Consider the following 218,423-nt stretch of genomic DNA (forward strand, 5'->3'; position numbering starts at 1 on the left):
CTCTTTCTCCAGACGCCGGAGGCCAATCTGGTGGCCGGAATGTCCTGGCTGCAAAACACCCTGACGCGCCGCTACAACGTGCGGCACCGCAAATGGGGCCGGTTGTTTGGAGACCGCTACAAGGCCGTGGTCGTGGAGGGTGAGGATCGCTACCATTACCAGACCCTGATGGACTACATCCACCTGAACCCAGTGAGGGCAAAGATCATCCAGCCCGGGCGAAGCAGAGTGTGCTGGACTACCCATGGTCCAGCATCGCGGGCGGCTATGCGCTGCCGCCCAGGAAGCGTGCGAAGTGGCTGGCTGCCGACAGCGGCCTGAAGGCTTTTGAACTCCCTGACACCACGGCCGGCCGGCGCAGGATGATCGAGCGGCTGGACCGCCGTGCGCTGAGTGAGGAACTCAAGCAGTGTGGCGTGCCGCCGCAGAACGCCGGGGCGGATGCGCGTGGCAGCCATCTCCGGCGCGGCTGGTTCTGGGGCACCCAGGCGTTTGGCGAGGCGATGCGAAAGCTGGCCGGGAACAGCATCAAAAAACGTCAGCCCAGATCACGCAATTATCAGGGAGAGCCCCATGTGGCGGCCCACGGCATGCAGCAGGCTGAGGCATGGCTGGAGCAGGGGCTTGGGGCGGCAGGATTGACAAGGTCCGGTCTTGCAGAGCTGAAAGGCTCGGACATCCGAAAGCTGCTGCTGGCGGACCTTCTGTGGCGGCGAACCACCGCCTCGCAAGCCTGGCTGGCGGAGCGCCTGGCGATGAAATCCGCGGCCAATGTCTGCCAGCAACTGCGGCGGCTGAACCGGAACAAGGCACTCACACAGGCTACTCCGGCCTTCCAAGCGTTTTTCAAAAATTGCACCTCAAGCTAGAATCTACATTTTGTCAATTATTTGCACCCTGGCCCCATTTTCCCCATTTTCCCCGCTGGCCAAGACTTACCAACGACAAAGCGAGGCACTAGCCATGAATATTCCATCTCTTTTTCGAGTACTGGGCGCTTGTCTTCTGATGAGTGTCGGTACATCCGCCCAAGACGCGCTCAACATCGTTTCCAGGCATGTGCATTATTCTCTCGAAGCTTCCTCGCCGGAAGCTGCGACATTAATTCGAGAGGCCGCACTAATTCTCGGAAGTGATAGCGGATTGAAGGCTCGCATCGAATCCGATTCGGGCCGCGCATCAGTACATGACGCATTGATTTGGGCTGCGGCTCGACATTCTGCCTTTAATCAGCAGGAGTTCCTCCTCACTTTTCCGGGTCTTTTCAAGTATGCGCACATACTGTTCGTTTCGCCTGATCTTTATAAGACACCTCGGGTGATTTACCAGCTAAGCGGTGCGGCAACGCCAGAACCGCGAATGTTGTTTGGCGATGGAGTGACGCCGACGATTGCTAAGATTGAGAGGGTCGAAAAGTGGGACGACGATGAAGGCGTATCGGATTGGATTGGAGAATACTCGTTTGAGGAAACGGACAAGGGCCCGTATCTTGTAAGCACCTCGGTCGGCAGAGAAACCACCGGAGCAACTAGCATCCGGCATGTCCTTGGCTGGGTTCGAATCGAAGCAACGCGACTGGTGCCCGAACGTTTCGAGGCTTTCGACGTGCCACTCGGCCAGAAGCGACATTCGGCTCACTTGAAGATAACAGCATTGCCCAAGCTCAGGCCCGCAATACCACCACCAGTTATCGTACCAACACGTCAAGCCGTACCGCCGAGCGATGCCACGCGATCAGTATTGGAAAATGGTCAGTCTCGTGGCGGTGCCCCGCCTCAATCAACAGAAAGGCCTTCTCCGGAGCCGAAGACTCCCGAAGCAAAGCCTGCGATAACAAGAGAGCAGTCTGCATCAACGCCGTGGTCATTGATCGTTGTCTTGGGCGTGGCGGCTTTTGGCCTGCTGTGATTGTTGAAAATGAACCCACGCGCCAACCAATAGCGCGGGAGGTGCTATTTGGAAAATTTGAAATTAAGACAGGTTCCTTCTTTGTTGGGCTTCGCAGCTCGGGTTTTGAACCTTCTATCTGGAAGCAACTTCATGAGTTCCCGCAGCCAGCCATCTCACACCTGCGGCGACCCTTTCTCTTTATGGTGACTGGCCTGGCTAGCTGGTGCGAGGGGAAGTCAGGGAGGGAGGGGGGGTGATTGTGGTCTTGCGCTTCTTTTGGGCAGCCGTAGCAGTGTGGCCGGTTTGATCACATCCACAGGAGGTTTTTCCATGAGCACCCGGATTCTTTTTTTCATGCGCCATGCCGAGGAGGTGCCGCTTGAACGTAGTCAACGAGCTGGACGAGAGATGGCGTGTTATCAACACGGAGCCGGGGGGCTGTTTGCGGCCTTCATGGGCATGGTGATGGGCTGGTGTGCGGGGGGAGGGCTCATGGGGCAGCAGGTGGCGGAACCGGCGCGAGGGGCGTGTGAGGTGGCGGGCGCGGCGGGGGCGGCTGCTGCTGCTGAGAAGGGTTGGCGGGTGCTGAAGATCGATGGGCGGGACTATGTGGATGCGGGCGGGGTGCGTGATTTTTACAGGTTTGAGAGCCTGAGCCTGCAGGACGGGGAGGTGTGGCTGAGGTCTCCGAAGATGATTGTGAAGGCGAAGGTGGGAGCGCGGGAAATGAGGATCAACAACGTGCTGTTTATGCTGAGCGAGAAGGTGGAGGGGGCTGAGGGTGGTGCGTGGTTTTCGCGGCTGGACTTGTGCAAGCTGATCGACCCGGTGCTGCGGCCGAGTTATATCATGGGGGCGGAGGGCTTTGACACGGTGGTGATCGATCCAAGCGGCGGGGGGCATGCGACGGGGGCGAAGGGGGTGTATGGATTTGAGAAGGACTACACGCTGAAGCTGGGGGAGGCGCTGAAGGCGGCGCTGGTGAAGCGGGGCCTGAAGGTGGTGATGACGCGCGGCAGCGATGTGTTTCTTTCCGTGGAGGGACGGGTGGCGCTGGCGAACGAGATTCCGGGGAGCATCTACATCGGCCTGCAATTTCGTGCGGGAGAAGCGGAGGAGTGCGGGGTGGAGACGGAGGCGCTGAGCCCGCAGGGGACGATCTCGAAGGAGGCGTTTACTGGGAATGCGCGGGATGCGGAGAACATTGCGCTGGCGACGGCGGTGCATGCGAGTGTGATCTCGCGATTCAAGCTTGTGGACCGGGGGGTGGTGAGGTCCACGCGGGAGGAGCTGGCCGGGCTGAAGGCGCCGGGGGTGGTTTTTGCGGGGGGCTTTGTGACGAACGCGAAGGAGTGTGAGAGGATCGCCTCCGAGGCTGGCCGCCAGGAGATGGCGGGGGCGCTGGGGGATGCGATTTTGAATTATCGGAGGGCGGTGGGGGCTGGGGCGCGGAGTGGGAAAGGCGGAGGTGCGCCGGCTCCTGGGGCTGCGGCTCCTGCGGCTGCTACTACTACTACTACTTCTTCTCCGGCTGTGCCAGGCACGCCGGGCACGCCTGCGAAGGCGCTGCCGCGGGTGGCGGAGGCGAGTGTGCCGAGGAGCGGGGTGGTTGTGCGGTATCCGTGGAAAGTGGACATCCGCACGACGGTGTTTTGGATTGGTGAGCCTGGCGGTGGTGGTGGTGCGGGACGGCATTCGAGCAGTTCGTGGGATGCTTTGTGGGAGGAGCATTACGGGGGCGTGGATGATCCGAAGAGCCGGAATGATCAATTCTGCCCGGCGGGCTTTGTGCCGAAGCTGAACCCGTTTTATGTGGCGCTGCCGTACAACGATGTGCTGAACGAGACGGCGCACAAACCGGAGGCGGCGAAGGTCATTCCGTGGTTTGGGAAGAGCGAGGCGAGGCCGGGGAGGACGGTGCTGAAGGACCGGTGGATCGCGGTGCGGTCTGGCAACCGTGTGTGCTATGCGCAGTGGGGGGACTGCGGGCCGGGAGGCACGGATGATCACGAGTATGTGTTTGGCAGCGCGGGGCCGCGTGGGGCGGGCGATGGCGGGGCGGGAGCGGGGGTGGGGCTGGAGATTTCGCCGGGGGTGCGTGATTACCTGGGGCTGAGTGAGAGCGGGGGAAAGTGTGACTGGCGGTTTGTGGACCGGACGGAGGTGCCGGATGGTCCGTGGCGGAAGCTGGGAGCGAACAATGAGTTTGCCCAAGGGGGCGCGGGTGAGGCTGACGCGGCGGCGGTGTCGAGGCTGGAGGAGCTGAGGCGGAAGAGGGAGGCGTATTTTAAGACGAAGGACGGGGCGGAGGGTGGGGAGGGAGCGGGGAAGGGGAAGAGCATGTCTGCGGATGGGGGGAAGGAGGAGGCGGCGGGGAAGGAGAAGGAAAAGGCGTCAGCTTTGGAGGAGGTGTATCCGACGGCTGAGGCGGTGGCGGGGAGGCCGGGGTTTGTGTATAGTCCGCATGCGAGGGATCAGGGGATGATCGATGTGCGGGATATGAAGCGGGGGCAGAAGGTAAAGTGTCCGTTTACGCAGAAGGTGTTTTTGGTGCCTTGAGGGGGGGGTGGGGTGGCGCGGGACGTTCGAGAGCGGCGCTGAAGACGCTGCAGTGCGGGGACGCTGGTGCGGGGGCGGAGGGGCAGGGCGGTGCGGCCGGAGGTGGGTGAGGCCGGGAGTGCAATGCGATGAGGCGGGGGCGAGTGGGAGCGGGGGGGACGCTCGAGAGCGGCGCTGAAGTCGCCGCAGTCCGGGGACGCTGGCGCGTTCTTGGGGGCGGTGGGGGGGGCGGGAAGGGAGGAGGAGTAGGAGGAAGAGGAGGAGGAAGAGTGTTGGGAGGTGCGGGGCGGGGATGAGGCTTGTTTTTTCCTATGCGGGCTGGAGGGGGAGGCGCATGGTGAAGGTGGTCTCGATGCCGGGGGAGCTGGTGAGCTCGATGGTGCCGCCGTGGGCTTCGACGGCGCGTTTGACGATGGAGAGGCCGAGGCCGGTGCCTTTGACCTGGGTGGAGGAGTGGTGCTTGTTGCCGCGGTAGAAGCGCTTGAAGACGAAGGGGAGATCGTGGGCTGGGATGCCGATGCCGTTGTCGCTGACTTTGAGGATGCACTCGTTTTCGAGCCATTCGCCGGTGACGCGGATGACGAGGCCGGGCTTGGTGTTTTCCTTGATGGAGTTTTCGATGAGATTGGTGAAGACCTGGTCCCAGTAGAAGCGGTCTCCGGTGAGCTGGCCGCCGTCTTTGGGGAAGCTGAACTCGATGCGGGTGTCGCGGCCTTCGAGCATGGGGGCGAGGTGGTCTGCGGCGTCTTTGGCGCAGGCTTTGACGTTGAAGGGCTCTTTGTTGAGGGAGCTGCTGGCGTCCTCCAGGCGGGAGATGGCGAGCATGTCTTCGATGATGCGGGCGATGCGCTTGCCGTGTTTTTCCATGACATCGAGGCTGCGCTTCATGGCGGCGGGCACCTTGCTGGTGGTGGCGTCGTCCTGGAGCATTTCGATGTAGCCGTTGATGAGGGTGAGGGGGGTGCGGAGCTCGTGGGAGGCATTCGCCACGAAGTCGCGGCGGATCTGCTCGGTCATGGCGGACTCGGTGACGTCCTGGATCATGAGCCAGGCGCCGCCACCGACGTCTGCGGCGAGGGGGGCGGCCTCGATGATGAAGTAGCGGCCGCCGAGATTGGCGCCGGCGCCGACGTCGGAGGGGAGCATCTGGATGCGGCGGGTGGTGTGGCGCTTTTCGGTGATGGACTCCTGGACGAGGTCGGAGATCTGGTGGTCGCGGACTTCGGCGATGAGGGGCCGGCCGGCGTGGATGTCCTTGCGATGGAGGAGTTTTTTGAGGGGGGCGTTGGCGTAGCGGATGCGGAGGTTTTCATCCACGAGGACGAGGCCCTGGCTGATTTCGTCCAGAAGGGTTTCAAAGACGCGGCGCTGCTCTGCCTGCTGCTCTGCGTGCTGGCGGGCGAGGACGACGGAGGGGGCGTAGGTGGGGAGGAGGTCGGCATCGCGGGCCCGGAGGCCGAGGGAGCGGGCGACGGTCTCCCAGCGTTTCGTCCAGTGCTTTTCCCGCCGCGCCCAGGCAAGGAGGGATGCGGCGAGCATCAGGGCGAGGAAGAGGGAGAGGGTCATGCGGGCTGGGAGTCGGCGAGTTCCGTCTGGAACTGGAAGCCGGTGCCGCGAATGGTGACGATATGTTCGCCGGCTGCACCGAGTTTTTCGCGCAGGCGCTTGATGTGGGTGTCGAGAGTGCGGGTGGCGACGTCGCTGTTGTAGCCCCAGACGTCGCGCAGGAGATCTGCGCGGCTGTGGACGGCGGAGTCGTTTTCCATGAGGGTGGTGAGGAGCTTGAACTCGATGGTGGTGAGGTCGAGGGGGGAGCCGTCGAGGAAGAGCTTCATGTTCTTGCGGTCGAGGGTGAAGCGGCCGCGCTGGATTTCGGAGACGTGGGTGACTTTTTTGACGCGGCGAAGGACGGCGCTGATGCGGAGGTAGAGCTCGCGGGGGCTGAAGGGCTTGGTGAGGTAGTCGTCCGCGCCGAGCTCGAGGCCGGCGATTTTGTCTGTGACCTGGCCTTTGGCGGTGAGGATGATGACGGGGATGGGGGCGGTGCGGGTGTCCGCGCGGAGGCGCTTGAAGATCTGGATGCCATCGAGGCCGGGAAGCATGAGGTCGAGGACGATGAGCTCGGGCTGCTGGGCGATGACGGCGGGCATGACCTGGAGGCCGTTGCTGATGCAGACGGCCTCGTGCCCCTCGCGGGCGAGGTGGAGGGAGATGAGTTCAGCGATGTCCGATTCGTCCTCGACGATAAGTATCTTGCTCATGGAAGTGGCAGTGTGGCGTGGCGCCGCCGCGGGCAAAGCCATGATGGCGACGAAGCTGTCACATGGCAACTGTCTTGGGGAGTTCACAGAGATGAAGCGTGACGAATACGTCACGGTGAGAAATTTGGAGTGGAATCGTGGATGCGCTTGGTGGAGCACTGGTTAAATATCCGCCCTCATGAGGATTCTCATTGTCACTGACACGTACCCGCCGGACATCAACGGCGTGGCGCGGACGCTGCATACGCTGGGGACAGGGCTGGTGAGGAGGGGGCATGTGGTGGAGGTGGTGACGACGGTGGAGTCTCAGGAAGGGCTGCAGAGGCATGTGATGCACTCGATGCCGCTGCCGGGGTATCCGGGGCTGCGGTTTGGCTTTGCCTCCACGCGGCAGATGCTGGAGCTGTTTGCGGCCTTCCGGCCGGAGGTGCTGTATGTGGCGACGGAGACGCTGATGGGGATTTCGGCGATCCGTGCGGCGGGGAAGCGGGAGATACCGGTGGTGTCGGGCTTTCACACGAACTTTCAAAACTACCTGGAGGACTACCACCTGCCGGGGCTGGAGACGGTGGCGCAGGGAGTGCTGCGGACGATTCACAACCAGACGGCGCGGACGCTGACGCCCTCCGCGGACACGGCGGCGATGCTGGAGCGCTGGGGCATTCAGAATGTGGGCGTGCTGGGGCGCGGGGTGGACACGGAGCTGTTTGACCCCATCCGGCGGAGCACCGCGCTGCGGCGGGAATGGGGGGCGGACGAAAGCACGCCGGTGGCGATCTATGTGGGGCGGGTGGCGGCGGAGAAGAACCTGGAGCTGGTGGTGCGGGCCTTTGATGTCTTTAAAGAGGTGCAGCCGAAGGCGCGCATGGTGATCGTGGGCAGCGGGCCGCGGCTGGAGTCGCTGAAGGAGGAGCGGCCGGAGTTTCACTACGCGGGGGCGCGGACGGGGGAGGACCTGGCGGCGCACTATGCCTCAGGGGATGTGTTTTTGTTTCCGAGCATCACGGAGACCTTTGGCAATGTGGTGCTGGAGGCGATGGCGGCGGGGCTGGGGGTGGTGGCGTATGACTATGCGGCGCCGCGGCTGCTGATCCGCTCCGGGGAGAACGGCTGGCTGGCGCCCTTTGATGATGCGGGGGCGTTTCTGGCGCAGACGCGGGTGGCGGCGGGGGCATGGCAGAGTGATGCGGTGCGCTTTGCGGCGCGGCAGTCGGCCTTTGACCTGGGGTGGGAGCGTGTGATTGAGCAATTTGAGCATGAACTGGCCTCCGTGATGCACGAGAAGGGGGGGCTGAAGTGATGAGCGAGGCGGCCCCCATTCTGAATCCGGCGACGGGAAAATCGAAACTGAGGTTCAAGACCCTCTTCATCTCGGACGTGCACCTGGGGATGCCGGACAGCAAGGCGGCGCAGGCCTCCCACTTTCTGCGCAACTGCCTGTGTGAGAAGCTGGTGCTGAACGGAGACATCATTGATGCCTGGCACCTGCGGCGGCTGGGCGGATGGAACAAGGGGCACACGAACTTCATCCGCACGGTGCTGCGGAAGATGGAGAAGGAGAACACGGAGATCGTGTACCTGCGGGGGAACCACGATGATGTGCTGGACCGCTTCATCCCGATCCAGTTTGAGCACTTCCTGATCACGGACGAGCACATCCACCACAACCGGGCAGGGAACTACCTGGTGGTGCACGGGGACGGGTTTGACGCGGTGAGCACGAACCATGCGTGGCTGGCGCAACTGGGCGGGCTGGGGTACAATTTTCTGCTGCGCATCAACCGCCTGTACAATGCGTACCGGAGGCTGCGGGGGAAGGAGCCGTTTTCCTTCAGCGCGTGGGTGAAGCAGAAGGTGAAGTCCGCGGTGGGGGCGGTGGGGAAGTACGAGGAGCAACTGCAGCACCTGGCGCAGCAGCGGGGGTGCGTGGGGATCATCTGCGGGCACATCCACAAGGCGGACAACAAGATGGTGGGGAGCACGCATTACCTGAATTCGGGAGACTGGGTGGAGTCCATGACGGCGATCGCGGAGAATCTGGACGGAACCTTTGAGATCATCAGCTACCCGGAATTCTGCGAGCGTACGAACCGGGACCCGAAAGGCGCGGTGAGCGAGGCGGAAGACGAGGCGCCGGCACCTCCCCCGGAATCTTCCGTAATTCCAATGTAGCCAAACCGTTACATTGGGTCACTTTAAACCATGCAAGATCATATTCTCTCCAGCTTCAACCATTCCCTAGACAAGCTGCGCGCCGATGTTCTGGCGATGGCGAGCATGGCGCGCAAGAACCTGGCCAGCGCGATGCGCGGGCTGCTGGAGCGTGACACGGACCTGTGCAATGCGGCGATCGCGGCGGACCAGGATGTGAACGAGCTGGAGAAGAACGTGGACAAGATGGGGATGCAGATCCTGGTGAAATTTCAGCCGACGGCGCATGACCTGCGGCAGGTGATGGGGACGATCCGGGTGGCGAACAATCTGGAGCGGATCGCGGACCAGGCCTCGAGCATCGCGAAGCGTGCGCGGATCATCAACAACCTGCCGGAGTACCCGGAGATCAAGCTGATCCAGCCGGTGTATTCTTTGTGCGATCGCAATCTGGACCTGAGCCTGCAGGCGTTTCTGAACGCGGACCCGGATGCGGCCGCGGCGGCGCGGCTGCTGGACAAGGAGCTGGATGCGGCGGAGAAGTCGCTGGACCGCGAGATCATTGCCGTGATGGAGTCCCACCACGCGGAGCTGGAGGGGTACATCCACCTGATCTTTGTGGCGCGGTTTCTGGAGCGCGTGGGCGACCATGCGAAGAACATCTGCGAGGACACGATCTTCATTGAGCGGGCGGAGGACATCCGCTTTAGCAAGGACAAGAGGGCTGAGGTGGCGGCCGCGGCGGTTTCGGGATTGTGAGGGGAAATGACGAAACCAGAATGAGGAATGACGAATGAAGTCCGAATGACCAAGATCGTGAACAGCGGGAGGTGAAGTGAGGGATTCCGCAGCATCTTCGATTCTTCGTCTGGCACGCCGGTATGAGGCGGTGTTGTTTGACATGGACGGGACGTTGCTGGATTCGCGGGCGGTGGTGGAGCGGGTGTGGCGGGAGTGGGCGGCGGCGCATGGGCGTGATTTTGCGCCGATTCTGGCGGAGTCTCATGGGAGGCGGACGATTGACACGGTGCGTGAGTTTGCGATTCCGGGGGCGGATGTGGAGGAGGAGTCGCGGAAGGTGGAGGCGATGGAAGTGGCGGATGTCGAGGGCATCGTGGCGATAGCGGGGGCGGTGGAGCTGATCTCGCGGCTGGGGAATGGGAGGTGGGCGGTGGTGACTTCTGCCGGGCGCGAGCTGGCGGTGCGGCGGCTGAGCGCGGCGGGGCTGCCGATTCCTGAGGTGATGATCACCGCGGAGTCGGTGACGGAGGGCAAGCCTGAGCCGGAGGGCTACCTGAAGGCGGCGCGGCTGCTGGGTGTGAGGCCGGAGGAGTGCCTGGTGTTTGAGGATGCGCCCGCGGGGATCGAGGCGGGAAGGCGGGCGGGGTGCGATGTGGTGGCGATCACGGCGGCGAGGCCGCATGAGTTTGAAGCGGGGTGTCCGGAGGTGGTGGACTATACGAGGGCGGAGTTTGAGGTGGGGTAGGGAGGGGGAAGGTGTCTAATTGAAGGCAGGACATAAATGATGTATAAAACGCATCATGATACGCACTCAGATTCTGTTTCCCGATCCGCTGTATCAGCGACTGAAAGAGATCGCCGAGCATCAGGACTGGTCGCTCTCAGAGGTGATGAGGAAGGCGGCTGAGCATTTTATCACGCGTTTTCCGGAAGACCCGAAACCGCGGGAGGTGTGGCGTTTTCCCATATTGGATTGCGGGGGCGCTTTTCTCACGGATCCGGCGCAGCTCAGTCCTGAAGTGGATGCTGTGCACGAACGCAATGCCGTATGATCATCGCTGCTGACACCCATCTCTTTCTTTACGCAGCAAATCCTGCCGCGCCGCAGCATGAGAGTGCTCAACGCTTTTTTGCTGAGCAGGCGTCTGGCAAGGAACGTTTTCTTCTTTGCGGCCTTGTCCTCGTGGGACTCTACATGCTGCTTCGCAATCCTGCCGTTTTCAAAAGGCCCAGGACTGCCCGGGAAGCCACGGCCTTTTGCGATGCGCTTCGAGCGAATCCCGCGTGGGAGTTCGGCGACTATGAACCCGAGGTGTCGAAGGCGCTATGGGACTGGGCTGGCAGGACGACGACGGGTTTTCGTCATATCATCGATGCCCGGCTGGCCCTGACGCTCCGCCATCATGGAGTGACACATTTCGCCACGGCGAACGCGAAAGACTTCATGGCTTTTGGGTTTGAGAAAGTGTGGAATCCTGTGGCATGAAGTGAGGCGAAGCGGGAGGGATGGGCGCGATGTGATTGCAATCAGTGTGGCGAAGCCGCATCAGTTTGAGGCGGGGTGTCCGGAGGTGGTGGACTATACGAGGGTGGAGTTTGAGGGGGGGAGGGGCCGTGATTTGATGCGTGACTTGGGTGGTGTCTTGTGATTGAAGTTTTCGCATGCGAGTGCTTTTTGGGGATTTCGATCAATGCAGGGCTGCTGCTGGAGTGGCTGAGCAGCGCTTTCCGGGGGGGGCACCGGTGAGAGAGGGCAGCACATCCATGCGGCGAGTCTGGGCTAGAGCGAATGGCCGCGTGGCGGAGACTCCTCGTGCTATATCCTGGTAGAGAGCGTCCGGGGGTGGCAATACGCGGTGACTGGGTCTCTCAGCGTGCTGTGGGCGTTTGGGCGTGGGGATGTCCTCGAAGTCGGGCGGTTTGGCGGAGAAGATGGTGGGATTTTGAGTGGGCTTTCGACGCCAAACACGACCAACCTACGGCCCGAGCGGGGCGCTCTGCGCCCGCCTCATTCTACTTGGGCAAGTTCCAATTTATGGATGGCCAAGGCTGGTTTTTCCAGAGTGTTTGACCACGGATTAAACGGATTGACACGGATGCCTGAGGCTGATGTTTAAAATTTTCCGACGCCTTTCATAAACGCTCTGAAAAGTTACCAAAGTAGAAACAAGAACGGGCTTTGTGCTGTGCCTGGAATTCAGATCCTTGTGGCATCAGGGCGCGGTGGTGTTTGCGTCACCGCTACGCGGTTCCAGGGGATTTGGGCGGCGGTGTGATTCCGCGGGCTGGCGCCGACGGCTACGGTTTGTGGCAGCCCCACGGGCTTCGGGGGGGCGAAATGGGATCGTCAAAAAAAGAAGCAGGGCGGAGGGATGGCTCCCTCCGCCCTGCTTGAGATTTGAACGTTAAACGTTGAGCTGCGTTACGGGATATTCCCCGGAGTGGAGACGCCTTCCTCCAGCTTGAGGGCCCACTTGATGCCGGCGAGAATCATTTCCTGGTAGGTCTCGGCGATCTCGGGGCTGTTCTTGCGGTCCTTGGTGTCGGCTTTCCAGGTGGGGTCCCAAACGTCTTCGCGGTGGCCGAGGGAGTTGTAATAGACACGGCCGGCGCCGTATTCCTTGCACCAGGAGACGGGGTAGTAGCGGCCTTTCTGGGCTTCGACATCCTTCAGGTCGGCATCCTTCTTGGGGTCTTCGATGTTCTTTTCTTTGCGCTGTGCAGCCTCGGCTCTGAACTGCTCGAGGTTGGGGTGCTGGTTCAGGCCGAGGAGGCCGTGGACTTTGGCTTTGTCGAAGGACTTGATGATGTAGATCTCGTCGAAGACTTTCCAGCCGAGGGGGACGGTCTTGGTGATGGGGTGGGCGGGGTCGTGGACGATGGGCTGGATTTCCACCTGGGACTTGTGGGTTTCAAATTCGCCCCCGAGCATGTCGATGTAACCACGGAAGGGGTGGTAGGTGTCTGAGCCGGAGTGCATGGCGATGAAGGCCTTGCCGCCTTCGATAAGCTTGATGAAGCCTTCGCGGTCGGGGAGGAGGAGGTCGCCGGTGGTATTGGCGAAGACGAAGCCGTCGTAGTGTTTGATTTTGTCGAGCGCCATTTTGTCGGCCATGTAGGCGGCGATTTTGTCGGACCACTCTTTGTTGGCGGCGTTGAATTCGGCGAGGGCCTTGCTGTAGGTCTCCTGCTTGGTCTTGAACATTTCTTCGGTTTCCTTCTCGCCACGCACGGGGGCCTTGCCGGGGTTCTTGGGCTGGCCTTCGGGCTGGTGGACGTAATCGACGGTGAAGGCGCCGGATTTCTGGCCGAGCTCTGCGAGGACTTTCTCAGCGGTCTCGATGGAGGAGTGGCGGAAGCCGGTGGTGACGGTGACGACGAGCAGCTTCTTCGGCTCCGCATAGGCGGAGGAGAGGGAGAGCGCGGCGGCGAAGAGGAGCGTGAGGCGTTTGATCATGGGTGGAGGCAAACGTGGCGAGGGAAAGGAAGTTTGCAGGTGGGAATAATGACGAAACCAGAATGAGGAATGACGAAGGGGCGGCTTGGAGGCGGAATGGCGCATACATCCCAACCATAGGTCATATAGGACGTATGCGACCTATTTCCAGCGCTGCGGGCGCGTGTGAAGTTTTCGAGCGAGGAGCAACGTGAGCGTGCTGGTCTCAGAAGAAGATGCTCAGGGTGACGGAGCCGAAGAGCTGGCCTTCGGGCTGGCCTTTGAACTCGCGGGTGCGGTAGATGAAGGCGTAGCTGAGCTTGGAATTGCGCCAGTTCATGGCGAAGCCGAGGGAGAGGTCTGCGACGAAGATGTTTTTGTCCACGGAGTGGCTGCTGCGGAAGGTGTTGCCGTCGAGGAAGATGTTGCGTGCGACGGCGCGGCCTTCGGCGCGGGCGAAGAGATGCATGCCGAAGCGGTGCATCCACTGGCGCGCGCCTGCGCCTTCCACGGGGGTGGGGGTGGTGGCGGAGTCGCTGATGCCGCTGGTGCCGAAGTCGTCGGGGAGATTGTAGCCGAGGCGGTACTCGCCGCCGATGTCCGCGAGGGTGTACACGTTGCCGAGGGTGGCGCCGGCGTAGGGGAGGAAGTCGCAGGCGATGCCGCTGCCTTCCGGATTGCTGCGGAAGCGCCATTTGCGCTCGTAGGAGGCATTGACGCCGATTTCATTGCGGAGCTGATTATTCCAGCCCTGGGGGGAGCGCTGGCCGAGGGCGTGGTGGACGGCCTGCTGAGTCTCTTCGCCCATGGCCCAGGGGCCGACGACGCCGATATTCAGGACGAAGGTGTTTTTGACGCGGGGAGTCTTCCAGACGAGGCCGATGCCACCGTAGAGCCAGCCGGCGTAGGGGCGCTCATTGGGGACGAGGGCGGAGGACTGGGTGTTGACGGGGGTGTAAAGGCTCTGGCCGATGAAGACGGCCACATTGCGCGTGTAGCCGGAGGCGCCCATGAAGGGAGCGTCATCGAAATAACCCGCGAAGCCGCCGGCGGCGGGGTCATCACTGAATTTGTTTAGATTGGGGGAGGTCCAGCTAATGCGCGCGCCATTGGTGTAGTCGCGGTCCGTATCTGCGAAGGCGTCATTTTCAAAGTAGAAGGTCAGGGCACCGAAGTGGGCAGGGCTGACACCCTGGTACATCGCGTCTGGACTCGCGGCCTGGGGCGGCACCTGGGCAGGAAACACATCCTGCGCCATCTGGGCGAGGACGAGGTGTGGAAGGGCGAAAAAAGCGACGAGAGCAAGCGCGGTTTTCATGGGATGCAGGAGAGTGGGTGGAAGCCTAGTATGAACGGAGAGCGCCCGTCCATCGAAAACTGAAGGCTTCGTGGATGTATGAAAGATCAGAAATTTTCGGTCAAGGGTGTCGCGGCGAGGGCGATGTTTTATTTTAATCTGGCGAGGAAAAAGAGAGGTGTGGCACGTTTGAGGTGAATGAAAACGATCTCCTGCCTCCTGCTGGTGCCAGTGCTGCTGTGTGAAATGACGGTCTCCGCACAAACCGTGCCCGCGCCAACAGCGCCTGCAAACACGGCCCTGCCAACTGCGACGGTGGATGCGGGGAAGCACCCCAACCTGCAGGCGGCGCTGGATGCGGTGCCGGAGGGCGGGGGGGTGGTGATGATCCCGCCGGGGAACTACGTGATCAAGGAACCGCTGCTGGTGCATACGGCGGAGACGCGGATCGTGGGGGGAGGCGCGGCGACGCACATCATCAATCAGAATGAGGAGGGCGAACCGGCGCTGGTGCTGCGGCCGGCGAAGCTGGACACGGACAAGAAGGCGCGGCTGTGGCGGGTGCAGGTGGCGGACCTGCGGGTGAGCGGGAATGAAAAGAGCGGCGATGGCATTTTTGCCGAGGGGATTCAGGAGGTGTATTTCGAGGGGGTGTCGATCGACCACCACGGGGGGAATGGCATCCACATGGTGAACTGCACGGAAGACCCGCGCGTGGCGGACTGCATCATCACGTACAACAAGCGCAGCGGGGTCGAGATTCTGGGCGGGCACGACATCGTGGTGAACGGGAACCACTTTGAGGAGAACCAGGACGCGCTGCGGTGCTATGACGCCTTCAACTTGTGCATGAACGGGAACAATATAGACGACCATCTGGGGGACGGGGTGGTGATCGAGAACACGTATGGCTCGGTGCTGAGCGGAAACATGATCGAGGAGTGCAATGGAACGGCGGTGATCCTGGACCGGGACTGCTACGGGATCACGCTGAGTGCGAACGTGATCGCGCATCATCTGAAGGGAGGCATGGACCTGCGGGATGCCTGCGGCTGCACGGTGAGCGGAAACACGTTTGTGCTGGTGCATGAGTTTTCCGTGCGGGTGGCGGATGACTCCGAGCGGAACACGATCAGTGGAAACACATTCACCAACAGCTACATCGGCGGGGGAAAGAACAAGAGGCCGGAGGAGGGGGCGCAGCTGATGATGATCGACGCGGGGACGGGGGTGCTGGTGGAAGAGGGAGTGAACGGACTGGCGCTCAACGGGAACACGTTTTCCGGGCTGAGCACTGCGGCGGTGTGGAGCACGGGGGTGGTGAAAAATGTGCTGGTGACATCGAATCTTTGTGTGGATTGTGGCCGTAAACTTGCTAAGAAGAGTCCCTGGCTTGTTTTTGCACCCAGATCCACGGTGGTGATCAAAGACAATCTGGACGAAAGCTCATTTCCATCCTCCCCCCCATGATTTCCCATGCTTGATGTGCAGCGCAACCGAGGCGCAAAGCATCGTGAAGAGATCGACTTCACGCGCAAGCTCATGTGGGGGCACATGATCTTCGGGGCGGTGGTGATCACGCTGTTTTTGTTTCATGAGCTGTTCCGGTGGTTTGCCGGGGCGCTGGTGTGGTATGCGGCCAGCCTGGTGGCAATGTACGGCTTCATGGGCCAGCGGTGGTACTGCCGGTGGCTGCTGGCGCTGGTGTTTCTGGCGGCGACGGGGGCGGGGCTGTTTTTTATCAACCGGGTGTACCCGGGAATCTCCGCTTCGCGCACGGTGCTGCTGCCGACGGCTTTCCTCCCGCTGTGGGTGGGGCTGGCGAACGTGACGTACGTGCTCGGGGCACTGGTGATGATGTTTAATGCGCGCGTTCGCCGTGCGGGGAACACGGGGTTTATGCTGTGGTGAGGGCGTGGTTCGTTGTGGGCTGAGGCGGGGAATTCAATCCAGGGGACGAACTCGCAACTGGCGCAGGGCGTAAAAAGGTGACGTGGACTGCACGATGCGTCTGGCGCCGTGTTTGCGGCGGGGGCCGAAGTGATCGCGCTGGGTGGTGAAGATGTCTTCGACGAAGTTTTTGCTGCCGAGAACGAAGCCGGGGCTGAAGCTGGAGCTGCAGGCGGACACGACGGCGGCGCTGGGAAACCTGATGAAGGTGTGGGACGCGCTGCGCGAGGCGGGGTATAACATCAATGATGTGCCGGCGCGGATCCGGCGGAAGGCACCGTAGGAGGGCGGAGTTTACGGTGGTTGACGGTGGCTGAAGGGCTGCGCCGTTGACGGTGGTTGGCCGGAGGGGAGGGGGAGTTTGCGGTGGTTTGCGATTGTTGGCGGCTGTTTGCAGTGGTTGGCCGGAGGGGAGGGGGAGAAAGGGCGCGATGGGAGTTTTGTGCCTGTTTTGGCGGGGGGAGGGAAGTGGTGGCCCCTCACCCGGCCTCTCCCCGAAGGGAATGGTGGGGGGATGCGTGTGCCCCCGACGGGGAGAGGGGAACGCTTTGGCGACGGCAGGCAGCAGCAGAGCTGTGCGTGCGCAGGGGGATGCGAGGTGTGAGCCGTGAATCACGAACGCAGCACTGAGAACAGGGAACTGAGAACAGGGAACTGAGAACAGGGAACTGAGAACAGGGAACTGAGATCAGCGGCTCTTGGTTTTCACGGGGGTGTATTTGACGAAGGGTTCGAATTTGAAGTGGGTGGGCATGATGATGCCGCGCTTGTGGAGGATGGCGGTGCGGCTTTCGTCCACTTCGAAGCCGGGGTGGCCGATCCAGGCCCACTCCCAGCCTTCTTTGGCGATGAAGAGGCCGCCGCGCTCGTGGCCGTGGCGGATGATGCCGGTGGTTTTCAGGCGCTCCGGGGCGACGTAGTAGATGCCTTTGGAGGACTGGGCTTCGGGCTGATAGACGCCGGCGGGGAGGGTGAATTTGCCGTTTGAATGGGTGCACTCAACGGCCTGGGCGATGCGGATGGCCGGGGTGCCGGGGGGACAGCGTTCCAGGTCTTTGGTGGAGCAGGAGATGAGGAGGGTGGAGGCGAGAAGTGTGGTGAGGAGGTGCTTCATGCTGGATGCTGGATGCTGGATGCTGGATGCTGGATGCGCTGGGGGTGCCGGGTACTAAGCACGGGAAGGGGGACGAGTGGTAGCGGAATGTGGCGACGAATTTTTCCCAGCCGAGTCTGGAGCAGCGTGTCGCAGGATGGGCCGTGGCGTGGCGTGGCGGACTCGCGTGTCTGGCTGTTAGCGTGCTGTTTGCGCTGGGGTGCGCGGAGGTCCTCGAAGTCGGGCGGTTTGGCGGAGAGTGGCGGTGGAGATTGAGAAGGTGCCCGGCGCCAAACACGGCCGACCTACGGCCGGAGGGCTGCGCTGTCCGCCTGTGTGAGAACGGGTCCGTGCTGTATCTGGAATGCAGACCTGTTTTCAGGTGTTCGTGGTATCAGTCTTCAATGCGGAAGTGAGAGGCGGGATCGCCAGCGGGCAGATTGGGGGGACGGTAGCCGCCGCCGGCACAATGTTTCTCAGCGAGCGCGGATCGCCAGCGGGCAGATTGGGGGGGACGGTAGCCGCCGCTCTACAAACGCCAGGTGGTGGACCCCGGATCGCCAGCGGGAAGATTGGGGGGGGACGGTAGTCGGGCTTTGCCTGCATGCGGGTCAGAACGCTGCGGTGCAGGAAGACTTCGGCTCATAGGTAGCAGTCGGTGTAGAGGCTCTGCTGGCGGACGGTCTGCACGGTCTTCCTGGTTTTTCCGATCTTCATGCGGACGTCGAATTTCTCCGGGGACTGCCGCCAGCGCATTTTCGGCGCGTTGGCTCCGCGGAAGGGGGCTTTGTCTGACTGGAAGACGGTGGCGCACTTGTGCTCCAGCCTTGTGCGGATGGCGGGAAGGGGCATGTGGGTCCAGCGTTTCACATCATGCGCCACGCGGGTGTCCACGGGGATGACGGCCATGAGGCGGGTGCTGGTCATGAGCTCAAGGCCTTTCTCCCGCATGGTGGCGTTGTCGCTGCCGTGGTGGCCTACTTTGTAAAAGACGGTGCGTTTGAGGAGATCGGCAGAGGTGACGGTGCGGCGGTCTCCGGCCGGGTCTTTGACTCTCCATTTGAGGGATTCCCAGGAGCGCCAGTTGCCAGCCTGGGCGTCTCCGACGAAGAGGAGGACTTCATGGGTGTCCTCAAGCTCAAAGGCGAGGACGAGGCTGGTGTTGTTGGTGGCGTTGTCTAGCTGGAGGGCGAGGCGCTCTCCCATGCCGAGCCAGGCGTCATCGATGCTGCGCCACTGGTTGTGGGGCTTGAGGTAGCTGCCGAGGCCGTGCCGCAGAGGCGGGAGGTGGGGGCTTCTGTGGAGCAGCCATGAAGGCAGATGGCTCAACGACCGGCGCACGGCTGCCGGGAAAGGCTGCGCGGACTCCGCCGCCGCCTTGCTCGCGGGATCCACGGCGGCGAGGAAGGCATCCGTGAGGCCGATGGCGTTTGCATCAAAGGCGTAGCCTTCACCGGGTGCGGGCTTGGTTTTTTTCAGGGCGGATTCATCCACCGGCGGGCCGAGGACATAGACGCGCACGCCTTTGGCGCCTGGAATGGAGAGAGGGGCGCCGCCGGTTTCGAGGATGGTGGGGAAGGTTTTCTTTTTGAGGAAATTCAGCGCGCCGCCGGTGCCGCCGCCGCTGTCTTCATCCTCGCCGCTGAGGCCATCGTCCGCGGCCCTGGCGCCGAAGAAGCCGAGGAGGCCCGCCATGCGCGCGGCCTGCTTGTGGAGGCCGCGGCTGGTGGCGAGTTTTTTGGCGGCCTGCGCGGCCTTCTTCTTTTTCTCGCGCTCGATGCGGAGACGGGCGGCGAGCGGGTTTTTGTCGTCCTCGGTCCAGGCGAGCCAGAGGGCGCCGAAGTCGATGTCTTTGAAGATGGCGCGGGCCTGGGAGGAATCAAAGCCGGAGAGGTGGTCCCAGTGTTCGTGGGTGATGACGAGGACATCCACCTTGCCGCCGGTGGTGTCCTTGATGTCCTGGGCGACACGCGTCATGACGGCGCCGGGCTCGACGGTGCCGAGGATGACGCCGCAGTCGATCATGACATGGGAGAACTGGCCGCCGCCGCGGGGGAAGCTGAGCAGGAAGCAGTCGCCCAGGCCGTGCTGATACATGCGGATGCGTACGCGGTAAGTGTCCTCCGCAGGCGGGCGCGTGACCTTGGTCTGGGGTGCTGCGCTGGATTTGGCAGGCGCCTTGGTCTTGGATTTGGATTTGGCGGGGGCCTTGGGAGCGGCTGTTTTCTTGGCCATAGGAGTGAGGGGGTCAGCAGTCTGTGTGAAGCATGGCGAAAGGTTCTTCGCCGGCGTCCATGCCATAGGTGGCGGAAAGAGAGGCCATGGCGGGATCGTGCGCCCATTTTTGCGCGCGCGGGATGCGCCCTTCCTTGTGGTCCTGCTTGTAAAGGGGCTTGCGAATGACGTAGCGGATGGAGTGGCCGGGAGTCTCGGGGGCGAGATCCACGATGAAGGTGCAGCCGCCCCAGATTTCCTGCGGCTCTGGCTGAAGATCGGAAGCCGCCCCGGCCGCGGGGGGAGGCAGAGGTTTGTGCTGGAGGATGGTGAAGATGACGTGGTTCAGCATGGTGCCGTCCGGCCGCTGGCGCTGCACGGGCCACATGGCGTGAACCTGGAAGCGCACGTTGTTGTCTCCGGATTTTCTGGTGATGCTGAAGTCGAGGCCGGTGAGATCCTGCAGGACGGGGTCATTGAACTCGTAAAAGAATTTGGAGTGGAGGTAGTCATGCAAGGCACGGCGTTGTTCGCGTGTCTTGGTCCAGCGTGCTTCGCGGTCTTTATCGATGCCGAGTTTGGCATAGAACTCTTCGAGCTTCTCGCCGAGGCGGGCCATTTTTGCGTAGCCATTGAGATCGTCTGCGCGGTCCCAGGTGAGGCTCTCCTCGGAGAGGGCGCGGAGCTTGCGCGGGTAGATGCCGTGCTGGCGGAAGGCATCGATGAAGGCGAGGCGGTAGCCGCAGGTGTCCGCGGGGACGACATCGCGGTCTGCGGTGATGAGGGCGCGGAGGTAGTCGCCAAAGTCAATGTCCACGGGCGGGCAGTAGTCCAGGGCGCGGATGCACATGGTGAGGACGTGGCGGGCGGAGGTGACGGCCTCGTCTGCAAAACGGTTCACGAGGTCGGGGTGGAGCTCGCCCTCGCCAAGGATGCCGGTGCCGCCGCTGGCGATGCGGCGGAGGTCCGCGATGCGTGATTCGTAGATGGTGACGAAGGCATCAAAGACGGCGGCGACGAGGATGGAGCCGCGGTCGTGGGGCTCCATTTCAGTGAGGTAGCGGGAGGGGTCCGGGGTGTTGCGCTGCCATTTGCCGGTGGTCTTGTCCACCTGGCCGAGGGCATTGCGGAGGGAGCCGTGATTTCCGGTGGCGCGGCCGAACTCCTGCGCGAGCTCGCCGAGGAGGCTGTCCAGGCGCATGTCTCCGCGGGTTTTGGCGATCTGATTGCGCACGACTTCCACGAAGGTGAAGTGCTGGAAGAGGGCGACGATGTCTGCGAAGGCTTCATGGAAGGCGAGGCCGTCCGGCTGGGTGACCTTCATGAAGTGGGGGTGGATGCCGTCGAGAATGGCGTGGGTGGTCTCGTGTGCGACGATGTCGTGGGAGAGGCAGCCGAAGACGATGCCGCCGGGATAGACGGCGGGGTCTCCCACCTCCAAGGCGGGAAAGTAGCCGAAGAGGAGGGCTTTCTTGGCGGGGGAGTAATAAGCATTGGCCTCGCGGAGGGCGTGGGGATAGATGGCGAGGCGCTGAACAAAGGTTTTCTTCCATTCGGGGCCGGACATGTCCGTGTATCTTTTGCCCATGTCCGCGGGCGTGCGGTCTGACCAGAGGACGGGGCGGCCGATGGCGAACTCGAAGTTTTTGATGGTGGTCATGACGACGGCATAGACCATCTGCTGGTGGAACTGGGGGCTGGCGGCGGAGGCGGGAAGGCCATCCTGAGCGAGGAGATGGGGATCTGTTAAATCCACGGGCTCGTAGAAGCAGCCGCTGGCGGGGTCCACATCGATGACTTCGACATATTCGCCGACGGGGCCGGGGGCGAGATTTTCCCAGGGGACGGTGAAGACGCGCTCATTGATGGAGGCGGTGTCCAGCTTGGCGGAGAGGCTGGGATCAAAGGAATAAGCGCGCAGCCTGCGGCAAGGAGGCGTGGGCACGGGGTTGTGTTTGCGAATGTTCTTCATAGGCGTGCGAGCGAGCGAGCGAGCGTGCGTGCGTGCGTGCGTGCGTGGCCGTGGGCTTTTATGAGCGGGGACTGTGAGCCTGCCGTACTTCCAGCAGGGACAGACTGGGTGCGGCGTGGTGCGGGCGGCGTGTGGAAAGACGCGAAGATGACGGGTGGCTCTCAGGGATCTCGAAGCCGAGATGCTGCAGGTGCGCTGGAGCAGTGATCGTCATGGAAAGGTGAAAGCATTTTTACCAAGTGCGATGCTGAGGACAATGGTTTTAATGAAATACTTTCGGTGAAAATCTATGAATGATTATACTTAGCGGCATGTTTGAATAGGTGTAAATCGTATGTGCGCGTGGTTGCGGGGAGGGAGTTGTGCTGGGATGGGGCTCGCTATCCAGGGCTGATCGGTGGTGGCGACAGGCCTGTGATTCGATGATCTTATGCGGGGACCATTGAGGCGGTGCATGGTTGAGTTGTGCCAGGAGGCGTGCCGCAGGGCGGTGCTGGCGACAGGCCGCCCGTGTGTTTGCGAACAGGTCTCTGCCGAGATTGGAACACGGACGCTGTTTTCAAGCGTTCGTGGTCATAGGGGGGATGACATAGACCTGGGTGGAGGGCATTGAGGGGGGGCGAACCAGACCATGGCGTGGTATTTTAAAATAGTGATGAAAGAAAGGGCTTGTGATTTGAAATCCGGGCCCAAGGCTGCGGTGGATGCCATGAACGATGCTGATTTTCACCTGGTGGCGCATTCGCCGCTGATTCATTTTGAGACGTGCACGAAGGTGCTGAATGCGAAGACGAAAAAGCTGGAGGTGCCGCGGGCGAATGTGCTGCAGCGGCGGATGGCGGCGGCGGTGGAGGTGCTGACGGCGCTGGGGGTGCCGGCGGTGCGGGTGATCGTGACGAAGATCCGCCAGTGCGGGGGGACGACCTTCAGCGTGGAGGTGATTTATCATCTGTGCCAGCGGCAGAACACGGATGCGCTGATCCTGGCGAACATCAGCGCGAACAGCCAGGGCATCCTGGAGCGGATGCGGACTTTCAGCGAGAATGACCGCTTTCCCTGGCACAATGAGCTGGTGCCGCGGGAGCGAAGGATGAAGTGGGCGAACGGGAGCACGGCGACGATCACGAGCGCGGAGTCGATGAACCCGGGGATCTCGAAGCCGCGGCAGGCGGTGCTGTTTAGCGAGAGCGCGAAGTATCCGCGCGGCGGGGTGAAGGATGACAAGAAGATCATGGCTTCGATTTTGCCGTCGCTGAATGACGCGGGGCTGGCGATAGCGGAGAGCACGCCGGACGGGGCGAGCGGGTGGCACTATGAGACGTGGCAGGGGGCGCTGGGGCTGGATGATTTTGTGAAGGCGTGGCGGGCGGGGGACACGGCGCCGGGAAACGGGTGGGTGAAGGTGTTTGCGGCGTGGTTTGAGTTTCCGGAGAATGCGAAGCCGGTGACGGAGATGATGCGCGCGAAGATCGAGGCGACGCTGACGCCGCGGGAGGCGAACGGGCGGCGGCGCTACGGGTGGACGCATGAGCAGATGGCGTGGCGGCGGGCGATCATGGACTCTGAGTGCTCGGGCTCGGAGGACAGGTTTGATGAGTTTTACCCGGAGGATGAGGTGAGCTGCTTTCTCTCGTCTGGCAGGCCGCGCTTTAATGTGGCGGCGCTGCGGCGGCTGGAGACGGGGGCGCGGCTGCATGAGCCGGAGGCGGGCTCTCTGGTGAGGGTGGGCGATGAGGTGGAGTTTCAACTGGATGGCAGCGGCTACGGGAGCTTTCAGGTGTGGGAGCGGCCGCAGCCGGGGTGCAGCTACATCGTGTGGTGTGACCCGATGACGGGGGAGGACCAGGCGGAGAGCGGGGACCCGGACCGGCATTCGATCGGCGTGCTGCGCACGGAGTACCAGGAGGCGGGCGGCGCGTGCTACAAGGATGCGGTGGTGGCGCGGGTGCGGCCGCCGTTTACGGGGACGACGGTGCTGACGGCGGAGTACATCGCGCTGCTAAGCGAGTACTATGGCGGGGCGCTGGTGGTGCTGGAGGTGAACATGGGCCTGCATGTGCTGGAGCGGCTGAAGGATGCGGGGGTGCCGCTGTACCGGCGCCAGGTGGTGGACCCGTATGACCGTGAGAAGCAGAGCTTCATGCTGGGGTGGAAGCTGAAGGACCGCGACCAGCGGCGGGATGTGATCGACAGTCTGGCGCTGGCGTTTCACAATGAGACGCTGGATGTCTTCTGCCCGCACATCCTGGCAGAGTGCCGGAACTTCATGTGGAGCAAGAACGGGCGCGAGGAGGCGCGCAGCGGCTGCCATGATGATGATGTGATGGGCCTGGCGATGGCGCACCGCTGCAAGGGCAGCGCGACGCTGTACAAGCCGGCGGTGCGGAGGAGACGGAGGCCGATGGATTACCGCAGGGTGGGGTGAGGGAAGGGGGAGTTTGCGGTTGTTGGCGGTGGTTTGCGGTGGCTGGCAGGGAGGCTTGGGTGAGTGGTAGGCCTTTGTCCTATGGCGTGGCGTTCGATTGTTTGATTATTTGCGCGAGTGTGGCGTCAAAGAAGGTGCTGCTGATGACTGCTGTGAGGTGAGGGTGGTGAGCGGCGAGTTCCTTTTGCTTTCGCTTTTTCCTTTTGTCTGTTCTGCCATGAATGCTGTGATGCCCCTTTTGCTGGGTTCTTTGAGCGCCGGGATGCCGGCTGAGGTGGCGCCTGTGGCTGCTGCTGCTGATAATGATGATGCCACTGCTGTGGCTGCTGCTGAGCCGGTGGTGATGGAGCATTTTCTGCCGGAGGATGAACTGAAGGCGCTGCTGAGGGAGTTTGCGGCGCACGCGGAGAAACTGGACCGGCGGCTGACGGAGGCGGAGGAGGCGCGGAACTTTGAGCGTTTCTACGAGGTGATGGTGAAGGCGCTCATGAATGTGGGCACCTTCAGCGAGGGCGGCGCGGATGACGAGGCGGACTTTGCCTCATGGCGGGGGGCGGAACCCGCGCGCATCCTGCGGGTGAAGGCGCGCGTGGAGATCTCGCTGAAGGTGGCGCGCGCGGTGCTGGCGGCCTGCGGGGCACTGGGGTCGGAGCACGCGGTGGTGTTTGACGGGCCGACGGGACGCTGCGTGGTGTTTAGCAACGGGGACTGGTGCCGGGAGGACTAGCGGGGGGAAGGGGAAGTTTGCGCTGGTTTGCGGTTGTTGGCAGTGGTTTGCGAGGGCTGGCCAGAGGGGAGGTGGATGCTGGCGGCGAAGACTGCAAACTGAGAACTGCAAACTGAGAACTGAAAATTGTCCGGAGTGGGCTGGCGTGGCTCGTTTGCGCGCTAGGCGGTGGTGGTGGGAGGCGTGGAAGGAGGGGCCGGGGGCTGCTTGGTGGGGGCGGGGGCGGGTGTGCCGGGCGGGTAGTCCCAGGTGCGGGTGAGGCTGGGGAAGTGGGAGATTTCGCAGCGAATGTGCACGGACTGGATGACATCGCCTTTGGGGGTCTTTTTGAAACAGACGAGGATGGTCCAGTGGCCGGTGCGGTGCTTGAAATTCCAGGTCTCGGTGGTGAGGTCCGCGGCGGGCTTGATGGAGTCGATGTAGGCGCCGCTGTCTGAGAGGAGCTTGTTGGCGTCTGCGACGGAGATGGCCTGGGGCTCGTGCAGGCGGGACCAGGAGGAGGGCGGGCTGGGATAGAGCGCGGCCTTGAAGGTGGCGATCATGAGGCCGATGAGGATGACGATGAGGACGGCGAGGATTTTGGGGTCGGTGCGGGGCAGGGAGTCGGGATCGGCTTTTTTCATGGGAAGATGGGGATGGGGAGTATTGAGGCGGGAAGGGGTTTGTCGAGGGGGAATGGTGGACTGGAATGAGGAATGAGGAATGAGGAATGAGAGGGGGCGGTGCCGGTGGAAGGAGGCGGGCTGAATGGATGCTGTAAAATACCAGAAAAGAATATAATATTGCTTGCGGTCTGAAATCCGGGCCCAAGCGGTATGGCATGGCCAATTCATCCATGCATCCTGACGACGAAGAGTTCCAAAAATCGAAGGGGCTGAAGCAGCCCTATGCGGGAGGATCGATACAGACGCCCAACGGCTCGGTCATCGGGCAGAGTCCGATGAACCCGAGTGCCGGGCGCCCCAACACGCCGACGCAGACGCTTAACTACGCGACGAGGCCGGGAACGGGGAGTGCGAACTCCAATGCGGCGAACAAGCCGGTCTCGTCGGCGTTTGGTGAAGACAGTCTGGCGAACCGTGCGACGCGGCCGGTGGGGAGGTCCATGCGTGACCATCCGGAGCGGCGCATCGAGATGGCGGAGCGGGAGGCGGTGATGAACAATGACACCCAGGGTGCGGCGGAAATGGCGAAGATGCGGCTGGACCTGAAGCAGCAGCAGCAGCAGATGATGATCAATCCGGGCGCCGGAGGCCCGCAGATGGCGGGGGCGGCTAACGCTTCGCTGATCGGGCGGAGTCCGATGAACTGGAGCGCTGGAGCGGCGGCGCGCCCGATGGGGAGGTCTCTGCGTGACCATCCGGAGAGGCGCTTCGAGATGGCGGAGCGCGAGGCCGTGATGAACAATGACATGCGTGGAGCAGCGGAGATGGCGAAGATGCGGCTGCAAGGACGCGCGAAAGGCGGGCCGGTGAAGGCGGGCAGGCCCTATGTGGTGGGCGAGAAGGGACCCGAGATCATCGTACCTCATCAAAGCGGGACGGTGGTGCCGAATCATGCGTTGAAGCTTGTGTCTGAAGATCGGCGCGGCGGTCGTGCCAGGGGCAAAACGGGAAGGCAGATGAAGGGGCTTTCCTTGAAACCGCGTCCGATGCCGCCTGAGTTTGCACGGTGGTGGCGACAGGCTGGAGGCAGGGGCAAATCGAAAGGCTAGAGCCCGGCCATTCCCCTCCCATTTCGCCTTCTATGGAGCCTCGCTTCATAAGCTGACAGGTCATCGCAATCACCCTCACCTCTCCCAGCGCTCCGGCAATGAATTTTCGCCATGTTTTACACACCTCCATCTCGATTTGAACCCATCACCTCGTATCCGCGGAAGAAGAAGCCGCTGCCGGATGAGGCTATGCAGCCACCGCCGCCCGAGCCGGAGGGGCACGCACAGGAGCAGGTGCAAGAGAAGGCGCCGGGATACCTGCGGGGACAGCGGCAGGACCGGGCTCGGGCACAGGCGCGTGATGCTGCCATTGCAGGACTGGTGCGCCGGATCGAGAGCGCACCGGAGTGGCGGCGCGGGCAGGCGGAGGGGGCGGACGATTCCGACTGGCGCACGACGCGGATGCGGCCGCAAGACCGGGCGGAGCGCCGCATGGCCATGGCCGTGAAGCCCCACGCAGACGCGCCGCCGCCGGGGCGGCGGAATGGAGAAGCCGATGCGGAGGCCCGGACGGAGGACGAGAAGCCATTCTCGTTTTTGGAAAATGGCGTGCGACCACGAGATACCATCCACGGCCGTGAGATGGTAGCGCGGATGCAGCGCTCGCTTGAGGCTGCCAATATGGATGGCCCGCGTGCTCTGGCGGGCGCTGCCAGGACGCCGGAACCCAAAGAGGGGCAGGGGCAAGGGCGGGCGAAGCCGGAGGGAGAGGGTGTGCCGGGGCAGGCGCAGACTGACGTGCAGGGGGCAAAGCTGCAAGATCAGTCTCCGGGGCAGGGGAAGGGGTTGCAGCCGTCACCGTCCCCACCGCAGACGCGGCCACAGGCACAGACGAAGACCGAGGCACAGACGTCAGCGCCCCAGCCGAAGGCTCCTTTGCAAACACAGCCCTCCACGCAGCCGCAGGAGCCGGGGCGGGGCAGGCCACAGGGGACAACATCCCAAACGCAGCCGTCGTCTCAAATGACAACGGCCTCGCAGGCATCAAAGCCGCAGGGACAGGGAAAACCGCAATCCTATGACGCCAACGCCGCCCAGCGACCCGGAATCCACTCCCAAGAAAAGGCGGCGCAGGATGCAGGGGGGCAAATGCTCACGAAGACCAAGACGGACGAGCTAGACATGATTGCAAACGCCGTGCACAGCGGCCTGAAAAAGTACGGCGGACGGTTCGATGGGCACCTGCCTCCCGAGTTGGCGGAGGCAATGCACCTGCGCGATGCCAACACTCTCTTCCTGCAAGGGGAGTATCCCGGAGTGCCGGTGGAAGACCTGCGGCGGAACTATGATGCATACCGCGACCACTACGTCAGCCGGCATTATGACCTGCCCGGCGGTGTCGATGACAAGACGTTTTATCATCTGAACGAGCAGAAACAGCAGCGGAGGAGGCGAGTTGATGACGCAGCAAGTGCAGGTGTTTCCTCTGCCATGGCCGGTGGCATGAAGCTGCAGGCCGTCTCCGAATGGTTGAAGAGTCATCCAAACGCCGGAAAAGATGAACAGGCGGCATGGGGCAAGACTTACGACCACGTCCAGTCCATTCTCAATCCATATCGGAGCGCGGTGCACAGGGCGCTGGATGGCGGCGAGCATGAGCAGGATGTCCTTCTGGACACCCTGGCTGATCTTCCCGAGCTGCACCGAGAGCTGCTCATGCGCTACGCGGCAACAGTCGCCAACCAGCGCGGAAAAAATCACATGCTGGGGGTTGCAGACACAGTCGGAGCATCCGCACAGCGAACGCTGACGGACATGTTCACGTCTGTCGCACGCGTTCCAGGAAGTTTGAAAACGCAGGTGGAAAATGGGCAGACCTCATTCAACGGCCCCATCACATCCATGGATCAGGCACTCGAGGCCTTGTCAGCAGACCTGCAAGATCCCCGCCACAATTACTACAAGCGTGTACAACAGGCGGAGGCCCTTCCTTTGCGACCTCTGAGTGGTGAAGAAAAGGCCATCATGCTGCAAGCCCTTCAACGGGAAAAAAAGCGCAACGGCCTCGCTCTCACCATGCGTTCGATCCTCAATGAAGCTGAGCCGCTCAATGACAGCATCCTCGGCAAGATGGCCGCCGGCCTGGGGTCTTCATTGCCGCTGGTCCTGGCCGCCACGCCCCAGGGAATGCTCGCTGCAGGCGCCGGGTACGCGAACGCGGACTTCCACGAGATCATGGCTGAACACCCGGACATGGATGAAGATGCCGCAGCCAGGGTGGTCCTTTTGTCTGGCGCGGTGAAGGCAGGTCTGGACAAGCTGTCACTCTTCGGCCTCGGCAAGCTCGCGCCGAATGTAGCCAAGGTGCTCAAGGGGCAGGCCACGAGCCAGATGGTGAAAAAAATAGCGCTTCAAGCAGGCGCCAGCTATGGCTTTGAGAATATCCAGGAGGGACTGCAAGATCTCACCAGACCAGCAGTGCAAAGTTTGGCGGCTTCTCTCGGCCAGGATATTCCCGGAGTGAACTGGGACCGCGAAATGAAGCAATTTTGGGCATCGCGCCTGGATGTGGCACTGGGAGTCCTGCCGCTGACGCTCCTGGGGATTGGCCATAACACCCTGCAAAGCCGGCAGTCCGTTCTGGAGATTTTGAATGATGATAAAGTGCTCAAGATGGCCGGCGTCATCGAAAATGACCGGGTCGGCATCCTCAAGGCAGCGCAGTCTGGCGATGCCGCCAAATCACAGGCATTGCTGCAAGAGGCATGGAATCGTCGTGATCCAGCCGTGGCGGCGGCAGCTATCAAGGGAGCAGACGGGGCACAAGGCGTTCCCACACAAAGCCTGAACGAACACGGAGCGGCTGGTGCCGCCCAGCCTGGGCCTGCGCCTAGCAACCAGCCTGCCACGGCACCGCAGCAAGCTCAGCCCCCCGGCCACGTGGCCCCCTCCGGCCAGCCCAATGGAAAGCAGAGCTTCAGCACCGTCGATGCCGAGGGGCGCGAGATCCCACCCTCAGACACCCCGGAGCCCACCACCATCGCCCCCGCAGTGGTCCCGCGCCCGCCCGCCACTGGCGAACCAGATTCAGGAACACAAATACCACAAGATACCACTACCAGAGGACCCGCTCCCGGCAAAGAGGCGCAAACCACCGCCCCGGACAGCCAGACACCGCCAGAGCCCGGATCGGGCCCGTCTGCACATGCCGGAATACCAGAAACTACCACGAAAGTCCCCGCCGATGCACCGCCCGGGATGGAGCCATCCAAAGAGGCGGCATCCGCAGGCCAGGTCATGACCCTGGAAAACGCCCACGAGGTGCTTGGCGACATCGAGCGGCTCAAGGCCAAGGAGAAAAACGGCGGACTCACCAGGGACGAGCAGATCGACCTGCACCATGCCGAAAACCTCCTGGCCCGCGCCCAGGTCACCAATCTGGAGGCCAAGCAGCAAGCCCTGGGCAAACTGCCCACACCCCGTGACCTTCATTCCACCGAGCTCGAGGCGCTGGCAAAGGCCAAAGCCATGCTGGCAAGACCCTGGCCCGGTGCAGCACCCGCCAGCACCACCACCCAGTCCAGCAGCGGCAGCCTTCCGCCTGGAGACACCGCCACCACCAGCGGCGTCACGCCGCCCGCAGGCACCGCCACCAGCGGCCACACCGGCACTGGAGACACCCCGGGCACGACAGCCACCGGCACCACCACCTCCACGGCCAGCTCCGGCGGCACCCTCACCCCTTCCACCGGCAGCGGCACACACACCACCAACGGCGTCACAGCCCCTGAGATCGGCCACGGCAATCTGATACCAGAGGATACCACACACCCCGAGCACATCGACCTCGCGCGCAGGCGGGCGGAAAACCTCGAAGTAATCGCCGACAAGCGCCCGCTCAACAGGCATGAGCAGGAAGTCTATGATAACGCCCGCCGCGTCCGCGACCGCAACGCTCCCGCTCAGCCCGGCGCGCAACAGCCCGCTGCCGCAGGCAGCCGCAACACCGGCAACCCGGACGACCTCGCCATGGCCGGCGACGGAGACGCGCTCGTCCCCGTCACTCCAGACGGTGAAGACGCCACGCTCGATGCGGAGGCTGACACTCCGCCTCCCGCAACCTCAACCCAGCCCGCGAATGCCATCGGCACGACGATTGACGGATCGAGCACGGCAAATCCAGATGCTCCCCGTGCCTCGGCCACTGACGGCTTAGATAAAGCAGGCACACCTGCTTCGCCGCAACAACAACAGCCTGTTCCTCCTCACGGAGTGAACCCACCGAATGCTGTGTCAAACGGCAACGGCCTGCCGCCTTCGGGACCACCCGCCACCACGCAGCCAGCAAGCTCATCATCTTTGTCTCAGAGCGCCCCCTTGTCCTCAGCACCTCATAGCTTTGATTCACCTCCTGATCACTCAGACCCACGTATCAAGGAAACTTTCAAAAACTGGCCTCATGGCTGGGACGAACAAGGCCTCCCACATCCACCACGCACACTGCCAGATGACCACGACCTGTTGAGCGAGCCAACCGCCGATAAAAAAACAGTGCGTCTGCCCATGGACCATCCGCTGGTAGCAGCAGGGCTGCTGCCCTCCGACCTGGCCATACCCCGCAAAGCCCTGCATGACGCCATCGTAAATCATCTGATTCGGCAGGCAACGCCACTCCCCACGGGTACCACTCCAACCATCTACGCTCTGGGCGGCGGCGGTGGTGCAGGCAAGTCTTCCCTGTTCCAAAAGCTGATGAATGAAGGCTTGGCTGATGCCAGACATGTTGTGAAAGTTGATGCAGACGAAATCAAAAAATACATTCCGGAATATGAACAAATACGCGCACAAGGTGATGGGCGTGCAGCCAGCATTGTTCAGTTGGAGTCCGCACGCATCGCCGACCGCCTGCTTAACAAACTGATGGATCCCAATTCACCAAAATATCACATCGCTTACGACAGCACCATGGCCAATGCTGACGGCAATCTGCGCAGAATAGCTGGCTGGAAAGCTGCCGGAAGGCGTGTACATCTTATTGGTGTGACCATCAACCCCAAGGAAGCAGCCGTGCGTGCGGCGATACGTTCACTCAAAGAAGGGCGCTGGGTACCTCCAGATGCACTTGCTAAGGCACATCAAGGATTCAACGAATCACTTCAGCAATATTTACCAAATGTAGATGCCGCTGATATTTTCGACAATTCGTCATCAGATTTTAGGCGGATCGCCAGAAAAACCGAACCATCGTCTAGCCTTCTCCTTGAAGATCCAAATTTCTGGAACATACTTAAACAAAACAGCCATGCTCAATAAACCACTTCCAAGTATCATTAAGTTAGATCTCGGAGAAATGCGCGCAGCTGAAGATGCGGTCGACTCACTCCCGTATGGCAGCGCGAATCCGCGCGCCAAAGAAGTTGAAGCACAGGCCATTGCTGAATACCGCAAAGCCAAGGCTGAAAAGGAGCGACTTGTGGCAAATCAAAGGAGCCAAGGTTAAGCAGGGGGAAATGGGGAAAGAAGATGCCAGGCATGAATGGCACTCGGTTAAGGCGGGTTTTCGTAGATTTTGACAGGGTTTGGCAGCCCTGTCATTCGGCTCATTTTTTTGGGACTGGATCATTCGGCTTTCGTACAACCCAGTGATGGGTTGCGGGTTGAACGTGCATGGTGCCGCAGCGCGCGCAGACGGAGGCGGAGCAGGAGAAGAGCCTGAAGAACTCCGACACCGTCCAGGCGCTGAACCGCATGACCGGCGGGGACTGGAGCGAGGACATGAAAGGAGCGCCCGGAGCCGTGGCGGGGTATTTGGTGCCAGGCATCAGCAGGTTCGGGAAGCTCGGAAGAAAGATCGGCGGGCTGGGCAGAGGCAGCCGTGCGGGCCGGGTGCTGCGCAGGGCGGCTGGCGTGGCGGCAAACATCGGCCAGACGGTGGTGCAGAACAAAATTGAAAATCCCGACGCCGGCTATGAGGACCACAAGCAGGCGGTGATCGCAGACTACGTGGCCGCCCTGGGCATGAGGCCGCTGCAGCACGCGGCAGGCTGGGCGGGCCAGAAGGCCAGGGACCACCTGCCGGGCCGCACCCGCGCAGACGGCGGGCCCCCCGGCAGTGCGCATGGCAAACCGCCGCCCTCTGAAGGCCAGAGCTTCGAGGAGCGCGCCGCCCTGGAAGGTGCGGGCATGCCGTTCACACCGAAGGATGCTGCACAGCCGCAGCAGCAGGGAGGCGCGGCCGGGGAGCCGGGGAAGGCTGAGGCAGAGCAAGGAATACCATTAGATACCACGCGGGATGCGGCCACGCCATCCAGCCTGCGGCCATCTGTTTCTCCATCAGTCAGGCCCTCCACTCCGCCTCTTTCCATGGAGCATTCGCAGGCGCTGATCCACAACGTGATGAACCGCAAGGTCGTGGAGCGCAGCCATCCGCAGACTCAGGCGGACCTGGCGCAGGCGCAGCAGGTGGTGCGGGAGCATGTGCAGAAGCTGGAAGGTCAGAAGGAGCCGCTCACCGATGCACAGAAACAGGAGCTCGCCGAGGGCAGGGCCGCGCTGGCGCGGCTGGAGCCGCAGGGAGGAGGGGCGCGGCCGCAGGATCAGGCGGGGGCTCCGCGCTTGCAGGGTGACGGAGCCACGCCGACGCGGCGACTGGTGACGCCCTGTCGGCGCGGCCCGGCGCGCTCGCCACCACCGTTGCTGAGGTTTCCGATCATCTTAGAAAGCAGGTCCCCGGGCTCCTGCATGACAAGACGCACATCTTCCACAGCACAGAAGACCTTCTAAACTCTGACTACGCGAAGCAGCATCCCTTCTCCCAAGAAGAGCTCGACAAGCTTCACACAGCCGAAGGCTTTCATGATCCGAAGACCGGTCATAGCGTGATTATCGCGGGCAATGTGGAGCTGCGCCCCGGCGAAACTCCGCACGATGCGATGATCCGCGTCATCGGGCACGAACGCGTGGGCCACGATGGCCTGCAAACGCTGCTGGGCGACAAAAACAGCAAGGCGCAGAAACATTGGGAGGGTCTGACGCAGCGCATCAAGCCGGAGGAGCTCGATGCCATCGGCAAAGAGGAAGGCTACCGGCACCTTGCGGGCGACCGCAATGCGCTGGCCCACGAGTGGTTTGCACGCCAAGCGGAGAAGTCTCCCGAAATGCTGAAAGAGCCCGGCCTGGTGCGCGACATGTGGGAGGCCTTCAAGGGACAGCTCCGGAAGCTCAGCAACAACTGGAAGAACACGGACGAGAGCCATCTGGACACCCATCTGCACGAGCTCCTGCGCCTTTCGCGCAAGGCGGCGTTGAAGGGGCCTTCCACCACCAATGCGACGACAGGGGCGTTTCATCCGGAGGGCGGGTTGCATACGCGCCAGTTCAGCCTGGCATCCTATGCCGCGCTGCGGAAGCGCGAAGACAAACCCAACTCGTGGCAGGAAGTGAAGCCGGGCCATCGCTGGATGTCAGCCAAGCAGTATCTGCCGCGCACGGGCGACAAAGTGCCTGGGTTTGCCATTCTCAAGCGTGGCACGTTTCCCGAACAGGTCGATGCCCTGGCTAACTGGTTGAAAATGGCTGATCCGGTAACTGACCCCTGGGGCATGAGGGTCAACTTCAACCACCCGCAAAGGGAGGGTACTCAGCCAACCGAGATCAGAAACCGAGCTGCACACCTTTTGGGTGAAAACCTCGATAAAAAGGTTGAGAACCGAACTAAGAACCCGGACAAAATCGCCTGGTTTGGTGCAGTGCGAAAGACGATCCAAGATGCGCAGGCGAGGGTGGTTGGTAAAGAAGGACAGGTGATGTATTTCCGCAGTTACAAAGGGGGTATCCACATGGTGGTGGTGGTGGACGGCCAGGTGAAGGATCAAGCCCACATCATCACCCAGTACGCACCCACTTCTTTTGATGGCAAGAACAAGCTCTACGAGGATGCTCGCATCGAGTTTGCCCGAGCTGCCACCAGCCTGGATCCACCACGATGATGCGTTCACTCGCCAGGACCTCAATAATAAACAAAACGCCCCTGAATCCGGGGGGATTCAGGGGCGTATGCATCGAACAAGTTCGATGGATTCCGGCCATGCCCCTTGAAGGGGGGCTGGTCTGCCAGCCTACCGAGGCAGCCTCAGGATCAAACGGTACAGACACCTCTCCCGGGAGCGCATAAGGATAATAAGTCCCATCTTCCAAAAGTCAACCTCCACCCTGAGGAAATGAAGCCGTCCAAAAACGCTTTCTGGGTCCGCGCGAGGGCCAGCCCATTTCTCCTCTTAACCAAGATCGCCTTCACCGATTGCTCGACAATGAAACGTCACTCAGGCAATCTTTGAAAGATCATTTGGAGCCAGAAGCCATCGAAGGCCTCTTCGCCCGTGCCAAGGCCTTGCTGGCTCGGGGAAGGTATGGCAATTTTACGTTAGATGAGATCAACGCCCACCTGCCATCAGAGAAGCATCGCGTTGATCCTGTTCCCTTCTACGACCTAGGCCAATAATCATCTCTTGATATGAAAGTAGAAATTCGAGTTTACGACAACGATCCCCAAGGAACACTTTGTTGCACATGGACTTTGGACCGCAACGGCCATGCCGTATGCGATGATCCCAAGACGCAGGAAAGGGTGGAATACAGCGGCATCTGCGCGAAAGGACGCCTCTACTTTCCGAAGGATGGAGAGGAGTTTCTGCGCAACTATCAGTGGGAATACGCCAGCAGCAGCTTCGTGCGCGCTGTCATTGTGGAGTGAAGGCAGGCGCGTCTGGAGCAGAGATGGGGGGTTATCGACTGACAGGGAAATGGGGTCGGGTGCAAAGAATTGACAGTAATATCCTGGATGTTTTCGGCAGCGAAGGTTGTTCAGGGAACATTCAGTCGTTGGAATCGGGAAGCTGAGTTGCCTAGAGGATTGCAGCGGGAAATTTGTCAATTATTTGCACCCTGACCCCATTCCCGCTGGGGTCCGGACTTGCCGCCTCGGCGTTTCTGACGGCGGCGGGCGGGCGCTCCGGGTTTGAGGCGGCGCTGGGCGGCACCCGCGCCGCAGCTCGGGAGGCTGCGCAGGGATACTGGAAAAACCTGCTGAGCAACGTTGCCGGAGGAGCGTCGGGGACGCACCAGCAGGTCAATGACAGCCTTCAGGAGGCGCAGATCCAGTTATCCTCGGACGGGAATGCCCAGGACGGAGCGCAGGGGACGCCTGATTCAGGCTCACAAATACCAGGAAATACCAGTAGTGAGATGCGGGAAAATGGGAAGGCATCCGCTTCCGCGCCAGATGTTGTGCAGGACAAGCAGCAAGCTCCGGAAGTGCCCACGCCCAAGGCCGCCGCTGACCTGGAGGAGGCCGGCAGAGTGATCGATGACATCAAGCGTCTCCAGACGAAGGCGGGGGAAGGGCCGCTAAGCGCGGAGGAGCAGCGCGAGCTCCACCACGCGGAGGCCACGCTGGCCCTCACCCAGGTGGCACATCTGGAGAAGGAGCAGCAGGAGCTGCGCAAGCTCAGCCCTCCGCGCGAGCTGGACAAGTTCAAGACCAAGGCCCTGGCGGAGGCCAAAGCCGTGCTGCAGAGGCCGTGGCCGGGGACCGACACTACAAATCCCAACGGAGGCCAGTTGAAGGACCCGGCGCAACAGCACGGCTTGGGCGGGGGAGCGGTTCATGATCCGACCATGGAGGAGTGGAAGGACAATCCTAACGGTGAGAAACGAACTATATCTGAAGCGACTGAAATCTTCCGGACCAACTTCGAGGAGTTTTTGCGACTTCATGGGAAACAACTTGGTGTTAATCTGGAGCCGGCTCTGGTCGATCAAATCAAATTTGTGCCTGACGAGGCCATTCCTCCCGAAAATGGCAAGAAAAAATGGGCGGCTTACAGACCAAATTCCATTGCCACGGGACTGAATGGAGAACATAAGTGGAAGGATTTTCTTGGCGACGGAAAAATCAAAGTTTCAGTAGATCCCGAATTGCTGAAAAGCGACCAGGGAATTGTAGGCATTTTCGCTCATGAAATGTTGGAGCTTCAGGGTATTAATGAAGCGATGCGCGAAAACGTTAATGGTTCCTTGCCCAAGGAGGGACTCCAGCAACTCATCAACGATTTGCACACGAAAGCGATCAGGCTGCAAAACCACCTCGTTAAGTTTATGAGAGACAAAGCAGCAAACAAATAACCTCCCAAATACATGGACTCCAGATCACAACCAGCACAAAACAACAAAAGCGCATGGTCGGCCGCTACGCCGGAGCAGCTTTTGGAGAATTATATGAGGGAAGGAGGGAGGCATTCATTGATCATGGAGCTGATGGATTGCGTGGCTGCTACCAAAGACATCCCGCGCGTTCTGCGCTGCCTACCGGAAAACTTGCTGAGCGACTTCATCAAAATGCTCCAGCCTGTGGCTGCCTTGGAAAGAGAGGAAGATCTCATCAAGATCGGATATCAATATCCCTGGGGGGTCAAGGAGGCGCGTGAGGTTCTGCAATGGCTGGCCGAGCATCCGCATCCGCATCTGGCCCCACCTGATGGGAAGCCGGAGCCTGATCCCAACTGGGAGCCTCCGGAAACGGACTATGACCGGGAGTTTGGCAGAAAGGTCGAGCGGAGAAGAGCTTTCTTCGCCAAGATGCTGGATTGCGTGGCGCTCACCCGCGATTTTGCAGGGGTGCTACGTCTGCTGCCCGAAGATGTGTTGAGCAGTTTTGTCGATCACATTGAATGGGTGGCGGCTAAAGAAGGCGAGGGGGATTTGATCAAAGTCGGGAAAAATGTGAGAATGCGGGCGCACGAGGCGCGGCAGATGAAGCAGTGGCTGGCGCGGCAGCCGCATCCCCAGCTCGCCCCGGATTCCAGGGTGTCAGAGTTTGGTCCTTTTTGGGATCCTCTTGGTTCGGACCATGAGCGGGCTTTGCAGAAAATGCTTGAGCAGAGAGGGGGGGAGAGCAAGAAGAAAACAAGTGCGAGCTGATCTTGGATGCTTTGGCATCGACTATTGCCAGTAATGGAGGCAGAGCAATGGGGGAAGGGAGCAAATCATTGATAATCGATCTTGGATGTTTTGGGCAGCGAAAGTGAACTTTTCTCGTGCCTATGCCCAGTGGGTAATCGAGAGTGTACACCATCCTGAAGCCAAGGCGGCGAAGGAAGAACTGCAAAACATCCTGAATTCGGCTCAGAGTTTCGAGCAATTCAGCGGTCCCGCTTGGCAAGAGATCAAAACACTATTTAATATAGCTATGTTACCCAGGAAAAAGCCATGAGCACGCCCCCATTGACAATTGATCAAATGCGTGAGCTGATGATAAAAATGAAAGTCATCAAACAAGCTTACCGCTCTGGACAGAAATCTGCCGAAGACTGCATTGATGAATTGATGGCTCCGCCTTACAATTGTTCGTGCAGACTGAGCGCCATGCGTCTTTTGGATCCTGGACCACCGCAGACTGACAGGCCCCCTGGGTGGAGTTCTGAATCTTCTGGCGACTGATCTTGAAATAGACTAGCAATCCGACAGAGTGCAGGGGACGTTGATGGCGCCGCCGCTCCCCAAGGGAGCTTTACTGCGGCGACTGAGGACGCCGCGGGACGCACCATTCTAAACCCGCGCGCACCACCGCGGAGAATTCCCTCGGCATCACTGATCCCGAAAACGTCCGCGCCACCCGCGGTGCGGACGGCAGCATCATCCTCTCACGCCCGGGCGCAGACGGCACGCACCAGCCCTTTGCCACGCTCGATCCCAAGACCAACCGCATCACCCTCGCCCCCGGCGCGGATGGAAAGTTCACGCAGGCCGCCGCCGATCTCGCTGCCAGCGGCTCCGCCACCAGCACCCCCATCTACCTCCCCGGCGGCCAGCCGCCCTACACCGAGGCGCAGGTGAGCGACCTCATCCAGAAAGGCATCGCCGCCACCACCTCCACCACCGACCGCAAAGCCGCCGAAGCCGCCCTCACCCAGGCCGGCCTCTCCCCTGAAGGCATCGCGCAGATGGTGAATGAGGGCCGGCTCTCCGTGCAGGACGGCCAGCTCCTCAATGGCAGGCTCAACAGCGGCCGCGCGCCGAGCACCATTCCGCCTGCCGGCACGCAGGGCTTTGGGGCATGGATCACGGATGAAAGCAATCCCCGCAGCGCATGGTGGCGCCACGGCACCGATGAGCAAAAAGCCGTGGCCGTGCATGAGAACTTCGACGACCTCGCCGCAGGCAGGGCAGGCGATGGAAACACCCCGCCCGACGCCATCGAAAACATGCGACGCCAGGCCCTTGGCGACATCCGCCCGGAGTGGGGGAAGCCCGGGGCCGCCACCCCCGGCCAAGATCGCCAGAACGGCGCCGCGCGCTTTGAAAGCATCCCCCTCAAAGACGGCGGCCACACCCTGCTGCCCGGCGGCAAATGGACCGTGGAGGATCTGGAAAAGCTGCATGAAAACCCCACCTTCGCCAAAGCCACGCAGGCCCAGCGCGACGCCGTGATGAATGACATCATCGGCCAGAGCTTTGCCGACTACAGCCAGCGTCCCGGCTTTGACCAGGCCGCCTACCAGCGCTTCAACCAGATCGCCCAGCAGGCGCGCGACAGGTCCGCCGCGCTCAAGACCTGGGCGGACACCGGCTCGGAAGCGAAAGACTTTGCCGGAAACGTCGTGGGTGGCGTTGCACGCCCCATCATCGCCACTGCCACGGATCTTTCCGCAAAGGATCCGGATGGCGAATGGCGCGCGCCCCTGGGCAATGTGGCCGAGCAGGCGGGCTACTGGTTTGACAAAGCGGGTGATACGGGCGCAGGCTTCCTGCCTTGGAACCTCCCTGCCCGCTGGCAGCTTGGCAACGATCTGGAGGCCCTGCATCAGGACCTGCTCAACGGCAGCTTTCCGCTCAACGACCGCGCCAGGCTCGACGAATGGCTGGCCGCGCGCAGCAAAGCGCTCACGCAATCTCAGAAGGCCTGGTATGAGGCCGTGCAGGGCAGGCCGGACACCAGCACGGACAAGGGGCTGGCGCAGCACATCTACACCCACGCCAACAGCCTGCTCAATCCGGTCAATGCCGAGCTGGTGAGCAGGTTCATCCAGACACGCGACCCCGCTGTGTGGGACGAATTGCACCATAATCTCACGCGCACGCCGCAGCGTGCCGAGACCGAGCAGGCCCAGAAAAAGAGCCTGGAGGACAGCAAGATCGTCAACTTCATGACGCAAAACTACGGCGGGGGCGACTACGCGGAGCCCATGAAAGCTGCGGGCAATCCCCTGGACATCGCGTCCAATGTCGTCCCCATGGTCCGGGGGCTGCGCGCCGGAAAAGCCGCCACTGAGGCCGCTGTGCTGGCGGGGAAGAGCGCCCTCAAAGGCAGCGCTGCCGCCATGGCCAAAAGCATCCTCATCAATCTCGGCACCGGCGGCTTGCAGACTCTGGTGGAAAACCCCGACGCCACCTTTGCCGAGCTCGCGCAGGCGGGTAAGGAAAACATCGCCACCGCGCTCGGACTGCACGCGGCGGGGCATGTGGCCGGCAAAGCGAAGGCTCTTGTCACCGATCTCAACGACGCTTACAAGGCCCGGCAGGTCATCGACAAACTCGGAGCGCCCAACCGCCAGAACACCTTCAGGGAAGCAGTGCAGCTCCATGAAGCAGAAAACACCCTGGCCGCCGCCCAGAAGGCCAATCTAGAAAAAAAGAAAAGCGCTGGCGGAACCCTCACCTCAGAGGAAAGCAGCACCCTCGACAAAGCCAATGCCACGCTGGCGCGCCATGCTCCGCGCAATCGAGGCCCATTGCCTGCGATCCCCGATGCGCGCCGGACCATCCAGGATCTTTCGAAAAAAGAAGCCAGCGGCCCGCTCAATGCCGATGATGCCCACAGCCTGGCGGACGCACGGCGGGCCATCGCCCAGCAGCGTGTCAATGATCTGCTAGCCAACAAACCCCTCAGCCTAGCGCAGCAAAGAGAGCTGGATCGGTTCCGCGAAATCCTCGCTGCCTCTCCTTACGGTACTGAACTGCCAAAGGGGCCGCCACCGGGTTATGATCCTCGTCCCCGCGCTCCTATTCCTGGCAAGCCTCCGCGTCAGCACCACGAATGGTACCCAATCGAAGGTGACAAGCCCGTGCATCCCTCAGACGACAAGTTCACGCCTGATGCGCTGGCCATTCCTGACAGTGAGATTAAAGACACCATGGACCGCTTAAAAGCCAACGGTCATGCACATGACCGCCATGGTCCTGAGGTGACAGAAGGCCAGCTCAGCGACAGAGCCATGCACAAAGTGGATCCCATCACCCAAACCAAGGAAGATGGTGAAAAAAGTGGGAAAAATCACCGCGCCGCAATACGCTCCACTCAATTTACGAGCGAGCGATCCATGACACAGGCCGTCAAAGCCATTGAGAATAGCAATGAATATAGAGACAACCTGGCGAAGGCTGTGGCAGAGGGAGACAGCTCATTTGTCGTCGAAAACGTATCTCTGGAATCTGCCTTGGGACCAGACTATCTAGACCATGTTCGAGGGCGCACGCGTGATGATTCGCCTAGAAATCATGTTGGACATCGACCCACCATTTTAAAAGCCGGGAAAATTTTTGCTCACTATAAAAAAGACCCTGCTACAGGACAATTTTATCTCAACACAATGTACCCAACTCATTCGCCACTCTATGAAAGAGACTGAACATTCCACCAACATCTTACGCGAGAAGCTCAGAGCAAACTTGCTCGGAGAAGTTTACGACCTTGAGGGTTTAGCTGACTGGTGTCAAAGGGCGTATCCTAAAATAGCGAGTTGCTGCGAATTTAGAAAGGAGCTTCTGGATGCAATCAACTATCCAGGCCTAGTCTCACCCAAAGCCTACGAAAACTGGACTGACGACGACAGCTACCCCACACAAGAACTGCTTCAGGCCCATTTCAGAGAGATTTGGAACGCATGCTTTCCTGATGAGGCTATGGATTGATCCACGGCCTCGTTCTGGTTTCCTGTCTTTGACCAGGTTACATGGTGCCAGCAAACAGTCCAGCAAAGACTGCCAGCGTTTGACCAGTGTTTTGAAATCATGCGGCGAGTGGTGCACGATGCGTCCTTTGTCGAGTCCGTTGCCTGCGGCGTCAACGGCATGCCAGACGCTGTATTTTTTGGTGGTAGTCGATGCCGATGAAGGTGGCGTCTTCGGTGATGATGGCGGGTGGGGTGTGTGATTGAGTGCTCATGGTGCACACACTCTATCAAATCGCCTTCTCCTAGGGAGACGTGCCGGAAAGAGAGGCGTTCTCCTTCGTATTCATGTCGCCTGACCCCATTTTCCCCGAACAATGTGCTGCGCTCCCTGCTGGTGGGTTTTGGCGACATGGCCACCATGACCATGGGACTGGCGGGCATGGTGGGCATCCCTGCCGCCTCTGAGAAAGCTGCCGACTGGGCCCAGCGAGGGAGCGACTTCCTGGCGCCCATTTCCGCGGAGGGGGGGCAACTCTGGAAGGACATCGGCCATCTTCGGCCATGTGGCGCGCATGGCGGGGACCATGGTGGCCACGCTGCTCATCACGCGGGGGCTGGGGGGAGGCGTGGGGACGATGTCCACGCTCTCCGGCGCCCAGACGGCGGGCAGCCAGTATGCGGAGACTTATGGGCGGCTGCGTGAGCAGGGCAAGACGCACTTCCAGGCATGGTTGTCCACAGCTCCTTTTGCGCTGGGGTCCGGACTTGCCTCGGCGTTCCTGACGGCGGCGGGTGGGCGCTCCGGGTTTGAGGCGGCGCTGGGCGGCACCCGCGCCGCAGCTCGGGAGGCTGCGCAGGGATACTGGAAAAACCTGCTGAGCAACGTGCCGAAGCACGCGCTGGCAGACCTTCCCCAGGAGCTGCCGGATGAGCTCTTCAGCCAGATCAGCTCGGCGCTGGCCACCGGCGACGACGTGGGGAAGGTGGTGGGCGATTTCTTCAAAAACTCACCCGAGCTCATGGGAGCGATCATGCTGATGGGCGGTGCCGGAGGAGCGTCGGGGACGCACCAGCAGGTCAATGACAGCCTTCAGGAGGCGCAGATCCAGTTATCCTCGGACGGGAATGCCCAGGACGGAGCGCAGGGGACGCCTGATTCAGGCTCACAAATACCAGGAAATACCACAAGTGAATCGCAAGACTCCGGCCAATCACGGGCAGCTTTCGGCCGGCCCTCCACGCCACCGCTGAGCGTGGAGAAGTCGCAGGCCCTCATTCACAACGTGATGAACAAGCCGGCGGAGCAGCGCGCGCACCCGACCACGCAGGCGGACCTGGCGCAGGCGCAGTGGGTGGTGCGGGAGCATGTGCGGAGGCTGGAAAGCCAGCGCGAGCCGTTGAGCGCGGCGCAGGAGAAGCAGCTGGCGGAGGCGAGGGGAGCGCTGGCACGGGGGCAGCCGCCAGAAGCCAAGACTACGTCCACCCACTCCAGCGGCGGCAGCCTGCCGCCGGGGACGTCTGCCACCATGAATGGAGGCGCGCCGCCGGCAGGCATTCACACGGATGCACCGCCAGCATGGTCCAGCAGTGAAGAAGACCCTTCCCCGACCAGCGCCACCTGGTCCACTGGCGGCGAGGATCCGACACGTTCCTCCTCCTCCGCCACTGCCACCACCAACAGCTTTGATCCTCCTGACCTCGCAACGGCCGGCAAGGCTCTGGATGCGGTCAAGGCGCTACAAAACAAGGGAGGTAAGATCACCCTTGATGAAGCGCATCAACTGGACCAGGCGGAAAAGGCCGTCGCCAGCGCCATCAAGGCTAATTTGGAAAAGAAGAAGGGGGTCACTGGAGCTCTCAGCGAGCACGAAACGAACGCTCTCAACGCAGCGAATGCCACGCTGGCGCGGCCTGCGCCGCGTGACCGCGGCCCCCTGCCGGCGATCCCCGATGCGCGCAGGACCATTCAGGATCTTTCCAAGAAAGAAGCCAGCGGCCCGCTCAATGCCGATGATGCCCACAATCTGGCACACGCACGGCGCGCTATCGCCCAGCAGCGTGTCAATGATCTGGCTGCTTTGGGCACCGCCATCACCCCGCAGCAACTAGTTCTACATTGTTAGGTTTTCAAAGGCGTCAGCCGCCGTTTTTTTCGAGCCTTCGCGTGGGACTTGGATGATTGTGCCCGGTTTGAGTGGCGTTGCGCCATCTGACGCAGTACTTCCTTCTCGCTGCGCTCTCGTTGTGGCAGGTAGATGTCGAGCAGTTCGGTGACATCGCGCACACTGAGCAGCGGCACGTTTTGGGCGAGCCGCTGCTTCTCCTTCACTGTGAAGAGCTGTGCCAAGCTTACCATTGCCATGTGATGATGCCAGCCGGCCCAGCCGCGCACTTCATACTGCGCCATGCCCAGTTCACTTTTGGCCTCCTTGAACGCCTGTTCGATCCAGAACCGCTGCGCCTGCTTCAGCGCAAGCTTCTCCCATGAAGTGTCCGCTGGCAGATTGCTCAGGCTGTATTTGAAGCTGCCGTCGGCCTCTTTTCTGACCACCAGCAGTCTTGCCCGGGCCTTCTCTGTTTTCCCATCCCAAAGCCAGACACTTCGGACCATGATCGGCGCTCGCAGCTCGCCCTGTGTGCTCTCACGCAGCCTGACCTCCCGGCTCTCCTTGTCAAAGCATTGCGCCACCAGCGCACCGAGCTTCTTTTGCTCGGCCTGCGCATTGCCTGCCTGCACGCTGCGCCTTGGCCTGCCTGCTTTGGGCGTGCTGCGCGGCTGCACGATTCCCGGCCGTGGATCGCTGGTCCACACTTTGGTGACATGGGCCACATCCATGAGGAACCTCTCCCCCAGATCCTCCAGCTGGGCGCAAAACACCTGGTTGTTGCCATACACCTCGTCGCCCCCCACCCAGGCGTGCCTGCTGCCGCGCTCCCGGGCCGCTTCCACCATCTGCAGCGCCAGTTCCGTCTTGGTGTGATGCTTTTGTTTGTCATCGGGCACCTTGGCTTTCTTGCAGCGCTGCTCATCCTGAGCCCAGGATTCTGGCAAAAGCAGGCGCATGTCCACCAACGCCGCCAGGCTGCCGCGCCCCAGGCACGCGAACACGCCCACCTGGCAGTTTTCGGTCTTGCCCAGCCGCCCGCAGTATTGACGCTGCACGCCGACGGAGAGATCTCCCTTTTTGACAAAGCTGCTTTCATCGAGCACCAACGCGCTCTCATCATCGCCGCCGAGCTCCCGGTCGGCCTCCTGGCCTATTTGGCGCATGAGGGCTTCGTGGCTCCAGGGCGAGTCGCTGATGAACTGCTGCATGCCCTGGTAATCGCTGCCGCCGACGTGCGCGCCGATGCACTCGATGTTTTTGCGACGCTGCCTGCCCAGCAGACCGCCAAGGTAATGACGGGCATGACCAATGACGTCCTTGCCCCGGACAATGAAGTGATGCTCGAACATCGAGCAGTAGTTGACGAAGTTTTTCGCCGTGTCACGCAGGCACGGGAGGACATTTTTTTTGACGCTGTTGTGGGTGGTTGGTTCTCACGCCAGCGCTGCTTTTGTATCCGCTCATGTCGGCCTCAAGGCAATCTCATTGTCTAACAATGTAGAACTAGGACAACTCAATCAATTCAAAAAAATCCTCAACGCCTCCCCCTACGGCACCGAACTGCCCAAGGGGCCGCCTCCGGGGTATGACCCGCAACCACGCGGCCCCATTCCTGGCAACCCGAACCCACAACATCACGAATGGTATCCGCACGAAGGCGAGAAACCCGGACATCCCTCAGACGACAAGTTCACGCCTGATGCGCTGGCGATTTCCGATGATGAGATCAAAGCTACAAAAGAGCGCCTAAAAACCAAAGGACATGCTCATGACCGTCACGGACAGGAGGTCACTGAAGGACAGCTTGATGATCGTGTGAAACATCAAGTGGATCCCATGACTCAAACCACGGAAAGTGGAGACCCCCGAGGGAAGGATCATCGCAGCGCAGAACATGCCACTCAATTTACGAGTGATCGAGCCATGACTCATGCTCTGAAAGAAATCGAACGACATCCTGACTTTACGCGAGCGGAAACCATAGCTTTAAACCACCTTCCCCACCCCAGTCCTACTTTTGCAGTTAAGCTTCCATTGAAAGATGTGCTTGGCGACAAATACGCCGCACATGTGCGGGGACGTTCGCTTGTGGATCTCGACAATCCTTCTGCCGGGACCAAAGCTACCGAGTTGACGGATGGAAATGTCAAGGCAGTCTACAAGTACGACAGAGTTACCAGAAAATACTATCTTCTCACAATGTATCCTGATCCAAAATGATGAAATCGTCTTCTGAATCACCAACAGTATTGGAAACTCTGCTCTCAGCCAATCTTGACGTGGAAGCTTATGACTTGGAAGCGTTTGCAGATTGGTGCAAGGCATGTCTGCCCAGTTCAAGCCTTGTCCAGGATTTCAAATCGCAGTTGCAACATGCCATCGACAATCCCGGACTTGTGACGCCCAAACTCTATAGAGCATGGACCTCAGATGCCAGCTTTAAGACACAGGAACAGTTACAAGCCCATCTCAACAACATCTGGAACATGTGCTTCTCTGATCAGCGCATGCGTTAAAGGACAATTTTCACATAGACAATACCCCGCTGAAGGACATGCGCCGCACAACTGCGGTCTTAAAACAATGCGGCCGAAAACAATGATTCCTCAGCCAAACTCATAGTCAGCGCTGGAAACAATATTGTCAGGCAGCCTCAATGCTGACTCCTATGATTTAGACGAGCTAGCCGATTGGTGTTTAAAGGCATGCCCAGGAACACCACTTGGTCGAGCTTTCAAAGAGCAGCTTCACGCAGCGATGATGGAACCAGGGTTGCTCACTCCGAAAACGTATCAATATTGGACTTCAGACTGTAGTTTTCGCACCCAAGAAAAGCTGCAAAATCATTTAAAAGAGGTGTGGAACACCTGTTTCCCTGACGAAGCAATAGAATGACGATAAGAAAAGGAGATGTCAGTTTAAAATGGCATCATTTTTTCCTTTGAACGCCCCCTGCCTGCGATCCCCGATGCGCGCAGGACCATTCAGGATCTGTCCGGCAAAGCTGCCGCAGGAGGCGCCCTCAGCGCCGACGAGGCCCACCAGCTTGCCCATGCTCAGCGCGCCATCGCCCAGGAGCGTGTGAACGAGCTTGCTGCAGCCGAGGCCAGCGGCACCCTGACCGCGCCGCAAAGAAGGCAGCTCGATAGGTTCCGCGAGATCCTGAATGCCTCCCCCTACGGTACCGAACTGCCCAAGGGGCCGCCTCCGGGGTATGATCCGCATGCCACCACTGCCGCGCACCGAGAGTGGTATCCTCCCGAAGGCAAAAAGCCCGTTCACCCCGCCGATGACAAGTTTACGCCCGAGGCACTGGCGATTCCCGATCACGAGATCAAGGCCACCAAACAGCGTCTGAAAGAAGAGGGGCACGCACATGATCGCCATGGACCCGAGGTGACTGATGGGCAGCTTGCAGATCGATCAATGCATGGCATTGATCCCATCACTCAGACAAGAGAAGACGGCATTAAGAGTGGGCAAGACCATTCATACTCTGGAAATGCGACTCAGTTCACTAGTGACCGAGCCATGGTGCAATCGTTGAAGGCCGTGGAAGGAAGCCATGAATTTCATTTGAAGTTGCAGCTGGCAGAGGCTCACAACGCCAGTCATCCCGGAAAACCGAGGCCTCAAATTGTTATCAAAGGTGTTTCGCTTGAGAAGGCGCTAGGACCTCAATATCACGAACATGTCAGAGGCGTGAGTCGAAAAGGTACGGCGGCGGCGCCCACCGGCACCGAACCAATAGATTTTACGAATGGAAAAGTTATGGCAGTCTATCGCTATAATCGATCCACCGGTAAATATCAGCTATATACAATGTACCCTGACCCCCAATGAGCGCCCCCTATCAGATAGAACCCGTATTGGAAGAAATCATTTCTTCCCATCTTAATATTGAAGCTTATGCATTCGACGAACTAGCAGAATGGTGCCGTGACTCCTGGGAAACATCTCAGCTGCTGCAGAAGTTCAAAAAACAACTTCAATCGGCCATCTGTAAGTCTGGAAGTATCACACCTAAAATTTACCGCTCTTGGACCGGTGACGACAATCTTGAAACCCAGGAAGCGGTGGATTCTCGTCTGAAAGACCTCTGGAACGCATGCTTTCCTGGCGAGCGTATGCGGTGAGAACTGGCCAGAACTCTTTTGGCCAGTGATGGCACATTACGCCTGCTGGCAGGCGCTTTCTGAGAACGCGGTCCAAACTCCGGATCGGAGCGATGGGAAGCGTGCAAATCGTTGACATGACAAGTGATCCAGAAGGCTTTCAGCATGCGCCTGGGAGGCTGCGCAGGGATACTGGAAAAACCTGCTGAGCAACGTGCCGAAGCACGCGCTGGCAGACCTGCCGCAGGAGCTGCCGGACGAGCTCTTCAGCCAGATCAGCTCGGCGCTGGCCACCGGCGACGACGTCGGGCAGGTGGTGGGCGACTTCTTCAAAAACTCGCCTGAGCTCATGGGGGCGATCATGCTGATGGGCGGGACGGGGGGAGCGATGGGGACGCATCAGCAGGTCAATGACAGCATTCAGGAGGCGCGGCTGGAGTTGTCTGCAGACGGCACCTCCAAGGATGGAGCACGAAGAACGCCTGATTCAGGCTCACAAATACCAGAAAATACCAGTAGTGAGCCGCGGAAAAATGGGGAGGCATCCGCTTCCGCGCCAGATGTTGTGCAGGACAAGCAGCTAGCTCCGGAAGTGCCCACGCCCAAGGCCGCCGCTGACCTGGACGAGGCCGGCAGAGTGATCGATGACATCAAGCGGTAAATGGGGTCAGGGTGCAAAAACTTGACAAGTTTTGCATGGCTCTTTCAGTCCTCAATGTTTCACACAGATTATCCCACAGCTACCAGCGCACAACTGTCGCTGCCGCCATCGGCCGGTCAATCCGCAGACTTTTCTGTCCTGACATCTGCCCCCTGAGCGCGTTTCTCAGCAGATTCATTCAGGCTGTCACGCACGAACGATTACGCCGCTCTCGTGCGTTCATTTTTTGTCAATTATTTGCACCCTGACCCCATTTACACGCCCTCCAGTACACCGGCAGCGACGGCCTCCTGCACAACGTCATCGGCGGCCTCTCCCGCGCCGCACCCGGACTCGCCGCCACAGCCGCCACCAGCGGCGGCCTCAGCGCCGCCGGCAAAGTCGTCGGACTCCTGGGAAACGGCTCCAAAGTCACACAGGCCGCCAACCTTCTGAACCAGGCCGCAAACTCCACCAAAGTCGCACGCGGCATCAATGCCGCCACCGCCTTCGTCCAGAGCGCAGGCAGCACCTACGCCGACCTCTACCAGCATCACATCGACCAGGGAATGGATCCCAAAAAGGCCCATAAAGCCGCTGCGGGCGCCGCCATCGCCTCCGGCGTTGTCAGCGCCGCGCTCGGCAATGTCTTCCCTGGCGGAGCCCAGGCCCTGACCAACCCCGCGGCCCGCGAAGCCGCCCGCAAGGCCTTTGGTGCCGCGCTCAAATCTGCCCTCAAAGGCGGCGCGGAAGAAATCGGCCAGGAGACCATCGACGGCGGGTTCAACCACATCGCCTCGGAGATGAACAAAGGCAAAACCTTCAACGAAGCCGCCACCAGCTACGCCGAGCAGTTCCCCCAGAGCGCCCTCACCTCCGCCCTCCTCGGCGGCGGCACCGAGGCCGCCTCTACCCTCAGGAAAGGCGGCACCCCACCACCACAGCAGCCCACCCCGGCGAATCCACCAGCACCCTCGTCGCAGCCGACTCCGCCCACCTCTTCACAGCAGCCAATACCACATCATACCACTCAAGACGCCCCCGCTCCCGGCTCCAGCCAGCCATCATCCACTCCCCCCACCTCTGGTTCCGATCAACAACCGCAGACCAGCCCCGACGACGGCAAACCATCGCCAGCTCCCGCAGCCTCCGGTTCCGATCAACAACCGCAAACAACCGCCAACGACCGCAAACCACCGCAAACTTCCCCTCCCGCTCCCCCACTCCCCCCGCCCACCACCGCGCCCAAGAGCCCCGAGCAGTCGCAGCGGCTCATCAACAACGTCATGGACCGCCCGTCCGAGCAGCGCGGGCACCCCCAGGTGCAGTCAGACGTCGCCCAGGCCCAGGACGTCTTGAAGGACCACGTGCAGAAGCTCGAAAACCAAACAGAGCCCCTAAGCGAAGCCCAGAAAAAAGAACTCACCGATGCCAAGGCCACCCTCTCACGACTGCCCGCAGAGAAGCCTGCCAACAAACCCGACTCCAGCCCCAAAACACCGCCCCCAGACGCTGCACGGCCTGAGGCGTCAAATCGCCCACCGGCAGATGCGCCAGACAACGCCACCCGCCCATACGGCGCAGCCGATCCCGACGCCCGACCCGCCACGGCTGATCCCAGCCGCACACCCCACACAGACACGGATGCTGAAGCTCCGCGCAGCCGTGATGACTCCAACGGATGGACGCCGCAGGCAGACACTCAGCCAAGCGATGCGCGCCCCGGCAGGACACTTCCTGCGGATGCAGAGCCCCCGCTCAGATACGACTCGTCAGACTCTCCCCCATCCGGCAGAAACAGACCCGACGGACGGCCGGTGGCTCCTTCGTATCCCGCCCCGGCACGCGACAGCAGTACCGCAAGAAACGCCGGAGACACCACACCCTACCATCCGGCCACACCAGCGGACTCACCGCCCGCCACCAACTCGCGGACGGAAGACAGGCCGACCAACCGCAACGCCCCAGATCAAGTCCGGAACACCTCGGCAAAGCCGAGTGCCCGCCCCGCAGACAACTCAGGCCCGCGCGCGACCAACACCCCTGGAACCCCACCGGCAGCTCCGGCAAACGGCAGCCAGCCCTCGCCATCAACATCCACCCGTCCTACCGTCCCCCCCTCCACCCCACCGCTGAGCGTTGCCCAGTCGCAGCACCTCATCAATAATGTCGCAAACATGTCCCCCGAGGCCCGCCAGCACCCCCAGGTGCAGGCCGATCTGGCTCAGGCGCGGGATGTCGTGGCAGAGACGCACACGAAGGCAGGCGAAAGCGACTTCACTTCGGGTTCTGTCGTTACAAACGGATTGCCGGCTGGCATTACCAGCAGTAGTGCATACGGAGCAACTGGCATCAGTTCCAGAAGTTCCTCTGCACACCATAATTCATCGAGAACTAAATCGAGTGCGACCAGCCATGTTGTAGGAGCAGGGGCTTATCCCACCGTGCGTTGGAATCCTAATCGTGAAGGCACCCCTGTTAGAACACCCGAGCAAGCCGAGGCAATCGCCAAAGAGCATGGCGTCCATATTCCCGACTGGGTCAAATTTAGACCCGTACCTTCAGAGTTTTATGGCGAGGACAAGTGGGCGCAATATTGTTATTTTGGCCCCTCCACAAAATATGTCTCTCTCAAACTTTTGCTTGATCCTGACGGTACCTTATCAGTTGGGTTTGATGAGCGTCTTTTGCATAGCGACGAAGGAATCGTAGGTGTCTTCGCTCATGAAATGCATGAAGTGAATGCGCTTTATGAAATATTGCGACACGGTGACTCCATCTCTTTTGCCACTCTTGAGAGATTGATTCAACCTCCTCATGGCAGGCTCCATCAAGAAGCATGGGACATTTCTGATGCAAAGATTAAACAGATGCGAAAAGATGGATATGACGCACGCACACGCAAATTTTAACCCTCTCAGTCCACCACCATGAGAACCCTACCCCTGACATGCAAAGATCCAGCCGCATGGTTGAATGATTACAAAATTAATGGCATGCCCAAGCTGGAGTTTTTCACCTGCTTGACCGGATGCGCTGTTATCGCCGATCCGTCTGATATTGCAAAATCAGTGCCAGATGAACTTAAGGATGAGTACCGTGAACACGTTCGCGGCATTTCAGCTTTCAAAAATGATGACGACCTGATTTTCATCAACGGCCCACGAATTTTCGGGCTGCGGGAAGTGCGCCTTATGCATGAATGGTATTTACTTCATCCGAAAAATTGATGGTTTGGTTATCTCTTCAGCGTATGAAGTAGGGCATGCCTACATATCCCATGACCATGATGGCACGGTCAGCCTGTAGAGGAATGCGCTTGGATGATAAGTAGAGTCTGTCGGGTAGAAAGCAGAGCTTCAGCAACGTCGATGCCGAGGGGCGCGAGATCCCTCCCTCAGACACCCCGGAGCCCACCACCATCGCCCCCGCAGTGGTCCCGCGCCCGCCCGCCACTGGCGAACCAGATTCAGGAACACAAATACCACAAGATACCACTACCAGAGGACCCGCTCCCGGCAAAGAGGCGCAAACCACCGCCCCGGACAGCCAGACACCGCCAGAGCCCGGATCGGGCCCGTCTGCACATGCCGGAATACCAGAAACTACCACGAAAGTCCCCGCCGATGCACCGCCCGGGATGGAGCCATCCAAAGAGGCGGCATCCGCAGGCCAGGTCATGACCCTGGAAAACGCCCACGAGGTGCTTGGCGACATCGAGCGGCTCAAGGCCAAGGAGAAAAACGGCGGACTCACCAGGGACGAGCAGATCGACCTGCACCATGCCGAAAACCTCCTGGCCCGCGCCCAGGTCACCAATCTGGAGGCCAAGCAGAACGACCTGGGCAAACTGGACACGCCCCGTGATCTTCATTCCACCGAACTCGACGCGCTGGCAAAGGCCAAAGCCGTGCTGGCAAGACCCTGGCCCGGTACAGCACCCGCCAGCACCAGCACCCAGTCCAGCCGCGGCAGCCTCCCGCCTGGAGACACCGCCACCACCAGCGGCGTCACGCCGCCCGCAGGCATCGCCACCAGCGGCCATACCGGCACGGGAGACACCCCGGGTACGACAGCCACCGGCACCACCACCTCCACGGCCAGCTCCGGCGGCACCCTCACCCCTGCCACCGGCAGCGGAAGCGGCACCCACACCACCAGCGGCGTCACAGCCCCAGAGATCGGCCACGGCAAGCTGATACCAGAGGATACCACACACTCCGAGCACATCGACCTCGCGCGCAGGCGGGCGGAAAACCTCGAAGTAATCGCCGACAAGCGCCCGCTCAACAGGCATGAGCAGGAAGTCTATGATAACGCCCGCCGCGTCCGCGATCGCAACGCCCCCGCCCAGCCGGGCGACCGCAGCAGTCCCTCTCCGTCCGCAGGCAGCCGCAACACCGGCGACCCAGACCACCTCGCCATGTCCGGCGACGAAGACGCCCTCGTCCCCGTCACTCCAGATGAAGACGCCACGCTCAATGCGGAGGCTGACACTCCGCCTGCCGACGTCCACGCTCAAGGGCCTGATGCCCGGGGGGGCACGATCGACGCCCCACCCACAGCGCAAGCCACCCTGCCGTCATCCAGCACGCGAGCCACTGCCCAGGCGAAACCAAGTGCTACTCCCCACACAGCGCCTCCCGGCTCCCCGCCACCTCGAGGAAATCCACCGCCGGCCACCAGGAACCAACAGGGGGCGCAATCACCGGGCAACGAACCCAACAACACAGGTGCCGGCAACCTTCCTCAGAAGAAAAACAAGAAAAAAAGCGGTCCCGAGAAGCCAAAGCTGCCCGATAAAACAGCTTACAGCGCGGTTTTTGAAATCTACCTCGATCCAAAGGATTACGGAACCAGTGATGATATACATTTCAATCGCGCGAATGAAGCTCTGCACAAAGCAATTCTGGCAGACCCTGAGTTTGCCGCCATGATGGAAAAATTAATTCCGGGAGTAACAGAAATGGTGTCTTCAAAAGGTGGACGTGAAAATCCTGATGGGTATACTTGGCATCATGAGTCCACACCTGGACTCATGCGATTAGTCCCTAGAGATCAACACACATCTGGCTCAACTTTCTGGAATGCTCTGCATCCTGACCCCAAACGTCGAGGAGGCTATGCTCTCTGGGCCATTCCAGCTGGTGCAGTGGAGAGAAAAAAGAAGAAAAAGAAAAAATAGCCATGCGAGACCTCACTGAACTCAATATCAACCGAGGCGGAAAACCTGTGAACCGCCCGCCGCCTTCAGACGCAGCCATTGCCGCCTTTGAAGCCGAAATCGGCATGCCTCTTCCCGAGGAACTCAAAAATCTTCTCCGTTTTTCCAACGGAGGGCACCCGGAACTCGACTCCGTGGACGGTGGAGAAGCCGGCTGGGCCGTGAACCATTTTTATCATTTGACCGAGGAGGACAGGGGCATCGCGAGCCTATGGTATGCCCTCGAAGAATGGCGCCCCATTGTGGGCGCAGATTACATTCCATTCGCCGAAACCGGCGGCGGAGATCCGTTCATGCTGGATGTCTCCGAAACGCCCCCAAGCGTGAACATCTGCCTGCATAACGAGAATATGGACATCTACGAAGTCTCACCCAGCTTTGAAGCCTTCATCGACAGCCTCGCAATCAACCCAAATTATCGATGAACAATCCGCGCTATCACGGCAAACCCACCCTGCGTCTTCTGGAGTGCTATGTGCTCAAGGCCATCGGTGCCCTTTCACCGGCAGACGCGGAAAACCTCAGCGCCATGCAGCCCAAGCTGGCGCAGATCTACTCTGCCTCCGGCACCTGGGATCAGATCATCGCCAGTTCCATGCACCTGCCGGAAAACATGCCCGTCCTCATCCAGAACATGTGGCAGAAGCACCAGAAAACGGCTGCGGAGAAAAACATCCCCCTGACGCCGCAGCATTTCGCCGAAATGTTCGTGGACCATAATCTAGCTCCGCAGGATGCATAGCCAGGGGGTAAGATGAGGGAAATGGGGGGCAGGGTGGAATGGCGCTTGCTTAGCATCTTATGCAGCGCGAAAAATGGGGTCAGGAAAGAAGATGCCTGGCATGAATGGCACTCGGTTAAGCGACGAGACGGTAGCGGTCTCGGTGGAGGATTTCACGGAATTTATGCCTCGGCTTGGTGAGCAGCTGGAACGTTTTGGGTCGTCGTTTAACGGCCCTGGGCTCGCGTCTCTGAGGCCGCAGCGGGTTCTGCACGCTGGCGATGGCCTCCAGCAGTTCCGCTTGCCAGCAAGTCAGCTTGCGGGGCTGGTCATGGCAGGCCGCCGCTTGTGGCAGCCACTGGCGCAGCAGGTCCACCGCGCCTTTGAAACTGATGCGGCCAAGCTCCTGCTGGTGACTGCGGGCGCTCTGTAAAATCAGGGCGCGGATGGCATTGTAGGCGATGGCGTGCATGAGCAGCTCCTTCTCGATCATCGCGGGGTTTTTGGTGCGCAGCACCTCCATGTGCATGGTCGTCTTCACGTCGCGGTAAAACAGCTCGATGCTCCAGCGCCGGTGGTAGAGCTCTGCAAGGCGGGACGCCGGATAGGGCGGGACGCCGGATAGGGCGGGACGCCGGATAGGGCGGGACGCCGGATAGGGCGGGACGCCGGATAGGGGAAAAATGGGGTCAGGGTGCAAATAATTGACAGGCGCTTCCGGATGTTTTCGCCCTCGACTGTTGTCCGGAGTTCTTTCAGTCGTCGGACTTAGGGGGAAGCTGAGGGGTGCGGGGACTGCTCGCAGGCCCAGGTGGTTTTGTCAAAAATTTGCACACTGACCCCAATTCCGCTGGCACGCCCCACTCCGGGGGATGCCGACGCGCGGAGCTGGCCATCCGCCCGGCAGTCGTGGAAAGACGACGGCCACCCTGACGCCATGCCCGCGCCGCCCAGGGCGGTGGGCCAGGCCCTCGATCCCCGCGGCCCCTTCACGAAAGACCAGCCCGCCGCGACCGAGAGCTGGAGAGAGGATTTCCCCGCAACCGCCTCAGGATCGCATTTTGGGAAACCAGGAAATACCACGAATGCATCTGACGGCTTCGGATGGGAACCGCCAACTCCCCAACTTCCTCCTCCCCGAACACCGCCGCTGAGCGTGCAGAGGTCCCGGGAGCTGCTCCACAACGTCTCGAAGATGCCCGTCCAGGCTCAGCAACACCCGCAGGTGCAGGCGGATGTGGCGCAGGCGCGGCGGGTGGTGGAGGGGGACACGGCGCGTAGCACCCGGTTTGAGGCACCCCCGCCCTCTGCCTCCTCCCATGGGGCACAGTCCTCAGGCTCTGGGAAGACATCTCCATCGACTAAAGCCTTGGCGCAGCCAGCTCTCCCGGCCATCACAGGCAGGATTGGCGACATAGAAACGCGGCTTCAGGGTATGGCTGCGGAATGGAACAGGCTTCGGCAAGATTATGAAACGACGCAATCGAATAAAGAGGAGGCATCGATCAACGGCACTAACGCCGAATATTTGAAGGCCCGGAAAGCATTTATCAAGGCGGAGAACGCCCTCAATCAAATGATCGAGAACGCCCGCCGGGAGGTGGAGATTCCCCAGCATGAGCAGGGACAGGTCACTTTTGGTTCTGTTGACAGCAGGCTTCGGACAGCGGTGGAGGCCGGGGCGCGCCTAGCCACCCGCTACATTCACGCTGCCCTGCTGCCCAAAGTGGATGTGGCCTATCGCCCCTACCTCAGGCCTGCTTACCGAGACGGCGTCATTCGCATGGACGCTTCTGCCCCTGAGTCCAAAATCATGCATGAGATCACTCATGGCACGGAGGTGCAAAACCCTGCCGTCTTGGCCGCAGCGCTGTCCTTCCTGCGGTACCGCGCAGGAACTGAACAGCCAAAGCTCCTGAGTAAACTCACAGGAGATCAAAAACACCGCGCAGATGAATATGCGTATGAAGATCAGTTTGGGGCCTGCGGTGGTGATCACTACATGGGCAAGGACTGCGGGGGCAAAGGCACGGAGCTCCTGACCCGAGGCATCGAAAGACTGCATGCAAATCCTGTCGAATTCATGCAAAATGACCCAGAATATTTCCGCTTTATCCTTCAAACCCTCCAACAGCCATGAGCCTACCCCATACTGGAATCTACATCGCCGAATGTAACGGCTACCAAGTCTGCTTTGACGGCAATAAGTGGTGGAGCGACGACTGTCCACGTTTCAATGAACGGCTGGCAGATGACTTTGCCCGGCACTCTGCGCGCGAAACCCAAATGCACCGCACAGTAGCGGACATAGCGCGGCGGGTTTTGAATTCGTGGTACAAGGACTACAAGGAGATCTATTTTCAGTCAGACACATGGGGACCTGAAGATGAGCTGCCGGAAGGAGCCATCGACTGACAGGGGTGGGATTTTATCACTCACGGGTTTTGCGGCATGCTTTGGACCAGGGCAAGCTGGATGCAGAGCGTGCGCGAACAGGGGTTCTCGCGGACTGAAATAGAAGCAGGAGAGATGGCAGGGAGGAGCGGATCTTTCGAATATTTTTTCACGCGGCGCTTGACTCTGAAATTCCGGGCCCAAGGCTGTTTCCATGATGCCTGACCACAGCATGAGACCTGCGGGACGCCCGCAGGGTGCGGTGGCGGGTGTGTGATGCAGGCGGCTGAGGCCGCGTCTTCCTGACCGAGGCAATACAATTTTTTATAATACCACAAACAACCATAACATAGCACCATGACTGACGATGCCCAACCACCACCACCCGCAGCCGCCCCTTCTGCCGCCGTTTCCGAGGCTGCGGCTGTTTTTGAAAACCTTTCGGAGGCGGATGCCAGCGCGGTGCTGGAGAGCCTTCACAGCGAGAGCGGAGGCGGCGATGCAGATGCGGGCAGGGATGCGGAGATGGGGTATGCCGATGAGGCGGGGGTGGAGGTGCTGCCGGGCATGGATTCGCTGGTGGAGGTGCTGGGTGATGCAGATCTGACGGGGATGACGGACGCGCAGATGGCGGATTTTGAAAGCGGGGACGCGGAGCGGGTGGCGGCGGCACTGATGGCGATGCATTCGCAGCACGCAGAGGCGGGGGAGTTTGAGGGTGAGCCGGGGACAGACGCTGGCGCGGACGAGGGCGCGGCTTTCATGGGCGGGCCGGCGCGGGTGTCCATCAAGGCGCTGAAGCCGGAGGACCGGGCGCGCACGGTGCAGGCGCTGGACATGATCCGCGCGGGATGCACGCCGGCGGAGGCGTTTGCGGAGGTGTTTGGCATCACGGGCGGCGCGGCGGAGGATGAGGGGATGTATGTCGAGGAGGGAGAGGATGACTACTACGGGGAGCCTGAGGCGCCGGAGCTGGAGATGATGAGCGCGAGCGCCGCGCCGCAGGTGGCGGAGCTGGAGCAGCAACTGACGGCGCTGCAGCAGCAGTACCGGACGGCGAAGCATACGTATGACCCGGCGGCGACGGACCTTCTGGAGCAGATGACGGATGTGAAGCTGGACCTGCGCGAGGCGCGGCGGGAGGCGGAGGCGGTGAACCGCGAGTGGCTGGGCGCGCAGGAGGAAAGCCTGGCGCGAACGACGGAAATGTACGGCGAGCTGATGGCGGATGAGGAGTCCGGATTTGTGCCGTGCTGCGAAGATGAGATTTTGCTTGCAGAAGCAAAACACGACCCAATTCTGAACTATCCTGACTGGCCTGAGAAGATCGGACGGCGGGTGATTGACAAGTTTTTCAACGGGCACGCGGCGCAGAGCCCGGGCCATGCGAGAGGCTGGTCGCAGATACCACCCGCGCCGCGACATGCGGTGCGGCTGCCCGGCTCACCTGTCGGCCCCGGTTTTTCCGCCGGCGCGCTGTCTCCCCAGACGGCGATGGCGGAGATCGAGAAGCTGACGCCGGAGCAGCAGGACGCCTTCATCCAGAGCCTGGACAAGCTGACGGCCGTGAAAGTACGGCACCGGAGGCCTGGCGCGGATCATGGATATTAGGACCTGGGGGAAGATACCACACGTTCAGAGTTCGAAACCAAGCGAAGAAACACAAAACAAGCAAGCAACACACAACCATCTCAATTTGAGAAACTGACATGAGCAACTATCACGCAGAATCCATTGTCTCCACACTCGCGGCCGCCGTGGCGGCTGATCCGTCCGTCGTCGCCAAGGTCTATTCACAGCAGCTGCGCAAAGGGGCGCGCTCGGTGGATGACTTTTCGATGTTTGAAGGGGCGGAGGGCTCGGGAAAGCCCTTCATTGTACGCAAGGACATCGCCTCCGCGCATGCGGGGGACGAGGTGAAATTCACGGTCATGAGCCAGCCGCGCGGCCCGGGTGCGCGGGGCGAGCAGCCGCTGCGCGGGAATGAGTCCAGCGTGGACTTCAAGACCTTCGGCTGCGTGGTGGACTTCTGGCGCGACGCCTTCAAGTTTACCAAGAAGCAGCTCAAATTCATGGCGGGAGGCGGCGGGGTGAAATCCGCCGTGCTGCTGGCGCTGCGGGAGAAGCTGGGCCGCCGCCGAATGAACGACATGAAGATGGCGCTGAAGCTGCAGGGCGTGGGGAACACGATCTACCCGAACGGCCGGAAGACGCTGGCCAGCCTGAATGCGCTGGACACGCTGACGCCGAGCGGCATCACGAATGCGATCCCGCAATGGCGCCGGCTGGGCGGGCGCAGCATCGTGGTGACGAGCAAGCATGGCTCTCCGGTTTACAAGCCGATGGTGTACATCCCGGACGCGGCGATCGCGGGGATCAAGAACTCATCGAGCTACGAGCAGGCGGCGATGCACGGCGGCGCGCGCAGCAACGAGGAAAACCCGCTCTTCTCCGGCAAGCTGCTGGACTGGAACGGCGTGGGCCTCTTTGAGCATGCGTCTGTGGATCCGGAGAACGACCAGTGCGCCGATCCTCTGGCACCGCGCGCGATTCTCTCGACGGGCTTTGGCGTGGACTCCTCCAGCGGGGCCTGCGTTTTGAAGAGCCATGCGACGGACACGAAGACGCCCTACATGGCGTGGATGGGCGGGTATAAGTACGAGTGGTATGAGGGCCAGTCCACCAGCAGCGCGACGACGGCGCCGGGCGGTGTGGCGTGGACCACCTTCTACTCGAGCATCACCAGCGCCACGTATTATGCGTGGATCATCAATCCGGATGGCAGCGTGGGCTTTGTGAGCTGGACGGGGAGCAACAACGACGGCAACCAGATCACGCTGACGCACATCCTGAACCCGGACAACACGAACGATGGCTCCGGCCTGGGCGTGGACACGCTGGGGAACTTCGTGGCGACGGGGGACACCTGGGGCCTGAACACGGCGGGCAATGCCTACACGCGCGCGGCTGGCGGCGCGGGCAGCGGCTCGAACTGCTCCGCGGACTTCACCTGGACGGCGGAGTTTGACGCAGGCGCCTACATCATTCCCTGCAACGCGAACGGCGCGGTGGACATGTGCAGCCTGATCCTGGGGCAGGAGACGGCGGTGCGCGCCTACGTGGGGGATGACCTGCTGGTGGGTGACAAGGACGACTACTCCTTTGTGGATGGCGGCGGCTATGAGACCGTCTTCGGCCAGGCGCCCTGCATCCGGACGGACGGCAAGACGAGCGGCTACTCCCTGCTGCGCCATGCGGGCCAGCACCCGGGCCTGGAGGTGCCGACTCTGAGCGCCTAGTCCGCGCCACCACAGCGGCCCGCACGGTGTTTTCTTTGCAGCGGCACTGTGCGGGCCTGCACCCCACCAATCTTTCTCCTTCTCTTACTCCTACTCCTCCTCCCTTATTCTGGTAGTTTGTGCCATGAGCGACCGATCCGAGGGAGGAAGAGTAGGAGTAGGAGGAAGAGGAGGAGCCGGAGTCTGAGACGTGAACGAGTCCTGAGGTAGTAAGGGAGGTTTGAGTGAAGGCGGAGCGGGTGGATCGAGGACGAGTTCGAGTAGGAGGACGAGGACGATGAGGAACGATGCGCTGCGAAGACACTTTTTACTTTTTACTTTTGACTGAACGACTTTTGACTTTTGCCATTTTTTTTTATGAAGACCCACACCACAAACTCATGTCCCTCTCTTGTCACTGTTTCCACCCTGCCGGCCCGCGTTGACTCGGCGATGCTGGCGAAGTTTCGCCGGGCGGATGAGCCACTGGTGGTGGTGAAGCTGGTGGGGGTGGGGAACACCGCGCCGTATGATTTTCATGACAGGGGGACGCGGTCGTACCTCTTCCGCTATGAGGCGCAGATGGAGGGACACATTCTGCGCGTGCCGCTGCACCTGTGGCAGGCGGGGAAGGGCAGGCTGGCGCATGAGCTGATGGAGCAGCGCCGCCTGCCGCACGCGATGGTGGTGCTGCTGGAGTCGCCTGCCGCCGCTGCACCGCGGAGCAATGATGCCGAAAAGAGGGGCGCAACGGACACGCGAGCTGACACCCGTATCGTGGTTGGGCCGGGTGCTGAGCCGACCGTTGCGCCCGCCTCGGGCGGCGCCTGCGGCGCGTTGACGATGGCTGAAGGCGCCTGCGGCGCGTTGACGGTGGCTGAAGGTGCCTGCGGCACGTTGACGATGGTTGACGGTGGTTTGCCGGAGGTTTTCCAAACCACTGCAAACCATGGCAAACGGCTGCCAACTACCGCAAACGGCGCTGAAAGCGCCCCGCTGCATGAGGCGGCGTATGCGCTGGTGGACTCGCCGCGGAGGCTGAGGGCGCTGGCTGCGCTGCTGGGAGAGCCGGAGGGGGCGCTGCGGGCGGCCATTGTGCATGCGGGATCGCGGATTGAGCTGGTGAATGGGGGATGGGTGAGGCGCAGGGAGGAGGCAGGGGCGGCGTGAATCTTTCTCTTCCTCCTACTCCTACTCTTCCTCCCTTGGAGCGGAGGATTGTGGCATGAACTACCAGAGCGGGGGAGGAGGAGTAGGAGTAAGAGGAGGAGGAAGAGTGGCGGCAGAACCCCGCGCTGGGGAAAAGCGGAGCGGGAGGATCGAGGACGAGTAGGAGAACGAGGACGAGGACGAGCAGCGGAACGAGGACGAACTGAGGCTGAAGAGAGCGAATTTGAAGTTTTTGAGAGATATACCAGAAAATACCAACACGAAAACACACCATGAAACCACCTGGAATTCACCCTTTGAACAACTACCTTCTGCTGGATGTGACGCCGCAGGAGCAGACCACTGCCGCGGGCATCGTGCTGCCCACGGGGGTGCAGGGAGCGGGCACGCGCATGGAGGCGGTGGTGGTGGCGCGCGGGCCGGAATGCCGGCGCGCGGAGCTGGGCTGCGGCACGCAGGTGTACGTGGGCCGCTACGCCAGCGGCGAGCTGACACGCGGCGGGCGCCTCTACCGCCTGGCGCTTGAGACGGACATCATCGCCACGCTGGACTCCATGACGCTGAGCCTGGCCGAACCCCGCACGACACCCCTCACCACCCTCTGATTATGACTGTACGTGAAACGATCGCCACGATGCTGAGCTACCTGCGGGTGGAGCAGCGCGCCATTCCTTACGCGGGCGGCGCTGACTATGATGATCCGCTGCCGGACGCGCTGGCGGCGTGCAATGCGGCGCTGCAGCAGATGGCGGTGCTGGGCCCGCTGTGCGCGGCGAAGCAGCAGCGCAGCGCGTACTTCCGCGCGCCCTCCACCGTGGCGGTGAGCGGGCTGACGCGCGGCGGGAAGACGGCCACAGGGAGCTTTCCCGCCTGGGCGGCGGGCTGCTGGGTGGACCTGCCGGGAGATCCTGCAATGAACCGCATTCTTTCCATCTCAGGAAGCACGGCTACGCTGCAGTTTCCGCATCTGTCTGACAGCAGCAGCGGCACGGCCACGGTGAATGTGGACACGGCGGAGCTGGATGCGGACGTCATCACCGTGCTGGAGCCGGTGCGCTTCCGCGGCAGCCGGCGCAGGCTGGTGGCGGTGGGCAGCCGTGATGAACTGGCGCAGGACTGCGGCGGCGAGGCGCGCTACTTTGTGGAGTCGGCGGTGGCCAATGGCGCGGTGAAGCTGCGCCTCATGATCTCCGGGTATGTGAGCACGGACACGGTGCTGGAGTTTCAGGCGCGCACGGCGCTGGGAGAGCTGACGCGCGTGGACGTTTACAACGACGACGAGGACCACACGGACCCCGGCGTGGCGCTGCCGGTGCCGGCCAATTTTGTGGAGTCCATCTTTCTGCCGCTGGCGCTGGACGCCTTCTTTGCGAAGCCCTCCGTCACGAACTACGACATCTCGAGCCTGCGCAATCAGGACGCCCCCGCGCTGATCAAGCAGCAGGCGCAGGCGGCGCTGCTGCTGCTGCAAAACATGCGGCCGCAGGGGCGGAAGCCCGTGGGCGTGTGGCCGGCGTGGTCGAGCGGGAGGTATTGAGGGGGAGTTTGGTGAGCCTGGCGACGATCAGCCGCGAGCATGCCATTGCAGACCGGCTTTCCATGGGCTTTTCAGGCTTGTGCCGCAGGCGGCGGATGTGAGATGATCGTGTGAAATTCATCCGCCATGAACCTCGCAAAACCGACAGATTTGCAGACACGCCGGGGGCGCTTCTTTTTTTGGGTGGGACTGGTGATTCTGCCTGTGTTCTGGGTGTGGTGGATGAGGCCGCCATACTTCAGCCATGTGGAGCGGCGCGCAGGCTGGTGCTGGACCTGGATCTACCTGAAGCTGCTGCTCTATTTTCACGAGCCCGTGGGCTCAGGGGTGCAGGCGGCGCTGCAAGGCTGGCAGGTGGTGTTTTTCTGGATCACCCTGGTGCTGTGGCTCTGGCTGGCGTTGCGCCTCTTCCGGCTGGACCAGATTTTCTTCGGCTACATTGTGCTGGGGGAGGTCGTGACGCCGGTGATCCACCTCTACCTGCCTGCCTTCAAATGGCTGGCGGCGCTGCTGGCCTCTCCAGCAGCACTCATCCTCATGCCTGTGCTGCCAGCGGTGCTGCACCTGCTGGTAGTTCCTGTACGAGAGTGGCGGCAGGGACGGCGCATGATGACTGAGGCGGCCTGAGGTCTGCGTGCGCGCTTTACGCTGCCGCATGACGCATGTTCTGGCAAAGATGACGCACGCTCGGGTGCCGCCTCGCTGTTTCGCAACTGGATGGCTCACTTCTCCACCGGCAGCGCGTCGTACGGCACTCGGCCAGGAAGACCCCGGCCATGTTGAGCTTGGAGCAGTCATAACGGCGGAGGGTTTGCTGGATGGCGGCGGCTAGGAGGAGCGGCTTTGCGGCATGCCGCGCACGGAGCCGCAGGGGCAGGTCAGCGCTGGGAGCGCCGATGTTTCATCGGCTCTGGGCGGGCGTGACCGGGGTGCCATGAGATGGTTTGAGAATGGCTGGCTGGCTGGCTGGCCTGTGCCTCCTGGGGCAGCACTGGCGGCCGCAGTTGTGCGCACCGGGTTCTCGTCGTATCGGTTTTCCCATGGCACGCTTCTCAATCATGACCCAGGAGGTTTTCGAAAAGCTCTTCAGCGAGAGAAATTTCAATCCGCCGCCGCCGGAGGCTGAGTTTGGGGAGGAGTTTGATGAGGCCCTTGAAATGCTGCGCAGGGTTTTGCTGGCGCATGCGCAGCCGGAGGAGTTCTACTTGTACGAGGCGCACAACCAGGCGCGATTTCTCGATGTGGCCTTCGAGTCAGATGGTTATCTGGAAAAGCCGCTGGTGGAGGATGTGCAGCGGTGGCTGGGCACCATGAAGCAGGACTGGATGGTGAGCCTTTGGTGCGGATGTTTTCTTTTGATCACGCGGAATGAGATTCTTGGTTTTGATCCCACGCATGAGGTGCCTGGTTTTTCGAAGCTGGTGGAGCAGATCAATGGGGCGTGATGAGGCGGCATGCCTGCTGGGAGCGCCGATGTTTCATCGGCTCTGGGCGGGCGGCCCGGAAGCTTCGGCTTTGAATGCGGGGAAAAGGGTGGCGTGCATCTCGGGGGGGCGGCGCCGGAGCCGGTTAAAAACCGGCGCTCCCAGCGGGGGCTGCGTGTTGCGAGTGTGCTGGTTGGTTGGCGTGGCTGTACTCCAGTTGCGGCGCAACTGGTCTACTTTTCCGGCAGCGCGTAGTACGCGCATTCCGCGAGGAAGAATTCGGCCATGTTGAGTTTGGAGTAGTCGTAGTGGCGGAGGGTTTGCTGGATGGCGGCGCGGGTGGTGGTGTCGTCGTGGTTCAGGGCGATGAGGGTGGCGGCGGCGAGGGGATTTCGCATGTGGCGGGCTTCGTAGTCCTTGCGTTCGCCGCGCTTGGTTTTGTCGGAGATTTTGGCGAGCCGGGCGGCGTCTTCCTGGGTGGGCTGGGGGAACCAGGTGGAGTACACGGCGCGCCAGTTCGCGTTTCCAAAAACTTTGGTGTCGTTGTTGTCGAAGTGAGTGCGGCCTTCCAGGGCGGGGAGGGCGTTTGTGGCGTTGGCGGCGAGGCCCTGGCGGTAAAAGATGACGCTGGCGGGGGCGCGGCCCTGGGGATCGGTCTCCATGGCGATGAGCTGCGCGAGGGAGGCCTGGCAGCCGACGTAGATCCAGAGCTGGGATTGATCGATATTGGCGATGGCGGGGCGGTCGAAGGGATAGCCGAGGGCGCAGATTTCCATGCGGGTTTTGCCGGCGGGGTCGGGGCGTTCGTCGAGGGCTTTGTGGTAGCGGTCTGCCCAGACGGGATCGCCGGTGATGTCGTGCAGGGCGCGGAGGAGGTAGAGGTAGCGGACGGCATCGCGGAAGAGGTGGCCGGTGAAGCCGCCGCGGAACTGGCCTTTGAAAGCGCCCTCGCAGGGGATGCGCCAGTGAGTGGCTTCGAGCGCGGTGGCGACTTCGGTGACCTTGGCGATGATCTGCTGGCGCTCCGCTTCGGTGGGGATGCTGCTTTTCAAATAGGCGTGCAGGCCGAGGAACCAGGGGTGAGTTTGATCGTCTGAGCTGAGCGGGTAGTGGCAGGTGCCATCGCTGCCGATGCCGCGGGCGATGAAGCCGGGGACAGCGGAGACGGAGGCGCATTTGATGAGGCCCTGCGCGAGACGGCGGCACTGCGCGGCATCTTCCGCGGAGCCGCTGCGGCGGGCGCGCCCGCACATGGCGGGGAGGTAGAGGCCGGTGAACATGGGGCCGTTTTCAATGGGGCTCCACCAGCCGATGGCGTTGGGCTTGCCGAGCTTGCAGTCCTCGGGTGTGGGGAGCTCGCCCACGTAGTCGCGGATGATGCCGTGGGGATCGACGAAGCGGCGCCAGAGCTCGGTGTGGGCCTGGTCGATGGCTTCGGTGAGGGTGCGTGTGGGAGTGAAAGCGGAAGGTGAAGGCGAGGGTGGGGGCTCTGCGGCGGGCAGGGAGGTGTGAAGGGCGGGCAGCAGGCTGGTGATGAGGATGATGAGAAAGCGGCGGGGATGGTGCATGAGGTGCTGCGGGAAAGGGGGGGGCGTGCGGGTGTGGGCGGATGGAAGGATGCCATAGCTCGGGATCCGGCGGGCTCAAGAAACGGCTTTTGGCGGAGAGGAGGAGGGCTCGGGATCTGGAGTGCGGCCGCGGAGCTGCTGCTTTCGAGTGTTTTATGGCGGGCGTGGGCTGAGTGAAGTGGCGGTGGTTGATCGGGATGTGGGGTTCGGGTAGTTTGTGGTATCCGCGAGATTTTGCGGCCTGCGAAAGCGGTAGCTGCGTTCGTTCCTCACTCCGCGACCGCATTGATTCGCTGCGCTCACCCCTTCGGGGCAGCCTGCTGCTGTCTATTTGCCTTCGGCGGTCTCCGACCCGCTGCGCTACGGTTCCAAGACGCTTCGCGGGCGGTGGCTACTTGGCGGGGGGCTCGGCGGCTTTGAGGGCGGCGAGTTTTTTGCGGTAGAGTAGGGCGCTCTCCGGGCTAAGGGCGCAGAGGGTGTGGGGGCCGACATCGCTGCCGATGAGATAGACGGAGATGAAGGAATTTGGAAGCAGCACCGAGGAGGTGGGCAGGATGCGGAGGGTGCTGCCATGGGCGAAGTCCTTGCCGGGGACGATCTGCTCCACGAGCTCGGGCTTGCCCTGCGGGGTGAGCTTCACGCGCTCGTATTTGCCGTTTTTGCCTCTCAGCTTCACCGGCAGCTTGTCGGCGGGGGAGACGTCGATGAGCAGGGCGTCTTCGGTGGCGGTGACGCGGTCCACATGGCAGCGCAGCATGCCGGCGCGGATGTTTTTCAGCTCTGCGATGTCTGCCTCCTCCTGCGCGGCCTGGGCGGCGGCGCGGGCTTTTTTGTCGGCGTCTGCGATGATGGTTTTGACGCGCTCCTCGTGCTTTTCCGCCATGGCGGCGGAGGCTTTGAGGGGATCGTAGCCAAAGAGTTTCTGCAGGTCGGCGGGCAGATCTGCGAGGGGGACGGAGGTGGCGCCGGTGGCATGAGTGAAGCGCAGCTCCAGTGCATCGTAGCGCGAGATTTTGACGTTGTGGTAGGTGACTCCCTTTGTGGTGGTGAGTGTTTCAAAGGTGAGCGGCGGGCCGGCATGAAGAGGAAAAACGAGGATCGCCCACAGGAAGCAGAAGAGGAGGGATAAAGGGTGGTGGGACATGAGCGAATAGTGAAACCGAAGTGATGGTTAAAAGAGGGAGAAAGGTGAAAAAAGTGAGAATGAAGAACCATCGTGGAACAAATAAGATTTGAATTCCTAAGTTCCGGATGTCCAACCGGACACTCTGTCAAAGCAAGCCGGTTCATGACACGAAGTCTCAATCAGGAACATCGGGAGCTTTGTCGGACTGAAAGATGTCGAGGCGTTCTGAGCCGCTGAAGATGAGAATAAGGTGGCCGCCTTTGCCAAGGCTGATCTTTTCAGTCTTATAAACCGGGACCGTCTTGCCCGGGGTAACGCTGACCTCCAGTTCAAAGCGCCCGGCGGGTGGCTGCAGTTGCAAGGATGCGGCATGCTGGCTTTTGTCGTCGGTCTGCACATGGCCGTCAAACATGCGCACATCATTAAAACGGATGCTGACGCGCTGGCCGCGGAACTGATGCCCCAAATGGACATGTACGGGCGCAAGAGGAGGTGGAGTCGATTTAAGGAAGTAACCTGATGCGAATGTGAAGGCGAGCATGAGAAGTCCCATGGTAACGGCCACGGGGTCGTGAGTGTTTTGCGAGGAGGGGGCCATTGACGGGATTTAATAGTCGGTGTTCAAAGTTCCTGGGGCTCTATTTTGTGCAACACACCATTCTCCACTGGAATTACAAAGGACAAGTTGAGTTCCTTGCCTCCATCATTCAAGCCACAACCACAAAGCAAGGACACGAGTGCCAAGACAATGAGGCCAAAGCAGCCCGACTGTAGCGGCCTGCGTAGAGGCCGGGGACGCAGCCAGATGGAACAGGGGCTGCATGGAAAACGCGAGGTCTCAGGTGGTCATTCCCAGACTCGTGCGAAATTCACCTCTCTCTTGCCTGGACGCCGCGATCGTGTGAAGATGGGGGCCGTTGCATGAAGAAGGAGTTCATCACTTTGCTGGGATTTGCCGGGGTGGCCGCCGCGGCTGGGCTGGTGTGGTGTGCGGCGGTGCATGGCTACTGCAAGGAGACGGACTACACCTGCGTGCGCTGCCGGGCGGAGCGGCATGAGACCCAGCTTTTTGGCGGGCCGGTGGTGAACGTGGTGAGCGGGGCGGGTGCGCCGTGGTTTGCCGCGCATGTGCCGGAGCATGCGCATGAGTGGAGGTGGAGCGGGCGCACGGAGACTCATGGACTGCTGTGGGTGAGCTGCGGCTGCGGCGGACGGAACGCGCGGCATGCCATCTGGATGGTGGAGCCGGAGGAGCAGGCGCGGTTTCTGGAGCAGGCCACGCCAGAGGAGGCGGAGACTTTTTACGCGGGGCTGGAGTCTCCGGACCTGGCCGTGCAGTTGCGCAGCGTGCGGATGGTGTCTGACAACGAAAAGGAGATCAGGAGGCGGCGGCTGGCGGGCCGGGGTGACTAGGCGGTGTCTTGCCATTCAAAGGTTCTCATGCGGCCAGTGCAAGAACGCCATGGTGGCGAGCATGAAGCAGAGGCCGCCCCACTCTGCCTTTCGGAGGGAATAAGGACGGCGCACCTTTTTGCATCGCCCTCGGCGCCATAGACCCTCATCTACGGACCCGACGCAGCGGTTCCCTACCAGCCCTTCGGCATTCACGGCCCCCATGGCACCCGCGAGGAAGGCAGGTACGCGCTGCTGTGCCGTGTCCCAAGAATCCTCGTCCCAGCATGCGCTGCAGTCCCGCCATTCTCCCCCTTTCCATATGCCCCCTCATGCCCGGTGGCACATTTCTCCGGAGAGCATGGTCTTTGCGAAGACACCGCTCAGGATGCCAGATACGGCTATTTGATGGTATTCAGGTGCTCCGCCCGGGAGGGCGTGGTGCTTTTTTATGGCTCTTCATTCATCCTGGCACCCTGGCAGGCGCATGGCGTTCAGGTCTGGCTGGAGGCGGGCTCAAGCAGAGGGTGCTGTGCGCACATTCACAGGCCATCGAGGGCAGTGGCGCGCTGGTGGGCTGGCTGGCTTTCGCACACCCATCCCGCGATCACGCATCGCATGCGCCGCCATCAGGCCGCGCCGAGCTCACACGGCATCCATTTTCTGGATGTCGGCCTTTTCGTGGAGTTTGTTGACCTTGTAGTCGATGCGATCCTTGGTTTTCTCGTCCTTGAGGACCTTGATGACTTCGTCCTTCACTTTTTTAAAGGCGGGCGGGGCGGGGGAGAGGCGGTCGTCCACGCGGAGGATGATGAAGGAGGTGCCCTGCTCGATGAGGGGGCTGATCTGGCCTTTGGGCGTGGTGTCAACGGCTTTGCGCACGCCGGCGGTGAAGTCTGAGAGGGCCATCCAGTCCCAGGCGCCGCCGCTGTCCGCGTGGCTGTCCTGGCTGCTGGTGCGTGCGGCGGCGGCGAAGTCCCCGCCGGCGGCGATCTCTTTGTGAAGAGTCTCCGCGCGGGTGCGCGCATCGGGCTGGGAGGTGGGGATGGTGAGGGTGCTGATCTTCACCTGCTGCGGCGGGGCCCAGCGCTGCTTGTTTTTGTCAAAGTAGTCGTGCGCCTCCTCATCGGTGACCTCGATCTCTCCGGCAATGCGGGAGCGCATCACGTTCATGATGATCATGTGCTCGCGCAGGCGGCGAAACTCCGCGTAGGTCAGGCCGCCTTTTTCGAGCTCCTTGTCAAAGGCCTCGCGGCTGCCCTTGAAGCTGTTCTTGATGATGTCGTCGATGTCCTGGTCCACAAAGCCTGGTTTGATCTCGCCGCCGATGCGCCTGAATTCGTTCAGGAGGAGGTGCTTGTCGATGAGGTTGCCGAGGGCTTCGCGCCGCAGCTCGGCGAGCTCCTGCTCCATGCGCTCGGGGTCGGGGTCTGAGGTGTAGCGGTAGCGGATGACCTGCTCCTGGGCATCGATGGTTTCCTTCAATTCATCCGCGTAGATGAGTGCGCCATCCACCATGGCCACGGGGCGGCGTTTCTGGCCTCTGCGCAGCGGCACCTCTCCGAGCTGCGCCAGGCCGCCCGGTGTGGCGTAGGCGAGCTGGTTTGCCAGGCGCTGGGAGGCATCGGTGTCATTGGCATCGGGGCCCAGTGTTTTGATCCGCCCTGCCAGGGCGCGGCGTGCGTAGGCCAGCGCCTCGGCGGGCTTCTTCTGCTTCTTCAGGTTCAGCGCCAGGGTGTGGCAGGTCTTCAGCGTGGCCTTGTCCTCGGGGCCGAGCTTGCGCTCCTGGATGGCGAGCACGGCCTCGTACTGCTGCGCGGCTTCAGCATCTTTGTCCTGGGCTTCGAGGTCCGCGGCCAGCTCCTGGCGGATGTGCAGGGTGAAGCTGTCCTCGGGGCCGTGAAGGCGGGTGGCGATCTCCAGCCAGCGGCGCCACTGCGCCTCTGCCTCCTCATATTTTTCTCCGGCGCGCAGGGCGCGGGCCATGGCAAAGACGCAGGCCTGGGTTTCGGAGTTTTCTTCGCCGAAGACTTTCACCATCGCGGGAAGCAGCTCGCGCAGCGCGCGCTCAGCGGCCTCTGTCTCGTGCAGGGCGCTGTCCGCGCCGGTCATGGCCAGGCGGGTGCGCAGCGTTTCTTTGGCCTCGGGCCCGAGGGTGCGCAGGCAGAGCTCCAGGATGTCGCGGTGCTCCTGCGTGGCCTGCGCGGTTTTTCCTTTGGCGAAGAGCGCCCGCGCCAGCAGGCGGCGGGTTTTCAGCGTGACCTCATCCGCGGGGCCCAGCGCCTGCTGCTGCACGGGAATGATGGCGCGGCAGAGCTCCAGCACCTCGGCGTTTTTATCCTGCTCCAGCAGCGCGGTGGCGAGCATGGACTGGCAGAGCAGGTGATAGCGCGAATTTTCACCGGTGACTCTGGCCAGCAGCGGCAGCAGCGCGCGGAGCTGCGCCTCGGCCTCCGGCTCGCGGGAGTGGTCGATGAGAAGCTGCGCCACCAGCAGGCGCGCGCGCAGGGTGTCCGCGGCCTCCGCGCCCAGCTCCTGGGTGCGTGCCTGCAGCAGGGCCTGCGCGGCCTTTTCCGCATCATCGATTTTTCCGACTTCGCGCAGGGCCGTCACAGCATCCTCTGCCTTCCGCGCAGCCTCCTTCGCCGTTGCCTTCCCGGCATCCTCCGCCGCAGGCAGCACGCCGGGGCCGCAGGAGAAGGAGAGCAGGAGCAAGGCGAACGTGCAGGAGGAAGGCAACTTCATGAATGGATGGGCGCGGTTTAGGTGCGGGAATTAAATGAAGGGCTGAGGGGCAAGGCAAGCCGCAATTGCTAGGCGCGGGGCTTATTTGTGAGGGCGAAGCAAGCAAAGCTGGTGAACAAACACAACGATGCGGCATTTGCCGAAAAGAACCTGGCTGAAGTGGGAACCACTTCAGCACCGTCTTTAAGAAAGCAGTGATCGCTACTCGGAAGCCTCTGCCGAATCAAGAGCACTCATGCCACGAGTGGTAAACTCGAATAGGACAGGCTGGCCCTTTGTCCCACTGCCACTTGAATGCACGTTGATGGGTGGACACCTGCAGTCTCTCGGTCCCCGCAACCGTCTTGCCGCCCGCAACTTTTTTTAAAGCTTGGGCGAAGGTGGGGATGCCCAATGCCTTTCTGCGGTTTTTCTCCTCCAACGCCGGTACAAGGTGAGTGGCAATCGCCCGCTGGTGTCGGGTAAAGCCGATCATGAGAGCATCTTGCATGGCCCACGCATAGTCCCCTTTGACGAAACGGATGAGGCCGTCATCGCAGTAGCGCTTGTCCACCGCATGCTTTTTATCCACCGGCTTGCACTCCACAAAGATGGCATAGTCGGAATGCAGGACTCTTGCCCCTTCGGGAGCCCGCAGTTTAAACAAAATATCCGGCTCCTTTTTTAACTGGGTGCCGTCGTGATTCGTGGTTCCCGCATGATGCACGATGGATTCCACCACCGTGTCGTCAAAGCCTGGGATGGCATCGTCACGGCCACGCTGCCGACGATGCCGCAGATCGTTCTCCAAGATGCGGGTTAGAGGAATGGTAACTGCATCTTCGCTTTCATGCGCCAGACTGCCCTGCTGCCGCCGCAGTTCGGCAAAGGCCACCTGCAGCACCTGGTGCATCAGCAGCATGACCTGCACGGGAATGCGAGGATGCGGGAGGTCAAACTCAGACGCGTTGGGCAGTCCTGAGCTCATGCCGCCCGCAAAGCCACGCGGGCCACGAGCAAACATGCCCGTAGTGGTGCTGGCGGGTTGGGGATGAGAACTCATGCATCAATGGCGGACAACGCGCTTTCTGCGGAATGGCAGCGGCGCGGGACGGTGGCTGGAATGCGGTGGCTCAAAGGCCGCCAGATGCTCCATCGTGATGGTGTGGGCGCACAGGCGCGCGCGTGTGCGCGTCCACCAGCGGCGGGCGTTCAGGATGCCGATGAGCAGGCAGTGATGGCGCGGCACGCGCACAATGATGCGGCTTAAACCACGCTCATTGGCCAGCTGCATGGCCTCTTGCAGCACCCTGGCCGGAAAATTCGCTGGTGGCTGTCCGGTCCACACAGCGACGAAGCGCCAGGTGGTGTTCCAAGTCTGCTGCCGCAGGCCCGGTGGCTCTCCCACCTGTACCGTTTCATCCATGACCGCGAAAAAGGGCTGGAGGCGTTGCTGAAGTTCATCACAGAAGACATCGCGCACGAGCAGGCCATCCTCGCCCGGCTGAGGCTCGATGGGCAGGAAGGCATCTTTTCCTGCGAGGCGGTAGGCGGCGCTGGCAAACAGTGTGTCTTCGATGACCTGGGCATCGTCCACTCCCAGACCGTAAAGGCGGAAGATGAAGGCATTCAGCTCCGCCCAGAAAGCCAGCGCCTTCTCGCGTTGCTTGTCCGCCTTCACTGAAGCAGGCGCCGGGGCGGGAGCGGTCTTGAAAAGGTCGGGCAGATCCTCCTCCTGTTTCTTTCCACGCCTGGCTTTCTTTTCAGGTTCAGGAGCTGGCATGTGCCCTTCACCTTCTTGCAGACGGGCCGAGAGCTTCAGGAGTATTTTTTTGTCTGCTGCCGGAAGCTTGGCAACATCGGGGAACGGCAGGGCGTCAAAATCTGCTTTCAAAAACATCATGAAGTCGCTGCCGAGCGAAGAGCTGCTCATCACAATAAAGTAACGAGCCAAGGTTGAATGAGCGAGAACATGAATCATGGCCGCCACATGCTCAGGCGCAGGTGAGTCCTTGCATGCGTAGCCATAATAACTCTGACTGAATGCAACGGGTCGGTCCGTCAGCCAAGATTTTGGGGTGTAAATATTATCACCTGGAGCTTTGGGAACGATGACCAGGGGAGGCTGATACTGTTCAGGCTCTTTTGGTCTATAAGCTGAAGAGCGCTTATGATTGCTCTCAAATGTATTGAGTGCTTCCCATTCCACGGCAAAACCGTTTTCAGATGGGTCGCTAAAATCCAGCAGTGAACCAAGGAATGGGGCGGGCTTTTGACGCAAGCCCGGCGAGATATTGTATCCTTGTCCCGTCCTTATTCCTTCCGGGTCAAATTGCTCCCAATACTGCAACAAGGTCTGCGGAAACGCCTTGGTGATGCGATCCATGACATCCACGTCCAGCGTGTTGCCAAGACTGAGTGTCTTCAGCAGCCACGGGCGCTGTCGCGTCTCGGCCTGAGTGATCGCGCGCACGGCAGCGTAGTCGATGCGAAAGCGGCTGCATGAATTGATGGCGTATTCAGAAAGTGGACTTGCATAAAAGAAGCCTTCCTCAGGTCGGCTCTTTTCATTACGAGCAAAGAACAAACAAAAGGGTACATGCATCCCATCCCAAACTTTCGTCCAGCGCAAATCGGCTCCATTCACAATGCCCGTGATGGCCATGGCCTCCTGCACGGCATGCCATGAAATGTCCTTTTTCCCCTGGGTATGCAGGAACAGTCTGCCATGCAGCGCAAAGGCGATGATGCCTTCCGGCCTGGCCCATTGAGTGGCGCGCCAAAGAAAGGGGATGTCTGGGGCTTTGTCCGGGTTTTCGTACTCTTTGATCAGATGAGTCAGTTCCCGTGCTTCCAAGGTTTCACGGCCAATCTGGGTGAAGGCCGCATTCGCTCTGGCTGTGGCCGATTTCTTCACACTGCCGGCATCGCCTGTCTTGTTCCTGCGCTCTTCGGGCGCTTCATCGCGCAGGCGCGTCCAGGGTGGGTTACCGATGACGAGATCAAACGCTCCTTTGAAATCCTCCTGTGCAGCTTTCACAGGCAGTTCTCCGAGGCTGCCCAGCATGGCCTGGAAAGTGGCTGTGTCGGGATCATTCGCATACACTTCAGCGGCGGCTTCTTCGCCAAAATGATGCAGCACGCTCTTCCGGAGATTGCGTGGAAACTTCAGCGCCTTGGGCGGGTGCGGGCTGGCATTCAGCTCAATGGCCGTGATGTAAAGCGCCAGCGCGGCCAGGCGCAGGGCAGACTCGCTCACGTCAAAGCCACGGATCTGATCATACAGAATGCTCTGAATCTCGCGGGTGTCTGGCCGCGCACCGTTGATCTGATAGCGCTCGCGGAAGAGCCGCCTGAACGCAAGAACCAGAAACACCCCCGCGCCCGAGGCAGGGTCGAGCACTCGTGCGAGGCTCTTGTTTCCGGGCAGGGAGGCAAAGGCCTCCTCCACCATGAAATTGGCAATGAAACGCGGCGTGTAGTGAACGCTGGTGTCACGCGAGAGCTTGCTGTCCACCTGGTGGGAAAAGTCTTCATACACCTCGCTCAACACGCCCACGGGAATGTGGGCGAAATCCAGCCGGTGCCAGTCAAAGGCGAGCTGCTTGCCCTCCACCTGCTCCCAGCCTTTGAGAATGGCCTCCAGGTGCTTGAAGACAGCCTTCTCCGTGGCCTTTCCCGCGATGCGGTAAAAACGGCGGTAGGCCTCCAGCCGTTCATCGTCCTTGAGCTTGTCCGCGATCAGCGGCAGGAAGTCTCCATTGAATGTCTCGTCCAGCCAGAGGGAAGTTTGCGCAGCGCGCTCCGAATTAGAAAAGACATCTCGCAGCGTCAGCCCATCCTCAAGCGCGGCAGGGCAAATGGTCGAAAGCTCCGCAGGTCTGACGATGTTGCGGTCGATCAAGAAACGGAAAAACAGCGCGCGCCCTGCCATGGAGAGCACGTGCAGGGGCTCCACCTGCGCATTCCCAACGAAAGCCGTCGTAGTACGTGTGAGCAGCTTCTTGATCTCCTGATACACGTGATCGCAGGCCTGAGGCTTTGACGGTGCTTCAAAAGTGCCCTGGACCAGACTCTGGAAAAACAACGGCGCATCCGGATCTTTCTCGTTCAGCGTTTTGGCCGCTGGCAGCTCATCGCCAAAACCCACGGGGTAGAGCGTGAGCGTGCCCGCATTAACGATGCCCAGCCAGGCGGAATCACTTCGGTTGGCCAGTGTGCGACGCATCTCCTTGATGGCAGCCTCATTCGGCTTGCGACTGCTGCGGGAGGCATCCACCACATAAAGCAGTGCCGCGCTGCGGTGCGCCGCCACGGCATGCAGTCCGGAACCATGGTCGCTGTCCTTCTTGGGCAGGAGATCGAGATAGTCTATCTGCTCCGGCAACTGAAACTTCCGATCCAGCGGAATGAGCTTGGGGCAGCCCCAAGGAGCCATGATTTCATCCAGGCTTTGCGATGCAGCCCCTGTGACGTGCCGTGCGCGCAGCTTCGTCTTCGCACTGGGTTTGGGCAGAGTCTTGAGGCTCATCGGCGGCCTCCTTTCATCACGCGCACGAGGCCCACCATCTTTCCGACGATGCGAATATCATCTGCCTCGCCGGGCTGGATGAGGCGGTCCGTCAATGCGGTGTTTGCCGGTCGCAAGAGCAGTCCGTCAGGGCGTTTGAACACACGTTTGAGCGTAGCGTCGCCGTTTTCGCAGACAGCCGCGATCTCGCCATCGGGAACGATGGCCTGGCTGTTTAAGATCGCGTAGTCGCCGGGCAAAATCCCGGCGTCTTTCATGCTGTCTCCCTTCACGCGCAATGCAAAAACCATGTCTCCGGGAAAAAGTCCAGCCTCAACTGGCAGCCTCTCGTCCAGAGTCGCCAGCGCCTCCTCCATAGGCCCGGCAGGGATTGTGCCCAGCAAGGGCAGACCTGATGGCTCTCCGGCAACTGATGGCGGAGCAGGTACGATCCTGGAAGCTGAAGTCCGCTTGGGCGGCGGCGTCAGGCGGATGGAACGAGCTTTCCGCTTTCCGCGTGTCAGACGCCCCTTTTTGGCCAGCAAGGCCAGGTGGCAGCGAACGGTGTTGGTGCTGGCGCATTTAAGGTGGATCCGGATCTCCTCCAGCGTCGGAGGACAGCCACGCTTGCGCTGGTAGGAGGCGATGAACTCCTCGATACGGCGCTGCTTTTTAGTGGGCTTTTTTCGTATCATTTTTACTGGACAAAATACTGCACTAAAAAGCAGTATTTTCAAGCATGAAATTCGTGAACTGGAAGTGTTTGGTTTCACCGCCTTTGCCGACGCGAATGTCGGACCTTTTCTCTTTCCAACACGAGAGGTCATCGGCAGTGCGGGCCGTCGGCGTCCCCATGTCAAGGGGGGCGTATCCTCACACCGTCAGGTCGTTCGCGGTCTGGTTCCAATTTTACCACTCCCGGTTCCCATACCTCGCCTTGCATGCGGCTCCTGCGTGGGTGCTGCGTTAGTGCTGAGCGCAGGCCCTCACAGGCGGGTCTCGCCATCGCGGGCGCGTTGTTTCTTCCCGGGGTCTGTTTCCTCCGGCGCGGGGGCGAGGCGCTGGATGTCGGCGGCGGCGCGGAGGCGGACGAGGGTTTTTTCGATGTGCTCGTTGGCGAGGTCGTTTTTGAGGCGGGCGGCCACCTGGTCCTTCACTTTTTCAAAGGGCGGCGGCGGGGGCGTGCGGCGGTCCTCCACGCCGATGAGGATGAAGAGGCCGGGCTCCTCGATGATGGGGCTGATGGAGGCCTTGCCCATCGTTGCCACGGCGGCGCGGATCTTGGGGCTGAGGCTGGTCACGGGCGTCCAGCCCCAGGCGCCGCCGTCTTCGGCGTGGCTGTCCTTGCTCTCCGCGCGGGCCACGGCGGGAAAGCTGGCGCCTTTGCTGATTTTTTCGCGCAGGGACTCGACGTGGGCGCGGGTGGCGGTGTCGGTCTGGTGCAGGGTTTCGGGCACGGTGAGGGAGTAGAGCTTCACCTCCACGGGGCTGTCCCAGAGGCTGCGGTTTTTCTCATAGAAATCGCGCACCTGCTCATCGGTGACCTTGATGGTGCCGGCGAGGTGGGCGCGCATGGCGGTGCTGTTGATCAGGCGCAGGCGTGCCTTGCGCAGCTTTTCCAGCGTGAGGCCGTCGCGCGCGAGCATGGCCTCGAAGGCGGCGAGGTCTCCCTGCGCGGAGTTTTTGACCATGGCCTCGAAGTCCTGCTCGATGAGGAGTGGATTCACGGTGATGCCCACGCGTGGGAGCTCGCTGGCGAGGAGCTGCTGGTCGATGAGGATGCCGAGGGCGGAGCGTTTGAGCCTGGCGGTCTCCTGCTCCAGCTTCTGAGCTTCGCCGGGGTGCTTCTGCTGAAACTCCTCGACGCCGGTCTGGATCATCTTGCGCACGTCCGAGGCCAGGATGGGCACGCCATCCACGGTGGCCACGGGGCGGTCCTGGGGCAAAGCCGCCGCCGGCGGGGGCGTGGGCGCGCCCGGGGTGAGAGAATCTACCAGCTGCTGGTTCAACCGGGTATCCAGGTGGCCGCTGCCGAAGACTTTCTGGCAGCCTTCCAGGGCGCGGCGCGCGTAGGGCAGGGCCTCCTGCGGGCGGTTCTGCGCGCGCAGGCAGGCGGCCAGGATGCTGCAGGTGCCCAGCGTGTCCGGGTGCAGCGCGCCGAGCACGCGCTGCTGCACGGCCAGCACGGAGAGCAGGCGCTGCGCGGCCTCGGCGCCCCAGCCCTGGGCCTCCACATTTTCCGCCAGCTCCACCTGGGCCTTCAGGGTGTCCGGGTGCTCGGCGCCGAGGAGGCGCGTCTGCTCGGGCAGGAGCTTCAGCCAGGCGTGCCCTGCGTCGCTGTATTTTTTGTCGATGCGGAGCTTCAGCGCCTTGGCCGTCTGGGTGTCGATGGAGTGGCGTTCTTTGAGGGTGATGCTGCCGCGGCTGAGGTCGCGCGCCTGGCGGTCCTCCGCCTCCGCCTCGGTGCGTTTTCCCAGGGCGTACAAGACGCCGGAGAAGCGCCAGCGCGCCTGCAGGGTGAGGGCGTCCGCCAGGCCGAGCACGCGCTGCGCGGTGGCGATGAGGCTGCGATACTCCGCCTCCGTCTCCGCGTTTTTTCCCGTGGCGGCGGTGGCGGAGAGGAGCGCTGACTGGCAGGCCAGCGTCTCGCGCTGCTCCGCGCCAAAAACACGCGTGACCACGGGCAGCAGCGCCTGCAGGCGTGCCTCCGCATCGGCCGCGCGGTCCTGCCCGAGGATGACCTGCGCGAGCTGGAGGCGCGCGCGCAGCGTTTCCTTGTCCTCCGGGCCGTGCGCCTGGGTGCGTGCCTCCACCAGCGCCTGCGCGGCTTTTTCAGCATCGGCCGCCGTGTTTTCCTGGCGCAGCGGTGGAAGGCCGCCGCCTGGGTCTTTGTCTTTGCTTTTGCCTTGGCTTTTATCTTGGCTCTCGCCTTCGCCGGCCTTGCTGGCAAGGTCCTGCTTCTTCTGTGCTGCGGGGGAATGTGGAGCTGCCAGCAGCACCAGCAGAAGGAGGGGAAGGCAGGAGAGCAGCGGCTTCATGACGGGCAGGCGGGCATGCATGGGGTAGGCGCGGGGAATAAACGAAATACTGGGACGCGTGGCAAGCGTGGAATCTGCACCTGATCCCGGCGTCCGGAGAATGTCCAGGATTGACGCCCGCATGGGCGCGCGGTGTTTGAACAAACGAAAGGGTCTGTCAGAAAAACGAATGAGTGCGTTTTGCGCTGAATCGGTCTGGCTCGGGCATCGTTGTCTTGCAAGAGGATGCCTGCCGGGCGAAAGTACCCGCCTGTGAAGATCTCGGCTCACCCAGACCGCGCAAAATTGGAACAACGGCTGAAAGCCATCGGCCAGACCTGTGATGTGAGCTGCGGAGAGATGCTGTATCGCTTCGTGAATCCCGCCTACTCGAAGGCCGCTGACATCGTGAACGGCGCCGGCGCCCTGCACGCCTCGGGAAGGTGGAACACCCGGGGAGCCGCGAGACTTAGCTACACCGCCCTCACTCCGGAGACCGCGCTGGCCGAGGCGCAGGCTCATGTGCGTTATTTCGCACTGCCGCCCAGCAAGGCGCTTCCCCGCACACTGGTGGCCCTCAAGTTCAAGGCCGGCCGCGTGCTTGATCTGCGGGACGGAAAGGTGCGGCGGCTGCTGCGACTCTCCGAGGACACGATCCGCCATCTGGACTGGCGGGCGGAGAATCAGTCTGGCCGGGAATCCATCACCCAGGCGTGGGGAAAAGCCTTTGCCGGCGCCGGTTTCGAAGCGGTCATCGTTCCAAGCGCCGCAGACTCCTCAGGTGCAAACGTGCTCGTCTTTCCCGAAAATCTGCTGCCCGGCAGCCAGTTTAAGGTGGACCAGGAAGTCATGCACCCCTGAAAGTAATCCTGCAATTTTGCAGGATTGTTATTGCGCAGCCCGGGGGGTGGAGGCATGGTGTGTTTCATGGGAACTTCAGCGGCTCCAAAATCCGTGACCTGGCAGCAGGCCAGGGAGAGCGGCACCGCGTTGTTTGTGTGGCGCAGAAACATTGGTTTGAACCGGGAGGTTTTTGCGCGGCTTTCCAATTTTTCGGAGCGGACCCTGGCCACCTATGAAAAGCAAAAGAAGCTGCCGGCTCCGGTGCAGGCGCAGGTCACCGAAGCTGTGCGCCTGGTGAAGGCTTTGCTGGAATTGATCCCGGCGGAGGATCTGCCGGCATGGCTGCAGAGGCGCAATCGGGGGTTCAAGGGCCGCAGCCCGTGGGAGCTGATCGAGAACGGAGAAAGAGATGTGATCTGGGAGATGATCCATCAAACCCGCCACGGTGCTTTTGCCTGATTTGCGGCGAGAGCTGGTGCGGTGTTTCTGACGCTGGTCTGCGTGCCGAGGCTCCGCCGGACACACGGCAGAAACGACGTATGTCAGATGAGACGTATGTCTGTTTATCCGCCTTTCTGTCTGTCTGCGTGCAGTTCACGGTGCCGCGTGGCCCGGTGCCGCTGGGGGGGCAGGAGCGCGGGCCCTCCGAGCCCGCAGCGCTCCGCCGGGCAGTCGAAGCTCCGCTCTTGCCTGCATGTTTTTGGAGAAGCGGCGCTGGTGGGGGCGTGTGCTTGCGGCGCGTGGCTGTGCAAACAGCCGCACGCGCGGACGACCTGCTGCGGGCTCGGAGGCCCCGCGCTCCTGGGGCGCTTTCTTTTTTTGCGAGGAAGCCGTCCGCGAAGCTTGTCTTTGGAAGCAGAGATCCATGATCACCGTTCTTAACCGAGTGTCATTCACGAAACAGCCTTGATGATCCCGCGGTTGAAGCCATTCTTGGTGAGCGCTTTTCTTTTTCCTCTTCTTCTTCCGAACTCGAACTGCCATGAATACTCCCCGTCTTCTTGCCGCCCTTCTCCTGGCATGCCTGCTCCTGCCCGCGGCGCGTGGGGAGGAGGCCTACACTCCGAAGGCGGGCTCCAGTGAGCGCAAGGCGATCTGCGATGGACTGCGCGCCTTTCTCATTCAGGAGTATGCGGAGAAGAAGCTGCCGAAGCCCATCGTGCTGAAGATCGAGTACCTCAAGGTCTCGGGCGAGTACTGCTTCATCGAATGCGTCCCTGTGTTTGAAGATGGGAGCGACGCGGTGCCGGAGTATCTCCCGGACATCGGCTACACTCACTGCCTGAAACGCTTCAATGGCTGGCACGTCATCCTCGACCTCAGCCGCACGGATGTTCCGGGCGCGGAGGAGATCGCCAAGATCAAGAAATCGTTTCCCGGCGACTTCCCCATGGACCTTCTGACGGAGGACTGGAGGCAGATTCTCGCGGGCAAATACCAGTAGGAGCGGAAGGTGCCGCGGCGGGTTCAGGAGCAACTGCGCGGCTGCTTTTCATCCGGGCGAATTCGCAGCGGAGACATTTGCCATAGATCCGCGCAGTGCCTTCACTTCATTTGCGCTGAGCGTGTTGATTCCGTGCGGGGGCGCATTCACTCAGCGCTCCTGCTCGGGCGGAGTTTTCTTTACTGAAATTCCGCCTGGGCCGCGGCGTTTGAAAATGCATTCTGCATTCTCCGCAACCCGTCCGGCTCCATGCACTCCTCCACAGCCTCGCAGCGTTTCTGGCATGCCGTGTCTGCCAGCCGGGAAGTTGCTGCTGCTGCGGGGGCGCGTGGGGCCGCGTTTGTCTTGGTAGCGGTCGGGCTTCTGGCCTTCGCCGCGCACGCGCAGGTGGCGGTGGGGCAGGTGCCTGCACCTGCGCCGGGGCCTTCGCCTTCGCCTGCGCCTACGCCGGCAGCGGCTGTGGCACCGCCTCGTGATCCAGCGACGGCCCAGGGAGAAGATAGAAACCAGGTGCCAGCCAAGGCTGCTGACAAAGCTGCTGCGCCTGCGCCTGCGCCTGTAGCAGCTCAAGCCAAAGCACAAGCATCAGCACAGGGACAGGGACAGAGACAGAAGAACGCACAAGCTCCCGCGTCGCCCGCCGCGACCACGCCGAATGCCGGGCTGCTGGCGCAGCTCCGCGCTGCGGCGGAAAAGGGCGATGCCGCGGCGCAGCGGCAGCTCGGCCTGCGGCTGAGAGAGGGAGATGGTGGTGGTGCTGACGGGAAAACACTTTCGCCTGAGCGTGCGGCGGAGGCGGTGGGGTGGCTGCGCAAAGCGGCGGAGCAGGGCGATGCGGTGGCGCAGACGGAGCTGGGCCTGGCCTGCGCCACTGGCACGGGCACCGAGTGGGACAGCGTGGCCGCCGCCAGGTGGTACCGCAAAGCGGCCGAGCAGGGCCTGGCGCGCGCGCAGCTTCTCCTGGGCCAGTGCTACCTCACCGGCAAGGGCATTGGCAAAGGGGAGGACGCCGCCCTGGCCGCGCAGTGGATCGCCAAGGCCGCCGCCCAGCGCCATGCCGAGGCGGAGTACTCCATGAGCATCCTCACCGCCAAAGGCCACGGCCTGCCCAGGGATGCCGCAGCCTCCGCCCAGTGGCTGCGCCAGGCTGCCGAGCACGGCTTTGCAGAGGCCCAGTTCACGCTGGGCACGCGCCTCGCTGCTGGAGAGGGCCTGCCGCGCGATGCCGCCGTGGGGGCCGAGTGGTTGCGCAAAGCCGCCGTGCAGGGCCATGCGGCAGCGCAGTTCTCCCTGGGCCGCGCCTGCGCCACGGGCACCGGCCTGCCGCGTGATGACGCCGCCGCCGCCCAGTGGTACCGCAAAGCGGCCGCGCAGGGGCACGTCCGCGCGCAGTTTGCCTTCAGCAGCGCCTGCTTCACCGGCGCCGGCCTGCCGCAGCAGGACACGCGGGAGGGCGTGAAGTGGTTCCGCCAGGCCACGGATCTCTCAGGCACCACCGATGCCGCGATCAAGCGTTCCGCTCCAGAGAAGATGGCCAAGATACTCGACGTTTACGTCGCCGCTGAGAACGCCGACCAGGAGGCGCGCCAGGCGCTGAAAGACTTCCACACCGCCGCGGAGCGGGGAGATGCCTATGCCCAGGCCGAGCTGGGCCGCGCGTACTTCCAGGGCGAAAACGTCGGCCGCAATGAGGCCGAGGGCATCCGCTGGTTTCGCAGGGCCGCGGAGCAGGGCGATGTCTCCTCCCAATACGCGCTGGGAAACATCTACGCCCAGGGCCTGGGCACGGGCCGGGATGCCATGGAGGCGCACCGCTGGTTTCTCAAGGCCGCGGAGGGCGGCCGCGCCGAGGCCCAGTACTCTGCGGGCTCTGATTTTTATTTCGGCATCAGCGTGGATGGAGACTTTGCCAAGGGCGTGCCGAGGGATCTGGCGCAGTCCACCGCGTGGTATCGCAAAGCGGCGGAGCAGGGCCATGTGGACGGCCAGGTATGCATCGGCGCGGCCTTGTATGAGGGCAGGGGCATCCCACCAGACCCCGCGCGGGCCATTCCCTGGTTTCGCAAAGCCGCGGCGCAGGGAAACCATGATGCCGAGGCATGGCTGGGCCTGGCATGCGCGGAAGGCAAAGGCATCCGGAAGGACCGGGCGCTGGCCGTGCAGTGGTACGGCAAGGCGGCCGCCCACGGAAACTCCATGGCGCAGTTTCACCTGGGAGAGGCCTGCTTTGACGGCGATGGCGTGGCCGCGGACCGCCTGCTGGCGCTGGAGTGGCTGCGCAAAGCCGCCGACCAAAACCACGCCGCCGCACTGTCCCGGCTGGGAGACTGCTACCGCCTGGGCAAAGGCGTGGCCAGGGACCCCGCGCGTGCCGCAGAGTACTACCGCCGGGCCGCGGAGGGCGGCTACGCCTGGGCGCAGGCCTGCTTTGCCAGTGCGTGCTTTGAGGGAGAGGGCCTGCCCAAAGACACCCGGCGCGGCGTGGAGTGGGCGCGCAAAGCCGCGGACCAGGGCAGCAACTACGCGCTGCTCATGCTGGGAGACAGCTGCATGACCGGCACCGGCCAGGAGAAGGACGAGGCCGCCGCCGCGCGGTGGTGGCGCAAAGCCGCCGAGAAGGGCCATGCGCGCTCCCAGATGCGCATGGGCTACGCCTGCTACCGGGGCATAGGCGTGGCGCAGAACACGAAGGAGGCCATCTTATGGTATCACAAAGGCGCCGCGCAGGGCGGAGCCAGCGAGCAGTACTACCTGGGCCAGGCGTACTGCACCGGCAGAAACCTCATCAAGAACCCCGAGGAAGGCGTGAAGTGGCTGCGCAAAGCGGCGGACCACGGCCACCAGGCGGCGCAGCATCAGCTCGGCCACGCCTGCATGTCAGGCAGCGGCCTGCCCCAGTCGCCGCAGCAGGCCGTGTACTGGTGGCGCAAGGCCGCCACCCAGGGCTACGCCCCCGCGCAGTATGACCTGGGCCGCGCCTGCCAGGAAGGCGCCGGCACACCGCTGGACGCCGTGGCCGCCCTGAAGTGGTTCCAGCTCGCCGCCGCCCAGGACCATGAAGACGCCATGGGCTGGTCCAAAATCCTGCAAAGAGAACTCAGCCCCGAGCAGAGCGCCGAGGCGCGGCGGCAGGTGGCGGATTTTCAGAAGAAGCACGCGGGAAAGTGAGCAGGGGGCGGAGAGGGCGTTTGTGCGGTGTGTAAGTTCCGCACGCATGCATGAGCGAGGGTCGGCATAGGAGCGGGCTGCAGACCAGGCATGGCATGAGGCAGCATTTCATGCTATGATATTCCACGTCATCCATCCGGATGAGCAGACGCGGGCGGGCCGAAACCGCGGGAGTGGAGATGCGGCCTCAGCCCATAAAGCAGCGGCGCTCGGGGCGGTGCGGCGTGTTTGCAGCATTGCATTTTTCTCGCTCATGCTCCAGGCTGCGGCGAAAATTCCACCTAAAAACAGACGATAAGCAGCCATCCCATGAACACCCTCACAAAACTCACGCTCCTCTCCGCCGCGGCATCCGGCCTCGTCCTCAGCCTGGCCACGGCGCAGCAGCCCACGGTCGCCAAGACCAATCTCCTCACCAATCCCTCCTTTGAGGATGGGATGAACGGCTGGTCCTTCGCCGCGCATGAGAAGCGCGGCACCGTCTCCGTGGACACCGTGGAAAAGCACGACGGCAAAAACAGCATCCGCATCGACAACCCCGCCGGGGACGACAGCTTTCTGCAGCAGACCGTCACCGTGAAGCCGAAGACGCGCTACCGCCTCACCGGCTACCTGAAGACCAAGGACGTCGTGGTCAAAGGCGCTGGCGCCAGCTTCTCCCTGGCCGGCGGCTTCGAGCGCTCGGACGCCTTTGATGGCAAGCAAAACTGGAAGAAGGTGTCCTTTGAGTTCGACAGCGGCGCGGTGGACAGCATCAAGATCGGCCCCCGCCTCGGCCACTACTCCAACATGGCCATGGGCACCGCCTGGTACGATGACCTCCAGCTCATCGAGATCGGCCCCTCCCGCAAACGCTGAGCGCCGGCCGTGGACAGGGAACGATACGAGAAGAGCTCACGAATCAGCTTCGTCAGGTCGTTCGGAAAAAAAACGGCCTTGAGCCAGCGCCCTTCCAAACGTGGGCACGAATGATGTCCGGTGCTTCCATTGAAGAAAGAGAGAAAGTTTGCATCCAGTCCGCGGCGTGATTGGCTGCGAGCGCTATGACGATGAGGATGCCTCTGAGATGGATGACGCCGTCACCGGCCACTGCCCGCTGTATGAGCACCTGGGCGTGAAGCGGCGGCAGGAGGAGGAGGAGGAGGAGTGATTCGTGCTCAGGCTCGTGGAAAGCGTCGCCTGGACTGTTTTGCGCCGGCTCAAAATCCGGATGCTACGATGTGGTATTTCATCGCCGTTCCTGAAAACAGCGGCAGAGGCGGGCGCGGGATTCACGGCGTGCCGAGGTTCAGGATCTCCGCTTTCTGGCGCAGCTCGGCGAGGCGGGCGGTGATGCGCTGCTGGCGCTGCTCGGCCTGCAGGAGGCGGGTCACTTCGTCCTTCACTTTTTCAAACGGCGGGGGCGGGGGGGCGCGCTGGTCGTCCACACGGAGAAGAACCGCCAAGAATGACGCGCGGTCAGATGCGCAACACGCGCAAAGAAACGCGGGGGCGGAGCTGCAAAGCGCGTGCGGCGTCCTTCATGATCCTCCGCCTTTGCTCGCGCCCCATCACGCACGAAGTTCGGCCCTCTGCCACATCAGGGGCATGCACCCGCCCCTCCACGGGCACCTGCTGCCATCCACAGCCCCCTCGCCCCATCAGACAAAATCATAAATCATAAATCGTAAATCATAAATAGAAAACCCTCCCTTCACCTACGTCAATCGACTCGACAATCCGCCTCCGCCCACCACCTTCCGCCATGCCGCCGCCCAAGATGACACCCCAAGAACAGCAGGCCTATGATGAGGCTCTGAAGCAAATCAATGAGTGCCGCAAGCTCGGGAAAAGAGGCATGGAGCTGAATTTGAGCGGCCTGAGCCTGACTGCGCTGCCGCCCGAAATCGGCCAGCTCACCGCTCTCACCGAGCTTGATCTTAGCGGCACCCAGCTCAGCGCGCTGCCGCACGAGATCGGCGAGCTCACCGCTCTCACCACGCTTGATCTCAGCCACACCCAGTTCAGCGCGCTGCCGCACGAGATCGGCCAGCTCACCGCTCTCACCACGCTTTATCTCATCCACACCAAGCTCAGCGCGCTGCCACCCGAGATCGGCCAACTCACCGCTCTCACCGGGCTTTATCTTCAAGGCACCCAGCTCAGCGCGCTGCCGCCCGAGATCGGCCTGCTCACCGTTCTCACCACGCTTTCTCTTTACAACACCCAGCTCAGCGCGCTGCCGCCCGAGATCGGCCAGCTCACCGCTCTCACCACGCTTTATCTTTACAACACCCAGCTCAGCGCGCTGCCGCCCGAGATCGGCCAGCTCACCGCTCTCACCACGCTTGATCTTCACAACACCCAGCTCATCGCGCTGCCGCCCGAGATCGGCCAGCTCACCGCTCTCACCGAGCTTTTTCTATACAACACCCAGCTCAGCGAGCTGCCGCCCGAGATCGGCCAGCTCACCGCTCTCACCACGCTTGATCTCAGCGGCACCCAGCTCAGTGCGCTTCCCGAAGAGTTGCGGCAGCTCAAGAACCTGGAGGCGCTGTATTTGCATGACAATCCGCGTCTGAAACTGCCCCCCGAAGTGCTGGGACCAACACAGTTCGAAGTCGGAACCCAAGATAAAACACCCGCCAATCCGCAGACCATCCTGGACTACTACTTTGGCCGCCAGGCGAAGGACAGCAGGCCGCTGAACGAGGTGAAGCTGATCCTGGTGGGGCGGGGCGGCGCGGGCAAGACGAGCACAGTGCGCGCCCTCAAGGGGCTGCCCTTCAATACCCAAGAGGAGAGCACGCCGGGGATCGCCCTGAGCGACTGGGACATGGGCGAATGCCAGGGCGGGCCGGTGACGGCGCATGTGTGGGACTTTGCCGGGCAGGTGATCACGCATGCGCTGCACCAGTTCTTTTTCAGCGTGCGCAGCGTCTATGTGCTGGTGCTCAGCGGCCGGGAGAACCATGAGCGGGAGGACGCGGAATACTGGCTGCGCCTGATCCGCGCCTTTGGCACGGACGGTGATGGCCAGGGGCCGCCTGTGATCGTGGTGCTAAATCAGTGGGATGTGCCCGGCTGCCGCCCCAAGGTGGACCGTGGGGCGCTGCAGGAGCGCTACCCCTTCATCGCCGGATTTGTGGAGATGGACTGCCAGACGAGGACGGGCGTGGACAAACTCAAAACGGCCCTGTGCAGCGAGGTGGACCAACTCAAGTGGATCCGCGAGCCCTTCAAGCCCGAGTGGGTGGCCGTGCGCCAGGCGCTGGCTGACGGCGGGAAGCAGCGGGCGCACCTGAGCTTCACGGAGTACCGCGCGCTCTGCGCCCGCCATGGCGTGACGGATGAAAGGGAGCAGGAGTCGCTCTCGGACATCCTGCACAATCTGGGTGCGGCGCTGAACTACCGCAACGACCCCCGCCTGCGCGAGGCCACAGTGCTGCAGCCGCTCTGGCTGACCCAAAACGTGTATGGCCTGGTACGCCGTGCTGAAGAGCAGTACGGCGTGCTCAAACAGGCGGATGTGGATGCAGTGCTGGCCCAGGAGAAAGACGAGAAGATGCGGCAGTACCTGCTGCAGATCATGGAGCGCTTTGAGATCGCCTACGTGCCGCGCAGCGCCGGCGGCGGCGTGTGGCTGGTACCGCAGGCGCTGCCCATCGAACAACCGAAGGGGGTGGAAAGCTTTGGCAGGGAGACGGATGCCACTCACCTGCGCTACACCTATGAGGCCCTGCCGGAGGGGCTGGTGGCGCGCGCGATCGTGCGCCTGCATGAGTTCATCGAAGAGGTGGACGGCAAGCCGCAGCAATGGGCCAGCGGAGCAGTGCTGACCCGCGAGGGCGCCCGCGCACTGCTGCGGGCGGAGACCGCGACACAGGTGATGATCACCGTGACCGGACCGGCGAAGGCCCGGCAGCAACTGGCCGGACTCTGCCAGGCCGAGATGCGGGACATCAATGCCGAGATCAAAAGGCTGGACCCGGTGGAAGAAACGAGAGTGAAGGGAGACTGGATCTCTACCGCCATCCTGGACGCCGATGAGCGCAACCGCCGTCAGACTGGCATTCGTGTGCCAGCAGAGGGCACGGTGATGATCGACCCACGCGGGCCGAATGACGAGTTCAGCACGCCGCAAGCGCGGCAGGATGACCTCTGGAAACCGACGATCTTCATCTCCTACTCCAAGAGCAACGTGGCCCAGCGCAAGCGCCTGGAGTCCGAGCTCAAAATCCTGCGCAACGAAGGCCTGCTGGAAAGCCACTGGCACGACCGCATGATCGATCCCGGAGACGAATGGGACAAAAAGATCCAGCGCGAGCTGCGCGAGGCCGATGTGATCCTCATCCTGATCAGCGCCGCCTCTCTTTCGACGGACTACATCACCGAGCACGAAATCCCCAAGGCGATGAAACTGCACAAAGCCGGAGAAACCATCGTGGTGCCCATCGTCCTTGAGTCCTGCCGCTGGGACAAGACCGCACTGGGGGCGCTGAATGCGCTGCCTGACAAAGCCAAGGCGCTGAACAATTGGAAGCCATCGTCAGAAGGGTGGCATTCCGTTTCCAACGGACTGGCGAGGGTGCTGGAAAAGCTGATGAAGGAGTCTCCCGAGCGCGTGGCGCAGCCTCCCCCCGTGAGCGGTGAAAGGTGAATGCGAGGCAGCGTTAAAAACGAGTCCCTGGTTGAGTGAAACAGCGTCTTGGAGTGCGGGGGATTTGTTCTCTGTTCTCTGTTCTCGGTTCTCGGTTCGCTGTTCTCGGTTCGGAGTTTCAGGCTGGCGGTGCCTCAGGTTTTTGCGGCCTTCTCTTTCAGCTCATCCACCAAACCCTGCGCGGTGCGGGTGAGGGCGTCTTCTTTTCCCAGCGTTTTGAGGCCGCCGTCCAGGGCGCGCTGCGCGTAGGTCAGCGCCTCGGCGGTTTTTCCCTGGGCGCTCAGGCTGGATGCCAGGCCGCAGCAGACGCGCAGCGTGTGGGGATCTGCGGCACCGTGCACACGCTCCTCCAGGGCCAGCACCTGGCGGCACTCCTGCTCGGCCTCGGCGGGTTTTCCCAGCTCGGTCAGGGATTCGGCCAGGAGCTCGCGGCAGGTCAGCGTGCTGCTGTCCTCCGGCCCCAGCACCTTGGTTTGCGCGGTGATCTGCCGGCGCAGCAGCGCCACGGCCTCCTCGTGCTTGTCCTGCTTGCGCAGCACGTCGATGAGGCAGGCCTGGTAGAACAGGGTATCGTCCCCCTCCGCGCCGTAAAGCTTCAGGCCCAGGGCCAGCACCTCGCGGTATTCCTTCTCCGCCTCCGCCGTCTTGTCCTGTTTGTCCAGGGCATGGGCCAGACGCCAGCGTGTCTCCAGGGTCTCCTCGTTCTCGGCGCCAAAGACGCGGGTGCAGAGGGGCTGCAGCGCGCGGTACTCCTGCTCGGCCGCCGCGGGATCGCTCTCTGCCAGCTCAAAGGCCAGCAGCTTGCGCACCTTCAGAGTCTGCTCGGCCTCGGGGCCGTGCACCCGCGTGGCCCTGGGGACCAGACTGCGGGCGCGGCGCAGCGCCTCCGCATGAGTCTCCGGAGTGTCCAGCATGGCGACGAGCCGGACTTCGATGTCGAGGGTCTTCGCATGGTCCGGGCCGAGCACCCGCTCATACCCCGCCAGCACGGTGCGGTATTCCTGCTCCGACTCCGCCAGTTTCTGCACGCACATCAGGGCGACCGCCAGCAGGGTGCGTGCCTCCAGCGTCTCCGGGTGCTCCGCGCCCAACTTCTGGGAACGCGCGGCCACCAGGGCCTGCGCGGCCTTTTCTGCCTCATCGTACTGGCCCGCGGCGATCAGCGACCTGACGGCATCGTAGGCCTTCGCGCCGGTGTCAGCCGCCGCCGCTGCTGCTGCTGCTGCTGCTGCCGCAGGTTCCACAGCCTTTGCGGGTGCCTTGCCCTCCTCAGCCCTCCCGGCATCCACGCTGAGGATCAAAGACAGCAGGGCGAAGGTGAGAGAGCGGGCGGCGGGCGGCTTCATCGTGGGCGCGGGTTAGGTCTTGCGATTAAAGAGAGACGCCGCGCCGAGACAAGCATCAATGCGTAGGCGCGTGGCTTATGGCGGGGCGATGCGAGGCGGCGCGGCGCTGCCTCGCTCATCCCTTGATGAAAAGGATTTTTCCGGTCGGATCAATGCCCGATTTTCTCAGGGAATCCTGAAACGCTTTGTTTCTGCGCTGCACGTACTCGTCTGAAGCTCCCCGCAATACGATTTGACCTGTTTTGCCAAATTTGCCCCGCCAGCCCAGGTCAAGGTTGAGTCCGGTTCTCCCCTCTGGGTTCTTGTCATCAAACTCAGGTTTGATATACAGGCCGGTGGGATCTTTCTCGTCCGACCCCGGATTGAGAAACAGGCCCTTGGACTCTTTGGGGTCATCCTCAGAAGCGCGCATGTGGCTGCGGAAGGAGTGGGACTCGAGGCGTCCGCCCCAGGGGGAGCGCGGGGTGAACAGGAGAGGCCGGCGTTTTGAATGTGGGTTCATGGAAAAAGCCTTGGGCCGGGTTTGTGGAGGTCAAGAGATAAAATAATAGAATGTGGTATTCAGTTGGGACTTGTGGCACATGATCTATCCAGATGCGGCGAGGTCTTTGCGGCGCGGGGAGGCGTTCTCTGTTCTCTGTTCTCGGTTCTCGGTTCTCGGTTCAGAGTTTCAGGCTGGCGGCGGCGTCACGTTTTTGGCGCGGTCTTCTTGAGCTCATCCACCCTCTTCTGCGCGGCCCGGGTGTCCGGGCTGTTTCTAACAGCTTGTGGCAGCCGACCTGCCGTGCCAGGCCAGGCCTGGCACGGCGCTTTGAAGCTGAAACCCAGAGCCCGAGGCTTTCCGCTCCGCCGCCTTGACCCTCAAGCCTTCGTCTTTTCTTTTGCCTGGAGCTTGGTCAGCCGGTCCAGTTGTTCTTTGGAGGCCTGGGTGTTGATGTCGTCCGGGCCCAGGGCCTTTAGCTGGCCCGTGTAGGCTCGCCGGGCATAGGTCAGGGCCTCCTTGATCTTGTTCTGTGCCTCCAGGCAGGGCAGCATGTCGTAGCAGGTTTCCAGGGTGTCCGGGTCTTCCGGTCCCAGTGTTTTCTCGCGCAGGGCCAGCACGGCACGGTACTCCTTTTCGGCTGCGTCCTCCTGCTGCAGCGCGTGCAGTGAGGAGGCCAGCGTGCTGCGCGTGTCCAGGGTGGCGCTGTCTTCCGGGCCGAGCACGCGTGTTTGCAGGGGGATCAAATCGCGGCAGAGCCTGGCCGCCTCCGCGTCTTTGTGCTGCATGCACAGGGTGTGGATGAGGCTGGACTGGCAGTCCAGCGTTTCGGGGGCTTCGGCGCCGGCCTTGTGCTCCAGGGCGGCCAGCAGGGTGCGGTACTCCTGCTCGGCCTCCGCATGCTTGTCCTGCGCGGCCAGGCTCAGGGCCAGGTGGTCGCGCATGTCCAGAGTCAGGCTGTCTTCCGCGCCCAGGCCGCGCACGATGATGGGCAGCAAAGGGCGGAGCTGCTTTTCCGCCGCTGCGAAATTTCGCTGGCGGAACAAAGCCATGATGACGCACTCCTGGCAGTCGATGGTTTGCCTGCTTCCCTCGCCCAGCGTCCGCTGCTGCACGGCCAGGAGCTGGCGGAACTCCTTCTCGGCCTCCTCCCCACGTTCCAGCATGAGGAGGCTCATGGCGAGCTTGTGCTGGGTGCGCTGAGTCTCCACGGCCTCGGGGCCCAGCACACGTGCCTGGGCGGCCAGCAGCGGGCGGCACTCCTTTTCGCATTCCTCATTCTTGTCCTGGGCATCCAGCGAATCGACCAGGCGTCTGCGTGTCAGCAGGGTCTCCGCATCTTCGGCGCCGAGCACGCGGGCCTCCACGGAGATCAAGTGGCGCAACTGCTTCTCCATCTCGGCACGGTTGGTTTCGGTGGTGCTGGCGGCGATCTGGGCGGACTGGCAGTGCAGCGTCTCGCGGCCTTCCGCGCCGCAGGTCCTGGTCAGCAGCGGCAGCAGCGCGCGCAGCCGCGTTTCCGCTTCAGCACCCTTGCCCAGATCGAGCATGCTTTCCGCCAGCAGCAGGCGCGCGCGCAGCGTCTCCTTGTCCTCCGCGCCGAGGGTCTTGGTGCGCGCCTCCACCAGGGCCTGCGCGGCCTTTTCCGCCTCGGTGAATTTGCCTGCGGTGTGCAGCGCCAGGGCGGCGTCATAGCCTGCGCTTTCCTCCGCGGCATGAACCACCCCGACGCCCTGAGAGGCAAGGAGCAGGAACGCAGCGAGGACGGAGGCGGGGAAATGCTTCATATGAAAAAAGCGGCCACAGCCGCCGGCCAGGAGCCTGCATTAGAATAAGGCCCCGGCGGAAGAGCAAGCTATATTATGCGCGTCACTTTCCGCGGTACAATTCCGGATGTTCCTTTCTGAATTTTTGGATGGTGGCTTCAGCCTTGCTGTCGTAACGCCGCTGATTGGCGGCCTGCTGCGCTTCAATGGCCTTCTGGCCTGCGCTCTTCCGGGCCGCGGCCTCCTGCTCGCGCCGCACGCGCTCCTTGTTGGTGCGGTTCTCATTGACGTGCAGCCGTGTGTTCAGCCAGTCATTGCGTTCGCCCTGGGATTGGAGGTCAGGGAATGAAATAATAGAATGTGGTATTCAGTGGTTGGAGCTTGTGGCACACGATCTATCCGGGCGCGGCGAGGTCATTGCGTCGCGGGGGCTTAGTTCTCTGTTCTCTGTTCTCTGTTCTCGGTTCTCTGTGCTCTGTGCTCTGTGCTCTGTGCTCTGTTCTAGGTTCTAGGTTCTCGGTTCAGAGTTTCAGGCTGGCGACGGGCTCACGTTTTCGACGCGGCCTTGGTGAGTTCATTCACCAGCTTCTGCGCGTCCTGGGTGTCGGGGTGGTCTTTGCCGAGGGTTTTCGTGCGGCCCTCCAGGGCGCGGTGGGCGTGGGTCAGGGCCTCTGGGTACTGGTGCTGAATGGCAAGGCGCAGCGCCAGGTCGAAGCGGCAGCGCAGAGTTTCTCTGTCTTCAGGGCCGAGCACCCGTTCATCGATGGCCAGCACGGTGCGGAGCTCCTGCTCCGCCTTCTGCACGGGCAGCTCTCCGGCCCAGTTGGCGCGGCTCATGAGCGTGTCCGGGTGTTCCGGCCCGAGCACGCGCATGCGGATGGCGGCCACACTGCGCAGCTCTTTCTCCGCTTCGGTCTGTTTCTTCTGCTTGCTGAGCGCCGCTGCCAGGGAGTTGCGGCCGTTCAGGGTGTCAGGATGTTCCGGGCCATGCAGCCGCGTGCAGGCGGCGACGTCGGCGCGCAGCAGGGTTTCCGCCTCAGCATAGTTTTCCTGGAGCATCAGCACCAGCGCCAGATTATGCCTGGCCTGCAGGGTGCCGGTCGCCTCAGCACTGCTCACCCGGCCGGAGATGCTCAGGAGCTGGCGAAACTCCTTTTCGGCTTCCTCCAGTTTGCTTGCGTTCATCAGTACGAGCCCGAACATCGTGCGGGCGCTGAGCGTCTCCTCATCCTCCGGGCCGAGCACCCGTTCATCGGTGCGGATCAGGCGGCGGTACTGCCCTTCTGCTTCAGCAGGTCTGCCCAGGGCTGACTTTGCAAAAAGGGCGTGTCTTTGGAAGTGCAGGGTGTCACGATTTTCCACACCAAGAACACGCTGCATGGTCAGGAGCAGTGCCGAGCTCCTGGCCTCCGCCGCGGCATCCGTGTGCCGGGCCAGCTCCATCGCCATGAGCAGCGCAGCGGCCTTCAAAGTCTCGGGGGCCTCCGCTCCCAGGGCCTGCGTACGTGCCGCGACCAGCGACCGCAGGGCCTGCTCCGCCTCGGAGTGCCTGCCTGCATCGCGGAGCGCCAAGGCGGCATCGCAGGCCTTCTGGCTGATGCCCGGAGGGGTTTCTGCTGCCGTCTTTGTTTTATCCTTGCCCTCCGCCGCGGCGGCCATGTCTGGGCTGAAGGTGGCAAGCAGCAGAAGGGCGGACAGGAGAAGCTTCATGGCAGAAGGGCTGGTTTTACCAGGGTGAACGCCGGGTGGCCGGGGTGCAAGGTGAATGTGGAATGTGGAATGTGGAATGTGGAATGTATGCTGACGTCTCCGGATGGCGAAACTGCACTCGTCAGGAAACAACTGGCATTGCCGCAGCAAAGGCATGCCCGGTAACATCAGAGTGATGAGACTGCCATGAACCCATCCCTAAGGTTGCGGGCCCGCCATTGTTTCAGCCTGGCGGCTAAAAGTGGTACTCACCTTTTAACGCAAGTCCTCGTTCTTTGAACATTTTTTCCCAATCGAGCTCGATTTTGCCATTTTTAAAATGCAGCGCAGGAGGTTTTATTGTGTCCGATGAAGGGGGAGGGCTGATGTTGGCAGGTCCGCTCGAATTTGGAATTGGCTGATATTCCTGCGTGGCGAGCTGGATGGCTTTCGAGGATGGTGCCTGTGGAGCCGGCTGCTGCGGCGCCGGCTGCTGCGGCGCCTGGTAGTTCTTCAGATTGGCATGAGGCACCCTCCACACATCACCACCAGCGTCCGGCGGCTGAACCGGCTGCCCGTTGGCTCCGGTCAGTTGATTGTCAGCCATCTGCCCGGCGAGGCCCTGCATTTCCTTGGAAGTGGGGTGGCGTTTCTTATCCTCAGACGCGCGCATGTGGCTGCGGAAGGAGTGGGACTCGAGGCGTCCGCCCCAGGGGGAGCGCGGGGTGAACAAGAGGGGCCGGCGTTTGGAATGTGGGGTCGTGGAAAAAGCCTTGGGCCGGGTTTGGGGAGGTCAAGAGATAAAATAATAGAATATGGTATTCAGTGGGTTGGAGCTTGTGGCACACGATCTATCCGGGCGCGGCGAGGTCTTTGCGTCGCGGGGGATCTGTTCTCTGTTCTCTGTTCTCTGTTCAGAGTTCCACGCTGGCGGCGCCTCAGGCCTTCGTGGCCTGCTTCGTGAGCTGATCCACCATCTTCTGCGAGTCCTGGGTGTCGGGGTGGTCTTTGCCCAGCAGCTTGGTCTGGCCCTCCAGGGCGCGGCGGGCGTGGGTCAGGGCCTCCGGGTACTGCTTCTGCATGCGCAGGCTGCGGGCCAGGTTATAGCAGATGAGCAGGGTGGTGGCGTTGCCGGCGCCGAGCGCGCTTTCGGCATCGGCCAGCAACTGGCGGAGCTCTTTTGTGGCGGCGGCCTCCTGCCCCTGGTTCAGGATCGCCAGCGCCAGCACATTGCGGGTCCTCAGAGTGTCGCGGTCCGCCGCGCCGAGCAGCCGGGTTTGCTCGGGGAGCAGGCTGCGGCAGGCCTTCTCCGCGGCTGCGTCCTGCTTCAGAGCCTCCTGCACAGCGGCCTGCAAATAGCGGATCTGCAAGGTCCTGCGGTGCTCCTTGCCAAAGGCGTGGGTCATCCGCGGCAGCAGCTCCTGGAGCTGCCGCGCCGCCTCGTCATTTCTGCCCAGGTTGGAAAGGCTCGCTGCGTGCATCATACCAGATTCCAGCATCGTCTGGTCTTCGGCATCCGGCACCTTGGCGGCGGCGGCCAGCAGCGCGCGGCTTTCCTGCTCGCACTCCCGCCACTTCTCCAGCTTGTTCAGGGCCACCGTCAGATTGAAGCGCGCCTCCAGGGTGGTCTCATGCTCCGGCCCGAGCACCCGTGCCAGCGTGGGAATGAGCTGGCGCAGCGGCGCGACCGAGGCCCCGGGGTCTCCCTGCTCGCCGAGGAGCGCGCAGAGGGCCGCCTGGCAGCGCAGTGTCAGATGCGCGGAGTCTCCCAGGGAGCGCGCGCACCGCGCCGCCACCTGGCGCAGCTCCTGCGTGCCTTCCTGCAGCCTGTCCGTTTTAGACAGGAGCACACCCCAGAAAAAGCGGGTGTTCAAGGTCTCCTCAGCATCGGCCCCGTACACCCGTGTCTGGGCCGCCATCAGGCGGTGCAGCAGCGGCTCGGCCTCTTTGAATTTGCCCTGGGTGCACAAGACGCGGATGAAGCGGAAATGGCTCGCGAGGGTTTCGCGGTCTTCGGGCCCCAGCGCCTTCTCCTCCAGGGGGATCAACACGCGGAACTCCTGCTCGGCAGCCGCCGGCTGGCCCGCAGCCACCATGCTCCTGGCCAGCAGGCTGCGCAGCAGCAGGGTGCCGGAGTCTGCCGCGCCGAGCACCCGTGCGGCGGCTGGGAGCCACTGGCGGCCCTGGGCGATGACCTCCGCCGTTTTCCCCAGCGAGTGCTTCACATCCACCAGCACCACCCGCGTGCGCAGCGTCAGCTCGGCCTCTGCTCCCTGCTCCTGGGTGAGCGCCGCCACCAGCGCCTGCGCGGCCGTTTCCGCCTCGGTGTATTTTTGCGCGTCCAGTTGTGTCTTGACGGCCTCGTAGGCTTTCGCACCGGTGTCGTCCGCCGCATCCTCAGCCGCACGAGACGCGCCGGAGCCGAGGGTGTAAAGGAGGAGCAGGGCAAGGGCAAAGGGCAGCTTCATGGCAGGCACCGGTTGAGCGCCTGGATTAAAGGAAGGAAGCGTGAGGATGGCAAGTGCAAAGCGGGCCGCAGGCCTGTGGTACAAGCGTCAGCGCCGATGCTCCGGTGCCTGCACGGTGGGCTTCAAGGTTTTAGGCGCCCGCCATTTGTTCCTGCCTGGGATTGAGCGGGGTGAAGATGAGGTGGCGGCGTTTTGGATGCATGATTTTGCTGACATGACACCCCTGCCGCAGAGCACAGGCACCCTATTCACGGATGTCGAAACAGCTGGTCAGAGTGCGACGCCATTCATTGGGGTAAAGCGATCCTCCCAGGGAGAGCGTCAGCGGATAGATCCTGCCATTGAGGGATGTTGTGCCAAACATGTCATCCCAGGTTTCTTCCATGCCATGCCTCCTCATCACCTTGTCAAACCTCAGCGGGTGGCCTGCCGGCACCTCCGCGACAAGTGTCTGGCCGCCATAGACCCTGTCCGCACTCAGCGAGTAAAACCGACGCATCTTGTCAGACACGCTTCGGTCAGGCTCAAAGAGGTAAAGCTTTTTCCGGGTGTGTATCTCACGCCCCGTCACCTGCGCAAATCGTGGCTGTTGGGTGATGTCGGTGTCGATGGCGCATAAAATCAAGCCGCAGCTGACCATTCCGAGGCAGGCCAAGAGAGCAAGGCATGGGAGCCGCATCAGTCGTATCATCCCACATTACTGGGTGGGATTCAGCGAGTTGAAAAGCTTGGATTGAAAGATTTTGCTCAACTTGCCAGCATGCCCGTTTCGTTTTGAATGCGGACTCTTGTCGGGATCTGAATTGAACAGCAGCGGGCTTGCCAGCAATGAACCGGCAATCCTCAGCGGATTAAGCGTGTTCATCCCGATGATATTGTGCACTGCGTCCAGCGGATGACCTTCAAATTTCGGCTTGTTCGCCCCGATTCGATGCGCCAGCACGGCGGTGAGCAGCGAATTGGCGGCCGCGCCGTGATGGTTCAGGTTTATTCCCTTCATGTTTTTGCCCTCCTTGTGCAGGTCTTCCAGGGCGCTGTTCAAAATCATGGTCCCCTGGCTGTGCGAAGTTACATTAGCCGTGGGCAGATCAAAATGGCGCAGCAGATCCCGTGTTGAATTCGCAACCTGTGTTCGCAGCCCCATCTTCTGAGCGGTGGCCTCCACCGAATCTGAAGCAAAACCATTGGTCGGGTTGTGGATCATGTAGAATTCGGATTTGCCTGTGTGGTCCAGGCCCAGTCTTGTTGCCGCCTGGACATCATTGTTCATGCCATTGATCCAGATTTGAGCATTTTTCGGATTAATGTCCTTTGGGTTTATCGGGGTGGCGGTTCCAATGCCTGTTTTGGGATCACCGGTGACCCTGTAAAGCCTCGCGTTGGGGTCAAATCCGGCCTGGGCAGCAGGGGGGCTGCCCACCACCCCGCCTTCCCGAGCAGATGCGTTCTCCTTCCGCTGAGGCCGTGCCAGACGGAATGACTCACCCGGCTTCGGGGTTGGCACCGTACCCCTGTTTTCAGACGCGCGCATGTGGCTGCGGAAGGAGTGGGACTCGAGGCGTCCGCCCCAGGGGGAGCGCGGGGTGAACAAGAGAGGCCGGCGTTTGGAGTGTGGGTTCATTGTTGAAATGCTTGGGCCGTGAATGGTGGATGCAAGCTCTATTCTGCTAGAATGTGGTATGAGCGCGGTTTCTTCCCCGCCCGCCTGGGCAGCGTTGGCGGAGCAGCCCAGAATTCTCCGCACATGGGTCAGCGGATGGGCGCCATAGTGGCTGCCCGGGGGCAGGGGATGCTCATTGTCCTGATGCTGGTCGCGGCTCTGCCGGGGCCGCTGGCGCGCCCAGAATTCCGCGCCGGTGCGCCGCGCCGCAGGCAGCTTCAGCATGCCGGTGGCGGTGCGCTCGGCATTGACGATGTTGGAAATGCGCATGGCCTCGTTCTCCTTGTGCTCCGGGCCGGGGTCGCGCTCATCCTTCACGCGCACCACCGCGTGCAGCGCCTCCCGCCCGGCGTCGATCGCGGCCTCCACGTCCGCCTGTGTGGGCCTGCGCCCCTGCGCGCGGAGCTTCCGCAGCGCGCCGTGCGTGTGCGCCTGCTGCAGCACGTGGCCCAGTTCATGGGAGATCGTGGCCCCCGTCATCGCGTGCGGATTGAGGTAAAGGGTCACGTTTCCGTCCTGGTCTGTGCGGGTGCAGGCCAGGCCCGTGCTGCGGCGCTTCACGGTGATCTTGTTCGGCAGCGCGGCCACATGCCGCAGCAGCGCCGCCGCCGCGGGGGATTCCCCCGCCTCCGCGCGCAGCGCCTGGCGCACCCTCCGCACAAACAGCGGGCTGGCGTCATCGATGAGGAGTTTGCCCATGCCAGCCGGCTCCTGCGTCCTGCCTGCGCGCTGCGCGCCCGCCTGCGGCGGCAGATGGCTGAAGGCCCGGACTCTGCCGCCGCGGGGCAGGGGCCGCACCCCCTCGTCTTCCTCCTTCTCACGATGGCGGACCCGGGTTTCCGGAAGGTGCGAGCTGGAGAAGAGGAAGCCCATGAGGGAAGCCTTGGGCCGTGAACTCGGAATGCAAGGAGAATGAGGAATGCTAAAACCTAATAGAGGATGGTATTTGAATGCGCGGCCTCAGAATGCCTTCCGGCACGGCGGGCCCCTCACTGCCTCACGCCTTGGTCTCCGGCCTGGTCAGGTTCTCCAGAAGTTCATTGGACTTCCGTGTGGCAGGGTGGTCCCTGCCCAGCTTCTTGAGCCGGCCTGTGTAGGCGCGCCGCGCATAGGTCAGGGCTTCCGGGTTCTTCTTTTGCAGGCCCAGGTAGAGGGCGAGGCGGTGGCAGGTTTGCAGCGTCTCCAGATCTTCGGCTCCGAGCGCGCGCTCAAAGATGGCCAGCACCTGGCGGCATTCCTTTTCGGCCTCGGCCTCCCGGTGCTGCTGGGCCAGCAGGTCTGCCAGATCGCGGCGTGACGCCAGAGTTTCCGTGGCCTCCGGCCCGAAGGCGCGGGTCTTCGCGGCGATGATGCCGCGGCACTCCTTTTCCGCCTCCGCGTATTTTTCAAGGGTGATCAGCGCGGCGAGGGTGGTCTCCTGCAGGTACAGCACCTCGCTGCTGTCCCTGCCATGGGTCTGGATGAGCCCGGGCAGGTGCTGGCGCAGCAGCGCCGTCACCTCCGCACCGCGGCCCTCCTTCTGCCGCCATTCCAGCAGCAGCGCGAGCTGGCTCTGGGTGAAGAGGTTCACCGCGCCGCGCACGCGCAGGGAGATGTCCAGCACCGCGCTGAGCTCCTGGTCCGCCTCGGCATGCTTCTCCAGCTTTTTCAGCGTGCTGGCCAGCTGCATGCGCTTCAGCAGGGTGTCCTCCGACTCCGCTCCAAACACCCTGGTATAAAGTGGCAGCACCTGGCGGTATTCCTTTTCGGCCTCCGCCTCCCTGTCCATCTGGGTGAGCAGGCCGGCCAGCGTGCAGCGGGACTCCAGGGTCTCTCTGGCCTCCGGCCCGAGCACGCGGGTCTCTGTGGCGATGAGGCTCCGGCACTCCTTTTCCGCCTCCGCATGTTTCTTCAGCTCCATCAGCGCGGCGATGAGCGTGTCCTGCATCCCCAGGATATCACGGTTGTCCTGGCCATAGGTCTTGATCAAGGCGGGCAGGTGCTGGCGCAGCAGCGCCTCCACTTCGGCATCCTGGTCCATCGAGCGGAGAGTTTCCATGTGCATCGCGACACCCGGCAGCGGGGATGCATCCTCCGGCATGCGTGTGCGTGCGGCGAGGTCCAGCATCTGGTCCAATTCCTTCTTCGCCTCCGCGTCCTTTTTCTGCTGCACAAGCACGAACGCCAGGTGCGCGCGCATACTCAGGGCGGAGTAGGACTCCGCGCCATGCGCCGTGTCAATGAGCGGCTGCATCCCACGGTATTCCGCTTCAGCTTCGGCGAACTTTTTCTCCTGCCTCAGGATGCCGGCGTACATTTCGCGCAGGAACAAAGTAAACTCGTTCTTAGCCCCGCGCAGTTTGACGTGCAGGGCGATCACACGGCGGCACAGCTCCTCAGCCTCGGCATTTTTGTCCGCACGATTCAGGTCTCTGACGAAATCGACCAGGTCGGAGAGGCTGGGGTGTCTGGCTTCTTCCGGCTTGAGCACGCGCTCGGCGTACTGCAGCACCTCGCGGTATTCCGCCTCGGCCTCCGCCCATTTCTTCTGCTTGCTCAGGGTGAGTGCCAGCTGCGTGCGTGTGTCAAAGACACTTCTGCCTTCCACGCCGGACACTTGGATCTGGACCGCCAGCAGGCTGCGGTACTCCGCCTCGGCCTCCGCCCACTTCTCCTGCTGGCCCAGGGCATGGCCCAGGAGGATGCGTGTGCCCAGGGTGTCCTTGTGCTCCGCCCCGAGCACCTTCACCTGCAGCGGCAGCAGGCTGCGGCCCAGCTCCACCACCTCCGGGTGCTTGCGCTGGGAATCGAGGGCCTTCAGGAGAAAGATCTGGAGGCCCAGCACATCCGCGCTCTCGGCTCCGAAGAGCCTGATCTCCTGCGGGAGCAGGCTGCGGCACAGCTTTTCCACCTCGGCGTTCTTGTCCTGGCCGGCCAGGGCGAGCAGCAGATAAAGCTGCCAGAACCGGGCTTCAGCGCTTTCGGCTCCAAAGACCTTGGCCTGCAGCGGGAGCTGGCTGCGGCACAGCTCCTCCGCCTCGGCGTCCGCGCCCTGGGTGATCAGGGCGCGGAGCAGCAGAGTCTGGTAGTACAGGGTATCCTTGTGCTCGGCCCCGAACTCCTTGATCTGCAGCGGCAGCAGCAGGCGGCACAGCTCCTCCACCTCCGCGACCTTTTCGCCGCCGTCCAGGGCCCGGACGAGGTGCGGCAGGCGGCGCAGCGCCTCAGCATCCATGGTGTGGCTGGAGGACAGTGGGGGCTCCGGCGGCAGCAGGCTGCGGCACTCCTTTGCCACCTCCGCGTCCTTGTGCTGGGCATTCAGGGCGCGGATGAGATGCATCTGGCTGCGGAGTGTTCCAAAGGCTTCGGCTCCGAAGACCTTGATCAGCAGCGGGATCACACTGCGGCACAGCGCCTCGACCTCCGCATTCTTGTTCTGGGCAGCCAGTGCATCAATGAGCGACGTCTGGGTGAACAGCGTCTCCCTGCTCTCCGCGCCGGAGACCTTGATCTGGAGCCGGATCAGGCTCCGGCACGCCTCCTCCGCCTCTGCGTCCTGGTGCTGTGCGGAAAGCGCGCTGATGAGGATGCTTTGGCTGAACATCGTCTCCTTGCTCTCGGCACCGAAGACCTTGGCCTGGAGCGGGATCAGTCTCCGGCACGCCTCCTCCGCCTCTGCATCCTGGCGCTGTGCGGACAGGGCGCTGATGAGAATGCTTTGGCTGAACAGCGTTTCTTTGCTCTCGGCGCCGAGCACTTTGATCTGGAGCGGGATCAGGCGGCGGCACTGTTTCACCACCTCCGCGTCCTTGTGCTGGTCGGACAGGGCTGAGATGAGATAAGTCTGGCAGCGCAGCGTTTCTTCGTGCTCGGCTCCGAGCACCTGGGTCTGCAGCGGGATCAGGCTGCGGCAAAGCTCCTCGGCTTCCGCGTACTTGTTCTGCGCATCCAGCACACGGATGAGGTGGTACTGGCAGCGCAGTGTCTCCCGGTCCCTGGCCCCGAGCGTGCGCTGGTAAGTGGCCAGCCTCTGGCGCAGGTCCGTCTCTGCCTCCGCCTTTTTTCCCATCCAGTACCAGATCTCCGCCAGACGCCGGCGTGTCAGCAGAGTGATGGGATCTTCAGCTCCGAGCACCCGTGTCTGGGTGGCCACGAGGCTGCGGAACTCCTTTTCGGTTTCAGCTTCCTTGCCCTGGCTGGCGAGGGTCACAAGCAGCGCGGACTGGCAGCGCAGCGTTTCACGATCTTCCGCGCCGAGGACCTTCGTCATCACCGGCAGCAGTTCGCGCAGTTGCGCCTCCGACTCCGCAGCCTTTCCCAGCATGCGCACGGTCTCCGCCAGCAGCAGGCGTGCCTGCAGCGTCTTCCGGTTCTCCGCACCCAGCGCCTGCGTGCGCGCCGCCACCAGCGCCAGCGCGGCCTTCTCCGCCTCGGGGTACTGCGCCGCTGCATACAGAGCCTCCGCGGCGGCCCCGGCTTTCTCATCAGCCTCCGCGGCTGCGCCAGCGCCAGCCTTGGCAGCCTGCTCCTTGCCACCCTCCACCGCGCACACAGCACCCCCGCACAGGGTGGAACAGACCAGGACAAAGGCGAGAGCAGGGCAGGGGAGCAGCTTCATGGATGCGGGGCGCGGTGTTGAGGTGCGTGACTGGCCGCCATGATGAACCGCTGAGATCGGAACGTCACGAGTTTTCCATTCAGGAATATTCACCGAGGCGTTTTGTAATCCTTTACCCAGGAAACAGCACAGGAGGCCATGCAAGCCTGCCTCCTTTCTCTTCTTCCAGGAGCTTCTGTGTGTCCGCGAGTTTTCATGAGGTTAAAGCAGAAACGAATCAGCGAAGGCCAGTTCATGGAGGGTCTGGCTGCCTGCTAGGATTCTCCTCTTGTTCAGCCGCTGTCCGCTCCCCCCTTCGTCGTCCCGGCGCTGGTGCGGCACTTCAAAGACGGAGACGCGATGCTCAGCTTCTGCATGATGAGCGCGTTTGAGTGCCTGGGCGAAGCCGCAGCGCCACTGGCCATCCCCGCGGCACTCCCTCTGCTCCAGAGCAGCGACAGCCAGGTCCGGGTGTGGGCCTGCGAAACGCTCGCGCTTTGGGGAAACTACAAGAGCGATCCCGCCTGGCAGTGCGCCGCGCTCGCGGGAGCATCCGCCGCAATGAGGGAGGATGATCTCGCGTATCTCCGCTATTCCCTCCACCTCTGGTCCGGGCACGATCCTGAAATGCTCCTCAGCGTGCGCTGGCTGGGCCGGCCCGCCACCGTTCCCGTGCCTGCCTATGGCAAGGCCTTCAGCGCCGCGGAGCATCAGGCCGTGCTTTCCGTGCTGCTCAAACTCTGGCCCCACAGCACCCCGCACCCCGCGCTGCGCCGCGAGATCGCCCAGCGCACCGCCGATGTCGCGCAAAGCATCACCGCCGCGCCGGAAGAGAAGGTGGCCGCGCTGCTAAAGAGCCTGGAGGCGCAACTGAAAGCCGACGCCGTGAAGGAATCCCAGAACGACTCCGCCAAGGCGCGGGAGGCGGTGGGGAAGGCGCTGAGAGCGAATTGAAACCAAAGGTATGGGTGGGTCTATGGAGGCCGCTCGTGGGCTTGATGCTGTTTCATAGCACTTTGTGCTGTCGCGAGTGGGGGCGATCTGTAAACGGGTCAATCCGGCAGGAGCAGACGCCCAGTGGCGGCGCCCTCACTCGGTGGTCCTTTTCGCGGCGGAGCCAATCCGGAAGCTTTCACAGTAGGTGTCGTCAAAAAAACGCAGAAAGACCGTGGCATGATCATATTGTGGATGCTGACCAATGAGCCCTAAAATACTCCGGAGAAGCTCCCCTTCTGTGTCCACAGTGGCGCGTTCTTCAGGTGAAACCCACGTTTCACAGGGTGATTTCATGGCCTCCGTCAGTTGATTGAAAGAGGAAGGATGGGCGATGATTCGCAACATCAGATGCTTTTTCGCAAACTCCTCCTCCACGTGCTTCAAAAAGTCTCCCAGGCTCATCTTCATGGCGCCTGGAGGCAGCGGTGCTTTGAGCAGCTCCGCGTAAGCCGTTTCAGAAGGGAACTCCGCCTCGTCCGGAGTGTCCGCCCCATGGAGGGAGCTTTCGTCTGCGGGCGCATGGGCAGCATCATGCCTGCCGCCGCAGCCCGTGCAGCATAAAACACCACTGAGCAGCAGAAAGCACCATGCATAAATCATTTTGCGGAGAGGGCTCTCTGCAGGCGCACGCGGGCCCGGGCGGTGCTCACTGCTTCGGGAGAAGACTGCCAGGAATGGGGATTTTCGTTCTGCCGTCATAGTAATGTGGGAAAAACAGGGGATTTATTTTGTTAACCCTAGCACGTTCCAGGCGAATTTGGTTCTGAATTCTCATGGCGCGGAATTCTTTATCGAAGTTGCCAAGATTCGGATAAGCTTTTGCATCGGCGGGATGTTCCACCTGCAAAAAGGGGTTTTTGTCACTGAAGAGCATCTCGCCGAGGTGTTGCAGTTCGTGCGCCACTATGCCCTCATCATCGAGATTTCGCCGAATTCGAAAGACCCCTGCCTGGTCGATGAAAGATTTGTCTCCGAAGGTCGCCCCTACTTTAATCTTGTCTGCGACAGTAGCTAGTTTGTCGATCATCATCTTTCCTGTCGGAAGTGTGTACAGCTTTTTAAGAGCCTCTACGGTCACTGGGAAGGCGGCGAATTTCTCGCAGATTATAGTCAAAGGATCTCTTTCATCTTTGGGTGGAGTGGAGCCCGCATTTTGCTTGGTAGCGTCGGTTGTCTGATTTTGCTGTGGCGCTGTTCCACCTTGTGCCGGCGGATTGGAAGCACGCACCTGCTCTTTCAGCGCTGAAATGGCTCGTTGAGATTCCTGAAGACGCTGTTGTGACGATGGCTCGCCGCCAGGCTTGGCTTGCTGCTGCGGCGTCGGGGGCAAAGACCCTCCAGGGGCGTCACGCTCTTCAGGCCTGCGGCCTCTGGTGGCAGCGGGTGAGCCGGCGACAGGAGGGCGAAAGGTATCGTCAAGGTGCTGCTGCGGGGAGGAAGGGACCCCCGGGCTGCGGCGGCTTCCAGGCGGCGCTTCATCGAAGCTGGAACTGCGAGCGATGCGGCTGGAGCGCGGCGGCAATTTGCCCTCATCTTCATTATAGCGTGGGGAAGGAAGATCTTTGGCGGAGGTGCGGGTTTGATGCCACGACCTACTGCCATCTGGTTCACGTGCATCTGAACGAGCATCACCATCATCGAACTCTCTGCCAGACGGCGGCTCGTTCTCATCGTGTGCAGTCTCTTCCGTTTCGGTCAACCAGGAAGGAAGCTCTGCAGAGAGACGGGGGCGCCCAACAGGCGTGGCGGGGCGTGTGGACGCCGGGCCGTCCGCCTCTGCCCGGGGAGGCGCCGGGCTGGCCTTGCGCACCGGGTTGGGCTGGCTGCTGGCCTTGCGCACCGGGTTGGGCTCGCTGCTGGCCTTGCGCACCGGATTGGGCTCGCTGCTGGCCTTGCGCACCGGATCCGGCAGACGGCTGGTGGGACGCACCGGGTCTGACAGATGGCTGGTGGCCCGCACCATGCCGCTGCGCGCCGGCTCCAGCATCTCTTCATCCTCCTCCTCTTCATCGTGAGGGCGTTGAACTCGGGGTTGAGGCAGGTGTGAGGAGGCAAAGAGAAAGGACATGATCAATCTCTTGGGCCGTGAATGGGGAACGCAAGCAGTTTCGATGATATTTTGTGGTATTCTGCATTCGGCGCTGGTTTCCAAAGCTCATCAATCAAAACTCTGCGCCATTCCGACCTCTGCGGTGGGAGATTGGGAGCCGGTGCAGAACTTGAACATCGCAACAATCTGGGGCGGAGGCACCCAGGAAATGGACCACGGAAGACACCGAAGACATGACCGGCCGAAATCAGGTGCCGGCTCTATTCCCGTGAATTCCGAGCATTCCGTGGTTCAAGAGGCGCACCGCAGGTCCCGCGCTTCCTCCCATCAGCGTCTCAGAATCCTCTCCTCGGCCAGCCATTCATTTGAACATGATTCGCCTTGCAGCCCACCGCCCTCGCGTATCTTCCGCGCACACCGATCCTCCAACCACGCGCTCATGAAACACCACCACCTCCTCCTCGCCCTTTCCCTGGCCGTCCTCTCCATCTTCTCCACCTCCTCCGCCCGCGCCGACTCCCCCGAAGCCATCCTCAAAGACTACCGCAAACAAGCCGCCCAGGCCGTCGAGCGCCTCAACCAGTCCCTCGAAAAAGCCGCCACCCCCCTCATCAGCAAGCTCGTAAAGGATGGAGACACCGCCGGGGCGGACGAGTTGACAAAACAGCTCAAAGACAAACTCGCTGGACAAGCTGTGCTCAAGCCTGAGGCCAGTGCCGCGAATCTCTTTTCTTTGTATGATGAGGCAAGATCCAAGGCCCTCGCGCCCATCCAGAAGTCCAGTATCGCCCGCATCGAAAGCCTGCTGAAAACTGCAGGCGGTGCCAAACTGGAGACCGTGACCGAATTGGGGAAGGCGAGAAAAGAAATCGAGGGCGGAAAGATCGTGGATCCAAAAGCGATTCCCGTTGAATGGACCTATCACCAAACTCGCGACGGCCGGCAGGATGCGGACATTTGGATGCGGCCTGACGGAGTCTTTGAGATAAACGACGGCTCAGGCCCGCAGTTTGGCAAATGGAAGCCAAAGCATGATGGATTTGAAATCCAAATGGAGAAATACACGTGGAAGGTGACTGTTGTCGATGGTGTGGGAACCATCGTTCGCGAAGTGGGAACCCGTTACATGAAAGTTAAAAACAAAGACGCCGAGCCGTGATGCTCAGAGGTGTCGAACGCGCTCTTTGGTGATCCAGTGCTCGAACATTAATCTTTCGGCTTCACCATCATGTTCCGGTGGTTCCCTGAAATTTTTGCGCAGCCAATAGTGGTGCATTCCGGTGCGGTGCTTGCTAAAATGATCGAATCCAACCAAATGAACGACATTTACACCATGGGACAGCAGCCACGCGGTAATTACCAAGCCACTTGATGGTAATAGTGCCTTTTTGGGTGCGTCATTTCGCACGGAAAAGCTTTTCAACTCTGCCAAAGTTTGATCGAAGAAATGTCGAGGTATCCCCCAAGCTTCTTTAACAGGGATTTCGAAGTTTTTAAGCTTGTCTCCATGGATATAAATTGCTGCGGGAGGAACCTCACTTGCGTCCCGCGGTTTGCTGCCACGCCCAAATGTGCTCCACAGTGTTGTTTTGGTTCCTGTGTGTTTCTCGAAGCCTTTGATTGCGTAGGTGTTAAAACGCAAAACATGATCAAATGAATCAATGAGCGAACCTTTTTCCCCGTCAAGCATGACCGAAGGGCCGTTGCCTACAAGAACTATGCTTTGATTGGCTTCTACCGGGCATCCTCCTCGCCAAGTTGGTTGCTGTATGCAGGATTTCTCCTTGAACATCCACCAAGATGGAAATTCATCGGCTTTGGCTTCATTTGCGTCCGAGGTTAAAAATAAGTTTAGGGAATGCTTGGCGGCAAATGAATCGACAACATTCTGAGTTTTGGGCCACTTGGGATGATAGTCATGTCCTGAAAATATCCCGCCCTGTTTCAATTTGGGCCACCATTGTTCGAGAGTTTTTCCGTTTTCCTGACCGGCATGTGCGTAGCCATCGATATAGATGAAGTCTAGAGTTTCATTTGCGAAGAGGGGTAATGCTTCTTCAAAGGTCATGCGCAAAGGAATGCATCTCCCAGAGCCTGCAAGAGCTAGGCGCTCGGTCGCCCTTTTGTATTCAGTCAAATCATGATGGTCATTCCAACGATCTATGCTCCACAGGCGTTCACACGTGGAAACATTGAGAATGGTTTCGGAAAAATGGCCTGCAGCCACTCCAATTTCGATTCCTTGACCACGAAATAGTTTGGCGAGTGAACGACGATTTTTGTGTTTCATTTAGAGCGGCGGCGTCGGTGTTGGTGTTGGAGGCGGTGGCGAGACGGAAGGTGACTCTGGAGGAGTTGGCGTTGGGGTAGGAGTTGGTGTGGGAGGCGGTGGCGAGACGGAGGGTGACTCTGGAGGAGTTGGCGTTGGGGTAGGAGTTGGCGTGGGAGGCGGTGGCGAGACGGAGGGTGACTCTGGAGGAGTTGGCGTTGGGGTGGGAGTTGGTGTGGGAGGCGGTGGCGGGACGGAGGGTGACTCTGGAGGGGTTGGCGTTGGGGTAGGAGTTGGCGTGGGAGGTGGTGGCGAGATGGTGGGTGAAGTCGGAGGTGTTGGTGTCGGAGTTGGGGTTGGGGTTGGCGTCGGCGTCGGCGTCGGAGTTGGTGTGGCAGAAAGAGGTGGAGAGGCAGTGGGCGATTCTGGAGGTGTTGGTGTCGGCGTCGGCGTCGGCGTCGGCTCCGCCCCCCCACCCAGCGTCACAAAAAACTCCTCCCAAAGCGCCCCAATCGCCCCCATCATCGGCGGCGGCACGGCCACCTGCAGGTTGATCAGGCCCTCGTCATACTTCACCCAGGGTTGCGCGGGCTGGCGGATGATCGTGTTTTTCTGCCCGATCCCGTGGGTGGTCTGGATGCCATCCTGCGACACGACCCTCTCTGTGGCGAGCCAGTGATCTACAGGCGGACCGGAATAGTCAGGCTTCATGGCAAACGGATTCAAGTTTCAGGTTTCAAGTTTTAAAATTCAAAGCTCCCGACCGCCGCAGCTTCACTGGAGATAGATGCTGGATGCTAGATACTGGATGCTGGATGCTGGATGCCAGATAAACGATGCCGCTCACTGACTACTGCCCACTGACTACTGCCCACTGACTACTGCCCACTGCCCACTGCCCACTGCCCACTGCCCACTGCCCACTGCCCACTGCCCACTGCCCACTGCCCACTCACTACTGCGCCGGCGTCCCCACATTCTCCCTTCCATCCACCGGCGGATAAGCCTCCACGAGCTGGCGGAAGTACATCCCGCTGATCTGGTAGCGCGAGTCCTCGATCGTGTGCTTCTCCCAGTCCGTCATGTTCGTGGCCGGGTACTCCTGCGCCACCAGGTCCCCGCCGATCTCCACGCCCTGCGTCCCCGCGCCAAAGACCACCTTCCCGCTCGTCTGCACCTGCGGAAAGCGGCAGTCCGGGTGCAGGCAGTCAGGGAAGCCGCCGCTGATGCCATCAAACGAATAGTGGATGCTGTCCGTGATGGGCGCCGGCGTGTGCGTCTTCGCAAACGGCCGCTCCGCCAGAAACCGGCTGATCTTGTGCCACGTGGGGTACACCGCGCCGCGGCGGAACTTCGTGCGCTCATGCAGCCGCTTCCCCTCGTGGAAGGCGCCCTGCGCATCCACCGCCGTCAGCGGCAGGCTGCCCTCCTCAAACCAGAGCTTGTACAGCACGGTGGGCCAGTCCTTCGGCCGCAGCACCCACTCCACATGAAAGGGCGTCTTGCGCTCCAGCGGCGTGCGCGTTTTCCCAAAGGTGAAGCTGCGCTTCTGAAAGCCCGCCTTCGCGGCGTGCACCAGCGTGTAGCCCTGCAGGCTCTCCGGCACGGCCTCGGCCTTTTTGATCCACTGCGGGCAGTCGCTCCACAGCACCACCTGGTTCAGGAAGTCCGGCACCACATCGTGCACGCCCTCCTTTGCCGTGATGGAAAAGGCGCGCTCGGTGGGGTTCGGCGTGTCCACCCAGTCAAAATTCGCATTGATGGAAGGCATGGCTGGTTATTCAGAGCGGGGTTGGGAGCCGACACCGAGGATGTCCGCCAGACGATAGTGATACACCAGGCCGTTGCTGCTGGTGTAGCCGCGCCAGGTCACCGATTTCGAGTACTGCCGCGGCAGCGTCCCCGCCGCCTCGTCAGACAGAGTGCCCTCCGTGAACTCCATCCCCGCGGTCACCGCCGTGCCTGAAGTGGCCGCGTATCCCACGCTGCGCAGGCCGCTGACCAGCCCTGGGTAGGTCAGTTTCACCGAGTTTCCCAGAATGATGTTCTGCCCGGCCGGAGTGTCGCTCTCCGCCGTGGTCTGAAAAATGTTCCGGTAAGGCTCGCTCTTCTCGTCCACCAGCGTGTCTTCAAACTCGCCGGTCCAAAGCGGCACAAAGCCGTCTCCGCGGCCGCCCTTGAGGTAAATGTAGGTGTCTGTGGGTGTCATGATGTTAGGTTATGGTATTGGGCCGTGTTTTCTGGTGTCAAGGTTCGGATGAAAGAAGAATCTTCAGCAGCGCCGCGCAGCCGCACTGCCGGCTCACCGCCAGGGGATCATACCGGCCGTCCGCGGTGTATTTGCCGCAGCGGTACTGGTCCGTGAAGCTCCACAGGTAGGGGCTGGGCACGCCGCGGCGGCGGTAGCCGGTGCCGTTGTAGTTTTCAAAGGCCGCCAGCGCCGCGCCCGGGCTCCAGTCAGCCAGCTTGTCCAGGCCGTCGCAGATCAGCGCATCGCGCGCAGACTCCTCCCACGAGAAGGGCGGCTGCCCCAGGCGCGGCCTGCCCTTTGGCGCCTGCACCGTGCGCGCCGTCAGCGGGTCGCCATTGTGCAGGTGCTGGTGAAAGCTCAGCCCGCACTCCAGCGAATGAAGAATGCCCGGCACCCACCACGGCATGGTGCCAAAATGCGCCGCCACCGCCTCATAGCGCGCCCGGCCCGCCAGAATGCGCTCCGCCTCCGCGCGCACCTCCTCCACATGCTCCGCCTTGATGGCGCATGCCTCGAATTGATCAGCGTAAATGTCGGATAAGCCGCTCATGGGTTCAAGTTTCCGGTTCTCTGTTCTCTGTTCAGGGCGCGTGCCTTGGAGTTCCTGGCACACGCAGCGGCTCACTTCCCGCTCAGCAGCGCCTGCTGCAGCGCGGGCAGGTTTTTCAGCTCCTGCGCGGTGATGGCCGCCACCGCCGCACCGCTGCTGCCGCCGGAGATCAGCAGCGCGCCGCCGCCCGCTAGCAGGTCCTTCTCCACATCTCCCAGGATCTGCGCCCGCACCGCAGGCGTGTTCAGTTTCAGCGCCGGATCAGCGCAGGAGGCCAGCCCCATCACCGCCGCAATGACGGCCGTGATGAGAATGAGTGCATGGGTTTTGGTCTGTTTCATGGTGTTCGTTCTGTTCTTTGTTCTAAGTATTGTAGTCCCGGCTTTAGCCGGTCCGGTTCTGCGTTCGTAGTTCGGGCTTTAGCCCGTTCTGGAGTCCGGCAAGCAATGTCAGCTCGCGAATTTACTGTTGTTTTTAGAGTATGGTGAAGTGGTAGGAAGTGGTAGCGTTTGATCCAGAAGATCATTCTCCTTGATCCCCTGCATCAGCGCCTCAAAACGCGCGCCGCGCTGCAGCCAGGTGGAGTGCCCGCAGGAGTCATCGCTATGGTCCAGCGCCACCTCCGGAAACAGGTGCGCAAACTCCCGGCCCCGCAGCCCCAGCGAGCCGTACCCCAGCCCCAGCCAGCCCAGCAGCGGCCGCGTGGCCCGCGCAAACCGAAGCGCGCCATCACTCCGGCTGCCGTAGATGTGAATGCGCCGGATCAGCCCCTCCCGGACCGCATCCGCAAAGTCCTCCTCATCCGCCGCCGGAGAAATCAGATGCGCCGCATCGATCTCCGCCCCGCAGGCCTCCAGCACCCGCGCGATGAGGTCGCAGCCGTTGCTATGCCCCACCAGCACCAGGCGGTAGCCCGCGCGCCGGTAGTAGCCCACCTTTTTGGAAATCTCATCCGCCCGCTGCCGCTGGCGCACCCGCCGCAGCAGCGCCGAGCACGCATACTCAAATTTCTCCGCCACCACCCCGTCCGACAGCCGCGTGTTGATCCACGTCACAAACCGGTCCGTCCACCCCTCCGCGTCTCCCGGACAGGTGCGAATCCCATTGATGGCGATGTAGCAGGTGCGTTTCATTCCGCATCTCCCTGAATCAGTTTGGCCGTCAGGTCCTTGATCACCCCCGTCTGCAGGTCGATGATGATCCTCCTCAGCTCCACCCGGTCCGCCTCACAGCGCGAACTCGCCGTCTCCAAAGCCGAAATCCGCGCCTCATACTGGTGCGCCAGCTTCCGCGCGATCAAATACACCGCCACCACCAGCAGCCCCGCAAAGCCAAACTGCTGCAAGAGAGTGTTGAAGAGAGTTCCGTCGTTCATTGTTGAATGGGTGATTATGACCACCAGCTGCCACCAATCATGGAGCCGTGGAAGTTCGCAGTCTCTCCCCCGCCAGGAGCGAAGGCCGTTTCAATGAAGACGCCATAGAGGGTGCCTGCGCTGCCAAGATTGCCATTGTTCCCTGAGCTGCCGTTCGAGATACCAGATCCACCGGCCCCTCCTGTGCCTGGACCGCCTCCATAACAAATGGGCTGCATCCCGAGGATGGTATTGCGCATCGTGATGCTGCCTGCCGTCCCGGCGTCTCCGCCATCCCCGCCATTGCTACCGTTGCCGCCCTGGACGGACACCGCGCCAGAAAATCCAGGCGCATGCCAGCGTTCACCGGCGTTTGTGGTGAGAGCGTGAAGCTCACCGTCTGCGTTTTCACGGTGCCGGTGATGTCTTCATTGTTGCGCACGCGGCTGACGTTGAATTCGAATTGCATGATAGGTATTGAGGTGTGGGTTGAGGTTGAGTTATGAAATCCAGGCGTCATTCAAACTGGAGAAGCGGAATGGCAGGCTCTCACCGTCACCACCCGCGCTGCCACAATGGCTCCACGTCCCGCCGATGGAACCGGGGGAACCATCTGTTCCATTGTTGCCTGGACTCGCGCCGCCAGAGCCGTATCCGGCCGTGCCGCCGCTCCCTGCGGAGCCCAAAGCACAGCGCGCCACGTCAACACTTGACCTTACGAAGGTGATCGTTCCGCCCAAACCTCCAGCGCCACCGTCGCCACCGCTGCTTGGCGACATGGAATAATCCAGGCTGTTTCCACCGTTGCCGCCGTTTCCACCGTTGCCGCCATTTGCATAGACCCCGCCAGTAACAATGCAATCCTCAATGAGGATTGTTGCGCCGTTGCCACCGGCCCCGCCCACACCGCCCTGCGTGGTGCTGTCTGACGTATAGCTCCAGCCGTCCCCGCCTACGCCGCCATTTCCAGGACTGAAGAAGGCCCCACCGGTGAGGGAGATGCCAGATATGTTGACGGAAAGCGCCGCTGGCGCACTGCCACCGTTACCACCCGCTGTGATGTTGTCGGGGGCTCCGACCCCAGCAGTGCCGTCCGGCATCGTGAAGATAAACTGCGTCACGGTGATGGAGTCTTTGCCATTGCCTCTCACCGTGATGCTTTCGCCTCCCGAAAAACCCGTGATGCCGATGGAAGAAATGGTGCTGCGGTCTTTCCCCACGCCGTTAAGGCACACGTAGGCAGCGGCCGGTTGCAACGTCAGTGGGCCAAATGTGCCCGAACCGATGTTGAGAATCGGCGCGCCTGCGGCGAATGCCGCCTGAACGGTGAGGTATGGCTTGGAGGGATCACCCACAGCTCCAGTGGAATCATTGCCTGTGCTGTCCACCCACGCTTGGTAGCCCAGATTGATGCTGGAGCCCCCGCCTCCTGCCGGCGTGTCAAAAGTCAGCGCCCCATTGCTGTCGATGCCCGTCACGTACTGCCCTGCGCTGCCGGCATTACGCTTTACGCCTCCAAGAGTTGATGCGCCCGGTGCTGGGAGGTGGGTGTCTGGCACCTTGGCCGAGGAATCGAGTGGGCATACGCCGCTGTCCGCGCCCTTCTCGGAGGAGTCCAGCTTGCCGCCGACAGCGGTGGACAGGGACGAGATGCTGTCGGCGGCCGTGTCGATTGCGGCTAGCCCAGCATTGATCTTGTTGCGGGCGTCGAGTCCGCTGTCGCCGTTGCTGATGGTAGAGAGTGACATGGTGAATTAATCGTTCCAGGTTGATGAGTCCAGCCAGCTCCCAGAGTCGTTCCAGGCTCCGTTTGCCAGGATCCACACGGGTCCGGACGAAGGCATGGCGCCCGCACATAGGGAGAGACTGAGTGAAATGGCGGTCATTGTTTCCAGGTATGATGAGGGGGGCTCATGGCACAGTGAGAAGAGTGAGGGTCACCATCTCCTCCGTGTCCCGCTTAGAGCCGTGTTCGGCGGGCACTGGCAGCAGTCCGGCATCCATCATCTGCTCCCGCGTTTTCGCCAGATCTCTGAAGTTCAGCGGCAGCGCCTCGTGCACCACCAGGCGCAGACCGCGCCTGGCGTCCAGCAGCCCCAGTAGATCGCTCAGCGCCGCTTCAGGCAGCAGTCCTTCATCCAGCCACGGCCGCATCAGGCCGGAGACGCCCCCCAGCTCCGCATCCAGATGGATCACGATGCTGAACCGTGTGTCGATCTCCAGCCAGCAGTCCCCATGCACGTCCGTGAACAGAGCAAACGCCCTCTGCGTCTCAGCCGCACGGCGCGGCCCCGGCGGATGCGCCAGGTCCAGCAGCCTCTCGCACAGAGACACCGCCAGGCCGGATGGAATGTAAACAGTCATACGTGGTGTGGGTTCAGGTTGGGTTGTCTATGTCAGAAAGAGGCCGCGGAGCCCGGCGCGCCGCGCACGGCTCAGGCCAGCTCATTCAGTTTCGAGGTGTAAAAGGCATGCAGCTTCATCGACTTCGCCAGTTGCTCCGCCGCCTCCTCCGCCTTCTCCACAAGGCCGATGGTCCTCATGGCCTCGCCAGAAAGCGTGAGCGAGTAGCACTCAGACTCGATGGCCTTGATCGCCGTTTCAATGATGCTGCGTTGTGTGGCTGTGTCGGGTTTGTTCATGGGTTCACGTGATGCTTAGAAATTCAAAGTGAGCTCAGAGAAAGCGAGGGCAGCCTCCAGCCACCCAGCTGTCCCGCCCAGGTCCCTCACTCCGGCCCTCGCTCAATGCTGGTATGAAGATGACTGCGTGCATGTGAGAAATTATGGGACGACGGTGAGCACACCCGAGTTCGAGTAGATGTCACCTGTTGCCAGGCCGGAGGAGGAGGTGGGTAGCCCGGTGATGTTGATCACGCCGGAGGCTTTGATGGTCATGCGGACGGTGCCGTCACTCATCAGCGCCAAATCCCGAGCCGTTCCGCCACCCGAGCCCTTCATGGTGCCAATGCGGCAGGTGTTCGCCGCAGTCGTCCAATCAACCATAAATCTCTCGAAAGAGGTCGATGATGTGTAGGTGTTATATACCGCCAGCGAAAGAGCGTTGGCATTTGTGTTGTTGCGGACTTCCAGCAGGCCAGTCGGGCCGTATAAACTCGGCCCGGTGGATAAATTGAAACCCAGGCGTCCACTGGTAGCGACCATGATCTCCGACCCATCGCTCCAAATAGCTCCGGTGACTCGCACGAAGCCATCGTTCCGCACAAGCATCTGGTCTATGCCTGCTTTTTGGAGATTCAGAAGATTCCCCCCGAATCCGGTGCCGCAATTCACGGCGAATCCAGTGCCGGATGCGCTTCCGTTGAAAGTGGTCGCTCCGCTCTGTTGAATCAGCACCTGCGCCACTGCACTGGCTGTGCTCGTAAGCCACGCCCCGTTTACCAAGAACGCCGGAGCCCCGGAAGCTCCAGCGGTCGCATTGGTCTGTTGTGCCGTAAACACATTCGCCACCCCCAGCAGCGCCGCGGTACCCGTGGCCGGCACCGTCAGGTTCCCCGCCAGACTCACCGTTCGCGCCGCATCATTCACGTCAAAGCTGAGCGTCCGCCCCGCCGTCAGCGTCCCGCTGTGCGCCAGCGTCAGGTCATACGCCCCCGTTCCACCATTCAGCAGCCCCAGCGCAGTCGTTCCCGCCAGTGCGCGCCCCGTAAAAAGCTCCGTCACCGTGATCTTGCTCCCCTTGCTCCCCGCGCTTGCGGACACGTCCAGCACAGGAAGCAGATCATTGCCCGCCAGAGAAGCTCCCGTCAGTGCCGCTGCGGAGGCGATGGATAAGTCAGCCATAAGTAGGTTCTAGTTTGAAATTGTCAGTCCAGTTTGATGAAGAGAGCCGTCTCCCACTGCATGCCCCGGCCCTCCTCCCACTCCCACACATCCGCCGCGCCGCCCGGCGTGCCGTCACGCGGCGTTTGGGCCAGAGGCAAAGCCAGTCCCAGTGCGATCATAAGTTCACAGCGCCACGATGTTGGTAGCCGTCGTCCCCGTGTCATTCACACGGGCCGTCGCGATGGGCAGCACCGTCCCCGCCGGCACCGCGGCAAAGGTCACCGCCACGCCGTTCTCATTCACCGCCACCACATCCCCAGCGCCGCCCACATACAGCGCGCGCGCCGGCCCGCCCTTGATGGCCAGAGTGTCAGAAGGCGTCACCGCCCGGAAGGAATCATTCGGCACCATCTCCTGAAGGGCTCCAGGAGTGGACTGTGGATCAAGCTGAGTGCGTCGTTGTGCGGATGGCATGGCGTGCGTGGGGTTTGGAGTGGAAAAATGAAGAGTGAAGGGTAAAAAAGGCAGGTGTGGAAGTCAGAGCGCGGGTTGCCGAGCTCTCACATCGCCGTCGTGCGGCTCACCTCGTTAAAGTTCGTCCCGTCAAAGATGAAGTGGATCACAAAAACCTTCCCGCTCGACGTTCCGCTCGCCAGTGTGCCAGTCGTCTTGAAGGCCGTGCCAAACGTCAGCGTGTAGCTCGAGCTCCCGCTCGTCGTCACCACCAGGTAGTACGCACGCCCCGCGATCGCCCCCGTCGTCACCGCATTGATCGTCGCCGTGTGCGCAGGCGTCAGCGTGTAGGCAGACACGCTCGAGCCCGGCGTCACGCTGATCGTCGTCGCTGAGGTCAGCGCACTCGTCGCCTGCAGCCCCACCGTGCCGGAGCCATTCGGAATCGTGATCGTGCGGTCCGCCGTCGGGTCCGTCACACTCACCGTCGTCTCATACGCATCCGCCGTCGCCCCCTCAAAGCTCAGCCCGTTGCTCGCGCCCCACACCCCATTCGCCGCATCCGGCGCATTCGTCGCCAGCGTGGAGAGAAACACCGTGCCCGAGGCATTCGCAAACTTCACGCTCCGGTCCGCCGTCGGATCCGCAAACGCAAACGACGTCTGAAACCCGTCAAACGTGCTTCCCTCAAACACCAGCGCCCCGTTCCAGGCCGAAACCGCGATGCTGTTGTCCTTGCCCACCAGAGCGTGGCTCGTCAGCGCCAGGGGTGGTGCCAGCGGCGGCTGCTCGGAGCCAAAAATCTTCCGCAGCATCACATCCACGCTGTCCGCCCCCAGGGCTGTCGTTGCGATGCCGGCGGCGGCGGCAAAAAATATGATAAAATGCTTCTTCATGGTATTCGGTTTGTTTGGGTGGTCTTGTCTTCGTTGGTTCCTTTGTCCTTGAAAAATCTGGCCCTCACTCCGCCTCCGGCGGTTTCAGCCGCGTGGTGCCTCGCCGGGCCGGCCCCTTGTTCGTCCCTCCCCCAGGGCGTCTCAGGTGCCGGTCCCGGCTGAAGCATTGGATTTCGTTGGTCACGTCATATCTGCTTGGGCCCGGTTTTCAGAATGCCAGCGATTTCTTTTTTATTTTTATTTTCACATCGCACCCGCCGCATGGGCCCCGGCCATCATACCAGCCCCTGGCATCTGGGCTCCTGGCGGCATGCCTCCACCGGGTGCAGGCGCGCCTCCGGCGCCCATCCCAGGCATCGCCCCCTGTGCGTCCGTGTCCGGCTGCTGCTGCTGTTGTTCCTGCTGCTGCTGCTGCAGTGCCATCAGCGCCTTCAGCTTCTCCGCCTCCTCCGGAGGCAGCAGTGGCAGGCAGTTCTCCAGCGTCACCACCGGCTTGCGCACCATTTCTTCAGCATTGGCAAACTCCAGCGCCTTCAGCGCCTGCACCACGCCTACGCGTGCGCCCGCTTTGTCTGTCTCTGGCAGGCCGGCGTAGGCTTGTTCGAGCTGCATCATCACCTGCGCGCCCTGCAGCTTGTTTTGGTTCTGCTCCTGGGTCAGCAGCATCACCACATCGATGTCCAGATCCCGCACATGCTCCGGGGAGATCTTCACCAGCTCCTTGTTGTGCCCTTCTCCCCACACAAAAGCCTCCTCGCGGTCAAAGTTCGCGTAGTGAAGTTTCACGGCGTAGGCAAAGGCGCGCCCCTTCGCGCGGCGCAGGCGGCGGATGGGTTTTTTCAGCAGCACCGCCGCGCGGCTGATGAGGGACTTGATCCCCGTGGCGGTGTTGGACTCGGGCACGGCGGAAAGATCTCCCTGGCTGGCGTTGGTGATGCCGCTGCGCAATTGCGCGAGCTGCATGCCGGTTTGGAAGAGCTCCATGCTGCGGTTGTCCGCGTCCGGGAGCTGGGCAAACTCCAGGCAGTCGGCCAGCATCTTGCCGGCTTTGGGGCGGAGGGTTTTGCCGGGGGCGATGATGATGGGGCCGCCGTCGTCGTCGGAGAGGAGGTTTTCTTCGTGCACGGCGGTGAGGGGATTGGCGTGCATCTCGTTGCGGAAGTTCACCTGGTTCCAGAGGTTGTCGGTGGCGGTCTGGAGGTAGGCGTATTTGGAGAAGAAGCCGCGGCCGTAGAGGCGGTGCGGCACGGGCTCCCAGACTTCGCAGGTGATGGGGAGCTCCGCCTTGGGGGAGATGTTGGCGAGGTAGTCGGCCCAGATGATCCAGTCTTCGTGGGCGGGGGGGAAGACCATGCAGACGCGGGCTTCTTTGCCGGTGCCGGTGATGTCTGCGCGGATGTAGGCTTCGATGAGGCGGACGCGGGTGTTGAGGAGGCGCTCGGCTTCGATCTCGCCGAGGGGTTCTTCGGCGGGGGGGCTGGTGACGGTGGCGTCGGCGGTGCGTTCGCGCTGGGCTTCTTCGTCGGTGGTGGTGCGGGCGTCGGCGCAGCGGGCGAGGCGGATGGCGTCTTCTTTGCTGAGGTGGAAGCGGCGCATGGCTTCGAAGGTGCTCATCTCCACGGAGAGATAGACGTTGGTGTGGCGGAGGTCGAGGTGGGGGGCGTCTTCGCGGAAGGTGATGTCCTGGTAGTGGATGGGGATGGCTTCGACGCCCTGGCGGAGGAGGGTGTGGCGGGTTTCGTAGGCGTGCTTCCACTCGAGTTTTCCTTTAAGGGGTTGTTGCAGGTTTTTGACCTGGGCGTCGGTGGTGATGTAGTTGCCGTGGGGGTCTTTGACGGGGGCGCCGTCGGCGTGGAGGCAGGGGGTGTGGGCTTCGTGTTCGTCGATCTCGGTGGTGTAGAGGGTTTTGGTGAAGCATTCGCCGAGGGTGACGGCCTGGTCGATGCCGAGGCACTGGGCGTCCACGTAGCGGCCGTCGCGGAAGGTCCACTGGAGGTGGCGCTGGATGTCGTCTGCGAGCTTGGTGTCGGTGCGCTGGACGGGGGTGGCGGCGAACCAGGGTTCTCCGCCGTAGATGTCCTGCTCGGCCTGGGCGGCGGCGAATTCGGCGAGGGCGGCGACGATGTTGACGGAGTCGTTGGCGATTTCGAAGATGCCGGCGGGGTCTTCGAGGTCGAGCTTGTCGCGCCGGGCGCGGGCGCGGTGGTCGAAGATGTCCTGGGCTTCCTGGGACCATTTGAGGCGGTTGGCACGCCACTGGACGAGGGAGGCGTCGTACTGGGCTTTCTGGGTGCGGGCCCATTGGACGAGGCGTACGGCGCGTGTGCCGCCATCGGCGGCGAGGGCGTCTTCGAGCGGGGTTTTGTGCTGCTTGCGTACGAGCGCGGCCTTGGCGCGGAGCGCGGCGACGGCGGCGACGCTGGGCGGGCCTGCGGGCGGGGCGGGAAGGAGGGCGGTGGGGGTGGCGGGGAGGGTGTGGGGTGAGGGTACGAGGGGCATGGTGTTGATGGGAGTTGACGGTTGTTTACAGTTGTTGACGGTTGTTGACGGTTGTTGAAGAAGTTGAAGAAGTTGAAGAAGGTTGGTGGTTGTTCTCGGTTCTCGGTTCTTGGTTCTTGGTTCTTGGTTCTTGGTTCTTGGTTCTTGGTTCTTGGTTCTCGGTTGCTGGATGCCGGTTCTTCGCTGAGGCTTCGAAGGGCGGGCTGGATGCTGAGGGGGGGGTGGGTGGCTTGGGTGGGGTGTGGGTGCGGGGCTTGGCGATGTGGGACTGCGATTGGCTGGGCTTGCGGTTCTGTGCTGTGCTGCGCTGCTGGGCTGGGCGCTGAGGTGCGTTGCTGGGACGTGAGGTGACGTGATGTGCTGCTGTGCGGTCCTGGGCGCTGGTGGGCTCGGGGCTGCTGTGCTGTGCTGTGCGCTGCTGCACGCTGCTATGCTGCGCTATGCTATGCCCTGCCTTCCGAGTTCCGCACCGCGTCAGGCCGACGGGTGATATGTGCTTGGGCCGTGATTTGGAAGCGCAAGTGGTTTCTTAGAAACGCGCATTTTCAAGCGAGCTCGTTTGAGCCGCTGGTATGCCGATCAAGTCCCTTGGGGAGAAAGAAAAAGCTTTTCGATGAAGGCGGCAAACTTCTCGTCGCGAAGCGTGGCCAATGGCCTGACGATGCCGTCTTCACCCATGTAAAGGACTTTCTCGAAGACATTGCCGGTGTGAGAGCGGCGGCTGGTTTCGTGCTTTTCGGAGAGGCGCGTGTAGGCCTGGTTGACGCTGCCTGGGCGCGTGTCTTCCGGTTCACCTGCACCAAGGTCGCACTCGCAGTCACAGAGGGCGGGCTTGCGTGTGCCGCGAAGCTCGAGCATGAGATCTTCCTGAAGCGTAAACGGCGCGAAGAAGGTGGCATGGTCCATTGGCACTTCGAGGCTGACCTGCTGCCTCCGCAGGATTTCCCGATGTACGGGGCCGTCCTGTCGCATGTGGGCAAAAAGGGTGGTCCCTTTTTTCAAGAACAACACGGTCTCAACGGTGTTGAGGCGGGCTGCGAGATCACCGTCTACCAACTGACTGTCCTCACACACAAGATCCACGACGGAGCCATCCTTGAGCTGTGGCATGGCCATGTTGTGAAACGGCACGAGCACGCCTTTGTGCACCTGCATGGGAATCACCACGCGTTTGGCCGGGCTCAGGGAATCGTTTGGAAAGTGCATGGTTGTTTAAGTGCGTCGTATCCAGTCCTGGCCGTCTTTTTCGAGGCTCCCATCACGGAGGAGGCCGTTGATGAGGGAGCGGGCTTGTTCGTTGATGAGGTGGCCGGTACGGCGGAAGCCGAGCCAGCGGGAGAAGAGGCGGATGGCCTCATAGCGCTCCAGCCAGACCTTGCCGTTTTGGTTGATGGCGGCGAGGAAGAGCTCCTTCAGGAAAGTGCGGTCATAGTCGTCGATGCTGCGGCAGTGCAGAGAGAGCTGGCCGCCTTCGTTCTGCAAAATGCCGCGCCGCACGGCGGTGCGGATGTCCCGATCCAGCACCTCGCGGATGCGGCTGCCCACGCGCTCATAGCCCAGCTTTTGGGCGATCTCCCGCCGCGCCGTTTCACGGTCGCGCTCTCCGCCAGAGCTGAAGACCTCGCGGATCACGGCCAGCACGTCGGCGCGTTCCGTTTCGTCCACGGGCACGCTGGTCGCGGCCTTGGGTTCCTCCGGAGTGGTGCGGGCGTTCCCTTCGGGGCTGCGCAGCCTGCCCGCGGGTTTGGTTGGGATGGCAGCCTCAGGGGCTGCCCGGGCTTTTTTTGCGACGGGCAGCTCTCCCTCCACGTTGAAGAGTTCGCCGGGCAGCCAGGCGGGAGCCGAGGCCGGCGGCGGCGCAGGCGGAGTTTCCTGCACAAGAGTCTCGGCAGACGGCGGCGGGAGTTCATAGGCGGTCGCTGCTGGCGTGTTGGCTCGAGAACGCTTGCGGGCCGGTGCCCCGCCTCGTGTCGGTGCCAGGGCTGATTCGATGAGGGCGATCTCTTCCTCCGTCAGGTCAAACAAGCGGTAAACTATCTCGTCGATCTCCGCCTCAAGCACCGCCAGCGTCTCATCATCCCCACGCTGAGCTGCCGCTGCGCAGGCTTCGGCAAGTTGGCTCAGGCGTGCTTTGTCGGTGGCCTTCGCAGGTGGGATAGGCAGTTGGCGCGTCTCCTTGAGGACGATTTTTGGAAAGTCATCCCGATTGGCTACATTTGAGATTGCAAGAAAGTACCAAGACAAAGCTGCCGAATTTAAAATGCTTAATGTAAACCATGCTTCATGTTTTGTGCCCGATACAAGAATGCTCTGCATCGACTTATTCGTAATAAAATCTGTTTCGACTAAGCAAGCTTGAAGCCGTAACTGTCGGCTAATAAGCTCACGAAGAAGAATTCGATGACCTACAAAATATTTCTCGGGTTTATACTCTGCCAATGTGTTGTCATATTGGATAAAAGAATCTTCTCCAACGTTGTATCGATAACGTCTTAACTCGCCATTGAATGCGCGCCGAGAATTCTTAGGCGGAGGCTGTTTAGAGAGATGAAACGGAGTTACGCCGCGCTGGATATCGGCAAAATCGGAAAGGTTTTTGCCTATTTGACGCATGCGCTTTACTGCGTTGAGACCGATGGGGGATGCGTTCGGGAGATATTCATCACTGTTATTGGAGAACCAGCTTATAAAATCGGAAGTCCAAGTCTCTTGAAAGAACTCTGAAAGGGAGACCCTTTTTTGTTTGCGCGGAAATCGTTTAATTTCTACTGAGCATTTGACAGAGCGAGGCCACGACAAGGAAGTGGGACGCTTGAATGCTCCAAAAATAGTTGTATCGACCCAGGCATCCTCAAACACGTCGTAGGGGAGGAGGACAATAAAAGTCGGATCAGAGTGTGCCGCAAGGTGACGGCGAAGAGCCGAAGATTTTGGGGCAGAATACCAGCCTGTGGGTACTATAAAACATAGGTGGCCCTTTTCACGGCACAGTATCGTTGCTAGTTCTAGGAAAACCGCAAAGGTTTCGGGACTTCCGCTCGCTACTTCATACCTATGATTGATCTGGGAACTTTGTTCCGGAGAAAGGGTGGCTCCATATGGTGGATTTGCTATAACAATATCAAATCCACCATTGGCGAAAACTTCACCAAAATGAAGCTGCCAGAGGAAGGTCGGTTTCTGATCATCATCGAACCACGCACGCAGTTCATCGAGTCTGCGGTCTTGGTGCTCAGCTTTCAGTTTGGCGGCGTTGTTGATGAGTTCCAGCCGGTGACTGAACTCTTTGAGGCCGTTATCCAACTGGGCAGCACGTTCGGCATCGCCTGCGATCAATCCCATTTCATTGCGCAGCCAGGTAAACTCTGCCATGGCCACCTCGGCGAGGGCGCGATAAAGAGCAAAGCGGGCTGCACGTTTTTCGGGCAGTTTCTGCGCGGTGAAGAGGGCGGCCTTGGCGGCGATAAGTGACTGGATGGCTCCATGGGTGCGTTTATCGGCAGCGTTGACTTTGCCCAGATGCACGGGCTCTCCGCGAATGTACTCAATGAGCGAGTCTGCGCGGTGGATCTTGTAGTCGAGGTTGGGCAGGGGGCGGGGCTGGTCTTCGTCCACCACGAGGGCGAGCCAGAAGCGGAGGCGGGCAATTTCGACGGCACCGGGATCGAGATCGACGCCGTGGATGCTGTTCTGGATGATACGGCGTTTGAGCTTGGCGCGTTCCTCGGGGGTGTTCAGTTCGAGATTGAGCGCGAGGCGGGTCCAAAGAATCTCCTGCAGCAGGCCGATGGGGAAGGCGCCGGAGCCGATGGCGGGGTCGCAGATTTTGACGGCGTCCAGCAGCTCGGCGATGCGCTTGGCGTGCTGGTGCACGAAGCCGTTTTTCTCCAGGCGGGTGAAGTCCTTTTCATTGAGAAGCACGGAGAGTTCTGCGTTTTCTCCCAGATGGGTCTGGAGGTAATGCAGCAGGCTCTGGCGGGCCATGTAGGCGACGATGGCCTTGGGCGTGTAGTAGGCGCCTTTGTCTTTGTTGTCCTCCAGGAGGTTTTCAAAGATGTGTCCGAGCATTTCGGGGTCGATGCCGACCTCGTGATCCTCGGGGTCGTTTTCATCGATGGTGAAGTGGTACTGGCCGAAGAATTCGAGCAGGGTGCTGAAGAGATGGGCGGGAAAGTCCAGTGCGTGCAGCGGGGCTGGGTCGGTCTCGAACAGGCCGCCGTTGAGATAAGGGATGCGGGTACCCGTGGGCGGGAAAACATCGCCGGCGCGGTCGGGCTGGTTCAGGGCCTCAAAGAAGAGCGGGATGAGCCAGCGGGAATGGAACTGGTCTGCCTGTTTTTTGGATGCTGCGAGGGCGAAGTAGCTGGCGAGGAAATCGGCGTCTCCACCGGTCCAGGATTTGCCGCCGGCCTTGCAGCCCATCCAGCCTTTCTTCTGCAGGAAGTGCAGGAAGACGAGGCGGCCTAGCAGGCGCTTCACAAAGTCGCGCACGGGCTTGTCTGCCTTGTCCTGCTCCGCCTTGTCCTTGTGTGTGGCGATGCCGAAGGCGGCGCGGGTGGCCTTGGCCTTCTCCGGGGAGAGGAGGTGGGAGACGAATTTTTCGTAGTGCTCCTTGTACTGCTTGAAGAAGTCCTTGTTGAGCCGCTCGACGGAGAAGGCTTTTTCAATGTCCTCCAGTGTGAGCTGGGGCCCTTTTTCCCGCAGCTCCGCCAGACGGCCTGCGGCGGTTTTGCAGGGTTCATTCTGCCCGAGGAGGAAGGTGTAACGGCGCGGGGCGGTCTGGGTGCTGGTGATTTCCAGCGTGTCGTCATCCATCTGGCTGCGCTTGCAGGCATAGGTGAGACGCCAGTCCGGCTGGCCGGGCTGGTGAAAGACGGCGAGCACGGCGGTGGTGCTGGCTTCATCGATGAAACGCGCGACGAAGTTGCGCAGGGCCACGCGGTTGCGGGCCAGTTTGATCTGGTCCGCGACCTGAACTTCTAACAGGGCGATGGTGCTGCCATCAGGAAGCTCAATGCTGCCGATCTGGTGGGTGCCTGTGACGAAGTCGCAGGTGGCGATAATGACCTGAGGGGACTGTAAAATTTGCAGCGTGCCGCTGGGGAGGATGTCCTCAAGGATGGTGCGATAGGTGTCCCGAACGTAAGGCTGCCGCAGCAGCGGCTGGAGGGACATGGATGGAGGCATGGATCAGCGGGTGGAGAGAGTTTTGAGATCGGCACGAGTGAGAAGCTTGTCATCTGAGGTGACGAGAGTCAGTCCATATACTGCTGCGGTGGCAGCGATGAGGCGGTCTGCGGGATCTCCATGAAAGTCGTCCGGCCAGGTGTAGGCACGCAGGGCCACGGCGGTGGTGATGGGGAGAAGCTTCACACGCCCCTGCGGCATGGAGGCAGTCACCCAGACATCCAGCGGGAGGTTTAGATGAAGCCTTCCCTTGTGGTGCTTCTGAGCGACTTCCACGATGCTCATGGGCGAGAGGCCGACGGACTGCTGAGCATTGAGCAACTGCCGCACTGAGGTGCTCAGTTCATGGGGTTGGTGGAACCAGCGAAGCCAGGCGTTGGTATCGAGCAAGTAGAGCATGGGCAGTGCTGCAGGCTAGGCGTGGGTCTCTGGAAACTCCTCCCACTCTTCCGGTGAGAAGGCGGGGTCTTCCAAGCTGCAGCCCTCTGCCAGGGTGTAGCCTGCTCCAGTGCCTGCCCAATCTGCCAGGGTGCCGGTGTTTCCGGTGGGACGGGAGGCGGGGGAAAGGTAGGCCACGATGCGGCCATCCCGCATGAGCTCGATCAGGGTGTGGTTTTGCTCCACGGCCTGGAGCTCCTCTGCCGCGTGGGAGAGGAAATCTGGGAGAGTGATCTGCTTGATGCCCATGAACAGAGTCTAGCGGGTAGGTGAAATGCCGTCAATGGGCTGCGAAGGACTCGGAGAGGATGATGGCCGGGGCCAACTCGGCGGTGGAGAGGCCGCCGCGGGCGTCCTCCACTTTCTGGTCCGCGCTTTCCTGCAAGGGGTAGCGCTGGAGGATTTCGAGGGTTTTGTCCAGCAGCACGGAGGCCTGCAGGGGCGCCTTTTTGTGGGCCTTTTCCAGGGCATTGAGGTCACGCTGGAGGCGGGCGAAGGTGGCGCGCTTGATAGCCGTCTGCGCGGCGCGCATGATGAACTTTTCCTCCTCTGCGGCGAGGGTGGGGTGATTGATGAAGACGGCGAGAAAGCGCAGGGCCTTGGATTCATTGGGCCCCATCTGGTGGTCCACCACCTGGCCGATGGCGGCCTCCTGATGCAGAGTCTCCCGAAACTGGGCGATGCCCGCATTTACATGGGCATGGTGCTGAGCGTGCAACGGCACGGCCTTCTCTCCGGACACGGCTTTGAAAATGCGGGCGGCCTCCACAAAGCTGAGCTCTTCCAGCTCTCCTTCTGCCGGGCAGTAGTAGAAAGCATCCCGGCGATGATTGCGAATGTAAGTGAGCGTAGCACCCTCCCGATGGCGGTCCTTGCGCCCGACACGGGCGCGCAGGGGGAGATTGCGAATCTCGCGGAAGCGGTCGGGGTTGTTCTTTTTGAAAGCGCGGAGCTCCATGAGGTAGGCCAGGCTTTCGTCCCGTTCCTCCTGGATTTCGGCGGCATCAAAGAGGCCGAAGTTATCCACTTCCTCATCGGTGGAGTAGATCTGGCTGTCCTCCCCGAGGGCGGAGTGGAATGCCTGGAGCTTGACGATGGCTTTTTTCTTGAGCTCGATGTCTGCATCCACCTGGGCGGTGGGGAAGAAATTGTAGATATGAACGCGGTCCGAGGTGCTGCCGATGCGGTTCACACGGCCGATGCGCTGCATGAGGCGGGTGGAATTCCACGGGGTGTCATAATTCACAATGACATTGGCGCGGTGGAGATTGACACCTTCCGCAAGCACCTCGGTGGAGATGATGATCTGGTAATCGTCGGCCTGCTCGTCTGGCGGGACATTGGCATCAAAATTGGCCCGAACCATGGGCATGCGGTCTTTGCGCGAGGCAGAGTCGATGGTGAGGATGCTGTCGAAGCCGCGCTTGGTGAGCTGGTGCTTGAGGTAGTGGGTGGTCTCCTTCGACTCTGAGAAGACGACGAGGCGTGGCGAGCCCGCCTTGAGCTTTGCGGCGTGATTGATGTCCGGAGAGAGGAGATCACCTTTCAACTGGCGCAGGAATTCATCCAGCTTTGGGTCTTCGTGCACCTGCTGCCAAGAGGCGACGAGTTCGGTGAGGATTTCGAGGTCTTTCTTCAAGCCAGGGAGGAAGGTGGGATCGAAATCCTCGGTGGTGCAGATTTCCAGCGTGGGGTCTGACTCCTGAAGCTCCAGAATTTTGGCCTCCAGCTCGTCCTCGCGCTCTTCAACGATGTATTCGGAGACATTCAGGCTGGGAGCGATGAAGATCTTGCCCTTCTGGAACATGGAGACCATGGCCCAGGTGGCCTGCTTGAACCGGACGAGGGACTGTGTGAAGGCGTGGAAGCTGCTGTCCAGCCGCTTTAGCAGGAGCACCTTCATGATGCGCGCCAGCTGGGCGGAGATGCGGTCGGCGTTTTGATATTTGAGCTTCTTTTCCGGCACCAGATGACCGATGGCGCGATAGCGATTGTAGGAGAGCGCCCGGCTGAGGCAGTCCAGAGTGCGATCGTAAAGGAGATCGGTGGAGGGAGAGAGGACGTAGAGGAGTTTGTGGGGAGGGAGAACCTTGGGGAATTTGATTTCCTGGGCTTCGAGATCCTTGGCATAGAGCTCATGCTCCAGCAGGTCCGTGCGCGTGCGGCGGATAGTGATTTCTGTGACGACCTTGGTGCGAATCTCCTCGTAGATGCGTGCGACCTCGACTCGTGCCGCTTCGGGTGTAGGCAGGCGCAGGGCCTGCTCATACTCCTTTTGTCGGCGCGCGAAAAAGTGCTGCAGGTTGCTGGTCTCCAGCGTGGAATCCTTCAAGTCCTGAAACAGGCCGATGAGATTGCGGATGTCCATCGGACGGTTGTTCAGCGGCGTAGCCGAAACCAGAATGACCTTTTTGCGCGCCAGCAGATTGTCTTTCAATCGGCGGCGCGTCGGCGTCTTGCAGATGCGCTGAAGCTCATCGTAGGCGTCTGCGGTGTCATTGCGAAACTTGTGGGCTTCATCGACGATGACGAGGTCGAAGCGGTCGGGCTGGCGGATCTTGTGCAAGCTGCCGCTGCTGTGAAGCTCGACGAACTGCATGTCGAACTTGTCCAGCGTGCGCTGCCAGCCATCCAGCAGGGCTGGCGGGGCGACGACGAGTACGCGAGACAGATGGGCGGGGAAGCCATTGTGATAGAAGAATTTTTTGGCAATGAGCACGGCGATGATGGTCTTCCCAAGACCGACGACATCCGCCAGGAAAAAGCCGTGGTGCTTTTGCAGCATGAGGAAGCCCTGCTTCACTGCATCCATCTGGTAGGCGAGGCGCATGAAGCCATCGGGGAGGTCCGTCTCACTGTTTGGGTCATACTCAATGGCCGGACCGAAGAACTCGGTGAGGAGCTTGATGTAGATATCGAAGGGGGAAAGGTCGTCGCGGAGATGGCTCTTCTGAGTGATGTCAGCAACAACCTTGGGGAGAACATGCACGCCTTCGGTCCAGAGCTTTTCAAATTCCTCTGACGCGAATTTCACATCGGCGAAATCGTGGGAGAGGACGTTGAACTCGTAATTGCTGCCGAGCTCTTCGACACCGAGGCCTGCGCCGGTGAGATTGGAAGAGCCGGTGATGACAGCGCCTGCCTTGTGCTCATTGAATCCCTTGGGGATGAACAAATAAATTTTGGCGTGGAGGCGCTTGGTGGGGTGAGCGCGGATCTCGATCTTTTTGGATGCGACATCCTCGGCAAACTGGCGAATGCCTGCCTCTACCTCCGGAGAATAGCGGGCGGAGGCGATGTCTGATGAAAGGCCTTCGCGAAATTCGCGCATGGCGCGTCCGGCATCTGCGAGGAACAGCCGCCCTTTCTGGTGGTACTGCTCCATGATTTCATCCACATTGATGCCGACGAGGAGCCGGATTTGAGGCACGTTTTCGAGGTGAGGGCGGATGGCGAAATAACCGGAGGAACGAAGATAGCCGATGAGGGCATCGAAGCGCTCAATGTCAGGATTGTGCCCGAAAATGCCCGCGAACTTGTTGAGCAGGGTGTTGTTTCCTGAGTTGGTGAAAAACTTGGTGGACATTGGGCGGGCGGCTGCCGCTTTTCAAAAGCTCTTTGTGCGGCGGATACATCAAAGCCGGGAAGGAATCTGATGGCAAGCACTTGCGCCGAGGGGTGGTGGTTTTGCACACTTGTCGCCAAGGAGAGGGCGAAATCCGGAACGGGCTGCTGCGAAGCCGCGGAGCGAACCCCGAACTACGTATGGGGACCGAAGCGGGAGGCGGCTGTTGCGAAGCCGCAAAGTGAACCCGGGACTGCAATACCGAGACCGGAGGGGGCGAGGAGGCTTTGCGGGTGGAGAAGGATCGAGGACGAGTTCGAGTAGGAGGACGAGGACGAGTTTGAGCCTCCTTCGCTGAGGCTTCGTAGGCCAAGGTTGGGGGACGAGGGGCTTTGGGGTGGGGATGGGGGTTGCGGGGGCGCGGGTCGACGGACAGGAGTGTCCATCGTACTTCTGCCGGAGGGGTGCTTACTGGCTGAGGTCTCTTGTGGGCTGATGATGATGCTCCGGGCTCTGCTGCTGGTGCTCCGGGAAAAAGGGAGGAAGAGGAGGAGCCTCCTTCGCTGAAGCTTCGTAGGCCAAGGTAGGGGGACCCATTCTTCGCTAAAGCTACCTTCTTCGCTCTGTGAGCTACGAAGGGCGCGTCGCAGGGCAAGCTGAGGAAGAGGAGGAGTGATTTTTTGGAGGCGTGAGCGGAGGTGTTGGCGGGGGCGCAGTGATCGAGGACGAGTTCGAGTAGGAGGACGAGGACGATTAGGAGGAGGTGGTGGTGGACGAGATGGGGAGGGGGTGGTCGGCGGCTTGGGCGGCGGGTTCGTGGCGCCATTCGAGCATGCGCTGGCGGGCGGCGGCGGCGATTTCCTGGGGGGTGGCGTATTGGGGCGGGGTGGTGGGGACGGCGTGGGGGATTTGATCGCCGATGGCGTAGAGGCGGCTGATCTGATCGAGGGCTTTGAGGCGGAGGGCGATGAGGGCGGGGTTCTGGGGGCTGGCTGCGGGATCCTGGATGCCCGTTCTTCGCTGAAGCTCCGAAGGGCGGGCTGGATGCTGGATGCCGGATGGGGGGATGGTTTGAAGTTTGAGGTTTGAAGTTTCAAGTTGCGGGGGTGTGGGGCCTCCTTCGCTTAAGCTACGGAGCCCAGGCGGTGTGTGGGTGGGCGGGGCGTCAGTGGTCAGTGTGTCAGTGGGCGGTGTGTCGGTGGGTGGGGTGTCGGTGGGTGGGGTGGGGGGGGGGAGGTCGATGATGGGGGGCGGGGGGATGGTGGGGGCGGGGAGGGTGCCCTCGACGGTGGCCCAGAGCATGGAGGCGATGCGCTCGCGCAGGGCGGTGTAGTCGGCGGGGGTCTGGGGGGCGTTTTGATTGATCTGGTCCTGGAGGCGGCGCCAGTGGTTGGAGACGGCGCGGGGGCTGATCTGCAGGGTGCGGGCGACCTGGTGGAGGGGCTGGCCATGGCGGACGTGGAGGTCGAACACCTGCTGCCGCAAATACATGCCGAGGACGCGGCGGCGGAGGATGTGGCCGCGGGCGCCGGGGGGGAGGGGCGTGAGGTTGTGTTCGAGAGGGGACATGGTGATTTGTTCTCTGTTCTCGGTTCTTGGTTCTCTGTTCTTGGTTCTTGGTTCTTGGTTCTTGGTTCTTGGTTCTTGGTTCTTGGTTCTTGGTTCTTGGTTTGAGGGGTGGGGGGGCTTGGGGTGGCTCGAAAGCGGCGCTGAAGCGCCGCAGTCCGGGGACGCTGGCGCGGGAGTGGGCGCGGTGGGCGGGCTGGATGCCCGTTCTTCGCTGAAGCTACGAAGGGCGGGCTGGATGCGGTAGGATGGTAGGTTGTGGTATTCTGGGGTGGGTGATGGGGGATTTGGTGGGCGGGCTGTTTGCTGGCTGGCTGGCTGGCTTATTTTTTGCGGCTTGTGTTTGTGCCTGTGCTGCTGCTGCTGCGGTTTGTGCCTGTGTTTGTGTTTGCTCTGCTTTGCTTTGCTGGGGCTGTTTTGCTTTTTTCTATGGGTACGGGATTGGGATTTTGGGGTGGTTTTGCAAGTGGTTTATTTTTTTGTTTTTTTGCTTTTTGTTTTGTTCTCGGTTCTCGGTTCTCGGTTCTCGGTTCTCGGTTCTCGGTTGGGGGTGTGGTAGGGGATACCAGGGGGTGCTATGATGCTGGTGCTGGCGGGGCGGGCGGGGTGCTATGGGTGGCGATCCCTGTAGTCTGGGACTTCCTGGGGGATCTCGATCATCCAACTGCCGTCGCGCTTGAGGGGGGAGGGGATGCGGCGGGCGAGCTGTTTTTCGATCTCGCGGCGGTGGAGGTTGGCGTCGAGCATGGTCCAGGGGGCGCGCATCGTGGGTGGGGATGAGGGCGGTGGGCGTCTGCGCGCGGAGGTCATACAGGCGTGCGATCTGGGCGAGCGATTTGATCCGGATGGGCAGCATGGGAGGCGGCACCTTAGCATCCGGGTTCACTGCCTCCGTGTCGCCGCCGGGGTGCGAAGGCGTGGGCGGCGGGAGGGTTGCGTGTACCGTCCGCCACAGCATCATGCTGAGGCGTTCGCGCAGCGCCGCAAAGTCATCCGCACTGCGCGGGGAGAGGGTGGCCACGAGCCTCTGCAGCCGCCGCGAGTGATAGCTGACGTTTTTGACGCTGAGCCCCAGCGTGGGCACCACCTGCATGAGCGGCTGGAATTTCGCGGACGTGCGGCTTTACCCCCGGATCGGCTCCGTGCCTTCGCTCAGGATCGAAAGATACGCGTCGTATGAATACAGCCGGCCGTATCTGCCGCCAGTGACCTCCCGGACGAGCCCTGTGGCCTGCAGTCTTTGCAGCGTGGCTCCAGCCGTCATCGGAGAGAGGCCGGTGGTTTCTGCGGCCGGTGCGGCGGAGAGAATGGGGCTGCTTTGCAACTGCTCATGAATGCGCAGGACGGAGCCCGCCCCTTTTCCCAGCACGGAGAGTCTTTCCCGGTCCTCGCGAAAGAGCTGCAGCAGCCGTTTGGCGGTGCTCACGGCGAGGTCTGCCGTCTGCGCCACGCCTGTCGGGAAAGACTCCAGCCATTCCTCCCACACGCCAGTCATGCGCACCTGCTGCAGCAGGTCATAGTGGCGCTGGCGGTGGTGCTTGAAATACAGGCTGAGGTAGAGCATGGGCTGCTGCATCACGCCCTCGTCCACCGGCACGCCAGGGGCGCCATGAGCCTCAAACAGCACCAGATCTGAAAGGGAGGACTGTGTCCCCTCGATCTGGGAGGAAAGCACGGGCCTCTTTCCGCACATAGGCGTAGAGGAACTGGTGTGGGTCCGGCAGCACCGTGTCCGTGCCTCACCCCATCGCGGCAGCCTCGGCATTGATCCGCTCTTCCAAAGCATGCAGCGTCTCCAAAATAGCCGGCAGATTTGGAGCATCTCCCATGAACATCTCCTGCATGGCGGCGAAATCTCTTTCCAGCTCCGCCATTCGGTGCTCCGGCGGGATCAGCCGGAACGTCCCCGGCCGCGCCAGATCGTAACGCGCCGCTGCCCGCGCAAAGAACCGGTTTTTCCAGTCCACCACACGCTGCCGCGGCGCCGTGTTTGCCACCGCATCCTCCATGTACGCCGATCGCGCCAGCTCGGCCAGGTCCGCGTAATGGCGGGAATAGCGCGCCGGCATCGCTTTCGAAGGATCGCGATGATGCTCCGCGTGCAGGATCGTCGCCTTCTCCCAAAAGGCGCGCTCCACATTCAGCGCCACCACGTCGCAGCCCATCTCCCGCATCTCTCCCGTCATCGTCTCCGCCATCCATGGCTGCACTCTGTGTCGTCCTGTGGGGCGTTGGTCCGTCAGCGATCCAAATTCCAGCTTCACCGCCCGTCTGATGTAAGGGATGTCGTCTGGAAAGTCACAGGGGTAGCGAAAATAGAGCACGGGCGATCTGCTGTCCGCATCCTCCTCATATTCCAGCCACGCTTCATGGCCCGCGCGTTCACCCAGAATGCCCACGACGGCCTCATTGAGTTCCGGCATCAGCTCATCACGCACCCACGCGCCGCACAGTGCCTCCACCCTCTTCATGAAGTCATCCGTCTTCTTGCGCCCGCTCAAAGCCTCCACCTCCGCATCCCGGATGCCGAGCACCGCAGGATCCAGCGACAGGTCGATATCTTCGGAGAAACGATTGATGACACGAAACACCTTTGACAGCGCCGTCCCGCCTTTAAAAACAAAACGGCTGCCATTCTGCGCGCCGTCAAACAAAAGCCCCAGCAGCCAGCACACCCAGAAATCTTTTTCGATGATCGCCGCAGGCATGCGCCGCCGTGCTGCCGCTTCGGCAAAGGCCGCCGCGCGCATGGCGGCATCCGCCGTGGCCACCCGGTTCATGGCTTCGTTTTGCCTCCCGCTGCATCTGCTGCCAGGCGCCGCAGCACCGGGTGCATCCACGCCGGCGCCAGCGGCAGTTCCTTCAGCAGCACACGCCGGTCAGCCGCAGAAAGTTTACGCCGGATTTTTGCCAGTTGATCCGTGCTGATGTGCTCCTTCCCCAGCACACGAAAAGCTGAGACGATCATTCCCGTCGGCCGTTCCGACATTGACATCTGCCGCGCTGAGCGATGCCGCAGCTCCACCTCCTGTCCGGCGATCCGCAGCTTCCGTGACCTCCCGTCCGTTTCATAAATGATCTTGCCGGGCACCTGTTCAGACAGTCCCAGCAAATTCGCCGCCGCAGCCCCCGTCGGCCGCAGCTTGATGCCCTCACGCCTCGCCACCGCCACCGCCGCATCCTCCGCCTTCGGCGTTAATTTTCCAAACCACGGATGGCTGCGCGGCAGATCATACAGCCCGCGCGCCACCCGCCTCAATTTCCCCGCCTTCGTCAGCCTGGACAAAGCCGTGTCCACCGCCGCCCGCGATCCCAGATCAAGAAAATGCATCGGAGAAAATGCCCGAGCACTCCTCGTCGCACGTATCCTCCTAATCATCTTTGAATCAATGCTTTGCATTTTAATTTTTTGAGTCATTTTGTCAGAAATAACCACCTAAATTTCTGACAGAAGTTTTCTTTGAATGCACTCAGTTGTCAATGTCCAATATTTGACTGGGTGCCGCCAGCCCACATCCTCTTTTGATCAGCCTCACGTATGAGCGATTCCTCGCATGTCCCTTGGCAAAACACCGCTTCTCTAACTTGCGGATTATCCCCCGGAGAGCAATTTGCCAATAGCATTGCAATCACCCCATGCCGCCGGAGCCCAAACCACCAAAACGCTCATGCCTTACGAGGAGCTTCGCCGGAGCTTCTCCGAAGGGCGGCCGCAGATGTTGCAGCAGCAGGGCCCGGTCACCCAGGAGATGATCCGGCGTCTGCAGGACAGTCGGAATTACGCGCACTCGCCGCTTTCGGCCGCTCAGCGGGGTGATGGTGGACTGGAACCATGTGCGCCAACTTCTGACCCAGGAGGCCCTTTAAGCCTTAGATCTCTACTGAGAGAACTGCATAGCAAGGGGGGGCGCAGAAGGCCGCCGTTTTTTGTAAGGTCGCTGCTGGGAGTACAGCGACTCAATTGCCAGGCAGCCAGACAAAGTCCAGATCCTCACGTTGCTGCGGGGTTAGTTTACTCATGCAGCCTGCGATCTTCCCTTGTACGCCGCAGGGAGTTTTAGAACTCGTATAGGACGATGCCTCTAAAGACAGAGCGGTTGCCATGACCATGCGCGCAAAGCGCTTTTTTTGAAAATCATCCCAATCCACATCCTTGGAGACATGATTTTTACTGAGCCGATCCAACCACTTCAGCCAGTTCATGAACTCCAGTTGGAAGTGCGGAGATGGAAACCCCTCCCAGCAAACTTTTTCCCACTGGCCATTGACTTTGAATTTCAACTGCTCAAAAAGCTCAGGCAGTGCCAGCAGTAAAAATCGCACGTGCCAGACACGTTTTTCGTGGTCTGTGGTAGGTAGTGCCTCACGTCGTGAGGCTGGCTTACCCAGAGGCTTGAAACCAAAGAAGGGATTCAGGCAGCCAGTCACGAGAAACGCAGCTACCCGTTTAAAAGGGCCGGGAGGTCTGGCAAAGTAAAAGGGGGTTTCGTCAAAGAGTCTCGAAGCCGTACTACAGCTGTCGTTCAAATCGTGCGCAGATACCACCAGTTTGAATCCGTAAAGTTCATGGTGATCCACATTCCACCAAGCAGCGATTCGCTTGCTGGCCTCTAATGCGATTTGGTAATCTTCTTTTTGATACCCCTTTTGAGCGCTAAACAACCCCATAACTTAACAAGCGCGTAAAAGTGGGGTGTAAAGAGTTATCGAATGGCGGAAGCCATCTCGGTCAGTCTCTTGAGGTTCGCTTTGAACACGCGTTCACAATCCTCGTTGGTGACATCGGTGTCGATGTCTGATTCAGGATTGGGCACATCAAACAAGACAGAGCTGTCTTGTGGCTCGTCGAGTCTTTCCAGAACGACATCAGTGCCAATGTCTGTTTGGGTTACGTAACTCATGGGATAGGGTAGGCGGATATAAAGTGTGAATCCTCTCCGCTATGCGAAAACAACAGCCGTTATAAAAAATATATACCGCCGTTGTGTTGACACAACAAAGAAGGGAATTTTCATTTATTAGTCTTCCTGCAACTAAAAGTCCACTTTATTTCCGAAAAAATTTATTGACTCTATTTAATTTCAGTCCAGTCAAAATGTGATTCTCTTTATTAAAGTCACACATTCTGAGATGTTTAAGCGCTTTAAAATCCTGTGAGACTGGCGCATCGAGATGTCACTCAAGAAATTGCAACTAGTTGCAATTTTCAGCGAAAAATGCCCAATTCTTTTTCTCCCATCTATGGCATAAATCATTGGTAATAAGAAGAATGTGTTTTCTATCGGATCTCAGTCACCACGCTGCGATTTTACAGAGCGGGTGCCGGGGCAGTTTGCACGCCGTGCAAATCCTGCCCGACGTGGTTCGGGAGCAAGAAGGCGCACCCAAAATCAGAGGAGACACGTTTTTTGGCTGGACCAATTGACTTTGAATCCCAATCATAGCTAACACATCAGAAAATGAATGTGTGATCCGAACCTTTCAAATTGAACTCATATGAACACCCTTTTTGTTTTTCTGCTGGTTGGACTGGGGCTGTGTGTAGTTGGACTGGTAGTTGCGGACTCGGTGGACTTTTTAGAGCGCTTGAAAAAGCAGAAGGGTTCAAAGCCAGAGCGAAGCCAAAAATGAGTTGAAGCACGAATGTTGCTTTGAAGGCCACCCGATAGGAGAGAAGATGCCAGAGGCCATGTTTATTGCGCTTGCGATCTTCCAGCATGAGCTTGATTTTGCCTTCAAAAGCTGGGGATGATTCGATCTCCGTAAGGGCATCCACCGCAACTTGGAGCATCCGACAACTGCGGCTGTCAATGGCCCAGAAAATGACGGCCGCGCAGATGTGCGCAAAACCAATGAGGCAGAAGTCGTGCCTGGGGAGGTCACTTCGTACCAAGTTGCTGATGGTTCCTCCAAAGGCGGCAAGCAGCACAATGATGTAAAAATTGAAGGTTTTGATACGCTGATCGGCAATGAGGGCGAAGTGCTTCCAGGCGTAGTCAAAGCGTTCTTTGTCCGTGATCGACGGAGGCTTTTTGGAGCAGGATTTTCTAGCTGGGTATCGTTTCATCGTTTGTGCGGCAAATTTTGATAAATAAGGCTGAGGCCTATTTGCACGGCGTGCAAAATTTCTTGGTGAACGTGTAGCCCCTTGACCCAAGCCTGAATCAACCAGGCACACTTGTGCCTGGTTGACCAGACCTGCTTCACGGAAGCCGATTTTCCGATTCCTAGACCGGTTTCTTGCCACTTGGCTGGAGGATTAAACGAGGGTGTTCGCCCTCACGGATTTACTCCTCCACCCAGAGAGGAAAGACTCGGCCGCGTGTCGGATAGATGCGCCTGCCCGTTTTTGGGCAAGTGATCCAAGGACGGAAGATGAGCCTTTTCCCCGGTCTGGGAGGCAACGGGAACAACAGAGGTTGCTTCATGGCCTTATAAAAAGGTGGCGCTGATGCCCGCCCTAAAGACGGCCATTGACATGAGTACGCTAAAAGGTACAATTCCGTACACCTTGGGATTGTGACTTTGCTACTCTGCCCCGCATCAGCGGACATGGGGACTTGGTTTCAGTTCGAGTACCGGTCCGGCCCCTGTTTGTACCAGGGGTCGGGCCTTTTTGTTTACTGCGAGGGGAGGTGACTCGTCTTCATCCTCGCTGTCTGGGTAATTTCATGGAGGTGATGTGGTTTAGGGGGGGGGGGGCTTGATGTTGGAGCTCTGATTGTGCCTTGGTGAGCAATTCACGATGCGGTTGTGGTAAAGTCTCAAAGCATCGCTGCGATTATTTTCACCCAGCGACGTCATCAACAATCATGCTGACCTCAAGCCACTTGCAGATTCGTTGCAGTTCAGCTTGGGATACTGAGATTGGAGCTGTCATGACGAATTTTCGCTGTTTATGGCGATCAAGAAACAATGTATGAGTCTGAGTTTCGGGATCGTCCGCTTCCACTGGCCCGGGCTCGCTGCTGCTGCTGCTTGACCTAGCGGGATTTGCTGGAAGTGAGGATGCGCGCACGATTCCGTCTGGAAGCATCAATCCTGCGAAGCGGAGTGAGTCTGCCAACACCTCTGCGCAGCGCTTGGCGCATGGCTTTGTTAGACCGTACTCTCGTTCAATGTCATTTGTGACCAATTCCAAATTGAGCCGTCTGCCCGACAACCGGCTTACCCATTGAGCATAATACTGATGGCTCAACGCTGCCTGAGCCAGTGCCTCCTCCTTGCTTCCCTCCTGCGTTGGCTGAAGGATGTCCCTGGCTCGAACCGTCAAATCAGCGCCGTTCGAGACGATAAGGCCAAAGTGCCTGCCCGCTACAAGTCGCCGGTAAAAAGGTGTAGAACTCGAGGTTTTATAGCCGAATGCCCGCGCCACATCATCTACCTTGGCCATTTCCAAGCCGTCAGCATGAATCTTGGAAATCACTCGAACGATTTCTTCCAAATCAAACATAGGAAGCTCGATGGTTGATTCCTTCTTACCATTTGCCGTTTTAGCTGGCTCGTCGGCGGCTTCCGGCTTTGGAGAAGCCTCTGGAGACGAGTGGGGCGCGGTTGGTGGTGGGGTAGTGGAGAGGTTGAGAGGCTGGGGGCAGTCCTCTCCTGGCCCACCTTCGTGCATGGTGTCATCACTCATGCAGGAGTCATATGTGAGACGGTCATGAGTGTCAAAAACAAATATATGATTTTTCGCGAGTCGAAAAGCGTTGATTGTTTTGCCCTTTTCACATCACCGATCCCAAAAATCCCCGACCTCCTGCGGCACCTCCACCATCCAACTGCCGTCGCGTTTGAGGCGGGAGGCGATGCGGCCGTCGAGCTGCCTTTCGATTTCGCGGCGGTAGAGGTTGGCGTCGAGGAGGGTCCAGCGTTGGGAGCGGAGCTGGAGGAGTTCGGCGATGCGGCTGCGGGTGACGGCGCCGGCGCCGCGGTGATCGAGCGCGGCGCCGCTGCCGATGTCTTCGATGTAGATGAGGTCGTAGCGGGCGTAGTCCTGAGGGGCGCGGTAGTCGGTGAGATCGAGGGTGGGGATGAGGTGGGCGAGCTGGGGGCTGCGCTGGCCGGTGGGGGTGGGGATCTTCCACAGGCCGCGGGTGGCGGCGCTTTGCAGGCAGGCGAGTGCCTGCTTCAGCACATGCGTCTTGCCCACGCCCGAAGGTCCCAGCAGGGACAGCCAGCGCTTCGGTGGCTCGCGCCGGATCACCGCGCTGCAAAATGCCTGCACGGCCGGCAGCACGGCGCTCAAGCCCGGATGATACACCTCAAACCGCCAGGGCCACTCCGCTACGTGCGGGTGGATTTGGATTTCTGGCGGTGCATCAGGGGCTGCGAGCGCGCGATCATGGCGCAGGAGGTGGGCGGGGGTTTGCATCGTTGGAGCAGAGTTACAGGTTTAAAGTGGGAAGTGGAAAGCCGGGGGCTGTATGGCTGACTGCGCATGCCCGGCGCCGCAGGGGGGGGGCCGACTTGAGGCGGCTGAGGTGCGCGTGGCGCTGGCGTGCGGTGTCGGTGAGAGTGTGCGAGGGCGTGACGCGCTCGTGTGAGCGCTGATTCCGCCTAAAGGCGGTAGGACAAAACACGCCGTGGATGCGGCGGAGTGCCGCGGGGTGTTCGTTTGCGGGAGGGGCCGTGTTGCAGACCCTGCAGGCCCACTGCCGAAGCCGCCCCGCCACAGTTTGGAAAGATCGTAAATCATCAATCATCCATCATGAATGCCCCCCTCACCCATATCTCCCCGGCGCGTTTGCAGGATCACTCCGCACCGGCGCCGCATGAGCATGGGCTGAAGAGGGCCCGTGCAGCCGCGTCGCGCGCTGGTGATCATTCGCCCGCCACTTCTGCCACCACGCTGCGAGCGCATGCTGCGGGCGCATCACCGCATTCCCATCGCGATCGGTCCAGCGGCCCAGCAGGGAAAGCGGCCGCGCCTCGTGCTCGTGCCACCAGATCTCCGCCTTGTCCGGCGGGCAGCCGATCACCTTTGCCCACGCCTGGACCATGGGCAGGCTCGGCGTCTCTGTGCAGGCAGTTTTTGATGCAGCGGAGTTTTTTGCGGCCTTAACCTCTGCTGCTGCTAGGGCCGCGGCGTGATCCTCGGCAGCGGGAGCTGCGGCAGGCTCTGCGGCCTTGCGCGCGCCTGCGCCTGTGCTCGCGTTGTTTGCGTCCTCTGGTGCCGGGGTGGGCGGTGAGCGGTGGGTGGTGGGTGGTGGGCATTCATCATGCAAAGCCTGCGCCCTGCTTGCCGTCTGCATGGCAGATGCTTGTGCCGTGCTTGCAGCGTGCATGGCAGATGCTTGTGCATGGCTTGTGGAGGACTTGTCCGCCCATCTTCCAGCCGCCATCTTGCGCCCCTTTTCAGCCGCCCGCGCGATCCTCTCCCGCTGCTCCGCCCGTATCACCTCCAGCCGCTGGTTGCGGCGCTTCCCGTCCTCACCCTGGGGGAGTTTTGCGAGGACGGTTTCGGTGACGCCTTTGCCGGCGAGGCGCTTCAGGGCTGGGAGGTCCGCAGGGAGGCCGGTGTCTCCGAGGAGCCACTGGTGGCAGAGGAGGCGGAGGTAGGAGAGCTGCTCGGCATCGCTCATGGCGGCGACGCCGACGAGCCAGCGCTCGGGGAAGAAGTCGAAGGCGGGGGCGTCGCGCACGGGCGGCGTAGCGCCTCCTCCGGAGGGCGGGTGGGGTGGTTTCATGAGGTGGTAGGGGATGGTGGGATGTGGTGGGCAGTAATCAGTAGGCAGTAGGCAGATTCGGCGGGGCCTGGGCATGGTGAGGCGGGCCGTGGACGGGGGCGGGGCACGGGCTGTGGGCGCGGCTGCACCCACGGCCAGGCAGGGGGACGGGGATGGGGACGGAGCGGGGGGAATGGGTGGTGAAAAGAATCAAGGGCTCATGGGGACGGGGGGGCGGGGTTTTGGGGGTTGCGCGGGGGGCGGCTGCGGCGGGGGCGGGGCTTTTGCAGGCGGCTGTTGTGGCGGTTGCGGTCGCTGAGGTCCTGGAGCTTTTGCCTGAGGGCGGGGCCTTCGAGGCGGGAGCAGGATTTGTGGCCGCGGAGCATGCCGCGCTTGAGGAGGGCGAAGTTGAGCTTTTGCGTGGCTTCATCGTGGCCGGGGACGTCCTGCCAGGTGATGCCGCGCCAGGGCGGGCCGGGTGGTGACTCGCGCTGCTGCTGCTGCTGCGGTTGTTGTTGTGGTGGCGGTGGCGGTCGCGGTACCTGTTGTGCCTGCGGCGGTGGGTGCTGTGATTGCGGGGGTGGGGGCTGCCGTTGTTCTTGCCCTTGCCGGAGTGAGATACCATGTTCTGGTGGTGATGGCGGCGGCGAGGAGGAGGCGGAGGAGGCGGAGGAGGCGCGGTGGCAGCGGGCGGCGAGTGCGGCGGCGTGGCGCAGCTCCATGACGTCCACCGGCGGCGATGGAGGGGTGGGAGGAGCCTGGGGTGGTGTTGCCGCGGGAGGCTTTGCGGCGGGGGGGTGGGGTGGGCGCTGGGGATCGTAGATGAAGAGGTTGCCGCGGGGATCCACCCGGAGCGTGAGCCCGCGGCGGACGAGGTCATGGAGAACGTCGGTGAGGGTGATCATGGGCGGGTGGGGCTGGATGCTGGATGCTGGATGCTGGATGCTGGATGCTGGATGCTGGATTTGGCGGGCTGTGAGGTGGGCGTGTTCTACGTGGAACCGGGGTGCCGAGGAAACGTACTGCACCGGGCAGTTGGATATGGTATAAAATACCAGTGGATGGACGCGCTAAGCGGCGCGGGCGGAGCGGAGGTCGGCGGCGTCCATGCGAGCGATGCGGCGGCGGGTGCCTTCGGGGAGCTCGGCGCCGAAGCGCTCCTGCACGTAGGCCTCGGCCTCCTCCCAGAGGCCGGCGGCGAGGTGCTCGCTGACGGATTCTCCGCGCACGAAGATGTCATTGAGGCTGTCTTCGGTGTGGTCGAGCTCGAGGGGGAAGTGGCCGGGCCAGGGGGCGAGCTCGCCGGCGATGTCTCCTTTGAACTGGGGGTGGCGCACGGTGTCGAGGGCGGCGTGCACCTTGTCCGTCTGCTCCTGCAGGGCGCAGGCCAGGCGGTGCAGCTCGGTGGCCAGGGGATTGCTGCCGTGGCCGTCGGGCTTGAGGACGTGGAGGAGGACGTCGATGTCGTGGGTTTTCATGGGGTGGTTCTCGGTTCGCTGTTCTCTGTTCGCTGTTCTCGGTTCTCGGTTCTCGGTTCTCGGTTCTCGGTTCTCGGTTCTCGGTTCTCGGTTTGAGGTTTGAGGTTTGAGGTTTGAGGGCGTGGTGGAGCGGTGCGCACGGTGTGGGGGCGCCTGTTTTGGAAAGGGGGAGGGTGCTGTGACGTGGGTGTTCTACCAGGATGTGGTATTCGTGGAAACGGGGTCAGGGGGAGGGGAGGTGGAGGGCGAGCCAGCCGCAGAGGGCGGAGAGGAGGAGGATGAGGAGGCAGAGCTCGGCGAGGCCGCGGAGGAGGTCTGGGTCCACGGCGCCGCGGTGGTGGCGGCGGAAGGGGACTCTGACTCTGCGGTGGCCGCCGCCGCGCCGCAGGCGGGTGATTTCGAGGTGGTTCTGCCAGGCGCGCCAGCCGAGTGCGAGGAGGCCAACGGCGAGCAGGAGGATGAGGAGGCAGGCGGCGGCGCTGATCATGAGCTGTGGCGGGCGACGAGGTTCTGAATGCTGCGGGCCGCGGCGCGGCGCTCCGCGGGGCGGATCTCGCGCTCGGCCACGAGGAAGTCCGCCATGCTGCCGGGGGTGTGGCCTTTTTCCGCCATGGCCAGGAAGAGCGGGAGCAGCGGGCGAAAGCGCCCGGGCCGCTGCGGGGGCAGGGACTGCGCGGCTTTGCGCAGAAGTTCGGAGAGGGGCTGTTTCATGCTGGTTTGTGGTGGATTGTGGTTGTTTGTAGGACGAAAGGGCGTGGGGGGCTGGCTGGGGGCTTGTTTTTCTGTTCTCTGTTCTCTGTTCTCGGTTCTCGGTTCTCGGTTCTCGGTTCTCGGTTCTCGGTTCTCGGTTCTCGGTTCTCGGTTCTCGGTTCAGGGTTGGGGGCTTTGCGGGGTGGGGGCGCAGGGGACGACTGGGGTTCCGGGGGTGGGATGAGGCTGCGGGCAGCCGGGGGCGGTGGAGGAACGGCAGGCGGTGCAGGGGCTGCTTTTGACGGGGACGCTGGAGGTGCAGGGCTTTCTGCGGGCTATGGGGCGTGATGTGGGCGCGGGGGATTGCGCCAGGGGCGGCGTCATGGCCGCCCCTGGCGCTCCCACCTTTCCCACGGCGCTGCATCCCGGCAGCGCCGAAGTTCTGAGCGCTCCTGCCGCCGGCGGCTGGCTCTCTTTCTGTGCCTGCGCCTGTGCATGCTCCTGTGCATGCTCCTGTGCATGCTCCTGCTGCGGGGCGCGTGCATGCGCGTGCGCGTGCGCGGCGGTGGCAGAGGAGGCGGCGGCGGGGCCCGGGGGCACGGGGAGGTCTCCCTGCAGCGCGCGGTCAAAGAGGTGCCGGCACTGGCCGGCGAGGGTGCGGTTGTTTGACACGGCCAGGGCGACGAGGCGCTGGTAGGTGTCTTCATGGATGTAGGCTCCTGCGAGTTTCATGGGTGCTGCGGATGCTTTTTTGCGGGTGCTGCTGCTTCTGCAGCCGGCTGCTGCGGGTGATAATCACCCAATGTGCCATGGTGGTAATCACCGTCAAAACAAATCTGTTGCTTTAATTATGGCAGGGGTGATTGTGGGTGTTAATCACCGGGGGCTCCCCCGCCTGTTTTTTTCGTATTTATATTTCAAACTTTCATCACCATGCCCAACCAACGACAAAGTGGAACCAAGCTCGCCGGTGCCTACATCAGCGCCGAAAAGGACGAAGCCCTGGCGCGGCTGGCGGCCGAGAAGGGCTACACCAACAAGGCGGACTTTCTGCGCGCCCTGTATGATGCAGCCCTGGCGGAGGTCAAACAAAGCCCCAGGAAGGCCCGCAAGGCGGCAAAACCGGGGCGGAAGAAGTAGGAGCAGGCGCGCCGCCGGACTGGCCGCGCGGAGCCACGGTGTGGCTCTGCAGGCGGGTGTGGCGCTGGCGCTGGCTGTGGCCGCTGCTGTTCGTTTCTGTGGAGTTGCTGTTCACGTGAACAAAATAGCGATTAAAATCTGATGACGCAACCCGCCGCCTGTATTACAACCCTGTGTGAATAACTCCTATGGCCGCCTCCCGCACTAAAACCTTTCGGCTCAGTCATTCTCTGGCGGATGCTTTGGAACTCAGATCCAAGGAATTAGGCTACGCCAGCGCCACGGCGCTGGTGGAAGCCCTGGCCCGCTACGACTGCCTCTGCCGCTCCGGCCACGGCGTGACCAAACAGTGGGCGGAGCTGACGCCGGTGCAGCAGGATGAACTGGACGCCCGCCTGCTGGGCCGCGTGCTGAAGAAGCAGGGGATGAACGCGGCGCAGGCGGCGAAGGTGGACTGGCGGATGCTATGAGGGGGAAAGAACTCGCGTGCAGTTGAGAGTCAGATAATCCGCGCTCAGTATTCAGCTATTTGCGTCATGTCATCCTCACCGTCCTTTGACCCCAGAAAGCTGATGGAACTCGCTGTTGAAGTGATGAGGCAGTCTGTAAACGAGCCTCGGACTGATGGGGCTGTTTCGCCAAAGGTAGGAGCGGTGCTGTGGAAGCCTGACGGCACCATTGATGCCGCAGCCCGTGGTGAACTGCGCTATGGAGATCACGCTGAGTTTACCGTGCTGGAGCGCAAAAATAGAAGCAGCCGTCTCGATGGTTCCATCCTGTTTGCCACACTGGAGCCTTGTGCACCCGGTGCACGCAGCCATCCGAAGCTCTCCTGCGCGGAGCGGATTGTGAATGCGCGGATCAAGGAGGTTTATGTTGGCATTCAAGATCCCCACCCCAAAGTGGCAGGCCACGGTTTCAAATTCCTGGAGCAGCATGGAGTCACGGTGCACATGTTTGACCGTGACCTGCAGGAGATCATTCAGGGCGAAAACGCCGCTTTCCTGGACTTGGCAGAGCGTGCTGCCGAGCAACACCCTGCCCGTGAAGACATTTTCCTTTCAGAGCACGAGAAACCCGCGGCCAATGTGATGCTCACGGGGCTCTCTGCGGAAGCGTTGCTCCGTTATCAAAAGTTTATAGGCCTCGGAGAGCACGAGTCAGATGTCTTCCACCAGCGGCTATGCCGGCAGGGATTGCTGGAGTCCACCTCTCAGGGAGGTTTTCATCCGACTGGCTTTGGCGTGCTGCTCTTTGGCAGCCACCCCCGAGACTCCATTCCTGAGGCAGGCTTGCTTGCCACGATCCACTATGACAATGGCCAGGAGGAGCTGCGAGACTTTGACGGTCCCATGGTTCTCATTCCCGGGCAGTTGTTTCAATGGCTGCAGGACAAGCTGCCAAACCCCATTGACCGCAGCCAGCCACGGCGTGAGGTGGCAAACAAAGTGCTCTTTGAACTCATCCGCGAAGGCGTGGTAAACGCGCTCGTTCATCGGGACTACGGGATCAAAGGGGCCAAATGCCAGCTCCTCGTCACGCCGGATGCGGTTGTCATTAAAAGTCCCGGCGCCCCCGTCGAGCCCATCACCCTGGCGCAGCTCCAATCTTTCACGGCGCCGATGATCAGCCGAAATCCACGCCTGCATGCTGTCTTCTCTAAAATGGAGCTGGCCGAGGAGCGGGGACTGGGGCTGAAGTCCATGCAGACGCGGGCCGTCCAGGCCGGCCTGCCTCTTCCCGCCTTCACCTGGGAAGCCCCTTACCTGGTGCTTACGCTGTATCGTTCTGGCGGCAGCGCGGTGAGAAGCCTCCCGGGGGCGGTCCTGGCGGAGCTTTCGGATGAAGAGCTCAAAGGCTGGGAGTTTCTGGCATCCCGCGTCAGCACCACTCAGGCCGAATATTCCCATGCGCTGGGAGCCGTGGCTCGTACTGCCCAGCGTCATCTGAAGCATTTTGTACAGCTCGGTCTGCTCCAGCGCATCGGCGCAGGACCGGCCACCAAATACGTGGTCCGTCGCGACGGCATGTCGTGACAAGGTTTCTATTGCGACAATAATCGCGACATGATGTCGCGATTATTGTGTCTGATGGGCGTGAAACTGGATATTGCGACAATAATCGCGACATCGTGTCGCGTCTCCGACTGTTTCACCTCTGTTTATTCATTATTACGACAGAGTGAGGGAGTGGATTGTCAACCCATGCGGCCATTCTGGGGAAGGACTTTATGACCTAAGAGAGCGCCCTTGGGTTGCCTCCTTTTGTACGTCGGCGTGTGATCGTACTCCAAAGAAGAATCCTCGGTAAAGCTGCCTGACGAAGATTTGGGATGACTCCCATTTTTAGCATTTGCACCCTATCGATGCTTCCACTGGATGAGACTCTCCCCCCAACCTTCGGCCCCCCGAGGAGCATAAATGCGGAGACCCTCCTTTCTCCGGCCCGAGCATCCAGTGATAAAGACTCTTTTGAACGCGTGTTCAAAATCTAAAGACATCTCTGTATCGATGGCCGTGACGGAGCAGTGGTGAGATTCTAACCGGCGTCTTCTTCAGAAGCCCGAAAGATTATTTCAGGCACCGCACCTCAAACAATGTGCCGTTGAGCCGGAGCATCTCAAATCGATAGGGCTTGCCGTGTGGCCATGGAATCGACAAGCCCTGGCCTGCGATCCAGCCATAGATCTCCGGGTGCATGAACTCCGCGCACTTGTTCCAGAAACCTCCGCGCAGGCCGACCTCCAGAGGCATGGAGAGGCCTTCGAGCTTAAGCCGGACGTGCCGGGCGCCTGGCGCCACCCACCTGTCTCTGAGAGGAAGGCCCAGCTTCAGGCCAAATCCCTGACGAGTGGTCACGGTGGACTTGGTTGTCCTAAAGGCGGAGACGAGTGCAGTGTTATTGGGATCACTCATCACCTCATTCCTCCTCCTGTGCCGCCACGGTCCAGATGCGTTTCAGAGGCAGCTCGGCCTTCAGGTCGGCATCCAGCTTTTCATAGTGGGAAAAGAGGGCGTCGAGCAGCTCCTTGCGCGTCCAGAGACGCACCTTGAAAAAGCTCTGCGCCAGCTCCTTCTGAACGTTTTGTTTAAAGCCGCTCCAGGAGACAAAGAGCCCCTGCGGAGCGCTGAACTTGCTCATCGCTCCGAGAAGCTTGTCCACAGTGGGCCGGTCGATGGGGCCTGCCTCAGACTTCACCTCCACGCAGAGCTGCGGTGTGCCGAAACCCAGCGCGCCCATGCCCGCCAGGATGTCTGCGCCGCCGTCCGCCCCCTCCGGGCTGCGGTACGTGGTGTAGCCTTGCGCCTGCAGCAGTCCCTCCACCAGGCGTGTGAGATGGTGCCCGGCAAACTTTGCCTCAATGAGCGTGGCGATGCGGTCCAGCCCTTCCTGCTCCAGGTCGATGTTTTCGGCGTCCAGTTCCTGCTCATCTATCTCTGCCGCTGCTGCTGAGGCTTTTGTTTTTACTTTCAGCCCCTTCTTGCCGGGGTCTTCGCTCCAGCCGCCGGCCTTCATGGCTTTCAGGCGTGCTTCGGCGTTGTTGCGCTGGATGCGGCAGATCGTGAGGAATGCGCCAAAAGAGTGAAGCAGATCCTGGCCAAAACGCTGGCGGGGGATCGCCTCGCCGATCCACTTCACCGTACGCCAGTGGTAAAAGGGGTTCGGCCCCTGGGGCTCATAGTGGTAGCTTCCGGTGATCTCGCCCACGTAGATGCTTTGCTGCGTTTTGCTGGGCAGCACCACGAGATCTCCCTTCTGCATCGCATGGGCAAAGGGCCAGAGCTGACCGGCCCAGTTGCGCAGCTTGTTGAGCTTGGCGTCCTTGTAGGTCTCGCCAAGGGTGTTCGTGAGGTCCTCCCGGCTTTCGAGCTTGGAGAGATCCACATTCAGCTGATCCCAAGTGACGTAAATGCGTCCTTCCTGGAAGAACTTGGGTTCGTATTCACCGTGGGAGCCTGCGCGGATGAGCCAGAGGGACATGGGCGTTATTCAGCTGCGGAGGGTTGGAGTTCAAGAACGGACGCCATATCAGTGACAAAAGCCTGCGTCACCTCATGCAGGGACTGGATGATGTTCATCATTTCGCTGTGAAACTGCTGATCACCAAAGTGGATCAGAGCAAAGACTTCATCATTCCAGTCTTTGCGTCTGGTCCAGTGTGCCCATGCCGGCCAGCGCCCGCTGGAAAGCGGTTCAACAGCAAACTGTTTTCTAAAGCAGTCTGTCAGCACCTGCCAGGGGCGCGAGGGAACGGAGACCGGTTTCGATGTGTCAAGCAGCTCAAATCCATAATAACACTGCCGGTAATCTCCTGAATCAAACGCTATGACAGCTTTGAGGTTATGCGCTTTCAGTTCCGACGTGGAGAAGACAAAGCCCTCCCGCTCGTCGCTTTTCTCGGGAGTGGAGATCATCTCAAATCCAGCAGGGAGATGTTGGCGAAGACGCGTGGACAGGGCGCAAATGATCCGTCGTTTGACTGCTTTGTCAGCATCCCGAAGCGCACAGAAGGCGGCAAAGTCCTCCTCGCTCTCGAGGACACACTTCACTATTTCGTCATTCATATGGCTGCTGGTGTTCTGATGGGTTAGATGCTGGATGAGGTGGATGTACTGGGTCAGGCTCTCACGTACAATGGGAACCGTGGCGGCCTCTTTGCGGCACTCCTCCAGCCATTTCAAAATTAAGCTGTCATACCCCACGCACCGCACGGCATCTTTCAAGCTGGCGTCCATTTGAGCGGGGCTGTCGCCTTCCAGGGTCAGGTAGATCAGATGGTCTTCAGCGGTCAAATCGTGGCGATACCGCCGCACCCAGTTTTCTTGCTCCGCTGCAAGGATTTTGTTTTCGATCGCAATTTTTCTTTGGTCTTTGTCCACCATCAAAATGTCCAGCCTGCCGCCCGATATCTCTGTGCGGGGGCCGAGCCACCACTCGGCATGAACCCGGGCCGACTCGGCATCAAACCCGCCTCCCAGTCCGAGTGTCGAGATAAAGCTCTTGAGAAAGGCTGCTCCCTGGCCGTGAGTGCCCTTGGGAGAGAGGAGATCGCATAGCAAAGCGGAATGGGTGGAAACCTCAAGGTGGCCCACGCCTAGAATTTGAAACAGATTGAACCGCTCGCCCGTGGCCTGCTGCTGTGCTTTTTCATGCTTTTTGGCCTCGCGCGCATGACGAATGAGCCCGCGCACACGGTCTAGAGCGGGGATGTCATTTGAGGTGGAACAAAACGCAGGCATCTGGGAAGCACTTATGGAAAACAAGCATTTGAGCCACGGATGCTACCGATGGCAAGGAAATGCATGTGAAATGGCAGATTTGCGTGGTTTGAAGTCATTTTCGTCATATGGCTCCTGCCCCACCATACTCCTTCTTCCCTCACCCATGCCCGTGCCAACCTACCAGGAAATGATGCTGCCGCTCCTCCGTGTCCTCGCGGAGGCGAATGCCGAGATCCGGCGCAAGGAGGCCACGCAGCGTGTGGCGGATGCCATGGGCATCTCCCCGGAGGACCGCGCTTCCCGCATGCCCTCCGGAACTCAAACTCACCTCTTCAATCGAATGGGCTGGGCGGCGTGGAGCCTGCAGCAGGCGGGACTGCTGGAGAAGCCCAGGCGCGGCGGCCTGCTCATCACTGCTGAAGGCAAAAAGCTGCTGGAGACGAAGCCCGTCACCATCGACAACAAGATGCTCGCTGCCAATTACCCGGGGTTTGAGAAGAAGCTCGCGCAGGCGCAGGCAGCGGCGGGCGGTGGAGAGAGCGACGAAGACTCAGCCATGGCAGCGGCAGACACGGGGCTCAGCACCAGCACCAGCACCCTCACCCCCACCGACCAGATCGAGCAGGCGGAGGTGAAGCTGAACGGGCAGCTGGCTGCGGAGCTGCTGGAGATCATGGGGCGCATGGACCCGTACAAGTTTGAGCAGCTGGTGGTGGACCTGCTGTTTGCGATGGGCTATGGCGGCTCGCGCGCGGAGGCGGCGCGGGTGACGCAGCGGTCGAATGACGAGGGGATCGACGGGATCATCAGCCAGGACCGGCTGGGGCTGGATGTGATCTATGTGCAGGCGAAGCGCTGGCAGAGCAGCATCGGGCGGGAGCCGATCCAGAGCTTTGTGGGGGCGCTGGCGGGGAAGCATGCGAACAAGGGGGTGTTCATCACGACGAGTGATTTTCACAAGAATGCGGTCGAATACGCACGCGGGGTGCAGCACAAGATCATTCTGATCAATGGGCAGCGGCTGGCGCAGCTCATGATTGAGCATGGGATCGGGGTGTCCACGGTGCGGACGATTGCGATCAAGCGGGTGGATTCGGATTATTTTGAGGATGCGTGAGGGGGGGGGGAGTTTGCGGTGGTTGGCGATTGTTTGCGGTGGTTTGCAGTGGTTGGCGGAGAGCTGGGGGGGCGCGCGAGGGGCGAGATCGTGGTGAGGTGCTGTGGGGGCTTTTTGGAGCTGAGATTCGGCCTAGGGGTAAATAAGGGAATGTTTAGTGGGCTGCGGGGAGAGCCTAGGTTTATTGATGGGGTTGTGTCCGACCTCTGCTGAGTTTTAATTTTCACTCTCACTCTCCCTTATTTATGAAACCTTCCTTTGAGCCGCTGGTCTTGAAATCGCATCCGGGTGTGGGGGATGTGCATCCGCTGCAGCCGCTGTACCGGGCGGTGGAGGTGCGGCTGATGGAGAGCGCGGACATCGAGGGGAAGGTGGTGTATGCGGGGCCTGGGGCCGGGCCGGGGCTGAAGAGCTGGGAGGTGGTGGAGGCGTTTGTGGTGCGGCCGGCGGCGTAGGGCGGAGGGGGGGAGGGGAAGTTTGCAGTTGTTGGCGATTGTTTGCGGTGGTTTGCAGTGGCTTGTGGTGGTTTGTGGTGGTTTGTGGTGGTGGGACGTTGTTTGGGGGGGGGCGTGGGTGGTGGGGGGCGGTTTTGTTTGCTGAAGTTGGAGGGGGCGGCTGTTTCTGGGCGAGAGATACCCCGAGCCGTTGAAAACGGGTCTTTTACTTCAACCATGCGTTTACCACAGGGGCACGATGAACACAGAGATTCCAGATCAGACCCATTTTAAACTGCTTGTGGTATGACTCATACCACGATCTGTTGAAAACGGGTCTAAAATGGTGTGCCACAGGTCTTCGGGTGGGTGAGGTGAAGCCGCATCGCTGTGCAGAGCGGGTGGGGCGGCGTGTGGCGAAGCGTGGAAGCTGCGGCGGCGGGGCGGTGGGGACGCCCGTTCTTCGCACTAGGTGCTACGAAGGGCAGGCTGCTGGAGGGCGCGGTGTGGGAAGAGGGCGCTGGGTTGGCTTTCCGGAGGGGGCGCTTGCTTTCCAGGGATGGCGCTCGCTACGCGAGCTGATCCCTGGCTACCGGCTGTGATCCCTACGGGATCCTATTGAGACTTGTGCAATAGACTGATGCGAATGAAGTGCCTGCGCAGTGTCGAGCCGGAGCGTGGTGTGTATGGCGGAGATACAGGTTCTTCGTTGCGGAATGGCCGGGGGACGCTTCTGGAGGACGGGATGAACGAAGAAGATGATGGGTTCGCTTTCCGGAGGGGCTGGCAGGACCCAGGGGAGCACTCGCCAAGGCTCGGCACCCCTGGGCTGAATGACGGAAGGCCTTTGGCCTTCAAGACAATGAAGTCAGTCTATCATGCAACCATCAATAGAGACCCGTTTTCAATAGATCATGGTATCACTGACTCACTGGCTCACTGTCGCACTGGCTCACTGACTCACTGTCGCACTGTCGCACTGTCGCACTGGCTCACTGTCGCACTGTCGCACTGTCGCACTGTCGCACTGTCGCACTGTCGCACTGGCTCACTGTCGCACTGGCTCACTGTCGCACTGGCTCACTGGCTCACTGACTCACTGACTCACTGGCTTGCCTGCTTGCTCACTGGCCGGCGGTTCTCTTTTTGGCGGTGGTGCTGGCGGCTTCGGCTTTTTTTTGGAGGGCGGCGCGGGCGGCGGCTTTTTCGGCTTCGGCTTTTTTGGCGGCGGCTTCGGCCTGGAGGGCGATGACGTAGAGGGGGACCTGATGGGTGGCGGTGGCGCCGTTTTTGAAGTTGAGCTGGATGGCGAGGGTGAACTGAAGGGAGCGGGCTGGCGCCGCGGGGGCCTGGTAGGTGAGGCGGCCTTCGGGGGTGAGGGTGGCGCCGGGGGTGGTGTCTCGCAGCTCGTAGCTGGCGACGGCGTCGGGGTTGTTGACGGTGAACTGGTGCTCCAGGGTGCGGCCTTCGGCGAGGACGGGGAAGGGCTGGGAGGTGATGCAGGCGGTGGTGGGATTGACGAGGCGGGCGAGGCGGGGGAAGTCGAGATCGACGGCCTGGAGCAGGGTGCCGCCGCGGCTGAGGAGGATGAGGAGGTTTTTGTCTCCCACGGGGGTGACGAAGGGGCGCTGATTGCTGATGGTGTCGGGGGTGCGCTCGTCGCGCACTTTGAAGAGGTCGAGCCCGGTGAGGTGGAGCATGGGGCGGCCGTCTGCGGCGGAGTGGAGGCGGATCTCCTGGCCGGTCTCTGGCAGGGAGTGGGCGGGGCCGGTCTTGAGGACGGTGGCGTAGGCGCCGCAGGGGCTGACGGCGGAGATGTTCCACCCTTCGTCGATTTTGAAGGCGGCGTAGTCGTCGAAATAAACGCGGCCCATGCTGAAGATGCGGCCGCCCATGGGGGAGGCGCTGGTGGTGCCGCTGCTGACGCCCTGCCCGGCGCTGAGGGAGAAGAGCTGGTGTGATGACATGCCATGATGTGCTATGTCCTGGGGGTCGTGGGTGAAGCTAAAGTCCACGGTGAGGGCGGGGGAGACGAGGATGAAGCCGCGGGGGAAGCTGAGCAGGCGGCCGTCCTGGGAGGAGGGGACGCGGACGACTTCGGTCTCCCTCATGTGGAAGCTGCCGATGATGGAGGCCCAGCGGCCGGTGCGCTCGGGGCAGGGGTAGGGGGCCCAGCGGCCGGTGGCGAGGGTCTGCTTGTCGAGGATGGTGACGGTGACTTTGTCGATGAGGAGGTTTGAGCGGGGGGCGCTGGGGACTTCCTCCACCTGGAGGAGGGTGAGGGGGCCGGCGGGGGTGGTGCCGGTGCCGAGGCCGAAGAGGCGGGCCTTTCCGGGGAGCTGGAAGCGGTGGGTGACGGCGAAGCCGGGGAGGGAGTGGCGGGTGAGGCTGCGGGACTCGCCGCTGTAGATGAAGATGGCGTCTCCGGCCATGAAGACGGAGTCTTTTTCGGCGAGCTGGCGGCTGCCGGCGACCTGCCAGTCTTTGGGGGAGAGGAGCTGGAGGGTGTGGTCTTGCAGGCGGAGGGCGAGGTAGTCGTGCAGACCGGGGAGCACTCTCCAAATGGGGCTGCGGCTGGTGTGGAGGTGGTAGTGCAGGGGGATGAAGGGGAGGTGGGGCGGGTGATTGCGGCCGAGCTCTGCCACGGCCTTTTCGGCGGCGGCACCGCTGAGGCTGGGGGGCACGGCGACGAGGGGCTTCTGCCCGCCGAGGCGGAGGCGCAGCGTGAGCGCGCAAGCGGGCGGAGACGGGGCGGCGGTGGCGGTAGTGGCGGCGGTGGCGGTGGCGGGATTTGTGCTGGTGGGCGTGGTGGCGGTGGCTGTGCTGGCGGTGGCTGTGCTGGCGGTGGCTGTGCCGGCGGTGGTTGCCTCGGTGAGTGTGCTGGCGGGTGTGGCTGGGCTCGCGGGGGTGTTTGGGCTCGCGTTGGGGTTTGCGCTGGGGTGGGTGAGGTGGAGGCCGAAGGTGAGGCGCTCGGGGAGCATGTCTGGCGGGGCCTGCCAGGTGAGGGTGCCGGCGGGGCTGAGGGCCATGCCTTCGGGGGCGTCTGTGAGGGTGATGTGCGCCTGCAGGGCGGTGGCGGTGGTGGCGGGGCCCGCTGGGCTGGTGCCGAGGAGGCGGGGGGTGAAGGTGAAGCGGGCGCCGCGGGGGAGGTGGCAGTCGGGGTAGTTCAGAAGCACGGGAGTGGCGGGCCGGGGGAGGGCGGCGCGGTCCAGCGTGTGGAGGGTGATCTGCTGATCGGCGTGCCAGAGGGCGAGGGTGAGGCTTTCGGGGTCGAGCCAGAGGCGGTCCTCCAGGGACTGCCACTCGGGCGGGGTGATCTGGAGGGCCTCGGGGATGTCCACGGTGGCCCAGGGGGTGTCTGAGAAGCTGGAGTAAAAGATGCAGCGGGGGGCGCCTTTGCTGGCGAGGACGCCGCCGTCCTTGACGTCGCCATTGATGAGGAAGAAGACGGGGCTGCTGGCGAAGGGGCCGCAGGGGGCGCCGCCGGGGAGGCCGCGGGTCCAGGGGGCGGAGGCGGAGACGGAGGGGAGGCGGCCCACCACCTGCAGCGCGTTGTAGGGGCCGCCGCTGAAGCCGGAGAGCTCATCCACGTAGCGGTAGGCGATGAGGCGGGAGTCGTAGCGCCTGCCGTAGGTGCGGCCCCAGACGGCGCCGCCGTCTCCGGCGGCACGGTAGAAGAAGGTGGGCGGGAGGAAGAGGGACTCGATCAGCTCCAGATGGGGGGCGGGGCGGAAGGTGAGCTCCAGGGGCTCGCAGGCCAGGGGGCCGCGGGAGGTGAGCACGGCGACGGGGCCGCGGGAGGTGAGGCAGCCTGCTGCCACGCCGTGGTAGGACATACCATCCGGGAGGCGGGCGGTTTTTTCCAGGGCGAGGGTGGCGGCGTGGTAGCGGCGGAGTTCCTGCGCGGCGGGGTCCAGCACGTAGAGGGCTTCCTTGTCCCCGGCCAGGTGGCAGAAGTCGAGATCTTTCTCCGGCTGCGGGAGGGGCAGCCAGCGGCCGTCTGCGAGGGAGAGGCGCTTCCAGTAGGGGGCGCCCTCCAGGCGGAGGAGGAGCTCCCGCCCCTCACGCATGGGCACGCCGTGGAGGATGCGGCTCTCGGTGGAGAGGGTCTTGGTGGTGGAGGGGACGAGAGGGGCGGGTGAGGGTGAGGGCGAGGGTGAGGGGGAAGAGGATGCGGTGGCGGGGAGCGAATCCGAATCCGAGGACGAGTTCGAGTTCGAGTTCGAGGACGAGGACGAGGACGAGTTCGAGGAGGAAGAAGACGGCGTGGGCGTGGTGGCGAGGGGAAGGGGAGTGGTGGGGATTTGGAGGGGGAGGCCTAGGATGGTGGGGCGGGTGCCGTTTTCGCCGGATTTGGTCACGACCATGAAGGAGGCGGCGTGAAAGTCTGGCTTGTAGTCAGGAGCGATGTCGCTGGTGAGCTGCACCTGCACGAGCTGATAGGCGGTGCGCGCATTTTCCGGGAGGGAGAGCTCAAAAAACAGGCTGCCGTCTGGGGTGATCTTGGTGTAGGTGGCGCGGTCGTTGGGGTGGATGGGCGGCTGGCTCTGGCGGGCGTCTGCCGCGGTGGGGAAGACGGGGGTGGGGAGGTTTTGCACGGCCACGTGGGTGAAGCGCAGCTCCCGCATCGGGTCGTTGAGCAGGCCCTTGATGGTGATGTGGTAGCGCCCGCGGCTGTGGGAGCTCTCCTTCAGCAGGAGGCCGGGCTCCACGCTCTGGGGGATGTACCAGAGGCGCTGCTCCTCCACGGTGGGCGGCAGGGAGAGGGGCTGAAAGGACCAGTCTGCCTCCGCGGAGGTGCGGCGGCTGGCAAAGCCGAGGAGGGCGCCGGAGGCATCCAGCACGGCCGCGATGCGTACGCGGGAGTCGGCGGTGGCAGGTGCGGGTGCGGTGGAGGGGGAAGAGGAGGGAGCTGATGCGGTGGCGGCTGCGGCGGGTGCAGGATGTGGGGCGGGGGCTGCGGCGATGCGGAGGCTGGCGCCCTGCAGGCGCGCGGGGAGCAGGCCCAGGGAGAGCACGCCGGGAATGATGCTGCGCTGCGCGTTGGTGGTGAAGTGGCGGTCGCGCTCATCCCGCTGCGGCCGCGCGGCCTGGGAGGGGGGCGGGGCGGTGTGGGCCACGGTGAGCAGGTGCAGGCCCGCGGGCGCGGCGGTGGCGGTGGCGGTGGCGGTGGCGGTGGCGGTGGGCGCGGCGGTGGGGACGCCGGTGTCCAGCCGGGCGGGGAAGTCTTCGGTGAACTGGAGGAGGGCGGCGTGGGTGCGTGGGTCGAAGTGGGCCACCGCGGCGCGGGACTGCACGAGGTAGGGCGTGCCGTCCGGGTCCAGCCTGCGGCGCAGGATGTGGAGGGCGCAGCTGGGGTCCCGCAGCGCGGCCTCGTCATAGGCGGGCAGCAGCACGGCCACGAGGCGGCGCCGGCTCTCCGGCGGCAGGGGCGCCTGCGCAAAGCTCTCCGGCCGCAGCAGCACGCCGGTGTGGTCCCGCACCAGGGTGGAGGCCACGGCGATGCGCACGCACACGGCGGCGCTTTCCAGATCCTGGGTGAGCTCCAGCGCGGGGAGCGGCTCCGCGCTGGCCGGGTCCGGGGCCGGTGTGGCGGGCTGTGCGGGTGGCGCGGGTGGTGCCGGCTCCGGAGCAGGTGAAGGCGCTGCGGCCTGGGCTGTGGCGGCCTGGGGCGGAGGGGCTTCGCGCCGGCCGCAGGCGCTGAGGCCGGCCAGGGCGGGCACGAGGCAGAAGAGCAGAGGACGGGCGGATTGAAGCAGACGGGCGGAGCTCATGAGAAATCGATGGGGGATCCCGCGGCCGTTTCCGCACCCCTCCAGACCCATGGGAGGAGGCGCGGCGCAGTGGGTGTCTATCAGCGGCATGCGCGGCATCCTTCAGCACTCCGGCGTGGCTGCCAACGGGATTTTTCGCCGGGGCGCGTGTTTTGGCGGCGGGCTTCATCCGGGGCGGGGAGGGGAGGGCTGGGGCGCGGGCCGCGGCGGTGTGTTGGGATGGTGGAAAGGAGCATGAAATACCACAGGAAACCAGGAGCTGGCCCGGCGGGCGGGGCGGGTGCGGCCGGACGGGCTGCGGCGGGCATTTAGGGCAAAGACCTGTTAAAAATCAGCTTGCAATCTAGGCTGGGGCTCGGCTAGAAATGAGGAATTGGGAAAAAGCGGCCGCCTGAATCGTGCTTCTGGCAGGCAAGCTGCTTTCTCCGCATGCCCTGACCGAGCCTGTTCTTTTATCCCGTTTCATGACCCACGTGAGCCTGCTTCCACTGGTGCAGAAGACACACTCAGCCCGCCCCGCTGAGGGTGCTGGAAGGGAGACTCCGGAGATCTCCCGGCGCTGGCATCGGGGACGGGCGGCGGCGGCCGGCATGGTGGCGGTGGCGGCGGCGGCGGCGGCGGTGGCGCGGGCATCGATATCGGCATCCGAAGGGTTGTGCACGGGCTGCCAAGAGTGCGCCGGGATTGTCCCCGCAGGGCGAGAGGAAGACGGCCGCCGGGGATGGCAGGCGCGAATCGCTGACAGCAGGCGGCGGAGCGCCCTTTTCCCGATGGGGGAGGGCGGGCCGCGGCCTGCCCCCGCATCCGGGTGGCGGGCAGATCCCCGCTTGTGCCGCCTCCAATCCGCGGGATTGTACCTCCCCCATCCCTTTTTTCAGCCTGCACGTAAGCCATGCCTCCGCACCGCATCGAACTTTTGAAGAACTGAATTTTTCCACCGCGCCTGCCGTCCCTTCCATCACCTGGAAGGGCGCCGGGCGCAGAGACAGCACCGCCCGCCATGAACACTCCAGAGACACACCCCGGCCAGCTCCTGGGGAAGCTGCGCCAGTTCGCGCAGCGCCTGGGGCTGGGGCCGCGGGAGGAGGGCGGGCCGGCCAGCCCGCCCTGCGCGGAGAAGCTGCGCGCCCTGATCGTGGCGCGGCTGCGGCAGATCGCGCACACGCGGCGGATTCTGCCGGAGCGGGAGCTGGCCGCGAGACTGCGGCAACTGGAGTCCCTGGTGGAGGAGCTGAAGAACACGGACCTGCAGCGCGCGAATCTTCGTGCCCAGTACCTGGTGCTGTGCTGCTGCGTCTGCACGCGCATGTTTATTGATGCGCTGGACACGCGCTTTCTTTTGCGCGGGGCGGATGGCATCGGCGTGTGGCAGGAGCCCTTTTGCAAGCTGGTGGCGCGCGTGCTCGCCATGGCGGAGGAGGTGGTGAGGCACCTCAAGACCACCAGCCGGGACCTTGTCACACCCACGGAGCAGTACCGCACCTCCATGAGCTTCCGGCAAAACCTGGCGGTGAAGCTTGTCGGCGGTCTCCCTGCCGTGGTGGACCTGCTGGAGGCTGACCTGCGGGAGGTAAAGACGCGGGACTACCTCAAGTTTGTGAAGCCCGCGGCGCACATCACCGACGAGGCCGAGCTCAAGATCGACGGGGAGGACAGCGACGCCATCGTCGAGCTCTTTTTCCTGTGGAAAACGGTGAGGGTGCTGCGGCACAAGCTGCTGTTTGCCGCGGTGGAGATCAGCCACGAGGCGGGGCCGTGGCTGGAGAGCATCCAGGACCACCTCAAGATCACCGAAGGCTCCACGGACCTGGCGGTGGAGCTGATCAAAGAGTGCCACGAAAGCGAGGCGCTGGGGCCGTGGCCGAAGTGGACCAAGGAAGTGCTGGACCATGTGCAGATGGACGTGGGGCTGGCCCTGCGCCGCATCTCCAGCCGTGCGGAGGCCCGCGGCCCGCTCTCCCCGCTGCGCACAGACGAAAAGGAAGTGTCCCGGCAGATCAAGCTCATCGCGCAGACCTGCCTTCAGGACTATGCCAACCTGCAGGCCATCGAAGGCAAGATAGCCGGCGCGGTGAGCGCCCACCTCAGGGGCATGGAGATGCTCTGGGAGGACTGCGCGGTGAAGCATGAGGACATGCCCGCGCTGATCTCCAGGATCACCGGCGCGGAGGGCGGAGATGCCGGCGCGGTGGAACTCATCGAGCTTCCGGACTGGATCGACGCCGTGCTGCTGCATGGCTGGTCGCTTGGGCAGGACTGCCCGGAAAACGTGGCGCTGGTGATCTTCCGTCATTACGCCGAACGGGAGCCGAAGGAGGCCTGCGCCTACATCGACCGCTTTCTGGCGCTGCACACCGCGCCAAACGTGCTGGCAGAGCATGTGGCGCTGATGTTCTGCGGCGCCATTTTCCGGCTGGCCCGGACGCGGCGCGCCGAGCTGCCGCACTGGTACCAGTGGCATCAGTCCGCGCTGAGAGTGGCGCACCGGGAGCTGGCCGGGCACTACGCCACGGCGGGGCGCGTGGCGCTGAGCGCCGCGCTCATGTCCCTGAGCTTTCAGGTGGCTGACGACATCCCCTGCATGGAGGAGCAGCTCCACACCGCCCTGTGGCACGTTTATGCGGGGCTGCGCGAATCCACCCCTGCCGGCGAGCAGGACAAGGTGCGCTTCTTCGCCCGCCATCTGTCCAGGAACCTGGAAGGCTGGCCGTGGGCGGAGGGCTCCGCCCTGCACGCGCTGGTGGTGTTTGTGACGGAGAACCCGGAGATGGAGCCGCCCGAAGGGCGCGAGGATGACGCCGCCGCCGCGGCCGCCTGCATGGCCGCGGTCCGGTGAAGGAGCGGGGCGTGGAGTGGGGGTGGGATGGAGTGCAGTGTGATGTGGCGGCGCTGTGGCGCGAGTGCCCAGCGCAGGCAGGGCTGGTTGTCCTCGCGGACCAGAATTTCGAACCACTAATTCGGACTCTAATAAAACACTCATGGCAGAAGCCGGAACCGACCCAGAATGCCTCAATCGGCGCTGTCTTTGAGGGGAAGTTATTCAGAAGCACCGGAACTCAAGGCGGCTGGATTGTGGGACGGGGAGTAACGTCGAAAGCCCGTACGAAAAAGGGAGCGCTGTTTTTTGGCAAAGGAATGAAGGGGCAAAGGAATGGCCGGAGATTTGCACCGCAGAGACTGGAACGCCGCAGAGATTATTTTCTGAGTCTCCTTCTGAAGACCTCTGCGGCGTTCCAAGCTCTGCGGTGTAGTTATTCGGGAGCACCTGAACTCAAGGCGGCTTGACTGTGGGACGGGGAGTAACCACAGAACCGGAGATTTGCACCGCAGAGCACCTGAACTCAAGGGGGCTGGATTGTGGAAAGAAGATTAACGGTCAGGTCTCTCGCTCCCAGAGCATTTGCTCACAGCGTGTGGCATGAGGGATGTGGCTCGGTATTCCGATACCGAGTCGGTGCCGTCGCGGTATCGGAATACCGCGCTACATCCCCGCTTGTTTCCGCAGTGAGTTACTCGGGAGCACCGGAACTCAAGGCGGTTTGATTGTGGGACGGGGAGTAACGACGGAGGCCGGTGGCGGAAGGGAGCGCTGTTTTTTGGCAAAGGAATTTTTTGGCAAAGGAATGGCCGGAGATTTGAGGCGTAGTTAGTCAGAAGGCTGGAACGCCGCAGAGATTATTTTCTGAGTCTCCTTCTGAAGACCTCTGCGGCATTCCAAACTCTGCGGTGTAGTTATTCAGAAGCACCTGAACTCAAGGCGGCTTGACTGCGGGACGGGGAGTAACCACAGAACCGGAGATTTGCACCGCAGAGGCTGGAACGCCGCAGAGATTATTTTCTGAGTCTCCTTCTGAAGATCTCTGCGGCGTTCCAAACTCTGCGGTGTAGTTATTCGGAAGGGCAGGCTGAGTTTGAGCAGGAGGACGAGGACGAGGGGCGGGAGGCCGGGAAAAGGGAGGAGGAGTAGGAGTAGGAGGAAGAGGAGAGGAAGAGGAAGGGCCGTTTGGGAGGGGGCGTGGGGGGACGAAATCGAAGGGGGGTGAAAGAGCGGGGCGGGCTGGGGTGTTGTGTCTCTTTCTGTGCGGTGCCGGGGATGGATTCGGGTTTCTTTCTTCGAAAGAAGCCTAGGCTAAAAATGGCGTTTGAATGGGTGAAAAGGCTGGCTGGGGGTTGACAAGGTCTCGCGGATTCACTTAAAAATAAGTCATTAAATCCATGACGGTCTATCGAAACGGCATTCCCGAATTCCCCGATCTGCAGTTTGCGGATGTTCTCTTTCTGGCGGGAAACCCGGCGCGCAAGGAACCGCCGGACACGGAGCATGTGGCGCTGGTGGCCTATTCGGCCAGGCCGACCACGGCGAACGAATGGCTGTTTGTCAGATTTTACGGCCTGCCGGAGTCGGTCACGGGCCTCCTGAAGGACGGACTGCAGCTTCAGGAGACGCGATATTGGGAGCGGGCCGTGCAGGATGAGGATCCGCCGCTGGTGGGCCGCCGCGTCAGCGTCTGGAACCTGATCATGCGCAGCGGCCTGGCGCGCAATGACGCGGAAGCCCTCATGTGCGACGCCGCCGTGGCCGTGGGCGACATGAAGTACAAGTACGCCAGGCATTTTCATGTGGTGGAGGAGGACGGCGTGCGCAAAACCAACTGCCTGGGCTTTGTGGTGGATTTTCTGAGCCGCCCCATGAGGGTGGGAAGCCGGTCCACGGAGCCCATCACGCCGGTGCCGCTGCTGGTGCCTGAATTTGACGAGGAGTACACTCTGAAGGTGAAAGAGGAGAGGAGGCGCCGCCACCCCTCCATCGGCCATCTGGCCCAGTGCCTGCACCGGGGGAATTTCTCCGAGCCCTACGGCAAAGGGATGAATGCGGCGGAGGCGGAGGCCACCGCGCTGGCCAAGGCCTTCCTGGATGGGCTGGAGCCGCGATCCGCACCGGCCGCGCCCTCCGCACCGGACGCGGGGGGCTCGTAGAAACGGGAGCGTGGCAGGGTGTGGTAGAAAGTGGTGCGGGATGGTGCCTGTGAAACGACGATGGCGGGAGGGGGATGGTGGTTTGAACGCGTGTTCAATTAAGGTGGGGCGCCGGGCGTTGTTTCGAGAACAGCGTCAATGGTGCCAGGCGGTGTGTGCAGGCGTGGTGCCAGGAGGGCGGGTGAGAGCGCTTTTTGGAGCGCGGGCCTCCGAGCCAGCAGCGCTCCGCTGCACCCAGCCGCGCCGCTTCTTCCTTCGGTTTCTCGCCGGCACGCCACCGGGGCTGCGCAATGGCCAGGAGGCTGGTGCTTGCCACGTGCTGGGAGCCATGGCTCGGCCTGCAGGTGTCTGCGACCTGCTGCGGGCTCGGAGGCCCGCGCTCCACGGAGCTCAGGGGCTTCATTGCGTCCGCTGTTTGAACGCGTGTTCAATTAGAGAGGCGCTGATGCCGGGCTGGGCGGCCTTGAAAAACGGGTGCCTCTTTTCGAGAACAGCGTCAATGGAACCAGGCGGTGTGCAGACGTGGTGCCAGGAGGGCGGGTGAAGGCGCTTTTTTGGAGCGCGGGCCTCCGAGCCCGCAGCGCTCCGCTGCACTCAGCCGCGCCGCTTCTGCCTTCGGTTTCTTACCGGCACGCCACCGGGGCTGCGCAATGGCCGGGAGGCTGGTGCTTGCCACGTACTGGGAGCCGTGTCTCGGCCCGCAGGTGTCTGCGACCTGCTGCGGGCTCGGAGGCCCGCGCTCCACGGAGCTCAGGGACTTCATTCCATCTGCCGTTTGAACGCGTGTTCAATTAGCTGCCCGAGGGGTGGCTTTTCAACACGTGATGAACTCGGCGGGCGCGTTTGCAGCGCTACGAGGTGCTGTTCGGCCCGAGGATGGCCTGGGATGGAAGCGGCCTTTCCCGCGCTCCTTCAGAGCGCAGCCTTTGGAGTGGGCGTGTTGTGGAGCGGTCCCAGGGCTTGCCGCTGCGCGGCTGCTCCCTGGGCTGACTCCTGCGGCCCTTCAGGCCGTGTGGCTCGCGGAGGCCTTCAAGGTGATGGCGGGCGCGTGGAAGATTGGAGGCGGCGACTGCTGACTGAAAACTGAGAACTGAGAACTGAAAATTGAGAACTGAAAACTGAAAACTGAAACCGAGGACGACAGAGAGCGGGCGGCGGCGCGAAAAAACAATCCCTCACGTCATCCCACGCCCACGCTAACCTCACCTCACCTCACCTCACCTCACCTCACCTCACCTCACCGCGGCGGCTTTTTTGGCTTCGGCGGCGAGGGCCTGGACGGCGATGATGTAGAGGGGGAAGCGGTGGAGGGCGACTTCGTTGTTTTTGAGGTGGAGGATGATGGCGATCTCCACCTGCTCGGACTGCTTGAGGGAGGAGGGGGCGTGGTAGGTGAGGTGGCCGTCCGGACTGAGGCTGGCGCCGGGGACGGCATCGCGGAGCTGGTAGCGGCTGACGGCGGCGGGATTGCTGACGGTGACCTGGTAGTCGAGCGTGCGGCCTTCGGCGATGAGGGGGAAGGGATGCGAGGTGACGTAGGCGGTCTGGGGCTCTAGGGCGCTGCAGGCGGCGGCGAGGTCGAGCTCGATGGCCTGGAGCTGCATGCCGCCGCGGCTGAGGAGGGTGAGGAGGTTTTTCTCCCCCAGGGGGGTGACGAGGGGGCGCTTGTAGTGTTCTTCGCCGTCATTGACCTTCAGGAGGTCCAGGCCGGCGAGGGTGAGGAGGGGGCGGCCGTCATTGGCGGAGCAGATGCGGATCTGCCGGAGGCCTTTGAAGTCGCTCTTGAGCCAGGCGACGTAGTTGCCGCAATGGCTGAGGGTGGCGGTTCTGTCTTCGGCCATGGGGATGCCGGGGAGATCGCCGCCGAGGTGCATTTTTCCGGGGGTGAAGAGGCGGTCTGCCGCGGGGGTGGCGGCGGGCAGGCGGTGGTCCTGCCGGTGGTAGTCGAAGATGGCGCTGCGAAAGAAGTAGTCCACAGTGAGTGCGGGGGAGACCATGAGGAGGCCTTCGGGGTAGCAGGTGAGGCGGCCGTCCTGGGAGGCGGGGAGGCGCAGGGGGGCCTCCTTTGGGAAATAGCGGCCGAGGCGCGGCGGGGTCTGAACGCCGCCTTTTTTGGTGATGATTTCTTTGCGCGGGGTGTAGGGGGCCCAGCGGGCGGGGTCCAGCGTCTCTTTGTCGAGGATGAGGATGGAGTTTTGCCGCAGGGTGCCGGCGGGCAGGACGCCGCGGGGCGGGGTCTTCACCTCCTGCTCCACCACCAGGGTGACGGGGCCGACGGTGGCGTCTCCGGCGGCGAGGGCGCGGAGGCGGGCGCCGGCGGGCAGGGGGTAGGTGTGGGTGACGGTGAAGTCTGGGAGGCTGTGGCGGGTGATGGCGCGGGTGACTTCGCTGTAGATGAGGACGACGTCTCCGGCCATGAAGGCGGTGGCGTCTGTGCCCAGGCTGCGGCTGCCGGCCTTCTGCAGGTCTTTGACGGAGAGGAGGGTGAGGGTTTGATCCACGTGCAGCAGGGCGATGTAGTCATTGAGCCCGGGCTGCACGGCGAGGATGGGGTGGTCGCTGGTGTAAATGCGGGAGGTGAGGGGGAAGAGGGGCACGGTGGCGCTGCGGCTGCCGGCTTCTGCCACGGCGGCCTCGGCATTTTCCATGCTGAGGCCGGGGGGGACGGCCACGACGGGCGGCGCGGTCTGGCCATCGAGCTCGAGTTCCACGGGGAGCTGGCAGGCGACCTGGCCGGGGGCGGTGCCGGAGAGGCGGAGGCTGAAGCTGACCTTTCGCATGGGGGTGTCTGCAGGGGGCTGCCAGGAGAGGGTGCCATCTGTGCCGAGGGTGAGCCCGGCGGGGGCGTCTGCCAGGGCCACCTGGCCGCCGCCGAGGACGTGGGGCCGGAAGTGAAAGGTGCTGCCGCGGGCCACATGGCAGTCGGGGTAGTTTAGCAGCACGGGGACGGCGGGCGGGGGGAGGGCGGCGGCATCCAGGGTGTGGAGGGTGAGGGTTTTTTCCGCATGCCAGAGGGCGAAGGTGAGGCTGGCGGGGTCCAGCCAGAGGCGCTCATCAAAGGACTCCCAGTCTCCGAGGGGTACGTCTCCGGCCTCCGGCACGTCCACCACGGCCCAGGGTGCATCTGCATAGAGAGAGTAAAAGCTGACTTGGGGCGGGGAGACGGGGCGGTCGTTTTTGTGAATGGAGCGGCTGACGGTGTAGTAGCCGGGGCTGGTGATGAGGGGGGTGCAGGCGCCGGCGGCAGTGGTGCGCTCCACCCAGGGGGAGGAGCGGGAGACGGTGGGGCGTTTGCCGAGCTTTGCGTAGTCGCTGAAGCCGCCGATCTCCCGGCTGAAGCCTCTGAGGCGGCCCTCATAGAGGAAGCAGGAGCTGAAGGCTTGGTTCTTTCCCAGGGGGCGGCCCCAGACGGCGCCGCCGTCTCCGGAGCAGCGGTAGATGTTTTTTCCGCTGAGGGGGATGGAGTGCTCCTTCTTGAGGTTCTGGGGGGAGCCGGCGGTGAGATCCTGGGGATCGCACGCGAGGGCGCCGAGATCTCCGAGGACGGCGAGGGGGGCGTCATCCGAGAGGCATGCGGCGGCCAGGGTGTGGTAGGACATACCAGAGGGGAGGGTGGCGGTTTTTTCCAGGGCGAGGGTGCCGGGGTGGTAGCGGCGGAGCTCCCCCCCGCCGGGGAAGAGCACGAAGAGGGCATCCTTGCTGCCGGCGAGCACGCAGTGGGCCAGCTCCTCCACATCCACGGGGAGGGGCAGCCACCTGCCCTCGGCCAGGGAGAGGCGCTTCCAGTAGGGGGCGCCCTCCAGGCGGAGGAGGACCTCCCGCCCTTCGCAGATGGGCAGGCCGTAGAGGATGCGGCTCTCGGTGGTGAGCTCCACGGGGCCGCGCTGCGCGGGCGGGGCCGGGGCGTCCGCAGGCGGGGCGTCTGCGGGCGGAGTGCCGGCGGGTGGGGGTGTGGCTGGTGTGGAAGTGGAGGGTGTGCCGGGGGTGGAGGGTGCCGCAGGGGCGGCGGCGGCGAGGGGCGGGGCGCCGGCGGCGAGGGGCGGGGTGCCGGGCGCGCCTACCAGGCTCTGGTAGAGGCCGGCTCCGCGGCGCTTTGACATGACCATGAAGGGCGGCAGGCGGAAGGCCACCTCCCCGCTGGCGCGCAGCAGCTCGATCTGCACCACCTGACTGGAAGACTCCGCGCCCTGGGGGATGCGCAGGTGGAGGTGGAAGGTGCCGTCATTCTCCAGGCGGCAGTTTTCGAAGGCGCCCTCATGCTGGATGGGGGGCTGGTTTTCCTGCGGATTTGCGGCGGGGGTGAAGTCCTGCGGGGAGGGGAGATCGCGCAGGGCCAGGCGGGCGGAGGCGTATTCCTTCAGGGGGTCATGCAGCAGGCCTTTGACACGAACGGGGTAGGCGCCGAGCTGCCTGGCGTAGCCTTCCGTGCCTTCGAGCTCCACGCTTTCGAGCACGTAGCGGAGGTCCATCTCCGCCACCTGCGGGAGGGTGAATTTTTCAAACACCCAGGCGCCGGGCGTGGCGGCGGGCCGGGCAAAGCCGGCGAGGCTGCCGGCATCGGTGAGCACCGCGGCGACATTGAGGCGATTGGATGCGCCGGGCACGGGGCCGGGCGGCTGCACCTGGCCGGGCGCGAGCGTCAGAGTAAGCGTGGGAGCGGGGGTTTGGCCGGCCGGGGCTGGCAGCGCCCGCAGCAGGGAGACATCCACCGCGCCGGTGACGCCGGTGCCATTGGCGCCGCGGGGCAGCGTGGCGGTTTGCTTGAGCTGCTCCTGATTGAAGATGGCCTGCAGGAGGGAGAGTGAGGCGGGGAGGGGCTGGGCGCTGGTGGTTGGGGTTGGGGTTGGGGTTGGGCTTGCCGTGCTGGTGGGGTCGGTGGCGGTGGCGGTGGCGGTGGCGGTGGTGCTATGCACGGCCAGGGTGCCTTCTTCCAGGCGGTAGGGGAAGTCTTCGGTGAACTGGAGGAGCGCGATGTGGGAGGGGGCGTCAAAATGCACGAGCTGCGCGGGGCGCATCATCACAAAGGTGTGCTGGCGCTCATCCAGCCTGCGGCGCAGGACTCTGAGCGTGCAGCGGGGATCGCGCAGCGTGGGCTCATCATGGGCGGTGAGCAGCACGGCCACGTAGCGGCGCGGGGTGTCCTGCGGGATGGGGGGCGAAAAAGCGTCCGGGCGGAGGATGAGGCCGGTCTGCTCGCGCATCACGGTGCCGGCCAAAGCCACCCTGACGACCACCGCCGCGCTCTCCAGCTCCGGCGTGAGCGTGAGCGCCGGCTGCGGCTGCTGCTGCGGCGGGGTAGGAGCAGAGGCCGGCGGCGTGGGGGGAGAGGGGGCGGGCGCGGGTGCCGGTGCCGGTGCTGGTGCCGGGGCTGGCGCTGCTGGAGAGGCAGAGGCAGCGGCCTCTGGGGCGGGGCTCTGCGCGGGCGCGGGGGCGGGGGCGGCAGCAGCGGCGGCGGCGGGCGGTGCGGCCTCCTCCTTGGCGGACTTCCCACAGCTCACCAGCCAAAACACCGCACCCAGACAAAACCAACGAGGCACATTCATAAAAAAGAAGAGGTAGAAGTCGTGATAGCGCAGAAAGGCCGCCCTGCAAATGACTAAGCTTTTCTAAGATAACGCCCTCGCCAATACCAGCGCAAAAACAGGGCGAGAATGACAAACAAAGAAGGGGCGCGTGGACGGGTGGGGGGGCGGGGCGGGCGTGTGGACGGGGCGGGCGTGCGGCCGAGGGGGAGCTAACTAAATGCCAGGCATTATATGGCACGTGGCAGATTAACTACCTATGGATGAGTTCTTTGTGGCAGACTTTGGCCGCGTGAATGGCGGCGCGCGGAGAGGGGTCTTGGGGGGATGCTCTGGAGATTTTGCCACCTCCCCCCTGGGGGAGGTCGGGAGGCTGTTTGGAAGAAGGTGGCGAGCGGTGGTGGTGGGGGTGGGAAAGCAACTAAATGCCAGGCATTATTTTCGGAAATGGCGGCGCGCGGTGAGGGTTCGGGGGAGGTGGAGTTGTGCCGGCTTGCTGGGGAGGGCGGGGGCGCCGTTCCAAAGAAGGTAGCGCGCACGGGGGTGGTGCCGGTGGGAGCGACGCATTGACTAAATGCCAGGCATTATTTTTGCGTATGGGTGCGTAAGTCTTTCTAGATCAGTATTATGCGTGGAAAATAGATGCGTGGAGGGTGGCGCGTGTTTGGGGGAGGGCGGAGACCCTGGGGGGGCGGCGTCTCGCTGAGAAGAATGCGGGCGTCTGGGGGCTGGGGAGGGCCTTCACCGAGGGCTGCGGGTGAATGGTGGATCTCCCTGCTTTTCTGGGAAGGCGCTGCGAAGGCGCTGCGAAGGCGCTGGGAAGGCGCTGGGAAGGCGCTGGGAAGGCGCTGGGAAGGCGCTGGGAAGGGAAGAGGGGGGGCGGGAGAGTGACTAAATGCCAGGCATTATTTTGCATCTGGAAGCGCAAGTATTTCTAGATCAGTATTTTGTGTGGAAAAGGATGCGCGGAGACTGGCGCGTGGGGATGGGGAGGTCTGGGGTGGGGGATGGGGGAGGTCTGGGGTGATTTCGCGTCCAATCCGCCGGGGCAGGGGGATTGCGTGGGGCATGCAGGGATCCGGGGGGATGGATGCTGCGCGGCTGCGCTGCTACGATGCTGCGCTGCTGCGAACTGCGCTGCCGGGATGCTGCGCTGCCGGGATGCTGCGCTGCCGGGATGCTGCGAGCTGCGATGCTGCGCTGCTACGATGCTGCGATGCTGCGATGCTGCGATGCTGCGATGCTGCGATGCTGCGATGCTGCGATGCTGCGATGCTGCGATGCTGCGATGACGGGCGGATGGGCTGGCTGAGTGCGCCTTTTCCTGGCAGGCTTTTTGAGTCCATGACTCCCCTCCGCCCCTCGGCCTCATCTCACTTCACGTCATCTCACTTCACGTCACGTCATCTCACTTCACGTCACGTCATCTCACTTCACGTCACGTCATCTCACTTCACGTGACTTCACTTCATTTCTTCTTGTCCCCGAGGGCGAGGACGTAAAGGGGGAATTTGTGCTGGGCGGTGAGGCCGTTGCGGAGGTGGAGCTGGATGACGACGTTGATCTGCTGCGACCGCGTGAGGGTGGAGGGGGCGCGGTAGGTGAAGCGGCCGGAGCTGCTGACGGCAGCACCGGGGATCTTTTCCTGCAGCTCGCAGCCGGTGAGGAAGGTGGGATCGCTGAGGGTGAGCTGGTATTCAAACGGGCGGCCGGCGGTGACGATGGGGAAGGGGCGGGAGGTGACAAAGGCGCCCGCGGCGGGCAGGGCGCGGGAGATGGCGGGGAGATCAAGGTGCGCCACCTGGAGGACTCTGCCGCCGCGGCTCAGGAGGGTGAGGAGGTTTTTGTCTCCCAGGGGCTGCACCCGGGGATGGAGGGCGGGGTCGTTTCCATTCACCCCGTCGCGGAGCGTGAAGAGCTCCACGCAGGCGAGATCGAGCAGGGGCCGGCCATCGTCCGTGGCATAGAGGCGGATGGTGGGGGTGCCGAAGTCGCTGCGCAGGGCGGAGAAGTAAGTGCCGCAACTGCTGGGGAAGCGGCTGCCGCTGTCGCCAAACTGGCTGGTGGAACGGTTCTCCCACCGGGCGGTGGAGCCGCAGGTGAAGACGCGGTCAAACTGCGGCTCCTTGCCGGCGGGGGGATAGAGTTCCACGTTAAACTCGGTGGTGAGCGCGGCGGAGACGATGAGGGCCTTGCTGCCGCAGGAGACGAGCCGGCCGTCTGAGGAGGCGAGCAGGTGGTTTGGCAGGCCGGAGGGGGAACTGCGGAGCTCCCCCACCACGCCGGTGATCCACTGGCTGCCCTCCGTGGGGGTGTAGGGCGCCCATTTCCCCGGCTGCAGGGTCTGCTTGTCCAGAATGAGGGCGTTGTTTCCGAGTCCGGCGCCCTGCCCGGCGATGATCTGCGGCGCGCCGCCTTCCTCCAGCAGCAGGGTGAGGGGCCCGGCGGGCTGGTCTCCCACGCCGAGGGCCGCGAGCCTGGCCTGGCCGGGCATGGGAAAGCGGTGCGTGATGGTGAAGTCTGGCAGGGAATGCCGCGTGAGCAGGCGGGTGACGGTGTTGTAGAGGAAGACGACGTCTCCGGCGAGAAAGACCTGCGTGCCATCCTCCACCCCGAGGCTGCCGGCCTCTTTCCAGTCGCGCACGGAAAAGAGCGCGAGGGAGTGGTCCTGCATGCGCAGGGCGAGGTAGTCCGTGAGGCCGGGCTGCACGCGGGCGATGGGCCGGGGGCTGATGTGGAAGCGGGCATTCAGCGGCAGCGTGGAGCGGCTGCGCACGGCCTGCGCCAGATCCTCCTGCGCCATGCTTTTTTGCTCGGCAAAGGTGGGGCTGCGGGCCTGCCCGCCGGCGCGCAGCTTGTCCGCGGGAGTCTTTTGATCCCTCTGCGGCACCGGCAGGGCCAGCACGGCCTGAGGCTGGGGGCCGGCGAGATGCAGCACCACGGTGAACACGCCTTCCTGCTGCGCGGGTGCCTGCGGCTGGGAGGGGGCCTGCCCCCCTCTCCCTGGCCGTGCCCCTGGGGTTGTGGGTGTGGGTGTGGGTGCTGCTGTGGCGGCGGATCCGGGGAGGGTGAGCTTCATGTCAAAGTCCACCTCGGGGGGCAGGCCCAGCGGGGGCACCTGCCAGGTGAGGGTGCCGTCTGCCCCGGTGGTGCAGCCTTCCGGTGTGTGCGCGGTGGCCACCTGCGCGCCGGGCCCCAGCACGCGGGGCGTGAAGCGGAAGGTGCCGCCGCGCTGCACGTGGCAGTCGGGGTAGTTCAGCAGCACGGGGATCTTTGGCGCGGGCAGGCGGGCGCGGTCCAGCGTGTGGAGGGTGATTTTTTTCTCCCCATGCCACAGCGCCAGCGTGAGGGACCCGGCATCCAGCCACACGCGCTGGGAGAAGGTGTCCCACTCCGCCGGTGGCAGATCGCCGGCCTCTGGCAGGGCCACGGAGACCCAGGGCTCGGGGGAGGTGAAGGAGTAAAAGGTGCACTGCGGCAGACCCGTGCCCGCGGAGAGGGGCGCGCCGCGGGTGAGCACAAAGAAGTTCGGGCTGGTGGCCAGCGGGCCGCTGACGGAGCTGAGCGGCATGTCAAAGGCGGGCCTCTCCGGCCCGCCGGGATAGCGCAGGCCCTTGAACCTTTCCCACACGCACTGGCCGCCCACGGTGGGCAGGACGCGGTCGCTCTCATTGACCTTGTCCGTGACAAATCCGCTGAGCACATCCTGGTAGCGGAAGCACGGGATGGTGGAGGACTCGGGCTTTTTGAGCGGGCGCGCATAGACCACGCTGCCATCTCCCGCGGCGAGGTAGTAGAAATCAGCCGCGTGCTTCAGCTCCTCCGGCGGCCGCAGCGCGGCGTAGGGGCTCACGCTGAGGTCCCTGGCATCGCAGGCCAGCGGGCCGTGGTCCCCCAGCACCAGGAGGGGGGCGTCATCGCTGAGGCAGCCGGCTGCCAGGCCGTGGTAGGACATGCCATCCGGCAGGCGGGCGGTCTTTTCCAGCGCGAGGGTCTGCGCATCGTAGCGGCGGATTTCGCGCCGGGCGGGGTTCAGCACAAAGAGCGCGTCCAGATTTCCCGCCACGTGGCAGGCGCGGAGGTCCTCCGCGGGGAGGGGCAGCCACTTTCCGCCGGCCAGGGAGAGGCGGCGCCAGTGCGGGGCGTCCGCCAGCTTCACGAGGAGCTCGCGCCCTTCGCCCATGGGGGCGGCGTAAATGATGGGGCTCTCCGTGCTGAGCTCCACGCTGCCGGATTCCGCCACGGGCGGGCCGGGGGCATGGAGGGTGTGCGCGCCACCGCCGCGCCGTGCCAGGGCCGCCCGGAAGGCGTCCGCACGGCTGGAAGCGTAGCCCGGGGGGCCGGGCGGCATGCCGGCGGCCCTGCCGCCCCGGCCCATCATGCCGCCGGGGGGCGGCGCGCCGTTGGGACCGGGCATGCCCATGCCCACGGTCATACCAGATCCTGCCATGAGCGTGGCGGGGCCGGTGGCGCTGCCTGGCTGCGGCGGCGGCACCGGGGCATCCGGCCAGCCCGGCCGGAGAAACGGCGGGGTGGGTGGGCCGTGCGGCGGGGTGGTGGCCGCAGGGGGGGCGGCATCCGCCCCGGCCACTCCCTTCGCGCTCAGCCCCACCGGGCCGCCGGGGTGCGGTGTGAGCACCACGAGAAACGGCGCCGCGTGAAACACCACCTCCCCGCCGGGCCGTGCCAGCCGCACCTGCACCAGGCGGAAAATGGCGGCCTCCCCCTGCCGCGGGAGATTCAGGGTGAAGAGCAGCGCGCCCGTCTGCGCGGGCTGGCAGGGGATGAGATCATCCTGGGGAATGGGCAGGTGATTTGCCTGCGCCTGGCGCGTGCGGCGGAGCTCCGCCGTGGGCACGCTCTGCACGGCCACCTGGTACTCCAGCGCCTCCTGCGGCGGCAGGTCCAGCTCTCCATGCACGGCGACGTTGAACGCCACGCCGCCGGCGGCGCCGGGCATGGTCAGGGAGAATTGCACGCTGTTTGGGATGTAGTGGAGGTTCCGCACCTCCGCGACGGGGGGCAGCGCAAACGCCTGGAAGCGCCACATTCCCGCCAGGGGGCCGCGCGCGGCAAAGCCCGCCAGCCGCCCGTCGCTGAGAAGGATGGGGGCTGAATCTGGGAGAGAAGCGGCCACCGCCCCGCGCGGCGGTGCCTCCGCGGTTCCGGCCTGCGGTGGCGCGTCCGGTGCTGCTTCTGCTCCTGGTGACGGTGACTGTGGCGATGACGATGACGATGACGATGACGATGACGATGACGATGACGATGACGATGACGATGGTTCCGCGACCTTCAGCCGTCCGTCCTGCAGCCGTGCCTGGCGCGCCGCCACGGCCGTGCGGCCGGGCAGGGGTGTCACGCCATTCCGCGTCTGAGGCAGCGCCGCCATGGGCTGCTGCTGAGCGTAGGAGACCACGAGCAGCCCCGCGTTGTCCGCCTCTGCCGCAGGGTTTGTGCCTGCTGCGGGGGTTGTGGTTCCCAGACTCTTTGGTTCTGCGGCGGGGTTGGTGTTTCCGGCAGGGGTGGCGCTCGTTTCAGCAGCCGGGGCCAGGGTCACGCCCGGCTCCAGGCTGTAGGGGAAATCTTCCGAGAACTGCAGCACCGCGGCATGGGTGAGCGCATCAAAGTGCACCAGCGTGCCGCGCTGCAGCGCCACGAACGGCGAGCCGTTGGCGTCATACTTCTGGCGCAGCACTTGGATGGAGCAGTCTTTGTCCTGAAGATCCGCCTCATCAAATCCTGGCAGCAGCACTGCGGCAAAGCGCCGTGTGCTCTCCGGCGCCAGCGCCGCGCCCACGGTCTGGTGCCGCAGCACCACGCCCGTGTGCTCCCGCTGCGGCACGCCGGAGGTGGAGACCCTGACCAGCACCGCCGCGCTCTCCAGCTCAGGCGTGAGCACCAGCGCCTGCGCCCGGGGCTGCTGCTGCTGCGGGGCGGGAGCCGCCGCCGGGGATGGAGTGGCAGCCGGCGTGCTGGGAGCGGCAGCCGCGGCGGAGTCCGCAGCCGGAGCGGGCGTGGGTGAGGAAGAAGCCGGAGCGGAAGCCGGAGCGGGAGCCGCCTCCGCCGCAGGCGGCGGTGCCGCATCACTGCCGGACTTTCCACAGCCTGCCAGCCAAAACACCGCAGCCGCACAGAACAAAAAACGCACATTCATAAAAGGAGGAAGTAAAAAAACCGGGGGGCGGGACTCGGGGCCGCAGCCCCCGTCATCGGCCAGGCTTTTCCTATGCCATCCACCCACCCGCCGCGCCATCGGAAAAAAAGGGTGGAGAGAGCGGGAGGACAGAGGCAGGGGCAGCGGCAGAGTGCAAGTCATTCACAGAGATCCTGGATGCTTCGGTCTCGACTGCTGCCCGGAACTCATCGGTTCTTCGGACGCCCTGGCGCCATTCATACGCCCCTGCTTGCGGGGAAGGGAAAGGCAGGGGGCTCCTCATTCACATTCAGCGCGCCGGCCGGGACTTTTCAAAACCATCCGGAAAAACATTTCTGTGGCCTCTTTTGCACCACGCCCTAAATATCCGCCGCCTTCTTTGTTCACGCACTCACGCCCCTGCACACGCTGCGCCGTCCGTCCGCCCCTACGCATGACATGACATGAGATAACATAACATCACATGACACCCGACCCTTTTTCCCAGCTCTCCCAGGAGAACGTGCAGCGCGCGCAGGATGCGCTGCGCGCGGGGCAGGCGGTCTTTGGCGGCCGCTTTGTGCTGCAGCGCCACCTGGGCCAGGGCGGCATGGGCCAGGTGTGGCTGGCGCAGGACACCGTGCTGGAGCAGCCCCGCGCGCTGAAGTTTGTGCTGCCCACGCTGCTCACAGACGCCACCGCGCGCAAGCGCCTGCGCAATGAGGCCCGGCTGGGCACCGAGCTGGCGCACTCGCGCATCGTGCGTGTGTTTGACTTTGTGGAGGAGCCCGACGGCGCGCGCCATGCCGCCGTGGTGATGGAGTATGTGGACGGCCGCACGCTCTCCGATCTGCTGGCGGAAAAAGACGCCGGGTTCTTCGAGCCGCACGAAATTGAAAAATGGATACGCGATGTCATCTCCGGCCTGCGCCACGCGCATGAGGAGCGGCAGCGCTACCACCTGGACCTCAAGCCCGGAAACATCATCATCGAGACCGCCACCGGCCACGCGAAGCTGCTGGACTTCGGCATCTCCCGCTCCGCCAAGGACGCGCTCACCCGTGTCACGGGCCAGGTGAGCAGCGGCACGCTGCCGTACATGAGCCCGCAGCAGCTCGAGGGCGAGCCCCCCTCCGCGGCGGACGATGTGTATGGCCTCGGCGCCACGGTGTACGAGCTCCTCACCGGCACGCCGCCCTTCTTCCGCGGCAAGCTGGAGATTCAAATCTGCGGCAAGGAGCCCGAGCCCCTGATGGCCCGCCGCCGGCAGAACGCCCGCGAGGGGCTGAATGCCAGCATCGGCCAGGAAATACCAGCGCCCTGGCAGCAGTGGGCCGCCGCCGCGCTCTCCAAAACGGCGGCAGACCGCATCCTCACCGAGCCTGATGCTCAGGCGGCTGCACAGTCAGGAAGTGCTCCATCAGCATCTCCGCAGCCGGAAAAGACACCGCAGCCGCAGAGTATTCCGCTGCCGGAGACACGGCCAGCCTCGGAGCAAAACGCGGCGGGCTCCTCCAGCGCTCCGCCTTTGTCGCACCTTCCACCGCAGCCAGGCGCTGCACTTCAGTCAGACACACCCGGCAGCCAGAGCAGCCTGCCGCCCTCCTCCGACTCTTCTGCTCCAGCGGCCCCGAGCCTGACCCTGGCTCGGAGTAGTTCGGTGAACCCCTGGCTCATCGCCTGGTGGCTCATCCCCATCATCTGCCTGGCCCTCGGTGCGGTGCTGCTCACGTCCACAGTTCCGGATGATGTCGCTTTTGCCGTGGGGATGATCATCTTCGGTGCCATGACGGCGGCGCTTCTTGTCGCAGTCAGAAGGCGGAGGCTGTCCTACGCTCACCTCACGGCTATCACTATCGTGGCGCAGCTCATCGGTGAAGGCGGGATGTTGTATCTTAATGAAAAATACCACCTCTGGATCATCCTGCCATCGAATGCAGCCGCCTGCCTCATGTACCTTGTCCTGGGGAGCAATGCGCACCGGCGAGAGCTGCCGCCAAACCAGGGCCGCAACATGCACTGTGCGGGCCTGTTGATCGCTGTGTTCAGCATGGTCTGCCTTATGGTGGCAGACATTGGCAGGATTTGGGAGCATCGTTGGGTCTTTGGCCATCCAGCGGGAAACTGGCTGAATCTTTCCTCTCTCTTCGCCAGCTTGCTTCTCTCTTCCAGTTTTGCCGTGCTCTACTGCCGTCGGCATTCTCAGCTTGGTCGCGTTCCGTATCCCTTGTTTCTTGGCTTTGGCATGCTTCTCACATCGATCTTCTGCACGTCGGTTGGAGTGTCCGTTGTGCGGGGTTCGTTTCTCGACATCTCAAACATCCCCAGTGCTGCATCCCTCGTCATGATGTGGTTCATCCTGCGCTCCACCTTCAGTGTCAGCCCCTGGGCCGTGCTGCTGCCTTGTCTTGCAGGCCCGTTCGATTTTGCCGCCGAGCGCATGGACTTCCCCACCGCTCTTACCGCCCTCCTCTTCGCGCCGCTGCTCTGGCAGTGGCTCCGCGGCCTCATGGCCGGCCGCCAGTCCGCCACCTGAAGCCGCGTTCCTCAGGGAGGAATGGGAGACCTATGCGATCACTGACGAAATGTATGATCCCTATGAACGCTTCGCTTTTTGTGAGGGGGACCGCATCACGTTCGTGTGGAAAGAATATGACGACCCCGAGGGCGATTTCAGCTTCGACAGCGTGAGCAGGAACGAGTACAACCGAGTCCTCCAGGAGGTGGATGTCTTCATCAAGAAGCTCAGAAACGGAGCCAAGACCTTCTATTGAAGATGAAGTGGTCCCATCCTGAAGTGGCCCGCACAGTCCCCTGTGCGGAACGGGCGAGCGTGTGGCGGGCAAGCCGGGAACAAAGAGGTTCGGACTTTGAGTGTCAGGGGATGCATGCGTTGGCTTTGCGGCCTGCGTTCCGCTCAGAGGACGGAGCGGGCCACTTTCTGGGGCAGAGGCACCTGCTGGCAGCAAAGAGCGTGCTCCCGCGCCCCCTTCAGGGCGCGCCCTGCACCCACGGGGAACTGGCGGTGGCGAACCCCAGGGCTTGTCGCTGCGCTCCGGCGCCCTGGGCTGAGTCCGGCGGCCCTTCAGGCCGCATAGCGCATGAGAGATGCAGACCCCTTTTTAATTGGGAAAACGGAGTCAGGATGCAAAGAATTGGCAGTAATATCCTGGATGTTTTCGGCAGCGAACATTGTCCAGGGAACATTCATTCGTTGGAATCGGGAAGCTAAGTTGGCTGGAGCATTGCAGTGGCGATTTGGTAAGTATTTGCACCCTGACCCCATTTACATGGAATGGCGCTTGCTTAGAGCATTTTAAATTATTTCATGGCCTTGCAGAACTGCACAGGCTTCGCAAGCCAAAGGCTGGCGCACATAGTGGTCCGCACAGTCCTCTGTGCGGTTCGAGCGTGCACGGCGGCCCAGATACCGCACAGAGGCAATGCCATGAACCGCCCCGCACCCCTTTTCCGCCTGCTGCTGGCCTGCGCTTGTCTCGGTCTCGGCTTTGCGCGGCTCTCCGCGCAGGAGGCGGATCTGCGGCCGCTGCTGGACGGGCTGGCGCATCTGCCCAATGCCTCGCTGCGGTACACGGTGCGCTACCATCAGAGCGACCTGCCAGCACCTACCACGACCGATTATGCGTTCTGCCACTGCGACGGCGCGTTCTACATCAAACGCTACAGGCATTCCGCCAGCCAGCCTGCATGCGATCCGGACCTGCTGGTGGAATGGCTGGCCTTCGATGGCGAGGTCTTCCAGCTTTACCACCGCGATGCGAACCTGATCGTGATGGGAAAGGACGCCGCGGGCCCCAGGCTGCGTCCTTTTGTGCAGTCACTCTTCGCCTTTCATCCGTGGTTCTGCTCCATCTGGCATGCCTTTTTTCTCGGCAGCAAGGAGCTGTTTTGCCTGCCGGGCATCTGCACCGCGGGCAGCCTCTTCCAGGCAGCGCCGGACCTTGCACGTGTGGCGGGCGGCACACGGGTGCAGCTCCAGCGCACTTCGCCGCATTGGAGCAGAGTGCACATCACGCTGGACGCCGCAGCCCGCCTGCCCGTGCGGGTTTTGACCGAAGTGCTCCCGGAGAAAAAGGAGACGCTGGTGGAGGTCACGCAGTGGAGCCGGCCCTGGCCGCTGAATCAGGCGCCTGCCTTCATCTACCCTCTCCACACGCGGCAGACGCTCACGCTGCTGGAGGGCGGTGCGGCGCGGCCCGTCTTTGAGATCCTCGTGGATCCCGCCCATGCCACGCCCGCCGACAATGTGCCGCCCGCTGAATTCACCATCCCCCAGACGCTGGCCAGGCGCGTGATCAATCTCGACACACAGACCACGATGGAGATCCGGTGAGGTGGGGCGGGATGGGATGCGGCATAGCGCTACACTCCCTGGGGAATCGTGGGACGGTCAGAGACGGAGACGATCAGACAATGAGACGGGGGAGTGTGGAGGAAGGGCTGCGGTGTGAATGGAGCCCGGCGGTGCCTGGACATGCACGATGCTCCATGGGCGGCTGGTGTGACGGAGTATTAGGAAATCCAGTGGAGGGTATGCGAATACGGCGCGGTGGGCGTGCGGGATTTCGTGGGAGGCGGCGCCGGGTGGGGGCGGTGCCGGGGTGGTCACGGTCTTTCGAAGAACCAGGCCTCGTGGGTGGCGAACCATTCTTCCCGCGCGGCGGCCTGGGTGGCGAGGGCCTGGATGGCGGCACGGCGCAGTCCTGCACTGGGGAGGTGGGTGGCGTCCACGGAGAGCTGGATGTGGATGGCGGAGGTGAGATTTTGCTGGTCAGGGCGGAGGAGGCGGTGTCATCTTGGGGGCATGAATTCGCCAGATTTGAAGGGTGTTGTGGAGAAGATCCGGGCTTCGGGGTGTCTGAGTGCGCAGGAGATGGAGAAGCAGGTGATGATGGTGCATGAGTGGGAGGCGCTGATGCGGATCGACCAATGGGACCGGTGGTGGGAGGGGGAGCTGAAAAACCACGTGTGCCGTGCGGCAAAGCTGGGGAAGCGGCATGTGCCCACGCTGAGCGATGCGCTGGTGTTTGGCGCGTTTGGGATTTTGTGCGGCGCGTATGGCGTGTTTCTCTTTTCGCAGATGCGCGAGGGCATCTTCGATCATCCGTGGGGTGCGGGGCTGGCGTGGGGCATGCTGGGACTGGCGGGTCTGCTGCTGTTTCAGGCGGGCCGGAGCATGGTGCTGAGGCGGAAGTTTAAGCCGGCGCTGGAGACGTACGAGGCGGGCCGGAGGGGCGAGCTGGGCGCGCTGAGGGCGGAGCACCGGCCGGGCGCGCGCATGTGCCTGAAGTGCCTGAAATACACGGAGTGACTTCGGGTGGTCGTGGCGATGCTGGGGCTGATGCGCGATTCTGCGCTGAGGCTGAGGCAGCGGCTGACTGGGAGCTCGTTTGAAGAGTGGGAGCAGGGAAGAAGAGAAGAGAAACTGAATTTTAGATCGTTGAATTTTAGACTATGAATCCATCGCAAAGCCAGATCGTGGAGAAGGTGCGGATGTCGGGCTGCCTCAGCGCGGAGGAGCTGCGGGCGTTTGAGGAGTTTTCAGAAAGCTGGGAGACGCGGCAGCAGGTGCACCAGTGGGACCAGTGGTGGGCTGGCGAGGTGCCGAACCACATCATCTGCGTGAAGACGAACGGGGTCAGGACCTATCACCTGCCCACCTCGGGCCAGTCCAAGGTCACACTGGGGCTGGGGGTGTTCTGCATCCTGTTTGGGATCAGCGGGGCGATCCCGCTGGTGCCGATGGGCCTGGTGATGGCGGGATTGGGTGTGCTGGTGATGTTCAGGGCCAAAAAGGACAAGGGCGGATGGCAGGCCTACGAAGGCGCGCGCCAGACCTACTACGACGGCCGCAAGGCGGCGCTGCAGTCCCTGCCGCAGGAGTTTCACCCGGCCGGAAGGATCTGCCTGCGCTGTGTGAAGGCGATTGAGTGAGCGGGGGCGGGGCGGGAGTGGTGGAGTGGTAGGAAAGAGGCAAATCGTTGACGGACGATCATGGATGCTTCCGGCATGGGCTGCGCCCATGGCCCTTCCATGCATTGGACTCGGGACTCTGAGTGACTTGAGTTGCGCTGCGCGGCGGTCAGCGGTGATTTTGGCGAGCGTTTGAGGTATGGGTGATGGGGAGGGGATCAGACTTGGCGTGCAGGTTTCTACACTTCTCCCGCTGGCTCCAGATGGACGCCGCCAGCGGCATACTTTTGCAGCAGCATCTCGCGCTCGTGCTTGAGGTCTTTCAGGATGGCCTCCCGCTGGGCGGAAGGATCACGCGCTGAAAAGGCCTGGGTCTCCTGGTCGATCTTGCGCAGGAGGGCCAGTCCGCGCCGTCGGAGGAGGGACTGCCGTGCAGGGGCACAGCGTGAGACGGCGGCGGCGAGTTTTTTCCATGCCTTCGAGTCCGACTTCCTGGGTACGCAGGTTTCGGGGCTCAGCTCCCAGAGCGGGCCGGCGCAGGAGGCGCAGCGGAGCGGTGTCTTGAGGCCACCCGCAGCCTCCGCACGCCGGGTGCTGCGGCAGGGAAGGCAAATGTACGTGCGCTGGGACATGTGGCTGGGGGCGCCGGAAGGTTTCGCACGCTCAGTGACAGCAGCATGCAGAGCAAGGTGAACATTGCAGCGGGTGGTGCCCCGGCGGGCGATGGGAGGTAAGGGCGTGTTCCCGCGCCCCTTCAGGGCGCGCCCTGGACAAGGGGGCGGGGTGGTGGCGAAACCCAGGGCTTGTCGCTGCGCGACGGCGCCCTGGGCTGAGTCCGGCGGCCCTTCAGGCCGCGTGAGGTGGTGATGACCAACGGCCGTTGAGAACGAGCCTGAGGCAGCGTGTCCCGGGACGGTCGTGGCGGCAGCAGGCCCGTCTGTCAGCGGGCTGTTAGCGCCGGGGCGTGCGAATGTCCTCGAAGTCGGGCGGTTTGGCGGAGAGAGGCGGAGGAATTTGAGAGGGTTCTCGACGCCAAACACGACCGACCTACGGCCGGAAAGGGGCGCTCTGCGCCTGCATGCTGACAGGCCTCTGCCCTGCCGCAATTGAAACACGCACGCGTTTTCAATGCGTTCGTGGTATTACTGCCTGTTGATTACTGACTACCGGCTACTGACCACTGGCTACTGACTACCGGCTATCATAGATCCCTTTTCAGCCCCGGCCCCTGCGTCTTTTCACCCGCGTCCTCGCTCTTCGCCTGGGCCGGCTTCAGTGGCTGCAGGGGGATACGGCGGTCAGAAGGGGACTCGCTGCTGATGGTGATCACTTTCTCGGCAAAGCCGTCGGAGCCCAGGGTCACCTCAAAGGATTGGGCCGCGGCGCCGAAGATGTCTATAAACCTGCCGTCGGAGTCGCTGCCGAAGCGGGTGTTCACACGGGGGGCGCTCCAGAGGTCGGAGTCATCGGTGCCGGTGGGTGTTTTGATCTGGTAGGAAATGTTATTGAGGCCCTTCCCGGTGGCGGCATCGCAGGGCCGGACCCGGACTGAAACGGGGCGGAGCCTGGCGTGGATTTCCTCCACCTGCCGTGTCTCCAGGTGCACGGCGGAGGCCAGGGAGACTGCGACCACGGCCACGGCCCAGGCGAGCGATTTTACCGAAGGGCGCTCTTCCGCGGCGGTGGACTGCGCAAACCATGGCAGGTGGCTGCTGCGTGTGAGCACCCAGAGCACATACAGGAACCCGGCCGTGGCCAGCGCCACGCTGAGGATCGCAGCCGTGCTGTCTGGAGCCTCCAGGGGCGTGCCATCCCTCCGGTGCTCATAGGCCAGCCAGGCCGAGCCGCCCACGGTGAGCGCGAGTCCCACACCCGCGAAAAAGAGGGCCCACTTTCGCGAGGAACTCCGCCCGACGAGGATGCCATGGCCGATGGGGATGGCGAGAAATCCGAGCTGGATTTTGAAGTGGCCGTGGATGAGCTCCGCGATCGTCTCCACCAAGAATCCGCAGCCGACGGCGATCCAGAGGGCGCCGACGATGCAGAGGTGGCGTGGGGGAAGGGAGTCCATGGCTCCTTTTTTTAAAAGCAGGTGCAGGGTGAAGTCACGCACAAAGCTCCTGACGGTTGGCGTCAGGCCGGGCGCCGCAGGAGGCGGGCATCGCGGAGGGGGGCATCGGTGCGTTAACGACTGAGTGTGTCAGTGGGGGCATTCGTCATTCCACATTCGGTGGTGGGCTGCGGAAAGGGCTGTGGCGTGGCGGGGGCGCTGGGGTCATCTCGGCGGAGCGAGATGACTACTTTGTGGGGCGGCCGGCGAAGTTCCATTCGGAGATGATGGGGCCGAGGTGCAGGGTGCCCTGGGTGGGGCTGGGTGCGGTGGGGGTGCTCGTGGTGCCTGGGGTGGCGGAGGTTGCGGGGGTGGCGTTGGCGTTGGCGTTTGTGTTGGCGTTTGTGTTGGCGTTTGTGTTGGCGTTTGTGTTGGCGTTTGCGTTTGCGGTTGTGGTCTCCGTGGGGTTTGCGGCTTCGGCTTTTTGTTTGTACACGGTGAAGGGGACGGCGGTGCCGGCGTGCTGGCACACGAGGGCGGTGAGGGTGTAGCCGTCGATGCCGGCGAGGGAGGTGCCGCCGAGGGTGGTGAGGCGGTCTCCGGGGCGGAGGCCGGCGGCTTCGGCGGGGCCGCCGCCGGGCTTCAGCCGCTCCACGCAGAGGCCCTCCGGGGTGTGGCGGAAGATGGCGCCGGTCATGAGCTCGGTGGGCACGGGCGGGGCGGGGTGCGCGCGCGGCTGTGTGAGCAGGCGGTGGTGCTTGAAGTCGAGCACGAAATTAAACGCCATGAGCCATGACATGCCCATGGCCTCGTCTCCATCCGTGATGCTGAAGGCGGTGCCGCGGAGCTCCCGGCCCATGAGGCTGCCTTTGAGAAACCAGCCGCGGCGCACGTCTGCGCGCAGCTCGCCGAGGCCGATGGCCTTGCCCTGGGTGGTGTCCATCTCCACCACCTGATGCTCCAGCAGGGCGGCGGCTGTTTTGCGGGAGAGCGTGAGGCATTCGTTGGAGCCGGTGTCGATGAGCAGGCGCATGTGCACGGGCCCGGCTTCAAAAAGCAGCAGCGGGAGGCGGTTTGCCAGGGTGAGGGGGTACGCCGCGGCATACGCGGCGGTGTCTGGAAATCCGTCTGCAAAGAGGCGCAGCTCGCCGTGGTCGAAGTCAAAGCAGCAGGCGCCGGCGAGCGATGCTGGAAAGACGCCGGCGCAGCGCAGGCCCACGAAGTCATTGAAAAGGGAGACGTCTCCGGAGGTGGTGCGCAGGCTGGTGAACTCGCGGCTGCCGAGGGTGAGCTTTTCGATGCGGCCCACCGCCACCACGGTGGTGGTGCCGTGGGCGTTGACGAGGTTCTCGGTGGTTCTGCGGCCGGGCTGCAGCTTCAGGCGCGTGGCGTCCAGCAGCATGAGGTTTGCGCCGGAGTCAAAGATGAGGTCCAGCTTTGTGCCGCCGGTCTCCACGGTGATGAGGGCGGGCAGGCGGGTGTCGTGCAGGCGGCCCACGTAGTAGGGGGTGGGCGCGGGCGCGGGCTCTGCCGCGCGGAGGGGCGCGCCGGCTGCGGCGAGCCACTGTAGCAGCAGCAGGCATGGCACGAGCATGACCGTTCCCGGCCACAGCGTTCGCGGGAGAGTGAACATGGTGCGGCACTGTGGCAGGCGCGGGGGGAAAGGAAAGGGGAAGCAGGGAAGGGGGGCTGAATGCCAAGAGAGGCGCGGGGGTCAGTGGGTCAGTGGGGCAGTGAGTCAGTGAGTCAGTGGGCAGTGGGGCAGTGGTCAGTGGTCAGTGGGTCAGTGGTCAGTGGTCAGTGGTCAGTGGTTGATTGGCTTCGCTTGCCCTTGGGGGCCGCTTTCAGTCGTCTGTGTCACTGCGTTCGGCTCGCTTCGCTCATCCGCTGGGCGCGTCATTCGTCGTTCCATTCGGCATTCGGCAGCGGCTTGTATGCTTCGTATCTCATCGATGGAAAGCACTGGATGAGCCGGGGTGGGCTCTGCCTCCGCGGGGTTTCGGGCGCTGATGGCTGCACATGGCGCATCTGCTTTGTAAAAACGCTGCTTGTCTTTGCTCAAGACGGACATTAGGTGATCGGACGCCTATGGATGACACCTTTCAGGAAGCCTCTGTGCCAGCGCCGGCCGTGCCGGAGGCGGGCGCGGCGCGTGATGCGGGCCGTGGGGAGAGGGCGGAGATGCCGGTGGCCGCGGGCCTGCGCACGGCGGAGGTCGGAGCAGCCCCTGGCAAGCTGGTGGCCTGGGTGGTCTCCATGCGCGGCGCGCGGGTGTCCGCGAGGACTGAGAAGAACCTGCGGCTGGTGGAGCGCATTGTGGATGATGTGCTCACTTTGACGATGGAGGTCATCACGCTGCTGTGGGAGGCCACGGGCGCGCTGGTGCGGCGCGGCCACGCAGCGGCTAAAAAGTGGTCTGACGCCCAGGCGGGGGCGGGCGCCGGCTCTCCGGCGCTGGCGCAGGGCGGGCAGGAGCGGCGGTATGCCGCGCCGTCTTCGCCGTCGTCCTCCTCTTCCGCGCCAGTCTGGATGCCGGCTGCCATGACGGAGCCGGAGGCAGTTTTTCAGGAGCGCGAGGCCGCGTTTGCGACCACCCCGGCTGCTCGCAGCACTGGCGCCTCTGACGAGCGCGACCGCAATCCCGACCACAACCAAACCCACAACCGCAACCGCAACCTCCAGCCCAGCACTCCTATGTCTGAAAACACACCGCCCGCCACCTCCCTGCCCATCGCGCAAAATCTGCCGTCCTTTCTGGCCTCCGTGGGCATGGGCGCCGCCTTTTTCATGCCGTGGATGACGGTGATGGGCGCCTTTGGTGTGTCCGGCAGCACGCTGGGAAATTTCGGCGGGCAGGGGCAGGCGGCGTGGGTGGTGCTCATCCTGGCGGTGCTCAGCGCCATCATGCATTTTGTGAAGCCCAGCAAGGGGCTGAACGTGCTGGCGGGCGTGGTGCCCTTTTTCATGCTCATGTATTTCGCCTCGAAGATCGGGAAGGACCTCTTCCAGGTGCTGAGCATCGGCGCCTGGCTCACTCTGGGCTGCGGGCTGGTGCTGATCATTGCACCGGTGAAGGGCGGCGGCGGGCAGCCGTGAGCCGTGAGCACGGCGCAGCCGAAAGCCCTGCCACCCGGCGGCTGGTGGTAAAGTCCCTGCCTGAGGCGAACAGTCCCAGTAGCCCCAGGGCCACGGCCATGCAGAGGTTCCAGCAGGTGGTGAGCGCATCACTCCGCTCATCAAGCATCTTCAGCAGGTCTGTGCCGGAAATCGGCAGGGACGATTGATCTTTGAAGCGGCGTGAATTCAGCGTGATCTGTCATGCATGCACGGTCGCAGCTTGTGGGCGTGACGCGGCGTTTCCCTGAAGTCCTGCCTGCGCCCCGGGCTGTGCATCACCGCGCGGCTGTTCCTTGGGGTTGGGCTTTTCGGGGGTGGCGGTGTCGGCGTCTTTCTTCGTGCCCAGCGCCTTCTCATCCGGCGCGCGGCCATTGGCGCGCAGGTTCATCACACGCTGCAGCAGGTCAAACCAGAAGGGCGCGCCCAGGGAGGCCGCCAGCGCCATGATCCCCCAGCCGCAAAGCGCGGGAAAGAGCACGCTCCAGCTCCACTTGCTGAGGTCCCACTGCAGATTGCGCCAGTTTTTTTCCGCCGTGCGCGAGGTGAAAAAGCCAAACTCGTCCAGCCGCTTCTTCTCCCAGCCCATCGGGATGCCGGTGTCTCTGAGGGCCTTGAGGTCCGCCTTGAAATCCGCCAGCGTGCCGTCCCAGTTGATGGCGTTGTCCAGCTCCTGCTGGGCGTCCTTGAGCTTTTGCGGATCGCTTGCTTCATTGAAGGCGTCCTGCCGTTTTTGCTTTGCGGCGTCATCAGCGGCCGCGCGCAGATCTGCCTCCAGCTTCTCGGGAGACATGGCGTCTTTCACGGCGTTCAGGCTGGCGGTGGCCTCGGCGATTTTTTGCTCCTTCAGCTCCCGCGCGTGCGCCTGTTCCTCCGCGGTGGGCGGCGCCTTTTTCGTCTTTGAGTAGCTCTCCGCCTGCGCGGCCACCGCCTTGGCCAGGTTCGGGTTTTTGGAAAGGGAGTCGATGATGCGCAGCGCATCCACATTGCAGAGCATCGCCAGGATGAAGCCCAGGCTGAGCAGCCAGGTCTGCGCGTGGCGTTTGTACCATCCCGTCACGCGCTCCATGCTGTGGTTGAACCAGTCTTCCATGGAGGTCTTGAACTTCTCCACGTCGCCCTCCGCGGTGCGCAGCAGCGCGGCGAGGCTCTTTTTGAGTTTTTCATTGCCCAGGTTCTGGATGGCCTCCTCCAGTTCTGCGCGGGTGGGCGGACCTGTGCGCGGAGCTGAATCTGCACCGCGACGGGTGTCAACGGCCGGCGACAGCAGGTCCAGCACTGCCTTCGCAAAGGCGCTGGAGCGGATGTAGGAGGGGTCGGAGTCCCCCTTTGAAAGCGAGAAAATGAGCGGGTGCTGGAAGACGTCTTCCACGGTGATGGTGGAGCCGTCCGTTTGAGGCGGGCCCGACTTCATCGCATCCAGCACCGCCCGCCCCTTTTCCATCTCTGTCCAGATCTCGTCCGCGCTGGCTGCGGCGCTCATGGCCGCTTTTTCTGCGTCCTTGGCGGCCTGCTGCAGGTTCTTGATTTCCATTTCATTCTTATCCGCAGGCGGGTTGTCTGCGGCGGTTCGTGCGTGATCGCTCGCCTCCGCGGCCGCGTGGGCTGTTTCAACGGCTTTCTCGTATTGCCCCTTCAGCCAGGCAAGCCGCGCACGGACGAAGGCTCTTTTTCCCAGCCATTGCACCCCGTGCCACGAGGAGCACACCATGCCCTTCCGGCGCAGCCACTCAGGCGCAAATTTCATGAACAGCGCGTACATGATGAGGGCTGCCGCCACGATGATGGGCCCGTAGGTGACATAGGTCTCCTTGACGTGAAAGTAGCTCAGCCCCGCCCAGGTACCGGCCACCCAGGCCACAAACCACTGCCACTGGGAGCTGCCGTACTTCAGCGCCTTGGAAAGGTAGCCGTTCACCACGTCCTTCTGCGGATCGCTCAGCAGCTCGCCCAGGCCCAGGCGCAGGAAGTCGGCGCGCTTGTCAAAGAAGGTGAGCACCAGCTCATTGAGCGCCGTGACCACAATGCTGAAGAGCATGAACACAAAAAACGTTCCGATGGCGACATCAAGGATGGGAGGCATGGCGGTGCTCCAGGTGAAGGGTTGAGACGGCTGAGACGACGATGAGACAAGAAACAGACGTAGGTGACATAATCAGATATTGGCCATCCGAAAACGTCAATGATCAATTAAAGCATTTAGATCAAAATACTCTGCATGATCAGTGGTTCCTATAGATTGCAGGAAATACCATGCGGTTGAGTTGAATCCCTCGCTCTCGTGATCTCCCTGTGTTTTGGCCGGCGGAGACGGCGGCGCCGGGTTCTCATGCTTCCACGTGGCGGCGGGCTAAGTGCTGCATGCGGCGGCCTTGGCCTCTGCAAACAGAAACCCAATTTCCTTGCCACGGGAATTCCCCATGCTTTCATCGGCAAAATACCGCATGGCACACCCGGCATCATGGCACATCCGCACGCGAACAGCTCCCGTTCTTCCAGGCTGACTTCATGGACCCTTTCTTGATTTCAGAGCAGCGGCTGTCCGAGCTTGCCGCCACGCGGCAGGGGCGGGTGAGCCTGGCGGGCTTCAACTACCAGGCAGGCTACGCCGTCGCACGCTTGGCGTCCATGCTGGTGCGCCGGCCCATCCTTGATCTGCCGGACTTCCCCCTCCGCCTGCGTTATGACTGGGGGGAGGACCTGGACGAAGCCTGTGAAAACGGCCGCGTCGTCTTCACCCAGTGCAAGCGCGTGGACAGCATCGGCCAGCCGGCCAAACTCGTGGATGTGCTGGAATCCTTTGCCGCAAAGTGGCTGTTTGTTGCCGCCGACAAGCGCAGCCTGGTGCATTTCCGCCTCGTCAGCACCGATCCCAGATTCGCCGCCCACGGGCTCTTCAAGGATTCCGCCAGTCTCTCAAAGAAGGAGTGCCGGAAGCACTTCACCGAGGCTCTGGCCGCCCCCGCCGGGGTGAAGTCAGACCGCGCGCTCTGGCAGGCTGCGGCGGATGCCTTTGGGCACGAGCTCCTTTTTGAGGCCCTGTGGGAACGCTGCGAGGGCCTCTTTCTGCCTGCAGGAGTCATCACAGGTTATCCCGCCAGCCCGCTGCTGCAGCCTGAGCAGAAGGGCCTGGAACTGCTGCTGAGCTTTTCGCAGGTGGATCCCTCCATGCAGGAAGTGGCGCTTTCCCGGCTGCGCCGCCTGGTGCATGACAATCTCATCACGTTTGATCCGTGCAATGAGGCGCCGGCGGCTCTCCCGCAGCATCAGCCCCGGCACTGCGAACGCGTGGACGTTGCCAATGCACTGGCTGCCTGTGCCTTCTCGACGGGCGCTGCGATTCCCTTCGATGTGGTGGACCGCACCTTCTTGGGCGAACAGCGTGAAAAGGAGCCCCGCCAGTTTGTGGCCCGCCAGCCCGACTGGGCGGACGTCGTCCATGGTGCGGATGAAACGGTGAAATTCGTCGAGCGCAGCATCACCCAGGACATGCGTGCCAAGGTGGTGTCAGAGCTCATCGAGCCGCTGGAGCGCGGCTCCGAGCGCCGTCTTCACCTGCTCTTCGTCACCGGTGCGCCCGGTTCTGGAAAGACCACCCTGGTGCGCCGTGTGGCCGCCCTGCTGGTGGAGGAGGGGCGCATCGTGGTTGCCGACCCGGGCGTCGATGCCCACGAGCCCTCGGCCACGCCGGATGAGTATTTCACGCACCTCGAAAGACTCGCCGCCATGGGCAGACCCGTCATCCTGCTGCTGGATGATCCACTTTATGGCGGTTCCCCGTGGGTGGAGGTGCTCAGAAAACTGAACCGGCCTACTCTGAGGATCGCCGTGCTGGCCCCCTCTCCGCAGATGCTGTTCGATATGCACAGGAACAGCATCACCTTTGGGGTCGTCCGGCACCATGGCATCGGCGCACCCACGGAAAGCGAACGCGCCGAGATGAAACGGCTCTGGGGCCGTGACTCCAGCGCGCTCTTGAGCTCCGACGAGTTTCTGGTCATCACTATGGAGGCGGCCGCCAATCTTCCGTTTGATGAGATCATGCGCCGCCTGTGGCAAACCCTGAACGACGGCAATCCGATGCCGGATGACTGGGAGACAGCGGCGTGGCCGCTCAGGGCCTTCTTGATCGTGGCCTTCTTTCACCGCGCCTACGCTGGCTGCCCGGAGCCGCTGCTGCGTACCGTGCTCAGTTCTGGTTCAAACGGCAGGCCCGCAACAAATGTCAAAGCCGAGCTCGCCAGGCTTAAGTCACGGGATGGCTGGCTGATGTTCAGATTCAATGAGCACGAGCAGGCCAACTGGGCCTACCAGGGTACATTGATCTACGCTGCCCACCAGCGCATCGCCCAGCGCGCCTGGGAACTCCGGCCGTTCGACTGGATCGATGTAGGCTCGATGATTGTCGAGGCATCTGTTTCAGTGCCGCAGTCCATCTGGCAATTGGGAACACTGGCGGCGCGACTCCTCGCATCTGGGAACGAAACCGACAGAGGTTTTGCGGCTCAATTGGTCGATGAATGGTGCCGGGAGGAGCATCAATCCAAGTTCGAAACACGTTATCTGGGCGAGTTCGTCTCGGCACTTCAGACAAATAGCCAGCGTCAGATTGCGCTGAGGTTTAAAACGATCCTAACAGTCCGAGCGCAATCTTCAAGCGAGGCGTGGATCGCCGCTCTGGTGCTTTGCTATTTGTCGGGAGATGCCCCGGCCGAGCAGTCTTATCCAGCCGAACTGGACCTGACGGCAGCCATTGCCTGCGCCGACTTTGCGGTTGCTCCGAGTCGGGCTGTACGATTCTTCTCGCGGTTGCCAGATCAGGTTAAACCGGTCTTCACCAGGCGAATCTTGGATGCTTTTGATGGGCATTTGTCATGGAGTCCAGATTCATTTTTAATTGGATGGCTTCTTGTCTCCGTTTCACCGCGGGAAATGTTGAAGCGAGCAGAACAAATAGAAATTTGGCTCCGAGGAAATCCGGATGACACGAATGTTCGAACTGGTTATCTTGCACTGATCTCCAAGCACGGAGTGGACAAGGAGCATTTGGACCGTGTGATGACTGAGACCGAGCAGTGGCTCAGGGGCCGTCAGGATGACTCAGAAGTTCGCGTGGGCTATCTTGCGCTTATCTCGAAGCATGGAGTGGACAAGGAGCATTTGGACCGTGTGATTGCCGACACCGAGCAGTGGATCAGTGATCACGTGGACAATTCATCTGTACGCACTGGCTACCTTGCACTGATCTCCAAATGGGGAGTGGACAAGGACCATCTGAATCGTGTGATTGACGATACCGAGAAGTGGATCAAAGACCATCCTGCCGATGTGAACGTGCGTAGAGTCTATCTCGCGTTCCTGTCCAAACAAACCTTGAATCAAAAACAGTGGGAACGCGCGATAGCTGACGTCGAAGAGTGGCTTCGAGGCCACTCTGGCGATGTGCAGCTACGTGCCAGCTACCTTGAACTGCTCTCCAAGCGAGATAGAATGCGAGACGTCAGAGAAGGGCAGCCGCCCGTCGCACCTGCGCGTCCCGAGAAGCGCCCTCCACCCCCTTCACCCGTCCCGCAGAAGACGAGCGCCTGGGCGGCGCAGCTCTCCGACTATGGGGCAAAGCAGAACAACTGGGGCCGTGTGCCCACGGACCCTGGCAAGTAGCTGCTTTTTGCTGTCCGGCGTGCGCCTCGGAAAATGCGCCCTCTCAAGTCATCATCTGCGTGCGGGTCAGCTCCTGCCTGGCGGCCTCCCAGTGCTCCAGATCGCAGCGCTCGGGGCAGCCTTTGGCCAGCCAGATGTCGTAGGCTTTCGCGGCGATGCGCTCCAGCGGCACGGATGCGGCCGGAGGCGTGGCCGGAGCTGCGGCCAGCGGCGCGCTGTCAGAAGGGGCGCCCATCAGCGGCGCCGACTGGGCATGAATGTGCTGATGCGGATGCAGGTGGGAGGTGCTCATGCACGTCAAATCGCAGGCCACAAGGGAACGGGTGTAAGGATTAAGGCGGAGGCACGCCTCTGCCGTACTTTTTTTGACGGCGTGGAGGCTGAGGCCAGCACCGGCACGAGCTGGCAGCATGCGTGGGCAAAAAGGCCGAGGAGGAGCGTGCGCCTGCGCCCTGGCGCGGCGCGGTGTCGAAGCCTGGATGGGGAACGGAGGGGGAGAGCACGGGATTGGACCCTGTTCATGAAACAGGCCATGTTCACGGATGCGTGAACGCGGCTTGTTTTGTGAACATCCTCCCCCCGGCTCCCCTCCCAAATCATAAATCATAAATCATAAATCATAAATCATAAATGCCCCATCCCCCCTTCATCCCCCGATAAACCCGCCGCCGCCATTCCGTAACTCTGATCCCCCCTTTTGAAGCAAAAAAGCCCTCTGATGCCCCCACGTTTTTCCCGGCATGCCCTCCGCCGTGCCATCCTGCTGCTGAGCTGCGCGCTCAGCGCCCTGCATTCCGCGCCTGCGCAAACTCCCACCGCGCCGCCGCCAGGAAAGCCCGCTGCCGCTGCCACTGGAGCGATGCCTGCAAAGCCTGCCGTGTCTCCGCCCGCGCCGGGGAAGACGCCCGCAAAACCGGCGGCCACTCCCGGCAAGGCAGGTCCCGCGCCTGCCCCTGCTCCCGCGACCGCAGCGAAGGCGGCTCCCTCCGCGCCCAAGCCGGGCGCGCCCGCAAAGCCTGGCGCTCCTCCGGCAGCGACCACGGCCGCGCCTGCGAAGCCCGCCGCCATACCAGCTCCTACCACGGTCTTGCCTTCCGCGACCGCCACCGCCGCTGCTCCTGCTTCGCCAAAGGCAGGCGCACAGCCGAGGAAGCCGGCGGTGGCCGCGGCTGCCGCGCCCGTGAGCGCTGCATCCCCGGCTGCCACGGATTCCCCGGCCATCGCCGCCGAAGTGCAGAAAACCTTCAAGGAACACATCTCCCCCTTCATCAAAACCTACTGCTTCGAGTGCCACGGAGACCGGCGCATGAAAGGCGGCGTGAACTTCGCACCCGCGCTCAAAAACCCCTCCGACCCCGCCCACACCCGCCGCTGGAAAATGGGACTGGCCACGGTGAACGCGCACGACATGCCGCCGGACGACGCGGACAAACAGCCCACCGATGCCGAGCGCGAGACCTTCATGGCCTGGGTGGGCCGCCTGAAATACCTCAGCCCAAAGGACCCCGGCGCCTTCGTCATCCGCCGCCTCACCAAGACCGAGTACGGCAATACTTTGCACGATCTCCTGGGCGTGCCCGCGGACATCGTCAAAGAGCTGCCGGATGAAGTGCCCGGCGAGGGCTACCTCAATACGCTCTCGCCTTTGCAGATGGAGCAGTATCTGGGCATTGCCAATGAGGCGGTGAGCCGCGCCATCGCGCCGCCCGGAGGGCCCGCCACTCCGTATCAGATCGACACGCGCGCACGCCTCTTTGGCCTGAACTCCGCGCCCCCCGCCGGCGCCACGGCCGCGGAGGTGCGCGCCGCCGCGCGCGGCATCGCGCAGAAGATCGCCCGCAGCACGTTCCGCCGCCCGCCCACCGCGCCGGAGATCGAGGTGCTGCTGAGTGTCTTTGACCTAGCGACGAAAAACCAGCTCTCCTTTGATGATGCGCTGCGCCTCATGCTGAAGGCGGCGCTCGTCTCCCCGCAGTTTCTCTACATCACGCCTGCTGCGGAGGCGCCCGCGGGCAGCGAGATCGTGCCGCTGGATGACTGGATGCTCGCCTCCCGCCTCTCCTACCTCCTCTGGGCCACCCTGCCAGATGCCGAGCTGGCCACCCTGGCCGACCAGGGGAAGCTGCACGACCCCGCCACCCTGGGCGCGCAGGTGCAGCGCATGCTGAGCGACGACCGCGCCCGCGCGCTCTTCGACGGCTTCGGCGCGCAGTGGCTGGGCCTGGCGGATCTCGCGGACAAGACCTTTGACACCACGAAATTTCCGCAGATGACCCCCGCGCTGCGGCAGGCCATGTACGATGAAGCCCGCCTCTTCTTCAGCGAACTCATCCGTTCAAACGCGCCCGTCACCACCTTCATCACCGCGGACTTCACCTATGTGAACGAAGACCTGCTCAAGCTCTACGCCCACAACATCCCGCCGGAGCAGGCGCCCCGCATGAAAGGCTACGATCTCATCTTCGAAAAAAACCGCCTCAAACGCGAGGCCGAAAAAGAAGCCAAAAAGAAAGCGCAGACCAGTGCCAGCGCCGCCCCTTCCACCCCCGCCGCCGCCGCATCTGCCCCACCGCCCACCGCTTCACCGGCTAATGCTTCACCGCCCACCGGCCAGCCGCCCCTCACCGGCTCCAGATTCCGCCGCGTGTATTTTACAGACGCAAACCGCGGCGGCATCCTCGGCATGCCCGGCATCCTTGCCACCACTTCGTTTCCGAACCGCACCAGCCCCGTGAAGCGCGGCGTGTGGGTGCTGGAGCAGATCCTGGGCGAGCACATCCCGCCCGCCCCGCCGAACGTGCCCACGCTGGAAAAGCAGGACAAAAAGAAAATCGCCAGCCTGACGCTGCGCCAGCGCACCGAGCTGCACCGCACCAACGTCGTCTGCGCGAATTGCCACAAGATCCTCGACCCCATCGGCTTCGGTCTGGAAAACTTCGACGCCATCGGCCGCTGGCGCGCGCAGGACGACACCGGCGGCCCCATCGACGCCGCCGGCGAGCTGCCCGGCGGCAAGCGCTTCAGCACGCCCGCCGAGCTCAAAGCCATCATCGCCGCCCGCAAGACCGACCTCGCCCGCAACCTCACCGAAAAACTCCTCGCCTACGCCCTGTGCCGCCAGCTCGAAGGGTATGATGAGATCGTCATCGACGAACTCCTGCAAAGCCTCGCCCCGGACAACTACCGCCTGCAGCCCCTGATCACCGCGATTGTGACCAGTTATCCGTTTATGAACCGGCGGGTGGTGGAGGTGGTGGGGGCGGCGAGTCCCGCGCCTGCAAAGCCCGCTGCAAAAAAGTAGCCTGGGTGCGCCGCAATGGGTTCAAAAAAGCAGCCGTTTATAGCGGCGATCAGGAGGTTCAAGAACTGCGTCCATGATTTTTTGTTCTGCGTTTTGGCAAACATCCATTGATAAGCAAGGCGAAACCGTAATTCAGGTGCTCCAAGGACGAATATGTATCATTGTCTCGTGAGGATTGGGTAAAACATGAGAGAGAGTCAAGTGATGTGGGCTGCTATGCAACATGGCGAGCGTGTATTCCCCCATCATTCTCCAATGTTGCACCGCATCTTTTGGAGTCCATGGTGGGTGTTGTGATAATCCGTGAATGATGCGCGACAAAACGGTTGATACACAATAGTGGAGATTCTCACAGAGAAGAAAAAGAAGCGGCGTTTCGATGCCATAATGTACGAGCAGATTACGAGCCCGATAGATTCGAGCCAGATGCCATTCCAATGACATTTGGGAATGCTCTATATCCTTATGAAGAGCCCTCGGGTCGTGAAATTCTTTCCACGCTTGGAAAATGCGATGCCGCAGCAGGCAATGATCACCAGCCATATTTAACAAAGTCGTAATGCCTGGGTGGCTATCTGGGCGACAAAGAGCTACAAAAACATCTTCACTTGGGATATTCCTCATTGTTGAATTTGGAAGGTGTTCCGAAGGAAAACGAACATTCTTGGTCCGCTGGTTCCAAAAACGAAGGTTAATGGCGCAGTAACGCGATATTTTGTCGAGCTTTCTCCAAGTGACGATCGGCACGACCAATTCCTTAACACGATCAAAGACCGAGAGGTTGTCGCCATCAATCAACGAACTCATGCATTCCAAAGCTGACCATAAATTGAGAAATCGAGTTCGAGTGTCCAGTGCCTGCATTGCCGTGCAATGAAGATCCAAGGCGCTGCTGACACTGTCATCGAAACGCTTTCCGTCATGTGCGTTCAAGGCATGAATTACCAAAGAATCTGCCTCTGCATGAGCTTTAACGAGAACGTTGCCTGGTTGAAGAGAGCTCTCTGTCAAAACAAGCGCCTCATCGCTAGATCCGACCCATCCTTGTTGAGGCAACGACGTGGCAGCATTGTTGGCCAAGTAGAACGAAAGCATGTCGACCACAGGCTTGCATTTTCTCAAATGCTGGTCCAGTGCTCGATTAGGCGAAGTGCTAAGGTAATTTCCCTTCACAAACAGATTGCCAGGATTCAGGTGCAGTTGTGACCATTGCTCGGTGCCGGTCACATGAAACCCAGCGGCTTCAAATACAGTCTGTAGCCTCCTAAACCCCAGATGGGGTATCAACTGAACCTCAATGCCACAAATATATTCACACGGGGGAGCTCGCATCGATTGGAGCAAAGCTGTCATCCAATCCGCAGGTTGTTTATCAAGGGATTCCGCGGTTATTAACCGCATTTCTTGGCCGCTCTCCCACCCGCCGGATTGTAAAACAATGGTTGCCAATCTTCCCAGGGCATGATCTGCATCGGTTAGCGCATCCGGGTGTTCTCCGTTGGCCTCGACATGGTTCTCATTCTCGGAACAAAGAGCGATTGTAGCGAGTTGGTTAAGGACGGTATCTGCCCCCTGTTTTGACCTCGGCAGGCGCTGTGCCGCCATCAGTGCTTCATCGAAGATCCTTTGCTCATATCGTGTCTTGAATTTATTTTCGATAAGTAACAGTCGTGCCAAACGCAGGCCTTCGGCGCTGGTTTTCGCGTTAGATAGTTGTTCAAGATGCCAATGATCGAATGGTTCCAACCAACCACGACCATGTATGGACTCGATTTGCGACTTCAGTTCCCGTTGCAGAGGCGGGAGATACTGCGCCCACACGGAACGCTTTGACGTATGTTCACAAATAGTTTGGATCTCTGCCACTAGGACGGGCAGGTTGCAGAGCCGCGCCTGAAAGGAATCGATCGTGTGTTTCCCAAACAGCTCGTTCCAACGTAACGCAAGGAATGCTGTTGCTTCGCGCTCTTTGGTAAGCAGAGAAGGTGGTGGATGGTGCATGCAATTAAACAAAAAGGTGGCGTGCTCCGTAGAACACACCACCTAAATTGAGGGTTCGGAAAGTTGGCAAAGCCGGTTATCCTCGCCCTATAGCTCGCGGTCACCTCGATACGAGAGGCTCTGTTGACCTATTTTAATCATACCTGTTCTGAATCCCTACGCAAGAAACTTGCTGTTTTATTTTCCGGTGATTTGTATTCGAGGGTCTCATGAGTGCGCTGGGTTTCCTTGAAAAACAATGAATTGCGTGTGGAAATACACCTGTCTTGCCCCCTTGCAGGCTACCGTGCCCGGAACGCCTGACCAAGCTTGCTGGCTTGCGGAGCTGGAGAGATAAATTGTCAAAAGGCCTTGCCTGACGACACCCTATCCCTCGGGGGCATCCGCCGGTCCTTTGGCTATCTTCAGGTCTTCCGGGCTGATCGTCATCGGCAGGGATGGCAGGTGATAGATGCGGTCCACGCCGCCTGCGGCGAAGATGGCCCAGGCCATGTCTTCCTTCGCTCGCAGTTCCGGACGCACGCACAGAATGTGCGGCCCCACGACCATGAAGTACATGCCAAGGGACTGCAGGTGCAGCCGGGGACGCACATCCAGTCCGAAGTAATTCGGCGGCTGGATGGGGGAGGCCCGGAACACCGCCATGAAATCCCGCGCGAAGTGCTCAAACATGACGGTGGCCCCATGGCCGAACTGATTGTCAAACGCCACGCCGAAGGGAAACTCCTGAGACTCCATGCCGGCCGGCGAGGGAAATACAAAATGCGCCACGCCGGGCTCCCACAGTCCGTTGTCACGCTGGCGCAGGTAGGCTGCGGCGAGGTAGGCGCCGGAGAAGCCGTGCTTCACATAGCGGCAGCAGGCATCGGCGATCATCCAATGCTGGATCTTCATCCACTGCTCCGCCCCTTCGCGCTCCAGCTCCACCGGCTGCTGCTTGATGCAGAAGACCTCCTGCGCGCCGCACTGCATCACCAGCCCAAAGCGCGCGCCATTCTGCGGCTGTGAAAACTGGACCGCGCCGAAGGGCAGGAGATCGCGGATGCTGCGCAACAGACCTGCCCCAGGTGCAAGAATCTCCACCGGCCCTTTAGGCGTCTCAATGTGCATGCGAAAGCATTTTATCAGACCGGCGGCACAATGACAGCGCCAGCTTTCACTTTCCCGGGAGATTCACAGCGACTGCACCAGACGGCCTGCGCCGGGCTCATCCTGCCAGCTCTCCGAGGGTGGCCGTGCTGTCTGCGAAACGCTCCAGCGGCAGGCCGGTGCTTTGGGCGAGGGTGAGCCAGAGGTTGGCCAGGGGGCGCCTGCCTTCGTAGTGCAGGTGGCCGCGCCGCCAGCCGCCGCCGGCGATGAGCACCTGGAGGTCGGTGTAGTCGTGTTTGTCGCCGTCGCTGATGCCGCTGCCCATCACCAGGGTCGTGCTTTCCAAAAGGCCCGACTGGGAGAGCCGCTGCACCACATGGGCATAGAACTCCATGTGAAAGCGGTCGATCTGCACGAGCTTCTCCCGCGCCTCCGTGCCGCTGGTATGAGTCAGCACATGATGGTTCTGCGGCTTGTCGAAGAGGTCATGGTACATGCGCGGGCTGTCCCAGCGCTCCGGGTCGATCATGAGCGTGGCCACGCGGGTGAGATCGTTTTGAAACGCATGCACAAACAGGTCCGCCATGAGGCGGAGGTAGTCGCCGCGCTTCTCCGGGATGCCTGCGGGCTCCGGCAGCGGCGGCTTGCGCAGGCGCCTGGCCGCGGCCTCCGCGCGCTGGATGCGCTGCTCCGTGGCGCGCACGCTTTCCAGGTACTCGGCCAGCTTGGCGCGGTCGTCGCCGCCCAGCCGCTTCTGCAAAGAACGTGCGCTGTCCAGCACGGCATCCAGAATGCTGCGGGCCGGGCCGCCCTGGCCGCGGCCAAACAGGCGCTGAAACACGGCGCGCGGATTTTTCTCCGCATTGGCCGCGTAGCCAGGGCCGTACCAGGAGATGCACTCGTAGTACTTCGTCTCCTTGTTGTCCGCAAAGTCGTTGGTGCTCAGCTCCAGCGAGGGCAGCACCGTCTCCTGCCCCACCTGACGTGCAAGGATGTGGTCCAGCGTGGTATTGGTGGGGAAGCCGCCGTCCAGCGACTCCTGCGGCGGGGATGAGCTGAGCCAGCAGGACCCGCACTGCGCGTGCACGCCGGTGCCCGGCACAAACTGCCGGTCCAGCCCCGTGATGAGCGTGACGTGGTCCTTCACCTGCGCCAGCGGCCCCAGCGTGGGCGTGGAGGGCAGCGGGCCCAGGCCTGCGGGCAGGGTGCGCGGCAGCAGCGCACTCTGGCAGTAGCCGTTGGGCGTGTAGATGAAGGCAAAGCGCGACGGCGGTGCGGGCGCGGCGGCGGCCCTGCCGAGACTCTCAAAAAACGGCAGGCCCAGCGTGACTCCGGCGGAGCGGAGGAAATGGCGGCGGTGCATCATGGTACGCTGCGGGTGTGGGTGAAGGGGTAGGAGCGGGCGATCTCAAAGAGAATGACGCTGAGCCTGTAGTTTTGCGCCGCGGCGGCGCGCTCGATCTTTTCGACCACCGGCATGTCATAAATCTCCAGTTCACGGCACAGGGCATAGCTGAGCAGGTGCTCGATGAATCCGCGCACAAACTCATGCGGCTGCTTTGCCAGCAGGGCCTTGTATTCGGCAGGCCCGTCAAAGGCGGTGCCAGACCACACACCGCGCGCATCCACAGGCTGCCCGGCATCCGTGTCACGCCAGCGGCCCACCGCGTCAAAGCGCTCCAAGGCGAAGCCGGGGGGATCCAGACGCACATGGCAGGAGAAGCAGGCATCCTGGCTGCGGTGCGCCTCAAAGCGCTGGCGCACGCTCTGCGTGGTGTTGATGGTTTTGTCATCGTCCTTGAGCACAAAGGCCACCTTGGGCTCCTGCGGCGGGCGGTTGAAGATCGTCTCCAGCAGCCATGCGCCGCGCTTCACCGGGCTGGTGCGCACCGGCAGGGAGGTGACGGTGAGCGGCCCTGCCATGGTGATGAAGCCGCCGCGCGCGCCCTTGGGCAGCTTCACGCGGCACCACTGACTGTCATTTTTGGCGGTGACCAGCGTGCTGTCGTCCCCGGCATTCTTTTTCAGCACGTCGGCGGGCAGCAGGGACTCCAGGTGATACAGGCGCGCGAGGCCGGGGTTCAGCCAGGTGTAGTCCGCCGCGATGAAGTCCAGAATGCTGCGGTCCTCCACCAGCGTGGTTTCAAACAGCAGCAGCGCCTCCACCAGCATGGCGCCATGGAGCGTGGTCTTGTTTTTCGCGCCGCTGTAGAAAGCGCTGAAGAGCCTGGGGTCCGGCTTGGCCGTGGTGAGCTGGTCCAGCCGCAGCCACTGCACGGCAAAGGATTCCCCCAGCTCCCGCACGCGGGGGTCGTGCAGCATGCGATGAATGTGCGCGTCCAGTTGCTCATAGGTCTGCAGCCCGCCGCGACCCGCCGCCGCGCGCAGCTTTTCATCCGGCGGCGCGGACCAGAGGAAGTAGGAGAGGCGCGTGGCCAGCTCCTCCTCCGTGAGCACACGCACCGCCCCGCGGCCTGCGCCCGCCGCGGAGAGGTAGAGAAAGTCCGGCGCCGTCAGCGCCGCGGCCACGGCCTCCTTCATGCCTTCCTCAAAGCTGCCAGACTGCTTCCGCGCAGCGTCGTACACATCCACCAGGCGGTCCACGTCCGCGCCGGTGACCGCCCGCCGGTACGCCCGGGATGCAAAGTCCGCCAGCCGCTCATACGCGACCTTTCGCACAGCGCGGTCAGACATGCGGTTCACTTCGGCCGCCTCCGGTTTTGCGCCCGCCACCAGGCCGGTGATGAAGCCCAGATCGTCAAACAAGGCGTAGCCGCCGCTGAAGCCCGTGCCATCGAGGTTCAGCGCCACGATGTGCATGCCTGGCGGTGCGCGGAAGCCGAAGAAAGTATTGCCCACACCATCTCCCTTTTTCAGCGTGTGCTTCAGGGATGCCGTGCTGCCATCCGTGAAGGTGGCGGTGATGGCGATCACGCCGGACTCTCCTTTGCGGCTCAGCGCGCATAGCCCTGCCTCCACCACGCCTTCGCCCACGGCTCCGCCATCCACGCGCAGATCCAGGTGGAGCTGCTTCGCGTCCTTCACATGGTTGGTGAAGAGAGATTCGCCTGAAGTCTCCGCCGCTGTGGAAAAGCCCGCGATCCACAGCTCCTCGCGCGGGGTGATGACGAGGGTCTTCTCCTGCTTCAGCCCAAAGCGCAGGCCCAGGCTGGTGCCGGCCGCCAGCACCTGGTCCCGCGCCTTCGCATCCCACACCCCGGCGGCGCCTTCGGCCACGCTGGCGCGCACGCCAAAGCGGTGCTGGTAGGTGGTCATCATCACATCTCCCTCGCGCGCCTCGTCAGGCACATTGAAGTTCGGCGCGAAGTCCGGAGCCGCATCTGCCGTGGCCCCTTTCCCTTCCTCCTGAAAGCTCAGCGGGAGGGCGCGGCGCGGTACGCGGGGGTCGGCGATCATGGCTGCAAAGCGTGCGCTCAGCACCGGCAGCTTGGCACTGTGAGTCACGGCGCGTGCCGTTTCCAGATAGCGCTCCAGCAGCAGCGGGGAGAGGTTCATCGCCTCGCCACGATTGGAAAAGCCATGCTCCGCGCGGTTGTCTCCTGGCAGGCCCGCCTCGGGCAGCAGCACGGCGTACTTCAGGCCCGGCTCACGCACCGGCACCTTCAGGCGCTGGCCCAGCGTCTGCGCAGAGGGGTCGAAGTGCCTGGGGTCAACGGGCAGGCGCTCCGCGAACATGAAGACGTCCAGGGGCAGCTCAAAAAGATCGCGGATGGAGTTGTTGTACTCCAGGCGTGTGAGACGCCGCAGCACGGGCTTGCCTGGATCCGGCGCGCCGAGCGCGGGATCTGGCTGCGCAGCGATGTGCATGATCCACCCCAGCAGTTTTTCCCGCTCCGCGCTGGAGGGCTGGGTCTTCCGCTTCGGCGGCGGCATCTGCTGCGACTCCACCTTTTCAAACACCGTGCGCCAGACCGCGCGGTCCTTCAGCACCGCGCCCTCATCGCGAAAGCGGGAGAGATCCAGGCCGCCCTTCCTGGCCTCGCTGTCGTGGCATTCGATGCAGTAGGTGTCCACAAAGCCCGTGAAATCTGCGGCGCAGGCCGCGGACTGAAGAAGAGCGATGCATACCGCGAGTCTCATCCCGCCTTCATTGCCATCGGGAGGCACGGTTGCAACTGCGACCTGGCCCATTCGCCGCCTTCTTTCTTTCTACGCGGACATTCGCCTTGCCGCCGCCAGGGACGTTGCTTTAAAAGCTTCCCCATGCAGCCAGACATGCGTGAGGAACGCCCGCCGGAGCGGACCGCCTATGCAGTGCCAGCGCCAGCTCAGGGCGCGGCAGGCAGGCCTCCTGCGGGCCGCCTGCCTCTGCCGCCGCTGGGGTGGCTGCTGCTCATCGCCCTCTGCGCCGGACTGGGCTGGCGTGCGGAGGTGGAAATACGCGGCGGCTGGGCAGGGATGCGGTGGGCGGAGTACTTTCACCGTGCGGTGCCTGTGGGACTGCTGGCCTTTGCTCTCTGGGTGTGGGTGGTCGCGCGCGTGCGGCGGCGCGGGGCCTTTGCGGTGGCATTGGTGGTGTTTTCGGTGGTCGGCTACATGGGCATGCGGCGGCTCGTGTTTTACTTCTTTGCCAGCGGCCCTTCGGCACTGTGGGCCATTCTGGATCTGGGCCGCGGGGACCTCCTTCTGGGGGAGCAGCGCCGGCACATGCTGGTCATGCTGGCCCCGGTGGTGTGGGGGCTGGTGCCGCTGGGCTTCTCGGTCTTGTGCCGGGGCTTTGGCGTGCCGGTCAAGCCCTTCCCCGTGCTGGTCTCCACGGGACTGTTTTATCTGAGCTGGCCGCTCGCCATCTTCGTGCGCAGTTTTTTCGATCAGCGCGGTGGGGCGGACCTCATCCACGCGCTGAAAAGCGGCTACCTCATCCCTTTTCTCATTTTGTCCCTGGGACTGCCGGTGCTGGCCGCCCTGCCTCGCCGGAGCGGACCGCCCGCATGAGAAAAGCGCGTCAGGCCTTGTCTGTGAGCTGGGTGAGGTGCTTGACCAGCTTCGCGGCGGTGCGGGTGGTCGGGTGGTCTTTGCCCAGTGTCTTGAGGTAGCCGGCGCGGGCGCGTCTGGCGTAGGTCAGGGCCTCGGCCATTTTGTCCTGCTCCATCAGGCACAGGGCCAGGCTGTAGCAGGTGCTGAGGGTGTCCAGGTGCTCGGCGCCGAACGCGTGCTCATAGAGCGGCAGCACCTGCAGGAATTCCTGCTCTGCCTCGGCGTGCTTTTCCATGCCTGACAAAACACGGGCCAGCGCGATGCGGGACCACAGCGTTCTTTCAGACTCGGGCCCATGCATGCGCGCCTGCATGGGGATCACCAGACGGAGCTGCTTTTCCGCCTGCTCGTATTTGCTGCTGTAGAACCAGACTTCGGCCAGGGTGGACTGGATGTTCACCAGGTTGGGATGCTCCGGGCCGTAAACTCGTGTCGTCACCGGCAGCAGCTTCTGCAGGTGGGCTTCCGCCTCATCCCACTTTTCCTCACGGCACAGGATCGCCCCCAGGGTGGCGCGGTCATTCAAAGTCTGCCAGGACTCCGCGCCGAGCACGCGTGTCTCCGTGGTGATGAGGGCGCGGCATTTTTCCTCGGCCTCCCGGTATTTCTCCTGGAGGAACAAGGTATTGGTGATGTCAGACTCACAGCGCAGGGTGATGCGGCTCTCCGCACCCACCACGCGGGTGACCAGCGGCAGGAGCTCCTGCAGCAGCGTTTCCGCCTCTGCGTGGCTGCTTCGCTGGATGAGGATCTCCGCCAGGAGCAGGCGCGTCTCCAGGGTGTCCCTGCTTTCAGCCCCGAGTGAGCGCGTGCAAACGGGCAGCACCTGGCGGGCTTCTTCTTCAGCGGCCGCCAGATTTCCCTGGCTGAGCAGCGCCGCAGCCAGGCGCCTCCGTGAGCTGACCGTCTCCAGATCCTCCGGCCCCAGCACGCGGGTCTGGAGGGCGATCAAAGCTGGCAGCTTCTCCACCGCCTGCGCATAGCGGCCCTGGCTGCCTGCAGCGCCGATGAGGGCGGACTGGCAGCGCAGCGTTTCGCGGTCTTCCGCGCCACAGATGCGTGTGACCACCGGCAGCAGGGCCTGCAGCTGCTTCTCCGCCTCCGCCTCGCGCACCTGTTTGCGGAGGATCTCCGCCAGCAGGATGCGCGCCTGCAGCGTCTCCCGGGCCTCCGCACCCTGGGCCTGCGTGCGCGCCTTCACCAGAGCCTGCGCGGCGGTTTCTGCTTCGGCGTACTTTTCCGCCGTCTTCAGCGCCATGACGGCGGCGTAATCTGGCGGTGGTGCGGCTTTCTCCTCCGCATGCGCATTTCCGCCGCCCAGCGCGGCACTCAGCACGAGCAGGGCCAGGGAGCATGCGGCGGCGCATGCACGGACGTGGGCGGATGAAAACAGCGAAGAATGCATGAAAAGAACCCCGCACGGAACAGGTGCCGGGATTAAAAGAAAGGCAGGAACGAAAGGCAAGCCACAAAGCCTGAGAGAAGCCCTGAGCGCCCGGCCCCATGCACCCTCCGCGCCATTCGGTCATGTATCTCCAGAGCATCCGTTAGCCCTGGGCGGGCTCACGCTGCCCACCGCGGAGTGGTCCGCACTCTCCGAGTGCGGTTCCCGGCAGCCTCGCACTGATTCACTGGCTACTAGCCACTGATTCAACGCATGATCCTCGCGATAGAATCGAGGACGAGTTCGAGTAGGAGTACGAGGACGATTTCCGCGCTCCGCATACGTCATTCCTCATTCATCATTCTGATTTCGTCATTCCGCATCCCCATGATCCGCACACCTCTCATCTCCCGCCGCACCTGCCTGCGCGGCTTTGGCGCCACGCTGGCTCTGCCGCTGCTCGAAGTCATGGGCTGGGCGGAGACGGCGAAGAAAGGCGCTGCGGCAGCGGCAGCCGGCGCTGCAAAGCCGCCGGTGCGCATCGGCTTCATGTACATGCCGCATGGGGTCATCATGGATCAGTTCTGGCCGGCCACGGCGGAGAGCTTTCTCACCGCGCCGCCGCCGGCGCTGGAGAGCCTGCGCCCCATTTTGAGCGAGTGCCTCATGATGAAAGGCATCGGAGGAATCCCCATTGCGCCGTTCAATGGCGCGCCGCATGCGCTGGAGCTCAGCACCTGGCTCACCGCGCAGCTGCCGGACGCGCGCCAGCGCAACCGCATCAACATTTCCATCTCTGCCGATCAAATCGCCGCCAACTACATCGGCGCGCTCACCGCGCTGCCCTCGCTGGAGCTGGCCACCATGCCGCAGACGCACAAGGAGAACCAGGAAGGGCTCAATGAAGGCTACTACTCGCACTGCAGCTTTCGCTCACCCACGCAGGCCATGCCCGCGGAGATCAATCCGCGCAGCGTGCTGAACCGCCTCTTCAATCAGGGCGGCACTGCTGCGGGCGCCGTCGCCTCACCTGCCGCGCAGAAGGCGCAGGCGCTGGACCGCAGCATGCTGGACCTCGTCATCACCGGCGCCAAAGACTTGAGAAAGCAGCTCCCGCAGGACGATCAGCACAAGCTGGATGAGTACCTCGACAGCGTGCGCGCCGTGGAGCGCCGCATCGCCGCCATCGAGTTCCGGCAGAAGGAGGCCGCGCTGGAAAAATCCGGCCTGGCCCCCAGCCGCCACCGCGGCAGCGACTCACCGCCCATCGAGATCAAGATCCCCGTGGGCGACAAGCGCAGCGAGTACATGCAGGTGATGTGCGATCTCAACGTGCTCGCTTTTCAGACCGACACCACGCGTGTGAGCACCTACATCGGCTCCACACCGAACGGCGTCTCGTATCCCGAGCTCGGCTTCAAGGACGAGCACCACTCGCAGACGCACCACAACAACCAGGCGGACAAAGTGGGCAAGGTGGCCGCCATCACCAAGTTCAACATCGACCAGTTTGCCTACATGGTGAAGAAGATGCACAGCCTGAAGGAAGGCGGCGGCACCCTGCTGGACAACTGCCTCATGCTCTGGGGCTCCGGCCTGGAGGATGGGAACAAGCACAGCCGCGAAAACCTCCCCTTCATCCTCGCCGGAAAAGCCGGCGGCACGGTGAAGACCGGCCGCTTCCTCCCCGACACCAAGGGAAACCAGGGAGACCTCCTCACCACCATGCTCTCCTGCATCGGCGTCCCGCTGGACAAGCCCATCGGGATTGCGACGAAGCAGATCGGGGAGATGAAGGTGTAAGCAATCGGAGTGACAGGTTTCAGGTTTAAAGTTTAAAGTTTAAAGTTGGTGGAGCAGGGGAAGCGCTCCGGTTCTTCGCATTGTAGTAGCGGCTTTTGCCGGCTCTGGTGAGGCCCGTTTCGGGTTCTGTGTGTTCCTCAAAGCGCAGCCCTATCACCGCACGATCAAGTCATGCTCTTGTTTGCTGGGGTATATCAGTGACTGCCATCGCACTTCGGTGTGTATGAGAACCACCTAGTTCCTTGTTCGCATCACTTAGGCGGGGGGGGGTACCTAGGTACCACGTTCATATGAACACCTTGGTACCGACTTTGGTTTTCCCAACTCCGAGCACCTCACATATATATAATACCGCTTGCCAGGTTGTGTCCGAGGGGTATATACCCCTCAGCAACCCATGGATACAGATTTCGCCAGCGAAAATTATGCAGCCACCAAGGCGGCCATTAAGGCCAAGATGGAAGATTTGGCACGCAAGCTGGAGGTCCTCGCGAAATACGAGGCGTTGAAGCAGGAGGTGGCTGCGATTCAGTCAGAGTTAGGGGGCGGCGCGTCTCCTGAGAAAAACTCTTCGCAGTCTTTGTTCACGGTCGATTTCGCTTCGCTCAAAAAAGCAGCAGCAGCAGCGAGGGTGATTTTGGACAATGGGGAGGGGGTGTCGCTTCCGTCTTTATTCCAAGAAATGAAAAAAAGAGGGCATCCTGTAAAAAATGCAAATTCGTTGAGGGCGATGCTTGTGAGGGAAAAGGACGAGAAGGGAACTTTCACGAACGCCAATGCTCTCTGGGATCTCACGCAGAAAGGGAGGGCCTCTTATGGCGGCTAAATTTTCCAGTGCCCGCGCAGGCCGTGGTGTAGGACAGAAAGCACAACGCCTTGAAGGTGGCTCTTCAAGGCGGAGGGCGCGAGTGCAAGTCTCGTAGGACGCGCAATAGCGGATGCTGGATAAGAAGCGCACTCGGTGGCGAAAGCTGCCGAGTGCGTAACTTTTTATTAACGGTTAGAAAATGTGGCTGTCAAGGGCGGACGACTTGGGGGAATGAAGTACGCTTGAGGACGTTTTTACTGTACCCATTGTCTCCGTACCATGACCACCACCACCCGCCGCCGTTTCCTTCGTCAGACTTTTGCTTTCAGCGCTTTGTCCTCGGCCACATGGCCGGGGCATTCCAGCGCGGCGGCCGCGGCAGTGCCTGCACCCGGTGCGATTGCGGAGGCGCAGCACCTCCTCGCCATCGGTGATTGGGGCGCTGACCGCAGTCTGGACCGGCAGCGGGCGGTCGCGCAGGCCATGCAGTCTTACACCAGGGACAAGGCGCTCCGCACTTCCGCGCTGCTGATGCTCGGGGACAACTTCTACGGGCCCTTTGAAGGCGGGGTGAGCTGCCCGCGCTGGCGCACGCAGTTTGAAGAGATGTACCCGCGCAGCGCCTTTGACTGCCCCTGCTACGCCATGCTGGGAAATCATGATTACCACGAGGAGCCTGCGAGCAAGCCGGACGATCAGCTAGCCTACGCGGCGAAGGGCGGCACGCGCTGGACTCTGCCCGCGAAGTGGTACCGCTTTGACCTTCCGTCCGCCACCTTCCTGGTGCTGGACAGCAACTACCGCAAACCGCAGAAGGGCAAAGGCGGGCTCAAGGAGGAGGAAAAGGCCGCGCAGCTCGCCTGGCTGAAGGCCGAGCTGGCACGTCCGCGCACCACGCCCTTTCTCATCGTCCTCGCGCATCACCCGCTGTACTCGAACGGCGTGCATGGAGACAGCAGCACGCTCATCGAGGCCTGGGAGCCGCTCTTCCGCCAGCATGGCGTCCATCTTTATCTGTGCGGGCACGACCACGACCTGCAGCACCTGGAGCTCGACTCGCATCCCACCTCCTTTGTGGTGTCAGGAGCCGGCGGCACCGGCCTTACGGACATCCAGAAGGATCCGAAAAAACGCGGGCGCTTCAGCCAGAAAGTGCAGGGCTTCACCCATCTGGAGCTGAGCCCGCAAAGGCTCACGCTGCGCCATGTGGACACCGATGGCCAAGTGCTGCACGCCTTCAGCAAAACGCCCGAGGGCAAAGTGGTGATTCTGTAAGGAGCTCGGGCGCCGCAGCCCTATGGCGGAAGCAAGGGCTGACGCGCCGAGGAAACTCGTGCTGCCGCCGCTGTTCATGGCGCACTGGCGCGCAGAGTGCGCAGGCGGCGCCATTCGTCTGGCAGGTCGTAGGGCCGCCCGCGCCACAGCCACAGCACCACGCAGCCGATGCCGGCGCATAGGTCGTCCAAAATCCAGCCAAAAAGCAAAGGTCCCAGGGTAGCGATGGCATCGACGCCCAGACGATCTGAGGATGCACCCCGCAGGCAATTCAAAATGCGGGGAGCGGCCAGGGCTTGCGCATGAAGGGTGACCCAGGGCTTGCTCGTTCCTCGCGGCGCCCTGGGCTGGACTCCATCGCCCCTTTGGGGCTGAAGCGAAGAGAATAGACCCGTATTTAACAATGCGTGGTATGACTTCCCACCTGGCGGACTGTGCGCGTATGCCCAGGCGTTGAAATAGTTGAAATAGTTGAAACGGTTGAAGTTTCGGCGCTGCCCTTCGTCATCCATGATGGCATTTTGTACAGCGGAAGCATTCCAAGACGCCAAATTCTACTCCTCATGCTCAGGCGCTCCATTCATGCGCAGGCCCTGGGGGGCGGCGGTCTTCTGCTTCTGGCTTTCCACCTCCGGGTCCCCGTTTGGGGCGGCTGCATCACTTGTGCTCCGTTGCGCGGTTCTTGATCCGGGATGGGGATGCCGCGCGGACGTTTATTGCAGGTGAAGGCCGGTCCTTTTATGACTCCGCAGTGTCAGGCAGCCAAAAGAAACGAAGGAGACAGCCATGAAACATCTGAAGCTCGCAGCCATTGCCCTTTGCAGCCTTCTCCTGGCGAATTGTGCCTCCGTGCCGATGGCCTCCGCGGCGGCCGATGCCGAGGGCAAGCAGTTCTCGCCCCAGCGTGGAAGGGCCAGCATTTACGTGGCGCGCGGCCTGGGTGTCGGCTCGGCGCTGGTATTTCAGACCATTCTGGACGGGCGCGTCACCGGCGCACTCGCGGCCAACACGTATCAACTCCTCAGCGTTCCGCCCGGCCAGCACACGATCATCGTCACCTCGGCGGAGAATGTGCAGCAGACGACCCTGACCGTTCAGCCTGGCAGGAACTACTTTCTTGAGGTGAGTGTCAGCATGGGGTGGGTCAAAGGACGCGCCAATATTCAAAGCATCTCAGACGCGGAGGGCCGGCGCAGGGTGCTGGGCTCACAGCGCGCCGCCGCCAACACCTACCAGTAGGTTTTTCCGGGTGTCGTTTCAGCCCTTTCACGGGCTCTTTTTCAACCCCGGAGGACACGGAAAACCCTAGAGGAGATGAGGGGAGGATTCAAACGGGAGGTGCGAATGGAAGGCGCAGACTATGGATCCCGGAATGGGCGCTGGAAACCAAGGAAGACACGGAGCCAAAACTCAAAGCGGAACCCAAATTTCCGTGTATTCCGCGCATTCCGTGGTTGATCTTTGCTGGAAACGTCTGGGCTGCTACGCGGCATTGAGTGTTGAGTGCTGTTCTCTGTTCTCTGTTCTCTGTTCTCGGTTCTCTGTTCTCGGTTCTCGGTTTTTATGAGGCGCCTTCTCCCTTTTCTCGTCCTGCTGTTTCCGGTTGCACTCGGTGCCGCGGGGGAGGCCGCGCCGGCGGATTTCACCTTCCGCGTACGGCGGGCGAATGCCACGATCCATCTGGAGACGGATGGCGGGCCGTTGGTGCGGCGGCTGGTCATTTCGTTTTCGGCGTTTCACCTGCCCGCGCAGGTGATTGAGTGCGAAGGCGGCGCGGAGAACAGCATGGACATCGATCCCGCGCACCCCGACCGCGTCTTTGAATCCGCCGACTACGATGAGGATGGCTACAACGACTTCAGCGTTCTCGATGCCTCCGGCACGGCCGTGAATCACATCCGGCACTTCTTCTTCTACCATCCCGGCAGGCATCAGTTTGTGAGGCGGCGCGACTTTGATGAGAGCGGCGTGGCGGACTACGATCCCAGCACCGGCATCTTCTCCAGGTACTGGCGCGGCGGGCCTACGGCTGGCGGCGCGAGCTATCGCTTCCAGCACGGGCGCCTGGTGCTCCTGCGCACCGTGCAGAAGGCGGGCGCGGAAAGTTTTCGCGACATCCTGCCGCATGCCTCGGAGCTGGACACGTACATCGTCACCACCGTCTATCTTCCTGGCGGGCGCATCCGGCGCTTTTACAGCCGCGAGGGGCCGTGAGGTGGCACATTCACCCGCCTCGCTGCGGCTCCTCGGCGTGGTGGGGTTTGCCACCGGGTGGGGGAGGGCTCGGGGCTGGCGGGTGTCTGCCACCTGCTGCGGGCTCGGAGGGCCCGCGCTCCATGGGGCTGCGGCGTGCCGTGCGTGAGGCGGTGATCAGACTGGGGTGCGGCAGCGAGGGGCCACGCCCGCTTTTTCACCGTGCACTTCGCGCCGTCCGATGTTCAATGACGGGCGTTTCTTTTTTTCGCACGGCTTTGTTCCTCCACCTTTTTCACGATCCCCCCGGTTCTTTTTGTTTCCTCATGCTCTTTCAGCAGCCAGCCGCCATCGGCCGTGTCATCGGCCTTGCTCTTTGTGTCATCAGCACGTGGATCTCCGGGAAGGAGACGCTGGAGATCCTGGGGAAGGCGATGCACCGCTCGTTGTGGAAGATCACGGCGGACTTCGGATTCCTGGCGCTGATCGCCTTCTCGCTCACGATCCTGGGCGAATGGCTGTGGTCCTTTGAGGAAGGCTGGGAGCGCCTGCAGCGCGGCCTGCGGATTTTGCAGGCCGGCATTCTCGTCGGTGGTTTCGCGCTGGCGCTGATCATGTGCGTCGAGCATGCGTTCAAGGTCATTTAAGGCGGCGTTTGAAAACCGGAGGATGCATGGCGGGTCCGGCGTGTTTGGGAGCGCGGGCCGTCCGAGCCCGCAGCATTTCGCAATGCCGGGCGGCCACGCAGAGCCTAGGCGCGCACTGCCGCCCTGCGCACTGGCGCGCGCCGTCCTGAATGCTCGTGTTTGCGACCTGACGGGAGCTGGGAGTGATCTTGCAGGTGTCTGCCGGGCCGCGCGCCCGGGGCGTCCTTTGCAGCCGCGCTGCACGCTCATTCATCTCCCATCAGCCACTCCAGCGCCTCATGCTCATCGGCAAAGACGTTGGCGGCCATGCCGGCGTTCGCGGCCACGGTCACGCCGAACTTGCGGTTGTCCAGCATCTGCAGGGGCACCGCCACCGCCATGCGCACCAGGCCGCCGGACACGCGCGCCCATTCGCGGATGAAGGCGTAGCGCGCGGCCAGGCCCGGAGTTTTCACGCCTGTCACCTCCGTCATCGCCACCAGCAGGCGGTGCATGCCTGTGGCGCGTGCAAAGACGATGGCATCGGTGATGAGATCCACCACTTCGGCCAGCACCATGCTGCCGCGCAGGCGTAAAACGGCATGGTCCTCGGCCTGCTCGAAATGAGGCGGTGCGTGCATGGTCGCCTGGAGAGATAAGCCGCAGGCGGTCGCATGCAAACGCCATTTAAAAAACTCACACCGGTCATTTTACCTCAAGTAAGCCATATCTTTATAATAGGATGAGCCAAATAGAGATAATCCATCGGCCTAGTGCATGCGATTCTGATTCGCATGAAACGCATGGCAACTGCCGCCGCACATCAAACTGTGGCGGGCATGACAACCCTCTATTGGACAGCCTCTCAACGCGCGCGGAGGGCTGCGGCCTGAGCCATGCCATCTGCCTATCTTCAGTCTCTGCAAAAAGCCATCGAAGCCGCGCACGGGTGTCCTTGCGAGCATCAGACCACAGGTTACATCCATGAAGAAATGGATGGTGAAACCCTGTGGAAAGGAGCGGTGGACACCTTCGCGCTCCACGGTCACCCCACAGCCACCAAGGCCTATGCCTGGAGCTGGAAGGACGAGGACGGTGGGAACCGCCACGTGGCCATTTTGAATCTTCCACCGGTGCATTCTCCGCGCACCGCCGTGCAGCAGGCCATCGCCACCGGGCAGCTTCGCTGAGTCCTGGCGCTTGTTCTTCTTTCTTCGGTTTGCCGCCTGCATGCCGGTGCAGGCTCCGCGCGCGCCGTCTTCCGGATGCGCGCCGGGCTCATTGGTCGCTGGCGTCTTCTTCCTCCAGCTCCTCGCGTTCCATGAGCTTTTCTTCGTCCTCCTCAATGGCGCGCAGTTCTTCCTCGGCTTCATCGGCGCCTTCTTCGGTGAGGATTTCGGGATACGTGGCCTCATCTTCGGGGGGCTGCGGGGGTACGCGGTAGCCGGACTCCTGCGCAGGGGCGTCCCAGGTTTCCAGCTCCGCCAGGCGCGGGGAGACGATCTCCGGCGGCAGCGGCAGATTGCCCAGTTCGTCCTCGGCCAGCAGCGGCTTGGCGTCCGGGTCTTCGAGCACGGTGGGGCGTGGTGTTTCGCGGTCCTGCGCGGTGGCCGGGCGGTCTGCCGCGGGGGCGGAGGAGTCTGCGGCGGTGGCCTCGCGCTGGGGTGATGACGTGGTTTTCATGCTGAGGGTCCTTTTTCAATGGCATCGCGGCAGGGCAGGGGCGTGCGTCTATGATTTTGATGCTGGATGCTGGATGCTGGATGCTGGATGCTGGATGCTGGATGCTAGATGCTGGATGCTGGATGCTGGATGCTGGATGGTGGATGGTGGATGGTGGATGGTGGATGCTGGCGAGTGGGGGTGCAGGGGGCGGGCTCGGGGGCGGGCTCGGGGGACTGGGGCCGGGGCGCTGCTGGGGTGAATATTCAGATTGAACCTCTCTTGTGTCTGCCGCGTCCAAATCTGGCTTTTCGCGCGATATACAGCGGCAGCCGGATTCGCTGGCAGTCTGCTGTCGTTCGCGGTATTCTCATTTCATTCCTGTGCCTGTGATTTCTCCCACGTCGTCCGCCCCTCGTGCAGCACTCACCCGTGCCGGAGGGCGCGCGTGTGCTGGCTCCCACTCCCGCTTCCGCTTCAGCACTGGCAGCGCCGCCTGGCGGCTGCGGCTGCGGCTGCGGCTGCGGCTCAGCGCGCTGGGCGCGGCCCTTCTGGCCTCCGCCCCGGTTTTTGCTGACCCCGCCGAGGAGCCGGCGGCGAAGATCCTGCGCAGCGAGGTGGTGCCCACGCCGCCCGGCGCGGCGAAGACCGCGGCACCGCAGGCCGTGCCCGGCGCCACGCCTGCGCACAAAGATAAAACTCCCGCACACAGCGGCAAAACGGCAGCCGGCCACCAGAGCAAAACATCCTCTGCCGAACACGAAGGCAAAGCCTCCGGCGAACACGAAAAACATAAAACGCCCGCGCACGCCGCGCCTGCGGCGGTGTTTGTGCCCGGCGCGGGCTCCCGCACGGATGTGAAGCCTTTTTACTTCGCCATCCCCGCGCCACGCGGGCAGATCCTGGACCGCAAAGGGCGGCCGCTGGCGCAGAATGGGCTGGTGCGCAGGCTGCAGTTCACCGTGCCGGCTGACCAGCGCGCCACGCTGGAGTCCTACACCGCCTGGCTGCAGCAGGAGATCGCCGCCGTGCAGGCGGACCTGCCCGCCGCGCGCATGCCGGACGCGGATTTTTTAAAGCGCCACTATGAGAGCCGCCGCGAGCTGCCCATCACCGTGAGCGATGCGCTGGCGCAGGAGATCCCGGTGGACCCGAAGAAGCACCCGCATGCCAGCGTGCGCAGCGAGTACGTGCGCCACTACCCGCACGGCGCCATGGCCGCGCACATCCTGGGCTACGTCTCGTCAGACGGGCCGCCGCCCTCCGGCCCCATCCTGCGCAGCGAGCCCCTGTGGCAGCGCACCCGCGGCGCCTCCGGCCTGGAGGCCGCCTTCAACAAGCAGCTCACCGGCACGGATGGCACGCTGTGCCTGATGATGGCAGATGCTGGTAGCGTGGCGTATGAGCAGGTCTTCACCCCGCCCGCCGCCGGGCGCGATGTGGTGACCACGCTGAATCTGGACACCCAGCGCAGCGCGGAAAATGCGCTGGCCCACTCCGGCCGCCGCTGCGCCATGGTCATCGTGGACGCCTACACCGGGGACATCCGCGCCATGGCCAGCTTCCCGCACTACGATCCCAACGCCTTCGCCGGCGGCATCTCGGACGCGGATTTCACCAAGCTCACGCAGGACATCAACGGCCCGCTGTTTGACCGCGCGCTGCTGGGCACCTACCCGCCCGGCTCCGTGTTCAAGCCCCTCGTCGTCATGGCAGGCCTGCGCGCCGGCACGGTGGATGCCGCGCGGGAGTTTGAGTGCGGCCCCTCGCTGATGATCGACGGCCGCGAATTCGACAACTGGTCCAAGGACGACCACGGCTGGTTCAATGCGCGCGCCGCGCTCATCCGCTCCTGCAACACGTACTTCTACCAGTCCGCCATGACCACGCGGGACCGGCCCATCCTCTACATGGCGCATGAGTTTGGCCTGGGCAGCGCGCCCGTGCTGCCGCTGAGGACGGCGGGCGGCCTGCTGCCGCAGAGCGCGCCCTCAAACCACGACCTGGCAAATCTCTCCATCGGCCAGGGCGTCACGGAGGCCTCGCCGCTGCAGGTGGCCATGATGATGGCCACGCTGGCGAACGGCTCCTGCCGGCCGCGCCCGCGCCTCGTCATGCAGACGCAGTCGCAGACCGGCCAGCTCGGAGATGTGAGCATGCCCTGCCGGGAGACGCTCATGCCCGTGAGCCAGATGGACCTGGACACCGTGCGCAGCGGCATGTTTGGCGTGGTGAACCATGTGAACGGCACCGGCAGGGCCGCGCGCCTGAAAAAAGTGCCCGTCTTTGGCAAGACCGGCACCGCCCAGTGGGTGCTGCGCGGCGCGAAGGCAAACGTGGTGTGGTTCGCCGGATTTGTGGGCACCAATCCACCGCTGGCCTTTGCCGTGATGGTGGAGGGAAACGCCGGCGAAGGCGGCCTCTCCGGCGGCGGCACCGCCGCACCCATCGTGGCCAAAGTGCTGCACGACATCCAGGACAAGCCTACCGCGCACGGCGTGAACTACGATCCGCTGAACGTGGAGGAGGAGAACGATCCGCTCACGCCCGACATCATGAATCTCCCGCCGCCCGGTTATTACTACGGCGGCCCGCCCTCGCCCGGAGACTACTACGGCGGCCGCCCGCCCCCGCCGCAGTACCGTGACAATTCCGTCGGCGGCTTTTTCCACCGCTTGTTCCGATGACTCCTCCTCCTCCTACTCCTCCTCTTCCTCCCTTTCTCAGGGAGTAGGAGGAAGAGTAGGAGGAGGAGGAAGAGTTCTCCCAATCGTCCTCGTCCTCCTACTCGAACTCGTCCCCGATCACTGAGCCCCGCCGACACCCCAGTTCCCGCACCAAAAAATCCTCCTCTTCCTCCTACTCCTCCTCTTCCTCCCTTTCTCCCTTTCTCAGGGAGTAGGAGGAAGAGTAAGAGGAGGAGGAAGATTACAATCTCCCCGCCAATGCTCCCGCGCCTTCTGCTCCTCCTCTCACACGTCCGCGCACGCTATGGCCGGCTTCCCCGCTGGCTGCGTTTCATGGGCGGAGTCTGCGCGGTGTTCGCGTTCATCGGCCTTCTCGCATTCGGGCTGGTGTGGCATCACTACGCCAGCCTCGCCGCCACGTTTGACATGTCCGCGCTGAACCGCGGGCAGAATGAAACCCTCATCGTGGATGCGAAGGGCGAGCCCATCGGCAGCGCGAGCGAAATCGAGCGCGAGCTCGTCACTATCGAGGACGTGCCCACCACGCTGACGGATGCCATCATCGCCACGGAGGATGCGCGCTTCTTTTCCCACCATGGGTATGACGTCATCGGCCTCACGCGCGCCGCGGTGAAAAACTTCACCGCCAAGGGCATCCGCCAGGGCGGCAGCACCATCACCCAGCAGCTCGCGCGCAATGCCTTTGGCCTGCAGGGGCGCAGCTATGAGCGCAAGCTCACGGAAATCTTTCTGGCCATGCGCATCGAGCGCGAATGCACGAAGGAGCAGATCCTCACCTATTACCTGAACCGCATCTACCTCGGCACCGGCTGCAGCGGCGTGGGCGCGGCGGCGCGCTGCTACTTTGGCAAGGATGTGCACGACCTCACGCTGGTGGAGTCCGCCACGCTCGCCGGCATCATCAAGGCCCCGGTCTCCTACTCCCCCATCACCCAGCCTGCGCTGGCCAGACAGAAGCGTGACCTCTCCCTGCAGCGCATGGTGGAGACGAAGAGCATCACCCAGGCCGAGGCGGACGCCGCCAAAGCGCAGCCGCTGGTGACGCGGCATGACAAGGCCCGCGTGCGCACCGGCTACATGCTCGCCGCCGCGCGCAGCGAGTTTCAGCGCCTGGGCCTGAAGCCCGGCACGCCGCCGGAGATGACGATGACCCTGCGCCTGACCTGGCAGCACAAGCTCGATGCCCTGGTGCGCCAGCATCTGGAGCACCTGGCTCCTGAGGACAAGGCGCTGCAGGGCGCCGTCATCGTGCTGGACAATCACTCCGGCGCCATCCTGGCCATGCAGGGCGGGCGTGATTTCACCACCAGCCCCTTCAACCGCGCGCTGGAGGGCGTGCGCCCGCCCGGCACCTCCTTTCTCCCGCTCGTGTATGCCGCCGCGCTCACCGCGCAGCCAGACGTCACTGACGCGCCGCAGATCGACGGCCCGCTGGACAACAAGCAGGCGATGATCGGCGGGCTCACCGGCACGCTGGGGGAATGGGGTGCTGAGGGCGAGCCCGTGGCCTACACCGGCGGCACCATCACGCCCATGGAGTCTCTTTTGGAAAACCGCACTGCGGCCACCGTGCGCATGGCCTACCAGGTGGGGCTGGATCCTTTGCGCACCGCGCTGAACCGCTGCGCCTTCACCACCCCGCTGCGCACGGAGGCCGCCTTTGCCCTGGGGCAGAGCCCGCTGCGGCTCATTGAGTTTGCGCGCGCCTTCACCGCCATCGCCAATGACGGCCGCCTCTGCGCCACGCCGCACCTGCTTCTCGCCCCCTCGGTGCGCAGCACGGAGGTCTTTGCCCCCGCCGCCGTCTCCCATGTGCGGGAGACCCTGATCTCCGGGATGGAGCGCCCCGAGTACCGCAAGCCCCTGCTGGCCCACGGCCTCGCGAATAAAAGCATCGCCGGGTACGGCGGCATCACGTATGACCGCACGGACGCGTGGTTCATCGGCGCGGATCGCGCGCTCACCTGCCTGGTGTGGATCGGGCATGACAAAGACCAGCCCATCAGCGCCAAGAGCACCGCCACGGCTGCCACCGTCACCGCTGCCACCGCCGCGCTGCCGCTGTGGTCCGCCGTGTTTGCCATGGTCACTGAGGGCAAGCCCCGCGGCTGGGACAGCAAAGCCCCCGCCTCCCCGCTGCTGGCCGCGCCGCCCCGCGCCCTCTTTGTGGAGGGGGAGGCCCGCATCGTCCCCGTCACCCCGCTTTCCACTGTCGTCGTCGGCCACGATCCCTACCAAAGCGCCAGCGCCCCCGGCGCCGTGCCCGCCGCCGTGCCGGTTCCCCAGGAAGCCGTGATCCCCAAGGCGATTCCGGTGACGCGGTAGCCTTCATCTTCAGCTTCGTCCTCGTTCTCGAACTCGTCCTCGTCCTCGTCCTCGTCCTCGATCACGCTGCGCCGCGCGCAGGAAAAATGCCGAATGACGAATGCAGCTCGCAGCATGCAGCATGCAGCATGCAGCGCGCGGAAAGCAGAGCACGAAGCCGCTCGAAAAAAACACAGCGCTCCCGCGTGACGAGCGCGCGGAGTGGTCCGCACTCTCCGAGTGCGGTGTCCCCCACCAGTCTTCTCCCACGCCAGGAGTGCGGCAAGAGCACCAGGCACATCTCGCGCAGCGAGAAGACGACTCTTCCTCTTCCTCCTACTCCTCCTCTTCCTCCCTTTTCCGGGAGTATAGCGTTTTCCAAACCGGATTTCCGTTCAGCGGCGCGTGGAGACGTTCGGCGGAGGCTGGAGGACCAGCCTCCCTACCTCGCTGCAGGCATGCGAGTGCCCGGCGCAGGTAGGGGTAGGGCTGGCTGTCCTCAGCCAGCCGCCGTTGAAGCCCATGATCCGCGATCAAGAAACAGCCCGCTCAACGGAAATGAGTTTTGCGAACCGCTATATATAGCGCCGCGCCCTGCGCCGCCGCCGCGCGCCGTCCTGAATGCTCGTGTTTGCGACCTGACGGGAGGTGGGAGTGGTTTTGCAGGTGTCTGCGACCTGCTGCGGGCTCGGAGGCCCGCGCTCCTGGGGGCTTCTTCTTTTGCGGGGTGGTGGGACGCTCGAAGGCGGTGATTATAGCGTTTTCCAAACCGGATTTTTGGTCAGCGGCGCGTGGAGACGTTCGGCGGAGGCTGGAGGACCAGCCTCCCCGCCTCGCTGCAGGCATGCGAGTGCCCAGCGCCGGTAGGGCTGGCTGTCCTCAGCCAGCCGTCGTCGAAGCCCATGATCCGCGATCAAGAAACAGCCCGCTCAATGGAAATGAGTTTTGCGAACCGCTATAAGAGTAAAAGAGGAGGAGGAAGAGCCGCGCCACAGGGCCCGCCGCCCCATCACCCCATCACCCCATCACCCCGCCTGAAGCTACCCTTACCTTTCGCTAAGGCCGCTGCTCATTGTCCCTCCGCCGTCCGTTCGGGAGAGTGTTCACCTCAACCGACGATGAAACACATCCACATTCACCTCCGCCCCCTCCCGCTTCTCGCAGCTTTGGCTGTGGCCTCCCTCACGCAGCAGCTTCATGCCGGCGCTCCTGTGCCGGGCATCGCCGCCGCCGCCGCCGAACCCGCCGTGTCCGGCATCAATGGCAAGCTCGACGCCGACTACGGCGCCATCAACCGCAGCTCCACCCGCGGTGTGGCGGGCACGATCTCCGTGCCGCTGGGCCAGCGCTTTGGCGCGCAGTTTGACGGCCTCTACCAGCACGGCTTCTCCACGAATATCTTCGGCGTCGGCACCCACCTCTTCACGCGAGATCCCGGCAAGGGCCTCCTCGGCCTGGCCTTCAGCGGCATGACCAGCCAGAAGTTCACCGACGTCATCGTCGGCATGGAAGGCGAGTACTACTTCAAGAAAGTCACGCTCGGCCTCGTGGCCGGCTACGACAACTACAACTCCCGCGTGCCCACCACCTTTCCGGGGCTGGCCACGCACCAGAGCTTTGCCGCCGCGCGCGTGTATGCCGCCATCTACCCCATGGACAATCTCATGGTGCGCCTGGAGTACCAGAACCGCTTCAACCACAACTTCTACGTCGCGCACGTGGAGTGGCAGACGCCCATCAACGGCGTGGCCCTCTACGCCGACGCCGGCGTGGGCGAGCACAGCTACGCCCACCTCATCGGCGGCGTGCGCATCTACTTCGGCGGCAGCAAGCCCCTCAAGGACCGCCACCGCAAGGACGACCCGAGCAACGTGAACTCCACCTTCATCGGCACCAACAGCGGCGGCTCCACCGACACCGCCGCCCCCGCGCCGGTCAAGCTGCCGGACTGATTGATCTGCGATTGCGACCTCGACCTCGAGCTCGTTTTTGTTTTTGTTTTCGTCCGTTCCGGTTTGGGTGTCGCTGTCGATTCCAACACTCGTTTTCCAAACCGGGACTTCCTCATCTAAAACCCCCGCCCGGCAGGCCACTCCTGCCGGGCTTTTTTCGTCCTGCTCCGCTGACGCCGCAGGCGCAGAAAGTAGTCCTCCTCGCTCCGCGAGAGGACCCAGCGCTCACGCAGCGTCGAAGCATGCACAGACTACCGAGCGCCCGAAGTGCGGCGGAGCGCTGGGCACATCTCGCGGAGCGAGATGGCTACTTTGGCGGCTTTGCCGCTCCAAGACCAAGCGTGAAGCCCTTTCGAAAAAACATCCCTGTCGGCTTTAACGCATCAAATGAGATTATGGGCTCCAGCACATAAAATGAATGTTTTTTAGGAAGCACCACGGCGGAACTCGCGGATCACTCGACGGCCAAACCTCCCCCGCCTTCATTTTAATAACTGTTTATTTGAACAGTCATCGAAACGTGCCACACTGCGCCCATGCACCCCAGTCCCCACGATCTCGCTGAAATGGCCGCTGCAATCGAAGGCACCCAGGTGGCCGCGCGGCAGTGGCTGCAGGCCGGTTTTTCGCCTGGAGACGCCGCTGCCTATGTCAGGGCGGGGTGCTTCGATGTGGACCGCACGGACGAGCTGCGCCGGGCCCGCATCGCCCCCAGCCACATCGCCGCGCTGGGGCTCGGCTGGGATTTCTGCGCGGGGAAAGTCCCCCTCTCAGAGCTTCTGCCGGACACCCGTGCCGCGGCAGCGGCACCCACGCTGTGGTGATGCGATCCCTGCCGTGGCGTGCCCTGCTGCCAGGCCGTGTTTGAAAATCAGCTGAACGACCGCACCCCACACAGTCCGTAGAGCGCGGGCCTCCGAGCCCGCAGCAGGTGGCAAGCATTCTGCGTGAAATCGTTCACACCAGCAGCCCTTAACGGAAAAACACGCGGCAGCATCCAGAGTAGAGGCGGAAGGGAAAGCACGGCGTTTCTCCTGCTTCGCGGAGTGCTGCGGGCTCGGAGGCTGATCTTTACCCATAAGTTTGCCGGGGCCGAAGCCTGCGCCAGACATCGGTGATCATGTCGAGCTTGTTGAGTCCCTGCCATAGCACCTGAGCTCCTGGGTGGCCGTCGCCCTTGCGTCCCAGATGTCCACCGAGACG

172 protein-coding genes and 2 pseudogenes are annotated in these 218,423 nt (G+C 62.4%); 86 read left to right on the forward strand and 88 right to left on the reverse strand.

The genetic code is table 11. The features are described 5' to 3' along the window. From ACILSQ_RS25530 to ACILSQ_RS25545, 4 genes and pseudogenes are all read left to right on the forward strand, one after another. Positions 1-321, forward strand: a pseudogene (locus tag ACILSQ_RS25530) (transposase); the annotation flags it as partial. Further along, positions 231-869: a hypothetical protein gene (locus tag ACILSQ_RS25535; protein WP_395746514.1), complete on the forward strand. Its 639-nt coding sequence runs from the start codon at positions 231-233 to the stop codon at positions 867-869. The pseudogene ACILSQ_RS25530 and the gene ACILSQ_RS25535, both read left to right, overlap by 91 nt. 94 nt (positions 870-963) lie before the next feature. Next, a complete protein-coding gene (locus tag ACILSQ_RS25540) occupies positions 964-1,908 on the forward strand; it encodes a hypothetical protein (protein ID WP_395746515.1) in 945 nt (314 codons plus the stop codon). 390 nt (positions 1,909-2,298) lie between these two features. Then, positions 2,299-4,449 (forward strand): N-acetylmuramoyl-L-alanine amidase, encoded by a 2,151-nt coding sequence (locus ACILSQ_RS25545; protein ID WP_395746516.1) that lies wholly within the window; start codon positions 2,299-2,301, stop codon positions 4,447-4,449. A 309-nt stretch (positions 4,450-4,758) separates the two neighbouring features. Here the strand turns inward: ACILSQ_RS25545 and ACILSQ_RS25550 are convergent, their stop codons facing one another. Beyond that, a complete protein-coding gene (locus ACILSQ_RS25550) occupies positions 4,759-6,015 on the reverse strand; it encodes a sensor histidine kinase (protein WP_395746517.1) in 1,257 nt (418 codons plus the stop codon). Then, positions 6,012-6,710, reverse strand: a complete 699-nt coding sequence (locus tag ACILSQ_RS25555) for a response regulator (protein WP_395746518.1) — start codon at positions 6,708-6,710, stop codon at positions 6,012-6,014. The genes ACILSQ_RS25550 and ACILSQ_RS25555 overlap by 4 nt, the downstream gene beginning before the upstream one ends. A gap of 178 nt (positions 6,711-6,888) precedes the next feature. Between ACILSQ_RS25555 and ACILSQ_RS25560 the strand changes: the two genes are divergently transcribed. From ACILSQ_RS25560 to ACILSQ_RS25585, 6 genes are all read left to right on the forward strand, one after another. Then, a complete protein-coding gene (locus ACILSQ_RS25560) occupies positions 6,889-8,010 on the forward strand; it encodes a glycosyltransferase family 4 protein (RefSeq protein ID WP_395746519.1) in 1,122 nt (373 codons plus the stop codon). After that, complete coding sequence (locus ACILSQ_RS25565; protein WP_395746520.1) at positions 8,010-8,882, forward strand: UDP-2,3-diacylglucosamine diphosphatase; 873 nt, start codon at positions 8,010-8,012, stop codon at positions 8,880-8,882. The genes ACILSQ_RS25560 and ACILSQ_RS25565 overlap by 1 nt, the downstream gene beginning before the upstream one ends. 30 nt (positions 8,883-8,912) lie before the next feature. Then, positions 8,913-9,620, forward strand: a complete 708-nt coding sequence (phoU, locus tag ACILSQ_RS25570; RefSeq protein ID WP_395746521.1) for a phosphate signaling complex protein PhoU — start codon at positions 8,913-8,915, stop codon at positions 9,618-9,620. A gap of 76 nt (positions 9,621-9,696) precedes the next feature. Then, entirely contained in the window at positions 9,697-10,347 is a 651-nt protein-coding gene (locus ACILSQ_RS25575) for an HAD family hydrolase (protein ID WP_395746522.1), read from the forward strand. Positions 10,348-10,402: 55 nt separating this feature from the next. Continuing rightward, entirely contained in the window at positions 10,403-10,654 is a 252-nt protein-coding gene (locus tag ACILSQ_RS25580) for a hypothetical protein (RefSeq protein WP_395746523.1), read from the forward strand. Further along, entirely contained in the window at positions 10,651-11,088 is a 438-nt protein-coding gene (locus tag ACILSQ_RS25585; protein ID WP_395746524.1) for a TA system VapC family ribonuclease toxin, read from the forward strand. Before ACILSQ_RS25580 ends, ACILSQ_RS25585 begins: the two co-directional genes overlap by 4 nt. A gap of 936 nt (positions 11,089-12,024) precedes the next feature. Here the strand turns inward: ACILSQ_RS25585 and ACILSQ_RS25590 are convergent. Then, on the reverse strand, positions 12,025-13,059 hold the full coding sequence (locus ACILSQ_RS25590) for a ThuA domain-containing protein (RefSeq protein WP_395746525.1): 1,035 nt from the start codon (positions 13,057-13,059) through the stop codon (positions 12,025-12,027). A gap of 205 nt (positions 13,060-13,264) precedes the next feature. After that, entirely contained in the window at positions 13,265-14,356 is a 1,092-nt protein-coding gene (locus tag ACILSQ_RS25595) for a lipid A deacylase LpxR family protein (protein WP_395746526.1), read from the reverse strand. 177 nt (positions 14,357-14,533) lie between these two features. Here ACILSQ_RS25595 and ACILSQ_RS25600 point away from each other — a divergent pair, with 177 nt between their 5' ends. From ACILSQ_RS25600 to ACILSQ_RS25610, 3 genes are all read left to right on the forward strand, one after another. Further along, entirely contained in the window at positions 14,534-15,805 is a 1,272-nt protein-coding gene (locus ACILSQ_RS25600) for a right-handed parallel beta-helix repeat-containing protein (RefSeq protein WP_395746527.1), read from the forward strand. Positions 15,806-15,811: 6 nt separating this feature from the next. After that, positions 15,812-16,246, forward strand: a complete 435-nt coding sequence (locus tag ACILSQ_RS25605; RefSeq protein ID WP_395746528.1) for a hypothetical protein — start codon at positions 15,812-15,814, stop codon at positions 16,244-16,246. 151 nt (positions 16,247-16,397) lie between these two features. Further along, positions 16,398-16,568 carry a hypothetical protein gene (locus ACILSQ_RS25610; RefSeq protein ID WP_395746529.1) on the forward strand — a complete coding sequence of 57 codons (171 nt, stop codon included), beginning with the start codon at positions 16,398-16,400 and terminating at the stop codon, positions 16,566-16,568. 405 nt (positions 16,569-16,973) lie between these two features. Here the strand turns inward: ACILSQ_RS25610 and ACILSQ_RS25615 are convergent, their stop codons facing one another. The 3 genes from ACILSQ_RS25615 to ACILSQ_RS25625 all read right to left on the reverse strand — a co-directional run bounded on the left by ACILSQ_RS25615 (position 16,974) and on the right by ACILSQ_RS25625 (position 21,537). Continuing rightward, complete coding sequence (locus ACILSQ_RS25615; protein WP_395746530.1) at positions 16,974-17,399, reverse strand: hypothetical protein; 426 nt, start codon at positions 17,397-17,399, stop codon at positions 16,974-16,976. A 621-nt stretch (positions 17,400-18,020) separates the two neighbouring features. Beyond that, positions 18,021-19,613, reverse strand: a complete 1,593-nt coding sequence (locus ACILSQ_RS25620; protein ID WP_395746531.1) for a hypothetical protein — start codon at positions 19,611-19,613, stop codon at positions 18,021-18,023. Between the two features lie 13 nt (positions 19,614-19,626). Continuing rightward, positions 19,627-21,537 (reverse strand): hypothetical protein, encoded by a 1,911-nt coding sequence (locus ACILSQ_RS25625; protein WP_395746532.1) that lies wholly within the window; start codon positions 21,535-21,537, stop codon positions 19,627-19,629. Between the two features lie 736 nt (positions 21,538-22,273). Here ACILSQ_RS25625 and ACILSQ_RS25630 point away from each other — a divergent pair. Both ACILSQ_RS25630 and ACILSQ_RS25635 read left to right on the forward strand, forming a co-directional pair. Next, entirely contained in the window at positions 22,274-23,989 is a 1,716-nt protein-coding gene (locus ACILSQ_RS25630; RefSeq protein ID WP_395746533.1) for a hypothetical protein, read from the forward strand. Positions 23,990-24,218: 229 nt separating this feature from the next. After that, the gene (locus ACILSQ_RS25635; RefSeq protein ID WP_395746534.1) at positions 24,219-24,716 is read left to right on the forward strand and encodes a hypothetical protein; all 498 of its coding nucleotides are present in this window, start codon (positions 24,219-24,221) and stop codon (positions 24,714-24,716) included. A gap of 161 nt (positions 24,717-24,877) precedes the next feature. Here the strand turns inward: ACILSQ_RS25635 and ACILSQ_RS25640 are convergent, their stop codons facing one another. Then, a complete protein-coding gene (locus ACILSQ_RS25640) occupies positions 24,878-25,339 on the reverse strand; it encodes a hypothetical protein (protein ID WP_395746535.1) in 462 nt (153 codons plus the stop codon). Positions 25,340-25,551: 212 nt separating this feature from the next. Here ACILSQ_RS25640 and ACILSQ_RS25645 point away from each other — a divergent pair, with 212 nt between their 5' ends. The 11 genes from ACILSQ_RS25645 (at position 25,552) to ACILSQ_RS25695 (ending at position 43,441) form a co-directional block, all read left to right on the forward strand. Further along, positions 25,552-26,430, forward strand: a complete 879-nt coding sequence (locus ACILSQ_RS25645; RefSeq protein WP_395746536.1) for a hypothetical protein — start codon at positions 25,552-25,554, stop codon at positions 26,428-26,430. 963 nt (positions 26,431-27,393) lie between these two features. After that, positions 27,394-31,683, forward strand: a complete 4,290-nt coding sequence (locus ACILSQ_RS25650; protein ID WP_395746537.1) for a zeta toxin family protein — start codon at positions 27,394-27,396, stop codon at positions 31,681-31,683. Further along, positions 31,673-31,870 (forward strand): hypothetical protein, encoded by a 198-nt coding sequence (locus tag ACILSQ_RS25655; RefSeq protein ID WP_395746538.1) that lies wholly within the window; start codon positions 31,673-31,675, stop codon positions 31,868-31,870. Before ACILSQ_RS25650 ends, ACILSQ_RS25655 begins: the two co-directional genes overlap by 11 nt. Before the next feature lie 167 nt (positions 31,871-32,037). Next, a complete protein-coding gene (locus ACILSQ_RS25660) occupies positions 32,038-33,153 on the forward strand; it encodes a hypothetical protein (protein WP_395746539.1) in 1,116 nt (371 codons plus the stop codon). A 95-nt stretch (positions 33,154-33,248) separates the two neighbouring features. Then, entirely contained in the window at positions 33,249-34,358 is a 1,110-nt protein-coding gene (locus tag ACILSQ_RS25665; protein ID WP_395746540.1) for a hypothetical protein, read from the forward strand. Between the two features lie 524 nt (positions 34,359-34,882). Further along, positions 34,883-35,122 carry a hypothetical protein gene (locus tag ACILSQ_RS25670; protein WP_395746541.1) on the forward strand — a complete coding sequence of 80 codons (240 nt, stop codon included), beginning with the start codon at positions 34,883-34,885 and terminating at the stop codon, positions 35,120-35,122. Between the two features lie 173 nt (positions 35,123-35,295). After that, positions 35,296-36,552: a hypothetical protein gene (locus ACILSQ_RS25675; RefSeq protein WP_395746542.1), complete on the forward strand. Its 1,257-nt coding sequence runs from the start codon at positions 35,296-35,298 to the stop codon at positions 36,550-36,552. Between the two features lie 12 nt (positions 36,553-36,564). Beyond that, complete coding sequence (locus tag ACILSQ_RS25680; RefSeq protein WP_395746543.1) at positions 36,565-37,347, forward strand: hypothetical protein; 783 nt, start codon at positions 36,565-36,567, stop codon at positions 37,345-37,347. A 911-nt stretch (positions 37,348-38,258) separates the two neighbouring features. After that, positions 38,259-41,054: a hypothetical protein gene (locus tag ACILSQ_RS25685; RefSeq protein WP_395746544.1), complete on the forward strand. Its 2,796-nt coding sequence runs from the start codon at positions 38,259-38,261 to the stop codon at positions 41,052-41,054. Next, positions 41,041-41,337 carry a hypothetical protein gene (locus tag ACILSQ_RS25690; protein WP_395746545.1) on the forward strand — a complete coding sequence of 99 codons (297 nt, stop codon included), beginning with the start codon at positions 41,041-41,043 and terminating at the stop codon, positions 41,335-41,337. Before ACILSQ_RS25685 ends, ACILSQ_RS25690 begins: the two co-directional genes overlap by 14 nt. Positions 41,338-41,890: 553 nt before the next feature. Continuing rightward, the gene (locus ACILSQ_RS25695; protein WP_395746546.1) at positions 41,891-43,441 is read left to right on the forward strand and encodes a hypothetical protein; all 1,551 of its coding nucleotides are present in this window, start codon (positions 41,891-41,893) and stop codon (positions 43,439-43,441) included. Here the strand turns inward: ACILSQ_RS25695 and ACILSQ_RS25700 are convergent. Then, positions 43,438-44,775, reverse strand: coding sequence for an IS701 family transposase (locus ACILSQ_RS25700; RefSeq protein ID WP_395746547.1), 1,338 nt, complete (start codon positions 44,773-44,775; stop codon positions 43,438-43,440). The genes ACILSQ_RS25695 and ACILSQ_RS25700 overlap by 4 nt on opposite strands. Before the next feature lie 10 nt (positions 44,776-44,785). On the opposite strand from ACILSQ_RS25700, the gene ACILSQ_RS25705 reads away from it, so the two are divergent. From ACILSQ_RS25705 to ACILSQ_RS25725, 5 genes are all read left to right on the forward strand, one after another. Beyond that, the gene (locus tag ACILSQ_RS25705) at positions 44,786-45,646 is read left to right on the forward strand and encodes a hypothetical protein (protein WP_395746548.1); all 861 of its coding nucleotides are present in this window, start codon (positions 44,786-44,788) and stop codon (positions 45,644-45,646) included. Beyond that, positions 45,646-45,942, forward strand: coding sequence for a hypothetical protein (locus tag ACILSQ_RS25710; protein WP_395746549.1), 297 nt, complete (start codon positions 45,646-45,648; stop codon positions 45,940-45,942). The genes ACILSQ_RS25705 and ACILSQ_RS25710 overlap by 1 nt, the downstream gene beginning before the upstream one ends. A gap of 565 nt (positions 45,943-46,507) precedes the next feature. Further along, positions 46,508-47,269: a hypothetical protein gene (locus tag ACILSQ_RS25715; RefSeq protein ID WP_395746550.1), complete on the forward strand. Its 762-nt coding sequence runs from the start codon at positions 46,508-46,510 to the stop codon at positions 47,267-47,269. Continuing rightward, positions 47,266-47,562, forward strand: a complete 297-nt coding sequence (locus ACILSQ_RS25720; protein WP_395746551.1) for a hypothetical protein — start codon at positions 47,266-47,268, stop codon at positions 47,560-47,562. The genes ACILSQ_RS25715 and ACILSQ_RS25720 overlap by 4 nt, the downstream gene beginning before the upstream one ends. Positions 47,563-47,755: 193 nt before the next feature. Further along, positions 47,756-48,202: a hypothetical protein gene (locus ACILSQ_RS25725; RefSeq protein WP_395746552.1), complete on the forward strand. Its 447-nt coding sequence runs from the start codon at positions 47,756-47,758 to the stop codon at positions 48,200-48,202. Positions 48,203-48,456: 254 nt separating this feature from the next. Here ACILSQ_RS25725 and ACILSQ_RS25730 read toward each other — a convergent pair whose 3' ends face one another. Continuing rightward, complete coding sequence (locus tag ACILSQ_RS25730) at positions 48,457-48,972, reverse strand: hypothetical protein (protein WP_395746553.1); 516 nt, start codon at positions 48,970-48,972, stop codon at positions 48,457-48,459. Between the two features lie 1,386 nt (positions 48,973-50,358). On the opposite strand from ACILSQ_RS25730, the gene ACILSQ_RS25735 reads away from it, so the two are divergent. The 5 genes from ACILSQ_RS25735 (at position 50,359) to ACILSQ_RS25755 (ending at position 54,147) form a co-directional block, all read left to right on the forward strand. Beyond that, positions 50,359-51,093 (forward strand): hypothetical protein, encoded by a 735-nt coding sequence (locus tag ACILSQ_RS25735; protein WP_395746554.1) that lies wholly within the window; start codon positions 50,359-50,361, stop codon positions 51,091-51,093. Positions 51,094-51,111: 18 nt separating this feature from the next. Next, positions 51,112-51,411, forward strand: a complete 300-nt coding sequence (locus ACILSQ_RS25740; protein WP_395746555.1) for a hypothetical protein — start codon at positions 51,112-51,114, stop codon at positions 51,409-51,411. Between the two features lie 410 nt (positions 51,412-51,821). Continuing rightward, the gene (locus ACILSQ_RS25745) at positions 51,822-53,366 is read left to right on the forward strand and encodes an HNH endonuclease (protein WP_395746556.1); all 1,545 of its coding nucleotides are present in this window, start codon (positions 51,822-51,824) and stop codon (positions 53,364-53,366) included. A gap of 47 nt (positions 53,367-53,413) precedes the next feature. Next, a complete protein-coding gene (locus tag ACILSQ_RS25750) occupies positions 53,414-53,830 on the forward strand; it encodes an SMI1/KNR4 family protein (RefSeq protein WP_395746557.1) in 417 nt (138 codons plus the stop codon). Then, positions 53,827-54,147 (forward strand): hypothetical protein, encoded by a 321-nt coding sequence (locus tag ACILSQ_RS25755; RefSeq protein ID WP_395746558.1) that lies wholly within the window; start codon positions 53,827-53,829, stop codon positions 54,145-54,147. The genes ACILSQ_RS25750 and ACILSQ_RS25755 overlap by 4 nt, the downstream gene beginning before the upstream one ends. Before the next feature lie 115 nt (positions 54,148-54,262). On the opposite strand, the gene ACILSQ_RS25760 is transcribed toward ACILSQ_RS25755, so the two are convergent. Beyond that, positions 54,263-54,826 carry a transposase gene (locus ACILSQ_RS25760; protein ID WP_395746559.1) on the reverse strand — a complete coding sequence of 188 codons (564 nt, stop codon included), beginning with the start codon at positions 54,824-54,826 and terminating at the stop codon, positions 54,263-54,265. A 669-nt stretch (positions 54,827-55,495) separates the two neighbouring features. Here ACILSQ_RS25760 and ACILSQ_RS25765 point away from each other — a divergent pair. The 9 genes from ACILSQ_RS25765 (at position 55,496) to ACILSQ_RS25805 (ending at position 63,950) form a co-directional block, all read left to right on the forward strand. Next, a complete protein-coding gene (locus ACILSQ_RS25765; RefSeq protein ID WP_395746560.1) occupies positions 55,496-56,266 on the forward strand; it encodes a hypothetical protein in 771 nt (256 codons plus the stop codon). Further along, positions 56,263-56,541: a hypothetical protein gene (locus ACILSQ_RS25770; RefSeq protein ID WP_395746561.1), complete on the forward strand. Its 279-nt coding sequence runs from the start codon at positions 56,263-56,265 to the stop codon at positions 56,539-56,541. Before ACILSQ_RS25765 ends, ACILSQ_RS25770 begins: the two co-directional genes overlap by 4 nt. Before the next feature lie 336 nt (positions 56,542-56,877). Further along, complete coding sequence (locus ACILSQ_RS25775; protein ID WP_395746562.1) at positions 56,878-58,131, forward strand: hypothetical protein; 1,254 nt, start codon at positions 56,878-56,880, stop codon at positions 58,129-58,131. Positions 58,132-58,229: 98 nt separating this feature from the next. Further along, positions 58,230-59,819, forward strand: coding sequence for a hypothetical protein (locus ACILSQ_RS25780; RefSeq protein ID WP_395746563.1), 1,590 nt, complete (start codon positions 58,230-58,232; stop codon positions 59,817-59,819). Positions 59,820-60,176: 357 nt separating this feature from the next. After that, on the forward strand, positions 60,177-60,968 hold the full coding sequence (locus ACILSQ_RS25785) for a hypothetical protein (protein WP_395746564.1): 792 nt from the start codon (positions 60,177-60,179) through the stop codon (positions 60,966-60,968). A 272-nt stretch (positions 60,969-61,240) separates the two neighbouring features. Next, positions 61,241-61,573, forward strand: coding sequence for a hypothetical protein (locus ACILSQ_RS25790; RefSeq protein ID WP_395746565.1), 333 nt, complete (start codon positions 61,241-61,243; stop codon positions 61,571-61,573). Positions 61,574-61,575: 2 nt separating this feature from the next. Then, positions 61,576-62,505: a hypothetical protein gene (locus ACILSQ_RS25795; protein ID WP_395746566.1), complete on the forward strand. Its 930-nt coding sequence runs from the start codon at positions 61,576-61,578 to the stop codon at positions 62,503-62,505. Between the two features lie 126 nt (positions 62,506-62,631). Beyond that, complete coding sequence (locus ACILSQ_RS25800; RefSeq protein WP_395746567.1) at positions 62,632-63,132, forward strand: hypothetical protein; 501 nt, start codon at positions 62,632-62,634, stop codon at positions 63,130-63,132. Positions 63,133-63,545: 413 nt separating this feature from the next. Then, entirely contained in the window at positions 63,546-63,950 is a 405-nt protein-coding gene (locus ACILSQ_RS25805) for a hypothetical protein (RefSeq protein ID WP_395746568.1), read from the forward strand. 212 nt (positions 63,951-64,162) lie between these two features. Here ACILSQ_RS25805 and ACILSQ_RS25810 read toward each other — a convergent pair whose 3' ends face one another. The 3 genes from ACILSQ_RS25810 to ACILSQ_RS25820 all read right to left on the reverse strand — a co-directional run bounded on the left by ACILSQ_RS25810 (position 64,163) and on the right by ACILSQ_RS25820 (position 67,164). Continuing rightward, positions 64,163-65,497 (reverse strand): hypothetical protein, encoded by a 1,335-nt coding sequence (locus ACILSQ_RS25810; protein ID WP_395746569.1) that lies wholly within the window; start codon positions 65,495-65,497, stop codon positions 64,163-64,165. A gap of 391 nt (positions 65,498-65,888) precedes the next feature. After that, positions 65,889-66,641 (reverse strand): hypothetical protein, encoded by a 753-nt coding sequence (locus ACILSQ_RS25815; protein WP_395746570.1) that lies wholly within the window; start codon positions 66,639-66,641, stop codon positions 65,889-65,891. Positions 66,642-66,798: 157 nt separating this feature from the next. Further along, the gene (locus ACILSQ_RS25820) at positions 66,799-67,164 is read right to left on the reverse strand and encodes a hypothetical protein (protein ID WP_395746571.1); all 366 of its coding nucleotides are present in this window, start codon (positions 67,162-67,164) and stop codon (positions 66,799-66,801) included. A 380-nt stretch (positions 67,165-67,544) separates the two neighbouring features. On the opposite strand from ACILSQ_RS25820, the gene ACILSQ_RS25825 reads away from it, so the two are divergent. After that, positions 67,545-68,036 (forward strand): hypothetical protein, encoded by a 492-nt coding sequence (locus ACILSQ_RS25825; protein WP_395746572.1) that lies wholly within the window; start codon positions 67,545-67,547, stop codon positions 68,034-68,036. A gap of 624 nt (positions 68,037-68,660) precedes the next feature. Here ACILSQ_RS25825 and ACILSQ_RS25830 read toward each other — a convergent pair. The 5 genes from ACILSQ_RS25830 to ACILSQ_RS25850 all read right to left on the reverse strand — a co-directional run bounded on the left by ACILSQ_RS25830 (position 68,661) and on the right by ACILSQ_RS25850 (position 78,308). Beyond that, the gene (locus tag ACILSQ_RS25830) at positions 68,661-70,760 is read right to left on the reverse strand and encodes a tetratricopeptide repeat protein (RefSeq protein ID WP_395746573.1); all 2,100 of its coding nucleotides are present in this window, start codon (positions 70,758-70,760) and stop codon (positions 68,661-68,663) included. Positions 70,761-70,983: 223 nt separating this feature from the next. Continuing rightward, positions 70,984-71,802, reverse strand: a complete 819-nt coding sequence (locus ACILSQ_RS25835; protein WP_395746574.1) for a hypothetical protein — start codon at positions 71,800-71,802, stop codon at positions 70,984-70,986. Positions 71,803-71,805: 3 nt separating this feature from the next. Further along, the gene (locus ACILSQ_RS25840) at positions 71,806-75,270 is read right to left on the reverse strand and encodes an N-6 DNA methylase (protein WP_395746575.1); all 3,465 of its coding nucleotides are present in this window, start codon (positions 75,268-75,270) and stop codon (positions 71,806-71,808) included. Further along, complete coding sequence (lexA, locus tag ACILSQ_RS25845) at positions 75,267-75,986, reverse strand: transcriptional repressor LexA (protein WP_395746576.1); 720 nt, start codon at positions 75,984-75,986, stop codon at positions 75,267-75,269. The genes ACILSQ_RS25840 and lexA overlap by 4 nt, the downstream gene beginning before the upstream one ends. 249 nt (positions 75,987-76,235) lie before the next feature. After that, a complete protein-coding gene (locus ACILSQ_RS25850) occupies positions 76,236-78,308 on the reverse strand; it encodes a tetratricopeptide repeat protein (RefSeq protein ID WP_395746577.1) in 2,073 nt (690 codons plus the stop codon). A 264-nt stretch (positions 78,309-78,572) separates the two neighbouring features. Here ACILSQ_RS25850 and ACILSQ_RS25855 point away from each other — a divergent pair, with 264 nt between their 5' ends. From ACILSQ_RS25855 to ACILSQ_RS25880, 6 genes are all read left to right on the forward strand, one after another. Then, positions 78,573-79,127, forward strand: a complete 555-nt coding sequence (locus ACILSQ_RS25855; RefSeq protein ID WP_395746578.1) for an RES family NAD+ phosphorylase — start codon at positions 78,573-78,575, stop codon at positions 79,125-79,127. A 66-nt stretch (positions 79,128-79,193) separates the two neighbouring features. After that, positions 79,194-79,568: a hypothetical protein gene (locus tag ACILSQ_RS25860; protein ID WP_395746579.1), complete on the forward strand. Its 375-nt coding sequence runs from the start codon at positions 79,194-79,196 to the stop codon at positions 79,566-79,568. A gap of 523 nt (positions 79,569-80,091) precedes the next feature. Beyond that, a complete protein-coding gene (locus ACILSQ_RS25865; RefSeq protein ID WP_395746580.1) occupies positions 80,092-80,553 on the forward strand; it encodes a hypothetical protein in 462 nt (153 codons plus the stop codon). Between the two features lie 249 nt (positions 80,554-80,802). Continuing rightward, the gene (locus ACILSQ_RS25870; protein ID WP_395746581.1) at positions 80,803-83,721 is read left to right on the forward strand and encodes a tetratricopeptide repeat protein; all 2,919 of its coding nucleotides are present in this window, start codon (positions 80,803-80,805) and stop codon (positions 83,719-83,721) included. 309 nt (positions 83,722-84,030) lie between these two features. Further along, on the forward strand, positions 84,031-84,579 hold the full coding sequence (locus ACILSQ_RS25875; protein ID WP_395746582.1) for a carbohydrate binding domain-containing protein: 549 nt from the start codon (positions 84,031-84,033) through the stop codon (positions 84,577-84,579). A gap of 148 nt (positions 84,580-84,727) precedes the next feature. Then, positions 84,728-84,871, forward strand: coding sequence for a hypothetical protein (locus ACILSQ_RS25880; RefSeq protein WP_395746583.1), 144 nt, complete (start codon positions 84,728-84,730; stop codon positions 84,869-84,871). A gap of 121 nt (positions 84,872-84,992) precedes the next feature. On the opposite strand, the gene ACILSQ_RS25885 is transcribed toward ACILSQ_RS25880, so the two are convergent. Further along, on the reverse strand, positions 84,993-85,166 hold the full coding sequence (locus ACILSQ_RS25885) for a hypothetical protein (RefSeq protein WP_395746584.1): 174 nt from the start codon (positions 85,164-85,166) through the stop codon (positions 84,993-84,995). Positions 85,167-85,465: 299 nt separating this feature from the next. Between ACILSQ_RS25885 and ACILSQ_RS25890 the strand changes: the two genes are divergently transcribed. Further along, positions 85,466-88,360, forward strand: coding sequence for a COR domain-containing protein (locus tag ACILSQ_RS25890; protein ID WP_395746585.1), 2,895 nt, complete (start codon positions 85,466-85,468; stop codon positions 88,358-88,360). A gap of 134 nt (positions 88,361-88,494) precedes the next feature. Here the strand turns inward: ACILSQ_RS25890 and ACILSQ_RS25895 are convergent, their stop codons facing one another. From ACILSQ_RS25895 to ACILSQ_RS25905, 3 genes are all read right to left on the reverse strand, one after another. Further along, complete coding sequence (locus ACILSQ_RS25895) at positions 88,495-89,706, reverse strand: tetratricopeptide repeat protein (RefSeq protein ID WP_395746586.1); 1,212 nt, start codon at positions 89,704-89,706, stop codon at positions 88,495-88,497. A 115-nt stretch (positions 89,707-89,821) separates the two neighbouring features. Continuing rightward, entirely contained in the window at positions 89,822-90,118 is a 297-nt protein-coding gene (locus ACILSQ_RS25900) for a hypothetical protein (protein WP_395746587.1), read from the reverse strand. A gap of 449 nt (positions 90,119-90,567) precedes the next feature. Then, entirely contained in the window at positions 90,568-91,974 is a 1,407-nt protein-coding gene (locus tag ACILSQ_RS25905) for a tetratricopeptide repeat protein (protein ID WP_395746588.1), read from the reverse strand. A gap of 106 nt (positions 91,975-92,080) precedes the next feature. Between ACILSQ_RS25905 and ACILSQ_RS25910 the strand changes: the two genes are divergently transcribed. Continuing rightward, positions 92,081-92,302 (forward strand): hypothetical protein, encoded by a 222-nt coding sequence (locus ACILSQ_RS25910; protein ID WP_395746589.1) that lies wholly within the window; start codon positions 92,081-92,083, stop codon positions 92,300-92,302. Positions 92,303-92,499: 197 nt separating this feature from the next. Here ACILSQ_RS25910 and ACILSQ_RS25915 read toward each other — a convergent pair whose 3' ends face one another. The 5 genes from ACILSQ_RS25915 to ACILSQ_RS25935 form a co-directional block, all read right to left on the reverse strand. Beyond that, complete coding sequence (locus ACILSQ_RS25915; RefSeq protein ID WP_395746590.1) at positions 92,500-93,663, reverse strand: tetratricopeptide repeat protein; 1,164 nt, start codon at positions 93,661-93,663, stop codon at positions 92,500-92,502. Positions 93,664-93,898: 235 nt separating this feature from the next. After that, on the reverse strand, positions 93,899-94,270 hold the full coding sequence (locus tag ACILSQ_RS25920; protein ID WP_395746591.1) for a hypothetical protein: 372 nt from the start codon (positions 94,268-94,270) through the stop codon (positions 93,899-93,901). Between the two features lie 310 nt (positions 94,271-94,580). Further along, a complete protein-coding gene (locus ACILSQ_RS25925; RefSeq protein WP_395746592.1) occupies positions 94,581-96,110 on the reverse strand; it encodes a tetratricopeptide repeat protein in 1,530 nt (509 codons plus the stop codon). 244 nt (positions 96,111-96,354) lie between these two features. After that, complete coding sequence (locus ACILSQ_RS25930) at positions 96,355-96,765, reverse strand: hypothetical protein (RefSeq protein WP_395746593.1); 411 nt, start codon at positions 96,763-96,765, stop codon at positions 96,355-96,357. 42 nt (positions 96,766-96,807) lie between these two features. Next, complete coding sequence (locus ACILSQ_RS25935; RefSeq protein WP_395746594.1) at positions 96,808-98,139, reverse strand: hypothetical protein; 1,332 nt, start codon at positions 98,137-98,139, stop codon at positions 96,808-96,810. Here ACILSQ_RS25935 and ACILSQ_RS25940 point away from each other — a divergent pair. Then, the gene (locus ACILSQ_RS25940; RefSeq protein ID WP_395746595.1) at positions 98,101-98,664 is read left to right on the forward strand and encodes a hypothetical protein; all 564 of its coding nucleotides are present in this window, start codon (positions 98,101-98,103) and stop codon (positions 98,662-98,664) included. The two genes, ACILSQ_RS25935 and ACILSQ_RS25940, sit on opposite strands and share 39 nt — an antisense overlap. A 103-nt stretch (positions 98,665-98,767) precedes the next feature. On the opposite strand, the gene ACILSQ_RS25945 is transcribed toward ACILSQ_RS25940, so the two are convergent. Then, positions 98,768-102,367 (reverse strand): tetratricopeptide repeat protein, encoded by a 3,600-nt coding sequence (locus tag ACILSQ_RS25945; RefSeq protein WP_395746596.1) that lies wholly within the window; start codon positions 102,365-102,367, stop codon positions 98,768-98,770. 339 nt (positions 102,368-102,706) lie between these two features. Between ACILSQ_RS25945 and ACILSQ_RS25950 the strand changes: the two genes are divergently transcribed. Next, the gene (locus ACILSQ_RS25950; RefSeq protein WP_395746597.1) at positions 102,707-103,300 is read left to right on the forward strand and encodes a hypothetical protein; all 594 of its coding nucleotides are present in this window, start codon (positions 102,707-102,709) and stop codon (positions 103,298-103,300) included. A 135-nt stretch (positions 103,301-103,435) separates the two neighbouring features. Here the strand turns inward: ACILSQ_RS25950 and ACILSQ_RS25955 are convergent, their stop codons facing one another. Then, positions 103,436-103,750 carry a hypothetical protein gene (locus ACILSQ_RS25955; RefSeq protein ID WP_395746598.1) on the reverse strand — a complete coding sequence of 105 codons (315 nt, stop codon included), beginning with the start codon at positions 103,748-103,750 and terminating at the stop codon, positions 103,436-103,438. Positions 103,751-103,988: 238 nt separating this feature from the next. Then, on the reverse strand, positions 103,989-105,410 hold the full coding sequence (locus ACILSQ_RS25960; RefSeq protein ID WP_395746599.1) for a hypothetical protein: 1,422 nt from the start codon (positions 105,408-105,410) through the stop codon (positions 103,989-103,991). Here ACILSQ_RS25960 and ACILSQ_RS25965 point away from each other — a divergent pair. Further along, on the forward strand, positions 105,409-106,551 hold the full coding sequence (locus ACILSQ_RS25965) for a hypothetical protein (protein ID WP_395746600.1): 1,143 nt from the start codon (positions 105,409-105,411) through the stop codon (positions 106,549-106,551). The genes ACILSQ_RS25960 and ACILSQ_RS25965 overlap by 2 nt on opposite strands. Before the next feature lie 3 nt (positions 106,552-106,554). On the opposite strand, the gene ACILSQ_RS25970 is transcribed toward ACILSQ_RS25965, so the two are convergent. The 7 genes from ACILSQ_RS25970 to ACILSQ_RS26000 all read right to left on the reverse strand — a co-directional run bounded on the left by ACILSQ_RS25970 (position 106,555) and on the right by ACILSQ_RS26000 (position 111,837). Next, the gene (locus ACILSQ_RS25970) at positions 106,555-107,682 is read right to left on the reverse strand and encodes a glycosyltransferase family 29 protein (protein WP_395746601.1); all 1,128 of its coding nucleotides are present in this window, start codon (positions 107,680-107,682) and stop codon (positions 106,555-106,557) included. Positions 107,683-108,616: 934 nt separating this feature from the next. Beyond that, positions 108,617-109,432 (reverse strand): hypothetical protein, encoded by an 816-nt coding sequence (locus ACILSQ_RS25975; RefSeq protein ID WP_395746602.1) that lies wholly within the window; start codon positions 109,430-109,432, stop codon positions 108,617-108,619. Positions 109,433-109,438: 6 nt separating this feature from the next. Continuing rightward, positions 109,439-109,870, reverse strand: coding sequence for a hypothetical protein (locus ACILSQ_RS25980; protein ID WP_395746603.1), 432 nt, complete (start codon positions 109,868-109,870; stop codon positions 109,439-109,441). Positions 109,871-109,907: 37 nt separating this feature from the next. Then, entirely contained in the window at positions 109,908-110,462 is a 555-nt protein-coding gene (locus ACILSQ_RS25985) for a peptidoglycan-binding protein (RefSeq protein ID WP_395746604.1), read from the reverse strand. A gap of 71 nt (positions 110,463-110,533) precedes the next feature. Further along, positions 110,534-110,803, reverse strand: coding sequence for a hypothetical protein (locus tag ACILSQ_RS25990; protein WP_395746605.1), 270 nt, complete (start codon positions 110,801-110,803; stop codon positions 110,534-110,536). 108 nt (positions 110,804-110,911) lie between these two features. Further along, on the reverse strand, positions 110,912-111,595 hold the full coding sequence (locus tag ACILSQ_RS25995; protein WP_395746606.1) for a hypothetical protein: 684 nt from the start codon (positions 111,593-111,595) through the stop codon (positions 110,912-110,914). Then, positions 111,592-111,837: a hypothetical protein gene (locus tag ACILSQ_RS26000; RefSeq protein WP_395746607.1), complete on the reverse strand. Its 246-nt coding sequence runs from the start codon at positions 111,835-111,837 to the stop codon at positions 111,592-111,594. Before ACILSQ_RS26000 ends, ACILSQ_RS25995 begins: the two co-directional genes overlap by 4 nt. Before the next feature lie 332 nt (positions 111,838-112,169). Between ACILSQ_RS26000 and ACILSQ_RS26005 the strand changes: the two genes are divergently transcribed. Next, the gene (locus ACILSQ_RS26005) at positions 112,170-112,322 is read left to right on the forward strand and encodes a hypothetical protein (protein WP_395746608.1); all 153 of its coding nucleotides are present in this window, start codon (positions 112,170-112,172) and stop codon (positions 112,320-112,322) included. On the opposite strand, the gene ACILSQ_RS26010 is transcribed toward ACILSQ_RS26005, so the two are convergent. The 29 genes from ACILSQ_RS26010 to ACILSQ_RS26150 form a co-directional block, all read right to left on the reverse strand. Continuing rightward, complete coding sequence (locus ACILSQ_RS26010; RefSeq protein ID WP_395746609.1) at positions 112,317-113,564, reverse strand: hypothetical protein; 1,248 nt, start codon at positions 113,562-113,564, stop codon at positions 112,317-112,319. The two genes, ACILSQ_RS26005 and ACILSQ_RS26010, sit on opposite strands and share 6 nt — an antisense overlap. 163 nt (positions 113,565-113,727) lie before the next feature. After that, entirely contained in the window at positions 113,728-114,180 is a 453-nt protein-coding gene (locus tag ACILSQ_RS26015) for a hypothetical protein (protein WP_395746610.1), read from the reverse strand. Between the two features lie 71 nt (positions 114,181-114,251). Then, a complete protein-coding gene (locus tag ACILSQ_RS26020; RefSeq protein WP_395746611.1) occupies positions 114,252-114,458 on the reverse strand; it encodes a hypothetical protein in 207 nt (68 codons plus the stop codon). A gap of 141 nt (positions 114,459-114,599) precedes the next feature. Continuing rightward, on the reverse strand, positions 114,600-115,619 hold the full coding sequence (locus ACILSQ_RS26025; protein WP_395746612.1) for a hypothetical protein: 1,020 nt from the start codon (positions 115,617-115,619) through the stop codon (positions 114,600-114,602). A 23-nt stretch (positions 115,620-115,642) separates the two neighbouring features. Further along, positions 115,643-115,780 (reverse strand): hypothetical protein, encoded by a 138-nt coding sequence (locus ACILSQ_RS26030; protein WP_395746613.1) that lies wholly within the window; start codon positions 115,778-115,780, stop codon positions 115,643-115,645. 4 nt (positions 115,781-115,784) lie between these two features. Then, positions 115,785-116,075 carry a hypothetical protein gene (locus ACILSQ_RS26035; protein WP_395746614.1) on the reverse strand — a complete coding sequence of 97 codons (291 nt, stop codon included), beginning with the start codon at positions 116,073-116,075 and terminating at the stop codon, positions 115,785-115,787. An 86-nt stretch (positions 116,076-116,161) separates the two neighbouring features. Continuing rightward, positions 116,162-116,950 carry a hypothetical protein gene (locus ACILSQ_RS26040; protein WP_395746615.1) on the reverse strand — a complete coding sequence of 263 codons (789 nt, stop codon included), beginning with the start codon at positions 116,948-116,950 and terminating at the stop codon, positions 116,162-116,164. Positions 116,951-117,193: 243 nt separating this feature from the next. Beyond that, positions 117,194-119,449, reverse strand: coding sequence for a hypothetical protein (locus ACILSQ_RS26045; RefSeq protein ID WP_395746616.1), 2,256 nt, complete (start codon positions 119,447-119,449; stop codon positions 117,194-117,196). A gap of 579 nt (positions 119,450-120,028) precedes the next feature. Beyond that, the gene (locus ACILSQ_RS26050; RefSeq protein ID WP_395746617.1) at positions 120,029-120,559 is read right to left on the reverse strand and encodes a hypothetical protein; all 531 of its coding nucleotides are present in this window, start codon (positions 120,557-120,559) and stop codon (positions 120,029-120,031) included. Positions 120,560-120,661: 102 nt separating this feature from the next. After that, positions 120,662-124,624 carry an Eco57I restriction-modification methylase domain-containing protein gene (locus ACILSQ_RS26055; protein WP_395746618.1) on the reverse strand — a complete coding sequence of 1,321 codons (3,963 nt, stop codon included), beginning with the start codon at positions 124,622-124,624 and terminating at the stop codon, positions 120,662-120,664. 15 nt (positions 124,625-124,639) lie between these two features. Beyond that, positions 124,640-125,035 carry a type II toxin-antitoxin system VapC family toxin gene (locus tag ACILSQ_RS26060; protein WP_395746619.1) on the reverse strand — a complete coding sequence of 132 codons (396 nt, stop codon included), beginning with the start codon at positions 125,033-125,035 and terminating at the stop codon, positions 124,640-124,642. A 15-nt stretch (positions 125,036-125,050) separates the two neighbouring features. Then, on the reverse strand, positions 125,051-125,323 hold the full coding sequence (locus ACILSQ_RS26065; protein ID WP_395746620.1) for a hypothetical protein: 273 nt from the start codon (positions 125,321-125,323) through the stop codon (positions 125,051-125,053). A gap of 31 nt (positions 125,324-125,354) precedes the next feature. Continuing rightward, entirely contained in the window at positions 125,355-128,660 is a 3,306-nt protein-coding gene (locus ACILSQ_RS26070; protein ID WP_395746621.1) for a helicase-related protein, read from the reverse strand. 732 nt (positions 128,661-129,392) lie between these two features. After that, positions 129,393-130,208: a hypothetical protein gene (locus ACILSQ_RS26075; protein WP_395746622.1), complete on the reverse strand. Its 816-nt coding sequence runs from the start codon at positions 130,206-130,208 to the stop codon at positions 129,393-129,395. Between the two features lie 606 nt (positions 130,209-130,814). Beyond that, positions 130,815-130,970: a hypothetical protein gene (locus tag ACILSQ_RS26080; protein WP_395746623.1), complete on the reverse strand. Its 156-nt coding sequence runs from the start codon at positions 130,968-130,970 to the stop codon at positions 130,815-130,817. 358 nt (positions 130,971-131,328) lie between these two features. Beyond that, a complete protein-coding gene (locus ACILSQ_RS26085; protein WP_395746624.1) occupies positions 131,329-131,880 on the reverse strand; it encodes a hypothetical protein in 552 nt (183 codons plus the stop codon). A gap of 64 nt (positions 131,881-131,944) precedes the next feature. Further along, positions 131,945-132,985, reverse strand: coding sequence for a nucleotidyl transferase AbiEii/AbiGii toxin family protein (locus ACILSQ_RS26090; RefSeq protein WP_395746625.1), 1,041 nt, complete (start codon positions 132,983-132,985; stop codon positions 131,945-131,947). Continuing rightward, entirely contained in the window at positions 132,982-133,623 is a 642-nt protein-coding gene (locus tag ACILSQ_RS26095) for a DUF6088 family protein (RefSeq protein WP_395746626.1), read from the reverse strand. Before ACILSQ_RS26095 ends, ACILSQ_RS26090 begins: the two co-directional genes overlap by 4 nt. A 539-nt stretch (positions 133,624-134,162) precedes the next feature. Then, positions 134,163-134,873: a hypothetical protein gene (locus ACILSQ_RS26100; RefSeq protein ID WP_395746627.1), complete on the reverse strand. Its 711-nt coding sequence runs from the start codon at positions 134,871-134,873 to the stop codon at positions 134,163-134,165. A gap of 35 nt (positions 134,874-134,908) precedes the next feature. Then, the gene (locus tag ACILSQ_RS26105; RefSeq protein ID WP_395746628.1) at positions 134,909-135,106 is read right to left on the reverse strand and encodes a hypothetical protein; all 198 of its coding nucleotides are present in this window, start codon (positions 135,104-135,106) and stop codon (positions 134,909-134,911) included. Positions 135,107-135,657: 551 nt separating this feature from the next. Next, positions 135,658-136,272: a hypothetical protein gene (locus tag ACILSQ_RS26110; protein WP_395746629.1), complete on the reverse strand. Its 615-nt coding sequence runs from the start codon at positions 136,270-136,272 to the stop codon at positions 135,658-135,660. 720 nt (positions 136,273-136,992) lie between these two features. Then, positions 136,993-137,841 carry a hypothetical protein gene (locus tag ACILSQ_RS26115; protein WP_395746630.1) on the reverse strand — a complete coding sequence of 283 codons (849 nt, stop codon included), beginning with the start codon at positions 137,839-137,841 and terminating at the stop codon, positions 136,993-136,995. 93 nt (positions 137,842-137,934) lie between these two features. Next, positions 137,935-138,576: a hypothetical protein gene (locus ACILSQ_RS26120; protein WP_395746631.1), complete on the reverse strand. Its 642-nt coding sequence runs from the start codon at positions 138,574-138,576 to the stop codon at positions 137,935-137,937. A 349-nt stretch (positions 138,577-138,925) separates the two neighbouring features. Then, positions 138,926-139,891 (reverse strand): hypothetical protein, encoded by a 966-nt coding sequence (locus tag ACILSQ_RS26125; RefSeq protein ID WP_395746632.1) that lies wholly within the window; start codon positions 139,889-139,891, stop codon positions 138,926-138,928. Between the two features lie 197 nt (positions 139,892-140,088). Beyond that, a complete protein-coding gene (locus tag ACILSQ_RS26130) occupies positions 140,089-140,775 on the reverse strand; it encodes a hypothetical protein (RefSeq protein ID WP_395746633.1) in 687 nt (228 codons plus the stop codon). A gap of 165 nt (positions 140,776-140,940) precedes the next feature. Beyond that, on the reverse strand, positions 140,941-141,348 hold the full coding sequence (locus ACILSQ_RS26135) for a hypothetical protein (protein WP_395746634.1): 408 nt from the start codon (positions 141,346-141,348) through the stop codon (positions 140,941-140,943). Between the two features lie 223 nt (positions 141,349-141,571). Continuing rightward, on the reverse strand, positions 141,572-141,835 hold the full coding sequence (locus ACILSQ_RS26140) for a hypothetical protein (RefSeq protein WP_395746635.1): 264 nt from the start codon (positions 141,833-141,835) through the stop codon (positions 141,572-141,574). Continuing rightward, positions 141,832-142,059, reverse strand: coding sequence for a hypothetical protein (locus ACILSQ_RS26145; RefSeq protein ID WP_395746636.1), 228 nt, complete (start codon positions 142,057-142,059; stop codon positions 141,832-141,834). The genes ACILSQ_RS26140 and ACILSQ_RS26145 overlap by 4 nt, the downstream gene beginning before the upstream one ends. Positions 142,060-142,218: 159 nt before the next feature. Then, positions 142,219-142,770 (reverse strand): hypothetical protein, encoded by a 552-nt coding sequence (locus ACILSQ_RS26150; RefSeq protein ID WP_395746637.1) that lies wholly within the window; start codon positions 142,768-142,770, stop codon positions 142,219-142,221. Between the two features lie 201 nt (positions 142,771-142,971). Here ACILSQ_RS26150 and ACILSQ_RS26155 point away from each other — a divergent pair, with 201 nt between their 5' ends. The 3 genes from ACILSQ_RS26155 (at position 142,972) to ACILSQ_RS26165 (ending at position 145,214) form a co-directional block, all read left to right on the forward strand. Further along, positions 142,972-143,178, forward strand: a complete 207-nt coding sequence (locus tag ACILSQ_RS26155; RefSeq protein ID WP_395746638.1) for a hypothetical protein — start codon at positions 142,972-142,974, stop codon at positions 143,176-143,178. A gap of 188 nt (positions 143,179-143,366) precedes the next feature. Continuing rightward, positions 143,367-143,648, forward strand: a complete 282-nt coding sequence (locus ACILSQ_RS26160) for a hypothetical protein (protein WP_395746639.1) — start codon at positions 143,367-143,369, stop codon at positions 143,646-143,648. Positions 143,649-143,714: 66 nt separating this feature from the next. Further along, the gene (locus tag ACILSQ_RS26165) at positions 143,715-145,214 is read left to right on the forward strand and encodes an ATP-binding protein (RefSeq protein ID WP_395746640.1); all 1,500 of its coding nucleotides are present in this window, start codon (positions 143,715-143,717) and stop codon (positions 145,212-145,214) included. Positions 145,215-145,748: 534 nt separating this feature from the next. On the opposite strand, the gene ACILSQ_RS26170 is transcribed toward ACILSQ_RS26165, so the two are convergent. The 3 genes from ACILSQ_RS26170 to ACILSQ_RS26180 all read right to left on the reverse strand — a co-directional run bounded on the left by ACILSQ_RS26170 (position 145,749) and on the right by ACILSQ_RS26180 (position 148,418). Then, a complete protein-coding gene (locus ACILSQ_RS26170) occupies positions 145,749-145,931 on the reverse strand; it encodes a hypothetical protein (RefSeq protein WP_395746641.1) in 183 nt (60 codons plus the stop codon). Between the two features lie 166 nt (positions 145,932-146,097). Next, positions 146,098-147,159, reverse strand: a complete 1,062-nt coding sequence (locus tag ACILSQ_RS26175; RefSeq protein WP_395746642.1) for a restriction endonuclease — start codon at positions 147,157-147,159, stop codon at positions 146,098-146,100. Between the two features lie 5 nt (positions 147,160-147,164). Beyond that, positions 147,165-148,418 (reverse strand): PD-(D/E)XK nuclease family protein, encoded by a 1,254-nt coding sequence (locus ACILSQ_RS26180; protein WP_395746643.1) that lies wholly within the window; start codon positions 148,416-148,418, stop codon positions 147,165-147,167. A gap of 145 nt (positions 148,419-148,563) precedes the next feature. Between ACILSQ_RS26180 and ACILSQ_RS26185 the strand changes: the two genes are divergently transcribed. Further along, positions 148,564-149,517, forward strand: coding sequence for a restriction endonuclease (locus ACILSQ_RS26185; protein ID WP_395746644.1), 954 nt, complete (start codon positions 148,564-148,566; stop codon positions 149,515-149,517). Between the two features lie 245 nt (positions 149,518-149,762). Beyond that, on the forward strand, positions 149,763-149,972 hold the full coding sequence (locus tag ACILSQ_RS26190; RefSeq protein ID WP_395746645.1) for a hypothetical protein: 210 nt from the start codon (positions 149,763-149,765) through the stop codon (positions 149,970-149,972). A gap of 1,103 nt (positions 149,973-151,075) precedes the next feature. Here ACILSQ_RS26190 and ACILSQ_RS26195 read toward each other — a convergent pair. Next, positions 151,076-155,725, reverse strand: coding sequence for a hypothetical protein (locus ACILSQ_RS26195; protein ID WP_395746646.1), 4,650 nt, complete (start codon positions 155,723-155,725; stop codon positions 151,076-151,078). A 1,000-nt stretch (positions 155,726-156,725) separates the two neighbouring features. Here ACILSQ_RS26195 and ACILSQ_RS26200 point away from each other — a divergent pair. Both ACILSQ_RS26200 and ACILSQ_RS26205 read left to right on the forward strand, forming a co-directional pair. After that, on the forward strand, positions 156,726-158,561 hold the full coding sequence (locus ACILSQ_RS26200) for a hypothetical protein (protein WP_395746647.1): 1,836 nt from the start codon (positions 156,726-156,728) through the stop codon (positions 158,559-158,561). Between the two features lie 1,379 nt (positions 158,562-159,940). Then, entirely contained in the window at positions 159,941-160,702 is a 762-nt protein-coding gene (locus ACILSQ_RS26205) for a hypothetical protein (protein WP_395746648.1), read from the forward strand. A gap of 1,232 nt (positions 160,703-161,934) precedes the next feature. Here the strand turns inward: ACILSQ_RS26205 and ACILSQ_RS26210 are convergent. Together ACILSQ_RS26210 and ACILSQ_RS26215 are read right to left on the reverse strand one after the other, a co-directional pair. After that, positions 161,935-166,245, reverse strand: a complete 4,311-nt coding sequence (locus ACILSQ_RS26210) for a hypothetical protein (protein ID WP_395746649.1) — start codon at positions 166,243-166,245, stop codon at positions 161,935-161,937. Positions 166,246-167,692: 1,447 nt separating this feature from the next. Beyond that, entirely contained in the window at positions 167,693-172,378 is a 4,686-nt protein-coding gene (locus ACILSQ_RS26215) for a hypothetical protein (protein ID WP_395746650.1), read from the reverse strand. Positions 172,379-172,841: 463 nt separating this feature from the next. Here ACILSQ_RS26215 and ACILSQ_RS26220 point away from each other — a divergent pair, with 463 nt between their 5' ends. The 3 genes from ACILSQ_RS26220 to ACILSQ_RS26230 all read left to right on the forward strand — a co-directional run bounded on the left by ACILSQ_RS26220 (position 172,842) and on the right by ACILSQ_RS26230 (position 176,711). Continuing rightward, the gene (locus ACILSQ_RS26220; RefSeq protein WP_395746651.1) at positions 172,842-174,893 is read left to right on the forward strand and encodes a serine/threonine-protein kinase; all 2,052 of its coding nucleotides are present in this window, start codon (positions 172,842-172,844) and stop codon (positions 174,891-174,893) included. Positions 174,894-174,942: 49 nt separating this feature from the next. Continuing rightward, positions 174,943-175,131, forward strand: a complete 189-nt coding sequence (locus tag ACILSQ_RS26225) for a hypothetical protein (protein WP_395746652.1) — start codon at positions 174,943-174,945, stop codon at positions 175,129-175,131. Positions 175,132-175,805: 674 nt separating this feature from the next. After that, on the forward strand, positions 175,806-176,711 hold the full coding sequence (locus tag ACILSQ_RS26230) for a hypothetical protein (RefSeq protein ID WP_395746653.1): 906 nt from the start codon (positions 175,806-175,808) through the stop codon (positions 176,709-176,711). A gap of 272 nt (positions 176,712-176,983) precedes the next feature. Here ACILSQ_RS26230 and ACILSQ_RS26235 read toward each other — a convergent pair whose 3' ends face one another. After that, a complete protein-coding gene (locus ACILSQ_RS26235; protein WP_395746654.1) occupies positions 176,984-177,109 on the reverse strand; it encodes a hypothetical protein in 126 nt (41 codons plus the stop codon). 73 nt (positions 177,110-177,182) lie between these two features. On the opposite strand from ACILSQ_RS26235, the gene ACILSQ_RS26240 reads away from it, so the two are divergent. Both ACILSQ_RS26240 and ACILSQ_RS26245 read left to right on the forward strand, forming a co-directional pair. Continuing rightward, positions 177,183-177,689: a hypothetical protein gene (locus ACILSQ_RS26240; RefSeq protein ID WP_395746655.1), complete on the forward strand. Its 507-nt coding sequence runs from the start codon at positions 177,183-177,185 to the stop codon at positions 177,687-177,689. A gap of 143 nt (positions 177,690-177,832) precedes the next feature. After that, positions 177,833-178,312, forward strand: a complete 480-nt coding sequence (locus ACILSQ_RS26245; RefSeq protein WP_395746656.1) for a hypothetical protein — start codon at positions 177,833-177,835, stop codon at positions 178,310-178,312. A gap of 218 nt (positions 178,313-178,530) precedes the next feature. Here ACILSQ_RS26245 and ACILSQ_RS26250 read toward each other — a convergent pair whose 3' ends face one another. From ACILSQ_RS26250 to ACILSQ_RS26260, 3 genes are all read right to left on the reverse strand, one after another. Further along, the gene (locus tag ACILSQ_RS26250; RefSeq protein ID WP_395746657.1) at positions 178,531-178,923 is read right to left on the reverse strand and encodes a hypothetical protein; all 393 of its coding nucleotides are present in this window, start codon (positions 178,921-178,923) and stop codon (positions 178,531-178,533) included. Positions 178,924-179,492: 569 nt separating this feature from the next. Next, entirely contained in the window at positions 179,493-180,362 is an 870-nt protein-coding gene (locus tag ACILSQ_RS26255; protein WP_395746658.1) for a hypothetical protein, read from the reverse strand. A gap of 226 nt (positions 180,363-180,588) precedes the next feature. Continuing rightward, a complete protein-coding gene (locus tag ACILSQ_RS26260) occupies positions 180,589-181,974 on the reverse strand; it encodes a hypothetical protein (protein WP_395746659.1) in 1,386 nt (461 codons plus the stop codon). A gap of 455 nt (positions 181,975-182,429) precedes the next feature. On the opposite strand from ACILSQ_RS26260, the gene ACILSQ_RS26265 reads away from it, so the two are divergent. Further along, positions 182,430-183,437: a hypothetical protein gene (locus ACILSQ_RS26265; protein ID WP_395746660.1), complete on the forward strand. Its 1,008-nt coding sequence runs from the start codon at positions 182,430-182,432 to the stop codon at positions 183,435-183,437. A 220-nt stretch (positions 183,438-183,657) separates the two neighbouring features. Here the strand turns inward: ACILSQ_RS26265 and ACILSQ_RS26270 are convergent, their stop codons facing one another. Next, positions 183,658-185,538 (reverse strand): hypothetical protein, encoded by a 1,881-nt coding sequence (locus ACILSQ_RS26270; protein ID WP_395746661.1) that lies wholly within the window; start codon positions 185,536-185,538, stop codon positions 183,658-183,660. 278 nt (positions 185,539-185,816) lie between these two features. On the opposite strand from ACILSQ_RS26270, the gene ACILSQ_RS26275 reads away from it, so the two are divergent. Beyond that, positions 185,817-189,116, forward strand: a complete 3,300-nt coding sequence (locus tag ACILSQ_RS26275; protein WP_395746662.1) for a hypothetical protein — start codon at positions 185,817-185,819, stop codon at positions 189,114-189,116. Between the two features lie 43 nt (positions 189,117-189,159). Here the strand turns inward: ACILSQ_RS26275 and ACILSQ_RS26280 are convergent, their stop codons facing one another. Then, the gene (locus ACILSQ_RS26280; RefSeq protein ID WP_395746663.1) at positions 189,160-189,408 is read right to left on the reverse strand and encodes a DUF2934 domain-containing protein; all 249 of its coding nucleotides are present in this window, start codon (positions 189,406-189,408) and stop codon (positions 189,160-189,162) included. A gap of 426 nt (positions 189,409-189,834) precedes the next feature. Between ACILSQ_RS26280 and ACILSQ_RS26285 the strand changes: the two genes are divergently transcribed. Then, positions 189,835-192,417, forward strand: coding sequence for a DUF1592 domain-containing protein (locus ACILSQ_RS26285; protein ID WP_395746664.1), 2,583 nt, complete (start codon positions 189,835-189,837; stop codon positions 192,415-192,417). Between the two features lie 132 nt (positions 192,418-192,549). Here ACILSQ_RS26285 and ACILSQ_RS26290 read toward each other — a convergent pair whose 3' ends face one another. From ACILSQ_RS26290 to ACILSQ_RS26305, 4 genes are all read right to left on the reverse strand, one after another. Then, complete coding sequence (locus ACILSQ_RS26290) at positions 192,550-194,418, reverse strand: hypothetical protein (RefSeq protein ID WP_395746665.1); 1,869 nt, start codon at positions 194,416-194,418, stop codon at positions 192,550-192,552. A 366-nt stretch (positions 194,419-194,784) separates the two neighbouring features. Continuing rightward, positions 194,785-195,528 (reverse strand): hypothetical protein, encoded by a 744-nt coding sequence (locus tag ACILSQ_RS26295; protein ID WP_395746666.1) that lies wholly within the window; start codon positions 195,526-195,528, stop codon positions 194,785-194,787. A 97-nt stretch (positions 195,529-195,625) separates the two neighbouring features. Then, positions 195,626-196,873 carry a DUF1552 domain-containing protein gene (locus tag ACILSQ_RS26300; RefSeq protein ID WP_395746667.1) on the reverse strand — a complete coding sequence of 416 codons (1,248 nt, stop codon included), beginning with the start codon at positions 196,871-196,873 and terminating at the stop codon, positions 195,626-195,628. After that, positions 196,870-199,608, reverse strand: coding sequence for a DUF1592 domain-containing protein (locus ACILSQ_RS26305; protein WP_395746668.1), 2,739 nt, complete (start codon positions 199,606-199,608; stop codon positions 196,870-196,872). Before ACILSQ_RS26305 ends, ACILSQ_RS26300 begins: the two co-directional genes overlap by 4 nt. 135 nt (positions 199,609-199,743) lie before the next feature. Between ACILSQ_RS26305 and ACILSQ_RS26310 the strand changes: the two genes are divergently transcribed. Further along, the gene (locus tag ACILSQ_RS26310; protein ID WP_395746669.1) at positions 199,744-200,463 is read left to right on the forward strand and encodes a hypothetical protein; all 720 of its coding nucleotides are present in this window, start codon (positions 199,744-199,746) and stop codon (positions 200,461-200,463) included. Between the two features lie 10 nt (positions 200,464-200,473). Here the strand turns inward: ACILSQ_RS26310 and ACILSQ_RS26315 are convergent, their stop codons facing one another. After that, a complete protein-coding gene (locus ACILSQ_RS26315; protein WP_395746670.1) occupies positions 200,474-201,910 on the reverse strand; it encodes a tetratricopeptide repeat protein in 1,437 nt (478 codons plus the stop codon). Positions 201,911-202,276: 366 nt separating this feature from the next. On the opposite strand from ACILSQ_RS26315, the gene ACILSQ_RS26320 reads away from it, so the two are divergent. From ACILSQ_RS26320 to ACILSQ_RS26330, 3 genes are all read left to right on the forward strand, one after another. Next, positions 202,277-203,692: a DUF1552 domain-containing protein gene (locus ACILSQ_RS26320; RefSeq protein WP_395746671.1), complete on the forward strand. Its 1,416-nt coding sequence runs from the start codon at positions 202,277-202,279 to the stop codon at positions 203,690-203,692. Between the two features lie 397 nt (positions 203,693-204,089). Beyond that, positions 204,090-204,518: a hypothetical protein gene (locus ACILSQ_RS26325; protein ID WP_395746672.1), complete on the forward strand. Its 429-nt coding sequence runs from the start codon at positions 204,090-204,092 to the stop codon at positions 204,516-204,518. A gap of 261 nt (positions 204,519-204,779) precedes the next feature. Next, positions 204,780-205,775, forward strand: coding sequence for a metallophosphoesterase (locus ACILSQ_RS26330; RefSeq protein ID WP_395746673.1), 996 nt, complete (start codon positions 204,780-204,782; stop codon positions 205,773-205,775). Between the two features lie 74 nt (positions 205,776-205,849). Here ACILSQ_RS26330 and ACILSQ_RS26335 read toward each other — a convergent pair whose 3' ends face one another. Continuing rightward, a complete protein-coding gene (locus ACILSQ_RS26335; protein ID WP_395746674.1) occupies positions 205,850-206,287 on the reverse strand; it encodes a hypothetical protein in 438 nt (145 codons plus the stop codon). Between the two features lie 274 nt (positions 206,288-206,561). On the opposite strand from ACILSQ_RS26335, the gene ACILSQ_RS26340 reads away from it, so the two are divergent. The 3 genes from ACILSQ_RS26340 (at position 206,562) to ACILSQ_RS26350 (ending at position 208,615) form a co-directional block, all read left to right on the forward strand. Beyond that, a complete protein-coding gene (locus ACILSQ_RS26340) occupies positions 206,562-207,014 on the forward strand; it encodes a DUF2846 domain-containing protein (RefSeq protein ID WP_395746675.1) in 453 nt (150 codons plus the stop codon). Positions 207,015-207,338: 324 nt separating this feature from the next. After that, positions 207,339-207,989, forward strand: coding sequence for an XAC2610-related protein (locus ACILSQ_RS26345; protein WP_395746676.1), 651 nt, complete (start codon positions 207,339-207,341; stop codon positions 207,987-207,989). Positions 207,990-208,294: 305 nt separating this feature from the next. Beyond that, positions 208,295-208,615: a hypothetical protein gene (locus ACILSQ_RS26350; RefSeq protein WP_395746677.1), complete on the forward strand. Its 321-nt coding sequence runs from the start codon at positions 208,295-208,297 to the stop codon at positions 208,613-208,615. A gap of 245 nt (positions 208,616-208,860) precedes the next feature. On the opposite strand, the gene ACILSQ_RS26355 is transcribed toward ACILSQ_RS26350, so the two are convergent. Beyond that, positions 208,861-209,235, reverse strand: coding sequence for a hypothetical protein (locus tag ACILSQ_RS26355; protein ID WP_395746678.1), 375 nt, complete (start codon positions 209,233-209,235; stop codon positions 208,861-208,863). Between the two features lie 255 nt (positions 209,236-209,490). Here ACILSQ_RS26355 and ACILSQ_RS26360 point away from each other — a divergent pair, with 255 nt between their 5' ends. Next, positions 209,491-209,784, forward strand: a complete 294-nt coding sequence (locus tag ACILSQ_RS26360; RefSeq protein ID WP_395746679.1) for a hypothetical protein — start codon at positions 209,491-209,493, stop codon at positions 209,782-209,784. Between the two features lie 88 nt (positions 209,785-209,872). On the opposite strand, the gene ACILSQ_RS26365 is transcribed toward ACILSQ_RS26360, so the two are convergent. Continuing rightward, positions 209,873-210,277, reverse strand: coding sequence for a hypothetical protein (locus tag ACILSQ_RS26365; RefSeq protein WP_395746680.1), 405 nt, complete (start codon positions 210,275-210,277; stop codon positions 209,873-209,875). Positions 210,278-210,336: 59 nt separating this feature from the next. Here ACILSQ_RS26365 and ACILSQ_RS26370 point away from each other — a divergent pair. The 5 genes and pseudogenes from ACILSQ_RS26370 to ACILSQ_RS26390 form a co-directional block, all read left to right on the forward strand. Beyond that, positions 210,337-210,414, forward strand: a pseudogene (locus ACILSQ_RS26370) (phosphotransferase); the annotation flags it as partial. Positions 210,415-210,639: 225 nt separating this feature from the next. After that, a complete protein-coding gene (locus ACILSQ_RS26375) occupies positions 210,640-212,943 on the forward strand; it encodes a peptidoglycan D,D-transpeptidase FtsI family protein (protein ID WP_395746681.1) in 2,304 nt (767 codons plus the stop codon). A gap of 258 nt (positions 212,944-213,201) precedes the next feature. Continuing rightward, complete coding sequence (locus ACILSQ_RS26380; RefSeq protein WP_395746682.1) at positions 213,202-215,289, forward strand: transglycosylase domain-containing protein; 2,088 nt, start codon at positions 213,202-213,204, stop codon at positions 215,287-215,289. A 1,097-nt stretch (positions 215,290-216,386) separates the two neighbouring features. Further along, positions 216,387-217,220, forward strand: coding sequence for a hypothetical protein (locus ACILSQ_RS26385; RefSeq protein ID WP_395746683.1), 834 nt, complete (start codon positions 216,387-216,389; stop codon positions 217,218-217,220). Positions 217,221-217,756: 536 nt separating this feature from the next. Further along, the gene (locus ACILSQ_RS26390; RefSeq protein ID WP_395746684.1) at positions 217,757-218,044 is read left to right on the forward strand and encodes a hypothetical protein; all 288 of its coding nucleotides are present in this window, start codon (positions 217,757-217,759) and stop codon (positions 218,042-218,044) included. A 247-nt stretch (positions 218,045-218,291) separates the two neighbouring features. Here ACILSQ_RS26390 and ACILSQ_RS26395 read toward each other — a convergent pair. Further along, positions 218,292-218,423 (reverse strand): IS4 family transposase (locus ACILSQ_RS26395; RefSeq protein WP_395746685.1); only part of this gene is annotated, 132 nt, incomplete at its 5' end.

Origin of the sequence: Prosthecobacter sp. (genome assembly GCF_044227185.1) — a bacterium.
Taxonomy (GTDB): domain Bacteria; phylum Verrucomicrobiota; class Verrucomicrobiia; order Verrucomicrobiales; family Verrucomicrobiaceae; genus Prosthecobacter.

Excerpts from the sequence above, each read along its gene's own strand:
- ACILSQ_RS25650 (WP_395746537.1), top strand. The coding sequence starts at position 27,394 with ATGACAACGGCCTCGCAGGCATCAAAGCCGCAGGGACAGGGAAAACCG.
- phoU (WP_395746521.1), top strand. The coding sequence starts at position 8,913 with ATGCAAGATCATATTCTCTCCAGCTTCAACCATTCCCTAGACAAGCTG.
- ACILSQ_RS25740 (WP_395746555.1), top strand. The coding sequence starts at position 51,112 with ATGAGAACCCTACCCCTGACATGCAAAGATCCAGCCGCATGGTTGAAT.
- ACILSQ_RS26360 (WP_395746679.1), top strand. The coding sequence starts at position 209,491 with ATGCCATCTGCCTATCTTCAGTCTCTGCAAAAAGCCATCGAAGCCGCG.
- ACILSQ_RS25795 (WP_395746566.1), top strand. The coding sequence starts at position 61,576 with ATGACTGTACGTGAAACGATCGCCACGATGCTGAGCTACCTGCGGGTG.
- ACILSQ_RS26290 (WP_395746665.1), bottom strand. The coding sequence starts at position 194,418 with ATGCACCATCCACCACCTTCTCTGCTTACCAAAGAGCGCGAAGCAACA.
- ACILSQ_RS26080 (WP_395746623.1), bottom strand. The coding sequence starts at position 130,970 with ATGCGCGCCCCCTGGACCATGCTCGACGCCAACCTCCACCGCCGCGAG.
- ACILSQ_RS25640 (WP_395746535.1), bottom strand. The coding sequence starts at position 25,339 with ATGAAAAAAGCCGATCCCGACTCCCTGCCCCGCACCGACCCCAAAATC.
- ACILSQ_RS25970 (WP_395746601.1), bottom strand. The coding sequence starts at position 107,682 with ATGAAACACAAAAATCGTCGTTCACTCGCCAAACTATTTCGTGGTCAA.
- ACILSQ_RS25920 (WP_395746591.1), bottom strand. The coding sequence starts at position 94,270 with ATGCAGGGCCTCGCCGGGCAGATGGCTGACAATCAACTGACCGGAGCC.
- ACILSQ_RS26160 (WP_395746639.1), top strand. The coding sequence starts at position 143,367 with ATGGCCGCCTCCCGCACTAAAACCTTTCGGCTCAGTCATTCTCTGGCG.
- ACILSQ_RS26390 (WP_395746684.1), top strand. The coding sequence starts at position 217,757 with ATGCACCCCAGTCCCCACGATCTCGCTGAAATGGCCGCTGCAATCGAA.
- ACILSQ_RS25745 (WP_395746556.1), top strand. The coding sequence starts at position 51,822 with ATGGAGCCATCCAAAGAGGCGGCATCCGCAGGCCAGGTCATGACCCTG.
- ACILSQ_RS25910 (WP_395746589.1), top strand. The coding sequence starts at position 92,081 with ATGTTCCTTTCTGAATTTTTGGATGGTGGCTTCAGCCTTGCTGTCGTA.
- ACILSQ_RS26105 (WP_395746628.1), bottom strand. The coding sequence starts at position 135,106 with ATGAGTTACGTAACCCAAACAGACATTGGCACTGATGTCGTTCTGGAA.
- ACILSQ_RS26320 (WP_395746671.1), top strand. The coding sequence starts at position 202,277 with ATGATCCGCACACCTCTCATCTCCCGCCGCACCTGCCTGCGCGGCTTT.
- ACILSQ_RS25965 (WP_395746600.1), top strand. The coding sequence starts at position 105,409 with ATGATCAATCTCTTGGGCCGTGAATGGGGAACGCAAGCAGTTTCGATG.
- ACILSQ_RS26025 (WP_395746612.1), bottom strand. The coding sequence starts at position 115,619 with ATGGCTGACTTATCCATCGCCTCCGCAGCGGCACTGACGGGAGCTTCT.
- ACILSQ_RS26135 (WP_395746634.1), bottom strand. The coding sequence starts at position 141,348 with ATGAAAACCCACGACATCGACGTCCTCCTCCACGTCCTCAAGCCCGAC.
- ACILSQ_RS26305 (WP_395746668.1), bottom strand. The coding sequence starts at position 199,608 with ATGAGACTCGCGGTATGCATCGCTCTTCTTCAGTCCGCGGCCTGCGCC.
- ACILSQ_RS26000 (WP_395746607.1), bottom strand. The coding sequence starts at position 111,837 with ATGAACGACGGAACTCTCTTCAACACTCTCTTGCAGCAGTTTGGCTTT.
- ACILSQ_RS25840 (WP_395746575.1), bottom strand. The coding sequence starts at position 75,270 with ATGAGCCTCAAGACTCTGCCCAAACCCAGTGCGAAGACGAAGCTGCGC.
- ACILSQ_RS26310 (WP_395746669.1), top strand. The coding sequence starts at position 199,744 with ATGCGTGAGGAACGCCCGCCGGAGCGGACCGCCTATGCAGTGCCAGCG.
- ACILSQ_RS25695 (WP_395746546.1), top strand. The coding sequence starts at position 41,891 with ATGGCGGGGACCATGGTGGCCACGCTGCTCATCACGCGGGGGCTGGGG.
- ACILSQ_RS26170 (WP_395746641.1), bottom strand. The coding sequence starts at position 145,931 with ATGCCTCTGGAGGTCGGCCTGCGCGGAGGTTTCTGGAACAAGTGCGCG.
- ACILSQ_RS25780 (WP_395746563.1), top strand. The coding sequence starts at position 58,230 with ATGAGCAACTATCACGCAGAATCCATTGTCTCCACACTCGCGGCCGCC.
- ACILSQ_RS26225 (WP_395746652.1), top strand. The coding sequence starts at position 174,943 with ATGTATGATCCCTATGAACGCTTCGCTTTTTGTGAGGGGGACCGCATC.
- ACILSQ_RS26185 (WP_395746644.1), top strand. The coding sequence starts at position 148,564 with ATGCCCGTGCCAACCTACCAGGAAATGATGCTGCCGCTCCTCCGTGTC.
- ACILSQ_RS26345 (WP_395746676.1), top strand. The coding sequence starts at position 207,339 with ATGAGGCGCCTTCTCCCTTTTCTCGTCCTGCTGTTTCCGGTTGCACTC.
- ACILSQ_RS26365 (WP_395746680.1), bottom strand. The coding sequence starts at position 210,277 with ATGAAAACCACGTCATCACCCCAGCGCGAGGCCACCGCCGCAGACTCC.
- ACILSQ_RS25690 (WP_395746545.1), top strand. The coding sequence starts at position 41,041 with ATGAAAGAGACTGAACATTCCACCAACATCTTACGCGAGAAGCTCAGA.
- ACILSQ_RS25680 (WP_395746543.1), top strand. The coding sequence starts at position 36,565 with ATGGACTCCAGATCACAACCAGCACAAAACAACAAAAGCGCATGGTCG.
- ACILSQ_RS25735 (WP_395746554.1), top strand. The coding sequence starts at position 50,359 with ATGTCCCCCGAGGCCCGCCAGCACCCCCAGGTGCAGGCCGATCTGGCT.
- ACILSQ_RS25985 (WP_395746604.1), bottom strand. The coding sequence starts at position 110,462 with ATGAGCGGCTTATCCGACATTTACGCTGATCAATTCGAGGCATGCGCC.
- ACILSQ_RS26180 (WP_395746643.1), bottom strand. The coding sequence starts at position 148,418 with ATGCCTGCGTTTTGTTCCACCTCAAATGACATCCCCGCTCTAGACCGT.
- ACILSQ_RS26200 (WP_395746647.1), top strand. The coding sequence starts at position 156,726 with ATGAACACTCCAGAGACACACCCCGGCCAGCTCCTGGGGAAGCTGCGC.
- ACILSQ_RS26175 (WP_395746642.1), bottom strand. The coding sequence starts at position 147,159 with ATGTCCCTCTGGCTCATCCGCGCAGGCTCCCACGGTGAATACGAACCC.
- ACILSQ_RS26350 (WP_395746677.1), top strand. The coding sequence starts at position 208,295 with ATGCTCTTTCAGCAGCCAGCCGCCATCGGCCGTGTCATCGGCCTTGCT.
- ACILSQ_RS25670 (WP_395746541.1), top strand. The coding sequence starts at position 34,883 with ATGAAAGTAGAAATTCGAGTTTACGACAACGATCCCCAAGGAACACTT.
- ACILSQ_RS26315 (WP_395746670.1), bottom strand. The coding sequence starts at position 201,910 with ATGCATTCTTCGCTGTTTTCATCCGCCCACGTCCGTGCATGCGCCGCC.
- ACILSQ_RS26190 (WP_395746645.1), top strand. The coding sequence starts at position 149,763 with ATGAAACCTTCCTTTGAGCCGCTGGTCTTGAAATCGCATCCGGGTGTG.
- ACILSQ_RS25630 (WP_395746533.1), top strand. The coding sequence starts at position 22,274 with ATGAACGATGCTGATTTTCACCTGGTGGCGCATTCGCCGCTGATTCAT.
- ACILSQ_RS26125 (WP_395746632.1), bottom strand. The coding sequence starts at position 139,891 with ATGAAACCACCCCACCCGCCCTCCGGAGGAGGCGCTACGCCGCCCGTG.
- ACILSQ_RS25700 (WP_395746547.1), bottom strand. The coding sequence starts at position 44,775 with ATGTTCGAGCATCACTTCATTGTCCGGGGCAAGGACGTCATTGGTCAT.
- ACILSQ_RS25550 (WP_395746517.1), bottom strand. The coding sequence starts at position 6,015 with ATGACCCTCTCCCTCTTCCTCGCCCTGATGCTCGCCGCATCCCTCCTT.
- ACILSQ_RS25720 (WP_395746551.1), top strand. The coding sequence starts at position 47,266 with ATGAGCGCCCCCTATCAGATAGAACCCGTATTGGAAGAAATCATTTCT.
- ACILSQ_RS26095 (WP_395746626.1), bottom strand. The coding sequence starts at position 133,623 with ATGACTCAAAAAATTAAAATGCAAAGCATTGATTCAAAGATGATTAGG.
- ACILSQ_RS25820 (WP_395746571.1), bottom strand. The coding sequence starts at position 67,164 with ATGCTCGCCTTCACATTCGCATCAGGTTACTTCCTTAAATCGACTCCA.
- ACILSQ_RS25595 (WP_395746526.1), bottom strand. The coding sequence starts at position 14,356 with ATGAAAACCGCGCTTGCTCTCGTCGCTTTTTTCGCCCTTCCACACCTC.
- ACILSQ_RS26220 (WP_395746651.1), top strand. The coding sequence starts at position 172,842 with ATGACACCCGACCCTTTTTCCCAGCTCTCCCAGGAGAACGTGCAGCGC.
- ACILSQ_RS25620 (WP_395746531.1), bottom strand. The coding sequence starts at position 19,613 with ATGGCCAAGAAAACAGCCGCTCCCAAGGCCCCCGCCAAATCCAAATCC.
- ACILSQ_RS25770 (WP_395746561.1), top strand. The coding sequence starts at position 56,263 with ATGAGCCTACCCCATACTGGAATCTACATCGCCGAATGTAACGGCTAC.
- ACILSQ_RS26330 (WP_395746673.1), top strand. The coding sequence starts at position 204,780 with ATGACCACCACCACCCGCCGCCGTTTCCTTCGTCAGACTTTTGCTTTC.
- ACILSQ_RS25955 (WP_395746598.1), bottom strand. The coding sequence starts at position 103,750 with ATGAAGATGAGCCTGGGAGACTTTTTGAAGCACGTGGAGGAGGAGTTT.
- ACILSQ_RS26255 (WP_395746658.1), bottom strand. The coding sequence starts at position 180,362 with ATGGACTCCCTTCCCCCACGCCACCTCTGCATCGTCGGCGCCCTCTGG.
- ACILSQ_RS25610 (WP_395746529.1), top strand. The coding sequence starts at position 16,398 with ATGTCTTCGACGAAGTTTTTGCTGCCGAGAACGAAGCCGGGGCTGAAG.
- ACILSQ_RS25980 (WP_395746603.1), bottom strand. The coding sequence starts at position 109,870 with ATGACACCCACAGACACCTACATTTACCTCAAGGGCGGCCGCGGAGAC.
- ACILSQ_RS25890 (WP_395746585.1), top strand. The coding sequence starts at position 85,466 with ATGCCGCCGCCCAAGATGACACCCCAAGAACAGCAGGCCTATGATGAG.
- ACILSQ_RS25790 (WP_395746565.1), top strand. The coding sequence starts at position 61,241 with ATGAAACCACCTGGAATTCACCCTTTGAACAACTACCTTCTGCTGGAT.
- ACILSQ_RS25945 (WP_395746596.1), bottom strand. The coding sequence starts at position 102,367 with ATGAAGCTGCTCCCCTGCCCTGCTCTCGCCTTTGTCCTGGTCTGTTCC.
- ACILSQ_RS25635 (WP_395746534.1), top strand. The coding sequence starts at position 24,219 with ATGCCCCTTTTGCTGGGTTCTTTGAGCGCCGGGATGCCGGCTGAGGTG.
- ACILSQ_RS26230 (WP_395746653.1), top strand. The coding sequence starts at position 175,806 with ATGAACCGCCCCGCACCCCTTTTCCGCCTGCTGCTGGCCTGCGCTTGT.
- ACILSQ_RS26295 (WP_395746666.1), bottom strand. The coding sequence starts at position 195,528 with ATGCACATTGAGACGCCTAAAGGGCCGGTGGAGATTCTTGCACCTGGG.
- ACILSQ_RS26075 (WP_395746622.1), bottom strand. The coding sequence starts at position 130,208 with ATGTCCCCTCTCGAACACAACCTCACGCCCCTCCCCCCCGGCGCCCGC.
- ACILSQ_RS26130 (WP_395746633.1), bottom strand. The coding sequence starts at position 140,775 with ATGATCACCCTCACCGACGTTCTCCATGACCTCGTCCGCCGCGGGCTC.
- ACILSQ_RS25995 (WP_395746606.1), bottom strand. The coding sequence starts at position 111,595 with ATGAAACGCACCTGCTACATCGCCATCAATGGGATTCGCACCTGTCCG.
- ACILSQ_RS25850 (WP_395746577.1), bottom strand. The coding sequence starts at position 78,308 with ATGCATGCCCGCCTGCCCGTCATGAAGCCGCTGCTCTCCTGCCTTCCC.
- ACILSQ_RS26195 (WP_395746646.1), bottom strand. The coding sequence starts at position 155,725 with ATGAGCTCCGCCCGTCTGCTTCAATCCGCCCGTCCTCTGCTCTTCTGC.
- ACILSQ_RS25870 (WP_395746581.1), top strand. The coding sequence starts at position 80,803 with ATGCACTCCTCCACAGCCTCGCAGCGTTTCTGGCATGCCGTGTCTGCC.
- ACILSQ_RS25565 (WP_395746520.1), top strand. The coding sequence starts at position 8,010 with ATGAGCGAGGCGGCCCCCATTCTGAATCCGGCGACGGGAAAATCGAAA.
- ACILSQ_RS25800 (WP_395746567.1), top strand. The coding sequence starts at position 62,632 with ATGAACCTCGCAAAACCGACAGATTTGCAGACACGCCGGGGGCGCTTC.
- ACILSQ_RS26240 (WP_395746655.1), top strand. The coding sequence starts at position 177,183 with ATGAATTCGCCAGATTTGAAGGGTGTTGTGGAGAAGATCCGGGCTTCG.
- ACILSQ_RS25950 (WP_395746597.1), top strand. The coding sequence starts at position 102,707 with ATGCTCAGCTTCTGCATGATGAGCGCGTTTGAGTGCCTGGGCGAAGCC.
- ACILSQ_RS26045 (WP_395746616.1), bottom strand. The coding sequence starts at position 119,449 with ATGCCCCTCGTACCCTCACCCCACACCCTCCCCGCCACCCCCACCGCC.
- ACILSQ_RS25900 (WP_395746587.1), bottom strand. The coding sequence starts at position 90,118 with ATGCGCGCTTCTGAGGATGACCCCAAAGAGTCCAAGGGCCTGTTTCTC.
- ACILSQ_RS25990 (WP_395746605.1), bottom strand. The coding sequence starts at position 110,803 with ATGAAACAGACCAAAACCCATGCACTCATTCTCATCACGGCCGTCATT.
- ACILSQ_RS25645 (WP_395746536.1), top strand. The coding sequence starts at position 25,552 with ATGCATCCTGACGACGAAGAGTTCCAAAAATCGAAGGGGCTGAAGCAG.
- ACILSQ_RS25755 (WP_395746558.1), top strand. The coding sequence starts at position 53,827 with ATGAACAATCCGCGCTATCACGGCAAACCCACCCTGCGTCTTCTGGAG.
- ACILSQ_RS25805 (WP_395746568.1), top strand. The coding sequence starts at position 63,546 with ATGGCACGCTTCTCAATCATGACCCAGGAGGTTTTCGAAAAGCTCTTC.
- ACILSQ_RS26340 (WP_395746675.1), top strand. The coding sequence starts at position 206,562 with ATGAAACATCTGAAGCTCGCAGCCATTGCCCTTTGCAGCCTTCTCCTG.
- ACILSQ_RS26260 (WP_395746659.1), bottom strand. The coding sequence starts at position 181,974 with ATGTTCACTCTCCCGCGAACGCTGTGGCCGGGAACGGTCATGCTCGTG.
- ACILSQ_RS25580 (WP_395746523.1), top strand. The coding sequence starts at position 10,403 with ATGATACGCACTCAGATTCTGTTTCCCGATCCGCTGTATCAGCGACTG.
- ACILSQ_RS26205 (WP_395746648.1), top strand. The coding sequence starts at position 159,941 with ATGACGGTCTATCGAAACGGCATTCCCGAATTCCCCGATCTGCAGTTT.
- ACILSQ_RS26100 (WP_395746627.1), bottom strand. The coding sequence starts at position 134,873 with ATGGGGTTGTTTAGCGCTCAAAAGGGGTATCAAAAAGAAGATTACCAA.
- ACILSQ_RS26040 (WP_395746615.1), bottom strand. The coding sequence starts at position 116,950 with ATGAAGAAGCATTTTATCATATTTTTTGCCGCCGCCGCCGGCATCGCA.
- ACILSQ_RS25585 (WP_395746524.1), top strand. The coding sequence starts at position 10,651 with ATGATCATCGCTGCTGACACCCATCTCTTTCTTTACGCAGCAAATCCT.
- ACILSQ_RS25555 (WP_395746518.1), bottom strand. The coding sequence starts at position 6,710 with ATGAGCAAGATACTTATCGTCGAGGACGAATCGGACATCGCTGAACTC.
- ACILSQ_RS25660 (WP_395746539.1), top strand. The coding sequence starts at position 32,038 with ATGGTGCCGCAGCGCGCGCAGACGGAGGCGGAGCAGGAGAAGAGCCTG.
- ACILSQ_RS25655 (WP_395746538.1), top strand. The coding sequence starts at position 31,673 with ATGCTCAATAAACCACTTCCAAGTATCATTAAGTTAGATCTCGGAGAA.
- ACILSQ_RS25860 (WP_395746579.1), top strand. The coding sequence starts at position 79,194 with ATGGGAACTTCAGCGGCTCCAAAATCCGTGACCTGGCAGCAGGCCAGG.
- ACILSQ_RS26005 (WP_395746608.1), top strand. The coding sequence starts at position 112,170 with ATGCCAGCGTTCACCGGCGTTTGTGGTGAGAGCGTGAAGCTCACCGTC.
- ACILSQ_RS25875 (WP_395746582.1), top strand. The coding sequence starts at position 84,031 with ATGAACACCCTCACAAAACTCACGCTCCTCTCCGCCGCGGCATCCGGC.
- ACILSQ_RS26090 (WP_395746625.1), bottom strand. The coding sequence starts at position 132,985 with ATGAACCGGGTGGCCACGGCGGATGCCGCCATGCGCGCGGCGGCCTTT.
- ACILSQ_RS25615 (WP_395746530.1), bottom strand. The coding sequence starts at position 17,399 with ATGAAGCACCTCCTCACCACACTTCTCGCCTCCACCCTCCTCATCTCC.
- ACILSQ_RS25605 (WP_395746528.1), top strand. The coding sequence starts at position 15,812 with ATGCTTGATGTGCAGCGCAACCGAGGCGCAAAGCATCGTGAAGAGATC.
- ACILSQ_RS26300 (WP_395746667.1), bottom strand. The coding sequence starts at position 196,873 with ATGATGCACCGCCGCCATTTCCTCCGCTCCGCCGGAGTCACGCTGGGC.
- ACILSQ_RS25600 (WP_395746527.1), top strand. The coding sequence starts at position 14,534 with ATGAAAACGATCTCCTGCCTCCTGCTGGTGCCAGTGCTGCTGTGTGAA.
- ACILSQ_RS25590 (WP_395746525.1), bottom strand. The coding sequence starts at position 13,059 with ATGATCAAACGCCTCACGCTCCTCTTCGCCGCCGCGCTCTCCCTCTCC.
- ACILSQ_RS26015 (WP_395746610.1), bottom strand. The coding sequence starts at position 114,180 with ATGACTGTTTACATTCCATCCGGCCTGGCGGTGTCTCTGTGCGAGAGG.
- ACILSQ_RS25775 (WP_395746562.1), top strand. The coding sequence starts at position 56,878 with ATGACTGACGATGCCCAACCACCACCACCCGCAGCCGCCCCTTCTGCC.
- ACILSQ_RS26155 (WP_395746638.1), top strand. The coding sequence starts at position 142,972 with ATGCCCAACCAACGACAAAGTGGAACCAAGCTCGCCGGTGCCTACATC.
- ACILSQ_RS26020 (WP_395746611.1), bottom strand. The coding sequence starts at position 114,458 with ATGAACAAACCCGACACAGCCACACAACGCAGCATCATTGAAACGGCG.
- ACILSQ_RS25560 (WP_395746519.1), top strand. The coding sequence starts at position 6,889 with ATGAGGATTCTCATTGTCACTGACACGTACCCGCCGGACATCAACGGC.
- ACILSQ_RS25925 (WP_395746592.1), bottom strand. The coding sequence starts at position 96,110 with ATGAAGCTGCCCTTTGCCCTTGCCCTGCTCCTCCTTTACACCCTCGGC.
- ACILSQ_RS25545 (WP_395746516.1), top strand. The coding sequence starts at position 2,299 with ATGGCGTGTTATCAACACGGAGCCGGGGGGCTGTTTGCGGCCTTCATG.
- ACILSQ_RS26335 (WP_395746674.1), bottom strand. The coding sequence starts at position 206,287 with ATGGATGACGAAGGGCAGCGCCGAAACTTCAACCGTTTCAACTATTTC.
- ACILSQ_RS26150 (WP_395746637.1), bottom strand. The coding sequence starts at position 142,770 with ATGAAACTCGCAGGAGCCTACATCCATGAAGACACCTACCAGCGCCTC.
- ACILSQ_RS26115 (WP_395746630.1), bottom strand. The coding sequence starts at position 137,841 with ATGAGTGATGACACCATGCACGAAGGTGGGCCAGGAGAGGACTGCCCC.
- ACILSQ_RS26050 (WP_395746617.1), bottom strand. The coding sequence starts at position 120,559 with ATGCCACAGCTCAAGGATGGCTCCGTCGTGGATCTTGTGTGTGAGGAC.
- ACILSQ_RS26285 (WP_395746664.1), top strand. The coding sequence starts at position 189,835 with ATGCCCCCACGTTTTTCCCGGCATGCCCTCCGCCGTGCCATCCTGCTG.
- ACILSQ_RS26265 (WP_395746660.1), top strand. The coding sequence starts at position 182,430 with ATGGATGACACCTTTCAGGAAGCCTCTGTGCCAGCGCCGGCCGTGCCG.
- ACILSQ_RS26070 (WP_395746621.1), bottom strand. The coding sequence starts at position 128,660 with ATGTCCACCAAGTTTTTCACCAACTCAGGAAACAACACCCTGCTCAAC.
- ACILSQ_RS26035 (WP_395746614.1), bottom strand. The coding sequence starts at position 116,075 with ATGCCATCCGCACAACGACGCACTCAGCTTGATCCACAGTCCACTCCT.
- ACILSQ_RS26065 (WP_395746620.1), bottom strand. The coding sequence starts at position 125,323 with ATGGGCATCAAGCAGATCACTCTCCCAGATTTCCTCTCCCACGCGGCA.
- ACILSQ_RS25830 (WP_395746573.1), bottom strand. The coding sequence starts at position 70,760 with ATGAAGTTGCCTTCCTCCTGCACGTTCGCCTTGCTCCTGCTCTCCTTC.
- ACILSQ_RS26055 (WP_395746618.1), bottom strand. The coding sequence starts at position 124,624 with ATGTCCCTCCAGCCGCTGCTGCGGCAGCCTTACGTTCGGGACACCTAT.
- ACILSQ_RS25895 (WP_395746586.1), bottom strand. The coding sequence starts at position 89,706 with ATGAAGCCGCCCGCCGCCCGCTCTCTCACCTTCGCCCTGCTGTCTTTG.
- ACILSQ_RS26380 (WP_395746682.1), top strand. The coding sequence starts at position 213,202 with ATGCTCCCGCGCCTTCTGCTCCTCCTCTCACACGTCCGCGCACGCTAT.
- ACILSQ_RS26140 (WP_395746635.1), bottom strand. The coding sequence starts at position 141,835 with ATGATCAGCGCCGCCGCCTGCCTCCTCATCCTCCTGCTCGCCGTTGGC.
- ACILSQ_RS25815 (WP_395746570.1), bottom strand. The coding sequence starts at position 66,641 with ATGTCCCACCACCCTTTATCCCTCCTCTTCTGCTTCCTGTGGGCGATC.
- ACILSQ_RS26270 (WP_395746661.1), bottom strand. The coding sequence starts at position 185,538 with ATGCCTCCCATCCTTGATGTCGCCATCGGAACGTTTTTTGTGTTCATG.
- ACILSQ_RS26110 (WP_395746629.1), bottom strand. The coding sequence starts at position 136,272 with ATGAAACGATACCCAGCTAGAAAATCCTGCTCCAAAAAGCCTCCGTCG.
- ACILSQ_RS26215 (WP_395746650.1), bottom strand. The coding sequence starts at position 172,378 with ATGAATGTGCGTTTTTTGTTCTGTGCGGCTGCGGTGTTTTGGCTGGCA.
- ACILSQ_RS26325 (WP_395746672.1), top strand. The coding sequence starts at position 204,090 with ATGGATACAGATTTCGCCAGCGAAAATTATGCAGCCACCAAGGCGGCC.
- ACILSQ_RS26250 (WP_395746657.1), bottom strand. The coding sequence starts at position 178,923 with ATGTCCCAGCGCACGTACATTTGCCTTCCCTGCCGCAGCACCCGGCGT.
- ACILSQ_RS25865 (WP_395746580.1), top strand. The coding sequence starts at position 80,092 with ATGAATACTCCCCGTCTTCTTGCCGCCCTTCTCCTGGCATGCCTGCTC.
- ACILSQ_RS25825 (WP_395746572.1), top strand. The coding sequence starts at position 67,545 with ATGAAGAAGGAGTTCATCACTTTGCTGGGATTTGCCGGGGTGGCCGCC.
- ACILSQ_RS26210 (WP_395746649.1), bottom strand. The coding sequence starts at position 166,245 with ATGAATGTGCCTCGTTGGTTTTGTCTGGGTGCGGTGTTTTGGCTGGTG.
- ACILSQ_RS25960 (WP_395746599.1), bottom strand. The coding sequence starts at position 105,410 with ATGTCCTTTCTCTTTGCCTCCTCACACCTGCCTCAACCCCGAGTTCAA.
- ACILSQ_RS25710 (WP_395746549.1), top strand. The coding sequence starts at position 45,646 with ATGAAATCGTCTTCTGAATCACCAACAGTATTGGAAACTCTGCTCTCA.
- ACILSQ_RS25905 (WP_395746588.1), bottom strand. The coding sequence starts at position 91,974 with ATGAAGCATTTCCCCGCCTCCGTCCTCGCTGCGTTCCTGCTCCTTGCC.
- ACILSQ_RS26165 (WP_395746640.1), top strand. The coding sequence starts at position 143,715 with ATGTCATCCTCACCGTCCTTTGACCCCAGAAAGCTGATGGAACTCGCT.
- ACILSQ_RS25540 (WP_395746515.1), top strand. The coding sequence starts at position 964 with ATGAATATTCCATCTCTTTTTCGAGTACTGGGCGCTTGTCTTCTGATG.
- ACILSQ_RS26060 (WP_395746619.1), bottom strand. The coding sequence starts at position 125,035 with ATGCTCTACTTGCTCGATACCAACGCCTGGCTTCGCTGGTTCCACCAA.
- ACILSQ_RS26275 (WP_395746662.1), top strand. The coding sequence starts at position 185,817 with ATGCGGCGGCCTTGGCCTCTGCAAACAGAAACCCAATTTCCTTGCCAC.
- ACILSQ_RS26030 (WP_395746613.1), bottom strand. The coding sequence starts at position 115,780 with ATGATCGCACTGGGACTGGCTTTGCCTCTGGCCCAAACGCCGCGTGAC.
- ACILSQ_RS26385 (WP_395746683.1), top strand. The coding sequence starts at position 216,387 with ATGAAACACATCCACATTCACCTCCGCCCCCTCCCGCTTCTCGCAGCT.
- ACILSQ_RS26355 (WP_395746678.1), bottom strand. The coding sequence starts at position 209,235 with ATGCACGCACCGCCTCATTTCGAGCAGGCCGAGGACCATGCCGTTTTA.
- ACILSQ_RS25975 (WP_395746602.1), bottom strand. The coding sequence starts at position 109,432 with ATGCCTTCCATCAATGCGAATTTTGACTGGGTGGACACGCCGAACCCC.
- ACILSQ_RS25835 (WP_395746574.1), bottom strand. The coding sequence starts at position 71,802 with ATGAGTTCTCATCCCCAACCCGCCAGCACCACTACGGGCATGTTTGCT.
- ACILSQ_RS26120 (WP_395746631.1), bottom strand. The coding sequence starts at position 138,576 with ATGCAAACCCCCGCCCACCTCCTGCGCCATGATCGCGCGCTCGCAGCC.
- ACILSQ_RS26280 (WP_395746663.1), bottom strand. The coding sequence starts at position 189,408 with ATGAGCACCTCCCACCTGCATCCGCATCAGCACATTCATGCCCAGTCG.
- ACILSQ_RS26145 (WP_395746636.1), bottom strand. The coding sequence starts at position 142,059 with ATGAAACAGCCCCTCTCCGAACTTCTGCGCAAAGCCGCGCAGTCCCTG.
- ACILSQ_RS26245 (WP_395746656.1), top strand. The coding sequence starts at position 177,833 with ATGAATCCATCGCAAAGCCAGATCGTGGAGAAGGTGCGGATGTCGGGC.
- ACILSQ_RS25915 (WP_395746590.1), bottom strand. The coding sequence starts at position 93,663 with ATGAAGCTTCTCCTGTCCGCCCTTCTGCTGCTTGCCACCTTCAGCCCA.
- ACILSQ_RS25785 (WP_395746564.1), top strand. The coding sequence starts at position 60,177 with ATGAAGACCCACACCACAAACTCATGTCCCTCTCTTGTCACTGTTTCC.
- ACILSQ_RS26010 (WP_395746609.1), bottom strand. The coding sequence starts at position 113,564 with ATGTCACTCTCTACCATCAGCAACGGCGACAGCGGACTCGACGCCCGC.
- ACILSQ_RS25810 (WP_395746569.1), bottom strand. The coding sequence starts at position 65,497 with ATGCACCATCCCCGCCGCTTTCTCATCATCCTCATCACCAGCCTGCTG.